The organism is Lysobacter sp. DMC104 (assembly GCF_056313665.1).
In genome coordinates this window covers 115,344-328,972 of record NZ_JBQUZW010000004.1, presented here as the reverse complement: position 1 = coordinate 328,972, position 213,629 = coordinate 115,344, and the positions used below count along the sequence as shown (strand labels likewise).

Here is a 213,629-nt window from a genome sequence, read left to right as displayed (position 1 = left end):
GCCGGAACTGGTCCGAACCCGATACCATCCCCACAGGACTCACCGCCTGAGTGGCTACAAGATCCGTACGCAGGTCAGCTGCAGGTTCACGGCAAGACCTACATCGACGGTGTGTGCCCGATCGCCATGGAGCCGGATGGCAGCTTTTCCATCGGAGCCGACGAAGAGACCCCGATCAAGTTCTTTGCGACCGTGACCATGGAAGGAAACGGCTTGGCGATGGGGTATTGGAACGAAGAAGAAGGAGCCGGCCACGCCCATTCGTCGCTCGGAAGCCTCAGGTTTGAACGCGGCTGCTGGTCCAACGATGTAGCGAAGGTCTGTGCGTGGGAGTAGCTTTTGGAAAGTCGATCACTCCGACTTGCCGTACTGCGCCCACGCTATGTCATGTTCAATCGGCATGACGCGATATGGATAACCAACGTGGTCAGCAACAGAAGCTATCTTGGCGAAGAACGGCAGTCCTTTCGGTAGCGGAATCAGCCACACATCTTCGGCAAGCCGCTCAATGCCTTCGATGTGCTGCTTCTTGTTATCTCGTGTCGATCGGTATTCTCCGTCCCCTGACACAATACTCCGACGGTCTACCGCCAGAATCATGGCTCCTGCGCGCATACCGGCTCTCCTGTAGGGTCATGCCACCCTACACCCGGCGGCCCCAGCCCGGCCGCCCGCCAGTCGCCTAGCCTACGCCCGGCCCGTTCAGGTTGGCCGCCGCGCCGGGCGTCCCGCCCCAGGTTCAAACTGAGGCACTACCCAGATCCGCAACCACTTGAATGCGAAACGATTTGCCGGCAGAATAGCGGGCTGTTTGACCGTCCGCGCGCCGCAATGGCGCGTTTCTTCCCATCAACCGCGTTATCGCCGAGGCTCCACATGAAGGTCCTGTCCTCCCTGAAGTCGGCGAAGGCCCGTCACCGCGACTGCAAGGTCGTCCGCCGCCGTGGCAAGGTCTTCGTGATCTGCAAGTCGAACCCGCGTTTCAAGGCGCGCCAGCGCTGAACCCGGATCGACGGCCGCGCGATCCCGCGTCGCCGCAGCTCCGCACGAAGGCCGCCTCGCGCGGCCTTCGTCGCATCCGGATGCCGGAAATCACTCGTCCGGATGCATGCGCGATGACGCAGGGATCGATTGCACAGGATCGCGCCGCGCATCGCGATGTGCTTACAATCGAAGCCTTCGCCGGCCGACCGCATCTGGTCGCGCCATCCGCATTTGCCCGAGGAGGTTCCCCCATGCGCCATCTCCCCGCCGCCCTCATCGCGGCCGCGCTGTTGGCCGCCGCGCCGCAGGTCTTCGCCGAAACGCTGCTGGTCGACCGCGTCCAGCAGGAAGCCGGTGCCACCCTGCCCGCCCGCGGCATGCGCATGGCCGATGTCGAGCGCCGCTTCGGTGCGCCGAGCGAACGCCTCGATCCGCGTGGCGGCCAGAAGCGCGCGTGGCCCCGCATCAACCGCTGGACCTACCCCAACTTCGTCGTGTACTTCGAGAAGGACCGCGTGATCGACGCCGTCCTGATCCGCGCCGGCGGCAGCGAAGTCGGTCCCAAGCCTCCGATCCAGTAATCCCGATCCCGATGTCGCAGACGTACCGTTTTCCCGCGGAATGGGAACCCCAATCCGCGATCCTCGTCGCTTGGCCGCATTTCGAGACCGACTGGGGCCCGCGCCTCGTCGACGTCGAGGAAACCTACATCGCCCTGGTGACCGCGATCGCCCAGTTCGGGCACGCGGTGATCTGCGTCGCCGATGACGATCTGCAGACCTATGCCGAAGCGCGACTGCGCTCGGCGCGCGCCGACATGTCGCGCGTGCGCTTCGTGGTGGTCGAGTACGACGACACCTGGCTGCGCGATTCCGGCCCCATCACGTTGAAGGGCACCGCTGATGACGTGGGCTTCCGACTGCTCGACTTCCGCTTCACAGGCTGGGGCGGCAAGTTCGAGGCCAGCCGCGACGATCGCCTGATCGAAGCGCTCGCGGCACAGGGCCTGTTCGCGCAGGCCGAACGCAGCGAGATCGACTTCGCGCTGGAAGGCGGGGCGATCGAGACCGACGGTGCCGGCACGCTGCTCACCACCTGGCGCTGCCTGCACGAACGCCATCCGGACACCAGCCGCGCCGACCTCACCGCGAAACTCGCGGGCTGGCTGCAGCAGGACCGCATCCTGTGGCTGGACCACGGGTATCTGGAGGGCGACGACACCGACGCCCACATCGACACCCTCGCGCGCTTCGCCGCCGAGGACGCGATCGTCTACCAGGGCTGTGACGACGTCAGCGACACCCACTACCCCGAGCTGCAGGCGATGGCCGCGGAACTGGTCGCGCTGCGCACGCGCGCGGGCAAGCCGTACCGGCTGTTCGCGCTGCCGTGGGCGAAGCCCGTGTTCGACGAAGGCCGCCGCCTCGCCGCCAGCTACGCCAATTTCCTGATCGTCGACGGCGCGGTGCTGATGCCGGCCTACGGTGATCCCGCCGACGCACGCGCGCAGGAAGTGATGGCTGAAGCCTTCCCGGGTCGCGAGATCGTGCCGATCCCGTGCCGTCCGCTGATCTGGCAGAACGGCAGCCTGCACTGCATCACGATGCAGTTGCCTGTGGGCGTGGTGGGCTGACCGCATCGGTCGGGCTGCGGCGCGACCGGATACATTGCAATGGCGGGCCAAGGCCCGCCCTACGAAACCCGCTTCGTTGAGGTCGCGATGAAGAACAAGACGCTCCCGGTCGCGCTGATCCAGGAGAAAAACCACGGCGACGCCGCGGCGAATCTCGCCGTCATCGAGGATCGCGTCGGCGAAGCGGCGAAGCGCGGCGCGAAGCTGGTGCTGTTGCAGGAACTGCACAACGGCGCCTACTTCTGCCAGCACGAATCGGTGGACGAATTCGATCTGGCCGAGCCGATCCCGGGCCCGAGCACCGCGCGTCTCTCGGCGCTGGCGAAGGCGCACGGCGTGGTGCTGGTGAGCTCGCTGTTCGAGCGCCGCGCGGCCGGGCTGTACCACAACACCGCGGTGGTCTACGACGCCGACGGCTCGATCGCCGGCAAGTACCGCAAGATGCACATCCCGGACGATCCGGGGTTCTACGAGAAGTTCTATTTCACGCCGGGCGATCTCGGCTTCACGCCGATCGACACCTCGGTGGGCCGGCTCGGCGTGCTGGTGTGCTGGGACCAGTGGTATCCCGAGGCCGCGCGGCTGATGGCGCTGGCCGGTGCGGAACTGCTGCTGTACCCGACCGCGATCGGTTGGGATCCGTCCGACGAACAGGCCGAGAAGGACCGCCAGCGCGGCGCGTGGATCCTCAGCCACCGCGGCCACGCCGTCGCCAACGGCCTGCCGGTGCTCAGCTGCAACCGCGTCGGCCATGAATCCTCGCCGCTGGGCGCGTCCGGCATCGACTTCTGGGGCAACAGCCATGTCCTCGGCCCGCAGGGCGAATTCGTGGCCGAAGCCGGCACCGAGCCGACAATCCTGATGGCCGAGGTCGACATGGCCCGCAGCGAGCACGTCCGCCGGATCTGGCCGTTCCTGCGCGACCGCCGGATCGACGCCTACGACGACCTGCTCAGGCGTTTCCGCGACTGAGCCATGGCCGCGGACGACATCCCTTCGATCCGCGACGCCACCCCGGCCGATGCCGCCGACGTACAGGCGATCTATGCCCATTCGGTCGAGACCGCGTGCGCCAGCTACGAGACCGTCGCGCCGGACGTCGAGGAGATGCGCCGGCGGATGACGGCGCTGATGGATGCCGGCTACCCGTACCTGGTCGCCGAGGTCGACGGCACGTTCGCCGGTTATGCGTATGCCTCCGGCTACCGGCCGCGCGCCGGCTACCGCTGGACCGTCGAGGACAGCGTGTACGTCGCCCCGGGTTTCGCCGGGCGCGGCATCGGCAAGTGCTTGCTGTCGGCGCTGATCGCGCGCTGCGAGGCGCTGGGCTTCCGACAGATGATCGCGGTGATCGGGGATGCCGGGAACCTCGCCTCGATCCGCCTGCATGCCTCGCTCGGCTTCGTCCATGTCGGCACGTTCCGGGCCATCGGCTGGAAGGCCGTGGGCGACGCACCGGGCCGCTGGCTGGACAGCGTGCAGATGCAGCGCCGTCTCGGCGACGGCGACATGCGGTCACCCGACGGCGCGTGATCCCCTGCCGTCAGGCGCCCGGCGCGTCCTTGCAGGCGTCGTAGACCTCGCGATCAAGCCGGCTCAGCAGCTCGTAGGTCCGCGACAGGCCGGCGGCTTCGAGTACGGCCTCGCGATGCGCCCTGGCGGCGCGGCAGCGATCGACCTTCGGATCGCGGCGGCGCTCCTCGGGCCAGCCGAACGAATAGTCACCGCCCGTGGATCGACGCCGCCGTTCGACCGCCTGGCGATCGGCTTCGACCTTGGCCGCGGCCTGCGGATTCCAGCCCGGGTCCAGATAGGGCCGGACGGCATGGGTCTCCGAGCCCGGCGGGCACGGCGTGTTCTGGTAGGTGCGATGGCCCTTCGCGTTCACGCAGGTGTAGAGGACACCATCCGAAGCCCGGGCGGTCGGCGCCGCCGTCGTGGCCCACGCGATGAACAGACTGGTCGCGAGCAGGCGTGTCGCCGGCTGGCCCGTCGTCAGGCCCATGGCGGATCGTGTCGTGCGCATTCCCTTGCCCCCTGTGGCTCCGCGCAGTATGCCGCGGACCGGTCGCGGGGCGGGCGGAGCGGCGAATGAAAACGCCGATGGAATCGCCAGGGTCGCTAGACGACGCGAATCGTCCGCGGCGGACCGGCCAGCGGTGACGCTGTCCGGGATTCTGGGATAATCGCCGATCGCCCCCGTTCCGCCCCGCCGGAGTCTGCCCATTGAGCGTGTCCCCGGCCGAAGTCGGCCTGTTCTCGACCCTGCCCGAAGGGGTGTTCGGCCCGCTGGCGTCGCCCAACCGCCGGCACTACTGGCGGCTGTTGTGCCGCCTGTTCGACGAATTCTTCGGTCCGGACGCGCCCCTGCCGCCCAGCACCGGCTTCCTGCGCCGCGAGATCGTCGCCGCGCTGGAGCGCTACCTGCTGACCGACGACCCGTGGGAGGCCGACGACGGCGACCCGCCGGACACGCCGCTCGCGACCCGGGCGCAGTCGGTCTACGACCGTTTCCGCCAGGCCGGCTGGCTGCGGCAGGAGCGCATCGGCGCCCGCGAGATGGTGTCGATGACCCATCCGGTATCGCGGCTGCTGGGTCTGCTGGTCGAGTTCGCCGAGCGCGGGCCGACCTTCCTCGGCGCCAAGGTGCGCTCGATCGAGTTGCAGTTGCAGCAGGTGGTCGACGGTCATGCGCAGGGCGACATGCTCGACGAAGCCGCCGAGCAGGCCCGCCACCTGCTGGCCCACGTGGCGGCGCTGGGCGTGCAGGTGCGCGACCTGATGCCCGAGCTGAGCCGCGCAGAATCCACCGCCGCGTTCGCGCGGCACCTGTTCGAGCGTTACGTCGGCGAGCTGTTCGTCGGCGACTACGCCGAGCTGCACAACAGCGACCATCCGCTTGCCCGGCGCACGTCGATCCTCGCCATGGTCCGCGAGATCGAACACGGCCCCGCGCGGCCGCGGCTGCTGGACTGGTACGCCGCCCACGTGCCCGGCGGCGATGCCGAGCGCGCCGCGCTGCGGTTCTCGCGCAGCCTGCGCCGGCTGTACGAACTGGACCGGCTGGACGACTACCTCGGCCGCCTCGACGACGACATCCGCCAGGCCAATCGCCGGGCGCTGGCCTTCCTCGACTACCGCCTGCGTGCACCGGACCGGCTCGACACCCTGCTCCGCCGCGCCTGCCGCGGCGCACTCGCCGCTCCCGAAGGGGAACTGCGCTCCCCGGTCGCCCCCGGCGGGCTGATGGACGAGACCCGCCTGCGTCCGCCGAAGGCGCGGCCGCGGCCGATCCCGCGCACCGCCAACGCGCAGGCCGAGCCCACGCCCGAGCAACTGGCGCGGCTCAATCTGCTGCGCCGGATCAAGCGCGCCCGGCTGGTGCTGCCCGAAGACCTCGGGCGCTACCTCGACCGCCAGTGGCGCGACCGCGGCGAACTCGATTCGCAGACGCTGGAAATCGCCTCGATCGAGGATTTCCGCGCCTACCAGACCCTCATCACCCTCGCCCTGCGCAGCCGCCGCGACGGCGGCCTGCGCCGCGACGATCCCCTGCACCGCCTGCTGCAGGGCTTCCGCATCGCGCTGGTCGAGGGCGAGCACGCCGACAACGCCCATCTCCGCGGCCCGCGCTTCGTGCTGCGCCGCGAGGCGGGCCGCAAAGGAAAGACTGCTTCCGCATGAAACGCACCTGGTCCCAGCTCAGCCAGCTCTCCGGCGGCACCTACATCCCGCAGGATTTCGAACGCGCCGCCTACCGGCTGGTCACCGAACAGGTGCTCTACGCCAGCGATCGCGGCACCAAGAACGCCTACCACCTCGTCGACACCTGGTTCGGCGACTTCGCCGCGGCGCTGGAGCCGCTGGGCGTGCGGCTGGAGCGCAACGCGCACTACCGCTACGTCGTCGCCCTGCCGTCGCACGGCGAAGGCACCGCGGTGTCGCTGGACCAGACGCTGCTGCTGCTCGTGCTGCGCCAGCGCTACGACGCGGCGATGCGCCAGGGCCAGATCGAGGACCAGGGCGAGGTCTACGTCGACCTGCCGGAACTGCAGGAAGCCTACGCCGACCTGACCGGCCGGCCGATGCCCGACATCGGCACGCTGCGCGAGACCCTGCGCGCGCTGCGCCGCTGGTCGGTGGCGCGCGTGGTCGACTGCGAACCGGACGACCCGCAGCCGTTCCGGATCGTGGTGAGGCCGGCGATCGTCGAGATCGTCGGCGCGCAGTGGCTGCAGCGCCTCGACCAGCACAACCGCGACGAGGACGACGACAGCGACCTTGGCGCAAACGACGACGAGACCGGCACGCCGGCGGAGGATGCGCATGCGCCAGCTTAAGCGGGTCCATCTGGTCCAGTTCTTCCTGTTCGAGGCCGAGACGCTCGACCTCGACGCCACGACCGCGATCATCGCGCCCAACGGCGCCGGCAAGAGCGCGCTGCTCGATGCCCTGCAGATCGTGATGCTGGGCGGCGACCGCAACACCATCCGCTTCAACGCGCAGGCCGGCGGCAGCCATCGCGCCCGCACCATCCGCGACTACTGCCTCGGCGTGTACCGCGCCGGCGACGACGGTCGCGTGCGCAAGACGGCGACGACGTACATCAGCCTGGTGTTCGAGGACACCGTCACCGGCGAATGCCTGACCGCCGGCGTCGCGCTGGGCGCGTCCGAGGACGAGCCAGACCACCGCGTGCACGGGCTGTACCTCCTGCCCGGCGTCGCGCTGACGCTGGCCGATCACCTTGAAACCCAGGGCGGTCGCGAGCTGCCGCTGACCTGGGCGCAGTTCCGCACCGCGGCCGCCGCGCACTGCAAGACCGCTGGCAGCAAGCCGGAACTGCATGCGACCAGCGAACGCTTCCTGCGCGACCTGCTGCTGCACCTGCGGCCGGGCGGCAACCTGCACATCGACCCGATCGCCTACCGCAAGGCGTTCCAGAACGCGCTGAACCTGCAGCGCGTGAGCGACGTCGACCACTTCGTGCGCACGCTGGTCGCCGAGGAGCGCCCGACCGACATCGCCCGCTTCCGCAGCCTGCTCGAAGGCTTCCGCCAGTTGCGCGAGAAGATCGAACAGGTCGCCCAGCGCATCGGTGCGGCCGAAGTCGTGGAGCAGCAGTACCGCAAGGTCGCCGCGCACGCGACCCGCGCCGCGTCATGGCGCGCGCTCGCCGCCGAATACCGCCGCGATGCCCACGGCGAGCAGGTCGACGCCGCGGAAGAGGCGCTGACCGCGCTGCAGGACGCGGCCGCACGCATCGCCCGCCAGCTCGACCAGGCCCGCAGCGACCGTGGCAGCGCCCGCCAGCAATCCGAGGACGCCCAGCGCCGGTTGCAGGGCACGCGCGGCTACCGCGAGCAGGCGTCGTTCGACGAGATCGCCGGCCGCGACCGCGACGAGATGGCGCAGCTCAAGCGCGAGCTGATGCGCAACGCCGGCTACGTCCGCGATGCGCTCGCCAGCGCGGCGAAGCTGGAACTGCCGGGGCTCGACGCGGATGCGCTGATCCGCGCCGCCGCCACCTGGGGCGCGCTGTACACGCAACTGGCGAGCCTCGCCGACGACGCCGGCATCGACCACGCGCCGGAAGCGCTGCATGCGCAGCTGGTCGACGCCCTGCGCGCCGCCGCGCCGGCGATGGCGCACGTCGCCGCGCGTGCGCACGAGGCGCGCAACGAGCTCGAACAGGCGCGCCAGCGCGAGAAGCTGGCCGCGCAGAACCAGAGTCGCCTGCAGTCCGGCCGCGCCGAACTGCGCGCCGACGTGGTCCGGCTGATGAGCTATCTCGAAGAAGCCGACATCCCCTGCCGCCCGGTCTGCGACCTCGTGCAGGTGAGCGACCCCGACTGGCAGGGCGCGATGGAAGCCTACCTGCGGACTCACGTCGAGGCGCTGCTGGTACCGGCCGAGCACGAACAGCGCGCGGTCGCGTTGTATCGCGGCCTCAAGGGCCATCGCTCGGTCTACGGCGTGAAGCTGGCGCTGACCAGCCAGGTCCGCAGCGCCCGCGAATCCAAGCCGGCAGAGGGCCGCGTCGCCGCCCTGCTCCGCGGCGATGCCGATGCCGTGGCCTACCTGCGCCAGCAGCTCGGCGACCTGCGCTGTATCGAGACCGAGGCCGAAGTCGTCGCGACCCGCCACGGTCTGACCCGCGACGGTCTGGTGACCAAGGGCGGCGGCGTCGAACGCCTGCGCCTGCCCGGCGCCGGCGAACTCAAGATCGGCGCTTCCGACCAGCGCGAGCGGCTGAAGCTGCTGCGCGAGGACGGCGAGCGCGCCGGCCGCGAGATCCGCCGGCTGGAGACGATCTGCACCGCACTCGACGCCCGCGTCGCCGACTGGACCCGCATCGGCGGCCCGGAGCACGCCGCGCAGGCCGTCCACGACGTGCTGCTGCGCCACCGTGAAGCCGCGGCGCGCTACGCCTCGCTGCGCGACCAGCTCGCGGCGATCGCCGATCCGGACCTCGTGCGGCTGACCGAGCAGGCGCATGCGCTCGACGCGCGCTGCCGCGAACTCGACGCGCTGGTCGAACGCCTCGTCGGCGAGGACGCGGTCGTCCGCGGCAAGGTCGTCGACGCGCAGTCGCGCCTCGAACGCCTGAATGCCGAGAGCGACGCCATCGCCCGCGCCGCGGTCGAGGCGTTCCGCCATCCCGACGTCGACCCCAACCTCGTCGAGCAGCATCGCGACGATCTCGACGAGAAGCATCCGGAACTGGCCGATCGCATCGACCATTGCCGCCGGCGCGCCGACGACGCCGACAAGGCGCTGCAGAACGTGCTGCCCGACGCCTGGTCGGGGCTGGCGCAGTACGCCAAGGACCACGGCGTCGGTTTCGACGTGGAGCCGCAGGACTGGCGCCGCGCCGGCGCGCTGCTGCAGGCCGAGATCACCTACCTGCGCGACACCGAACTGGTGCAGCACCAGACCCGCGCCGACGAGGCGTATGCGATCGCGGTCGAGACCTTCCGCAGCAACGTCGCCTCGGCGCTGTACGACAACTTCAAGCGGCTGGAGCAGCAGATCCGCACGCTCAACCGCACCCTCGCGCAGAGCCCGGCGTTCTCCAACGACGAGCGCTACCAGTTCCGCTGCGAGGTGGCGCCGGAATTCCGCGACCTGCACCGCTTCATCCTGCGCGTGGCCGACGTCGGCGAGGCCGATACGCTGTTCGGCAGCGCCGGCGAAGTGCCGGCCGCGTTCCGCGACATCGTCGAGGACCGCGTCGGCGGCCGCGGCAGCGCGCCCTCGCCGCTGGACGACTACCGCCGCTTCTTCGTGTTCGAGGTGAACATCCGCCAGGGTGAGCAGGTCATCGGCACGCTCAGCGAACGCATGCGCTCGGGCTCGGGCGGCGAACACCGCGCGCCGATGTACGTGATCGCCGGCGCCGCGCTGGCCGCGGCCTACGGCAAGCGCGATGGCGAACTCGGCGGCCTCGGCCTGATCATGCTCGACGAGTTCGGCGACAAGATCGACGCCCAGAACGCCCGCGCGACCACCCAGTACCTGCGCTCGCTCGGCCTGCAACTGGTACTGGCCGCCCCGGACACCGCGCAGGGCACGCTCACCGGCGTCCTCGACAGCTACATCGAACTGTTCCGCGACGGCCCGCTGCTGCAGGTCGAACGGATCGAGGTCACCGAGGACGGCCGCGCCCTGCTCGCCAGCGACCAGTTCGCCCTGCATCCCGAACTGCTGGCGGCGGAGATCGCGCGGATCGAGGCGGAGTCGCGCGTACCTGCGACGTGATCGATGCTCAGAACCCGTGGCAGGCGTCCCAGACGTCGCCGTCGAGGCGGCTGAGCTGGTCGAAGGTGCGTTTCAGGCCGACGCGCTTGAGTTCGGCGTCGCGGCGACCCTTGGCGGCACGGCACGGGTCCGGGGTCGCGTTCCGTTTCGCGCCCGCGGTGCGGACGATGCGGACGTGGTCGCCGCCGCCGCGGTTGCGGCGATCCATCTCGGCTTCGATCGCCCGGGTGCGGGCGAGCGTCGCCGGGTCGGGGACGATCGTGGCGAACTCGCGGGTGGCGACGCTGCGCTGGGCGACGGCGCAGGGCGTGTCCTGGTAGCTGCGGACGCCGCGGGCATCGGTGCAGACGTGGACGGTATAGCTGGCGGCATGGCCCGCGACGGGCAGGCAGGCGGCGAGGACGAGCGGCAGGCAGCAGGCGAAGGGTTTCATCGAAGACTCCGGAAAAGCGCCGGTCGGCGCGGTCCGGAACAGGATCGTCATCGCGGCCGGCGGCCGGGATCGGGGAACGTCCGCTGCTGCCTGCGGCGTTCCCCGCGCTGCGGGGTCAGGAAACCCTGAGCGCGTCCGCGGTACGGGCGCCGAGCCAGACCAGCGTCAGACCGGCCGCGAGCGTGATGACGAGGTAGCCCAGCGCCCAGTCGCCGCGGCTGGATTTCGCGAACAGCAGGCACTCGACCATCAGCGCCGAATACGTGGTCAGCGCGCCGAGGATCCCGACCATCAGGAACGCCCGCCAGTACAGCGCCGACGGGCCGCGACCTTCCAGCCAGATCGCCAGGAAGCCCGCCGCGAACGAGCCGATCAGGTTCACCGCCAGCGTGCCCCACGGGAACCCGGTGCCGACGTGGCGCAGCAGCAGGCCGCCCAGCCAGAACCGCAGCATCGCCCCCAACGCGCCGCCCGCGGCGACCAGACCGAGCTGCTGCCACCAGAGGGCGGGATTCATGCGCTGCCTCGCCTGCCGAACGAGTCTTTTATTTCAATTACTTGGAAGTCGAACATGAAGTGACTCATGAAGCGGACCCGTCGTGGTCTTCGCCACCGCCCGCATCGCTCCGGGCACGGGTACGGGCCTGCTCGCGGTCCGCGCGCAGGCGGTCAAGCTTGTCCTTCAGCTTGATCTCTAGGCCGCGGGTGACGGGCCGGTAGTAGACGCGCTCGCCCATGGCGTCGGGGAAGCCGGTCTGCTCCAGCGCCACGCCGCCTGCGCTGTCGTGGTCGTAGCGGTAATTCTTGCCGTAGCCGATCGACTTCATCAGCTTGGTCGGCGCGTTGCGCAGGTGCAGCGGGACCTCCTGCGTGCCGTACTCGGCCACGTCGCGCCTGGCCGCGCCGAAGGCGGTGTAGGCGGCGTTCGACTTCGCGGTGCTGGCGAGATAGATCACGAGCTGCGCCAGCGCGAGGTCGCCTTCCGGGCTGCCGAGGCGGTCGTAGGTGTCCCAGGCGTCGATCGCCATCTGCAGCGCCCGCGGGTCGGCCAGGCCGATGTCCTCGACCGCCATGCGGGTCATGCGCCGGGCGAGGTAGACCGGGTCGCAGCCGCCGTCGAGCATCCGCGCCAGCCAGTACAGCGCGGCGTCGGGATTGGAGCTGCGCACGGATTTGTGCAGCGCCGAGATCTGGTCGTAGAACTGCTCGCCGCCCTTGTCGAAGCGGCGGGTGCGGTCGGCCAGCACCTGTTCGAGGATCTCGTCGGTGATGGTGCCGCCCTCGCCGGCCGCATCGCCTTCACCCGCCAGTTCGGCGGCGATTTCCAGCAGGGTCAGGCCGCGGCGCACGTCGCCGTCGGCGGCGACGGCGATCAGGTGCAGTTGGGCCGGCGCGATCGTCAGGGCGCGGTCGCCGAGCCCGCGCTCGGGATCGTCCAGCGCCCGCTGCAGCGCGACGGCAATGTCGTCGGCCGACACCGCTTCCATCACGTGCACCCGGCAGCGCGACAGCAGCGCCGAATTCAGCTCGAACGACGGGTTCTCGGTGGTGGCACCGACGAACAGGATGGTGCCGCGCTCGATGTGCGGCAGGAACGCGTCCTGCTGCGCCTTGTTGAAGCGGTGCACTTCGTCCACGAACAGCACCGTGCGCCGGCCGTCGGCGAAGCGCTGGGCGGCTTCGGCCAGCACCTGGCGCACCTCGGGCAATCCGGAGAGCACCGCGGAAATCGCGCGGAAATTGGCGTCGGCGTACTTCGCCAGCAGCAGCGCGAGCGTGGTCTTGCCGCAGCCCGGCGGCCCCCACAGCACCATCGAATGCACGTGGCCGGATTCGATCGAGCGCCGCAGCGCGGTGCCCGGCGCCAGCAACCGGCGCTGGCCCACCATGTCGTCCAGCGTGCGCGGACGCATGCGCTCGGCCAGCGGACGCAGCGCGTCGCGCTCGACCGCCAGCAGGTCGGGCGCTTCGGGGAACGGTGCGGGAGGCGTGGAGCGGGACAAGCGGGGGCGTCCGGAGCGGGGTCGTCACCTTAGCAGGTCGGCGTCGCGAGGCGCCAAGCCGCGAGTCGACGCCTCAACGATGCCCGGCCGGCGACGGACTGCTGCCGGCGTCGTTGCCCGTGTCCTGGTCCAGCGTGTACGACGCCCGCAGCCAGGTCTTGTCGAGGCGGTCGTACAGGCCCTCGACCCGCACCGGTGCGGTGCCGTCGGGCCCGAAGTCGGCGATGCCGGTGGCGTCGATGCGCGAATAGCGCGGGCTGGCCTCGGTGGTGGCGATGCGATCCAGTTGCAGCCGCACGTGCTGGCCGCCGAATTCCTCGCCCAGCTTCGCGACGACGTGGTCGTCCAGTTCGCGGATCAGGGTCGCGTCGTTGGGCACCGATCGACTGGCGGGCCCGGCCGCGCCGATGTCGAGTTCGGGATAGCCGGCGCTTTCGAAGATGGCGTCGTACAGCGCGACGAAGCGGAAGCCGATCCATTCCTCGGCGTTGCCGATCTGCACCTCGCCCTGCCCGCTCACCCGGCGGTCGCGCAGGCTGGTGGTCTGCACGTCGACGCGGCCGAGCTTGAGCTTCACCGCGCGGCCACCGAGCTGTTCGGACAACGCCCCGACCAGCGAGGCGGCGACGACGCTGTCCAGCGTTTCGCGTTCCTGCGCCGCGGCCAGGCGCGCGGTGGCCGGATTCGGTTTCGGTGCCGTCGGTGGTGCCGCGGCGGCGCACAGAGCGACCGCCAGCAGCAGCGGCGCGGTCGCGAGGGCGGATCGGTGCGGGAGATGCCTCACTCGCCGCGCACCACGTCGACGCCCTTCGGCGGCGAGAACTTGAACGTCGCGGCGGCGAACTTCGGATTGCGCTTCCAGCCGGCGAAGGTGATCTCGGTGCGCTGGCCGAGGCTGTCGACGATCACCATCTTCGCGAGCGAGCTGCCGTCGAAACCGAGGCGTGCCCGCTCGAAACCATTGTTGTCCTTGCGCTTCGGCGAGAGTTCCAGCCACTCCAGCCCGCCTTCGCGGCCGGCTTCGGTGATGGCGAAGGACTGGTCGAGCTTCTTCGGATCGGTCAGCACCGCGAGCGGGCTGTTCTGCTCTTCGGCGCCCTGCGAGCGCACCGTGACCTGCTTGAGATCGGGGTCGAAGATCCAGACCTTGGCGCCGTCGGCAACGATCAGCTGCGGGTACGGCTTGAGATATTCCCAGCGGAACAGCTTCGGCGCCGAGAGCGCCACCGAGCCCGACGAGGCTTCCTTGCGACGACCCTGATTGTCGAACACCTGCTGGGTGAAGGTGCCCTGCAGACCCTTGAGATCGCGGGTGAAGGTGTCGAGGCTGTCGCGGGCGCCGGCCTGGGCGAATCCCGAGGCGAGCAGCGCGAGTGCGGCGGCGGAACGGACGGCGAAGGAGGCGATCTTCATGCGACGGGTCATCGTGTAGCCGGACTGGCGGCGAGTCTGAACGGAAGAAGCTGAACGCGGATTGGCCGCGGCCAGTCTGGCGTCCGGAGCCGGCAGGCTGCGGCGCAAGACAGGGCGAATCGTGCAATCAGCGCGGTGGCGGCGGCGCGATGACGGTGCGGTCGCCGTTGTGCTCGGGCGCGGAGACGATGCCGGCCGCTTCCATCGCCTCGATCAGGCGGGCGGCGCGGTTGTAGCCGATCTTCAGTCGGCGCTGCACACCCGAGATCGAGGCACGGCGGCTTTCGGTGACGATCTTGACCGCCTCGTCGTACAGCGGGTCGCTCTCGTCGCCCGCCCCGCCGCCGGTTTCAGGCAGCCCGGTCGGGCCGACGACCACGCCGTCGCCCATCGTCTGCACTTCCTCCAGCACGCCCTCGACGTAGTCCGGGCCGCCGCCGATGTGCTTGAGGTGCTCGACCACGCGATGCACTTCCTCGTCGCTGACGAACGCGCCGTGCACGCGCTCGGGCATCGCCGTGCCCGGCGGCAGGTAGAGCATGTCGCCGTGGCCGAGCAGCGTCTCGGCACCGCTCTGGTCGAGGATGGTGCGCGAGTCGATCTTGCTCGACACCTGGAACGCGATGCGGGTCGGGATGTTCGCCTTGATCAGGCCGGTGATGACGTCCACCGACGGGCGCTGGGTGGCGAGGATCAGGTGGATGCCGGCGGCGCGCGCCTTCTGCGCCAGGCGGGCGATGAGTTCTTCCACCTTCTTGCCGACGATCATCATCATGTCGGCGAATTCGTCGATGAAGATGACGATGAACGGCATCGGCTCCAGCGCCGGCGGGGCCTCCTGCAGCTCGGGATTCGGCCGGAACAGCGGGTCCAGCAGCGGCTGGCCGGCGTCCTGCGCGTCCTTCACCTTCTTGTTGAAACCGGCGAGGTTGCGCACGCCGACCGCGCTCATCAGCTTGTAGCGGCGCTCCATCTCGGCCACGCACCAGCGCAGGCCGTTCGCCGCTTCCTTCATGTCGGTGACGACCGGCGCCAGCAGGTGCGGGATGCCCTGGTACACCGACAGTTCCAGCATCTTCGGGTCGATCATCAGCATCCGCAGGTCCTTCGCGGAGGCCTTGTACAGCAGCGACAGCACCATCGCGTTCACCGCCACCGACTTGCCCGAGCCGGTGGTGCCGGCGACCAGCAGGTGCGGCATGCGCGCGAGGTCGGCCACGGTCGGCCGGCCGGCGATGTCCTTGCCCAGCGCCAGCGTCAGCGGGCTGACCGACTTGTCGTATTCCTTCGAGCGCAGCAGTTCGCTGAGGTAGATCATCTCGCGCTTGGTGTTCGGCGTTTCCAGGCCGATCACCGACTTGCCGGGGATCACGTCGACCACGCGCACCGACTTCACGCTGAGGCCGCGGGCGATGTCCTTGTCCAGCGAGCTGATCGAACTGACCTTGATGCCCGGCGCGGGCTCGATCTCGAAGCGGGTGATCACCGGGCCCGGGCAGGCGCCGACCACCTGCGCATCGATGCGGAAATCCTTGAGCTTGAACTCGATCTGCCGCGACAGCGTCTCCAGCGTGTCTTCGTCGTAGCCCTTGGGCTGCGGCTTGGGATCGTCCAGCAGCGACAGCGGCGGCAGGCCGGAGCCGTCGGGCACGTGGAACAGCGGGATCTGCTGCTCGCGCTTGGCGCGGTCGCTTTTCTCGACGGCGGCGGTCGGCGGCGGCGGTTCGATCTTCACCGGCTCGCGCTTGGCACGCTTCTCGGTCTCGACCTTGCGGACTTCCCCGCGCTCCTCGCGCATCGCACGCGCGGCCTGCCACTCGGTGGCCTGCTGCGTGCCGCGGCGGAACAGCGGCGGCAGCTTCATCAGCCAGAAGCCGATGCGATCCATCACCGCCAGCCACGACAACCCGGTGGCGAGGGTGATCGAGATCAGCAGCAGCGCGATCAGGAACAGGTTGCCGCCGACCATGCCGAAGCCGCGCAGCAGCGAATCGCCGACCAGCTTGCCGAGGATGCCGCCCGCACCGGCGGAGAAGTCCTCGACCGCACCGATCTTCAGCGTCAGCAGCCCGGTGGCCGCGACCACGAAGCCGACGATGCCGACCAGCCGCAGCGCGGGGCCGAGGTCGGCGTCGCCGTCACCGTCGACATCCATCCCGAACAGCGCGATCCAGGCGATCGCGCCGAGGATCAGCGGCAGCACGAACGCGACGTAGCCGCACAGGTACAGCAGCACGTCCGCCAGCCAGGCGCCGACCCGGCCGCCGGCGTTCTCCAGCGGCGCGGTCACGCTGCCCGAATGCGACCAGCCCGGGTCCTGCGGCGAGAAGGTGAACAGGCAGACCAGCAGGTACAGCAGCAGCGGCGCGATCATGATCAGCGCGATGTCGCGCACCAGCCGCTGGCGGCCGGGACTCATCTTCGACGGTTCGGCCGGCGCAGCGGCGGCCGGCGCGGCGCGACGGGATTTGCCGCCGGGGGTGGGAAGCTCGCGTGCCACCGTGTGGGAATGCCTGAAAAAAGTCGTCCAGATCGCTGATCTTACAGATATCCCGAGTCAGGCACGAGGCCGCCGCAGGCGATTTTCCGGCCGCCACCGGCTACGATGCCCGCCCTGCCCCGACGCCTCCCGCCCGCCCATGCGCCTCAACAAACACATCAGCGACACCGGGTACTGCTCGCGCCGGGAGGCCGACCGGCTGATCGGCGAAGGCCGGGTCACGGTCAACGGGTTCCGCGCCCGGATCGGCAGCGAGATCGGCGAGGACGACGAGGTCCGGATCGACGGCGAGGTGCTGCGCCCGCGCACGGCCGCGAAGGGCCAGCGCCGGCATGTCTACATCGTGCTCAACAAGCCGGTGGGGATCACCTGCACCACCGAGGAAGGCGTCAAGGGCAACATCGTCGATTTCGTGGATCACGAGCAGCGGATCTTCCCGATCGGCCGCCTCGACAAGGACTCCGAGGGCATGATCCTGCTGACCAGCAACGGCGACATCGTCAACGCGATCCTGCGCGCCGAGAACAAGCTGGAGAAGGAGTACCTGGTCGCGGTGAACAATCGCATCACCGACGAGTTCCTGCGCGGCATGAGCCGCGGGGTGCCGATCCACGGCCAGACCACCCTGCCCTGCAAGACCGGCAAGCTGGGGCCGTTCGGGTTCCGGATCGTGCTGGTGCAGGGCCTGAACCGCCAGATCCGCCTGATGGCCGCGCACTTCGGCTACCGCGTGAAGCAGCTCGTGCGCGTGCGCATCGGCAAGCTCAAGCTGGGCCACCTCAAGCCCGGCCAGTGGCGCAACCTCACCGACGCCGAACTGCGCGGCCTGCTGCCGGACCACCAGGACTGGTGATCGCGCCGCCCCGGCGGGGCGCGATGCAGCGTTCCGCCCGCGGCGCACCCAGCCGGGTTGATCCGGCCTCCCTTGGCTACAATTCCCCCTTGCCGCGACGCCCCTGCCGGCGCCGCCCCCGCCCCTTCGCGAGACGCCATGAGCACGCCCAAGCATTCGAAGCTGATCATCCTCGGGTCCGGCCCGGCCGGCTGGACTTCCGCGGTCTACGCCGCCCGCGCCAACCTCAAGCCCGTGGTCATCACCGGCCTGCAGATGGGCGGCCAGCTGATGACCACCACCGAGGTCGACAACTGGCCGGGCGACGCCCACGGCCTGATGGGCCCGGACCTGATGGCGCGCATGCAGGCGCACGCCGAGCGCTTCGAGACCGAAGTGGTGTTCGACCACATCCACACCGCCGACCTGTCGCAGCGCCCGTTCCGGCTGAAGGGCGACAGCGGCGAATACACCTGCGACGCGCTGATCATCGCCACCGGCGCCACCGCCAAGTACCTCGGCATCCCGTCCGAGGAGGCCTTCAAGGGCCGCGGCGTGTCCGCTTGCGCCACCTGCGACGGCTTCTTCTACAAGGACCAGGACGTCGCCGTGATCGGCGGCGGCAACACCGCGGTCGAGGAAGCGCTGTACCTGTCGAACATCGCCCGCAAGGTCTATCTCGTCCATCGCCGCGACACCCTGCGCGCCGAGAAGATCATGCAGGACAAGCTGTTCGCGAAGGTGCAGGCCGGCAAGATCGAACCGGTGTGGCACCACACCGTCGACGAAGTGCTGGGCGACGACAAGGGCGTCACCGGCGTGCGCGTGAAGTCGATGCTCGACGGCGCCGCCCGCGACATCGCGATCCACGGCCTGTTCGTCGCCATCGGCCACACCCCGAACACGACGCTGTTCGAAGGCCAGCTGGCGATGAAGAACGGCTACCTCACCATCCAGACCGGCCTCGACGGCAACGCCACGCAGACCTCGGTCCAAGGCGTGTTCGCCGCCGGCGACGTCGCCGACCAGGTCTACCGTCAGGCGATCACCTCCGCCGGCTTCGGCTGCATGGCCGCGCTGGATGCAGAGCGGTTCCTCGACAAGGAAGGCTGAGCGATGCTGCGGACCAGCGCGGATTTCGACGACCTCGACCTCGCGCTGATCCATCGTTTCCTGTCCGGCGACTCGTACTGGGCCGCCGGCATCCCGCTCGACACGCTGGAGCGCGCCCTGCGCCATTCGGTCTGCTGCGGCGGTTTCCTCGACGGCGTCGGCCAGGTTGCGTTTGCACGCGCGGTGACCGACCAGGCGACATTCGCCTACCTCGCCGACGTGTTCGTGCTGCCGGAACACCGCGGCCACGGCCACGGCCGCACCGTGGTCGAGGCGCTGATGGCCGACCCGCGCTTGCAGGGTTTGCGCCGCTGGCACCTCGTCACCCGCGACATGCAGCCGCTCTACGCGAAGCTGGGTTTCGAGCCGCTGTCGCAACCCGAACGGCACATGCAGAAGCATGATCCCGACGTCTACCTGCGACCACGTGCGACATGAAGCTCCGGGCACTTCATTCGCTCGACGACCTGCCCGCCGCCGCGTGGGATGCACTCCACGACGGCTGCAATCCGTTCGTGTCGCACGCCTTCCTCGCGGGACTGGAAACGCACGGTTGCCTGCGCGAGGACTGGGGCTGGACACCGCTGCATCTCACGCTGTGGGAGGGCGATGACCTCGTCGCCGCGGCGCCGGGCTACGTGAAGACCAATTCGCACGGCGAGTTCGTGTTCGACCATGCCTGGGCCCACGCCTACGCGCACCACGGCCACGACTACTACCCGAAATGGCTGTGCGCCGTGCCCTACTCGCCGGTGACCGGCCCGCGCCTGCTCGCGCGCGATGCGGAGACACGTGCGCTGCTGGTGCGCGCGATGCCCGCATTCGCGCACGCGGCGGGCTGCACGTCCGCGCACGTGAATTTCCCGACCGAAGCGGAAACCGCGGCGTTCGATGCGCCGTGGCTGGCGCGACTCGACGTGCAATACCACTGGCACAACGCCGCCGGCTGGCGCACGTTCGACGACTACCTCGCCGCGATGGACCACAAGCATCGCAAGAACATCCGCCAGGAGCGCGCCAAGGTCGCGCGCGCCGGCGTGGCCTTCCGCGTGGTGCACGGCGATGAAGCGAGCGAGGCGGATCTGGTCGCGATGCACGGCTTCTACCGGCGCACATTCGACGACCACGGCAACTCGCCCGCGCTGACGTTGCCGTTCTTCCGTCATCTGGCACGAGCGCTGCCGCGCGGACTGGTGCTGATGCTCGCCGAGCGCGATGGCCGGCCGATCGCCGGCGCGTTCTGCCTGCGCGGCGGCGACACGCTCTACGGCCGCTACTGGGGGTGCGACGAAATGCATTCGGGGCTGCATTTCGAGACCTGCTACTACCAGGGCATCGAATACTGCCTGCGCGAAGGCCTGAACCGCTTCGAGCCTGGCGCGCAGGGCGAACACAAGATCGACCGCGGCTTCCTGCCGACGTTCGTGCACAGCCGGCACTGGATCGCCGACGCCGCGTTCGCCGAGGCGATCGCGCGCTGGTGCGAGGAAGAACGCGAGGCGACCCGGCGTTATGCGGCCGGCATGGCGACGCATTCGCCGTTCCGCGATCCCGTACACGACGCATGACGCTTCGCCTGCCCTGGCTCTCGCCCGATCCCGCGGCGCCATTCCCGCCGGTGTCGAGCGCGCTGCGCGAACCGAACGGATTGCTCGCGGCCGGCGGCGACCTGCAGCCGCAGCGGCTGCTCAACGCGTATCGGCAAGGCATCTTCCCGTGGTTCTCGGAAGGCGAGCCGATCCTGTGGTGGTCGCCTTCCCCGCGCGCCGTGGTCCGCACCGACGGCGTGCGTCTCTCGCGTCGCGATCGGCGCACGCTGCGCAGCCTCGGCTGGACCGCCCGCGCCGACACGCAGTTCGCCGAGGTGATCCGGCACTGCGCGCACATGCCGCGTCCCGGGCAGGACGGCACGTGGATCACCGATGCGATGCAGGCCGCGTATCGCGAACTGCATCGGCTCGGCCATGCGCACAGCGTCGAAGTCTTCGATGGCGACGGCGCGCTGGTCGGCGGCATCTACGGCGTCGCCGTCGGCCTGATGTTCTACGGCGAAAGCATGGTCAGTCTGGCCTCGGGCGGCTCGAAGGCGGCGCTGGCGGCGCTCGCGCATCGGCTGCGCGACTGGGGCTTTCCGCTGATCGATGCGCAGGTCGAGAACCCGCATCTGCTGCGGCTCGGGGCCGATATCTGGCCGCGTGCGCGGTTCATGGCCGCGATCGAGCGGCAGACGGCACAGCCGGGCCACGTCGGGTCATGGACGGACGCCTTCGGCGCGCTGCCGATCGCGGACGTGGTGGCGGAGATCGCCGACCTGCCCTGAACCCGCGCGATGGAAAGAAAAAGGCCGCCGCCGTGTCCGGCAGCGGCCTCGTGGCCGTTCTCGGGGAGCGGGAGGTCGTCTCAGGCGGCGACCAGCTCGTCCAGGTCGAAGTAGCCGTTGTAGCCCTTCATGTAGACCGCGGCGCGGTGGCCGAACAGCACGATGGCCTCGGTCCGCGTTTCCAGTTCGCCGTAGCCTTCGCGGGTCGAGCGCACGCGTGCGCCGACGCGGTGGCGGGCATTCCAGGCGGCGACCTTCTCGTCCGCGGTGGCGGCACTGCGCGCGGTCGTGGCTTCGGCTGCCGGCGCGGGAGCGGCCTGCACTTCCGCTGCCGCAGTTGGCGCGGAACCGGCATCGCCGGCCAGCGTCTGCATCAGCCCCTGCAGCACGTCGTCCGGCGTCTGCGAACGAATCGTCATCACCAGCCGCGTCAGCACCTCGCCCGGGCCGAGTTCGACGAATTCGATCTCCTCCCCGGCCAGCTTCGCCTTCGCGAGCAGGTACTGCACGCTCTCGGACCAGCGCACGGTGTTGGCGATCTGGTTCGCCAGCGTCTCCAGCATGGCGTCCTCGCGGTACGGCCGCGCGGTGTTGTTGGCGATGACCGGGACGCGCGGCGCCGAGAAGGCGACGTCGGCCAGGTGCGTGCGGAACTGTTCCATCGCGTCGCGCATGTAGACCGAATGGAACGCGCCGCTGGTCGCCAGCGGGAAGAACCGGACCTTGCCCTTGCGGAACAACGGTTCGGCCTGGGCGATCTCGTCGCGCAGGCCGGACAGCACGATCTGCGACGGCGAGTTGTAGTTCGCCAGGTAGACGTTGCTCAGGCCGTTCTCGCGCAGGATCTGCTCGATCTCCTCACGGCTGGCGTTGAGCACCGCGGCCATGCCGCCGCCCTTCGCGTGGCTCATCAGTTCGCCGCGCTTCTGCACCAGGCGCAGGCCGGTCTCGAAGTCGAACACGCCGGCCGCCATCAGCGCGTCGAACTCGCCGAGGCTGTGGCCGAGCACGGCGTCGGGATCGCGGCCACCGTCGTCCTCGCGACGCGCGAAGTACGACAGCGCGTTGACGACGTACAGCGCGGGCTGGGTGAACTGCGTCTGGCCCAGTTCCTCGCGCGGATCGTCCAGGCACAGCGAACGGATCGAATAGCCGAGGATGGCATCCGCCTGCGCGGTGCGTTCGGGGAAGCGGTCGAACAAGTCGCCGCCCATGCCCTTGGATTGGGCGCCCTGGCCCGGGAACATGTAGATCTTCATGATGTCGTTCTCGATGCGGGTTCCATGGGATCTCGGTGGCGTCGGCGGGGTGCGTCAGCTCCAGCGCTGGACGCACACCGCCGTGTTGATGCCACCGAAGCCCATGCTGAGGTTGAGGGCGTTGTGGATCTCGTGGTCCTGACCTTGCGCGCCGGTCCAGCGGAACGCCTGGTCGATCGGCTCGTCGAGGTTGCGCGTGGGATGCAGCCGGCCGGCGCGCATCTGCAGCAGGATCGCCACCAGTTCCAGCGCGCCCGCGGCCGTCAGCGCGTGGCCGGTGAGCGCCTTGGTCGCGTTGATCCAGGCATGCGACAGGCCGGAACGACGCAGGGTCTCGAGTTCGACGATGTCGCCCAGCGGTGAACCGGTGCCGTGCGGGTTGATGTAGTCGATATCGCCCGCCGACAAACCTGCACCGGACAGCGCACGCGCGATCGCCGCCATCTCGCCCTCGACGGACGGATCCGGGTTGCGATGCGCGTCCATCCACACGCCCCAGCCCGCGAGCTTCGCGTGCGGCGGGCGATCGCGATGGCCGAGTGCGTCCGCACGTTCGAGCACCACCGCACCGCAGGCTTCACCGAAGATGAAACCGTCGCGGTTGGTGTCGAACGGACGGCAGGCCAGGTCCGGCGTCATCGCATGCCGGTCAGACCCCATCGCGCCCAGCGTGCGCAGGCCCTGGCATTCCCAGTAGGACAGGTCCATCAGCGCGCCGATGGCGATGCAGACGTCGACGCGACCGGAGGCCACCGCATCGGCGGCCTCGATCACGGCGAGCTGGCCGCTGGCGGAAGCGCCGCCCACGGTCCACGCGCGTCCGCGGATGCCGAACACTTCCGTGCACAGGCCGCAGAGGTCGGTGTCGAGGAACGACATGCCGTAGGTCGGACGCAGGAAGGTCTCGCGCCCGCGGTAGCGATCCTGCTGCAGGACCAGTTCGCGCTGCTGCACGTTGCAGCCGCCGACCACCAGCCCGATGCGCTCCGGCGCGACGCCGTCGAGCCCGGCGTCCTGCCAGGCTTCTTCGAGCGCAGCCAGGGCAGCCTGCGCGGTCAGCGACAGGTTCCTGGCGGCGATGTTGGAGCGCTCCGTCGGCACTCTCGGGGCGGCGATCTCCGCCCCGAGGAACGCGGAAGCGCTGCCGCCGATGTCGCCTTCGCGCACCGGAATCTGCCGTCCCTGGCGTTGCATCACGCCGAATGCGGCGCGACCTTCCAGCAAGCCGGTCTGCAGCGCGGTCGTGTCGGCACCGATGGCGGAAACCGCGCCGATGCCGGTGATCGCGATGTCGGAACGGTCAGGACTTCGCATGGATGATGTCGGCCAGGCCATCGATGTTCTCTGCACGCGCCAGATCCACCATCGGGATCCGCAGCGACAGCGTTTCGAGCGTGAGCATGATGATGTCCGCGCGATCGACCGAGTTGGCGCCCAGCGCCTTCAGCGAATCGTCGGGCTTGAACTCGTGGTTCGCCAGGTCCGGCAGCACTTCCCGGGTATGGCGATGGAGGGTATCGAGGATTTCCTGCTTGCTGATGCTCATGGTGCGGTGACTCCTGTGATGAAGAGGGTGCGGACGCCGTTGTGGCCGGCCGATGGCGGCCGGTGGCGCAAGGCTGTCCGGAGAATGACACGATACGGGGCGGGCGGTGGTCGATCAGCCGTCGAAGAAGGCACGGATGCGGTCCTTCACCTCCGGCTGCCCGAAGGTCCTGGCATGCATCGCTTCTTCCTGGGCGATCACCGCCGGCAGGCCGGCGCGCAGGCCGGCGACGAGGTGATCCTTCAGCGTGACCAGCGACGGTCGCGGCTTGTCGGCCAGGCTGCGCGCGAGTTCGAGCGCGTAATCCGCGATCTCGTTCCGCGGCAGCACCGGGAACGGCACCCCGCGCCGTTGCAGGTCCTCGCCGCGGTACGTGCGCGCGGTGAGCATCATTTCCTCGGCGAGGGTGATGCCCAGCTTGGCCGGGAGCACGAAGGTCGAGCCCATGCCCGGGGTGAAACCGTACTTCATGAAGTTGGTGGTGTAGACGCTTTCGCGGCTGAGGATCGGGAAATCCGAGAACAGCCCGAGCACGAAGCCGCCACCGACGCCGTGGCCCTGCATGGCGGCGATCACCGGCACTTCGCAGTTCAGCGCCAGGCTGTAGAAGTCGCGATCGGAGAACTTCGACTTGCCTTCGGACAGCTCCAGCAGCCCGGCCTTCGTGCCGCCGCTGGCGAAATAGCTGTCGTAGCCGGTCAGGATCACCGCCTTGCAGCGCGTGTCGAGCGCGATCGCGTCGAATGCCGCGATCAGACCCTCGACCAGTGCGGGCGAGAAGGTGTTCTTGTTCTCGCGATCCTGCATCGTGACCTGCAGGATGCCGGTCTCGACCTCGTGCAGGGTGACGACACCGCTGGTGCTCATGCGGTCTCCCACGGGAACGCCCCGGTCGTCACGTAGCGGGCGATCTTGGCCTGGTTCTCGGGGTCTGAGAACACTTCGACGTTGGCCGCGATCGCGCGCGGGCGGGCCTGCACCAGATCCTGGCCCCAGGCATCCATGTAGCGTTTGTACCGACGGATGCCCGTCGCCGGCAGGCGACGCAGGCGCAGCAGTTTCTTGCGCAGCAGATTGGCGCTGTCCGCGCCCATGTCGTCCACCAGCCCCCAGTCGAGCGCGGTCTGCGCCGACACCGGCTCGGTCAGCAGCGTCATCGTGTTGGCCTTCGCCGGGCCGATGCGACGGATCAGGAACGGCAGCACGCAGGCCGGCATCAGCCCGAACAGCAGTTCGGACAGGCCGAAGGTCGCCTTCTCGTCGCACAGCACGATGTCGCACGCGGCCACGAAGCCGATGCCGCCGGCATTGGCCGCGCCGCGCACGTGCGCCACCGAGACGAACGACCCCATCGCCAGTCGCAGCCACAGGTCGTACATCGGCGCAGGGTCGAACAGCGGCCCCTGCACGCCACGCGCGACGTCCTGTTCCAGCGACTTGAAGTCGGCGCCGAAACAGAACACCTCCGGCAACCCTTCCAGCACGAGGATGCGGATCTGCGCCTCGTGCCGGTCGAGCAGCCGGTTGAACTCGGCGATCAACAGGTCGTTGATCGTGTTGTTCGCGTCGGGACGGTGGATCTGCACGAAGCAGACATCGTCCTGGAACCGGACCTTCAGGGTGTCGAACCCGTCGCCGGGGACTACGACATCCATTCGTAGATTCTCCGGTATTCCTTGATCTCCTTCAGGAACAGCACCGGCTTGCCGTGCGTCTTCGTGGCCTGCGGGATGAAGCTGGTGTCCAGCACCACGTTGCGGGTGCCGAAGCGCACCGCCTTGCTGCCGACGAGCAGGCTTTCGTACTCGTCCATGGTCAGTTCGTAGCGGTTGTCGAGCTGCCCCTTGATGTTCATCTCGCGCAGGCGGTCCTGGCCCTGCTGGTTGACCACGCCGCTGAAGAATTCGGAGCAGCAGCCGGAACCGTACGAGAACACGCCGACACGCTGCGGCCTGCTGAAGTCGCCGTTGTCGATCGTGCTGGCCAGCGCCATCATCGCGGTGGCGCCCATGATGTTGCCGACCCGCTGGCAGTAGGTGAGGCTGGGACCGAAGCGGCGGAAGAAGTCCGCCTCGATGTCCGCCGGCGACGTGCCGCGGGCATGCTTGCGCATCAGGTTGCGGTGCGCGCCCTTCACCATGCCGCCGAACGGCGTGTGGTAGGCGAAGTAGCCGAAGCTCTTGGCGTAGTCGGCACCCTCGACGCGGTTCTTGTATTCGAGGAACGCGTTCTCGCTGCAGTCGAGGTAGGACAGCAGCGACAGGTCGGAGTCGCCGGCCTCGGAGTCGGTGGACGGACGGCAGGTGTCCATCACTTCGTAGCCGTAGGAGCCGTTCGCGCCCGGGTCGACCTGGAACAGGTGCGGGGTCTCGCTGAGCAGGACCGCGACCGCGCCCGCGCCGCCGCTGGGCTCGGCGAAGGACCACTCCATCTTGAAGGCGTTGCCGCCCTCTTCGAGGATGAAGCGCGAGATGTCGGTGGCGATGACCAGCGCCTTAGCGCCCGGCGAGACCTGCGCGAGGATGAAGTTGACCGCATTCTGGAAGCCGGCCACGCCCGAGAAGCAGGCGTTCTTGACCTCGAACAGGCGGCAGTTGCGGTTCAGGCCCAGCAGGTCGTGGCAGTAGGTGCTCATCGACTTGCCGAAGTCGAACGCCGACTCGGTGCAGGTCACCACCATTTCGATGCGGTTCTTCTCCTCCGGGGTGAGCCGGTCGATGATCGGCTTGGCGGCGTTGACCGCGAAGGTGATGGGATCCTCGTAGGGAAGCGCGACGCTCTTCTGCTTCATCATGAGGTTTTCGAAACGTGTCCGGTCCAGATCCCGGTGGACGGCCAGTTTCTCGACGTCCAGGAACGCCGTGCCGGCGAACACATTCATTGCTTCGATGCCAACTTTGACCATGGGAATATCGCCTTTGAACGGGTGATTGCGAATGCGTGCAAGCGGGCCGCGTGCGCGCCGGGAGGGCGCTACGCGGACGCGAGCGGGGATGCGGAACGGGGGACGGCCACCTCGTGCGGCGCCTCGTGCGAAGCGGCCGCCGCGAGGCAACCCTGCACCCAGGCGTCGAGCGTGGCGCGGGATTTCTCCAGCGTGCCGCCGAGGGCGTGGTGCAGTTGCAGGGTGAGCGCCAGGCGACCGTTGACGGTGATGCAACCGGCACCGATCGGGTAGACGCGGGTGATGGCCGGGCAGAAGATCCAGTGGCCGGCGCCATCGACGTTCCAGACGCCGAGGTTCGAGAACATCCCGGTCACGCCGTGCCGCTGGCGTTCGCGCTTGCGGATGTCCTTGCGCATGCCCTCCTCGCCCAGCAGGCGACCGAGCTGGAGCAGCGACCACATGCCCCAGTGGCGGCCGATCTTCTGGTTGTGGTCGATCTGTGCCTGGAGTTCGGCGACGGGCAGTCCGTCGGTGCCGTCGATCGGCAGGAACGACATCTTGGGCTGCGCGTCCTCGGATTTCGGCACGGCGCCGCGCATGTTCACCGGCAGCATCCAGCGGCGCGGCGCGCCGACCGGCACCCAGCGACCACCGCCGACGGCGGCATCGAGGTGCGACAGCAGGAACGTGTTGACCGTGACGCCGGCCGCCTTGGCGGCGCGGATCAGCACCTGGGTCTGCGCGGCGTCGAACAGCGTCCACGCCACCCGCTCGGACACCGGCGCGAAGCCGGCCGGATCCTGCCAGTCGTAGTCGACGGTCCATTTCTGATGGCGCACGCCGAGGTAGCGCAGCACCGACAGCACGCCGCGCGTGCGGCGCCAACGCGACGGCCAGCCCTCGCGCAGCACCGGCAACGTGCCGGGCGACAGCTGCTGTTGCCGCAGCAACGCCGCCAGGCCGCTGACGCCGTCGAACTGGTCGTGCGGGAGCGTCTGCCAGGCCACGTCCTGCCCTGCGTCGACGCGGCCGAAGACGATCGAGATGTCCTCGCCGCAATCGCGGAGGGCGCGGAACATCTCCGCCACCCAGTCGATGTCCTGCCTGGCGCTCACTGGCCGGCGTCCTCCGCCTGGACCTTGGCCTTGGCCGCCGTGGCGCCCTCGGGCAGGTCGTGGTAGCGCTCGACCAGGTCCATGTACCAGCGGAACTTCGGGTTGTCCCAGACGTAGCCGTTGAGTTCCTGGTCGAGGCGGATCGAATACTTCAGTTCGTCCGGCAGGAGCTTCGTGCGCTTCTTCACTTCATCCGTGGTCGGCAGGTCGAGATTGATCGCGAAGCCGTACGGTTCGAGTCGGCCGAAGTGGTGCAGCGAATGCTGCATCACGGCGAGCATGTCCTTCGGCAGCTTCGGGAACACGCCCGGGATGTACTGGTGCATGTCGATGTCCGACTTCACGTCGAACGTGTAGAACAGCGTCGCGGGCAGCGGGTTGTAGAACGGGATCGGGAAGGCGATCGCGCTGCGGACCAGCCCTTCCAGCGGCCCGTTGCCGGCCACGGCGATCATGCCGCTGGGGATCGCGTCGTGGTGGACGCCGTGCAGGTAGATGAAGTCGAACTCGGAATTGTGCGACAGCCAGTGGTCGCGGTAGAACCAGTCGTTCAACGTCTTGACGTTGATCTTCTGGATCAGGAAGGCCAGCGCGATGGTGGCCGGCGCCAGCACCAGCGAATAGTTCACGTGGGTCAGCACCAGGTACCACGGCACCAGGTAGACCATGTGCGTGAGCAGGCCGGTCATGTAGGCGTGGATCACCGACAGCGTGGTGCGGCCCGGGGTACCGACGCGCCCCTTCCACGCCGACTGCAGCAGGATCTCGCGGATGTGCTCGCGCTTGCGCATGTGCGCGATGAAGATCGTGGTGCGGTAGACGGTGATGATGGTGACGTGCAGCCAGAACAGGCCGATCGCGAGGCGGCGCATCCAGTCGACGTGGTGCGGCCAGTCCGGCGTGTAGTGGATGATCACGTTCTCGGCGACGAGCAGCGCGATCGCCATGAAGTACGGCGCCTTGATGTTCTGGAGCTTGTGGATGATCAGGAAGATCACGTCCTGCGGCGAGTGCAGCACCACCGGCACCTTGAAGCCGAGTCCGTGGTTGATCGGGAACGTGATGGCCATGAACACGCAGACCACGGCGCCCGCCCACGTCATCGGATGCATCGGCCCGAAGCCGATGACGATCAGGGCCTGGCAGATGACCAGCATGAACAGGTAGTCGAGGAAATCCTTCTCCTGGTAATTCGTGCGTCTCTTCTGTGTTCCGTACAGCTTGTGGAAGCGTTCGACTTTGCTGGTTGCCATGGTCTTTTACTCTCGTGGGAAAGGGAGCGCCTGCTTCACCGCGGCATCGCGGCACCAGGCCCGTTACGTGGAGCGGAATGCTCAATCCATCCGGAAGCCGTCTCCCGGGGGAGACTGCAGGACCAGATGCGCATTGGTCCCGCCGAAACCGAAGGCGCTCACGCCCGCGGTCAGCACGCCGTCGGGCGTCGTCGGTTCCCAGTCGCGCGGCTCGGTCATCAGGTAGAACGGCGAGGTCTCGTCGAGGTGGATCTGCGGATTGAGCTGTTTGAAATTCGCGAGCGCCGGCAGTTTCCGGTGGCGGAAGGCCAGCAGCACCTTGATGACGCTGGCCATGCCGGATGCGGATTCCAGGTGGCCGATGTTGGTCTTCACCGACCCCAGGCCGCAGCTCTGCGGCGCGGCCTTCACCGAGAACGTGCGCTCGAGGTTGCGCCAGGCCCGCTTGAGGCCGGTGATCTCCAGCGGGTCGCCCTTCGGCGTGGCGGTGCCATGCGCCTCGATGTAGCTGATGCGATCGACCGGGATGCCGGCCTTCGCATAGGCCTCGTGGATCACCTGTGCCTGCGCGAAGGCATTGGGCGAGGTCAGCGTCTGCGCCTTGCCGCCGTGGTTCAGCGCCGAGCCCTTGATGATCCCGCAGATGCGGTCGCCGTCGCGGAGTGCGTCGCCCAGCCGCTTCAGCAACAGCACGCCGCCGCCCTCGCCGCGGACGTAACCATCCGCGCTGGCATCGAAGGTACGGCAGCGGCCGGTCGGCGACAGCATGCCGGTCTTGGCGAACGAGATCACCGTGATCGGGCATGCCAGGATGTTGATGCCGCCGACCACCGCCATGCTGATCTCGTGCCGGCGCAGCGCTTCCGATGCGTAGTGCATCGCGAACAGGGAGCTGGAACACGCCGTGTCGAACGGCAGGCTCGGTCCGCGCAGGTCGAGGTAGTACGAGACGCGATTGGCGACCAGCGACAGGTAGTTGCCGGTGGAACGATGCGCCTCCACGACCCGCTGGTACTGCGTCAGCAGCTCACGGTATTCCAGCGTGGAGACACCGACGTACACCCCGGTGTCGGTGCCCGCGAGGTCGGACGGCAGGTAGCCCGCGTCTTCCAGGCAACTCCAGGTCAACTGCAGGATCAGCCGCTGCTGCGGGTCCAGCACCCGCGCCTCGGTCGGCGAGATGCGGAAGAAGTCACCGTCGAACTGGTCGATGGCATCGATGAAGCCGCCCCATTTGTTCTGGATGCGGTTCGGCGCGGAAGGATCCCCGTAGAACTCGCGCCAGTCCCAACGATCGGGCGGCACTTCGCGCACGGAGACGCGGCCCTGGATCAGGTTGTCCCAATACTGGTCCGGGTCGTCGGCTTCGGGAAAGCGGCAGGACATGCCGATGACCGCGACGTCGTCCTCATCGTAGCGGCCGCCGCCTCCCGCCTCTTCGACAGCCTTGTCGTGTCTGCTCATGTCCCGACCTCATTTCGTCTTGGCGCGCAACGCCGCCAGCTCGCGCTCGCGGAACGTCACGTCGGTCAGGCTGCGCTCGGAAACCAGTTCGTTCGACACCTCGCGGTTGTAGGCCGCCGACAGGTTGGCGAGCACCGACACGCGCTGCGTCAGCAGGTTCTTCATGGTCTGGCGCTTGGCCAGCCACACGCCATCGACCTGCGTGTACTGGGTGTTGAGACGCTGGCGATAGAACTTGCCGGCCTTGTTGAAGATGTCTTCGCGGACGATGAGCTTGCGCTCCTTGTCGACCCACATCTGGATCTTCCCGTACTGCGTCTTCGGCGCACGGCGGGCGTTGGGCGTGGCCTCGATCACCCACACCGGGCGCCCCTCGTACACGTCGTCGCGCAGCAGCTTGAAGGTGTACTGGTCGATCTTCTTCAGCTGGGTGTCGTCGACGAAGAACTCCGTGCCGAAGAAGCTGCCGCCGTCCTCGTTGCCGCCGCCACTGGACACGACGCGCCGCGTCTTGCCGAGCGCGGGCAGGTACAGCAGCACGTCGTTTTCCTTGTCGCCCTGGTAGTACTCGTAGCTGAGCATGCCCACGCCCTTGTCGGTCGCCGGCTGCAGCACCATCGCGATCGAGTGCGAATCCTTGCGGTCCGCGCCCCACTTCTTCTCGACCGCTTCCAGCACGGTGATGCGCGGTTTTTCGCGGCAGGAGATGGCTTCGCCCTTCACGGCGTAGCGGCAGGTCGTGAGCTGGACCTTGATCAGCGCGGTGGTGAAGGAACCGCGGTAGGCGCGATCGGAGGCCTTCATGATCTCGTCGGCACTCATGCCGTCCGCCGACAGGGACAGCGGGGCGACCAGGCAGACGCCGAGGGCGAGCCTCAGTGCGATGGAAACGACAGGGTTCATGGCATCTTCCTCGTGGAGGTGGGGATCAGTGCGAAGCCGCGGGGGCGGCTTCGAGTCTGGTGTCGAATTTCAGCTTGAAGACCATGATCAGCGCGGGCGTCAGGAACAGCTCGCAGATCAGGCCGGATGCGATGGCCAGGAAGCCGAACTTGCCGAGGCTGGCAAGGCCGGGCGTGGACGCCAGCGCCATGATCCCGAAGCCGAAGCCGAGGATCATCGAGGCGAACACGACCGACTGGCCGCTTTCCTTCAGTGTGTCGATCAACGCCTGGCGGATGTCGCCATGCCTGGACACTTCCAGCCGGTACAGCGACATGAAGTGGATCGTGTCGTCGACCGCGATGCCGACGACGATCGGCGCCAGCATCATCGTGTAGAAGTCCAGCGGGATGCCGAACAGGCCGAGCAGGCCGAGCACCAGCATCGACGGCACCAGGTTCGGGATCAGCGAGATCAGACCGCCCTTCACCGAGCTGAAGATCAGCAGCAGCGCCAGCGAGATGATCATCAGACTGAGGCCGAAGCTCTGCAGTTCGTTGACCACCAGGTAGTTCGCTGCCTTCATGCCCATCGCGAACAGGCCGGTGATCGAGACCCGCGCCTTCGGGTAGTGCTTCTGGATGTTGGCGACGGTCGCATTGATGTCGCGGGTCATCCGCTCGAACACCTTGGTGTATTCGTACGACCCGTAGCTGCGCAGGTTGATCGTGATGTTGGCCTTGCGGTACGTCTCGCTGACCAGTTTCTCGCGTTCTTCCGGACTGGCGAGGTTGAAGGTGAACAGGGTCTGCGACAGCACCTCGCGATTCGGCGGGATCACGTACTTGTCCGCCAGCCCCTCGTTCTGCTTCTGGTAGGCGTCCTTGACCACGTCGACGATCGACGACGTGCGGATCACGTAGCGCGGGTACTCGCGTTCGAGCTTGCGCTGGAGCGTGTCCAGCTCGCGCAGGACGACGGGATCCTGGAAGCCGTCATCCTCGCCGAGGTCGACGTACAGCGACATCTGCGACGCGCCGGAAAGTTCCTTGTCCAGCAACTGGATGCTCTGGTAGAAGTTCGACGTCGGCTGGTACTGGTCGTACAGGCTGTAATCGACCTTCACGTTGATGGCGCCGTAGATCGACAGCGCCAGCACCACCGCGAACGGGATGATGAAGGCGACCGGCCGCTTCTCGATGGTCGGGACGAGCTTGTCCAGCTGCCGCTGCAGCCAGGGGATGAAGGTCGGGATGATCCGCGAGAGGAAGCCGCCGCCCTGGCGCGAGGCATCCTGCGGCGCCGGCGACCAGATCTTCAGCAGGATCGGCAGCAGCAGGATCGTCAGGATGAACACCAGCGCCACGCCCATCGCCGACATCACCGAGAAATTGATCACCGGCACGAGGCTGCCCGACATCAGGGCGAGCAGGCCCGCCATCGTCGTGACCGCGGTGAGGAAGCAGCCCATGCCGGCCTTCTCGTAGGTCTCCCGCAGCGCATCGCGCATGTCGTGCCCGGCATCGCGGAAGAACAGGTAGCCCGAGATCATGTGGGTGACGTCGGCCATGCCGATGGTCAGGATCAGCAGGAACGTCAGCACCACGAAAGGCGAGATCGACAGTCCGATCAGGCCACCGATGCCGAGTGTCCAGATCGTGCTGAGCACGATGATCAGCATCGGCCAGGCGGCACCCGCCAGCGAACGGAAGATCATGAACAGCGTGGCGAGCATGATCAGCAGGCCGATGAGGTAGAGCGTCCCCATCTCCTTGCCCATCCGGATCTGGTTTTCGGAATCGATGGTGTTGCCGACCTTGTAGAAGTCGAAATGCCCGGCGTACTTGCCGTTCTCGAGCACGTCGTTGATCGCGGCGTTGAGCGCCACGTAGTCCGACATGTCGGTCGACTTGAACTTCGGGGCGCCGTCGGCCTTCGCGGCCGTGCCGCCTTCCGTCGTCGCTTCCGTCGGCTCGACGAAGGTCAGGTCGCCCGGGGCGGTCGCGGTCGCGGCAGCGCCGTCGTCGAGCGGGATCGCGCCGAAATCGGTCTTGATGAAGATCACGCCGTATTTCTCGTCCTTCGAGAAATACCGCTGCGGCAGGTCGCGCTCGGCGCGTGCCGTCTTGCGGATGGCGTCCAGCGCCGCCGGGTCGGTCGGCACGGTGTCGCCGACCAGCCAGCGCGACTGCATGGTGTCGGCATCCACCGTCAGGATCGGCGCGTTGACCAGCGTTTCGACCTTGACGATGTGCTCGAGCGCCGAGTGCTCGCCTTCCTTCAGCGTCTGGTGGTAGTTCAGCAGGTCATCGCGGATGCCCTGCACCAGCTTCAGCGACTGTGCCGAGAAGACGTCGCCATCCTTCGGCTTGTAGACGATCACCACGCCGTCATCGCTGCCGAACTGCTCGCGGAACGCCTCGAACGCCACGAACGCGGTGTCGTCCTGCTTCAGCCAGCGCTCGATGGTGAAATCGAACTTCAGCTTGGTGACGCCGTAGAACGCAACCGCGGTCATGGCCAGCACGCCGGCCACGATCAGGAAGCGGAAGCGAAGCACCAGGTCGGGCATCGCGACCAGGCATTTCTCGATGAACCACAGGATCTTCTTCATGAAAAGCTTTCACTCGAAAGGGGATGCGCGCTGGAGGCAGCGGGTTTGAGGGAACGGACGGTCAGCCCCTTGAGGGACACCGCAGGCGCACCGTCCTCGGTGACCAGTTCGATGTCGAATTTCCTCAGATCTTCCTTGCCGGGCCTGGGTCGGGTGCTTTCGACCACGTAGGCGAAGCACTGCCGCGACGGCATGCCGTGGATGGCGACTTCGTCGATGGCGAACGGCAGGAAGGGTCCTGCCCCGCCCTCGCCTTCGGCGAAGCCCGACAGCGACTGGAACGCGGCGTCGACCAGCGCGGGATGCAGGCCGAATTCGTCGGCCTCGGCCCACAGCGAGGGATGCAGCGCCAGCCGGGCCAGCACGAAACCGTCGCCGGCGTGCATCTCCTGGATCGTCTGGAAGGTCGGGCCGTAGTCGATCCCGGACCGGCTGAAGCGCGCGTAGCACGTCTCGCGATCGATGCGCAGCCTGCCCTGTGCCAGCAGCGACGCGACCGGCACGCGGGCGGCGACCTCCGTGACCGCATGCGTCGCACCGCAGTGCAACGTGCCCTCGGAATGCACGACCGTGCCCTGTTCGGGATCGTGCGATGCGATGCTGTAGAGCACCTCGTCGCCCATGGTCTGCAGCGTGGTCACCGCCACCTGCATCGGGTCGGCGAATGCCAGCGGCCGCACGAACACGATGTCGCGGAGACGCCGCACTTCGGTCATCGCGGCGAGGCTGCCCGCGGCGCGGGCGATCTCGATCCACGCGCTGCCCGGCAGCATCGGCTGGCCGTTGACGCGGTGGTCCTTCGCGTAGAACGCCTCGCGCGACAGCACCGAGGTGTAGCGCGTCTCCCACAGGTTCGAGGCGTTGTGCGAGACCAGCGGATGCAGGTGCAGCGCTTCGGCCGATGCGGCGGGAATCTTCGGCCGCACCGTGGCGAAGGCCGGCCAATGCCGGGTCCTGGCGAAGGGATAAAGAGGAAGCGCCGCGGACGGGAGAGCGCCTGCGCTGCGGGGGAGCCGGTGCCACGGCACATCGCTCCCCGCCACCCATGCCTGGGCCATTCCATGCAGGTCCTGCGCCTGCACCAGCGCCGTCAGCATCCCTTCTTCCTGTCCGAGTCGTCCATTGCCCGTGCGACTCGCACCGACCGTGCCACGATACACGGCCGAGTCCGTTCCCTTCAACCACGCCTCGAGCTTTTCCGCAAGGGCCGAAACGTCCTCGGCAACGACGGCCAGACGTTCCGCCATCGCTTCGCGACCGGTCCGCGACAGGCGGGCGATGGCCGCCAGATCGTGATCCGCGTCGCTCCGGCGCAGGGCATCCACCCAGGCCTCGGCATAGGCACGCAGCCGTTCCTCGGTCCTCGCGGAGAGCACGAACAGCTCCGGCGACGGGCTCCGGGGCGCGGCCGAAGCGGCCACCGGCACGTACTCCTCCAGCACCAGGCAGGCGTTGACGCCGCCGGCGCCGAAGGAATTCACCAGCGCCCGGCGACGGCGTCCCGCCGGCACATCCCAGGCCTCGCCCTGGCGGACGAGACGGAACGGCGTGCGCTCGAACTCGATGTTCTCGTTCACCGGATCAGCATGCAGCGACGGCACGAACCGGCGGTGCCGCATCTGCAGCAGCACCTTGGTCACGCCCAGCACGCCCGCGGCGGACTCAGTGTGGCCCAGGTTCGACTTGATCGAACCCAGCGTGCAGGACTGCGCGGGCACCGCGCCGAACGCCTGCGCCAGCGCCCGCACTTCCAGGCTGTCGCCCAGCTGCGTGCCGGTGCCGTGGCCCTCGACGTAGCCGATGCTCGCCGCGTCGACGTTCGCCCGCTTCAGCACCTCGGCGATCAGCGCCGCCTGCGAGTTCGGGTTCGGCGACGAATAGCCGTTCGATCGGCCGCTGTGGTCCTGGCCGCTGGCGAGGATGACGCCGTGGATGCGGTCGCCGTCGCGTTCGGCCAGCGACAGCGGCTTGAGCACCAGGCTGCCCACGCCCTCGCCCGGGATGAAGCCGTCGTCGCCGCTGCCGTAGCTGCGGCACTTGCCGTGCAGTGCGAGCATGCGCCGCTGGCACAGGCCGTGGTACTTGGCCGGATGCAGGTAGAGGTTCACGCCGCCGGCGACCGCGACCTTGCATTCGTCGCGACGCAGGCTTTCGCAGGCGAGGTGGATCGCGACCAGCGACGACGAACAGGCCGTGTCGACCGGGAGACTGCTGCCGAGGAAGTCGAACACGTACGACACGCGGTTCGCGATCGACCACGGCAGCGAACTGGGCGAGGCGCCCTCGCCGTCCTGCCAGTGCTCGGCGTCGAGCAGGTGGTAGGTATTGCTGGTGACGCCGACGAACACACCGACGTGCGCGCCCTTGCCCTTCGGGAAGCGGCGGCGCAGGTCGTCGCGGGTCATGCCCGCGTCCTCGAACGCGCCCCAGACCGACTGCAGGAACAGGCGTTCCTGCGGATCGATGCTGGCCGCCTCGGCGTCGCCGATGCGGAAGAACGCGGCATCGAACTTGTCGTGGTCGTCGATGAACGCGCCCCACTTGCAGTAGATCCGGCCGTGCGCGGCGTTGTCCGGGTCGGGATCGTGGAACGCCTCGGCATCCCAGCGGTCGGCCGGCACCACGTCGATCAGGTCATCGCCGTCGCTGAGGTGCTTCCACAGCGCGTCGAGGCCGTTCGACTTCGGGTAGTAGCCGTGCATGCCGACGATGGCGATCGGCTCGTCGGCCGCACGATGCAGCTCGCCCTCGCGGACGGTGGGCGTCGGGGCCAGCGCCGGCGCGGCTTCGATGTCCGCGAACGGAAGCGCTTCGCCAACGGTGGCCGGCGTCGCACCCAGCAGCGTCGTCAGCGGGCCGGGGACTTCGCGCACGAGGTGCGCGGCCAGTTCGGCGACGGTCGAGTATTCGTAGAACAGCGTCTTGGACAGCGCGCCGAGGTCGGCGGTCAGGCGTTCGTTGAGGCGGCTGACCATCATCGAGTCGATGCCGAAGGCGTCGAAGCGCTCGTGCGCATCGATGCGGTCGGGATCGAGCCGGATTTCCTCGCCGATGCGGGCCCGCAGGTAATCGCGGGTCTTCCCGGCCAGGTCGCCCTCGCCCAACGCGCCCGCAGCCGTCGCCACGCGCTGGGCGCCGGCGTCGTCCAGTGCGCGCAGCGCCGTTTCGATGCGGCCGGCGTCGCCATGCAACACCAGCGTCTGCACGTCGGTGCCGTCGAGCAGGCGCTCGAACACGTCGATGCCATCGGCCTCGGGCAGCGGCACGATGCCGGCACGGGCGTTCGACTGCGCGACGACGTCGTCATGCGGACGCATGCCGTCCGCCGCCCACAGCGGCCAGTCGATCGACAGCGTCCGCCCGTGGCGCGTGCCCGCCAGCACGCGCGCCTGGCGCTCGTGCGCGAAGGCATCGAGGAAATGGTTGGCGTAGGCGTAGTCGGTCTGGCCCGCATTGCCCAGCGCGCCGGCGACCGACGAGAACAGCACGAACAGGTCCAGGTCGTCGTCGCGGGTCGCGTGGTCCAGATGCAGCGCGCCGAGCACCTTCGCCGCATACACCGCTGCGCGGTCCTCGCGCGATTTCCTCAGCAGGTAGGCATCGCGGTGGATGCCGGCGACGTGCAGCACGCCGTCGATGCGGCCGAACCGCTGCCGCGCTTCGGCGACGGCAGCCTCGGCCTGCACGCGATCGGCGACTTCGGCCGACACGTACACGGCCTCGGCACCGAGTGCACGCAAGGCCGTCAGGCGCGCTTCGATCGCGTCGTTCGGCTGCGAGCGGCCCAGCAGCACCAACCGCGCCTGACAGCGCCGCGCCAGCGTTTCGGCGAGGAGGCCGCCCAGCGCGCCCATCCCGCCGGAGATCACGTAGACGCCGTGCTGCCGGAGTGCCGAACGTTCGGGACGACGCGACGCGGGGGGCTGCGCCACCCAGCGCCGGCGTTCGCGAACCGTGCGGCCATCGGCGCGCGCGACGTAGCGCAGCGATTCGCTGCCCCAGCCCGCGTCGGTCAATTCGGCCAGCACGCGATCGAGTTCCGCGTCGAGCGGACCCTCGGACGCGATCACCCGCGTCCGGTAGGCCGGATGCTCCTGGCGCAGGCTGGCGTAGAACCCGCCGAGCGCCGTGCCGAGCGCGCGATCGACCGCGGACGTGCCGGCCACCAGCGACAGGAAGCGCGTCTCGCCGGCATGGTGGTGCGCCATCAGCGCCTTCGCCAGCGCCGCGACCACGTGCGCGGTGCGATCCAGCCCGTGCAGCACGGCGGCCGTGTCGCCGTCGGCGATGTTCGCCGGTTCCGGACGATGCAGCACGACGCGCGGCATGCGGTCGCTGGCCTGCAGCATCGTCACGAGCCGGTCGAGGTCTTCGTCGCGCGCCGGGTCGATCACGATGCGATCCGGCGCCAGCGCTTCGAACGCGGCCCCGAAGGTCACGCCGATCACCTGCGTCGCGCCGAGGCGCGCAGCCAGCGCTTCGCGCCAGTGCGCGTCGGCACCGAGCACGAGCACCGGACCCGCGATGGCGGCTTCGGCCGATGCGGGCACCAGCGGCTGCTCGACCCACTCCGGACGCTGCAGCAGCGTGCCCGGCGCGAACGTCGGCGCAGTCGGCGCCGTGGTCACCACCGGCGAGGCCGCGGCGGCCAGCGCCGCACGCATGCCGCCGCGCACCCAGTAGCGCTCGCGCGCGAAGGGATAGGTCGGCAGACCCACGCGCTTCGGCGGCACCGCGGACGGCAGCCCGCGCCAGTCGATGTCGGCGCCCGCCACCCACAGTCGGGCGAGAGCACGCCAATCGCCACGGTTGAGCAGTTCGCCGAGGAAGGCCTGGCCGACGTCGCCCGGGATGAGGTCGCCGGCACCGCCATCGGCCACGCGGCCGGCGTAGCAGTCGTCGACGCCGGGCGCACGCGGCGCACCGGCACTCGTCGGCGCGGAGGCTGCCCAGCGAGAGAGCTTGTCGCGCAGCGCTTCGCGCGAGTCCGCGAGCACCGCCAGGCGCACCGGCAGCACGGTCCGGCCCACGCGCGAGGTGTGGGCGATGTCGCGCAGCGCGGGCACGTCGTCGCGTTCGAGGAATGCCGCCACGCGCCGCGCATGGCGCGCCAGGCCGGCGTCGTCACGGGCCGACAGCAGGAACAATTCGGGGCCGGCGGCCGCGTCGTCGCTGCGCGTCGCGGCACGGTCGTCGACATGCTCGGCGACGATGAGGTGCGCATTCGAACCGCCCGCGCCGAACGCGCTGATCGCGGCGCGTCGCGGCTGCCCCGCAGGGCGCGACCACGGCGCCAGCGCGGTCTGCACGCGGAACGGCGAGGATGCGAAATCGATGTGCGGATTCGGCGGGATCGCGTGCAGGGACGGCACGAGTTCGCCGTGGCGCATCTGCAGCAGGACCTTGGTCAACGCGGCGATGCCGGCGGCGGCCTCGAGATGGCCGATGTTCGACTTCACCGACCCGATCGCGCAGGCGCCCGCTTCGATCACGTCATCGCCGAGTGCCTTCGCGAACGCATCGCGCAGGCCGGCGAGTTCGATCGGATCACCCAGCGAGGTGCCGGTACCGTGCGTCTCGATGTAGCCGATGCTGCGCGGGTCGATGTCGGCGGCCTTCAGCACGTCGACGATCAGCGACGCCTGCGCCACCGGATTCGGCACGGTGTAGCCGTGGGTCTTGCCGCCGTGGTTCAGCGCGCTGGCCTCGAGGATCGCCAGCACGCGATCGCCGTCGCGCAGCGCGGCGTCGAGCGGCTTCAGCAGCACCGCGCCGGCGCCTTCGCCCGGCACGTAACCATCGCCGCCGTCACCGAAGCTGCGGCAGCGACCGTCGGTGGAGGCGAAATTGCCCTGGCTGAGGTTGAGGTACTTCTGCGGATGCAGGCTGAGGTTCACGCCGCCGGCGAGCGCAGCGTCCACGGTACCGTGGCGGATGTCCTGCGCCGCGAGGTGAATCGCGCTGAGCGAGGACGAGCACATCGTGTCCAGTGCGAGGCTGGGCCCGTGCAGGTCGAAGAAGTAGGACACGCGGTTGGCGACCGACGCGTGCGACGAGGTCGGAATGCCCGCGGCACCGTCGCCGGCGTACAGCTCGTACTGGCCCCACATGACGCCGACGTACACGCCGATGCGCTGGCCGGCAAGGCGCTCCTTCGCGTAGCCGGCGTCCTCGAACGTCTCCCACGCGGTTTCGAGGAACAGGCGCTCCTGCGGGTCGATCAGTTCGGCCTCGCGCGGCGAGACGTTGAAGAACAGCGCGTCGAAGGCGTCGATGTCGGCGAGGAAGCCGCCCCACTTCGCGTAGGTCCGGCCCGGCCGGTTGCGCGCCGGATCGAAATACTGCGCGTGGTCCCAGCGATCCGCCGGCACTTCGGTGATGCAGTCGCGGCCCGCGCGCAGGTTGTCCCAGAAGGCGTCGAGCGAGTCGGCCTGCGGATAGCGGCCGGCCACGCCGACGATCGCCACCTGCCGTTCGACGGCGGCAGGCGTGCGGCGGAAACGGTTCGGCAACAACGCCGCGCGTTCGCGCACCGGTGCGGCCGGCGTCGGCACGGCGGCCGCCGGCTTCGCGGCAGCGGTCGTCGGACCGAGCAGTTCGCGCATGCGCTGCGGGAAGGTCGCCAGCAGATGGCTCGAGAGGCGTTCGATCGTCTGGAACTCGAACAGCAGCGTCTTGGGCAGCGTGCCGAACAGCTTCTCCAGCTCGGCGGTGAGCGTCATCGCCACCACCGAGTCGATGCCGTAGTGCTCCAGCGACGCCTGCGGATCGATGCGGTGCGGCGGCACCTTCAGCACGCGCGAGAACACGCCCTGCAGGTAGGCGCGGGTCTGGGAGTCGAGCGAACCGGCATCGCCGGCGTCGGCCGACGCGGCGACAGGACGCGCGTCGTCCTTCGCCGCAGGCGCCGGCGGCGCCTCGACGGGCAGGCGCGGTTCGAGCAGCGGACGCAGTCGCACTCGATCGCCGGAGAGCACGATCAACTGCGAGGCGGCCACGTCGCGGAGGCCCCGGTCGAAGGCATCGAGGCCGGCGGTCGTCGCCAGCGGGCGCACGCCCGCGGTACGCCACAGCAGGTCGATCGCCGCCGGCTCCAGACCCATGCCGCCTTCGGCCCACAGCGGCCAGTTGATCGACAACGTGCGGCCGCGGCGTTCGCCCTTCGCCACGAGGCGATCGCGATGCGCAGCGAAGCGGTCGAGGAAACCGTTGGCGGCGGCATAGTCGGCCTGGCCGATGTTGCCCAGCGCACCGCTCACCGAGGAGAACAGGACGAAGAAGTCGAGGTCGAGCGCGCGCGTGGCCGCATCCAGGTGCAGCGTGGCCGCGACCTTCGGTGCGAGCACGGCGTCGAGGATCTCCACCGTCTTGCCCGGCAGCAGCCCGTCCTGCGTGGCGCCGGCGCTGTGCAGCACACCATGCAGGCCACCGAAGGTCTGCACCAGCGCATCGACGGTGGCGGCGACCTGCGCCGCATCGGCGAGGTCCATCGCGCGGTAATGCAGGCGATCCGTGCCGTCGGCCAATGCGTCGAACCGGCGCTGGCGTTCGGCATCCAGCGGCTGGCGGCCGGTGAGCACGACCCGGGCGTTCGGCGCACAAGCGAGCAGGTGGCGGGCGAAGAGCTGGCCGAGGCCGCCCATGCCGCCGGTGATCAGATACACGCCGTCGGCGCGGAAAGCCGGCGCATCCTGCACGGACGCGTCGTCCAGCACCTGCCAGCGACGCACGCGCAGCGCGCCATCGCGCCATTCGACGACCGGCTCGTGCGCACGCATCGCCGCCTCGCGCAGCGCGCGGGCGACCGTGTCGACATCGGCATCCGCCGGAACCAGCACCATCTGGCCGCGGAGTGCGGGATTCTCCATCGCCGCGGTGCGCAGCATGCCGTCGAGACCGGCGAGCACGCGGCCTTCATCGCTGCCCGGCACCACGACCTGCACCAGGCGCTTCGCACCGGCCGGCGCACCGGCACCGTCGCGCAGCAGCGCCAGCAGGCGCTGCGCATGCGCGCGGTAGCGTTCGCCGAGATCGTCGACGCCCGCCGAATCCGGGGCGAGAACGATCGCGCCCGGCAACGCCGCGACCAGTGCCTGTGCATCGATCGTCGGGACTTCGCAAAGCAGCAGCTCACGATGTGCGCCGTCGTCGACCGACGAGGCCGCCTGGCCGGCCGGCGACCACGTCGGCACTGCCAGCAGCACGTCGGCGGCAGGCGCGTCCTCGCGACGCACAGGACGCGAGGCCAGCCCGCGCAGCGCGACGCAGACGCTGCCGTCGGCCGCACACACGTCGATGTCGAGTTCGACCACCCCGCCCTCGCCGCCCTGGCGCGATGGACGCACCCACGCCCACGCTTCGGTCGGGCATGGCGCGAACACCTGCGTCGCACGCAGTGCGAACGGCAGCGGCACCTGGTCCAGCGACTGCCCAGCCGCGATCATCAGGCCGATCGCCGACTGGAACGCGCTGTCCATCAGCGCCGGGTGCAGCCAGAACGCATCCGCAGACGCCTGGGCGGCCGTCGGCAGGCGCAGCTGCGCCAGCACTTCGCCGTTGCCCAGGTCGATGTGCTCGATCCCGCGGAAGGTGCGGCCGTAGTCGATGCCCAGCTGCGCATAGCGCGGATAGATGTCGTCGGCCGAGACGCGTCCCTGTCCCATGCGGGCGCGCAATTCGTCGAGCGAGAGCCGCGCCGGCGCGTCGCCGGTCGCTTCGCGCACGCGCCCTGAACCATGCTGCACGCCACCGTTAGGGCCGGCGGTGGAGACGGCCATGGCGATCTCGCCATGCGCATCCGGTTCCAGCGCGACCGTCACTTCGGTCGACTCGGCCACGACCAGCGGCCGCGACCAGGCGATGTCGTGCAGTTCCAGCACGACGCCGTCGCGCCATTCGGGCATGGCGTCGATCGCGGCGGCGCGCATCATTTCCAGATAAGCCACGCCCGGCACGAGGCGACGCGCCTCGCCGGCGCCGAAGCGCACGCGATGGTCGTCGAGGAAGAATTCGTGGCCGCCGAAGATCGAGCGATACGCCTGCCCGTGCAGATCGGATACGTTCGCATGCAGCAGCGGGTGCAGCGCCGTACCGGCGGCGTTGCGACCGACCGGCAGCGTGCGCTCGACCCAGCAGCGATCGTGGGCGAACGGATACGTCGGCAGGCTGACGAAGCGCGGACGCTCGCCATCGGCATGCGCCTTGCGCCAGTCGATGGTGACGCCCTGCACCCAGAGGTCGGCGACGCGCGAGAGCCGTGCCGTCGCGAACCAGCGATCGATCGTGCCCTGGAGGTCGCTGTCGGTGTTGAACAGCGCGACCGCAGCGCCATTGGCGTTCGCGCGGCCGCGGCGGCAGTCCTCGCTTTCGGCACCGGTGGCGAGCCAGGCCTCCAGCGCGTCGCCGAGCGCGTCGATCGACGGCACCACCAGCGCGAGGCGCTCTTCCATCGCCTCGCGGCCCAGTTGCAGCGTGTACGCGAGGTCGGCGAGCGACGTGTCCCTGCCGTGCTCGCGCACGAAGGCGAGCAGGTCGCGGGCCTTCTGTTCGAGCTGCTCCGCGCTGCGCGCCGAGAGCAGCACCGCCTGCGGACCGCCGGCGGCTGTCGTCCGGCGTGAGGCCGGCAGGTATTCCTCGATCACGAGGTGCGCGTTCGAGCCGCCGGCACCGAACGACGACAGGCCCGCGAGGCGCGGTGCCGGCCGACCGTCGATCTCCGGGCGCGGCCACGGCCGCAGCACGCGGTTGACCTCGAACGGCGTGTTCGCGAAATCGATGTGCGGATTGAGCACGTCGGCGTGCAGCGACGGCACGACCTGGCCGTGCTTCATCTGCAGCAGCACCTTGGTCAGGCCGGCGATGCCCGCGGCCGATTCGGCGTGGCCGATGTTCGACTTGGCCGAACCGATCAGGCAGAAGCCCTTGTCGGGCGTGTGCTTGCGGAACGCCTGGGTGAGCGCCGCGATCTCGATCGGGTCGCCCAGCTTGGTGCCGGTACCGTGCGCTTCGAGATAGCCGATGCGGCGCGCGTCGACGCCGCATTCCTGCAGCGCCATCGCGATGACGTTGGCCTGCGACTGCGGGTTCGGCACCGAATAGCCGTTGGTCTTGCCGCCATGGTTCAGCGCGCTGCCGCGCAGGATGCCATGGATCGGATTGCCGTCGCGCTCGGCCTCGGACAGGCGCTTGAGCACGACCGCGCCGACGCCCTCCGCCGGGATGTAGCCGTCGCCGCCGATGCCGAAGCTCTGGCAGCGGCCGTCGGTGGCGATGAACTGGCCCGAGCTGAGCAGCAGGTACTTGTTCGGATGGATCGTGATGTTGACGCCGCCGGCGATGGCGAGGTCGGTGCGGCCCTGGCGCAGGTCCTGGCAGGCCAGGTGGATCGCGGTCAGCGACGACGAGCACATGGTGTCGAGCGCCATGCTCGGCCCGTGCAGGTTGAGGAAGTACGACACGCGGTTGGCGACGCTGGCGTAGCTCGACGGCGTCACGCCGCGATCGCCGACGAGGCTCGCCTCGGCGCCGAAGATCTGGTATTCGCCGTACATCACGCCGACGTAGACACCGACCTGCCCCGACTGGTCGCTGCCGTGCGGGATCTGCAGGCTGGCGCGGGTATAGCCGGCATCCTCGATCGCCATCCAGGCGTGTTCGAGGAACAGGCGTTCCTGCGGGTCGATGCGCTCGGCATCCACCGGCGGGATATTGAAGAACAGCGCGTCGAACTCGTCCACACCCTCGATGAAGCCGCCCCACTTGCTGTAGTGGTGGCCCGGACGCGTGCGGTCCTCGGTGAAGTAGTCGCGCCAGTCCCAGCGCGACGCGGGTACTTCCTCGATGCTGTCGACGCCGTCGCGCAGATTGCGCCAGAACGCGGCGAGATCACGCGCGCCGGGATAGCGACCGCTGAGGCCGACGACGGCGATCGGCTCGTCATGGCGCGACGCCTCGCGCACGGGTTGCGCGGCACCGAAGCGCTGGCGCCTGCGCGCGGCGCGGGAGGTCGGCGGCTCGGCGACGACGAGCGCCGTCGATTCGACGGCCTCGGCACGCGGCGCGTCGTCGCGCTCGCCGCACGCCGGACGATCGAGCAGTTTCGCCAGTGTCGCGCCGTGGTGGCCGACGAAATAGCCAGTCAGCTCTTCCAGCGTCTGGTACTCGAAGAACAGCGTTTTCGGCAGCGAGCCGAACGCTTCTTCGAGGACGTTGGTGAGGTTCATCATCATGATCGAGTTGATGCCGTACTTCTCGAACGGCGCGTCCATCTCGATCAGGTGGGCCGGCAGCTTCAGCAGGCCGGAGAGTTTCTGGCGCATGAAGGCGCGGGTGCCCTCGCGCATCGCCTCGTCCGACTGCGGCGCGGGGCCGGCATCGACGGCGGCGACCGGCGCCGGCGCGGCCTGCTTCGGGAACAGCGTGCGGCGCAACCGCTCGACGTCGCCCTGGACCAGCTGCACCTGGTCGTGCGGCCACGCGAGGATGCGGCCGAACGCCGCCAGGCCGGCGCCGGTGTCCAGCGGTTCCAGGCCGGTGAGCCGGCGCGCGTTCGCCAGCGTCTCCTCGCTCACGCCCATGCCGCCTTCGCGCCACAGCGGCCAGTTGATGGCACGGGTGATGCCGCGGCACTCGCCGCGGGCGGCGAGCGCATTGCGATACGCGGCGTAGCGATCGAGGAAGCCGTTGGCCGCGGCGTAGTCGGACTGTCCGACGTTGCCCGTCACCGACGCGCCACCGGAGAACAACACGATGAAATCGAGGTCGAGATCGCGCGTGGCGTCGTCGAGATGGCGCGTGCCGGCGACCTTGGGTTCGAGCACCTCGGCCACGTCGTCCGACGACTTCTTCAGGATGAACGCGTCACGCAGGCCGCCCGCGCAGTGCAGGATGCCGGTCAGACGGCCGTGGCGCGCGATGACGTCGGCGATGAACGCCTGCACCGCGGCGCGATCGGCGAGATCCAGCGCACGGTACTCGACGGTGCCCTCGGGCAACCCCAGCGCCTGCAACTTCGCGGCGATGCCGTCGTCGGCCGCACCGCGGCCGGTGAGCACGATCCTGGCATCGACGCAACGCGCCGCGATGTCGCGGGCGAAGATCGAGCCCAGCCCGCCCAGCCCGCCGGTGATGACATACACGCCGCCGTCGCGATACGCCGGCACCGGCGCTGCTTCCGTGGCCTCGCGTTCGCGCCAGACCTGCGCCTGGTGGGCGCCCTCGCGACCGAAGCGCTGCACCACGTCCTGCGGGAGTGCGGCCGCGGCCGCCAGCCATGCCGCGACATCCCCGGCATCGGCGTTCGCGGGCAACGCCACGACCTGCCCGGAAAACGCCGGATTTTCCTGCGCGGCGCTGCGCAGCATGCCGGACAGGCCGAGCAGCAGGTGCCCGTTCTCGTCATCCGGTACCGCGATCTGCAACCGCACCGGCATGCCCGAACGCGCCTCGAAGCGTTCGCGCAGCCAGCCGAAGCAGGCGAGCGCGGCGTCGCGATAGACGCCCGCGGGATCCGTGGCGAGGTCGCCGGCCACGACGTGCGTGACGACGCCTTCGAGGGCGCCATCGAGACGGGCGAAATCACCGCACAGCAGCACGTGGCGTTCGACGTCATCCTGCACGGTCGGAGCCGACTTGCGATCTTCCCACTCGGGCGCCGCGAACAGCACGCCCGCGGCAGGCGCCGGGGCTTCCGCCGCCGGCGCGCCCAGTTCGCGCGAACTGAAGCCGCGCCACTGCACGCAGACGCGACCGTCGGCATCGCACAGGTCGATGTCGATGCGGGTGACGCGGCGCGAAGCCGACTGCTCCGGCGACATCCGCAGCCACGCGGTCATGTCCTGCGTGCACTCGGACAGGATGCGCAGGCGATCGAGGGCATACGGCAACCGCGGGGTCGGCGGCGCCGCATCGATGTCCTCGATGAAGCCCAGCGCGGACTGCAGCGCTGCGTCCATCAGGCTGGGATGCAGGCCGTAACTGCCGTCGTCCTCACGCCAGGTCGAAGGCACGACCAACCGCGCCAGCACTTCATCCTCGCCCTGGTGCAGCACATGGACCGCGCGCTGGGCCGGGCCGTAGTTCATCTCCATCGCGTCGAACGCGGCGTAGAGGCGCTCGCCATCGATGCGGCCGCGGACCATGCGCTCGCGCAGCGCGTCGACGTCGAGCGGCTGCGCCGGTTCGCCGGCCGGCGTCAGCAGGATCTGGCCCTGCGAATGGATCACCTCCTGCGCGGCGGCGTCGCCTTCGTTCGCGACGCTGTAGATCTCGTAGTCGATCGCGCCATCGCGCTCGTGCGACTCGGCCGGGAACAGGGCGATGGCGATCGTCTTGCGTTCGTCGACCACGATCGGCTGCGCCCACACCACGTTGCGCAGTTCAAGCACGGCATCGCCGGCATCGGGCAGCGCGGCGGCCACGGCCTGGCGCACCATTTCGAGGTACGCCACGCCGGGCAGCACGCGGTGGCCCTTCACGACGTGGTCGCGCAGGAACGGTTCGTCGCCGGTGAAGACGGTCTCGTAGCTCTGCTGCGCGAAGTCGGACGTGTTGCGCTGCAGGAGCGAGTCGATCACGGCTTGCGGCACGCGATCGCCCGCGCTGCCCTGGAACTGCCGGATCAGATCGAGCGCATCGGCTTTCGCCAGTCGCTTGCTCGACAACTCACCAATGACGTATTCGACGAAATCGATCATGAACTTCTCTGTTCGGAACGGCTTGGTCCAGGCCCGCACCGGTGGTGCAGGCGGGTCTTGCTCGACGAGCGTTGTTCAGCGGGTCCGGCTCAACGTGTCTCGCCCGCCAGGGTCTTCACCGCCGCGGCGGCATCGCCGCCGGCGAGACGGCCGGCATCGACCAGATCGAGGATGTCCTCGAGCGACACGCTGCGACGCGGGCCGCCGGCCGGTTTCGGAGGCGTGACCGGCGCAGGCGCCGACTCGATCCAGTAACGGTCGCGGGCGAACGGATAGGTCGGCAGGTGCAGGCGCGGACGCGCCGCATCCGCGGCACTGCGATACGCCGGCCAGTCGACCACCCTGCCCTGCGTCCATGCCGTCGCCACCGCGAGCAGCGCGCCTGCGTCACCGGCCGCCGGCAGCGCCGTCGGTGCGACCGCATCGCGCGCATGGCCGACCTTGCCGGTGACCACGTGCGCGGCGTCGTGTCCGGCGAGCCAGCCTTCCAGCGACTGGCGCAGTTCGTCCACCGACGCGGCCACCACCGCCAGACGCTGCGACAACGCGTCTCGGCCATCCTGCAACGTGCGGGCCACGGCCGCGAGATCGCGGGTGCCGCTGCGCGCGAGGTGGGCGAGCAAGGCCTCGACCTGCCGGCGCAGCTGCTCCGGCGTGCGCGCCGAGATCGGCACGACGCAGGGCGTGGCCGACGGCGCGGCGACCGTGCGCGGGTCGATGAACTCCTCGATCACGACGTGCGCGTTGGTACCGCTGCGACCGAACGCGCTCACCGCACCGAGGCGCCGGCGACCGCCGTCGGTGTCCCAGGCGCGGGTGATCTTGTTGACGTACAGCCGGCTGTCGCGCCAGCTGATGTAGTCGTTCTCTTCGTCGCAGTACAGCGTCGCCGGAATCTGGCGATGCGCGATGCCCTGCAGCAGCGACACCAGGCTGACCAGCCCCGACGCCGCCATCGCGTGGCCAAGGTTGCTCTTCACGCTGGTGACGGCGCACGGCAGCGGCGCGCGGCCATCGTCCTGCGGCTGGCGCGCGGCCAGCGTCTTGAACGCACCGTGCAGCGCGTTGAGTTCGACCGGGTCGCCGAGGCGGGTGCCGGTGCCGTGCGTCACCACGTGGGCGACGTCGCGCACGTCGATGCCGTGGCGGGTGTAGACCGCCTCGATCAGCTGTTCCTGCGCGCGACCGTTCGGCGCGGTCACGCCGTTGGTCTTGCCGTCGAAGTTGGTGCCACTGCCGCGGATCACGCCGTAGACCGGCAGACCCTGATCGAGGGCCGTCTGCAGCGGCGCCAGCACCAGCGCGACCACCGCCTCGCCGATGCCGATGCCGTCGGCGTGCTTCGAGAAACTGCGGCACAGGCCGTCGGGCGAAATCATCCCCGCTTCGCTCATCTTCATCCACGGCTTGGGCGAGAGACTCAGCGCCACGCTGGCGACCAGCGCGGATTCGCACTCGCCCTGCTGGAGGCTGCCCACCGCCTGGTGCAGTGCCACCAGGCCGGACGAGCATGCGGTATTGGTGGCCAGCGCAGGCCCGCGCAGGTCGAGGAAGTACGACAGCCGCGAGGAGATCATCGCCGCCCCCAGCGTGGTCACGCCCGGCGCGTCGGTGACGAGGCTGTACTGGCTCTCCTCCATGCCGACGAACACGCCGACGCTGCGGCCGCGCAGCGACGCGGGCGCGATGCCGGCGTCCTCGATGGCGTGGTAGGCCTCCATCATCAGCAGGCGCTCGGACGGATCCATCTCCTCGGCTTCCGCCGGCGACACCTCGAAGAACAGCGGATCGAAGGTGTCCATGCCGTCGATGAAGCCGCCGCGGCGGGTGGCGATGCGGTTGTCGCGATGGCCCGGGGCGACGAAATAGTCGCGCCAGTCCCAGCGCGAGGCCGGGATGTCGTCGATGCCGCTGCGGCCCTCGGCCAGCAGCGTCCACAGCGCGTGGACGTCATCGGCCTTCGGGAAGCAGCCGGACATGCCGACGATGGCGATCGGGCTCGAGGCCGAAGCGGGAACGACGGCCGCCGGCACAGGCACCGTGGTCGCCGCCGGCAGCACGGGGGCCGCCGGCGCGACCGCGTCCGCGACCGGCGCTTCGACCTGCGCGACCGGTGCCGACGCCGGCACCGCTGCGGTCACCGGACGGTAGCGGCGCTCGAAATGTTCGGGATGCTCGCTCTCGAAGTGCTCGATCAGGCCCTGCACGTTCGAGCGGTTGAAGAACAGTGCCGGCGTGACCTCGACGTCGAGCCCGGTCGCGAGCGTCTTCGCCAGCGAGGTCAGGCTGATCGAGTCGAAACCGTAATCCGCGAGATTGGTTTCGTCGTTCAGGCGTTCCAGCGGCATTTCCAGCGTCTGCGCGACGAGGCTGCGGACGTCGTCGCGCAGGCGTTCGCGCCAATTGCCGCCGGCCTGCGGGGCCGCAGCGGCCACGGCAACCACAGCCGCCGCCATCGGCGCCGGCTTCGCCGCTTCGGGCACGCCATAGAGGCGATCGAGGTATGGCGTGATCCGCGACGCCTGGCCATGCATCACCAGCGTCGGGCCGCGGTCGGCGGCGATGAGGTCCTGCCACAGCCGCAGGCCATCGGCGGCCGTCAATGCGGACTGCCCGCTGCTCTTGAGGTAGAACGCGGTCTGGGCGGCGTCTTCCGGGCCCATGCCCGCGCCGTCCGCGACGCGTTCCCACAGCGGCCACAGCAGCGTCACCGTGCGGCCCGGCAGGCCGGCCTGCGTGCGCTGGCGGCCGTAGTCCATCAGGAAGCGGTTGGCGATCGCGTAGTCGCAGGCACCGCCGTCGCCGAGCACGACCGACGACGAGGAGAAGAGGCAGACGAGGTCCAGCGGGTGGTCGCGCAAGGCCGCATCGAGCGCAAGCACCGCGGAAGTCTTCGGCGCGAGGACGGCATCGATGTCGGCCGCCGACTTCTCGTGGAAGGGCTTGTTCGACGACACGCCGGCGGCGTGGATCACGCCGTTCAGCGGTTCGGGCAACGAACGCGCCCAGGCCGCGACGGCATCGGCGTCGGCAAGGTCGAGCGCGACGTAGCTCGCCTCGCGCGCGCCGGCCGCGCGCAGGTCCGCGAGCTGGCGTTCGATCGCCTCCGTCGCCGCGCGACGGCCCAGCAGTGTCAGCCGCGCTTGGCAGGTTTCGGCGAGAAAGCGCGCGAACAGTCCGCCCAGCGCGCCGGCGCCGCCGGTGACCAGGTAGTGCCCGCCCTGCTTCAGGCGCGGCGCGGCCGCCGGCGTCGGCGCGGCCACGGCGTCGAGCACCGGCACGAAGCGCTTGCCGTCGAGGTACGCGACGATGCCGCCGCTGCGCAACGCGTCGGCGACGTGCAGACCCGGGCTGGTACGCGCGTCGGTGTACAGCAGCGACACGCGCAGGTCCGGCATCGCGGTGCGCAGGGAGCGCTCGAAACCGATCCACGACGCGTCCCACAGTCCTTCCGGCGAGGCCGGGTCATGCAGGCCCACCAGCAGCACGTCGCGCACGCGCGGCGCGCAGGCCTTGATCTGGCGGAACAGATCGAACAGCGCGAGCACGCCGTCGTGGCCGCGGCCACGCGCGGCCGCGCAGACCACCGACACCGGGCGACCGCTGCGGGCCGACAGCGCTTCGACGGCGGCGAGCAGCCCCGAGGCATCGTCGATGCGCGAAGCGCCCGGCACGGTCCAGCCGGTGTCGGCCGGGGCGATCAGGATGATGCCGCCCGATGCTTCGGCGACGACGGCCGGCGCGCGCTCGGCGCGCTCGACCCAGCGTTCCTCGAAGAACAGGTGCGTCGGTGCTTCAGGCTGCGCGGGCAAGGCCGTCGGTGCGGGCAGCGCGAGCGGCGCCGCGGCGTCCTGCGTCTCGATCCAGTAGCGTTCGCGGGCGAACGGATACGTCGGCAGCACGATGCGCGCCGGCTTCTCCGCCCCGTACAGGCGCTGCCACTCCAGTGTCATGCCCTTGGTCCACAGCCGCAGCAACTGGGCGTACTTGCGCTGCGACATCCAGCGTTCGAGCAGCTCCAGCTTGAACTCCTCGTCCTGGTCGATGAGGCTCAGGCTCTCGCGGTTCTTCTGCACCTGTCCGGCGCTGAAGTCCGGCAGGTCGCGGCGACCGGCGAGCCAGGCCTCCAGCTGCTCGGCAAGCTGCGCGATCGAGGCGACGACGAAGCCCAGGCGCTCTTCCATCGCGGTGCGCCCGGTCTGCAGGGTGTAGGCCAGCGACGCGAGATCGAGCGTGTCGGCATGGCGACGCACGAAGGCCAGCAGGTCGCGGACGACCTGCGCCAGCTGCACCGCGGTCTTCGCCGACAGCGGCACCATCGACGGCGACGGCGCCTGCACGGCGCGCGTGCGCGCCGGCGCGACGTATTCGCCGATCACGACATGCGCGTTCGTGCCGCTGTAGCCGAAGGCGCTGACCGCGACGTGGCGGCGCGCGCCGTCCTGTGTCTCCCAGTCCTTCAGCGAGGCGTTGATGTAGAACGGGGTGCCGTCGAGGCGGATGTGCGGGTTGAGCCGCTTGTACAGCGGCAGCGGCGGCAGCTTGCGGTGTTCGACCGAGAGCACGGCCTTGATCACCGCCGACACGCCGGCCGCGGTCAGGCAGTGGCCGATGTTCGCCTTCACAGAGCCGAGCGCGCAGTACGGCGCGGTGCCGGCCGGGCGCGCGAAGGCGTCGATCAGGCCGCGGATCTCGATCGGATCGCCCAGCGGCGTGCCGGTGCCGTGCGCCTCGATCAGCTGGATCTCGGCCGGATCGATGCGGTGGCGACGGTAGATCTCGCGCATCAGCCGGGTCTGCGACGCCGGGTTCGGCGCGGTGATGCCGTTGGTGCGGCCGTCCTGGTTCACGCCCCAGCCGCGCACCACCGCGTGGATGATGTCGCCGTCGCGTTCGGCGTCGGCCAGGCGCTTGAGCATCACCACGCCGACGGCCTCGCCCGGCACGAAGCCGTTCGCGCTGTCGTCGAAGGTGTGGCAGCGACCGTCCGGCGAGAGCATGCCGGACTGCGAGCACATCACGTGCAGCATCGGGCCGGCACCGACATAGACGCCGCCGGCCAGCGCCATGTCGCTGGTGCCCAGGCTGAGGCTGTCGCAGGCGGTGGCGATCGCCACCAGCGACGCCGAACACGCCGTGTCGAGCGTGATGCACGGGCCCTGCAGGTCGAGGAAGTACGCGATGCGCGCGGCGAGGATCGACGGCGCGTTGCCGGTGAAGCCGTAGGCGCTGAGCTGAGTGCGGCGCGAGAGCTGGCCATAGTCGTTGCCCGCGGCGCCGACGAACACGCCGCACAGGCTGCCGCCGAGGCTCTTCGGGTCGTAGCCGGCATGCTCGATGCTGTGCCAGCAGGCTTCGAGGAACACGCGCTGCTGCGGGTCCATCGCCCGCGCTTCGGCCGGCGAGATATTGAAGAACAGCGGATCGAAGCGGTCGTAGTCTTCGAGCTGGCCCAGCCACTTCGAGTTGGTCTTGCCTTCGGCCGGTTCACCCGGCTGGTACACCGCCGAGACGTCCCAGCGCTCGGGCGCGACTTCGAGGACGCAGTCGAGGCCGACCTTCAGGTTCTCCCAGAACGCCTCGATGTCGCGGGCCATCGGGAACTGCCCGGCCATGCCGATCACGGCGATGTCCTGCGGCGTCTGCGGGCCCGATGCCACGGGCGCGACGCTGGCCTGGACGAGAGCCGTGCCGGGCTGGACCGTGCCGTGACGCCACGACGTGAGCTGGCGGGAGGGCACCGCCGGACGCACGGCGAGCTCGGTGCCCTGCGACAGCGACACCAGCGGTGCACGCGCCGGCGGCGCCGACGGGGCGGGCTCCGCGCCGGGCAGGCGCACCAGCGGCGCGGCGGGTTCCGGCGTATCGTCGCGGAACGCGCGCAGCTTGCGCGTCTGCAACTCCGCGAGATCGGGCATCGCCTGGTCGGCGCCGCGCGTGTCGACCAGCGACTTCACGTGCTGCGCCAGTTTCGTGATCGTCGGGTAGGTGTAGACGATGGTGGCGTCGAGCGACAGACCGTAGTGCTCGTTGACCTTGCGCATCCAGGTCACGCCGGTGATCGAGTCGAGCCCGAGGTCGGTGTACTGCCGGTCGCGGTCGATCTCCTCCTCGTCGAGGTGCAGTTCGCGCGCCAGCAGGCGCTGCAAGGTGGTCTGGATCGCGGGCAGCGGGGTGTCCGATGCCGGCGCGACGGAGGCCGTGGTGCGGACGGGCGCGGGGGCCGGTGCAGGCGCGGCATCGTCATCGGTGCCGGCGAGCGAGATCCGCGGGCCGCGGCCGGTGGCCTGCGCCTCGTTCGACGAACGCAGCTTGCGCGTCTGCAGTTCCGCGAGATCCGGCACGGCCTGCGCGGCGTCGCGGCTGTCGACCAGCGACTTCACGTGCTGCGCCAGCTTGGCGATCGTCGGGTACGTGTAGACGATGGTGGCGTCGAGCGAGAGGCCGTAGTGCTCGTTGACCTTGCGCATCCAGGTCACGCCGGTGATCGAATCCAGCCCGAGGTCGGTGTACTGGCGATCCTGGTCGATGTCCTCGTCGTCGAGGTGCAGTTCGCGCGCCAGCAGGCGCATCAGGGTTTCGCGGATCGAGAACAGGCTGACCTCGCGGGTCGGCGACGCGGTGGACGCGACCGGTTCGGGGGCGGCGAGCGAGACCGTCGGCACGGGCGCAGGTGCGGGCGCCGCGACGGGTGCGGACGCGATCGCCGGTTCCGGCGCGTCCAGCGGTGCCAGCGACACGGTCCGCGTCGCGGCGGCCGGCGCAGGCGCCGGGGCGGGCGGCGCGGCAGTCGCCGCCTTCACGGTGTCCTCGCCCTGACCGAAGGTGGCTTCGATGCGCGCCATCGTGTCGGCGCGGCCGACGAACGTGGCGGCGTGCATCGCCACTTCCTGCTCGCAGATCGCCGCGAGGCGCTCGCGCACCGAGCGGGTGAGATGACGCTTCAGGCGCACCAGGCCCGCGCGCGGCTGGCGCGCGAGGCGCGCGGCGAGTGCGAACGCGGCGTCGCGCACGCGTTCGCGCGGCAGCACGGGCAGCGCGAGGCCGCGGGCCTTCAGCGACAGGCCTTCGCATTCGCAGGCCGTCAGCAGCGTTTCGCGCGCGAGGTCCTGGCCGAAGCGCTCCGGCACGATCAGCGTCGCGCCGACGCCGGGGGTGAAGCCGTAGCCCATGTACGGGCTGACGTAATGGCTTTCCTCGGTGAGCATCGGGAAGTCGCAGAACAGGCCCAGCGACAGGCCGGCGCCGATGCCGTGGCCCTGCATCGCCGCGATCACCGGCACCTGGCAGTCCAGCGGCAGGCGGAAGGTGCGGTCGTCGGTGAAGCGCACCTTGCCTTCCTGGATGGCGCGCAGCGCGTCCTTCGTGCCGCCCGAACAGAAATACGTGTCGTAGCCGGTCAGCACGACCGCGCGACAGCCCGGCGTCGCCGCGATGTGCGCGAAGACCTCGGCCATGCCCTCGACCAGCGCGGGCGACAGCATGTTCTTCGAGGCACGATCGTGCATCACGATCTCGACGATGCCGCCGGCATGCACCGATGCGGTCACGACCTGCGACTGCAGGGCGATCGCGCCCGCGGCGGCGGCAGGCACGTCATCGAGGTTGTCGCCCGCGAGCGCGACGTCGTCGAGCGCGGCGGCGGCGAAGGCCTCGGCGATCGCCTGCGCGCGCGCGGCCTTCCACGCCTGCGCGGCCCCGTGCGGCCATGCGGCCCAGCCCCGGGCACGCGCGACGGCGGCATCCTGCAACTTCGCATGCGTCGCCACGGATTGCGTCGACGCCACTGCGAGGAGGTCCGCGCCGGTCGGCGTCTGCGCGTCCATCAGCAGCGTGCGCGCGGCCTCGCTGCCGAGGTGCTGCGCGAACAGGTGCGCGGCGCGGCCGGCCGTGGCGGTGGAGCGCAGCAGCTTCGAGGCGTCGTAACGGCCGTCCTGCTGGTAGACCACCGCGTCGCAGGCCTGCAAGGCCAGCCAGGCACGGCCGCCCAGCGCCGCCCCGGCGATCGCGACGACCGGCAGCGGCGCCGCCAGCAGCGCCTGGATCAATGCGTCGAAGTCGCCGTCGGAGACCTTGTCGTCGGCGTCCGGCAGGAAACCGGGGTATTCGCTGGCAAGCACGATCGCGCGCGGACCGCGGCGCAGGGCGTCACAGGCGAATGCGGATGCCAGGTCTTCCGCCATCGCACCGGCATCGAACTTCTTGCCGCCGCGACGCAGCGTGAACAGCGCGATGCCGTCGTCCAGTTCGCGCACGGCGACATGCTTGCCGAGAGTCTTCGGCAGCGGTTCGCGGGCGGCATCGGCATCGGCGACGGCATCGGCAACCGCCAGCACCTCGCCCCTGCCCTGCACCGCCTGCGCCAGATGGCGCTTGAGCAGGCCGAGCGCATCGCGCGACTTGTCGGTCAGCTGGGCGGCCAGCGTGCGGACCTGCGCAGCCACCGCGTCGGCGGGCACGACGTGCGCGCTCCAGTGCAGGCCGCGGAGCGCGGCGCCGGTACGCGCCGCCTCGCCGGTGAACAGTTCGGTCGCGAGCACCGGTCCGAAGCGGACCTCGGCGAGCGCCTGCTCCGCCGGCGTCGGGAAGAACGCCGCGATGCCATCCGCAACGGCGCCGTAGCGCGCAGTCTCGCTGCACACCATCACGTCGCACAGCGCGCCGAGCAGCAGGGCCGGACCGTGCGTGTCGCCGGGCAGTTCGGCGATCAGCGGCAGCGGGAAGCGGGCGAGCGTGCGGGTCAGCCCGCCTTCGATCGCCGCATCCGCCAGCCTCCGGCCGCCGTCGGAGAACGCCGTGTCCAGGCCGCCGAGGACGACGACCTTGACGGTGTCGCGTGCCGATGCCGCATCGAGGGCTTCGCGCAGTTGGACGATGACGTCGTTCCCGGCGTCGTTCCCGGTGGTGATCGCGTCGGCATCGCGGACGACGCGGATCGACAGCAGACCCGCACCGAGGTCTTCGACGGCGACCCGGCCTGCGAGGGAAAGGGCTTTGCGATGGGAATCAGCGTGAGCGGTCATGTGGGAATCGAAGGCAAGGCGCCGGGCCTGGGGCGACGGCGCGAACGCGGGAACGGAATCCGGTTGAAACGCGGTGCCGGCAAGGGCACGCGCGCTTCAGGCCGGCAACGGGGCTAACGGCCGATGCGCGATGGCAACGTCATTGCATTTCGGCCAGGGCGATGCGCGGACGGCCACCACCCGGCGACGCGGCCGGCGCCGGGGCGACCGGCGAAGGCGCCACGCGCGGGGCATGCATCGCGGTCGGCGCCAATGCGAGACGGTCGTGGGTCACGCCCGCCAGCCGCAGCACGACGTCGCCGGCGTCGTCGCACACGTCGATGTCGACGACGGTCGCACCGGTCGGCATGGTCGACTCCGGCGCCACGCGCACCCACGCCCACTGCCAGGCCGACGCCGGGCGCTCGACGCCGTCGTGGCAGGAGGCCAGCGCATCGGGCATCGCGCAGTCGCGGAGCGCCGCGGCTTCGGGGCGGGTGAGCCACGCCGCCGCGCGCAACACCGCATCGATGCGGTCGGTGCGCGCGAGCGTGGTCGCGCCGCCCGCCTGCGGACGCAGTTGCACCAGCAGTTCGCGATCGCCGCGCAGCACGGTGTCGATGCGGCTTTCATCGTCCGCACGCGCGACCACCGCCGTCCGCGCACGCAGCGCGGCAAGGTCGATGTGCGGCATCGGGCGACCGGGCGCGAAGTGCGCCTGGCCCTGGCAGTGGACCTGCTCGTCCGCACCTCCGTGATCGGCACGAGCGCGGCTGTGGATCTCGAAGGCCCAGTGCTCGCCACCCTGCCGGAACAGGGTGATGAGGACGTCGCGCTGCGCCGACGGCAGCAGCGGCATGCCCCAGACCAGTCCGTCCAGCACCGGCTTGCCGGCACCGCCGGTCGCCGCGATCAGGGCGCTCCTCGCGATCTCGAGGTAGGCCGCCGCCGGCACCGGACCGGTGTCGCCGGCGCGGAGCGAGACGAACGCGGCCAGGTCGACGCGTTGCGCTGCGTCGTCGTCGCCGGTCGCCGGTGCGGACACCGGCGCCTGCGCCTGCGACACGGGCGCAGGCGCAACCGGGGCCACGGTCGGCGGATCGACCCAGTAACGCTTGGTGGCGAACGGGTACGTCGGCAGCGCCATGCGCGGCGGCATCGCGCCGAGATTGAGCATCGGCCACGTCAGCGGCTCGCCGCGGACCCAGGCGCGGGCCAGTTCGGCGACACCGTCGGCGGAATGCCCCAGCGGACGCGCGGCGGTCGACGTGCGCGGCAGGCCGTCCTCGTCGCGCAGCACCTTGCCGACGCACCAGCTGCCGTCGCCGGCGTCGCCGTCGAGGAACACCTTCAGCGCGGACGTCACCTCGTCCACCGACCGCGCGACGACGACGAAGCGTTCGTCGAGCGCTTCTCGGCCTTCCAGCAGCGTGAAGGCCATCGACGCCGGATCGATCGCGCCGTGGCGGCTTTCGGTCGCGATGAAATCGAGCAGGTCGCGGGCGCGGCGACGCAACTGGTCGGGGGTCCGCGCCGACAGCACGAAGGGCAACGGTCCGGCGGTCTTCGCGGGCGCGGTGGTCTTCCGCGGCAGGTATTCCTCGATCACGAGGTGCGCATTGGTGCCGCTGAAGCCGAACGAACTCACCGCGGCCCGGCGCGGCACGCTGTCCGGGCTCTGCCAGGGCTGCGTGGTCTTCGAGACGTAGAACGGGGAGTCGCCGAGATCGAACAGCGTGTTCTCCCTGGTCACGTTCAGGCTGGGCACCAGCGTGCGATGGCGCATGCACAGCAGCACCTTGTGCACGCTCGCCACGCCGGCCGCGCCGGAGGCATGGCCGATGTTGCTCTTGACCGAGCCCAGCGCGCAGAAGTGCTGCTTCTGCGTCTGTTCGCGGAACACGGTGGACAGCGCTTCCAGCTCGATCGGATCGCCGAGCTTGGTACCGGTGCCGTGGGTCTCGACGTAGCTGATGCTTTCCGGATGGATGCCGTTCGCGGCGTACAGCCCGCGCTCCAGTTCGATCTGGCTGTTGACGCTGGGCGCGGTGATGCCGTTGGTCTTGCCGTCCTGGTTGATGCCGGAGGCGATGATCACGCCGTGGATCACGTCGCCGTCGCGCTCGGCGTCCTCCAGGCGCTTCAGCACGACGGCGCCGACGCCCTCGCCCGGCACGAAGCCGTTGGCGCGGTCGTCGAAAGTGCGGCACTGCCCGTCGGGCGAAAGCATGCCGGCCTTGCACATGCCCATGTACGTGTCCGGGTGCAGGTAGATGCTCACGCCGCCGGCGAGCGCCATGTCCGTTTCGTGCGAGGCCAGGCCCTGGCAGGCCAGGTGCATCGCCACCAGAGAGGCCGAACAGGCGGTGTCGATCGCGATCGCCGGCCCCTTGAGGTTGAGGAAGTACGCGATGCGCGCCGCGCCGATCGCCGGATTGGTGCCGGTGATGTCGACCGAGTGCGACACCAGCGACGAGTACTCGATGCCGATGATGCCGACGTAGACGCCGCACTTGCTGTTGCTCAGCGACTGGCGCGCGTAGCCGGCGTGCTCGAACGCGCGGTAGCCCTCTTCCAGGAACATGCGGTGCTGCGGATCCATGTTCTTGGCTTCCGCGGGCGAAATGCGGAAGAACAGCGGATCGAACGCCTCGATGTCGTCGAGCATGCCGATCCACTTGCAGTAGATGCTGCCTTCCTTGCGCGGATCCGGGTCGTAGTACTTCGCGACGTCCCAGCGTGACGGCGGCACTTCGGTGATCGAATTGCGACCCTCGGCGAGGTTGCTCCAGAACTGGGCGAGGTTGCCGGCCTGCGGGTAGCGGCCCGACATGCCGATGATCGCGATGCGGCCCGAACTGCGCGGCATCAGCTGCGCGGGGGCGGTGGTGGCCGTCTCCGCCGCGACCGCCCTGGCGGCAGCGCGACGCGCGAGGCGGCGACGGGCCGCCAGCCGCACGACGTTCGAGACGACCGGCCCGGACGCGACCGCAGGCGCGGACACCACGACCGCTGCGGGCGCGGGTGCCACGACAGGCGGTGCGAGCTTCGCCAGTTCGCCTTCGAGGTAGCCCGCGAGTTCTTCGAGGTTCGGATAGTCGTACAGACGCGCCGCGGCGAGCTTGATGCCGTAGGCCTTGTTCAGGCAGTTGATCCACTCCACGCCGACGATCGAATCCAGCCCCAGCTCGATGAACGGCTTGTCGGACGCGATGTCGCCCGGCTGGAGGTAGAGCGCGTTGGCGAGGCTGTCGCGCAACTGACGCAACAGTTCGCTGCGGGTGAGGCGCGGCGCGGCGGGCGCGGCGACCGGCGTCGCGACGGGAGCCGGCGCAGGCGCGGCCATCGCGACCGGTGCGGGCGCGGGTGCCGGCGTCGCGGCAGGCGGCGCGAGCTTGGCGAGTTCGCCTTCGAGGTAGCCCGCGAGTTCTTCGAGGTTCGGATAGTCGTACAGGCGCGCCGCGGCGAGCTTGATGCCGTAGGCCTTGTTCAGGCCGTTGATCCACTCCACGCCGACGATCGAATCCAGCCCCAGTTCGATGAACGGCTTGTCGGACGCGATGTCGCCCGGCTGGAGGTACAGCGCATTGGCGAGGCTGTCGCGCAGCTGGCGCAGCAGTTCGCCGCGGGTGAGGCGCGGCGCGGCGGGCGCGACGACCGGCGTCGCGACGGGGGCCGGAGCAGGCGCGGCCACCGCAGCCGGTGCGGGCACAGGCGCCGCGGCAGGCGGTGCGAGCTTCGCCAGTTCGCCTTCGAGGTAGCCCGCGAGTTCTTCCAAGTTCGGATAGTCGTACAGGCGCGCCGCGGCCAGCTTGATGCCGTAGGCCTTGTTCAGACCGTTGATCCACTCCACGCCGACGATCGAATCCAGCCCCAGTTCGATGAACGGCTTGTCGGACGCGATGTCGCCCGGCTGGAGGTACAGCGCGTTGGCGAGGCTGTCGCGCAACTGGCGCAGCAGTTCCCCGCGGGTGAGGCGCGGCGCGGCAGGCGCCACGGCCAGCGTCGGCGCGGCAGCGACCGGCGCGGCGACGGTCGTCGTCGCCGGCACCACCACGTCCAGCGTCGCACCTTCGACGGCGGACACCATCTGCAGGCCGCTCCAGCGCGCGCAGGTCCGTCCCTGCGCGTCCTGCAGCGTGACCGACACGCCGGGCTGACCCTCGGCATCGGTCGTCCAGTCGACCCACGCGGTCATGCGGCCGCGGCACGGTGCAGACACCGAGAGCGATGCCAGCGCGCCCGGCTCGAAGCCACGGCCTGCGGTCGTCGGGCCCACGCCTGCTTCCGCCGCGGCACGCAGCACGGTGTCGATCAGCCATGGATGCAGCACGACGTCGCTCTTCGCGAGTCCGGCCTCGGGCAGTTCGATCGCGACCTGGTGGCCCGACGGTGCGAGCAGCAGCTCGGTGTCGATGTCGGCGACGGCCTGCGCGTTGCCCTGCGCATGCACGCGATCCTCGCCGCCTGCCTGGCTGTACAGCTCGAACGCGACACGGTCGTCGGCATCGGCCGCCAGCGCGAGCAGCAGCGGCGCGGCGCCCTCGCCCGCCACGTAGGGTTCGCCCCAGGCGATGTCGGTGAGGCGCCAGCCGGCGACGGATTCGCCGTCCCATGCCAGCGACAGCGCCGCACGTGCCATTTCGAGGCAGGCGGCCGCCGGCAACGCGGCATTCACGGTGCCGTCGATCGGCGCGAGGAATGGCTCGTTGCCACGGAATTCGGAGGCGTAGCGCGTCTGCCGCAGCGTCGACGCATTGCGATGCAGCAGCGGATGCAGGCGGGCCGTCGCCGGTGCCGCGTCGTCCCGGACGTTCGCGGCGATCCAGTAGCGCTGCCGCGCGAACGGATAGCCCGGCAGCCCGACGCGCTGCGGTCGTGCGTCGCCGTACAGGCGCGTCCAGTCGACGCCCAGCCCCTGCGTCCACAGTTCGAGCAGGCGCGAAAGCTTGCCCTGCTTCAGCAGGCGCTCGACCACGACGTCGCGCATGTCGGCGTCGCCGTGCAGGAAGCCCATGGCCTGGCGATGGTCGCGCTGGCGACCGCGGAAGACACCGGCGACCTTGGCGTCGCCTGCCCCGGCGCAGCGGCGCAGCAGATCGGCGAGTTCGTCGACGGAGCCGGCCATGACGCCGAGACGCTCTTCCATCGCCTCGCGACCAAGCTGGAGCGTGAAGGCGATCTGCGCCAGCGACAATCCGGCGCCGCGGCGCGAAGCGAGATGGGCGGACAGCTGCCGCACCTGTTCGTCGAGCTGCTCGGGCGTGCGGGCCGACAGCACGATCGGCAGTTTGCCGTGGCGACGCAGCAGTTCGGCCTCGGCCGCCGCGGTGTCGGCCGCCTTGCCGGCGTACTCGGAAATGACGATGTGCGCGTTGGTACCGCCGAAACCGAAACCGCTGACCGCGGCCTGGCGCAGGCCGCCCTTGGGCGCGACCCAGTCGCGCAGGCGATCGTTCACGTAGAACGGCGAATTGCGCAGGTCGATGTGTTCGTTGAGCTGCGCGTAGTTCAGCGTGGGCACCAGCTTGCGGTGCTGCAGCGAGAGCACGACCTTGATGACGCTGGCCACGCCCGCGGCGGTGAAGCAGTGGCCGACGTTGCTCTTCACCGAGCCCAGGGCGCAGGTGTTCGCGGCGTGGCCCGGGCCGAAGGCGCGCTTCAGCGCTTCGACTTCGATCGGATCGCCCAGCTTGGTGCCGGTCCCGTGCGCCTCGATCAGCTGGATGCCGGCCGGATCGATGCCGAAGCGCGCGTGCACGTCCTGCTGGAGGCGCGTCTGCGCATCGGGGTTCGGCGCGGTGATGCCGTTGGTCTTGCCGTCCTGGTTGATGCCCCAGCCACGGACCACGCCGAGGATGGTGTCGCCGTCGCGCTCGGCGTCGGCGAGACGCTTCAGCAGCACCGCACCCACCGCCTCGCCCGGGACGAAGCCGTTCGCGCGCTGGTCGAAGGTGAAGCAACGGCCGTCGGGCGACAGCATGCCCGTCTGCGCCATCTTCACCAGCAGGTGCGGCGTGGCGATCACGCACACGCCGCCCACGATCGCGGCGTCGCAGGTGTCGTTGACGAGGTTGTCGCAGGCGGTCGCCAGCGCGACCAGCGACGAGGAGCACGCCGTTTCCACCGACAGGCACGGCCCCTGCAGGTTGAGGAAGTACGAGGCCCGCGCGGCGAGGATGGACGTGTCGTTGCCGGTGAATCCCAGCGCGCTGTTCTGCAGGTCGCTGGACAGCAGGTGGTAGTCGCCCGGGCCGCAGCCCACGAACACGCCGCAGCGGGTGCCCGACAGCGCGCGCGGGTTGTAGCCGGCATGTTCGATCGCGTGCCAGCACGTCTGCAGGAACAGACGCTGCTGCGGATCCATGCTGATCGCTTCCTTCGGCGAGATGTCGAAGAACAGCGGATCGAAGCGGTCGTAGTCCTCCAGGCAGCCCATCCACTTGGCGTTGGCCTTGCCCGGCGCGGGATCGCCCGGCTGGTAGTACGCCGTCATGTCCCAGCGTTCCGTCGGGATTTCCTGCACGCAGAGGCGGCCTTCGGCGAGGTTGGTCCAGTACGCCTCCAGCGAGCGCGCCTGCGGGAACTGGCCGGCCATGCCGACGATCGCGATCTCGTGCGCATGCGCCGGACGCGCGTTCGCGACCGCGTCGGCCTCCCCGACCGATGCGTCGCGCCACGACGCGAGCTGGCCGCGCGCTTCGAGCAGGCGCCCCCAGGCGTTCGCATCGGCGGAAGCGGGTTCGACGGCAGGCGCGGACGCCACGGAGGCGGGCGCAGGCGCGACAGGCGCGGACGCCACGGACACGGCAGCGGTGGCAGCACGGGCCGGCAGCAGTTCCTGCACGTGGCCGGTCATCGCCGCCAGCGTCGGATGGCTGTACACGCGCGTGGCCGGCACGTCGATGCCGAAGCGGGTGTTGATCTTGCGCACCCAGGTCACGCCGGTGATCGAATCCAGCCCGAGGTCGACGAACGGCACGGCCTCGCCGATCTCCTGTTCCTGCACGTGCAGTTCCTGCGCGAGCAGCGTCCTGAGGACGCCCATGAGGTCGTCACGCGTGATGGCCTCGCGGGTGAGGTCGTCGCGTGAAGACGACGGCGCGACGACCGCACCGGCAGACGCAGCCACGGGTGTCGCAGCCTCGGCAATCACGGCGGGGGCGACGGCCCGGGCCGGCAGCAGTTCCTGCACGTGGTCGGTCATCGCCGCCAGCGTCGGATGGCTGTACACGCGCGTGGCCGGCAGGTCGATGCCGAAGCGGGTGTTGATCTTCCGCACCCAGGTCACGCCGGTGATCGAATCGAGCCCGAGGTCGACGAACGGGACGGCCTCGCCGATCTCCTGTTCCTGCACGTGCAGTTCCTGCGCGAGCAGCGTCCTGAGGAGGCCCATGAGGTCGTCGCGCGAAGACGGCGCGGCGGTCGTGTCGGAAGCGGAAGCGTGCGTCATGTCGTGCTCGTTCGTGGATGGCGACGCCTCGACCGGCGAGACGTCGACGTCTGGACCAAAATGCGCGTGGATGCGTTCGAGCGCCGCGGATTGCCCGACGAAGCTCTGCGCGTGCATCGCGACTTCCTGCTCGAACACGGCGTCGATCCGTGCCAGCAGGGATGCGTTCAGGGCGGCTTTCAAGGCCGCGAGCATCGCCCGCGGATGGCGCGCCAGCCGTTGCGCGAGCGCCAGCGCGTGGGCATCGATGCCGGCGCGCGGCACCACCGCGAGCGCGCGATTGCGTGCGTGCAGATCGCTGCCGGCGTACTCGCGGGCAGTCGCGAGCGCTTCGTTGCCGAGATCGGAACCCAGCGCATCCGGCACGATCAGGGTCGCGCCGCCGCCGGGCGTGAAGCCGTAGCGCAGGTAGGGGTTGAGATACTGGCTTTCCGCCGCGAACAGCGGGAAGTCCGCGAACAGCCCGAGCGTCATGCCGCCGCCGACCGCATGTCCCTGCATGCAGGAGACCACCGGCACCGGGCAACGCAGCGCGGCGAGGAAGACCGGGGCGTCGGTGAAGCTGGCCTTGCCGGACTGGATCGCCTGCAGCGACTCGCGCGTCCCGCCCGTGGAGAAGTAGCGGTCGTAGCCGGCGAGGACCACGACGCGGCAGGCAGGATTCGCCGCGACCTGCGCGAAGACCGCGTCGAGGCCCTGCACGATGCCCGGCGAGAAAAGATTGCGCGCCTCGCGATCGCACATCCGCACGGTGACGATGCCGTCGGCGTCGAGCGTGGCCTGCACGACGGGCGACGCGATCGCCAGATCGCCCGGTGTCGCAGGCACATCTTCGGCGCCGGCTGCGGCAGCGTCGGCATCCACGGCGGTCGCCGCAAGCCGGCGCGCATCGACGACCAGGCCGGCGGGCGATGCGGCCCACGCCGCGGCAAGCGCCTGCGACTGCGCGTCGACATCCGCATCGGACACCACGTCGAGCGTGGGAAACCGTTGGGCGAGCTCGGTGCCGCTCCACGTGCCGCCGGCGAGGACGATGTCGCGAGCAGCGGCGCGCCCGAGCCTGGCGTCAACGCAGGACGCGGCCAGCGCAAGCCAGCCGGCATCGGCAAGATCGCGCGTGTCGAGCACCATCGAAGCCGCCTGCACGCACGTGTCGACGCACAGTCCTGCCAGCCATCCGCGCAGGCCGGCCGCCGACGGCAGCGCCATCACGATCGGCAGCGGCGACTGCGCCGCGAGCGCACGCAGCCGATGCGTTGCGGCCAGCGCGGAGTCGCCCGACGGCAGCACATCGGCGTGCGCGCTGCTCAGCACCAGTGCGCGCGCGCCGTGCGGTGCATTGCGCAGCGTGGCAAGCAACGTTTCCAGCACCGCAACGGCGGCCAGCGCATCGTCGGCGGCCTCGCTGATGCGGACGCGCAGGACGCCCGGCGCGATGCGGTCGAGGAAGAGGTGGTCGCCGACCTCGGGCAGTGCCTCTCCGGCACCGGCATCGATGGCATCGACGACGTGCGCATGTGCGCCGATGGCATGGATGCAGGTCTCCAGCGGCACGGACAGCCGCGCACGCGCGTGGCGGAGCAGCAGGCCCTGCGCGTTGCCCGCGTTTTCGAGCAGCGCACGCGCCAGCGCGAACGCGCGATCGGAGACGACGGCGGCGTCCTCGACCGGGCAGGTCCAGCCCCGGGCTGCGCGGGCCTCGCCGGTGGCGAGCGGCAGGCGGTACAGCAGGTCGCGGGCGACGACCGCACCGAAGCGCGCGGCGAACAGGTCGGCCTCGGCGCTCGTGGCGGCAAGTCCGCCCTGCAGCGAAACGAAGCCATAGTCGGCGTCACGGGCACAGACGAGGTGATCGCAGAGCGCTGCGAACAGGAAACCGGCACCGGTGGCCTTGCCGCGTGCGGCCGCGATGACGGGCACCGGCATGGCCTGCAGGGCGGCGAAGAGACCCGTCACCATCGCCGCATCGAGATCGTTGCGGTCGCCATGCAGGAACACGTCGTCGCGACCTTCGACGACCAGCACGCGCAGCGCCGGATCCGCCGCCAGCGTCGACAGCGCGTCCGTCAACGCAGCCGCCAGCGGCCGCGCCAGGCGTTGGCCGCCCACGGCATCTTCGACGCGCAGGACGAAGAGACCTTCGCCCCGGTCGATCACGCGCACGGCCGCCGTCCCTGTCTCGCAGCTGTCCTCGCGGCTCGCATCCATTCGCATCCTGTCCACTCCACTCCGTATCGCTGGGGATCAACGTTCGCCGACGGTCATTCCGGGGTCGAGTCGGCGGTTTCGCTCTCGCGGTAGGCCTCGGCCGGCTTGACCGTGGCGTACTTGTCGTAGAGCGCGAGGTACTGCCGGTAGCGCGGGTTGTCCCACTCGAAGCCGTTGAGCTGCTCGTCCAGCGCCGCCGATTCGCGCTGTTCCGGGGTCAACATCTTGGCGCGCTTCTGCAGGTCCTCCGGCACGCCCGGCTGGTCGAACTTCAGCCCGAGGCCGTAGGGTTCGAGCATGCCGAAGTGATGCGAGGAGTGCTGGTTGATCAACTGGATGCTCTTGGGCACGTGCGGGTAAACGCCGGGGATGTACTGGTGCCCGTCGATGTCGACCTTGACGTCGAGGCTGTGGATCAGGAAGTCCACCACCGGGTTGTAGAAGATGCCCGGGCCGCCCATCGTGTGGCGCAGCACGCCTTCCAGCACGCCGTTGCCCGACACGCCGATCACGCCGCTGGGGATCGCATCGTGGTGCGGGCCATGCAGGTAGAGGAACTCGAACTCGGAGTGGTGCGCGAGCCAGTGGTCGCGGTAGAACCACTGGTTCACCACGCGCAGGAAGCGCGAGTGGATGAACATGCCCAGCGGCACGGTCAGCGGCACGAACAGCACCGAGTACTGGAAGTGCGTGATCGCGAAGTACCACGGCGCCAGCAGCATGATGTGGGTCAGCAGCCCGGTGAAGTACGCATGGATCAATTCGATCGCGATGCTGGGCTGGCGGCGCAGCGCGGCCTTCCACGCGGTTTCCATCAGGAACGCCTTGACGTGCGCGCCGGCGCGCAGGTGGGCGATCAGGATCGCGGTGCGGTAGACGGTCAGCACCGCCAGGTGGGTGTAGAACAGGCCGAGCGCGATCTTGCGCATCAGTTCGGTGTGGTGCGGCCAGTCCGGGGTCATCCAGATCGCGACGTTCTCGATCGCGATCAGGGCCGCGGCGACGAAGTACGTCAACCGCATGTTCTGGACCTTGTACACGAACATGTACAGCACGTCCTGCGGGCGCTGCAGCACCGTCGGCAGGCGCAGCTTCACGCCGTGGCGCAGGGTGAACGCACCCATCATCCACACGTTGAGCGCGGCGACGACGTACGTCATCGGATGCGTCGGACCGAACACGAACGCGGCGATGCCCACGACCAGCACGGACATGATCACGTAATCGAGGAAATCGTCGCTCCGATACACCAGACGGGAGACCTTCTTCCCGTATAGCGCGTGGTATTTCTCCGGAGTAGCTGGCTTGACCATTGCTTCCTTCCTGTTGAATGACTGACTCGCGGCGCGTCAGCGCCCCCCTTCGGCTACGACTTCGCGGCGGCACCGCCCCGGCGCCCTGCCGGGATCGGACACGATCCGGTACGCGATCCGGATCGCGCGGCCGCCTCCCCGCTCACGCAGCCGCCACCTGTACTGTCTTCCGGCGCCCCTGCCGGGAAATCCACCACTCCGCGAGCATCAGGTTGATCGCCCACCCTGCCCCCAGCAGGAGTGCACGGGCCATCTCCCCGGGGAGCGAGACGATCAGCACCCACGGAATGAACACGACGACCTGCGTGCCTGCGCCCATGCCGATCGCATAGCCGCGGATCATCCAGGCCCGATGCTTCATGAATTCGCGCTTCCGGGCGCGATACAGCCCCATCAGCAGCGACACCACCATCAGCCCGCCGAACACCAGGCGGAGACCGTCCAGCAAGTCGCTGTCGCCCTTCACCCTCGGGAAGAAGCAGGTCATCCACAGCCCCGACAACCCCGCCGCCATGCCGCTGAGGAACAGCATCCACCCCGCGCGCCGGTGCCAGACCGGATGCTTCCGGCGGAACCCGTCGAGGAACTGCCCGATGCCGACCAGCCCGAAGAGGCTCGACCCGACGATGTGCATGTAGGTCGACGCCGGCGATGCCACGTACCGCGCGTTCTCGGGCGTCGGCATGTCCAGGCCGGACAGGCGGGCAATGCCGGCGGCCATCGGCACGGCGTTCAACAACAGCAGGACGGAAATCAGAACGGTGTCGCTACGTTTCTTCGTTGGTGAAGGGCTCATCATGAGCATCCGAAGTCCATGTTGTGATCGGTCCACGCAGCGATGCGCGGGTGCCCCGTCCGGCGCCCCTTCGCCGGAGGGATGTCAGGTTTTTTTCAAGGATCGAGCGACAGCACGACGCGCGGCGGCCTGGCGACGGCAGCTTCGCCGACGCCCACCGCATCCGGCGAGGCCAGCATCACCTTCCGCCCGCCCGCCGGTGTCGGCGACGGCTCCGCGTCGGCCGGCGCGAGGGTGATCGTCGGCGCTTTCCGCGTCGACGCTTCCTGCACCACCGGCGCCTCGACGTGCTCCGGCATCGCCAGGCGGACGGTACCCGCTGCCCTGGCCGCGTCGGCCTTCCCCACCGACGCTGCCTGCACCGGCACCACGGGTGCCGGCGAGTGGACGATCGCCGCGGCCGGCACCGTGGGTGCCTCCGCAGTCAATGCCTGCACCGGCGCCTGCGTCGCATCGTCCAGTTCGATCGTGCCATGGTTCAGACCGCGCAACTGCACGCAGATCCGGCCATCGGCATCGCACAGGTCGATGTCGAGCCCCTGCATCGCACCGGCCGGCGCGCGCCGCACCCACGCATGAACGCGCGCGGGGCAATCGCGGAACGATTGCATCGACGCCAGACGCCACGGCAGCGACGGCGGCAGCGCCACGGGCAAGAGCAGCGACGCGGCCTGCATGGCGCCGTCCAGCAGCACCGGGTGCAGTCCCGGCATCGCATCACCGGCGGGCAGGCACAACTCGGCCAGCACTTCGCTCGCGCTGCTGCGGACATCGACCAGGCTGCGATACGCCGGGCCATACGACAGGCCGGCTTCGCCACGCGCACGATAGAACGCATCCGCATCCCACCGGGCGGCGGGGAGCCGTGCGCTCACGGCTCCAAGGTCGATGCGCGGCGGCGCGGTGTCGCCCCGCAGCGGTCTGGCGAGGCCCTGGCAGAGCACGGCGCCCTGCCCGTCCTTCGACGGCCGGCCGATTTCGTAGCCGATCGCGCCGTTCGCGCGCGGCAAAAGCGCCACGCGGAGCGTCAACGCCGCGTCGAAGACATCCGGCGCGGCCCAGGTCGTTTCGACCAGTTCGAATGCCGCCGTCGCGGACGCATCACCGTGCACGGCATCGGCGATGGCAGCCCGCACCATGCCCAGATGCACCGCGGCGGGTACGGTCAGGCCATGGAAGCGACCCGCATCGAGACGATGCGCGGTGACCAGCGTATCCGAGGCATCGAACGACGCCTCGTAGGCGGCGCCGGCCAACGACGACGCGTTGCGATGCAGCAGAGGATGCAGGCGCGCGGGCTTCGCCGGCGCCGCAGCGGCCGGCGAGACGGGCGCCACCTGCACGCGCGCCACCGGCTGCCAGTAGGCATCCTGCGCGAACGGATAACCCGGCAGGCGCATGCGCTCGGGGGCGCCGTCCGCCTGCGTGCGCGTCCAGTCGACGACCTGCCCCGACACCCAGGCGCGCGCGATCGACGTCGCGTCGCCGTCGACGGGCACATCGGCCGGCACCGCGACGTCACGACCCGCGCGACCGCGATGCAGGCCATCGCCCGTTTCCCCCGCAGCGGCGCGGCGCAGGGCCACGACCAGCGCATCGATCGAATCGGCGACGATGGCCAGGCGCTCGTCGCGTTCCTCGCGTCCCGTCTGCGCGGTATGCGCCAGCGACGCCAGCGACACCACTTCGCCACGCTGCACGGCACGTTCGAGGAAGGCGAGCAGGTCGCGCGCCTTCTGCACGAGCTGGTCCGCCGTGCGCGCCGACAGCGGGACCACGACCGGACCAGGGCCCGTGCCGGCCGCGGCAGGACGACGCGCCGGCGACGGCACGTATTCCTGCACGATCAGGTGCGCGTTCGCGCCACCGGCGCCGAAGGACGAGATGCCCGCCATGCGCGGAACTTCGCGGACCTGGCCATCGATCTCGCGGCGCAGGCGTGTCCACGGCTGCAGCGTGCGCTGCAGGCGGAACGGCGTCTGCGCGAAGTCGATCTCCGGATTCACCTCGTCTGCATTGAGGCTCGGCACCAGTTGCCCATGCCGCAACTGCAGCAGCACCTTGGTCAGCGCGGCGATGCCCGCGGCGGACTCGCAATGGCCGAAGTTCGACTTCAGCGAACCGATCGCGCAGAAGCCGCGTTCCATCGTGTCCGCTTCGAAGGCACGGCGCAGACCGGCGACTTCGATCGGATCGCCCAGCGACGTGCCGGTGCCGTGCGCCTCGATGCAGCTGATGTCGGCCGCGGAGACGCGCGCCCGGCGCAGGGCCTCGGACACCACGGCGGCCTGGGCCACCGGGTTCGGCACCGTGTAGCCGTGCGTGCGGCCGCCGGCATTGATCGCGCTGGCCTTGATGACGCCGTGGATCAGGTCGCCGTCGCGTTCGGCCTGGGCCAGCGGCTTCAGCACCACCGCGCCCACGCCCTCGGCATCGATGAAACCGTCGGCACCGGCGCCGAACGCACGGCAACGATCGCCGTGCGACAGCATGCCGACCGCGGTGAGTTCCCGGTAATGGCCGGCATCGATGATCAGGTTCACGCCGCCGGCGATCGCGCAGTCGCTCTGGCCGCCGTAGAGGCTTTCCAGCGCGAAGTGGATCGCGGTGAGCGACGACGAGCACGCCGTGTCGACGGCGACCGACGGCCCCTGGAAGTCGAGCGCGAACGACACGCGGTTGGCGATCGAGTAATGCAGCGGCTGCGCGGTGTAGCGGGCATTCATCACGCCCACGAACACGCCGACCTTCTCCGGTCGCGCCAGCGCGTCGGGCCGGTAACCGGCATCCTCGATCGCGTGATAGACGGCCTGCAGGAACAGGCGCTCCTGCGGATCGATGGCCTTGGCGTCCTTCGGCGAAATGCGGAAGAACAGCGGATCGAACTGGTCGATGCGATCGAGGAAACCACCCCAGCGGGTGTAGATCGCACCCGGCGCATCGGCATCGTCGCTGTCGAAGTCGCGCCAGTTCCAGCGGTCCGCCGGCACTTCGCTGACGCAATGGCGACCCTGCGCGAGGTTGTCCCAGAAGGTCTCCATGTCGTTCGCCATCGGATAGCGGCCGCTCAGGCCGATGATGGCCACGTCGAACGGCGCGACGTCGGAAGGCAGGCGGGCTTCCGCCGCAGGTGCGGCGTCGATCGCCACCGGCGCGATGGCCGCCGAAGCCGTCGGCGACGACAGGCGCAGCGCACGCGATGGCGTCGGGACCGTCGTCGTCGCCGCGGCGGGCACGACGCCCTGTGCGGCCGCGTCGTCGCCGAACAGGCGCTGCGCCTGCTCCGGATAACTGCGCAGCAGCGTGTCGGCGAGGTCGTTGAGGTTGCGCGCCTCGAAGAACAGCGTGCTGCCGATCGCCGGGAACGCCTTGCGCAACTGGCCGGTCAGGCCGATCACGAGGATCGAATCCAGTCCGTAGTCGGCGAGCGGCTGGGTCAGGCCGACGCGCGATTCATCGAGCTTGAGCACGCCCGCCACTGCCCGCTTGAGGTACGCGGTGCAGCGGTCGTGCAGCGACGCCCCACCGGTCTGCGCCGTGGCGACCGGGCGCGGGGCAGCAGGCGCGACGGGCGCGGTCGTCTGCCCGGCCGTGTCGCCGCCGAACAGGCGCTTGGCCTGCTCCGGATAGCTGCGCAGCAGCGTGTCGGCGAGTTCGTTGAGGTTGCGCGCCTCGAAGAACAGCGTGCTGCCGATCGCCGGGAACGCCTTGCGCAACTGGCCGGTCAGGCCGATCACGAGGATCGAATCCAGCCCGTAATCGGCGAGCGGCTGGGTCAGGCCGACGCGCGATTCATCGAGCTTGAGCACGCCGGCCACGGCACGCTTGAGATACGCGGTGCAGCGGTCGTGAAGCGAGGCTTCACCGGGTTGCACCGCCATGGGCGCCGCCACCGCTGCGACTCGGGGCTGCGGTGCCGTCGCGGCGACGGGGGCCGCGGCAGGCGCGGTCACCGGCGTGGACGACACCCGCTGGCGCCAGAAGCCGTCGCTCGCGGCGGTGACGACGAGCTGGCCGAAGGCATGCGCTTCCGGCACCACCAGCGAGACGTCGTCGAAGCCTTCGCGCGCCAGCAGGCGGCGCCAGGTGTCGATCGCCAGCCCCGGGCTGCCCGGTTCGCGCAGCGCTTCATCCTCGTACAGCCACCAGCCTTCGAGCAGGCCGAAGATGAGGTGTCGCGCGAGCGACCAGCCGGTCATCTCGTTGATCAGCACGATGCCGCCCGGTCGCAGCACGGCCTTGGCGTGGCGCAAGGTGCGCCGGATGTCCGGCGTCGCGTGCAGCACGTTGGTGGCGATGACCACGTCGTAGCGACCGGCCTCGATGCCCTGCTCCGAAGGCGCGCGCGAGACGTCGAAGATCTTCGGGTTCAGCGCGGGACACAGCGCGCGGAACTGGGTTTCGGCGTGGATCAGGAACGCCTTGGACAGATCGGTGTAGCAGTATTCGGCCACGCGTTCGCCGAACGGCGCGAGCCGCGGCAGCAGGTTGCGCGTGGTGCCGCCGGTACCGGCGCCGATCTCGAGGATGCGGATCTTCGCGTCGGCAGGCAGCGCGCGCAGCCAGGCGACGAGCATCTCGCCGACGGCATCGTTGCAGAAATCGGCCAGCGCATGTCCCTGGTACACGCCCTGCACATGCTCCATCGACGCGTTCGGGAAGATCACGTCGGTCGCGGCACGCTTGCCGGAGAGGATCTCCGGCAGTGCGCGCAGGCAGGATTCCAGCAGCAGGACCTGGGCGCGACGGCGCGGATTCTCCAGCCAGGCCTCGCGGCGGGCATCCCATGCGGCCCACAGGGCATCCCAGGTGCGCACCGCCCCGGCGTGCGTGCGCGCGATGCCGAGACTGGTCTCCAGCCAGCGCGCATGCGCGGGATGCACGCGCGCGACCGCCTGTTCGAAGGTGTCGCTGCCCGTGATGCCGAGCCCGGCGAGCGCCGAGACCAGCAGCTCGGTCGACAGCGCGTCGACCTCGTCGCCCGGAAGGTCGTGGCGCAGCGCGGCTTCGCTCGGCACGGCGAGCGCGGCGCGTGCGGCGTCGACGGCGTTCGGCAGCCCGGACGCCGCGAGACGCGGACGACCGCCGACGCGCTCGGGCTGCACGAAGGCCGACAACGCCTGCGGCTGCAGCGTCTTGAGCACCGCCATCTGCGACAGCCCGGGGGTGTCGACCAGCGTCTGCAGCGCCGCCATCGCTTCCGGCGCCTCGATCGAGCCGATGCCCATCTGGCGCATGCGTTCCTGGTGGAAGGGATCGGCGACCACGCCCACCCCGCCCCAGTAGCCCCAGTTCATGATCTTCACCGGATACGGACGGCGCTGCGCCAGCGCCAGCGCGAAACCATCGGCGAACGTGCTGCCGGCGGAGTAGTTCGCCTGCCCGGCGCCGGTGGTGAACGAGATCATCGACGAGAAGAACAGGACGAAGTCCAGGTCCTGCGCGCCGAAGACGTCGTCGAGATGGATCGCGACCGCCATCTTCGCTGCGACCGCACGCTCCAGCTCCGCGGCATCCATCTGCGCGAGGCTCTGGTCGCGCAGGTCGATCGCCGAATGCACGACGCCATGGATGGCGGGATGCGTGACCCGGATGCGCTCCGCGGCCCTGCGCAGGGCGTCGGGATCGGTCGCATCGGCCGAGATGTATTCCGGCGCGTGGCCGTGGCGGCCGAGCGCGGCGATCTTCGCCGCGATTTCGTCGTTCAGCGGACGCCGGCCGATCCAGATGATGCGCGCGTCGTAACGCTCGATCATCTCGCGGCTCCAGGCCTCGCCGATGCCACCGGCACCGCCCACCACGACGTAGGTGCCGCCCTCGCGATATCCCGCGGGCGCGGCCGGCATCGCCGTCAGCGTGGCGAGCCCGCGACGGAACCACTCGCCATCGCGATGCACCAGCGCCGTCGCCGGCGTTTCGCCGGCAAGACCGACGCAATCGCGCGCGGTGAGCGCGTCGAGCGAGGCGACATCGATCAGACGGATGTCCCACTCGGGGTATTCGCGGCTCAGGCTGCCGACGAAGCCGGCGATGCCCGCCTGCTGCGGCGCGACCCGATCGCCCGGGAACGCGGCCTGCGTCTGCCGGGTGACGAAGGTCCAGCGCGGCACGCGATGCAGGTGCAGCGCGGCCTTCACCAGCCCGAACACCTCCTGCAGGCTCGCCAGCGCGGCAGCGGCGTCGACCGTGTTCGACGGTTCGGCGTCGAAGGCATCCGGCGCGACCCACAGCACGTGGTCGACGTCGCTGCGCAGGCGTTCGGCCAGCACGGCGCGCGCATCGGCGGACGCGACGTCGAGCGCGATCGCCTCCGGGAACGTCCGTCGCACCCAGGCCACTGCCGCGGCATTGCCGACGACCGCCAGGCGCTGCGGCGCCGGCAGTTCGCCCCGCGCCGGCTCGACGCGGTTCCACACCGGCACCAGCGCATGCGTCTGCGCGCGTGCCGTGGCCGCGCCGCCCGCCGCACGCGCCGAGAACCCGCGCATCTGCACGCAGGGACGCCCGTGCGCATCGAGCACATCGATGTCGAACACCAGCGTCGCGCCGGGCGTGTCGCCACCGGAAGCCAGGCGCACCCACGCCGCCATCTCGGCGTCGCACGGCGCCAGCACGCGCAGCTCGTCCAGCGCGAACGGCAGCAGCGGCGTGCCGGCGATGTCCGATCCGGCGCCGAGGGCCGATGCGGCCAGGCAACCGCAGGCTTGCAGGGCGCTGTCCATCAGACTCGGATGCAGCACGTAGGCCGGATCGGCCGGCGATACGGCGTCGGGCAGGCGCAGGCGCGCCAGCACTTCGCCCGCACCGACGGCCACGCGCTGCACGCCGCGGTGCGACGGGCCGAACTTCACGCCGGCACTGTCGAACAGCCGGTAGATCGCATCCCCGTCCATCGCGGCACGGTCCATCCGCGCTTCGAGGCGGACGAGATCGACGAGCGTTTCGGCGGCGACCTGCACGAAGGCGGCCTCGCCCTGGCAATGCAGCAGGCGCGCGTCGAGATCGACGCATGCCTCGCCCTGTGCGGGCATGTCGCTGCTGGCGATCGCGAACGCGATGCGGTCGGACTCGGCCTGCGGTTCCAGCACGATCTCCACCGGACGCGGCGCGGCCACCACCAGCGGCTGCGCCCACACGGTATTGCGCAGCTCCAGCACGCGGCCGACGTCGTCGCCGGGCAGCGCACGCGCCATCGCGGCGCGGACCATTTCGAGGTACGCGACGCCGGGCAGGATGCGTTCGCCCCCCACCACGTGGTCGCGCAGCCACGGCTCCGAGCCGTCGAGCACGCTGGCGTAGGCCTGGCGATGGAAGTCGGAGACGTTGCGATGCAGCAGCGGATGCAGCACGCCCGCCGACGCGCCGGCGCGCGGAGCGGCCAGCACGCGGGTGTCGACCCACAGGCGATCGCGGGCGAACGGATAGGTCGGCAGCGCCAGGCGCACCGGACGATCGGCGCCGTACATGCCGTGCCAGTCGATGTCGAGGCCGCGCGACCACATCTCGGCCAGGCGATCGAGCTTGCGGCGCGCGGTCCAGCGCTGCACGGTCTCGCGGAAATCGTCGTCGCGCGTGAACACGCGCATCGCGTCGCGGTGTGCGGCGACCTGCCCGACATGGACGTGCTCGCCGGCGCTGCGGCCATCGACGAACGCCTGCAGCACGTCGACCAGTTCGTCGAGCGAACGCACGAGGCAGCAGAAACGCTCCTCCATCGGCTCGCGGCCGACCTGCAGCGTGTAGGCCAGCGCCTCGAGATCCGGCGGCGTCGCTGCGTCGCGGATGAAGGCGACCAGATCGCGGGCGCGCTGCGCCAGCTGCGCGGCGGTCTTCGCCGACAACGGCACCAGCACCGGTTCCGTGCGCTTCGCCGGCTGCGGCACCGGCACGCGGCCGTGGTACTCCTGCACCAGCACGTGGGCGTTGGCGCCCGAGGCACCGAACGACGACACGCCGGCGATGCGCGGACGACCGCCGGCATGCCACGGTTCCAGCTGCGTGTTGACCACGAACGGACTGCGCGCCCAGTCGATGTTCGGATTGAGCGTGTCGGCATGCAGCAAGCTGGGCGCCAGCTGGCCGTGGCGCATCTGCAGCAGCACCTTGGTGAGCCCGGCGATGCCGGACGCGGATTCGAGATGGCCGATGTTCGACTTCACCGCACCGATGCGGCAGCGGTAGTCGTCACCCGGCGGGATGTCGAAAGCCTGCTGCAGGCCGGTGATCTCGATGGGATCGCCCAGCTCGGTGCCGGTGCCGTGGGTCTCGATGTAGCTGATCGCGCGCGGGTCGATGCCCGCGGCCTGGATCGCGCCGCGGATCAATGCGGCCTGCGCGTTGGGATTGGGCACGGTGTAGCCGTGCGTGCGCCCGCCGTGGTTGACCTGCGTGGCGAGGATGACGCCATGGATCGGATCGCCGTCGCGCTCGGCATCGGAGAGGCGCTTGAGCAGCACGGCGCCCACGCCCTCGCCCGGCACGTAGCCATCGCCGCCTGCACCGAAACTGCGGCAGCGACCGTCGCTCGACAGCATGTTGTGCGAGCACAGCCAGGTGTAGGTGATCGGATGCAGGTAGAGGTTCACGCCGCCGGCGAACGCCAGCGTGCATTCATCGCGCAGGAGGTGCTCGCAGGCCTCGTGGATCGCGGTCAGCGACGACGAGCACATGGTGTCGACCGGCATGCTCGGGCCGGAGATGTCGAGGTAATACGACACCCGGTTCGCGGCCGAACTGAACGAGGTGTAGGGCAGGAACGGTTCGCCGTCGCGGGTCGGATGCATCGCGTACAGCTGGTAACCCGCCTTGGTGATGCCGGCGAACACGCCGACACGCCCGCCGAAGCGGGTCTTGAGGTCTTCGCGGGTATAGCCGGCGGATTCCAGCGTGCGCCAGCATTCCTGCAGGAACAGCCGCTCCTGCGGATCGAGGTTCATCGCCTCGCGGGGCGAGATGTTGAAGAACAGCGAGTCGAATTCGGCGAAGTGGTCGAGGAATCCGCCCCAGCGGCTGTAGCTCTTGCCCTGTTCGATCGCGCGTTCGGGCTCGGGCTCGAAGAAGCCGTCGAGCGACCAGCGCTCCGCCGGGATCTCGCCGATGCAGTCACGGCCCGCGCAGAGGTTGCGCCAGTAGGCGTCGAGATCGGGGGCCTTCGGGTACATGCCGCTGACACCGACGATCGCGATCGGCTCGCGATCGGCGCGCGGTGCGGCCACCGGCTTCGCGGCGGCGACGCTCGCCACCGGCGCCTGCATCGCGACCGGGACCAGCGGGATGGTAACCGTCGGCTGCTCGGCCAAGGCATCGGCGGGATCGGCCGTGCCCGGCGACGACGTCCATGCGCGGCACGCGTCGCTCTGCCGCGACAGCAGGTGTTCGGACAGCGCGGCGAGCGTGCGGAACTCGAAGAACACCGTCTTCGACAGGCCCGGGAACACGTCGGTGAGCGACGCGTTGAGCTTGTTGACGATGATCGAGTCGAGGCCGTAGTTCTCCATCGGATCGAACGGGTCGATCTGGTCGGCGCTGCGTTCCGTGGCCTCGGCGAACAGGCGCACCAGCTGGCGCTGGGTGGCCTCGCGCAGCGCGCCCGCGGCGGCGGGATCAAGCACGCGCGTCGGCCGATGGCGGACCGGATGCAGCGACTGCGCCAGCCACGCCTGCATGCGTTCGGCATTGCCTTCCAGCACGAGGCACTGGTCGGCGCTCGACGCCAGGCTGTCGAACAGCGCGTCGAGTCCGGTCGCGGTGCGCAACGGCACCAGGCCGGTGGTGCGGAGGATGGATTCCTCCTTCTCGGCCTGGATGCGCATGCCGCCGTCCTGCCAGAGCGGCCAGTCGATGGCGAGCGTGCGCCCGTGCGCCTGGCCGGCGGCGACGCGGCGATTGCGCGCCAGCGCGAACCAGTCCTGGAAGCCGTTCGCGGCGGCGTAGTCGGCCTGGCCGGCATTGCCGAACACGCCGGCGAACGACGCGAACAGGACGAAGAAATCGAGCGCCTGGCTGCGCGTAGCCTCGTCGAGGTTGATCGTGCCGAGCACCTTCGGCGCCATCACGTCGCGGACGTCGTCCAGGGTCTTGCCGGAGATGCGCCCGTCGCGGAGCACGCCGGCCGCATGCACGATGCCGTGCAGGTGCCCGTGCACGCGGACGATCTCGGCGACCAGCCCCCACACCGCGCGCGAATCGGCGATGTCGACGGAGCGGTATTCGATCGCGGCGCCCGGCCGCGTGGCGGCCAGCGTCTGCAGGGACTCGAACTGCGCCTGCGCCTCGCCGGCCAGCGCACGGCGGCCGATGAGCACGACCTTGACGCCCTGCCCGCGACGCAGCAGGTCCGCGGCCACCAGCACGCCGAGGCCGCCCATGCCGCCGGTCACGCAATACACGCCGCCCTTGCGCAGCACCGGCTGGGGATTCGGTGTCGCGGCGTCGGACTGCCAGTGACGGCGCTGGCGCCGCCCGTCGCAGTAGCGCACGACCTCGATGTTGCCGTGGCGGGTCTCGTCGGCCAACTGGCGTGCGAGCGCGGGCACCGTGTCGGCGTTCGAGAAGATCAGTTGGCCGATGCAGTCGGTGTATTCCTCCGCGGCGGTGCGCAGCAGGCCGGCAAGACCGCCGACCACCCACGCTTCCATCTCGTCTTCGACCAGCACCTGGATCAGCACCCAGCCGTCGCGGCGGTCGGCGCAGGATTCGCGCACGGCCTCGAGCGCGGCCTGGACCATGTCAACGTAGGCGCGCCCGTCGTCGGCGACGGGCGTCGGCAGCCGCCGGCATTCGGCGCCGGGCAGCGCCTGTTCCAGCGCTTCGTGGTCGATCTGGGCGAAACCGCACACCAGCACCACATGGCGGGCCGGCACGTCGCTGGACGCCGCAGCAGCGCCCGCTTCGAGCGGATGCGATTCCCACACCGGGACCAGGCGCAGCGTCGTGGGCCGCGTGACGTCGGATTCGGCGGTTGCCGGCACCGCCGGCGTCGACACCGACGGCGCGACGTCCGCATCGGCCACGAACCAGTGCCGCACCGGCGCGAACGGATAGGTCGGCAATCCGATGCGGCGCGGACGACGGACATCGGCCGCGTACAGGGATTTCCAGTCGACGTCGCCGCCACCGGTCCAGGTCGCGGCCAGCGCCGCCGTGCCGGTGGACGGAGCTGGCTCTCCGGAAGCCGCTGCAAACGTTTCGGTGGACCACGTGCCGGGCAGCACGGGCGTGCCCGCCAGCCACTGCTGCAGGCGTTCGCGCAGGTCGTCCTTGTCGACGACTTCGAGCGCGAGGCGCTGCTTCATCGCGGTGCGACCGATCTGCCAGGTGTAGATCGCGTCGCGGAAGGCGTCTTCGGGCAGCCCGCGATCGAGCCAGCCCAGCACCTTTTCGGCATAGGCGCGCAGGCGTTCGACGTTGGCGGCGGACAGCACGAACAGATGCGGGCCGGCGGCGGCAACGGGCTGGTCGGCGTGCGTGCAGTCGATCAGCAGACCGGTGCCCTGGTGGCTGGCGGTCTTCGCGCGATAGCCGACCATGCGACGCAGGATGCGCACGCCCTGCGTGCCTTCCAGTCCGAGCATCCTGCCGAGATCGGCGTGCAGCGCTGCATCCTCCGGCGCGTCGTCGCCCGGCAGCGCGAGTCCCTCGCAGGCAGCGACGGCGACGATGCGCTCGACGCCCGGCGCGGCGCGATACGCGGCCAGCGCCTGTTCGAGCAGCGCATGGCGGACCGACGGCGCTGCGGCCGGATCGACCGCCCACGCGAGGATCAGCACGACCGCCCCGCCGGCATCGTGCAGCGATGCCAGCGCACGCGTCTGCGCGCCATCGAGCGCATCCAGCCCGGCCACGCGCTGGCTGAAGATCGCCGCAACGATCCCGCCCTCGCCTTCGAGCACCCATTGCCCCTCGGCGTGCTCCTTCAGGCAACGGCGGATCTCGGCCTGGCTGAGACGACCGTTCTCGTCGGCGACCTTGGCCAACGCGAACATCGCGGACACATCGTCCGGGCGAGCCTGTCTGAAGCGGTGGTGGCGCTCGATGGGAGCGGTCATGCGCACATCCTTGTGGACTGGATCCAGGTCACCCGACAGCCCGGCATCGACGCCGGAACGAACGGAAGACCGGAAGCGGAAGCGAAATCAGGAATGAAGGGCCTCGATCCGACAACGCAATCGAAGGCCGAATGCGGACCTGCGACGTCAACCTTGCGCGGCGGGCACGGAGGCCGGCGCAGCTTGCGCGTCGCCCGTCGCCTGCGATGCGACGGGGACGGACTGGGTCGCCGTCGGCGCGGCGGAAGGCGCAGGCGACTCGGGCTCGGCCGGGTCGACGATGAAAGCCGGCTTGCCGAGGCGGTAGCGCTCTTTCTTGAACATCTCGCGCATCTTGCCGAACTCTTCGTGCACGACCCCGGGCATCACCGCGTTCTGGAGCATGTACGGCAAGCCGAGGTCCATCTCGGAGATCAGCTGGATGTCGACACCGCCGTCCTTCGCCGGAGTGAAGGTGAAGCGGTTGCTGAGCTGCGTGACGCGCGGCACGCCCGGATCGGCCGGGATCTTGTTGGGCGCCGCGTGCACGTTCATGCGCACGACCCCGGTCTTGGGATCCTGCGCATAGTGGTTGACGATCACGACATCCAGTTTGCCGAACGGTTTCAGATCCAGCTTGTAGGTGTCGTAGGCGAGGAAGACCGGGTCGTCCATCACCTGTTCGATGCGGCGGATGTCGCTCGCGCCGACGTCGTAGCCGGTGTTGAGGTCGCTCATGTAGAAGACCGCGTCCGACAGGTGCGACGTGGAATGCATCTCCAGCTTGTACTTCTTCAGGGTGTAACCCGGCGGCTTCATCGACCAGACGCGGATGCCGTCCTTGTCGCTGACGAGCGTCCACTGATCGGAGCCGCTCTGCACCCAGAGGACGTGCGCCACCAGCGCCAGGGCGGCGAGGACGCCCGCGATCTTCATCAGTCGCGCAAGCTTGCCGCCGGATTTCTTCGTGTCGTTCATGTGCGGGAATCGTCGTTGGTCGGGATGGTCGCGAAGCGTGCGCCGAGGCAGGCGCTCAGGGTTCGCGAACGGAAATCAGGCGGGCCTGCTGGTACTTCGGGGTGAGCACCAGCTTGCGCTGGTCGCTCAGGCCCTTGAACAGCAGGTCGGGCATGGCCAGGTTGATCATCGGGTAAGGCAGGCCCAGGTCGACATCGCCGGTGATCTCCCACTGCACTTCGCCGTTGCCCAGCGGCGTCAGCCGGAACTGGTTGTTGAGGTGCGTGACCCGCGACGTCCCGAGGGTCGGCGGCTTCGCGCTGGGCGCGGCCTGCACGTTGATCAGCACTTCGCCCGTCTTCGGATCCTGGGCGTAGTTCAGCATGCTCACCATCTCCTTCGTGCCGAAGGGCGGCATCGGCTGCTCGACCGAGAAGTAGGCCAGGTACATCTTCGGCGTTTCCACGCGATCGAAGATCTTGAAGTTCTTGCCGCCGAAGTCCTCGTTGGTGGATTCGTCGCCGCGGTACAGGAACACCGAACTGGTGAGGCTGGTCTTCACCTTGGTGCGGCCGCGGAACTTCATCAGCCCCGTCCCGGGATCCTTCAGCGAATAGACCTGGATGCCGTCCTCGTCGCGGATCAGCTTCCACTGGCCCGAGCCCGAACGGACCCAGACGATGTGCGCCACCAGCGCGACGCCCGCCAGCACGAGCGCGGCGCGCAGCAGGAATTTCCGGATCTTTGCAAACCGCTCACGAAAAGCCATGTTTCGTCTTCCTCGAACAGCGTCAATCGTTGGTCAATGGGCCGTGGCCATGTCGCCCTGCTCCGCGCGCGCCGCGGACGCCTGCCGCAGGGTGTCGCCGAGGTGCGTCGCAAGGCGCTTGGCCAGGCACAGCAGGGTGATCAGCGGGGTGATCCGCACGTCGGGGATCACCGACTGGTCGCAGACGTGGAGATCGGCGATCCCGGTCGTCTGCAGGTGTTCGTCGAGATGCTCGCCGACCCACAGCACGCCACCGGGCGTACCGGCGACATTCTTCGAGCGGAAGACATCGGTCGCGCCGGCGGCCTCCAGGATCTTCGCCGCATGCTGCTCGGCTTCCTTCAGCTTGGCCGCATCGTCGGCGCCGAGTTCCTTGCGGTAGCGACCGTCGGGCAGCACCTGCCCCCCGAGCGTGTCGTTCAGCGCCACCGCGACCGCGACCGTGGTGCTGTGCGCGAACATCCGCGACGGCTTGCCGTTCGACAGCATGAACAGCTTGAACAGCGGTTCGACCATGGCGCCATCGCCGATCGTGATCCCGTTGCCGAGATCGCATTCGAGCAGGCCGACGTAGGCATCGCGACCGACGACGTCCTTCACCGTGCCGAACATCATGAAGGCCGGCTTGCAGAAGAAGCCGCGACTTCCGACGTTTTTCACGCCGGCACCGATCAGCAGGCCGGGCGTCGCCGGCGAGCCGGCGCAGACCACGACCTTGCGTGCGGTGGCGCGCTTCGTGCCGCCGAACAGGCCGCGCTTGTATTCGACGCCGACCGCTCGGCCATTCTCGACCAGGATGCGCTTGACCCGCGTGCGCACGAGCAGCGTCGTGCCGGCGGCAACCGCCTCATCGATCCAGCCGAGGGCCTTCCACTTCGCCTCGTAGGCGTAGCGGCCGTCCGCGCACTGCGACAGGTCCAGCGCCATGTGGTGCGGCTTCATCGGGAAACCGACGCGCGCGGCGGCATCGCGGATCCACTTCGTCTGCGGCGGCAGGAAGTCGTCGTTGACCTCGACCACCGGCACTTCGGCGCGCACGGCCTCGAGTTCCTTCGACAGGTCCATGCCCAGCATCGAGAAGGTCTCCGGCGTGGGCAACTTGCAGATGCCGAAGTAGATGCCGGTCGAGCCGCCGACGCCGTGCGCGGTGGTCGCCTGCAGGCCCGGACCGACGCTGAGCGTGCGCGCCACGGCAGCGAAACCGCCGATGGTTTCCCGCGGCGCGGCGTCTCCGCCGCGCTCGATGAGCAGCACCGACAGGCCCTGCTTCGACAGGTCGCGCGCAAGCGAAGCGCCGCAGGCGCCCGCTCCCACCACGATGACGTCGAATTCGTTCTTCTCCACGGTGCTGTCCATGCGAATGAGGCGTTTCAGAGGTCGTGGGCTTCGATCCAGGCCGCGGTGTCGCGGAGCGTTTCGGCCAGCGGACGCGGCTGCCAGCCCAGTTCGTCGCGGATGCGGCGATCGCTGTAGCGGTACGGCTGGCCCACCAGTTCGACCGGCGTGCCGCTCTTCTGCGCCAGCGCCTTGGCCTCGGCGAGGCTGAGCACGCGCTCCGGCACCTGCAGTCCGGGCACGGCTTCGGTCACGGCCATCACCAGATCCGGCACATGCGTGCCTGCCACCAGATAGCGACCGCCGGGCGTGCCCTTTTCGTACGCCAGGATGTGCGCATCGGCGAGGTCGCGCACGTCGACCACCGACAGCGCGACCTGCACGCGGAACGGCATCTGGTTGTGCACGATCGCCGCCACCGGCACGGTGCTGGGCGTGTGCTTGTAGAAGTTCGGGCCGAGCACGATGCCGGGGCAGATCACCACCAGGTCGAGCCCCGCCGCATCGGCCCACTGCCGGGCGACGCGCTCGCTCTCGAGCTTCGAGCGGCAGTACGGATCCTCCGGATCGCTCCAGTCGGCCTCGGTCAGCGGCTGTTCCTCGGTGCCGCCGAAGCCGACCGCGGCGATGCTGCTGGTCAGCACCACCCGCGCCACGCCGCAGGCCTGCGCGGCGCGCAGCACGGCAAGGCAGCCATCGGTGTTGTTCTCGACGATGCCCTCGCCGAGGCTGGCCTCGTCGTAGTGGTACAGCGCGGCGACCTGGAACACGCCGCGCACGCCGGCCATCGCCGCGCGCAACGCGCCTTCGTCGCGGATGTCGGCCTGGTGCAACTCGACGGGATAGCCGTCGAAGATGCCCTGGGCGCGGACGTCCTCGACGTCGCGCACGGTCACGCGGACGACGTAGCCGCGATCGCACAACTGCTTGGCGAGGGTGTTGCCGACGTGACCATTGCCGCCGGTGACAAGAACGGGACCATCAGATGCCATCGACACGCTCCAGCGCGGGTTCCTTGTTGATGTTCGGTGTCGCCGCGGCCGCGCTGCGCTGCGCGGGTGCGGTCACGCCTTCCTGCGACATCCCGGCCGGGCCCAGCGGGAAGAAGAAATCGCTGTCGTCGCGGCTCCAGCGATCGAAATACGCGGCGAGCAGCGCGTCCCAGGCCGGCAGCGCGACATCCAGCGCTTCGAGGAACTGCGCGAAGTGCGTCTGCTCGAACGGGAACAGCACCGCGAAGTAGCCGTCCATGATCTTGCGCTGGCGCGAAGCGCCCTCGGCGTCGCGGAGCACGCACTCCAGCACGAAGCCGTCGAGCGGGCTGCGCTCGTAGATCCGGCGGACGTACTCGAAACAGGCATTGAGGTAGTGCTGGCGCGTGACCGGCGCGAAGGTCCGCCCCAGTCGCTGCTCGGCCATGCGGTAGACACGGGCGATCGGGCACGGCGTCAGATGCGTGCCGTGCACGATCGAGTTCCACAGGTCCGGACGACGGCTGGCACCGGCGATCAGCGCGGCGGCGATGTCGACGGGCACGGCGTCCAGCACGTCGTTCGACACCTTCTCGCGGCAACCGACGGTCAATCGCATCTGCAGCAGGCGATGCAGCATGTCGTCGGTCTGGGCGCAGCCGGTGCGGCTGGAGCCGGACAGTTCGCCGAAGCGGTAGATGACGTACGGCACGCCGACGGCCGCCGCGCGTTGCAGGTAGCGCTCCTGCACCCATTTCGACTGGCCGTATCCGCCGTACACCGTCTCGCCCGCGGCGATGAAGGCCTCGTGTTCGTGCACCGAAATGGTGTCGCCGGTCTTCAGGATGCAGGTGGCGGTGCTCGACATGAACTGCACGAGCTTCGGGCGCCTGCTCGCGGCGAGACGCACGATCTCCTTCATGCCGACGGTGGCGTCGCGGAAGCTCGCGTAGCCTTCGATGTGGTTGACGTGGGCCGCCGAATGCACGATCTGGTCGATCTCGTCGCAGCAGGCGTCCCACTGCGCTTCGCTCAGGCCCAGCCGCTCTGCGCCGACGTCGCCGCACAGCACTTCGACGCGACGCTCGTCGAGCACCAGGTCGCAGCGGGCGGCGCGGTCGCGCAGCCGCGCCCACGCGACGTCGACGTCGGGCGCACGCACCAGGCAGCGCACGCGCACCTCGGGATCGTTCGCGCACAGCGCATGCAGGACGTGCATGCCGAGGAAACCGGTCGCGCCCGTCAGCAGGATGCGCAGCGAGGCCGGCACCTGTTCGATCGCCGGCCACGGCGTGTCGGGCAGCGCCAGCGGCGCCTCGGCGTCCTGCAGGTGCAGGTCGCCGCCGGCCGCGGCACCGTCCACGCGGACGGGACGACGCGACGAGGCGATCGCCTCGTCGCCGGCGGCTTCCACCTTCGCGAAGCGCATCGCCTCGAACGGGCCGTGGTATTGCTCGGCCAGCATGCGCGTGAAATCGCCGATGGTGCGGCACTCGAAGAACGTGGTCGGCGAGAACTTCGGGCCGAAACGCGCCTTCAGTTCGGTGGTCAATCCGGCCATGTCCAGCGAGTTGAGGCCGATTTCCAGCAGGCCGTCATCGCTGCGCAGCGTGTCCATCGACACTTCCAGCGCATCGGCCAGCAACTGGCGCACGAACAGTGCGGCCTTCTCGGGCACCGGCGCATCGACCTGCACGCCGTCGACGGCTTCGGCTTCGTCGATCCAGAAGCGGTAGCGCGACGACTGCGTTGCGGCCGCAGGCCTGGCCTCGGACCTGGCTGCAGCGGATGCGGCTTCCGGCGCGGGCACCGACACCGACACGACGGGGCCGGACGCAGCGGCTCGGCCCTCGGCGATCCAGTAGCGCGTCCGCGTGAACGGATAGGTCGGCAGCGGAATGCGGCGACCGCGATCCGGCCCGATGCGGCGAGCGTCGGCGATCAAGCCGTCGCTCCACAGCCGCCCCAGGCGCCGCGGGTCGCCGCGCTGGAGCATCAGCGAGACGAAGTCCTCGCGCTCCTGTGCATCGAGCATCGCGGTGACGCTGCGCGCGTTGCCGACCTGGCCGACGAGGACGTCGTCGTGCTCGCTGCCGGCCACGAATGTCGCGAGCCGCTCGGCGAGACCGGACAGGTCATGCGCGAGGAACGCGGCACGATGGTCGAACGAACGCCGCCCCTGCGTCAGCGTGAAGGCGACGTTGTCGAGGGTGAGGAACGGCACCGAGGACGCGACCTCGTCGCGCAACAGCGCGAGCAACCGCACCGCCATCGCCTGCAACTGCTCGGGGGTGCGCGCCGACAGCGGCACGACGCGCAGCGGACGATCGCCGGCAGGTTCGGCGTCCGCGGGCGCGACGTATTCCTCCAGGATCACGTGCGCGTTGCCGCCGCCGATGCCGATGGCGCTGATGCCGGCCCGGCGCGGATGCGGCGTGCCGTCGACGACCTTCTCGTCCCACGCAGAGACTTCGCGCTGCACGCGGAACGGCGCGCTGTCGAAGTCGATGTTCTCGTTGAGCACTTCGGCGTGCAGCGAGGGCACGAGCGTGCAGTGCTGCATCTGCAGCAGGATCTTCTGCACGCCGACGATGCCGGACGCGGCTTCGAGATGGCCGATGTTGGTCTTGATCGAGCCGATCGGACAGCTGCCGACCGGCACGTCGTAGGGGGCGAAGGCGCGGGTCAGGCCGGCGATCTCGATCGAATCGCCGAGATCGGTGCCGGTGCCGTGGCCTTCGATGTAGCCGATCGTGCGCGCGTCGATGTCCGCCTTCGCCAGCGCGCGCGACACCAGTTCCGCCTGCGTGCGCGGGTTGGGCACGGTATAGGCGCTGGTGCGGCCGCTGTGGGTGACGACGACGCTGCGGATCACGCCATAGACGTGGTCGCGGTCCGCGATCGCCTGTTCCAGCGGCTTCAGGAACAGCGCGCCGACGCCCTCGCCCGACACGTAGCCGTTGGCGCCCTGTCCGAATGCGCGGCAGACGCCGTCGCGCGACAGCGAGCCGCCGCTGGAGTTGATGTCGTACTTGCTCTGGTGCAGGTCGAGGTTGACACCGCCCGCGATCGCGGCACGGCATTCGCCGGACAGGATGGCGTCGCAGGCGAGCTTGATCGCGGTGAGGCTCGCCGAGCACGCGGTGTCGAGCGTGAGGCTCGGGCCGTGCAGGTCCATCCAGTAGGAGACGCGGTTCGCGATGCTCCACAGGAACGAACTGGGATTCACCTGGCGACCGGCGGCCTTCTCTTCCAGCCCGAACATCTGGTACGAGGACCACACCGCACCGACGAACACGCCGATGTTGCGTTCGCCCGTGTCGCCGCCCAAGGCGTCGACCACGTAGCCGGCGTCTTCCATCGCTTCGTGCGCGACTTCGAGGAACTGGCGCTCCTGCGGGTCCATGACCGCCGCATCGCGCCCGGAAATGCCGAAGAAGGCGGCATCGAAGGCGTCCACGTCCTCGATGAAGCCGCCGCGGTAACGCAGCACCGGCGTGATGCCCTGGCGCATCGCGATGCGCGTGTCCGGCAGGTCTTCGATGCAGTCGCGGCTGTCGAGCAGCAGGCGCCAGAGTTCGCGGGGATTGTTCGCCTTCGGATAGCGACCCGCCATGCCGACGATGGCGATGCCGGCAGGCGCCTTCGCCGGGCCGGAGGCGACGGCGTCCGGCGTGGTGTCAGGCTGCGATGGCACGACCTCGGCGAAGTCGGCCCCGGCGGCAGGCTGCGCCTCGACGGCGGCGATCGGTCGCAGATAGCCGCGCAGGCGGTACGGCGCATGGATGTCGCCGGTTGCGGCCTTCGGGTCCGTTTCGAGATCGGGGAGATTGCGCTTGTCGACGAAGGCGACGCCGATGCGGCGCGCGATCTCGTCCGCTTCCGCCAGCGTGATGCCCAGCGGCAGCGCGAGGCGGACGACGCCCGCCAGCGCGTGCTGGCGCGAAAGACCGGCGTTGTGGCCGGCGGCGCGGATACCGGTTTCGATGTAGAGCCACGCCAGGAACGACGGGACCGGCTCGCGCAGTGCGGCGAATTCGGGGATGGCCGCGACGTCGACCAGCACGCAGTGTGCGCCGGTCGGCGGCACCACGGGCACGCCCTGCTGCGCGAGGGTCGTGGCGAGGTGGCGCACGGCAGCCTGGCGCTGCGGGATCTGTTGTTCGAGGTACGCGCGATCCTGCAGCGCGAGGCCCAGCAGCTTGCGCTCCTGCACACCCAGCGCGCAGCCCTCTTCGGCCAGCGTCGCTTCCAGGCGTGCCTGCAGCGCGGCATCGCGGGCCGCGACGAGACCACCGCCGGTGACGCCGAAATTCTTGGGCAGACTGGCCACGACCACGTCTGCAGGCGCCAGCAGGTCGTGCACGGCCTGCCACATCGCCGCACCCGTGCGCCCGGAAGCCCCGAACGTCACGTTGTCGAGCACGCGGGTCGCATCCACCACCAGCGGGATCGCATGCGGCACCAACAGCGCCTTCACGGCCTGCAGGTGTTCGAGCGACACGGACTGGCCGCCCGATGCATTGTTCGCGATCTCGACGCAGACCATGGCGATCTCGCCGGGATTCGCGAGCGCCGCACGCAGGGCATCGAGATCGAGTTCGCCCTTGTCCGTCGCCGGGCTGCCGACGGCGAACACCGACGCCTTCGCCACTTCCCGCGGGATGAAGCCGTTGTCGATCTGGTGGAAGAGATTGGTCGGGAACAGCAGGTTCTGCAGGACCACGCCCTTGCGCGGCCACGCACGGAACAGGACGCGTTCGGCGGTGCGGCCCGATTGGGTCAGCACGAACTGCCGGAACGGGAAGACCGACGCGAGGGCGGCCCGGGTATCGACCGGGCCGTACAGGCGCGCATGCAGATGCCGCGAACGCTGTTCGATCGCAGGCCGGTGCAACTGCGCCCAGGAATCGGTCTTGAGATCGAACTCGACATGCACGTGCGGCAGGCCAAGCGGATTGAAGCCGCTCTCGGCCAGCCGGTACGAGCGCGCGACGCCGCGGATGCCGATCACCGGTTCGCCGGCGGCTTCACTCGTGGAAGCCACCGCTGCCGGCGCGGAGACCGCGACATCCGCGGCCTGCTTCGACGCGCCGTCCAGATCCGTATGCCGGGCCGCATCGCTGGTCTGCATGCGGTCGGGATCGGCGATCATCATGATCAGGTCGATCACGTCCTGCGGCTCACCCGTGCCCTGCGGCCGGCACAGGTGGATCGTGTGGTTTTCCGGACGGAACTTGTTCTTGAACTGCAGGTTGCCGGCATCGTTGAACAGGTTCTGCTCGCGCAATTCGTCGAGCGCACGATCGATGTCCGGGTCGGCCTGGTCCGATTCCTCCAGCTTGCAGCCGTAGGTACCGCCCATGCTGAGCACGTCGCAACCTTCGGCCTTCAGCGTCTCGATGATCTGGCAGATCGCGAATTCCAGGCCGCCCAGCGGCATCTCGCGTCCGTAGAACTCCAGGTCCATCAGATAGCCGCCCAAGCGCGCGGCCAGCGGCGTGATCATGATGACGTTCTGCATCACGTCATCGACGTAGGTGACGAACAGCCGGTGGCCGGGATCGAGCGTGCCGGCGACGATCTCCTCGCGCACCTTGTGGATCAGCGGATTGACCATGGTGCGGTTCGCGCACCAGGCATCGATGATGCCGGCGATGGCCTGCGTGGTCGCGGGGTCGCCGCCGCAGCGGAATTCCTCGGTCCGGCACGCCCCTTCCTTCTCGAACTTGTTCACCAGGTAGCGCAGGCGGCGCATCGACGCGCCCGCGAGAGTGAAGTCCTTCAGATCGACGACGCGCTGGAGCACGCCGAAAGGGGTCGCGCTGAAGCGCAGGTCTTCCGTGGCGGGCACGGCCTGCGCAGAGAGGAGATTCGGATGCAGGCCGGCCTGGATCGCATGGCGGCAGAACTCGGCGGCGAGTTCCGCATAGTCGTCGTCCGGCCCGCTGTAGCCGTAGGCCAGCAGGCGATCGCCGCTGCGGGCGTAATGGAAATAGCCGGTGCGACGGCTGCCGATGAACAGGTTCGGCGCGATGTTGCGGGTACCGCGCGAGACGGACCCGTCGTTCTTGTGTTCCTCGAACGTCTTGCGGACCCACTCGCCGAGGCGCGGGTCATCACGCAGCACCTGCTCGAAACCGAGGATCGGGCCTTCCGGAATCGAAGGACGCGCCGGCGCTTGCGCGACGGCGACGGGAGCAGCCGCCACGGTTGCGGGCGCCGCGTCCGCAATGGGTTTCGCGGCAGGTGCCGTGGGCAAGGGCGCCTGCGATGACGGCGCAGTCGCCGTGTTCGCCGGCATCGCCACATGTCCGCGCGCCTGCATGAGCTTGCGCAAGACATCGGCGTGCCGGTCGACGAAATACGCCGCCAGATCGTTGACGTGATAATTCTCGAACAGCAATGTCTTCGGCAACCGCCCGAAATCGTTTTCAAGCGATTTGACGATCCGCAATACCCGGAAAGAGTCGATCCCCAGTTCACCGAAGGGTGTCGCGGAATCGAAATTCGCATCGAGCGATTCCGCGGCTTCCGCGATGAGGGCCTTCAGGTAATCCTGTGCAAAGTCGAACAATCGATCCCGTTCAGTCATGGAAAGGGTCTCGTGCGGTGAGGCGCGATGGAGTTCGTGTGACCGGGCGCGTCGTCCTTGCCCGGGAAAAATAGGCGGACAGGCTCCGCCCTGTGCCTGACATGCCACGGCATGCCAAGCTCGATATCGAAGTGTTGGCAACCCGCGTCAAGCGGGTCGCGATCTAGAACTGGTACTGGATCTTGAACAACACCTGCTTCTGATCACGCACGGCCCGCAAGGAACCATTTTGGTGATTCGTCGAAGGGACGGCCAGATTCAGGCTCAATGTCACGTTATCGTTAACAGTCCATGTCGTCAACAACATGCTCAGATTGCTGACATGGGGCCAATAACGAAAATTCTGCAACGAAATCGACAGATCGTCGTTCAGGAATTTCTTTTCGGCGGACAACATCACCGTCTGCCGATTGCGCGCAACGCCGACCAGATCGTCGTCCCAATCGGAGACATGCTGGTTGAGCAGCTCGCCGGAAAATGACAGCGTTGGACTCGACTGATAATCCAGACCCAGATAGGTCTCGATCGTGCGCCGATGCCGGATCTGCAGCGCGGCGTCGTTGAAGGGCTTGCCGTATTTCACGGCCGCCTCGCCGCGCAGCACGAAATTGCCCATCGCGCGCGTGAAGGAAAGTCCGGCCATCGAGAATCGCTCGCGTACGCGCGACACCTGGCCATCGACGTTCATCCGGCGGGCATAGTCGTTGTCGACCAGGCTCGCGGCCATCAGGGTGAAATCGGCGGCGTCGTAACTCTTCTTCCAGCTGACGCCGTATTCCATGCCGTTGTCCCCTTCGATGCGATGGCGATACGTCAAGGGATCGAAGTCGTAGAAGGAGCCGTCGGCCGGCGACTTGTTGAACTCCGGCGTCGGGATCAGGAAGCCGCCGAGGTGGATGCCGTGCGAGAAATGGTCCACCTGCAGCATCGGCTGGCCGATGCGCAGTTCCTCGAGATTGAAGTTGAACAATTCGCGGTTGTCGCGCGGACTGATCTCGTCGGTGATGGGCGCGAGCATCGATTCGCCCCAGGCCAGGGTCTGGATGCCCGCGCGCAGACTGGTCTGGCCGATGCTGGTCTGCAGGTAGGCCTGCGTGACCAGCGTATCGGTGCGCTCGACCTCGCGCCGATGATCCCGGCCCATGAAAGCGTTGGTCTTGGCGTCGAACAGCACCGAGAATCGACCATTGAAGGTCTTCGCGTATTCGACGCGCACCGACGCGCGGTTCTTCACCATGCGCGACGGATGCTGGGTCTTGTAGCCGAACTCGTAGGCCATCGTGAAGCGCAGCGGCGATTCTTCCTGCGCCGTGTCGCCGGTGCCGTCGCCGATGTCGCCGGACGCGGCAGTGGCATCGCCGAGATCGAGTTCGCCGGGCTCGGAAGCGCCGGGCGGCGCAGCGGCGGGATCGGAAGTGCCGATGTCGGCCGATGCGCTGTCGGGCGCACCGATCTCGTCGATCCCGCCCTGCGCGGCGGAAGCCGCGGCAGCGGTGTCGTCGGTGGTCGCGGCAGGATCGACAGGCACCGCGGAATCGGAGCCAGCCTGCAGGGGCGAAGGTTGCGCATCGCCGATCGTCGCCTGCGCGAGGACGCGATCGGGCGAGAGGAACACGAGGAGACCGCAGCACACCCAGCCGGTGTGTTTCAGGCAGGAAGTCACGCGCATCAGCACACCACGATGGCGTCGAGGTCGACTTCCACCCGCACGCTGCTGCCGACGGCGTCGACGTTGATCACCACGAGTTCCTGCTGCTTGACCCGCACCAGATCCCCTTCCATCCCTTCGAGCGGGCCGGAGACGATCTTCACGCGGGTACCGGCCAGCAGCTCGGGGCGGGCCTCGTAGTCGTGGCCACTGTCGACCAGGCGCTTCACGGCATCGAGGTCGCGCTCCGGCAGCACCGCGGCACGCCCCGCCGACAACACCAGCCCGCATGAGCCGGGCACGTAGCGCATGCCTTCGTACTGTTCGGGCTTGGGCCGGACGAAGACGTAGCCGGGGAAAAGCGGCATCTCCACCACCGAACGGCGGCTGGACATCGAGCGTTGGATGCGGCGCCTCGGGAGATAGGTCTCGACCTGCTTCTGCTGCAGGGCGGCTTCCACCTTGCTTTCGTGCCGACTTCTTGTTCTGAGCACCAGCCACGGATCTGCGTGGTGCACGCTGTGCACAAGTCCCTTCATGCCCGCCATCGTCCTGCAAACTTTTGTTAGAAAAACATTAAGCCAGAATTCTTGCCTCTACATGACAAAGGCTGAACCCGAGCCTCTTTCGCGCATAACCCTATCCTATCAGGATTGAGTTGTTGCATTGCAACATCCCGCCCTCGGAGCAACTGCTTTTGCCATCGCGCCCATCCGGTGGCAGAATACGCGGCTTCGCCGGGCGTTAGCCCCGGCTTTCACGGCAGCGCAGGGCGCATGGCGAAAGACGACGTCATCGAATTCGAAGGGACCGTTTCCGAAACGCTCCCGAACACCATGTTCCGGGTCAAGCTCGAGAACGGACACGAGATCATCGCCCACATCTCCGGGCGGATGCGCAAGAACTACATACGCATTCTGACGGGAGACAAGGTCAAGGTCGAAATGACCCCGTACGACCTGACCAAGGGCCGGATCACCTATCGCATGAAGTAATCCTCGCAAGACACTGAAAGACAAAGGCGGCCTTCGGGCCGCCTTTGTCGTTTCCGCCGATGCCGCACCCAGGTGGCGGTGCTTCGGGCACCGCAGTCCCGGCGGGACCACGGCGCCCTGCCCGGCTTACTCGACCGTGGCCGGGAGCAGTTTTTCCGGCTCGGCCTGGGCCTCGACCACCAGGTCGTCGTCGCGCACGTCGACGTTGACCCGACCGCCATTGACCAGCCGGCCGAACAGCAGTTCGTCCGCGAGCGGCCGCTTGATGCGGTCCTGGATCACCCGCGCCATCGGCCGCGCACCCATCAGCGGGTCGAAGCCGTGCTCCGCCAGCCAGTCGCGAGCCGCCGGGGTGGCCGAGAGCGACACGTTCTTCTCGTGCAGCAGGGCTTCCAGCTCGATCAGGAACTTGTCGACGACGCGCAGGATGTGGTCGAAACCCAGCGCCTGGAACTGCACCACCGCGTCGAGGCGGTTGCGGAATTCCGGGCTGAAGCTGCGGCGGATCACTTCCATCGCATCGGTGCTGTGGTCCTGCTTGGTGAAGCCGATCGACCGGCGCGCGGCCTGCACGGCACCTGCATTGGTGGTCATCACCACGATCACGTTGCGGAAGTTCGCCTCGCGCCCGTTGGTGTCGGTCAGGATGCCGCGATCCATCACCTGCAGCAGGATGTTGAAGATGTCGGGGTGAGCCTTCTCCACCTCGTCCAGCAGCAGCACGCAGTGCGGGGTCTTGACGATCTTCTCGGTCAGCAGGCCGCCCTGGTCGAAGCCGACGTAGCCCGGGGGCGCGCCGATGAGGCGGCTGACCGAGTGCGGCTCCATGTATTCGCTCATGTCGAAGCGGACCAGCTCGATGCCGAGCTGCAGCGCCAGCTGGCGCGTGACCTCGGTCTTGCCCACGCCGGTCGGGCCGGCGAACAGGAAGCTGCCGATCGGCTTGTCCGGGTTGGCCAGCCCCGAGCGCGCGAGCTTGATCGCGGCGGTCAGCGTCTCGATCGCCGGATCCTGGCCGAAGATCACCATCTTCAGGTTGCGCTCGAGGTGCTGCAGCACGTCCTTGTCGGACGCACTGACCTGCTTGGGCGGGATCCGCGCCATCTTGGCGATGATCAGCTCCACTTCCTCGACGTCGATCCGGTGCTTGCGGTTCTCCGGCGCGAGCAGTTGCTGCCGGGCGCCGGCTTCATCGATGACGTCGATGGCCTTGTCGGGCAGCAGGCGATCGTTGAGGTGCTTCACCGACAGATCGACCGCTGCCTGGATGGCGTCATCGGCGTAGGTGACGTTGTGATGCGCCTCGTACTTCGGCCGCAGGCCGCGGAGGATTTCCACCGCCTCGCCGATGGTCGGCTCGACCACGTCGATCTTCTGGAAGCGCCGGGCCAGCGCGCGGTCCTTCTCGAAGATGCCGCGGTATTCCTGGAAGGTGGTGGAACCGATGCAACGCAGGTCGCCCGACGCCAGCGCCGGCTTGATCAGGTTGCTGGCGTCCATCGTGCCGCCGCTGGCCGAGCCGGCGCCGATGATGGTGTGGATCTCGTCGATGAACAGCACCGCCTGCGGGATCTTCTTGAGCGCGGCCAGCACGGCTTTCAGGCGCTTCTCGAAGTCGCCGCGATACTTGGTGCCGGCGACCAGTGCACCGAGGTCCAGCGAGAAGATGGTCGCGGCGGCGAGGACGTCGGGCACGTCGCCATCGACGATGCGGCGCGCCAGACCTTCGGCCAGCGCGGTCTTGCCGACGCCGGCCTCGCCGACATACAGCGGATTGTTCTTGCGGCGGCGGCAGAGCACCTGGATCGTGCGCTCGATTTCCTCGGCGCGCCCGACCAGCGGGTCGATGCGGCCTTCGCGGGCCATCTGGTTGAGGTTGGTCGCGAATTCGCCCAGCGGGTCGTTGCGGCCTTCGCCGCCCTCGCCCGCTTCGCCGCCCTGCTCGCCGCTGTCCTGGCCCTGCGGCGACGGCGTGTCGCCGGCCTTGGTGATGCCGTGGGACAGGAAATTCACCACGTCGAGCCGGGTCACGCCCTGCTGGTTGAGGTAGTAGACCGCGTAGGAGTCTTTCTCGCCGAAGATCGCGACCAGCACGTTGGCGCCGGCGACTTCGCTCTTGCCGGAGGACTGGACGTGATAGACGGCGCGTTGAAGGACGCGCTGGAAGCCCAGCGTGGCCTGCGTGTCGCGGCCGTCGCCTTCGGGCAGCAGCGCGACGGAGGTGGAGATGGCCTGTTCGAGGTCCGTGCGCAGGCGCTGGAAGTCCACGCCGCAGGCCTTCAGCACGGTTTCGGCGGAGGGGTTGTCGAGCAGCGCCAGCAGCAGGTGCTCGACGGTCATGTATTCGTGACGCGCTTCGCGGGCGTGCTTGTAGCACTGGCCGATCGCGTATTCGAGGTCTTTGCTGAACATGGTCGTTGCCATCCTCCGAGAAGTTCTGCCGTTCGAGTCCAAGTCTGCCGCGCCGGGGCAATCGGCGAGGTCATTCCCGGACCCGGGATGCAGGATGGGTCGCCCCGTCCCGTCGCGGAATACCGAAGATCTGAACACTGCGTCGTGCCGGAGGCCGGCTTGAAACGACGCGCCCGTCCATGTCACGAGACAATGTACCGTCGCGTGTCCGGACGCAAGAGTGCATGCAAATTCCGCGCCATCGGCGCGGGCTTCGGATTCCGTCCGCCGGAACTGGGGACCGGATCAGGCCTTTTCCATGGTGCACAGCAATGGATGCTGGTGCATCCGTGCGTATTCGTTCACCTGGGCGACCTTGGACTCGGCGATCTCGCGGCTGAAGACGCCGCACACGCCGCGACCGCGGGTGTGCACATGGAGCATGATCTGCGTGGCTTTCTCCAGCGGCATGCCGAAGAAGCGCATCAGGACCTCGACCACGAAATCCATCGGCGTGTAGTCGTCGTTGAGCAGCAGGACGGAGTACAGCGGCGGACGCTCCAGCTCGGGTCGGCTGGGGGCAAGGGCGACACCGTGGTCGTGCTCGTGTTCGGGGGGATGGGCCATGTGCAAATTATACGGGCCCGCGGCCCGCGAAGCCCGCACCCCGGTCGTCCGGGATGCGGGCGGGCGGCTCAGTTCCAGGTGCCGTTGACCTGCAGGCAGCCGGGCGTGCCCACGGTGGTACAGACGTGACGCACCTTGACCGGCGTTTCGCCGTTCCAGCAGATCGCCTTCAGCGACATGACCCGGTCGGCGCCGTTCGGAAAGACATGCGTCGTCACCGGGCTGCCGGTGAACGCAGTCGAACCGTCGTCGAAATCCCAGAAGTACTTCCACACGAACGACCCGGGACAGGCCGTGGGCGCGGAGGCGGGCCGACCGGCGTCGAACGTGCAGGAGAACTGCGTGAAGCCCGCGCTCCAGGTACACAGCCCCTGGAAATTCGCGGTCGCGGCGGCGTGGACCGGCGATGCGGCAAGCAGTGCGAGTGCGAGCACCGGCCCCGCGCAGCCGGGCATCGAGAGGAAACCCTTGCGTGTCATGACATCACTCCTTCGAAGATCCCGAGGCGGGAAAACGCATCCCGGCGGGATGCTGTCCGGGCGGATCGCCCGGCCACGACCTTGCGCCCGCGCCCCCTCGGAGGACAGGTCGTCGGGCGGAACGACAAGCGCAGCACGTGCAACCGGCGGTTCCGGCATGGTGATCCCCCGCATCTGCGGGGGGCGGAAAGCCCGCCGGACCGTGGACGTCGGTCCGGACGAAGGGAGACAATGCGTGACAGCGGCGGCCATTCCGGCCGTTCACCACCAAGGGGAATCGCTCATGTCGTTCTTCCGCTCCACGGCCATCGCCTCCGCGCTGCTGGTCGGCGCCTTCGCCCTGTCGCCCGTCGCCCACGCCGAGGACGCTTCCGTCAAGTCCCGCCTGGACGCCCGTGGCGTCAAGTACGAAGTCGACGCGGACGGTGATTTCAAGGTCACCTACAACTACTCGAAGGAAAAGCGCACGCAGCTGGTGTTCGTCAGCGGCAGCACCGAGAGCGTCGCCGGCTACACCATCCGCGAGATCTTCGCCCCGGCCGCGCGCGTCGAAAAGGACGGCATCAACGGCGCCAAGGCGCTGGAGCTGCTGGCCGAAAGCCGCAAGAACAAGCTGGGGAGCTGGGAGATCGGCGGCGACGTGCTCTATTTCGTGATCAAGCTGCCCGACACCATCAACGCCGAGCAGCTCGAGAACGCGATGGACATCGCGGCCGAGACCGCCGACGACATGGAAATCAAGTTCAGCGGCGATCGCGACGACCTCTGAGGTCGTCCGGGCACGCATGACCGACCTCGATCGGCGTTTCTGGCAGCCCGACGTGACCGTGGCCACCGTGGTGGTGGCCGACGGCCGGCTGCTGTGCGTCGAGGAACGCGCCAACGGCCGGCTGGTGCTGAACCAGCCGGCCGGACATCTCGAACCGGACGAAAGCCTGCAGGACGCCGCCCTCCGCGAGACCCGCGAGGAGACCGGCTGGGACGTGCGCCTGACCGGCTTCGTCGGCGCCTATCAATGGAAGGCGCCGGAAACCGGACGCCACTACCTGCGCATGGCCTTCGCCGCGGAACCCGTCCGCCACGATCCTGCACGCACGCTCGACGACGGCATCGTCCGCGCGCTGTGGATGACTCCGCAGGAACTGCTCGACGCCCGCGATCGCCACCGCAGCCCGCTGGTCTGGCAGGTCGTCAGCGACCATCTGGCCAGCCACCGCTTTCCCTTGTCGCTGCTGCGGCAAGTGCCCTGAGCGGGCCGATGGCCGGTCCGCGCATCATCGTCGGCATGTCCGGCGGCGTCGATTCATCGGTCGCCGCGCTGCGCCTGCGCGACGCCGGCGAATCCATCGCCGGGCTGTTCATGACCAACTGGGCCGACGACGGCAGCGGCGAGTGTCGCGCCGAGGACGACCGCCGCGACGCGGTCGCGGTCTGCGGCCGGCTGGGCATCCCGATCCATTTCCGCGACTTCTCGACCCAGTACTGGGCCGGCGTGTTCGAGCACTTCCTGGCCGAATACGCCGCAGGACGCACGCCCAACCCGGACGTGCTGTGCAACCGCGAGATCAAGTTCAAGCATTTCCTCGACGCCGCGCACGACCTCGGCGCCGATGCCATCGCGACCGGCCACTACGCCCGGGTCCGCGAACGCGGCGGCCGCTGGCAGTTACTGCGCGCCGCCGACCGCGGCAAGGACCAGAGCTACTTCCTGCATCAGCTGGGTCAAGCGCAACTCGCCGCGACCCGCTTCCCGCTGGGCGAGCTGATCAAGGCCGACGTGCGCCGCATGGCCGCCGAGGCCGGGTTGCCGACCGCGGCGAAGAAGGACTCCACCGGCATCTGCTTCATCGGCGAGCGCGACTTCCGCACCTTCCTGTCGCAGTACCTGCCGGCGAAGCCCGGCCCGATGGTCACGCCCGACGGCCGCCGCATCGGCGAGCACCCGGGCGTCTTCTACTTCACCCTCGGCCAGCGCGAGGGCCTGCACATCGGCGGCGTGAAGGGCTTCGCCGCCGCGCCGTGGTTCGTGGTCGGCAAGCGCGTGGCCGACAACGTGCTGATCGTCGACCAGGGCACGGATTCGCCATACCTGTTCTCGCACCGGCTGTGGACCGAGGCCGCGCACTGGATCGCCGGCGCCCCGCCCGCCCGCGCGTTCGCCTGCACCGCGCAGACGCGCTATCGCCAGCGCGACGAGGCCTGCACGGTCGAGGTCCGCGACGACGGCACCCTCGCCGTCGCCTTCGCCGACGCCCAGCGCGCGGTCACGCCCGGGCAGTCGCTGGTGCTGTACGACGGCGACGTCTGCCTGGGCGGCGCGGTGATCGCCGCCACCGACGCGCCTCTGGAGCGCGGCGCGATCACCGCCGCGTGACGCCCTGCGCCTGACCTGTCGCCGCATCCCGGCTATCCTGTCGCCATGACTTCGACGGACCTGCGTTCCCGCGTGCTGGCGCTCGCCGGCCTGCTCCACTCACTGAAACTGGTGCGCCAGATCGCCGACACCGGCCATGCCGAGGCCGCCGCCGAGCGCATCGCGCTGGACAGCGTGTACCGGATCGATGCCGACAGCGTCGACGCCGTCTACGGTGGCGTCGGCGCGCTGCGCGGCGGCCTGCAACTGCTGCGCGAACACCTCGCCGAACGCGGCGCCGACGAAGCCCTGCCGCGGCTGGGCATGGCGGTGCTGCGGCTCGAACGCGGCTTCGTTGCCGACGAGACGATGCCCCGGCAGGTGCGCGACGGCATCCGCGCCGCGGAAGCCATCGCCGAGCGCCAGGGCAGCCTGCACCCGGACGCGATCGCGCGCCTCGGCAAGCTGTACGCCGACACCCTCAGCCAGTTGCACCCCAAGGTCGTGGTGCATGGCAACCCGCATTACCTCCAGCAGCCGGAAGTCGTCGCCGAGATCCGCGCCCTGCTCCTCGCCGCGATGCGCTCGGCGGTGCTGTGGCGCCAGACCGGCGGCACGATGTGGGACTTCGTGCTGCGCCGGCGCGCGATGGTGCGGATCATCGAAGCCGAAATCGGCTGAGGGCCGGCCACGGCACCACGCACTCCGAGGCGCCGGGTTGCACCATGCCCGACACCCCCGGCCTGCGACGGTGTCGTGGCATGCTCGGGATGTCGCCGACGGTCCATCGGCCCGCAGGCGACATCCCTTCCGCGAAAAGGATTCGCACATGAACGCACGCAACGTCTTCCGCAGCCTGCGCATCGCCGGCGCCATCGCCCTGCTCGCCCTCGCTGCCTCGACCGTGCAGGCCGGGCCTTACGAGTCGGTGTCCGTCACCAGCCACTACGACGCCAACGGCTCGCTCGTCGGCGTCGAGGCCTACGGCAGCTGCGGCTTCCCGCTGTACGGCACCACCGGCGTCACCAGCAGTACCGTCGTCATCAGCTGCGCCGACATCGACCAGGTGCCGCTGCCGTTCTGATTCCGGCGCCCGGAAAACGACGAAGCCCGGCCAAAAGCCGGGCTTCGTCGTTTCATTCTTTCGGTGGAGCGGAGCTGGGCTCTGCTCCACGCGAACCGGCGTCAGGCGGCGACGGTATCCGCGACCTGCTTGTAGTCCTCGATGCGATCGAAGTTCATGTAGCGGTAGATCTCGGCGCCCTTCTCGTTGATCACGCCGATGTCGGCCATGTACTCGGCCTTGGTCGGGATGCGGCCGAGGCGCGAGCAGATCGCCGCGAGTTCCGCAGAGCCGAGGTAGACGTTCGAGTTGCGGCCAAGGCGGTTGGGGAAGTTGCGGGTCGAGGTCGAGAACACCGTCGCGCCTTCGCGCACCTGCGCCTGGTTGCCCATGCACAGCGAGCAGCCCGGCATCTCCATGCGCGCGCCGGCGGTGCCGAACGTGCCGTAATGGCCTTCCTTCGTCAGCTCGGACGCGTCCATCTTGGTCGGCGGCGCGACCCACAGGCGCGTCGGGATGTCGCGCTTGCCTTCCAGCAGCTTCGCGGCGGCGCGGAAGTGGCCGATGTTGGTCATGCACGAACCGATGAACACCTCGTCGATGGTCGCGCCGGCGACGTCGGACAGCGTCTTCACGTCGTCCGGGTCGTTCGGGCAGGCGACGATGGGCTCGTGCACGTCGGCCAGGTCGATCTCGATCACCGCCGCGTACTCGGCGTCGGCATCCGGCTCCAGCAGCTGCGGATCGGCCAGCCACGCTTCCATCTTGGCGATGCGGCGGGCCAGCGAACGCGGGTCGGCGTAGCCCTCGGCGATCATCCACTTCAGCAGCGTGATGTTGCTGGTGAGGTACTCGATGATCGGTTCCTTGTTGAGGCGCACGGTGCAGCCGGCGGCGGAGCGCTCGGCCGAGGCGTCGGACAGCTCGAACGCCTGTTCGACCTTGAGGTCCGGCAGGCCTTCGATCTCGAGGATGCGGCCGGAGAAGATGTTCTTCTTGCCCTGCTTGGCGACGGTCAGCAGGCCCTGCTTGATCGCGTACAGCGGGATCGCGTTGACGAGGTCGCGCAGGGTCACGCCCGGCTGCATCTGGCCCTTGAACCGGACCAGCACCGATTCCGGCATGTCCAGCGGCATCACGCCGGTCGCGGCGGCGAACGCGACAAGGCCCGAACCGGCCGGGAACGAGATGCCCACCGGGAAGCGGGTGTGCGAGTCGCCGCCGGTGCCGACGGTGTCGGGCAGCAGCATGCGGTTGAGCCAGCTGTGGATCACACCGTCGCCCGGGCGCAGCGAGATGCCGCCGCGGGTCGAGATGAATTCCGGCAGCGTGTGGTGGGTCTTCACGTCGACCGGCTTCGGGTACGCCGCGGTGTGGCAGAACGACTGCATCACCAGATCGGCGGAGAAGCCGAGGCAGGCGAGGTCCTTCAGCTCGTCGCGGGTCATCGGGCCGGTGGTGTCCTGCGAACCGACCGAGGTCATCTTCGGCTCGCAGTAGGTGCCCGGACGCACGCCCTGGCCTTCCGGCAGGCCGCAGGCGCGACCGACCATCTTCTGCGCCAGCGAATAGCCCTTGCCGGTGTCGGCGGGCTGCTGCGGCAGGCGGAACAGCGTCGACGGCGCCAGGCCCAGCGCTTCACGCGCCTTGGCGGTCAGGCCGCGGCCGACGATCAGCGGGATGCGGCCGCCGGCGCGCACTTCATCGAACAGCACGTCCGACTTCACCTGGAACTCGGCGATCACTTCGCCGTTCTTCAGCGCCTTGCCGTCGTAAGGACGCAGCTCGACCACGTCGCCCATTTCCATCTTCGACACGTCGAGTTCGATCGGCAGCGAGCCGGCGTCCTCCATCGTGTTGTAGAAGATCGGCGCGATCTTCGAGCCCAGCGTCACGCCGCCGAAGCGCTTGTTGGGGATGAACGGAATGTCGTCACCCGTCCACCACAGCACGCTGTTGGTGGCGGACTTGCGGCTGGAGCCGGTGCCGACCACGTCGCCGACGTAGGCGACGATGTGGCCCTTTTCCTTCAGCGACAGGATCTGCTGGATCGGGCCGCGCTTGCCGTCTTCCTCCGGCACGAACGCCGCGCCTTCGCGCTTGTTCTTCAGCATCGCCAGCGCGTGCAGCGGGATGTCCGGGCGCGTGGTCGCGTCGGGCGCGGGCGAAAGGTCGTCGGTGTTGGTCTCGCCCGGCACCTTGAACACGGTGACGGTGAGCGAGGCCGGCACTTCCGGACGGCTGGTGAACCATTCGGCGTCGGCCCAGCTCTGCAGCACGGACTTCGCGTTGGCGTTGCCGGCCTTCGCCTTTTCCTCGACGTCGTGGAAGGCGTCGAACATCAGCAGCGTGTGCTTGAGCGCGTTCGCGGCGATGCCGCCGACGACGGCGTCGTCCAGCAGTTCGACCAGCGGGTGGATGTTGTAGCCGCCGAGCATGGTGCCCAGCAGTTCGGTGGCGCGCTCGCGGGTGATCAGCGTGCAGGTTTCCTTGCCGAAGGCGACGGCGGCGAGGTACGAGGCCTTGACCTTCGCGGCGTCGTCGACGCCGGCGGGCACGCGATTGGTGATCAGGTCGACGAGGAACGCGTCTTCGCCGGTCGGCGGCGCCTTCAGCAGCTCGATGACCTCGGCGGTCTGCTGCGCGGTCAGCGGCAGCGGCGGGATGCCGAGAGCGGCGCGTTCGGCGACGTGTTGGCGATAGGCGGCGAGCATGGAGGACTCCTGGAAGGCGGGGCGAAAAAAGGGCTGTGGGGCGGATATGGCGGGCAGGGTCAGGCGGCCGGGACGATCAGCTTGAGACCCTTGAAGTAATCGCGGAAGAATCGGTCGTCGCGGGTGATCAGTCCATTGCACTGTAGTAGGGCATGGGCACCGATCAGGAAATCGGGGGCGGCACGCGGCACGCTGCCGGCGGCGGCGCGCTGGCGATGACGGCGCTGCATTTCGCCGGCGCGCAGCGCGGACTTGGGTTCCAGCGGGCTGAAGCGGATGCTCATCTCCTCCAGCACCGCCAGCGCCTCGGCACCGTCGCGCAGCGCGCCGCAGATCTCGGCCAGCGCCACGTCGCAGACCACGACGGGGCCGGCACTCAGACACTGGCGGAGGCAGGCCTCGGCGGCATCGGCATGCGGGCCGTCGGTGAGCAGGTCGATCAGGACGGGCGCGTCGACGGCGATCACGCAGCAGGCGCCTCGTCGTCGGTGTCGTCGGCAGCACCACGCACCGCCTGCATCGCGGCATCGGTGGAGTCGAAGCCATCCAGCCGGAAGCGGCCGCGGGCACGGGAGACGGCATCGTCGACGCTCTTGCGCAGCACGATCCGGCTGCCTTCCAGCTCGACCTTGAGCACCGAGCCCTTGGTCAGCCCGAGCGCATCTCGCACGGCCTTGGGAAGGGTGATCTGCCCGCGTTCGGCAACGGTGGCTTCCATCGGCGGCTCCCGCTGAAGTATGCGGCCATCATACATACTTTTCCTTGCATACTCCACGGGCGCCGTGCAACGCGCAATCCCGCCGCCGGTGTCCTGCGGCGGCCATGGTGCGGGCCCATAATCGGTCCGTCCCCCATTCAGGAGCCCGCCATGCGCGATTCCTTCGGCACCCGCGCGCCGCTCGACGTCGACGGCCGCCGCCTCGTCCATTTCAGCCTGCCGCGGCTGGAATCCCGCTTCGGCCGCCTCGACCGCCTGCCCTACTCGCTGCGGGTCCTGCTCGAAAACCTGCTCCGCCACGAGGACGGCGTCAGCGTGCTGCCCGCGCACATCGCCGCCGTGGCCACCTGGGACCCGGCGAAGGAGCCGGACACCGAGATCGCCTTCATGCCGGCCCGCGTGGTGCTGCAGGACTTCACCGGCGTGCCCTGCGTGGTCGATCTGGCGGCGATGCGCGACGCGATGCGCGCCCTCGGCGGCGATCCGGCGCGGATCAACCCGCTGATCCCGTCCGAGCTGGTGATCGACCATTCGGTGCAGGTCGACGTCTACGGCAAGCGCGAGGCGCTGGACCTCAACGGTCGCATCGAATTCGACCGCAACCGCGAGCGCTACGGCTTCCTGCGCTGGGGCCAGCAGGCGTTCGCCGACTTCAAGGTCGTGCCGCCGAACACCGGCATCGTCCACCAGGTCAACCTCGAACATCTCGCCCGTGTGGTGATGACCCGCGAAGCCGCCCTGCCCGACGGCAGCACCGAAACCGTCGCCTTCCCGGACACCGTGTTCGGCACCGACAGCCACACGACGATGATCAACGGCATCGGCGTGCTGGGCTGGGGCGTGGGCGGGATCGAGGCCGAAGCGGCGATGCTCGGCCAGCCGTCGTCGATGCTGATCCCGCAGGTCGTCGGCTTCCGGCTGACCGGCAAGCTGCCGGAAGGCAGCACCGCCACCGACCTGGTGCTCACCGTCACCCAGATGCTGCGCAAGCACGGCGTGGTCGGCAAATTCGTCGAGTTCTACGGCGACGGTCTGCAGCACCTGCCGCTGGCCGATCGCGCCACCATCGCCAACATGGCGCCGGAATACGGCGCGACCTGTGGCTTCTTCCCGATCGACGCCGAATCCCTCGCCTACCTGCGCCTGTCGGGCCGCGACGAGGCGCAGATCGCGCTGGTCGAGGCCTATGCGAAGGCGCAGGGCCTGTGGCATGCGCCGGACAGCCCGCATCCCGAGTATTCGTCGACGCTGGCGCTGGATCTCGCCGACGTGCGGCCGTCGCTGGCCGGCCCGAAGCGCCCGCAGGACCGCGTGCTGCTCGAAGACGTGCAGGCCGACTACCGCAGCCATCTCGCCGGTTTCACCGCCGGACGCAAGTCGAAGGCCACCAACGGTGCCGTCTCGGATTTCGTCGAGGAAGGCGGCGGCCAGCCGCAGGCCGGGCAACTGGCTGCGCCCCCGAAGGTCAAGGTCCGGCTTCAGGATCACGACTGCGAACTCGGCGACGGCTCGGTGGTGATCGCCGCGATCACCTCCTGCACCAACACCTCGAATCCCGCAGTGATGCTGGGCGCCGGCCTGCTCGCCCGCAACGCCGTCGCGCGCGGCCTGAAGCCTGCACCGTGGGTGAAGACCTCGCTCGGCCCGGGTTCGCGCGTCGTCACCGACTATCTGGCGAAGGCCGGCGTGCTCGACGATCTGGAAGCGCTGGGCTTCTACGTCGTCGGCTACGGCTGCACCACCTGCATCGGCAACTCCGGCCCGCTGCCGGACCCGGTGTCGAAAGCGATCGCCGAGGGCGAACTGGCGGTGGCGTCGGTGCTGTCGGGCAATCGCAACTTCGAAGGCCGCGTGCATCCCGAAGTGAAGATGAACTACCTCGCCTCGCCGCCGCTGGTCGTCGCCTACGCCCTCGCCGGCACGGTCGACATCGACCTCACCCGCGACCCGCTGGGCACCGGCAGCGACGGCGCGCCGGTGTTCCTGCGCGACCTGTGGCCGAGCGCGAAGGAGGTCGGCGACCTTATCGCCGCCACCGTCGGGCCGGAAATGTTCGCGCGCAACTACGCCGACGTCTTCGCCGGCGACGCGCGCTGGAACGCGATCGCCTCGCCCGAGGGCGACGCCTACGCCTGGGACCCGGCCTCGACCTACATCAAGCATCCGCCCTACTTCGACGGCATGACCCTCGACGTCGGCCGGATCGAGGACATCCACGGCGCGCGCGTGCTGGGCCTGTTCGGCGATTCGATCACCACCGACCACATTTCGCCGGCGGGCAGCATCAAGCCCACCTCGCCCGCCGGGCTGTACCTGCAGTCGCGCGGCGTGGCGCCAGTGGACTTCAACAGCTACGGCTCGCGCCGCGGCAACGACGACGTCATGGTGCGCGGCACCTTCGCCAACATCCGCATCCGCAATCTGATGCTGGGCGGCGAGGAAGGCGGCAACACCCTGCACCAACCGTCTGGCGAGAAACTCGCGATCCACGACGCCGCCATGCGCTACAAGGCCGAAGGCGTGCCGCTGGTGGTGCTGGCCGGCAAGGAATACGGCACCGGCTCCAGCCGCGACTGGGCCGCCAAGGGCACGCTGCTGCTGGGCGTGCGTGCGGTGATCGCCGAGAGCTTCGAACGGATCCACCGCGCGAACCTGGTCGGCATGGGCGTGCTGCCGCTGCAGTTCGTCGAGGGCGAGAACGCGGCGACGCTGGGACTGGACGGCTCGGAGGTGTTCGACATCGTCGGTCTGGCCGACGGCGAATCGCGGACCGCGAAGGTACTGGCGCGCCGCCGCGACGGCACCGAGACCCGCTTCCAGGCCCGTGTGCTGCTGCTGACGCCGAAGGAAGTCGAGTATTTCCGCCATGGCGGCATCCTGCACTACGTGCTGCGACAGCTCGCCACGAGGAAGGACTGAGGCCGCTTCGTCGGGGGCGGAAACCCGGCCCTCGCGCAACGCGCGAGGGCGCTCGACGGCACGCGAACCGATGGTTCGCAAGCGTGCCGCCTCGCCCACCATGGCGGCATCCTGCACGACGTGCTGCGGCAGCTCGCCACGAGGTAGGACTGAGGCCGCTTCGTCGGGGGCGGAAACCCGGCCCTCGCGCAACGCGCGAGGGCGCTCGACGGCACGCGAACCGATGGTTCGCAAGCGTGCCGCCTCGCCCACCATGGCGGCATCCTGCACGACGTGCTGCGGCAGCTCGCCACGAGGTAGGACTGAGGCCGCTTCGTCGCGGGCGGAAACCCGGCCCTCGCGCAAGCGCGAGGGCGCTCGACGGCACGCGAACCGATGGTTCGCAAGCGTGCCGCCTCGCCCACCACGGCGGCATCCTGCACGACAGGCTGCGGGGGCTCGCGGCAAAAAGGACTGAGGACGCTCCCTCCGAGGTGGCAAAGCGGCCTGCCTGCGGACGGGCGGCAGCCACCCAGCCGGGATTGGAAAAGGCGCGCATCGGGAACCGTACGCCGGCGTCTTGCGGCCATTTGGAGCCTATGCTCCAATCGGGCCAGCCATCCAGAGCCGCTTTCAGCGGCCACACGCATCATCCCGGGGAGGGATCTGAATGAATCTCGAGCGTCCATGGCTTGCAAGCTATCCCGCAGGCATTCCCGACACCGTCAACGTCGACGAGTACGCCTCGATCGTCGCCGTGCTCCAGTCCTCGCTGGAGAAATACCGCGACCGCACCGCATTCTCGAACATGGGGCGTTCGATCACGTATGCCGAGGTCGATCGCTACAGCAAGCAGTTCGCGGCCTATCTGCTGGGCGAACTCAAGCTCAAGAAGGGTGATCGCGTCGCGATCATGATGCCGAACTGCCTGCAGTATCCGATCGCGATCTTCGGCGTGCTGCGCGCGGGCCTGACGGTGGTCAACGTCAACCCGATGTACACGCCGCGCGAACTCAAGCACCAGCTCGTCGATTCCGGCACCAGCGCCATCGTGGTCCTCGACAACTTCGGCCACACCGTGCAGGAAGTGCTCGCCGACACGTCGCTGAAGAAGGTCGTGACCACCGGGCTGGGCGACATGCTGTCGTTCCCGAAGGGCAACATCGTGAACTTCATGCTGCGCCACGTGAAGAAGATGATCCCGGACTACGACATCCCCGGGGCCATCCGCTTCAAGGACGCACTCACGCTCGGGCAGATGCACGCGTTGCCGGAGATCCGGATCGCCTCGGACGACATCGCGTTCCTGCAATACACCGGCGGCACCACCGGCGTCGCCAAGGGCGCGATGCTCACCCATCGCAACCTCGTGGCGAACATGCAACAGGCCTCGGCCTGGGTCTCGGGCCTGACGCAGGAAGGCAGCGAACTGATCGTCACCGCGCTGCCGCTGTACCACATCTTCGCGCTCACCGCGAACTGCCTGGTCTTCATGAAGCTGGGGGCGCGCAACCACCTCATCACCAACCCGCGCGACATGCCCGGGTTCGTGAAGGAACTGGCGGGCATCCCCTTCACCGCGATCACCGGCGTGAACACGCTGTTCAACGGTCTGCTGAACACGCCCGGCTTCGACAAGGTCGATTTCTCGCACCTGCGCCTGACCCTCGGCGGCGGCATGGCCGTGCAGCGCGCGGTCGCCGAACGCTGGAAGCAGGTCACCGGCTGCACCCTGGTCGAAGCCTACGGCCTGACCGAGACCTCGCCCGCGGCCTGCATGAACCCGCTCGACCTGCCGGAGTACAACGGCGCGATCGGCCTGCCGATCCCCTCCACCACCGCCTGCCTGAAGGACGTGGAAGGCAACACCGTGCACGCCATCGGCGAGGTCGGCGAGCTGTGCATCAAGGGCCCGCAGGTGATGAAGGGGTACTGGCAGCGCGCGGAGGAGACCGCGAAGGTCATCGACGCGGAAGGCTGGCTGCATACCGGCGACATGGCGAAGATGGATGAAAACGGTTTCTTCTACATCGTCGACCGCATGAAGGACATGATCCTCGTGTCCGGCTTCAACGTGTATCCGAACGAAGTCGAGGACGTGATCGCGATGATGCCGGGCGTGCTCGAAGTCGCCGCCGTCGGCGTGCCCGACGACAAATCGGGCGAAGCCGTGAAAGTGGTCATCGTGAAGAAGGATCCGGCGCTCACCGTCGAACAGGTGAAAGCGCATGCGCGCGAGAACCTGACCGGCTACAAACAGCCCAGATTCGTCGAGTTCCGGACCGAGTTGCCGAAGACGAACGTCGGCAAAATCCTGCGTCGCGAACTCCGCGAAAAATCCGGAAGCAGTTGATTAGCGCGGAATTAGCGAAAACCGTCGCATTTTGAGTCGAAGACCGGGAGAAATTCCCGGTCTTTTTTTTGGCATGCCACACAACTTGAAGTTTCAATGAATTCGGCGCATACAGTTGCCGACGGGAAATCAAACAGCCGTTAGCCGGGGACCGGCGCACCGCAACGGTCGGCGGGACTCGAACGACAGGGGGATTCATGACCACGCACCAAGCACATTGACGCGGGGACCGATGTCAGGGGGATGCCGACACCGGCATCGGTCCACCGACGGGTCCGGCCGACATCGTCATGCGGGAACGCGTCCCGCACGGATGCCACGGCGACCCACGCTCCACCCGACCCCCGCCTCCGCGACCGTCGCGGGCGTCGAAGCGCGCGGCGCCGGTATCCCGGCGCCCCGGACCGCGGTCCACGATCCGGCACGCGCTCCCGCACGTCCTCCGCGTCGCCCAATCCGCACCAGGAAATCGCCACGCAATGGCCAGGAATCCAGTCGCTATCACGGGACTCGGCGTATTGTCGCCGATCGGACTCGACCTCGGTGAGGTCGAAGCATCGATCGCGTCGACGCGATCGGGCATCGTCCCGTTCGAGGCGCCGCCGCTGAAAAGGACATTTCCCGCCGGCGTCGTGCAGGCCCGCTTCGAGGATCGCTTCACGCCGCTGGAACTGCCGTTCCTGGATCGCTGCCAGCAGATGGCGATCGTGGCCGCCGACCAGGCCATCGCGCAGTCGGGACACACGGATTTCGGGGCCTACGGCATGCGCGCGGCGCTGCACTACGGCAACGTCAACGGCGGCGTGGGGACGGCCCAGGCGTGGTACCGGCAGATGCTGGTCGACGGCAAGCAGGCGTCGCGCCCGTTCACCGCCATGGCCATCATGGGCAACGCGGGCGCGGCACAGATCTCGATCCGCCGCATCGTGCGCGGACCGGTCATCACCCACGCCAGCGCCTGCAGTTCCTCCGGCGTGGCGATCGCCGAAGCGGCACGGGCGATCGCCGACGGCCATCTCGACGTCGCCATCGCCGGCGGCGCCGAAGCGCCGCTGACCGCGAGCCTGCTCGGCGTGTTCGACGGCACCCGCTCGCTCGCGAAGCTCGACGAGGATGACCCGTCGCGTTCGTGCAAGCCGTTTTCCTCGAGGCGCAGCGGCCTCGTCGTCGGCGAGGGCGCGGCCTTCTTCGTGCTGGAATCCGAGCGCAACGCGCGCGCGCGCGGCGCGGAGATCCTCGGCTACGTGAGCGGCTGCGCCATCGGCAGCGACGCCTGGCACATCGGCATGCCGCACGCCGAGGGCCAGCGCGAGACCCTGCGGCAGGCGCTGGCCTGCGCCGAACTCGCGCCCGGCGACATCGGCTACGTCAATGCCCACGCCACCGCGACCACCGGCGGCGACGTGATCGAATCCGACGCGATCCGCTCGGTGTTCGGCACCGGTTCCGGCGCGCCCGCGGTCAGCTCCACGAAGGGCGTGCACGGGCACCTGCTCGGCGCCACCAGCGCGCTCGAAGCGGTGATCACGCTTGCCGCGATCCGCACCTCCACCCTCCCTGCCACCGCGCATCTCGACCAGATCGACCCGAAATGCGCGTTGAACCATATCCCCGGCGAAGCCGCGACGGGCACGAAGATCGCACACGCGCTCTCGTTCTCCTGCGGCTTCGGCGGCACCAACGCAGCCCTGATCCTTTCGTCCGCCATTTGATCCCCTTAACCGATCGCCACCCGGAGAATCCCATGAACGCCACCTCGCAGCTGATGAACTTCGCTTCCGCCAACACCCACAGCCGCGTCACCGCCGAAGTCCGCCGACAGAAGAAGGACAGTCTGTGGCTGACCCTCCATCGCGATGCGAACCGTGGCGTTCACAACTTCACGCCCGCACTGCTGGGCGAGCTGCGCAGCGTGATCGACGGCCTGCGCCGCACCGACGGGCAATGGCCGGTCGGTGCGACCACCACCGACATCGGATACCTCGTGCTGAAGTCCTCCGATCCGGAATACTTCAGCGTCGGCGGCGACCTCAAGCATTTCCGCACCTGCATCGCCGAAGGCAACGCGGCCGCGCTGCTGGGTTATTCGCGCCAGTGCCTCGACCTGCTGGCCGACTGGTCGAACCTGCTGAAGGACCGCATGACCTCGATCGCGCTGGTCCAGGGCCGCGCGCTGGGCGGCGGCTTCGAGATGGCGTTGAGCGCCGACTACATCATCGCCGAGGAGCACAGCTCCTTCGGTTTCCCGGAAATCATGTTCGGCCTGTTCCCGTGCACCGGCGCGATGGGACTGCTGGCACGCCGCGTGGGCGCGATCCGTGCGGAACGGATGATGACCGAGAACAAGATCTACACCGCGCAGCAACTGCTGGACATGGGCGTGATCGACGAAGTCTGTCCCACCGGCGCCGGCGAGCGCACCACCGAAGCCTACATCGCCCGCCACACCGCGCGGCAGAAGGCGTTCCTGAAAGTGCAGCAGAGCCGGATCCGCATGTCGCCGTTCGACTACGTCGAAGCCGAGCAGATCGTGCACGACTGGGTGGAACTGGCGATGGGCCTGACGGCCGAGGAACTGCGCACGCTGGACATGCTGATCCTCATGCAGGAAGGCGGACGCAAGCCGAAGACGGCGGATCGCAAGGCGGCATGAGCGCGGCACACATCGGGCCGCGACAGTCAGCCATCCAGTGCGATGCGGTTCTCCAGGATCGCATTGAGCGACTTGATGCTCTCGGCGGCGAGCTCCTGCGCCTCCCGCAGCCACTGGTGCCGCGTGGACCGCAGTTCCTGCGCGCTCAGGCCCATCAGCCGACCCGCGGTCGAGGCCAGGCGCACGGCGCCCACGCTCAGGCTCACGCCCTTGAGCGAATGCGCCTCGTGGCGGATCGCCTCGATGTCCTCGGCGGCGGCGCTGCGCGCAAGCTGTTCGACCAGCTTGTCGATGTCGGAAATGGCGTCGCCCAGCATCGCTTCGAGGAACTGGCGCGATGAATTGATCTCCAGGAGATTTTCGATCGCATCCATGCTGATGTACTCGACCGGCACGATCTTCAGCTGGCTGCGCACATCGAGCACCGGCTGCGCATCCCGCTGCCGCGGCGTCGCCGACTCGTCGTCGCCGATCGTCAGCGGATAATCGGCCGGGTCCGCCACCAGCGCCGTGCGCAGCTTGTGGAAGGTGATCGGCTTGTGGATCACCCCGCCCGCGCCGACCGCCAGCAGCTTGCGCTGCGTGGTCTCGGACGTGTCGGCGGTGATGAAGAACGTGGGCGCGGTCTTCACCTTGCCGAAGCGATAGATCTGGAAGACCTGCGCACCGTCCATGTCGGTCATGTTGAAGTCGAGGAAGATGGCGTCGTACTCGTTCGCCGCCAGGCACTCGAGCGCTTCGACACCCGAATGCACGGCCTCGACGTCATGGCCGTCCTTGATCAGCATCTCCTGCAGCAGTCGCAGGTTGACCGGATGGTCGTCGGCGATGAGGATGCGGCGCCGCGAGACCGGTCCGGGCATGTCGCGCGACGGCTCCGGGGCCGCGGCCATTTCGTGCGGCGACTTCTTCAGCCGCAGCTCGAACCAGAACACGGTGCCCTCGCCCGCGCGGCTGTCGACCTGCAGGTTGCCGCCCATGCGGCGCACGTGTTCGTAGGCGATCGAGGTGCCCAGGCCGGTGCCGCCGTACTTGCGCTTGGACCCGGTCTCGACCTGGTAGAACGGCTCGAAGATCTTGTCCAGGTGTTCCTGCGGAATGCCGATGCCGGTGTCGGACACGCGGAAGCTGACCACGTACTCGCTGGCGCGATCGTGGATCAGCGACACGCTGACGCTGACGCGCCCCTTGTCGGTGAACTTCACCGCATTGCCGGCCAGGTTCATGAGCACGCTGGTGAGTTCGTGCTCGTAACCGAGGATCGGCGCGGAAATGGCGCCGTCGTAGGCGATGTCGAGCGCGATGCCCTTGCGCAGCGCGATCGGCTCGAGGGCGATGCGCAGGTGGCGCGTCACCGCATCGAGCCTGAACGTGGTCATTTCGCTCTGGCCGGTGCCCGCCTGGATCTTCGACAGGTCGAGCAGCTGCTTGATCTCGCCGTCCAGCGCCGCGGACAGGTCGAGGATCGCGGTGACGCGTTCGAGGATCGAGGGATCGTGGTGTTCCGCGGCGATGAGCTGTGCCGATGAGACGATGCCGGTGAGCGGCGTGCGCAGCTCGTGGCTGACGTTGGCCAGCAGCTGCGACTTCGCCTTGCTCTCGCTTTCGGCGTGGTTCCTCGCCGCGTGCAGGTTGCGGATCAGCGTCGATGCATACAGCGGCACGATCAGCAGCACGACGGTGTGCGACACCGCCGCCATCGTCTCGCCTTGCCAGATCGGCGAATACACCGCGACCAGGCCGAAGCCCGCGATCGCGACGGCCTGGCAGATGCGCATCGGCAGGATGCCGATCCGGAAACCGAAGCCGAGGATCGTGAACAGATAGAAGCTGGTGAAGAGGATCGACGCCCGGCCCATCAGGAACAGCCAGGCCGACAGCATGATCGGATCGAAGATCGCGGTGAACAGCACCTGGTCCCGCACTGGCAGCAGGCGCTGGTAGCGCGCCATGTACCACGCTGTCAGGTTGTACAGGGTGTAGATGATCGAAAGCCCGACGACCTCGCGCATGCCGATCGCAGGCGACGACGTGCCCCACACCGAGATGGCGGTCACGATCAGCGACAGGACCGGGAAACCCAGCTTCAACCGCAGCGTCGCCTGCGCGCGGACGCTGTCGGTCAGGTGCGGATTGTGAGAGCGGCTTTCCATCGCGGCGACCCTTCGTGACGTGCTACCATGACCGACGTTTTCCCGCGAAATTACGCAGGAAAAGCGAAGCGACGACCATGTCGCCCGCATCGTCAAGCGCAACCTCGCCCGCAGCGACAGCGGAAACGGTCAGGAGACGCGAAGTGGAAAAGAACAGGATCATGGAGCATCTGATCCGCATGCTCCACGAAAAATTCGGGACCGATCCCGTTTCGGTCACCGCCGAGACGCGACAGCAGGATCTCGGCATCGATTCCATTCTCCTTGTCGACCTGATGCTGGACCTGGAAGACGAGCTGGGCTTCTCGTTCCAGAGCATGGCGCTTCCGCCGAATCCGTCGATCGGCGACATCTGCGAACTCGTCGCGCAGAACATGGCCGCCTGAGTCCGCGAGCGACGACGCGCACCGCGTGTCGCCGCCGTCCCGGACACACCTTCATTGCATCGGGCCCGCCCTTTCGCCGGAGCCCCTGTCTCCCGCATTACGAGGACGACAGGCAGGCCGGCGTTCACCTATTGCATTCCAGGTCTGGGCGAACTCGTGGAATAGCGTTCGCAGATGTCTTCCAGTCGCGCGCGGTTGTTGACCAGCGCCTGCACGCACTGCGGATCGAACAGCTTGCCGCTCTGCTCCTGCAGGAAGTCCAGGGCATTGTCGAAGCTCCACGGCGCCTTGTACGGGCGCGGCGAAATCAGCGCATCGAACACGTCGGCGACGGCGACGATGCGCGCCTCGACCGGAATCTGCTGGCCGCTGAGGCCATCCGGGTAGCCGCTGCCGTCGAAGCGTTCGTGATGGCGCAGCGCGATCAGCGCGCCGACCTGGATGAAACGGTTCTGGCTGCCACTGAGCAGTTCGTGGCCGATCTGCGGATGCCGGCGCATGATGCCGAGTTGCTGCTCGTCCAGCGGACCGGGCTTGAGCAGCACATCGTCGGGGATCGCGATCTTGCCGATGTCGTGCAGCGGTGCGGCCAGCTCGATCAGCCGGACCTCTTCCTCCGACATGCCCAGCCCCTCGGCGATCAGGCCGGCGATGTGGGCCATGCGTTCGAGATAGGCGCTGGTGCCGATGTCGCGGTATTCGATCGCCCGCGCCAATCGCGACAGCGTCTCGCGCTCGCGCTCCTCGACCTCGTGCATGCTCGACAGCAGGCGCTGCTCCAGCGAGAGCGCGCGCTGCTTGATCGATTCGGACTGCTGGCGCAGTTGCAGCAGGTTGCGGCAACGGGCGCGCAGTTCGCGCGGGCGCACCGGCTTGACCAGGAAGTCGATGACGCCGGCGTCGAGCGCGGCCTGACGGATCGGTTCGTCGCCGACCACGGTGACCAGCACGATCGGCACGTCGCGGTTGCCCAGCGAACGGCGGAACCGGCGCGCGAACTCCAGACCGTCGATCACCGGCATGCGGTAATCGAGCAGCAACAGGTCCGGACGGTTGTTCTCGGACCAGCGCAGCGCTTCCTCGGAATCGCCGAAGTCGAACACCTCAAGCTCGGGGCTGATGTCCTCGAGAATGTGGCGCAACATCGTGCGCGCGGACGTCTGGTCGTCGACGATGACGATTTTCACGGAGTTGCCCCACATGCGGATACCGTGCGTCCTTGCCTCTGTCGTGATGGGATGGCGCGATGACTTCCTGGGCGGAAATTTAAAGCAATTTCCGTGCCTTGTCTCGCATGTTGCCGTTTCGTCACCATCTTAAGCGAAACGGCGTGCCCGAGGGCATGCGGCCAGCGCAACGCCGCGATTTTCGTGCCGGAACCGCGACGGGCGTTCGTGCCGATCGCGGTGCCGTGCGATACGCCCGAACGACCGCCCCGCCCTCAGCTTTCGGGGCGCATGTACGGGAACAGCAGCACGTCGCGGATCGACACCGAGCCGGTCAGCAACATCACCAGACGGTCGATGCCCACGCCCAGCCCGCCGGTCGGCGGCAGGCCCACTTCCAGCGCGCGGATGTAGTCGGCGTCGTAGTGCATGGCCTCGTCGTCGCCGCCTTCCTTCGCCTCGACCTGCGCCCGGAAGCGCGCGGCCTGGTCCTCGGGGTCGTTGAGCTCGGAAAACCCGTTCGCCATCTCCTTGCCGCCGATGAACAACTCGAAGCGGTCGGTGATGCCCGGCTCGGTGTCCGACTCGCGCGCCAGCGGCGACACTTCCACCGGGTAGTGGGTGATGAAGGTCGGCTGGATCAGGTCGGCCTCGACCGTCTTCTCGAAGATCTCCAGCAGCAGCTTGCCCCAGCCGTACGCCGGCTTGACGTGGATCTTCAGCCGCGCGCAGTGGGCGGCGAGCGCCTCGCGATCGCGGCAATCGGCGACCGAGATCTCCGGGTTGCACTCGCGCACCGCCTCTTCCAGCTTCCAGCGGCGGAACGGCGCGCCGATGTCGATGGTGTTGCCGTCCCAGACCACCTCGTCGATACCGACGGCATCGCGGGCCACATCGCGGATCAGTCCTTCGGTCAGGTCCATCACCTCGGTGTACGTGGCGTAGGCCTCGTACAGTTCGAGCATCGTGAACTCGGGATTGTGCCGCGTGCTGACGCCTTCGTTGCGGAAGTTGCGGTTGATCTCGTACACGCGCTCGAAACCGCCGACGACGAGGCGCTTGAGATACAGCTCCGGCGCGACGCGCAGGTACAGGTCGAGGTCCAGCGCGTTGTGGTGCGTGGTGAACGGACGCGCAGTCGCGCCGCCGGCGATGTAATGCATCATCGGCGTCTCGACCTCCTGGAAGCGGCGCGCGTCCAGCCAGCGGCGAATCGCCGAGACGATGCGCGAGCGCTTGCGGAAGACCTCGCGCGATTCCGGCGTGACGATGAGATCGACGTAGCGCTGGCGATAACGCTGTTCGACGTCGGCCAGGCCATGCCACTTGTCCGGCAGCGGACGCAGCGACTTGGTCAGCAGGCGCAGCGATGCGACCTTCACCGACAGCTCGCCGGTCTTCGTGCGCATGAGCGTGCCTTCGGCGCCCACGATGTCGCCGACGTCCCAGTGCTTGAAGGCGTCGTAGGTCTCGCCCAGCGCGTTCGACTGCAGGAACAACTGGATGGCGCCGGTCATGTCCTGGATCTGCGCGAACGCGGCCTTGCCCATCACGCGCTTGGCCATCAGGCGTCCGGCGACCGCGACGCTGCGGCCTTCGGCCTCCAGCGCCTCGCCGGTCCAGCGCTCGGCATCCTCGTACGCGTCCTGCAGGTCGCGGGCGTAGTCGCGGCGCGCGAAGTCGTTCGGAAACGCCACGCCCTGCCCGCGCAGGGCGGCGAGTTTGCCGCGACGCTCCGCGATGAGGGCGTTGTCGTCGGGCGGCAGGGTCTGGTCGTCGGTCATGGTCGTGTGCTGGCGTCGTGGAACGTGATCGGAAGGAACAACAAGCGGAAAGCAATCGAACGGGCGATCAGACGGCGTCGCTGCGTTTGGCGCCGGCCTCCAGCCCGGATTTCAGGCTGGCTTCGAGGAATTCGTCGAGGTCGCCGTCGAGCACCTTCTGGGTGTCGCTGCGTTCCACGCCGGTGCGCAGGTCCTTGATGCGGCTCTGGTCGAGCACGTAGTTGCGGATCTGGCTGCCCCATCCGATGTCGGCCTTGGTCGCTTCCAGCGCGTCCTTCTCGGCGTTGCGTTTCTGCACCTCGATCTCGTACAGCTTGGCCTTCAGCATCTTCATCGCACGATCGCGGTTGGCGTGCTGGCTGCGCTCGGTCTGGCAGGCCACGACCACGCCGCTGGGCACATGCGTGATGCGCACCGCGGACTCGGTCTTGTTCACGTGCTGGCCGCCCGCACCGGACGACCGGTACACGTCGGTCTTCAGGTCCGCCGGATTGATGTCGATCTCGATGTCGTCGTCGACTTCCGGCGCCACGAACACCGAGGTGAACGAGGTGTGGCGGCGGTTGTCGGAGTCGAACGGCGACTTGCGCACCAGCCGGTGCACGCCGATCTCGGTCTTGAGCCAGCCGTAGGCGTAGTCGCCCTCGACCCGGAACGTGGCCGACTTGATGCCGGCGACGTCGCCGCCGCTGACTTCCATCAGCTCGGCCTTCCAGCCGCGCGATTCGGCCCAGCGCAGGTACATGCGCAGCAGCATTTCCGCCCAATCCTGGGCCTCGGTGCCGCCGGCGCCGGCCTGGATGTCGACGAACGCGTTGGAGGCGTCCATCTTGCCGGAGAACATGCGCTGGAATTCCAGTTGCTCGACACCGCGGGCATAGCGCTCGACGTCGGCCTGGATGGCGAGCGCGGTATCGTCGTCCTCTTCCATCTCGACCAGTTCGAGCAGTTCGCCCGCCCCGACGAGGCCGTCCTTCAGGTCGCGGATGCCGTTGACGGTCTTGTCGAGCATCGAGCGCTCGCGGCCCAAGGCCTGCGCGCGTTCGGCGTCGTTCCAGACGTCGGGGCTTTCCAGTTCGCGGTTGACTTCTTCCAGACGCTCGACCTTGGCGTCGTAGTCAAAGATACCCCCTCAGCGCATCGAGCCGACCGGTGAGGTCGGCGATGCGCTGGCGGATCGGGTTGAGTTCGATCATGGCGATGTGCGCTTGCAGCAAAGACCCGGGATTCTAGCAGCCCCGGCCGCCGCCACGCGCACGGAACCGCGCCCCGGCCGCTCAGGCCGCCACGCGGGCACGCAGGGCGTCGCGGTAGGTGCGGCTGCACGGCACGACGGCGCCGTCCTGCAGGTGGATCCTGGCATCGCCGCTGTCCAGCGGCTCCAGCGAGGTGATCCGGTCGAGGTTGACGATGTAGCTGCGATGCACCCGCTGGAACCGGCCGGCGTCGAGCCGCGCCTCGATCCCGGCGATAGTGCTGCGCAGCGGATAGTCGTGGCCGCGGACCCGCAGGTTGACGTAGTTGCCGGCGGCCTGCAGCCATTCGATGTCCTCGGCGGCGATGAGGAAATCCCGACCCAGCTTGCGGACGAGGAAGCGTTCCGGGCGGTCGACCGGCTCCACAGGTTCGCCTTCGTCGGGCGGCCCCAGCAGCGTGGCCTCGCCCTGCAGGCGGCGGATCATGAAGCGATAGGCTTCGATCAGCGCGACCAGCATCAGGTAGCCGCGCAGGTCCTTGAGGTACTCGTAGGCCAGCTCGCGCGGCCAGTCGCCGAAGTCGTAGTGTTCGCCAAGGGCGGCATACGCCACCTTGCGCAGCGCGACCATGCCGACCACATGGACCAGCGAGAACACCACGCTGCCCAGCAGGTGCAGCCCGATCCGCCGGCCCAGCGCGTCCCACAGCAAGGGCACGCGGCGGGTCCAGGCCACCACGGCGGGCGCGAGGACCAGCACCATCACGCCGCTGGACCACTCCCAGACCGCCGGTTCCCAATCCGCGAAATCCAGCCCGACGCGACGGATGTCCATCAGCACGGTGATGGTGTTGGCGACGGCGTTGGTCACCGTCATCACGATCCAGAACGCGACCTCGATCGGTCGCCGCCACCGCCAGAACCATGCGGGGCCGGGCAGCGTCCCGGGGCTGGGGGTGGAAACATCGTTTGCGGGCATCGGCGCATTCTAGGGGCCGCTCGGTCGATCCGATCCCCGACCCGTCCCTACTGCCCCGCGGCTCGTCCCTTTTCCATCGCGATCAAGCACTTGACGCTGGCGGTCGTGGCCGCCGCAGCAAGACTGCATCGACTTCCGAGGAGAGACGACGATGCAACGCCGACACGATCTGGACTGGGTCCGGGTGGCCGCCTTCTTCCTGCTGGTGCTGTACCACACCGGCATGTACTACGTGACCTGGGACTGGCACGTGAAGAGTCCCTACGCCAGCGAGGCGCTGGAGCCCTTCATGCTGATCAGTTCGCCGTGGCGGCTGTCGCTGCTGTTCCTGGTGTCGGGCACCGCCACCGCGTTCCTGTTCGCGAAGAGCGAGGTGGCGGGCAAGGGGTTCCTCGGCGCGCGCTCGTGGCGGCTGCTGGTCCCGCTGGTGTTCGGGATGCTGGTCATCGTCACCCCGCAGAGCTATTACGAGGTCGTGGAGCAGTTGCCGGGCGGCTACCACGACGGCTACCTGGCGTTCTGGGGGCGCTACCTGCAGGCCGACCCGAACTTCTGCCGCGAAGGCGACTGCCTCGACGTCCCGACCTGGAACCACCTGTGGTTCGTCGCCTACCTGTGGATCTACACGCTGGTCGCCTGGATCGGGCTGCGCGGGCTCCCGCGCGCGATCGAGGCCGCGGGGGACTGGTGCGAACGCCATCTGGTCGGCGTCGGGCTGCTGCTGTGGCCCGCGCTGCTGCTCGCCCTCGCCCGTCTGGTGCTGGTCGGGCGGTTCGAGCAGACCCATGCGCTGGTCGACGACTGGTACAACCACGCCCAGTACCTGCCGCTGTTCCTGCTGGGGATCGTGATCGCGCGGCGTGATGCCGTGTGGGACGCCCTGCACCGCCAGCGCTGGATCGCGCTGGCGCTGGCGGCGGCCGGGTATGCCTTCATCGTCTGGTACTTCCACGGCAGCGGCTATTCCGACGACGCCGGCCACGAACCGCCGTGGCTGCTGCGGGCCATGCAGCGCGTGGTCTGGGCCCTGTTCCAGTGGACCGCGATCGCCGCGATCCTCGGCTTCGCCCGCGGCGCCGTGGTGCGCGAAACGCCGGCGCTGCGCTACCTGCGCGAGGCGGTGTTCCCGGTCTACATCCTCCACCAGACCGTCATCGTCGTGCTGGCCCACGACGTCCAGCCGCTCGGGCTGCGGCCCGCCGTCGAAGACCCGCTGCTGGTGCTGGCGACCTTCGCGCTGTGCTTCCTCGGCTTCGAAGCGATCCGCCGCGTGCGCTGGCTGCGGCCACTGTTCGGGCTGGGGCCGAAACCGAAGACCGTCGCCGGACGTGGTGCGGTCGCGATACCGGCCGCCGACACGGCCTGACGACACGATGGCGCGCCCGCATCGCCGGGCGCGCCATCGGGCATCGCGTCACTTCACCGTGAACTCGCCCACCAGCACGGTCTCGCTCTGCCCGCTCAGGCGCAGGGTCACCGCTTCGTTCTTCTGCCGCGACGTGCCCCAGCCGGTGCTGAAGACGAGGTTGAGCGTAGTCGCGCCGGTCACGATCTGCTGGCGGTCACCGAAGAAGTTGGCTTCGACCTTGTACTTGCCCGGCTTGGCGTTCTTCAGCACGAATTCCTCGGGGCCGTAGCCACCGGTGAAGTCGTCGCTGAGCAGGCCGCCCTGGTACGTGTTGCGGTTGCCGTAGTAGCACTTCTCGCCGTTCGGGTCGGTCACCCACAGGTCCATGTCGCTGTTGTCGCTGTCCCAGGCCAGCACCACGCGCAGGTCCAGCGGCATGTTCTTCAGCAGGCGCGGATCGATGAACGCCGTGTCCAGCGGCGTCGGGCTGGTGGCGATGATGCCGTTCATCTCGTTCAGCGCGACCAGCTCCACTTCGGAGAAGCGGCCGTCCCACGGCCGCGCGGCGACGTCGTACAGATGGCGGATGCCTTCCTGGCGATCGCCGGCCGCGGCCAGCGCCAGGCCGAGGTCGCGATGGCTCTGCGGTTCCTCGTCGGCGAGGCGCAGCACCTCGCGCAGCACGTCGACCGCGTGGTCGAAGTCCTTCGCCTGCATCAGCCGGTAGCCCAGCACGCGCAGCACGTGGCGGTTTTCGAGATCGAGTTCGGCGAGGTTGGACAGCACGCGCAGCGCCTCGGCGCGACGGCCCGCCTTCAGCAGCAGATCGGCGACGTCGAGATAGAACGCGGTGCTCGATGCGTGGCTGTCGCGCTCGTCGAGGTAGATCGCGTACAGATCCTCCGGCTTGGCTTCGCGCAGGCGGTGGGCATACGGCGAATCCGGCGCCCACGTCTGGAGCTGGATCGAGACGCCTTCGCCGGCATGGCCGTCGTCGCCATCCGCCTTGCGGGCAAGTCCCGGAGCCGCGACGGCGTCCGCGGCAGCCTCAAGATTGGCCGCGCGGCCCGCAGGCAGCTCGCGGGTCTGGAAGTCGTCGCTGCGCTGGCGCGCGGCCTCCTCAGGAGCGGGTGCACTCATCGCCGGGGCCGGCGGGGGCGGCGGCGGCGCACCCGCGGCCATCGCCATGGCGACCTTGTCGTCCGCCTTCGGTTTCGGCGGCGCGCCCTTCGGGAAATCGCGCTTCCACCATGTCAGGCGATCGGCGAAGCGAGCCGCCACGTCGTCGAGGCGCTGGCTGCGCGACTGCGCCTGCTCGGTCGCCTGCGTGCGGCGCAGCGCGGCGACCTCATCATGGAGCGCGGCCGGCGCGGGAATGTCGTAGCGCACGTAGTCGGCGGCGTTCTCCAGCACCAGCAGCGAGGTGCCCGGCGTCACCAGCCCGAAACGCTGGCCGAGGCGCGTGATCGACGCCCGGCGCAGTTCCGGCTCGGCCATGTCCGCCGCGACCTGCCACGACGCCCACAGCGTCGCCGCGAGGTCGCTCTCCGGCGCGTCGGCCGGCACGCGCACTTCGACGGTGCGGGTCTCGCCGCCGGTGCGCAGGCGCACGCGCACGGTCGCGTCGCGCTCGGTCATGCGCCCGGCCACGCGCACGACGCCACCGTCGATGCGCCACGCCTGCGGCTTCAGGTCGTCGATGCCGTCGCCTTCCAGCGCGATGATGCGGGCACCGTCGTCGAGCAACGCGGCGGTGGCGGCGTCGAGACCGTCGCGGCCCTGCCACTGCACCAGCCGCCCGCCGCGGGCCTCGGCCAGCGCCGACAGGCGCACGGCGTCGCCCTTGGCACCGGCGGAATCGAGCGCATACAGCGCCTGGCCTTCGCGCAGCCCCGGGAACCCCTTGTGGCCGTAATTGCGCAGGCCGTCGCTGACCAGCAGGTATTCGCCGATGCCCGCTTCCGGCGTCCAGTCGGCCAGATCGCTGGCGCCGTCGTACACCGCGGCTTCGAGCGCCTTGCGCAGCGCGCTCCAGTCGCCGCCGCGGATCTCGAAACGGCCGCCGTCCTCGCCCACGTCGCGCAGGAAGCGCAGGCGCACACTGCCGTCGCCCATCGCCTTGAAGTAGCGATCGAGCAGCGCGAACTCGCCTTGGCGATCGCGATTGCGCGCCGACGCCGACGCGTCCCACAGCAGGCCGACCGAGGTCGGCAACTTGCGCAGGCGGCCGTGTTCCAGCGCCACCGGCACATCGACCAGCGCGAAGCGCTCGCCGTCGTACGCCTGCACCACCGCACCGGCCTCCGCCGCCACCGGCAGGCGCAGGCCGAGCCGACGCATCCGCGACAGGCAATCGACGCAGTCCACGTGCTCGCGCAGCACGTCGTACTTCGCGGTCCAGCCGCCGCGGGCACGCTCGAACTTCAGCGCATCGAAATTGCCGACCTGCGCCGGCGCCGTGCGCGGCCCGCGGGCGCGGATCGCCAGCGACGCGCCGTCGGCCTGGTCGAGCAACTGCACCGGGACGTCGATGCGCCAGGCATCACCATCGCGACGCAGCGCCTCGTCGATGGTCAGCCGCACCTGGCGCGTGCCGTGCGCCGGGATCGGATACACGCGCAGCCGGAACTGGTTGCCGGCGGTCTGTTCGAGCAGGCCCGGATCGACGTTGCGCCGCTCCACGCTCTCGAACACCTGCTGCGCCTTGGGCTTGGGCACCGGCACCGCCTCGCGCAGCGCGCCAGCGACGTCCAGCGCGAAACCGCTGACCTGCTGGCCGGGCTGCAGCGGGAAGCTCAGGTTGCCTTCGAGCAGGCGATCGTTGGGATTGAACAGCGTCAGCAGCACGGTAGTGCGCGCGAGGCCGCCATCGGTCTCGACCTGCACCGACGCGCTGCGCAGGGCGACCGGCACCTTCGCGCCGGGGGCGACGATCAGCGGCGGCGCGACGAGCGCGGGTTCGGGGCGCGGTTCGGGCGCGGTGCGCTGCTGCGCGCCGGCGGGCGTGGCGAGGCTCTGGCCGAGCAGCAGCCCGGCAGCGAGGGTGAGAGCGGCGGAGCCGGCGAGACTGCGGGACATGCGGGGTTCCCCTGGGGCGATGACCGTTCAACGGGCGGTCGCCGCGAACGGGGTCGAAGACGATGCATCGTAACCGCGCCGCAGCGCGATCCGTCCGACGCCCGGCCGAAGTGACCGTCAGGCGATGGCGACGGCGTGGCGGACGCGCAGCTGCAGCCGGGTTTCGTCGCGGAAGGTGTTGGCGTCCAGCTCGAAGGCCATGCGCACCTGCTGCCCGATCTCCACCGGCCGCACGCCGTCGCGGACGGCACCGAACCAGATGGCCTCGAACCGGTGCGACGCCATGCCGACCGTGAGTTTCAGATGCGTGCCGTCGCCGACGGTGCGCAGGTCGAGCACGCGGCCATCGCCGCGGAACACCGGCGATTCCCACTGCCGACCGAAGGGTTCCAGCGCCGCCAGTTCGTCGATCAATGCGAGGTCGGGCAGCGCCGTCAGCACGCCGTCGGTGAGGACGCGCGGACCCGGCGTCGCGTCGGCCAGGGTACGTTTCGCCACCCGATCGAACGCCGCAGAAAAGCGCGCCAGCCCTTCGCGGTGCAGGGTGACGCCGCCGGCGCCGGCATGTCCGCCCCAGGCGATGAAGTCCTCCGGATGCGCCGCCGCGATCTCCGCGAGCGCATCGCGGACGTGGAACCCCGGCACCGTACGCAGCGACGCCGTCAGCGCATCGCCCTCCTGCCGCGGGGAGAAATACGCCACCGGGCGTCCGAAGGCCTCGACCAGGCGCGCCGCGCAGACGCCGTGCACGCCGGGATGGCCTTCCGGATCGAACACGGTCAGTGCCACGGCGCCCGCGGCGGCCTGCGCTTCCGCCATCGGCGTCGCGCGCCGCAGCATGCTCGACTGCACCCGCTTTCGCTCGGCGTTGTGCTCGACGAGCGCCTGCGCCAGCCGCACGGCCTCGGCCTCGTCCGTGCACATCAGCAGATCCACCGCGCCCAGCGCACAGTCGAGCCGGCCGCGGGCGTTGATGATCGGCCCGAAGCTGAAGCCCAGCGTCGCCGCAGTGATCGGCCCGCTGCACTTCGCGACGCGATGCAGGGCGCGCCAGACCGGGCGCGCATCGGGCGCGTTCATCAGCGCGAGCCCGCGCAGCAGCACGGCGCGGTTGTTCTGCGACCGCGCCAGGTCCACGCAGTCGGCCATGGTGCCCAGCGCGACGAGATCGAGCAGCCCGCCGAGACGCGGCGCGTTCGACGGCAGATGGCCCATCTCGACCAGCCGTTGCCGCACCGCGCAGCACAGCAGCCAGGCCACGTGCACGCCGGCGATGTGCGGATCGGCGAACGCCGAGTCCTCGCGCATCGGGTTGATGCAGGCCAGCGCCGCGGCGGGCGGGCCTTCGCCGGGGATGCCGTGGTGGTCGGTGACGATGGTCTCGAGCCCGTGCTCGCGCAGCAGCGCGATGCGCGCGTGGTCCGAACTGCCCTGGTCGGCGGTGATGACCAGCGCGGGCCGCGGCGCCGAGTCGAGAATGCGCCGGGTCACGCTCTCCGAAACGCCATAGCCTTCGCGCAGGCGATGGCCGATGTAGCCGTGGATGCGCGCCTCGGGCACGCCGAAGTGGTCGCGCAGCGCGATGCGCAGCACCGCGTGCGCGGAGGCACCGTCGCAGTCGAAATCCGACAGCAGGACGAACGGCAGGCCGTCGATCACGGCGCGGGCCACGGCGTCGGCGGCGACGTCGATGTCGGGCAGGCGATCGGGCGCGTCGAGCGCCGCGAGCGCGGGCCGGACCAGCAGCGACACGCGGTCGGCGTCCGCATCGCCGAGCCGACCGGCGATGACCTGCGCCTGCAACGGCGTGTAGCCGGCGGACAGCGCGGCCTGTTTCACGGCCTGCGACACGGGCCGGTCGACGATGCGGACGGGTTCCGGCATCAGGCGCCACCGCGCGACGGGCCGGCCGCGGCTTGCGGCCGGACGGCGTTCGGGAACGGCCTCACGCGGCGTTGCCGGCGGCGGACGGCGACGTCCACGCGCGACGCCAGACGCGCCAGCGCTGGCCGCGCGTCAGGTGCAGGCGCATGCCGTCGGCGGCATCGAGATCGAGGGCAGCGAGCTTGCGGGTGTCGAGCGCGGCGAACGCCGGCACCAGCCAGTCGCGCTGTAACGCCGCGAGATCGCGCACGCGGCGCAGGTCGAACAGCGACAGCGCGTCGGGATCGGCCGCGAAACCGGCGGGCAGCGTCGTCGCGATCCGTCCGGCGCAGGCGGCGAAGGCGCGCAGCGCTTCGTCGTCGCTGTGCAGGCGCGTCGCGGCGCACGTGCACTGCGTCGGCAGCGTGCCGCCGCCCCAGGCCCAGAGCGCGTTGATCGACACCAGTCCGCGTTCGGCGCGGGTCACATTCCACGGGTGGTTGTGCAGCACGATCTGCGCTTCGCTGAGCAGCGTGCGCCAGCGCCGCGCGTCGTCGCCTTCGGGCTGGTGATCGAACAGGTCCTCGCCCAGCGCCGCGTCGGGATCGCTGAAGCGCGGCAGCGTCGCCTCGCGTGCGAGGCGCAGGTACCAGCGATCGTGCGCGGGCGCGTCCAGCGCGAAACCGCTGTCGCCGAAGATCGGCTTCAGTGCCGGCAGCAACGCGTCCGCATCCTCGCGCGACAGCCCGAGGCGAGCACCGACGCCGAGCAGGCGCGCGCCGTTGATGTCGGCGCGGACGTGCGCGGGATCGAGGCGCAGCCAGGTCGCGCCGGCGGCATCGCCGGCGTCGATCTGGCGGGTGAGTGCGGCCGGCGACCAGCGTGCCGGCGTCGGCACGCAGTGACGCAGGCGCTGCGCGTCGGGGCCGGGTTCGCCGGGAGGCAATACGTCGGCCCGCCCGAGGCGCGCGGCGACGGCATCGGCCAGCGATTGCTTGCCGAAACCGGACCAGGCCGGCAGCAGGAACACGGCATGCGTCGAGGCCGCCTGCGTCATGGCCGGCCGTCAGCCTTCGTAGGCGACTTCGATCAGTTCGTACTCGCGCTTGCCGGCGGGCGCGTCGATCTCGACCGTGTCGCCCTCGTGCTTGCCGATCAGCGCACGCGCCAGCGGCGAGGAGATCGCGATCAGGCCCTGCTTGATGTCGGCTTCGAGGTCGCCGACGATCTGGTAGCGCTTTTCCTCGTCGCTCTCGACATCCGCCAGCATCACGGTGGCGCCGAACACCACGCGGCTGCCGGCGTTCAGCGTGGACACGTCGATGATCTGCGCATGCGACAGCTCGGCTTCGAGCTGCTTGATGCGCCCCTCGATGAAGCTCTGCTGCTCGCGCGCGGCATGGTACTCGGCGTTTTCCTTCAGATCGCCGTGGGCACGGGCCTCGGCGATCGCGGCGATCACCGCCGGCCTCTGCACCGATTTCAGCTGTTCCAGTTCGCCGCGCAGCCGCTGCGAACCCTTCAGGGTCATCGGCGATCGCATGCCCGCCTCCCTTCGACCATTCCGACCATGTGCCCCTCTTCGATCATCGTGCCAGTTCCTCGTGCAATTCCTGCAGCGCCCAGACCGGGCCGCTGTCGCGGTAGTCGAGAGAATGCAGCAGGGCGCGCGCGCCCGCAATCGTCGTGGAATAGGTCACCCGGTGCTGGAGCGCCTCGCGCCGGATCGAGAACGAGTCGGCGATGGCCTGCTTGCCCTCGGTGGTGTTGACGATGTAGGTGATCTCGCCGTTCTTGATGCGGTCGACGATGTGCGGGCGACCCTCGACGACCTTGTTCACGATCTCGCACTCGATGCCCTGCGACTGCAGCCAGGTGGCGGTGCCGCGGGTAGCGACGACGCCGTAGCCGCGGCGCAGCAGCTCGTGCACCACGGCAAGCACGCGCTGCTTGTCGGGATCGCGGACCGACACGAAGGCCTTGCCCTGCGGCGGCGCCTTGATGCCGGCGGCCTCCTGCGCGCGCGCGAACGCGGCGCCGAAGTTGCGGCCGACGCCCATCACCTCGCCGGTGGAGCGCATCTCCGGGCCGAGGATCGGGTCGACGCCCTGGAACTTGGCGAACGGGAAAATCGCTTCCTTCACCGAGTAGTAGTCGGGGATGACTTCGGTCGTGGCGCCCTGCTCCGCCAGCGTCTTGCCGGCCATGCAGCGCGCGGCGATCTTCGCCAGCGGCAGGCCGGTGGCCTTGGACACGAACGGCACCGTGCGCGAGGCGCGCGGGTTCACTTCGAGCAGGAAGATCGTGTCGCGGCCATCCGCCTCGGTCTGGATCGCGAACTGCGTGTTCATCAGGCCGATCACGTTCAGCGCCTTCGCCAGCGCGCGGACCTGATCACGCAGGCGATCCTGCGTCTCGGCGGAGAGCGAATACGGCGGCAGCGAGCAGGACGAGTCGCCGGAATGCACACCGGCTTCCTCGATGTGCTCCATCACGCCGCCGATCAGCACGTTGCCGTCCTTGTCGGCGATGACGTCGACGTCGACCTCGACCGCGTGGTCGAGGAAGCGGTCCAGCAGCACCGGCGAATCGTTCGACACCTTCACCGCGTCGCGGATGTAGCGCGAGAGATCGGCATCGGAATAGACCACTTCCATCGCGCGACCGCCCAGCACGTAGCTCGGGCGCACCACCAGCGGATAGCCGATCTCGCGGGCCAGCGCGAGCGCCTCGTCGGCGTTGCGCGCGGTGCGGTTCGCCGGCTGCTTCAGGCCGAGCTGTTCGACCAGCTTCTGGAAGCGTTCGCGATCCTCGGCCAGGTCGATCGAATCCGGCGAAGTGCCGATCACCGGCACGCCGTTCGCCTCCAGCGCCTGCGCCAGCTTCAGCGGCGTCTGCCCGCCGTACTGCACGATCACGCCCTTCGGCTGCTCCAGTTCGACGATCTCCAGCACGTCTTCCAGCGTCAGCGGCTCGAAATACAGGCGATCGGAGGTGTCGTAATCGGTCGAGACGGTTTCCGGGTTGCAGTTGACCATGATGGTCTCGTACCCGTCCTCGCGCAGCGCCAGCGCCGCGTGCACGCAGCAGTAGTCGAACTCGATGCCCTGGCCGATGCGGTTGGGGCCGCCGCCGAGCACGATGATCTTGTTGCGGTCCGACGGCGCGGCTTCGCACTCGTCTTCGTAGGTCGAATACAGGTACGCCGTGGTCGTGGCGAACTCGGCCGCGCAGGAATCCACGCGCTTGTAGACCGGGCGCACGCCGAACGCCTTGCGCAGCGCGCGCACGGCGGTCTCGTTGGTGCCGGCCAGCTGCGCGAGGCGGGCGTCGGAGAAGCCCATGCGCTTGAGCTTGCGCAGGCGCTTCGCATCGAGGCCTTCCAGACCGGCGGCGGCGACGTCGCGTTCACGCGCCACCAGTTCCTCGATCTGGTCGAGGAACCACGGGTCGACGAACGACAGTGCGTGCACGTCCTCCACCGACAGGCCGGCGCGGAAGGCGTCGGCAAGATAGAAGATCCGTTCGGGGCCGGCTTCCTTCACCTCGCGACGCAGGCGCGCCATGCCTTCGTCGCTCGAGAGATCGAGGCCGGTCGGGTCGAGGCCGATCTTGCCCGTCTCCAGCCCGCGCAGCGCCTTCTGCAGTGATTCCTGGAAGCTGCGGCCGATCGCCATCACCTCGCCCACCGACTTCATCTGCGTGGTCAGGCGCGCATCGGCGGCCGGGAACTTCTCGAACGCGAAGCGCGGGATCTTGGTGACGACGTAGTCGATCGTCGGCTCGAACGAGGCCGGGGTCAGGCCGCCGGTGATCTCGTTCTTCAGTTCGTCCAGCGTGTAACCGACCGCGAGCTTCGCCGCGACCTTGGCGATCGGGAAACCGGTCGCCTTCGACGCCAGCGCCGACGAACGCGACACGCGCGGGTTCATCTCGATCACGACCACGCGGCCGTTCTGCGCGTTGATGCCGAACTGCACGTTCGAGCCGCCGGTGTCGACGCCGATCTTGCGCAGCACCGCGATCGAGGCGTCGCGCAGGCGCTGGTATTCCTTGTCGGTGAGCGTCTGCGCCGGCGCGACGGTGATGCTGTCGCCGGTGTGCACGCCCATCGGGTCGAGGTTCTCGATCGAGCACACGATGATGCAGTTGTCCGCCTTGTCGCGGACCACTTCCATCTCGAATTCCTTCCAGCCCAGCACCGATTCCTCGATCAGCACTTCATGCACCGGCGAGAGATCGAGGCCGCGCTTCGCGATCTCCTCGAACTCCTGCTTGTTGTAGGCGATACCGCCGCCGGTGCCGCCGAGCGTGAAGCTGGGACGGATGATGGTCGGGTAGCCGACCTTGGCCTGGATCTCCAGCGCCTGTTCGTAGCTGCGGGCGACCTCGGCCTTCGGGCATTCCAGACCGATGTCCTGCATCGCGACGCGGAACAGTTCGCGATCCTCGGCCATGCGGATGGCCTCGCGCGAGGCACCGATGAGCTCGACGCCGTACTTTTCCAGCACGCCGTGGTCGGCGAGGTCGAGCGCGCAGTTCAGCGCAGTCTGGCCGCCCATCGTCGGCAGCAGCGCATCGGGCTTCTCCTTGGCGATGATCTTCTCGACCGTCTTCCAGTTGATCGGCTCGATGTAGACCGCGTCCGCCATGTTCGGGTCGGTCATGATCGTCGCGGGATTGCTGTTCACCAGCACCACGCGATAGCCCTCGTCGCGCAGGGCCTTGCAGGCCTGTGCGCCGGAATAGTCGAATTCGCAGGCCTGGCCGATCACGATCGGACCGGCACCGATGATCAGGACGGTCTGGATGTCTGTGCGCTTGGGCATGGGTTCTCTCAGTACAGGCGCTCGCGCCATTGGTCGGGCGGGAGCCAGGTGATCCGGTGGTCGTCCGCGATATCGACGCCGCCGGCCTTCACCGCGGCGAGCACGTCCGTGCGCATTTGGGTCCAGCTTTCCGCCCGCGCACCGATCTCGGCGCCGATGCGGTTGTTGTGCCGATCCATCGCATTGGAGGCGTTGCCGCCCTCGCCATGCTCCATGAACCGCGTGACCCAGTCCACCAGCCGCGGCGACGCGGTGTAGGCGACGGTCGCGCTGGCGAGGCTGTGCCGGTAGGCATCCTTCGGGCCGTTGTGGCCGCCCGGAAAGTCGCTGCGCAGCACGGTGGCGTAGACGCTGCCAAGCACGAAAGCGGGATAGAGGCCCGCCAGCGCCGCAAGCAGCAGCGCGTTGCGCCACCGGGGCCGCAGCTTCGGCATCAGGCGCGCGACGCCATCATCGCGACGAAGCGATCGAAGAGCGGCGCGACATCGTGCGGGCCAGGCGAGGCTTCCGGGTGCCCCTGGAAGCTGAAGGCCGGCGCATCGACGAGCGCGATGCCCTGGTTGCTGCCGTCGAACAGCGAGCGATGGGTTACGCGCACGTTCGCCGGCAGCGTGGCCTCGTCGACCGCGAAGCCGTGGTTCTGCGAGGTGATCATCACCCGGCCGCTGTCGAGGTCGATCACCGGATGGTTGGCGCCGTGGTGGCCGAACTTCATCTTCAGCGTGCGCGCGCCGCTGGCGAGGCCAAGTAGCTGGTGGCCAAGGCAGATGCCGAAGGTCGGGATCTTGCGCGCGATGCACTCGCGGATCGCGGCGATGGCGTAGTCGCAGGGCTCCGGATCGCCGGGGCCGTTGGACAGGAAAACGCCGTCCGGATTCAGCGCGAAGACCTCGGCGGCGGGCGTCTTCGCCGGCACCACGGTCACGTCGCAGCCGCGCTCGGCGAGCATGCGCAGGATGTTGCGCTTGACGCCGAAATCGTAGGCGACGACGCGATGTTTCGGTGCGGCGGCGACGAACGCGCCGGTGTCGAGATCGAGCTGGCCTTCGCGCCACGGATACGCCGCATCGGTGGTCACCACCTGCGCGAGGTCCATGCCCTTGAGGCCGGGGAATTTGCGTGCGGCTTCGAGCGCACGCTCCACATCGATCTCGCCTGCCATCAGCGCGCCGTTCTGGGCGCCACGATCGCGCAGCAGACGCGTGAGCTTGCGGGTGTCGATGCCGGAAATCGCGACGATGCCGCGGGCGCGCAGCCATTCGGGCAATGCGACCTGGCTGCGCCAGTTGCTGGGGCGGCGCGGCACGTCGCGGACGATCAGGCCCGAGGCCCAGACCTTGCCGGCCTCGTCGTCCAGATCGGTGCAGCCGGTGTTGCCGATGTGCGGATAGGTCAGCGTGACCAGTTGGCGCGCATACGAGGGATCGGTGAGGATCTCCTGGTAGCCGGTGATGGCGGTGTTGAACACCACCTCGCCCACGGAAAGGCCGGGCGCGCCTGCGGATTCGCCCTCGAACACGGTGCCGTCTTCGAGGACCAGGATTGCGGTTTGGGTCACTTGGGTCGCCTTTGTCGGGCTTGCTTCGGGTTGCACGAAGCCTCGGACGCGGTGCGGGACCGGTCCGGGGCTTCAGTGTCAGGCGAGCCGGAATTGTACCGGCGCGATGCCGTCGATGCCAGCCTTCCGGGCGATTCGCCCGGCATGCGGCGCATGCCTGAACAGGCGCGTTCATGCAATCGAATACACTGCGTCGATGACGCCAACCGCCTACTGGACGCACACGCTGCTGGAAGTGGCGGCCTATTCGATCGGGTTCCAGATCTACCGGCGCGAGCGGCGCCAGCTTCCGGCCAGCGTGCCGCTGGACCGGGTGCAGGCGCTGCTGCTGGTCGCCGGCGCGGCGCTGGGCGCGGCGCTGGGCAGCAAGATCGCCTACTGGCTGTACGACCCGGCGTTCGCCTTCGCCGATTTCCCCGACCCGCGCCGGCTGCTGGCCGGCAAGTCGATCGTCGGCGGGCTGGTGGGCGGGCTGTTCGGCGTGGAGGCCGCGAAATGGCTGGCCGGCGTCCGCGGCTCCACCGGCGACGCCTTCGTGCTGCCGCTGACGGTGGGCATGATCCTCGGCCGCATCGGCTGTTTCCTCGCCGGGCTGGACGACCACACCTACGGCAACCCGACCGCCCTGCCCTGGGCCGTCGATTTCGGCGACGGCGTGCCGCGGCATCCGACGCAGTTGTACGAGATCGCGTTCCTGCTGCTCTGGGGCGGGCTGCTGACGTGGTGCGGCGATCGCCTCACGCGCCCGGGCGACCGGTTCAAGGCGTTCCTGTCGGGCTATCTGCTGTACCGGCTGGCGATCGAGTCGATCCGGCCGATACCGCATCTCTACTTCGGTACGCTCTCGGGCATCCAGCTGCTGTGCCTGTTCGGGCTGCTCTACCATGCCCGCGACCTCCCCCGCATCGTGAAGGCGCTGGCATGGCCGCGAAGGTAAGACCGTACCTGTTCTACGACACCGCGGTGTCGGTGTGCTCGACCTGCCTGCGTCGCGTCGAAGCGACGATTTTCTTCAAGGACGGCGGCGTCTACCTGGAGAAATGGTGTCCGCAGCACGGCCGCGAGCGCGTGCTGATCGCCGACGACGTCGACTACTACCGCTTGTGCCGCGAGCGTTTCATCAAGCCGCCGGAACTGCCGCAGCGCTTCAACACCGAGCGCAAGTGGGGCTGCCCCTACGACTGCGGCCTGTGTCCCGAGCACATGCAGCACAGCTGCCTGACGCTGATCGAGGTCACCGACCACTGCAACCTGCGCTGCCCGATCTGCTACGCGGACTCCGGCCCGCATCGCCCTGGCTTCCGTGACATGGCGACGATCGAACGCATGCTCGACGCCGTCGTCGCCAACGAGGGCGAGCCGGACGTCGTGCAGATCTCCGGCGGCGAGCCGACGCTGCACCCGCAGTTCTTCGAGATCCTCGACGCGGCGAAGGCACGCCCGATCCGCCACCTGATGGTCAACACCAACGGCCTGCGGATCGCGAAGGATCCCGAGTTCGTCGAACGACTGGCGAGCTACATGCCGGGTTTCGAGCTGTACCTGCAGTTCGACTCGCTGCGCGACGAGGTCCACCAGCAGCTCCGCGGCGCGCGGCTGCGCGACATCCGCCTGCAGGCGCTGGAAGCGCTCAACAAGCACGACATCTCGACCACGCTGGTGGTCACGGTGAAGAAGGGTCTCAACGACGGCGAGCTGGGCGAGATCATCGACTTCGCCCGCACCCAGCCCTGCGTGCGCGGCGTGACCTTCCAGCCGATCCAGCACGCCGGCCGCACCGAGGGCTACGACCCGGCCCGCGACCGCCTGACCCTGACCGAAGTGCGCCGCGGCATCCTCGAGCAGAGCACGCTGTTCCGGCCCGAGGACCTGATCCCGGTGCCCTGCCATCCCGACGCGCTGGCGATGGCGTACGCGCTGAAGCTGGGCGACGGCGACGCGCAGAAGATCGTGCCGCTGACCGGCATGATCCCGCCGGAGGTGCTGATCGAAGGCGGCCGCAACAGCATCGTGGTCGAGAAGGACGACCAGTTGCGCGACGCGCTGTTCCGGCTGTTCGCCACCAACCATTCGCCGCAGTCGCAGGCCTGCTCGCTGGCCGACCTGCTGTGCTGCCTGCCGCAGGTGCAGGTGCCCGAGGGGCTGGGCTACCGCAACGTGTTCCGGGTGCTGATCATGGCCTTCATCGACGCCGAGGGTTTCGACCTGCGCTCGGTGAAGAAGAGCTGCGTGCACATCGCCCAGCCGGATGGCACCATCGTCCCGTTCGACACCTACAACCTGTTCTACCGCGACGACCGCCGCAGGCAGCTGGACGCGCTGCGCGCGCGGGTCGACATCGCGAACATCGACACCGGCGAAAGCCGCCCCCCCGGCAACGAGGAGCCGCAGACATGAACGATCCGTCCCTGCCCGATCCCGAGGCCCGCGATACCGCGCCGCCGGCCCCGACCGGAGACGAGGCCGGGCGTCCTCCGCTGCCGGCCTGGCTGAAGGTGATCATCGGCATCCTCGCCCTGATCGGCGGGATCACCGTGCTGCTGCTGGCGGCCTGCTTCGGGATGATCGCGATGCAGTGAGCGCCGCGGCGCTCGCCCGGACCGGCCCGACGGCCGACGGGTCACTCCAACGGGCTCAGTCCAGCAGGTCCCGCACCCGGTAGCTGCCGGCGGGACGCCCGGCTAGCCGCGTGGCGACGTGCAGCGCACCGCGGGCGAAGATCTCGCGGTTCGTGGCGCGATGGATCAGTTCGATGCGTTCGCCCGAGGTGGCGAACTGCACCGTGTGTTCGCCGACGATGTCGCCGGCGCGCAGGCTCGCGTAGCGCGGGTCCGCGCCGCCGCGCTGGGCCGCGGCGCCGAGCGTGAGCGCGGTGCCCGACGGCGCGTCGAGCTTGCGGGTGTGATGCTGCTCGACGATGTCGCAGTCCCAGCCGTCCAGCACGTTCGCGGCGCGTTCGACCAGGTCCTCCAGCACCGCCACGCCGAGGCTGAAATTCGAGGCCCACAGCGCGGGAATGCGTCGCGACGCGGCCTGCAACGCCGCACGCTGCTGCACCGCCAGCCCGGTGGTGCCGGAGACCAACGCGGCCCCGCGCGCATCGCACAGCGCGAGGATGGCGTCGAAGGCCACCGGCAGGCTGAAGTCGATCGCGACGTCGAACGGCGGCACGGCGTCGAGCGCCTCGACCGGATGGAACGGCTGGCCGAGCAGCGCGGCATCGGCCGACGGCGGCGCGACGGCGGCGACCACGCGCAGGTCGTCGCGTTCGGCGGCCAGCCGCAGCAGGGTCTGGCCCATGCGCCCGCTGGCGCCATGGATCAGGAGACGGAGGGGTTCGGACATCGCGCCAGCCTACTCGCGGCGACGGGTCGACTCAATGCGCCGCGGTCGCCGGCGCCACGCATTCGAGCACGCGCCCGGTGCCGGCGGCATCGATCTCGGACGCGGCCGCCGTCACCGCCGCAGCCGCGACCTCTGGCCCGAAGCCGATGCGGAAATGCACCTCGCCCGACGGCGTGCGCGAGGAATGGATCGACGACAGGCTGATGCCGTGGCGCTCGAACACGTCGAGCAGCGCGCGCAGCGAGCCCGGACGATCCTCGGGCAGGTGCACGCTCATCGACGGCCGGTCGACGAGATCGGCCAGCAGGTAACCGACGCGCTCGAAGGCGTAGTTGCCGTCGGCCAGCAGTTGCGCACCCAGCGCCTCGCGGTTCGCGTCGAGGAAGCGCGCCCGGAACGCGGCGCGGGCCTCGCCGTCGCCGCGCGCGACGAGATCGCGCAGCCCGCCGAGTTCGCCGAGCAGCCGGTCGAGCATCTCCGGCACGTGCGGGTTGCAGAACTGGATGTCCTCGTAGATCTGCGGATTCAGCGACAGGATGCGGGTCATCATCGCCACGTCCAGCTCGAACGAGGCCGTGCGCAGCGGCAGCAGGTCGGCGGGCGCGCCCAGCACTGCGGCGTAGTCGCGCAGCACGCCGGCCTCGGCGAGATGCGTGGCGTGGACCATCGCCTGGATCAGCGCCATCGCGCGGTCGTGGCGCTCGGGCGTGACCCGCACGCACTCGGCCTGCAAGGCGTCCAGCAGCGCATCGACCCACGGCCGCCACGCGTCCAGCCGCGCCTCGCAAACGGCGAGCATGCGGCCCTTCAGCGTCGGCGACTTCGGCGGCGCGGTCATCGGATGCAGGCCCACGACCTCGGCGCGCGAGCGCAGCATCGCCGCGACCGGCACCTGCTTGATCGAGGTGACATCCAGCCACAGTCGTCCGTCTTCGCGACCGGCCGAACGCGCGGTCCAGTCGGCGATCACCGCCTCGGTGACGCGGATCGGCGCGGCGAACAGCAGCACGTCGGCCTCCGCGAGGAGGCGCTCGACGGCGTCGCTCGCCGGGTCGGACGGATCGTGCCCGAGCACCGCCAGCCCCATGCGCTCGACGAAGAAACGGCGCAGCCAGCGGCCGTAGGCGCCGGCGCTGCCGACGATGCCGATGACCGGCCGGGCGTGGTCAGGGGCGCTCAACGCGCGGGTTCCGCGTCGCGCAGGAACACGACCTGCGCCCGCAGGTTGTCCATCACCCGCTTCATCAAACGGCCGTAGGCGGCGTTGTACTCGGCGGTGCAGGTCGGGCCGGGCGTGCGGTCGTCGAGGATGCGTTCGACGACGATGCGGTTGCCTTCGCGCCGATGGGTCGCCCGGTACGACACCGGACCTTCGCTGGCCTCGAAGTCGGGCGGGATCGCCACGATCTTCAATCCCGGGGCGAAGTCGTAGACATAGGATTCCTGCGAGCGCGTGCCGCCGCAGGCGCCGGCGCCGGCGGGCTTGCCCGGGTCGGGCAACTGGCTGGCCACGATGCCCTGGATGGGGCGGAAGCCCAGCAGCAGCGGCGCCACTTCGAAACCGCTCGGCACCGCCAGCATGCCCTCGGCATGGAAGTCCGCTTCCATCGCGAACGTGCCGGCCGTGGCCGCCACGTCCGGCGACATGCGCAGGCTGCCGTCGCCGATGAGCCCGCGGGCGCGGAAATACGACTTCACCATGTCGGCACGCAGCGTCTCGCCGGCCTCCTTGAGCTGCTGGCGGGCCATGATCGCCATGTCGCCGCCGATCTCGACCCGCGCCGTTCCCTTCACCGAGCCATCGGCCGCGATCGCGACCTGCGTGCGCATGCGCGTCCAGTCGCGGGCGCGGTCGGGCATGGGCGTGACCGTGTCGTCGCGGTAGCCGTCGACCAGCAGCACGCGCTTGCCCGCGACCGCGTCAGGCAGGCTGCCGAACGGGGTCTGCGACGACGTCGAATCGAGGTAAAGATCGAGCGACGGCACGTAGTTGATGACGTGGTTGACCATCGACGCGACCGGGACCTTCGGCAGCGTGTAGACCTGGCTGGCGTTGACCAGCGCCTGCGTGTTCGCGATGCCGCGGGCGCGCAGCAGCGCCTGCAGCAGGGTCGCGTGGTCCTTGCAGTCGCCCATGCGGTTGTCGAGGACGACGTCGAGGTCGCGCGGCACCACCGCGCCCAGGCCGATGCAGTTGCCGGCGTACGCGATTTCCTTCGCCACCCAGTCGTAGAGCCGCTGCGCGACCTCGCGCGGGGCCTTGGCGTCGCCGGCGATCTTGTCCGCCAGCGCGCGGATGCGCGGCGTGACCGCGGCCTTGGCTTCGGCACGGGCGCCATACGCGCGGGAGATGTCCGCGTAGCTGCCGAAGGTCGAGAAGGCGTAGCCGGGATAGCGCTCAAAGTCGTACAGCGCGTCCTGCAAGGTGTCGGGATCGGCAGGTTCGCGATTGCGCCAGGTCCACGTCAGCCGGTGGCGGCCGTCGCGGGCGGTGTCCTCGGCCACCGTCAGCTTCGGCGCGGCCCAGGTCGCCTTCAGCGAGACCGGCGCGTCGATCGAGATGCGGACGTCGCCGTAGTACGAGGTCGGATCGAAGCTGTCGATCACCGAGAACGCGCCCGGGAACATCGGCTCCTTCGCCGTGAGGCGGTATTGCAGGACCGTGGTGTCGCCGACCGCCAGCTCGGGAAAGACGACGGTGAGCGAGGTGCGGTCGGAGTAGATCGGCGAATCGCCCTCGCGGCCGCGGCTGCTGCTGACCTGGAAATTGCCCTTCGGCACGTCGATGCGGCGACCATCGGCCTTCAGGGTGTAGGCCGCGAGCACGTCGGCCTGCTGGATGCTGGTGCTGTAGCCGATCGAACTGTCGCGCGCGTAGTCGATGCCGCTGGTCTTCAGCACCTTGGTCGCGGTCTCGACCGTCTCGACGTAGCGGCCCTCGGCATCGATCACGTAGTCGTGCGATTCGCGCTCGATCCGGACCGGCCAGTCCTCGGGACGGTTCGCGGCCTGCACCGCAGTCGAGGCGATGGCGGCCAGGGACAGCGCGAGGAAGCCCGACGCGATCTGCGTGCGATGCCGGTTCTGCATGGAGTCCACTCCTGTTGCGACCCGGGCACTCTACCGTGCCCGGGTGAAGCGGACGAGAAGTCCCTGCCCGCAGGCGACGATCAGGACGTCATCCGCTCCCAGAAGCTCTTCACCCCGTCGATGAAGGTGCTGGAACGCGGCGAATGGCGACGGGCGCCTTCGCCGCTGAAGGTGGCCTCGAACTGTTGCAGCAGCTCGCGCTGCTGCGTGGTGAGGTTGACCGGGGTCTCGACCACCACGCGGCAGTAGAGGTCACCGGTGCCGCGGCTGCGCACCGACTTCACGCCCTTCTCCCGCAGGCGGAACACGCGGCCGGTCTGGGTTTCGGCCGGCACGCGGATCTCGGCTTCGCCGCCCAGCGTCGGCACGCGGATGACGTCGCCCAGCGCCGCCTGCGAGAAGCGGATCGGCACCTCGCAGTGGAGGTCGTCGCCGTCGCGCTGGAAGATGTCGTGCTCACGGACGCGGATCTCGACGTACAGGTCGCCCGACGGCGCACCGGCCGGGCCGGCCTCGCCCTCGCCCGCCAGGCGGATGCGGTCGCCGTTGTCCACGCCCGCCGGGATCTTCACCGACAGGACCTTTTCCTCCTCCACGCGGCCGGCACCGTGGCAGGCCTTGCAGGGATTGCTCATCTTCTGGCCGCGACCACCGCAGGTCGGGCATGGCTGCTGCATCGAGAAGATGCCGCGCTGGAAACGCACCTGGCCGCGACCCTGGCAGGTGCCGCAGGTCTCGATCTTGCCGTCTTCCGAACCGCTGCCGTTGCAGGGCTTGCAGGCCGCCATCGTCGGCACTTCGATGCGCTTGTCGAGGCCGGCGACGGCTTCTTCCAGATCGAGTTCGACGATCACGCCGACGTCCGCACCGCGGCGCGGTCCGCGTGCGCCACCGGCCCCGCCGCCGAAGATGTTGCCGAAGATGTCGCCGAAGATGTCGTTGATGTCGGCGTAGCCCGCCTGCCCGCCGCCACCGCCGCCCATGCCGTGCTCGAACGCGGCATGGCCGTGGGCGTCGTAGGCCCGGCGCTTGTTGGCGTCGGACAGCACTTCGTAGGCTTCCTTGGCCTCCTTGAACGCGGCCTCGGCGCCGGCATCGTCCGGATTGCGGTCCGGATGGTGCTTCATCGCGAGGCGGCGGTAGGCCTTCTTCAGTTCCTCGTCGCTGGCGGTCTTCGCCACGCCGAGGACTTCGTAGTAATCGCGTTTGCTCATGGGTGACCTGTGAACGATCGGGACGCGCCCGGCGGACGCGTCCGTGGAAATCTCAGCCGGCGAGCTGGCGCTCGATCCGGCGATCCGGCACGAACCACAACACGGCGACGGCGGCGACCAGCGCGCCGGACAGCGCCGGGCTCCGGAACGCGGCGGGGACCGCCAGTGCATACATGGCCAGCGAGGCCTTGCCTTTCAAGTCGCCGCCGACCGCCCTGGCCAGCTCCGACCGCTCGCCGCCGTTGGCCCGGATCAGCGCCGCCTGCATCGGCATCCACGAGGCGGCGCACATGAACAGGTCGAAGGCGTAGACCGCGGTCGGGATCGGCGCGAAGTGGTTCTCGCCCATCCAGCCGGTGGTGAAGGGAATCAGCGACATCCAGAACAGCAGGTGCAGGTTCGTCCACAGCACCCTGCCATCGACCTTGTGCGCGGCGTGCAGGAAGTGGTGGTGATTGCTCCAGTAGATGCCGACGTTGACGAAGCTCATGACGTAGCTCAGGAACACCGGCCACAGCCCGGCGAGGGCGCGCCAGTCGGTACCGTGCGGAACCTTCATCTCCAGCACCATGATGGTGATGATGATGGCGATCACGCCGTCGCTGAACGCTTCGAGCCTGCCCTTCCCCATCCCGCCCCCGGTGCCGTCGAACGGCGGTCTGCATTGCACGCGAAACCCGCGGCGACCCGGTGGCGGATCGCTCCGCCCCGGCCCGTCGCGGGCGCTCATGGCCGGCGACGATAGCATCCGCCGGACGCAGACCGGCCCCGGAGTCGCCCCCGGGGCCGGCCGTCATCGCTTACTTGTCGTCCTTCACCTCGGTGAACTCGGCGTCGACCACGTCGTCGTTGCGCGACGAGGCCGAGGGACCCGGACCGGCCTCGCCCGCGGCCTGCTGGCCGGCACCGGCGGCCGCCTGCAGCGACTGCGCGGCTTCTTCCAGCGCGCGGCTCTTGGCCTCGATCTGGCCCTTGTCGTCACCCTTCATCGCGGTCTCGAGTTCGGCGATGGCGCCCTCGGCGCGGCCGATGGCCTCACCCGGGACCTTGTCGCCGTGGTCCTTGATCGCGCTGCGCACGGCGTGGATCAGGCCGTCGGCGTGGTTGCGGGCCTGCACCAGCTCGTGGAATTTCTTGTCTTCCTCGCGGTGCGCTTCCGCGTCCTGCACCATCCGCTGGATCTCGTCGTCCGACAGGCCCGAGCCGGCCTTGATCTCGACCTTCTGCTCCTTGCCGGTCTTCTTGTCCTTCGCCGACACGTGCAGGATGCCGTTGGCGTCGATGTCGAACGACACCTCGATCTGCGGCGTGCCGCGCGGAGCGGCGTCGATGCCGGACAGGTCGAAGCGCGCCAGCGACTTGTTGAAGCGGGCCTGTTCGCGCTCGCCCTGCAGCACGTGCACGGTCACGGCCGACTGGTTGTCGTCGGCGGTCGAGAACGTCTGCGAGGCCTTGGTCGGGATGGTCGTGTTCTTCTCGATGATCTTGGTCATCACGCCGCCCAGGGTCTCGATGCCCAGGCTCAGCGGGGTGACGTCGAGCAGCAGCACGTCCTTCACGTCGCCGGCCAGCACGCCGCCCTGGATCGCGGCGCCGATGGCGACGGCCTCGTCCGGGTTGACGTCCTTGCGCGGCTCCTTGCCGAAGAACTCGGCGACCGCCGCCTGCACCTTGGGCATGCGGGTCTGGCCACCGACGAGGATCACCTCGCTGATGTCGCTGGCGCGCAGGTTGGCGTCGTTCAACGCGATGCGGCAGGGCTCGATCGACTTGCGGATCAGGTCCTCGACCAGGGCTTCGAGCTTGGCGCGGGTGAGCTTGATGTTGAGGTGCTTTGGACCCGAGGCATCGGCGGTCACGTACGGCAGGTTGACCTCGGTCTGCTGCGACGACGACAGCTCGATCTTCGCGCGTTCGGCGGCGTCCTTCAGGCGCTGCAGGGCCAGCGGATCCTTGCGCAGGTCGATGCCCTGCTCCTTCTGGAACTCCTCGACCAGGAAATCGATGATGCGCTTGTCGAAGTCCTCGCCGCCCAGGAACGTGTCGCCGTTGGTGGCCAGCACCTCGAACTGCTTCTCGCCGTCGACGTTCGCGATCTCGATGATCGACACGTCGAAGGTGCCGCCGCCGAGGTCGTACACCACGATCTTGCGGTCCTTGCCGTCGCCCTTGTCGAGGCCGTAGGCCAGCGCGGCCGCGGTCGGCTCGTTGATGATGCGCTTGACGTCGAGACCGGCGATGCGGCCGGCGTCCTTGGTCGCCTGGCGCTGGCTGTCGTTGAAGTACGCCGGCACCGTGATGACGGCCTCGGTGACCTTCTCGCCCAGGTAGTCCTCGGCGGTCTTCTTCATCTTCTCCAGCACGCGCGCGGAGATTTCCGGCGGCGCCATCTTCTTGCCGTCGCTGGTGCCGACCCACGCGTCGCCGTTCGAGTGCTCGATGATCGCGTACGGCACCAGGTCGAGGTCCTTCCTGACCTCGGCGTCGCCGAACTTGCGGCCGATGAGGCGCTTCACGGCGTAGAAGGTGTTCTTCGGGTTGGTGACCGCCTGGCGCTTGGCGCTGGCGCCGGCCAGCACTTCGCCGTCCTTGGTGTAGGCGATGATCGACGGCGTGGTGCGGTCGCCTTCGCTGTTCTCAATGACCTTGGCCTTGCCGCCTTCCATGATCGCGACGCACGAGTTGGTCGTGCCCAGGTCGATGCCGATGATCTTGCCCATGATGTGGTTCCTCGGAGATGGGGAGGCGGCCGCGCCGCCGATGTGCCGTATGTGGGATGGCCGCGCCGGGGTTTCAAGCGCCGGCCGCCCGGGAGATGCACGGGGGCGCCGGCCGTTCATCGGCGCCGCGCCCGCACGGGTCGCGTCAGTCCTGCTTCGCGACCATGACCAGCGCCGGCCGCAGCAGGCGCTCGTTGAGTAGGTAGCCCTTCTGGCAGGTCTGCGCGACCGCGCCGGGGGCGACGCCCGGGACGTCGACCAGACTCATCGCCTGGTGGTGTTCGGGATTGAAGCCGTCGCCGGCCGCCGGGGCCACCGCGACCAGTCCGTTGGCCTGGGCGATGCGTTCGAGCTGGCGCAGGGTCAGCTCCATGCCGGCGCGCACCGGGTCGCCCTCGGGGGCCGCGGCCAGGCCGGCTTCCAGGCTGTCGAACAGCGGCAGCAGGTCGCCGAGCAGGCGCTCGTTGGCGAACTTGCGGGCGTTCTCGACCTCGCGGGCCATGCGCTTGCGCTGGTTTTCCAGATCGGCGCGCTCGCGCAGCATGTCGGCGCGCAGTTGTTCGAGTTCGGCGTGCAGCGCTTCGATGACCGCGTCCGGGGTGGCGTGCTCGGCGGCATCCGCCATCGAAGCGTCCTGTGACATCGGGTCCTGTGGCGTCGGGGTCTGGGTCATCTGGTTTCCGGGGCTGGAGGCGGGCAATCCGCCGACGGCCGAGGGATGGGGCCGGCCCTTCCGGAATCAAGTGCCCGCGTTCAGGAATCGCCTGCGGCAGCTCCCCGGGCTCAACGCTCGCCTTCGGACCCCAGCGCCTGCGTGAGCGCATTGGCCGCGGCCTGCACCACCGGGATGACGCGGTCGTAGGCCATCCGGGTGGGGCCGATCGCCCCCAGCACGCCCAGCGTGCGCCCGCCGACGCCGTAGGGCGCAGTCACCAGCGACACGCCGTCCAGCGGCGCCATGCCGGTTTCCTCGCCGATGAAGATCCGCACCCCCGGCGCCCGAAGCGTACGTTCCAGCAGTTGCAGGATCTCGCGCTTGCTGGCGAAGGCCTCGAACAGTTCGCGCAGGCGATCGAGGTCGGAGAGGTCCTGCACGCCGATCAGCCGGGTCTGCCCGGCCACCAGCATGTCCTCGGCGTCGCTGGCGAGCGCCTGGTCGGCCAGTTCCAGCGCCTGGGCCATCAGCGATTCCATCTCGCGCCGGGCGTTGCGCAGCTCGGCCATCAGCAGCGTGCGCGCCTCGGCCAGCGGCCGGCCGGCGTAGTGCTGGTTGAGGTAGTTGGCGATCCGCTCCAGTTCCCCCGGGTCGTACGGGCGCCGGGTCTGGAGGATGCGGTTCTGCACGTCGTTGTCGGCGAACACCAGGATCGCCAGCACGCGCTGGGCGTCCAGCGGCACGAAATCGACGTGCTTGAACGCGAACTGCTCGCGCTTGGGCACGCTGACCACGCCGACGAAATGGGTCATCGCCGACACCAGCTCGGACGCGCTGCCCAGCAGGCGCTGGGTCCCGCTGCCGGCGGCCAGTTCGCCGCGCAGGCGAGCCAGCTCCGGCTCGCCCAGCGGGTCGATCTGCAGCAGGCTGTCGACGAACACCCGGTAACCCTGCGCCGTCGGCACCCGCCCGGCCGAGGTGTGCGGCGCCGCAAGCAGGCCCACGTCCTCCAGCTCGGCGAGGATGTTGCGGATCGTCGCCGCGCTGACGTCCAGGCCCGCGTGCCGGGCCAGCGTCTGCGAGCCCACCGGTTCGCCGTCGCGGATGTAGCGCGCGATCAGCGTGCGCAGCAGCAGCCGCGCGCGGGGATCGAGGCTGCCCGGGTCGAAGCCGGCGTCGGCGGGTCGGTTCATGCGCAACGGTATAGGCGCAGCCGCCGGCGCGCGCAAGGGGCCGGGAGGCCGGCATCGGTCTCCGGAGATGAGACGCCATGAGGCACAATGCGCGCCCATGCTGACCCATCTCGCCCTTCGTGATTTCGCCGTCGTCGCAGCCGCCGAACTCGAATTCGGCCCCGGCATGACCGTCATTTCCGGCGAAACCGGCGCCGGCAAGTCGCTGCTGGTCGACGCCCTCGGCTTCCTTTCCGGCCTGCGCGCCGACAGCGGCGTGGTGCGCCACGGCGCCGAGCGCGCGGAACTGAGCGCCGAATTCGACCTCGCCGACCACCCCGACGCCACCGCGTGGCTGCGCGAGCAGGAACTGGACGACGCCGGCACCTGCCAGCTGCGCCGCACGCTGCGCTCCGACGGCGGCTCCCGCGCCTGGATCAACGGCCGCCCGGCCACCCTCACCCAACTCGGCGAACTGGCCGGGCTGCTGGTCGAGATCCACGGCCAGCACGAACACCAGGCGCTGCTGTCGCGCACCCGCCAGCTCGCCCTGCTCGACGCCTTCGGCCGCCACGGCCCGGCGCTGGCGGCGGTGGCCGCTGCCGCCGCGGACTGGTCGACCCTGCTGCGCGAGCGCGACGCCCTGTCGAAGACCGGCGATGTCTCCGACCGGATCGCGCTGCTCGAACACCAGCACGCCGAACTCGCCCGCGAGACGCTGGAACCGGCGTCGATCGCCGACCTCCTCGCCCAGCATCGCCGCCACGCCAACGCCGCCGGGCTGATCGACACCTGCGAACGCGCCCTCGCCCGGCTCGAAGGCGACGACGCCCCGTCGCTGCTGCAGACCGTGCAGTCGCTGCGTGGCGACCTCGCCCGCGCCCGCGACGACGAGCCGCGGCTGGCCGAGGTCGAAGGCATGCTCGACGCCGCCGCGATCCAGATCGACGAGGCCACGCGCCTGCTGCAGCGGATCCGCGACGACCTCGACCTCGACCCCGACGGCTTCGCCGCGCTGGAGGACCGGCTCACCCGGCTGCACGCGCTGGGGCGCAAGCACCGCGTGCCGGCGGAAGCGCTGTTCGAGCTGCGCGACCGGCTGGCCGAGGACCTCGACGGCCTGCGCAATGCCGGCGCCCGTCTCGTCGCGCTGGACGACGAGATCGCCGCCGCCACTGCACGCTGGCGCACCGCCGCCGCCGACCTGACGGCCGCCCGGCGCACCGCCGCCGACGCGTTGTCGACCGCCGTGTCCGCGCTGATCGCCGATCTCGGCATGGGCGGCGGCCGCTTCGAGGTGGCGCTGGAAGCCGTCGACACCGCCCGTCCGGACCCGCAAGGCGCCGAACGCGCCGAATTCCTGGTCTCGGCCAACCTCGGACAACCGCCACGCCCGCTGCGCAAGGTCGCCTCCGGCGGCGAGCTGTCGCGCGTGTCGCTGGCGATCGAGGTCGCGGCACTGGGCCACGACGCCGTGCCGACGATGGTCTTCGACGAGGTCGACACCGGCATCGGCGGCGCCGTCGCCGAGATCGTCGGCCAGAAGCTGCGCGCCCTCGGCGCCCGCCGGCAGGTGCTGTGCGTGACCCACCAGCCGCAGGTCGCGGCGCAGGGCCACGCGCATTACCGGGTGAGCAAGGCCGACGCCGGCGGCATGACCCAGAGCGCGGTGCAGAAGCTCGACGCCAAGGCCCGCCAGGAAGAACTGGCGCGGATGCTGGGCGGCGTCGAAGTCACGAAGGAAGCGCGCGCAGCGGCGAAACGGCTGCTGGAAAACGCGGGCTGACGCTCAGGCGACTCGCACTTGGTAGAGCGGCCTTCAGGCCGCTGTCCATTGCTACGCAGAAAACGGCAAGCGGCCTGAAGGGCGCTCTACCGGGACGCAGTGGGCAGACCCGCCCTACCTCTTCTTGCGGACGTACAGCACCAGCGCGTGGGCCTGGATCTCGTAGCCCTGCTCGGCGGCGATGCGCTGCTGGATCGCCTCGATCTCGGCGCTCTCGAATTCGATGACCTTGCCGGTGTCGACGTCGACCATGTGGTCGTGGTGGTCGCCGCGATCGAGCTCGTAGACGGCGTGGCCGCCCTCGAAGTTGTGCTTGAGCACGAGACCGGCGGCCTCGAACTGGGTCAGCACGCGGTAGACCGTCGCCAGCCCGATCTCGTCGCCGTCTTCCACCAGCCGTCGGTAGATGTCTTCTGCGGCCATGTGCCGCGGCTGGGCCTGTTCCAGCATCTCGAGGATCCGCATGCGCGGGTGGGTGACCTTGAGGCCGAGTTTGCGGAGATCTCTGGTTTCCATCGCTGGTTCCGGGGGGACGTCGGCGGAGACGGCGGCATCCAATCCGCGATGAACGGCAGTCACCGACCCGACTGCCGGCGGCGCCGAGGCACAGTGTATCATCGCCGTCCGCGACACCTCTCCGCTGCCGGCCGTCCCATGCCCATCCTGCACCGCTTCCCGCTCCGCCTGCCCCTGCTGATGCTGACCGTCGCCCTCGCGACCACCGGCTGCGGCATCTTCTACAAGCAGCCGATCTACCAGGGCAACCTCATCGAAAAGCGTGCGGTCGACCAGCTCCAGGTCGGCATGAGCAAGCAGGACGTGCAGACGCTGCTGGGCAGCCCCTCGGTGCAGGACACGTTCAATACCAACCGTTGGGACTACACCTCGACCCAGCGCATCGATCGCCGCGGCACCACGCAGATCAAGAATTTCACGGTGTACTTCGAGAACGACGCCGTCGTCCGCTGGGACGGCGACTACTTCCCGGAACAGGACGACGAACTCGCCCTCAACGCCCGCCGCCAGTTCGGCCCGAACCTGGCCAAGGACGACAAGAAGAAGCGCCGCCGCCGCTGAGCCGGCGCGTCACTTCCCGGCGACGGCGCGACGGCGCCGCGCCTCCTTCGGATCCAGCCGCAGCGGCCGCAGCAGTTCCAGGCGGTCGCCGTCGACCAGCACGCGCTCCGGCGCCACTGCCTCCCCGAACACCGCCAGGCCCGCGGGCGCTTCGCCCTCGAACGCGGCCTCGGCCAGCGCCTGCGCCACGGTCGCACCGACCGGCAATGTCAGCCCGCGGCTTTCGTGGTGCCGCGGCCAGGCGCGGATGACCTCGACGCGGATGGCCTCGACCCGGACCACCGCGCTGCCCTCGCCGGCCATCGCTCAGGCCTCCTCGCGGTCGGCCACGCGCACGAAATCGTCGACCATGCGATCGGCCAGGCTCTGGAAGCCCAGCACGAAGGCTGGGCCCAGCAGGCGGCTGTTCGGCTCGAAATCGAGGGTCAGGCTGACCTTGCAGGCGGATTCGTCCAGCGCATGGAACTGCCAGCGCCCCGCCAGCTTCCGGAACGGCCCGTCGCGCAGCAGCATGTCGATGTGGTGCGGCGGGGTCAGCGTGTTCTCGGTGGTGAACCACGTGCTGATGCCGCCCAGCCCCAGGTCCAGCTTGGCGACCACGCGGGCCTCGTCGGCCTCCAGGACTTCGGCCGCCTCGCACCAGTCGAAGCGGCGCGGATAGGCAGCGACATCGTTCACCAGCGCGAACATCTTCGCGGCGGAGTGTTCGACCAGGGCGGAGCGTTGGATGACCGGCATGGAGGGAGGCGTCCCGGATGACTCGCGGGATCGCCCCGCATGGGGGACAATGCCGCGGATGAGCAATCAGAAAGCGCAAAAGGATAAGGCAAAGGGCCCCGGGAAGTCCGACAAGGCCGCACCGCCGATCAAGACCATCGCCCTCAACAAGCGGGCGAAGCACGAATACCACCTCGAACACCGCTTCGAGGCCGGCATGTCGCTGCAGGGCTGGGAGCTGAAGTCGATCCGCGCCGGGCGCGCCAACATCGGCGACGCCTACGCCATGATCAACGACGGCGAACTGTTCCTGTACGGCTCGCAGATCACCCCGCTGATCCAGGCCTCGACCCACGTCATCGCCAACGACCGCCGCACCCGCAAGCTGCTGATGCACCGGCGCGAGATCGACCAGCTCGTCGGCCGCATCCAGCGCGACGGTTACACCCTCGTCCCCACCGCGCTGTACTGGAAGGGCAACAAGGTGAAACTGGAAATCGCGCTCGCCAAGGGCAAGCAGGCCCACGACAAGCGCGACGCCGCCCGCGACCGCGACTGGGCTCGCGAGAAACAGCGCGCCATGCGGGCCCGCAACAAGGACGCGTGATCGGGAGATCGGTGCCGGAAACAGGCATCGAACCCGCACCCGCTTCCCACTGTCATCCCGAACGGACGTGAGGGATCTGCTTTTACTGCGGTCCGCGATCGTGCCGATGGCAAGCAGATCCCGCCTCGGGCTGCACCCTCGTTCGGGATGACAAGGTTTCGTCGCGACGCTTGATCCCGCCCCACCCCGCCCCCATACTGCCGGCGTCGATCGAAAGAACGACTCCATCGAAACGAAATTCCCGGTCACGGGGGTGCATTGGCTTCGACGGGGGTTGCGAAATCGCACGGCGCATGCCGAGGGGGCAGCTTTCCTCGTTAATCCAGCGGCAAACAATCAGACGCCAACGACGACGTCTACGCTCTGGCCGCTTAAGGCCTAGCCCCGAACCCACTTGTGCCCGTGCTCGTGGATGTAGGGTCATTATCACGGGATCGGTTCCGGCGGCGACCCGTCAACCAGGACCTAGATCAAGCGGGTATGTCCTGCGGTGTGCTTCGCACGCCGTGTTGCCGCAGGGCGAGATCAAACGGTGAGCTAAGCATGTAGTGCCGGGCATGGAGTGCCTTCGGACGGGGGTTCAATTCCCCCCACCTCCACCAAACGAAAAGCCCCGGGCGCGAGCCCGGGGCTTCTTGTTTCCGGCGACCTGTCCACCCGCCCTGACCGACCATCCGATGCGGGATCGCCACCGCGCGCGGCGCCCCGGGCTTGCGCACGACCCGCCCGCAAGCCCATGAAAACACGATGGAACACGCTGGCCGGCGACGCCGTGCAGGCTCGGGATCACGCGGCCTTAACCATTGTTTGCGATTGCAGGCACAACTTTTGACAACGCTGGACAATCGCATCCGGAAACGTGATCCGTCGCAATCTTTTCATCCGGGCGAAATGCAAGATTGCCGCGCCGGACGACGCATTCCCCTGTCCGCACGGGTCGAGCGATCCCCCCCTCCGTGCGTCGACCGGCCGCAAGCGCGTGTCCGGAGTGCCCGGGATGCCTTTCCGATCGGCTGCGGCCGGCGACGGGCACGCCTGCGCGTCGACACGACACATGGAGCCACACAGGAGAATGGAGATGTTCGATCGTTATGCCGTCGTGGGCCATTTCTACGATTTCACCAGCAACCTCTACAGCGGGAAGTCGATCCAGCGTTGCAAGGTGGCGCACCTCGACCGGCTCAGGCCCGGCGACAAGGTGCTGTTCGCCGGCGTCGGCCACGGCCGCGACGCGTTGGAGGCCGCGAAACGCGGTGCCGACGTCACCGTCGTCGACCTGTCGAAGACCATGCTCATGAAGTTCTCGCGGGTGCTGGCCGCCGACGGCAACGCCGTCGTGGTCCGCCAGGTGCACAGCGACATCATGGTCTTCGACGAACCGGAGCGCTACGACATGGTCGTGGCGAACTTCTTCCTCAACGTCTTCAACCGCGAGATGGTGTCGAAGGTGCTGGCACACCTGATCGCGCAGGCGAAACCCGGCGGCAAGGTCGTCGTCGGCGATTTCGCGCACCCGCAGGGCAACGCGCTCGTGCGCATGGCGAAGACGCTTTACTGGTATGTCGCGGTACTCTTCTTCTGGCTGGTCGCCGGCAATGCCGTGCACGACATCTACGACTATCCGGCGCTGATGGACAAGCTCGGCCTCCGGGTCGAGGGGAAGAAGTATTTCCCGATCCTCGGCATGGACTTCTACTGGTCCGTGCTCGGTCACAAGCCTGCCTGACCGGATCGCCCGCCACCGCCGAAGGAACCGGACGCCACCGCATCGGCTTCGCAAAGGAATTGCGGACATGAACGACCAGACGCTGACCCTGGATGCCGGGCGCGCGCCGCGTGCCGCGCGGGAGGACGCCCGCGGTTTTGCGATCGGCCAACGCGCCGAGTTCCTCAAGCGCCACGGCGAGCACGCGATGGCGTTCTCGACGATGCAGCCCGGCATGTCGTACCACGACATGCTCGGCATCGGCTACCTGGCGTACGCACGCCACTGGGGCATCCACTTCGCGCTCGCCGATCCGGTCTGCGACCCGCGCGATGTCGAGACCATGATCGATGGTTTCCTCGACGCGCATCCGAACGCCGTGTTCACGCAAGTGAGCGAACCGGTGGCGGAACTGCTGCATCGCCGGCACGGTTTCTACGCGACGCAGTTCGGCTCGGAATCGCGGGTGATGCTGCACGACTGGGACCTGCGCGGGAGCCGCAAGCAGATCATCCGCACCGCGGTCAACCAGGCGCGGCAGCAAGGCATCGAAGTACGCGAAGGCCGCTGCGAACAGCAGACGCGCGCGATCTCGGAAGCCTGGATCCGCACGCGCAAGTGCAAGAGCAACGAGATCCGGTTCCTGATCCGGCCGATGCTCATGGATTACGTGGAGGGCACGCGCCACTTCTACGCCTGGCGCGGGAACGAAGCGATCGGCTTCATCCACTTCGACCCGATCTACCGCGACGGCCGCGTCGTCGGCTACGTGCCGAACATCTCGCGCGCCTGCCCGTCGTTCCGGCAAGGCCTGTGGTATCCGATGATGGCGCACGCCATGGAGGTCTTCAGAGCCGAAGGCATCGAATACCTCGACATGGGCCTGATCCCGCTGCTGCTGGACGAGCGCGTGGAAGCGCATGAATCGGCGGCGCTGCGGCTCGTGCTCGACGCGATCCTGCGCTGGGGACATTCGCTGTACAACTTCCGCGGCGTGGCGTTCGCGAAATCGCGCTTCCACGGCGAGCTTCGCAAGAGCTACTTCTGCCATCGGCAACCGCTGCCGGCACTGGCCGCAACGGCGATGTTCCGGCTGACGCGGTTGATCTGACGCGCCGAGGTCCGCCCCCCCCGGCCGAACATGCGGGTGTCGCCGCTCGGCTAGACTCCACGACGGACGGCGCCGTACCGGAGGCCGCCCCGCACATGGAGCGCGTCATGCCGCCGACCATCGATTCCGTCGACCGTCTTTCCCGCCGCCGTGATCGCATCACCGCGGGCCTGATCGGCCTGCTCGTCGGCGACGCGCTGGGCGTGCCCTACGAATTCAATCCGCCGGAACGCATTCCGCCCGCGGACCGGATCGAATACGCGCCGCCGCCGGGCTTCGACCGCTCGCACAAGGGCGTGCCGCCGGGCACATGGTCGGACGACGGCGCGCAGGCGCTGTGCCTGCTGGCGTCATTGCTCGCATGCGATCGCCTCGACCTCGCCGACTTCGCGCAGCGCCTCGTGCGCTGGTACGACGACGGCTATCTCGCCGTCGACGGCCACGTGTTCGACGTCGGCATCACCACCGCGCAGGCGATCCGCGCGGTGAAGAGCGGCGAAGCACCGGAGCGCGCCGGCCCCGACGGCGTGCACAGCAACGGCAACGGCTCGCTGATGCGCGTGTTGCCGCTGGCGCTGTGGCATCACGGCGACGACGCCGCGCTCGTGCGCGACGCCCGCGCGCAGTCGCTCGTCACGCACGGCCACCTGCGCGCGCAACTGTGCTGCGCGCTCTATTGCCTGTGGGCGCGCCGCCTGCTCGACGACGTCGACGCGCCCTGGGACGACGCCGTCCGCACGCTGCGCGTGCTCATCGCCGACGAACCCGCGGCCGTCGAGGAACTGGAGTGGTCGATCCGCCCCGACGACCCGCCCATCGGCGAAGGCAGCGGCTACGTCGTCGATTCCCTGCGCTCCGCCCGCTGGGCCGTCGAAGCCCCGACTACGAAAGCGCCGTCCGCCGCGCCATCCGCCTCGGCCACGACACCGACACCACCGCTTGCATCGCGGGTGGCATCGCGGGGCTGATGCATGGGGTGGTGGGAATTCCGGTGCGGTGGCGGGAGGGGTTGCGGGGTGGGGAGTTGTATCGCGGGTTGCTGGAGCGGTTGTTGGTGTGGGTCGAAGTGCTGTAGCCCGGACATGGCCGCACTCGGGAATCCTCGGAATCCGCGCTTCCCTGTCCCGGGTGCGCGCTTAGTGCTTGTCCGGGCTACGCAGTGATGCGGCTTGGGACGGGAATTTGGATTCCTAGGCGGTGGCCGCGAACGCCGCGTGATAGGTCACGCGTCCTTGCGGCATCGTCGACCCGAGTCGCAATGTCTGGAAATTCTGCGGCGGCACGCCTTCCAGCACGAGGCCGGGATCGGGCCGGAAGCCGAATCGCCGGTAATAGCCGGGATCGCCCAGCAGCACGCAGCCCTGCGCGTCCAACGTCCTAAGCGCCTTCATGGCGTCGTGCATCAGGGCGGAGCCGACACCGGCACGCTGATGCGCCGGCAACACCGAAATCGGACCAAGGCCGTACCACCCCGTTGCGCCATCGGACACCGCGACGGGCGACAAGGCCACGTGGCCGACGATGACGCCTTCCCGCTCGGCCACCAAGGAAACGGCCAATGCTCCCGCGCGCCTCAACGCATTCACGATGTACTGCTCGGTGTGACGGCTGCGCACGACCTCGCGGAAGGCCTCGATCGTGACCACTTCGATGGCGGCCACGTCGGCAGGCGTTTCGTCTCTGACCACGAGTTTCACGAGGATGCCTCCACTTGGCCAACGCAGGCCGGCGCACGGGGCAAGCCTACATGCCAGGATCGCAGGCCGGGGCAAAGACGCATCCATGCGACGCGGCATCGTCACACGCCACCAGATGCCCCCACACCCCCGCCAGCGAGACGAGGTCCTGGCGGTTGTGGTCGGCGACGCGGCGGAGGTCGCGGGCGGAGCCGCCGCGGAGGTAGCGGAGCCAGGCGGCGGGGGCTTCGCTACCGGGGAGGTCGTCCTCGCGGACGATGCCGAGGACGCGGCGTTCGATCGTCGCCAAGCGACAGTTCTCCCAGCGGCCGCGGTAGCGGCGGCGGACGGGATGCAGCAGGTCGACGTGGTCGCAGGCGGGCAGCGGGTTGGTCAGGCGCGCGAGGCGGTAGCGGGCGGCCAGCAGCGGGGCGTCGTAGCTGCGGCCGTTGTAGCTGGCGAGCACGGTGCCGGGCACCAGCGCCTCGGCGAAGGCGGCCAGCAGGTCGCGCTCCGCGGCCATCGCGGTGAGATACCACTGGCGCACGTGCAGGCCGGCGTCGGTCCAGCGCGCGGCGCCGATCATGAAGGCACGGGTGCCGGTGCCGCCGGCGAGCCCGGTGGTCTCGGTGTCGAAGAACAGCACGTCGGCGGTGGCGACGTCGTCCTCGCGGCGGGCGAAGGTCAGCGGCACGCGCGCGGGCAACGGTTCGCATGGATGCAGCGATTCGACGAGCCGCAGGCCCGGCGCGATTTCCTCGCCGACGAGCGCGCGATCGTGCGCGTCCGCCGCGGGCCGCGCGAGTGCGGGCGCACGCACGCGCAGGAGCCGGCGCAGGTCGTCGATCGTCTGCGCAGGCGTCGCGCGCGGCGCCTGCGCGGGTGCCGCCGCAGGCACAGGCGATGCGCCCTGCCCCGCCTGCCGGCGCAGCATGCGCAGGCGATCGAGCGTGGCGGCCTGCGTCATCCTCGCCCCCTCTCCCCGATCCCTCTCCCGCGAGGGGAGAGGAACTTGAAGCCCGCATTGCCCCGGCGCCTTCCTTCTCCCCGCCTGCGGGGAGAAGGTGCCCGAAGGGCGGATGAGGGGCGGGGCGCGGCGGTTGAAGCACGCCCGGCAACCTCTCGCTGCGGATGCGGCCACCGCCGGCCGGGAACGCACCCGCCGCTCCCCTCGCTGAAGAAGAACCGGGGAAACGGACGACGGCGCATCGCGCAACTCATCCGAGTACATCGACCGCCGACAACGCCACCAGCACGCGCCGCGCGTGCGCTTTCGCGGTGGCGTCGCGGGCGGCGTCGACGGCCAGCACCGGGCCGACGCAGGCCGGGCAGCCGGCGGCGCAGTCGCAGCCATCGATCAACTCGATCGCGCGACGCAGCAGTTCCGCCTGCCGCGTCCACAGCGGTTCGGCCAGGCCCACGCCGCCGGGATAGTTGTCGTAGAGGTACAGCGTGGGCGTGAACGCGCCCTGCCCGTCGTCCGGCATGGCTTCGTCGCCGACCATGCGCATCTGCCCGCGGCCGCGCGTGTCGGCGGCGGCGAACCATGCGCCGTCGCCGCTGCCGACCGCCTTCTGCAGGTCGGCGGCGTCGGCCATCACCGCGATGCGGGCGACGGTGTGCACGGCGTGCGCCGCGCCGAGGAAGCCGTCGAGCGCGTCCTGCCGCGACGCGAACAGGCTGTCGAGCACCGGCTGCGGCAGCTGCCACCACACCGCGGTGGTGTGCATCTCGGCGTCGGGCAGGTTCACCGGGCCGTAGCCGATGTTCTCGTGGGTGTAGTAGCGGATCTTCTTGTAGCCGGACACGCGCCGCACCACGTGCACTTCGCCGTGGTGGCAGCCGCCGGTGCCGGCGACCACGCCGTCGAACGATTCCAGCACCTTCAGCTTCGTGTAGTCGATGGCGTCGGTGTAGTAGTCGACGTGGGTGCGGGTGACGTAGGCTTTGCGGCCGTCCCAGTCGAGGCGTTCGACCTGGTACGGCGTCGACTGCACCATGTGGATCGCGCCTTCGTACAGCAGCAGCGGCGCCGAGCTGAAATCGACCTCGGCGATGATGACCTGCCGGCCGTCGGTGCGATCGACCACCACGAAGTTGCCGTCCGCGACCGAGCGCAGGCTCACCGCGTTCGCCGGATAGCTGTCGGCGATCCATTCCCACGTGCCGCCTTCGGCGTGCAGCACGCCGTCCTCGGCCAGCAGTTCGAGATACACCTGCGGCTCGACCGGGCCGAAGGCGTCGCCGTCGCGGAACGGCAGCTCGAACGCGGCGCAGCGGATGTGGTCGAGCAGGATCACCGGCTGGTCCGGCGCGATGCGCGCGTGCTCCGGCGGCGCCGACGAGAAGAAGTCCGGATGGCGGACGATGTACTGGTCCAGCGGATCGGAACTCGCGACCAGCACGCCCAGCGATGGCTGCTGCCGGCGCCCGGCGCGACCGATGCGCTGCCACGTCGCGGCGATGCCGCCGGGATAGCCGTTGAGCACGACCACGTCGAGGCTGCCGATGTCCACGCCCAGTTCCAGCGCGGACGTGGCGACGATGCCGTCGATGCGGCCGGCGCGCATCGCGCGTTCGGCCTCGCGGCGCTCGGTCGGCAGATAGCCGCCGCGATAGGCGCGGATGCGCGCGGGCTTGCGCGGATCGTGGTCGAACACGTCCTTGAGGTATTTCGTCAACACCTCGACCATCGTCCGCGACTGCGCGAACACCAGCGTCTTCAGCCCGGCCTTGATCGCCATGCGCGCGATGCGCGTGGTCTGCGAGCGCGCGGAGGCGCGCAGGCCGAGGTCGGGATTGGTGACCGGCGGGTTCCACAGCAGCACGTGCTTGTCGCCAGTGGGCGCGCCGGACTCGGTGATGGCGGTGACGCGCCGCCCGACCAGCGCCTCGGCGTGCGCCTGCGGGTTGCCGATGGTGGCCGAGCACAGGATGAACTGCGGGCGCGCGCCGTAGAACGCACAGATGCGTTCGAGCCGCCGCAGCACGTTCGCGAGGTGCGAGCCGAACACGCCGCGGTAGGTGTGGATCTCGTCGATGACGATGTAGCGCAGGTGCTCGAACAGCTGCGCCCACTTGGTGTGATGCGGCAGGATGCCCTGATGCAGCATGTCCGGGTTGGTGACGACGATGTCGCCGTTGAGCCGGATCGCCTGGCGCTGGTCGCCGGGCGTGTCGCCGTCGAAGGTCGCGGCGCGCACGCCGAGGTCGCCGGCCTTCGTCAGTTCAAGCAGTTCGGCGACCTGGTCCTGCGCCAGCGCCTTGGTCGGAAACAGGTACAGCGCCTTGCCGCGATCGCGCAGCGCCGACGCGACGACCGGCAGCGTGTAGCAGAGCGTCTTGCCTGACGCCGTGGGCGTGACGACGACGACGTCCTCGCCGCGCTGCGTCGCCGCCCATGCCTCGGCCTGGTGGCTGTAGAGCCGCGTCAGGCCGCGGGCACGCAGGGCGTCGGCGAGCCGCGGCGGCAGGTCGTCGGGGAAGTCGGCGTAGCGGCCTTCGCGGCCGGGCACGTGGATCGCGCCGGTCACGCGGTCGGGATACTTGCCGGACAGGCGCACCGCCAGCGAGGCGCCGCTGGCGGGCGGCTGCGGTCGCGCGGGTGCGGGCAGGAAGCCGGCGGCCAGCAGCGGCAACTCGGGCGACGGTTCGGACGATGGTTCAAGCGCGGCGGACATCGGCGGCACCGGGACGACGGGGCCGCAGGTGTACGCCGGGAATGTCTCACGGGGTGAGATCGTGGGCAGGGATGGGGATGAAGCGCGCGTCCCGATACTCGTCACCCTTCCACCATCGTCACCCCGGCGAACGCCGGGGCCCAGCTTTTTCAGGGGAAACCCGAACGACCGAATCCCGTCGAATGATCATGCAGAGCAGAGAGCTGGACCCCGGCGTTCGCCGGGGTGACGGTTGAGTGGGTGACGGTTGAGTGGGTGACGGCTGGTGTGGGCGACGGTTGATTCGGGTGACGGTGCTTCCGGGGTGACGAATCGTCGCAAGCGCGCCTACGATGACGCTTCGCTTCCGCCGCACGCCCATGGCCGACGTCGCCCGCACATCGCTGCCGAAGATGCCGCCCGGGGTGTGGGTGCTCGGCTTCGTGAGCCTGCTGATGGACGTCTCGTCGGAGATGATCCACAGCCTGCTGCCGCTGTTCATGGTCGGCACGCTGGGCGCGAGCGTGTTCTCGGTCGGGCTGATCGAAGGCATCGCCGAATCGACCGCGCTGATCGTGAAGATCTTCTCCGGCGCGGTCAGCGATTGGCTGGGACGCCGCAAGGGGCTGGCGGTGTTCGGCTATGCGCTGGGCGCGTTCACCAAGCCGCTGTTCGCGTTCGCGCCGAGCCTGGGCTGGGTGCTGGCCGGGCGCTTCGTCGATCGCATCGGCAAGGGCATCCGCGGCGCGCCGCGCGACGCGCTGGTGGCGGACATCGCGCCGCCGGAGATCCGCGGCGCCGCGTTCGGGCTGCGGCAGTCGCTGGACACCGTGGGTGCGTTCGTCGGCCCGCTGCTGGCGACCGGGCTGATGCTGCTGTGGGCCAGCGACGTGCGCGCGGTGTTCAAGGTCGCGATCATTCCCGGCCTGCTGGCGGTGGCGCTGCTGCTGTTCGGCGTGCGCGAACCCGCAGCGCAGGCGGAGACCAAGCGCCGCGGCAATCCCATCTCGCGGGCGCAACTGGCGCGGCTGGGCGGCGCGTACTGGCAGGTGGTGGCGATCGGCGCGGTGTTCACCCTCGCCCGCTTCAGCGAGGCCTTCCTCGTGCTGCGCGCGGCCGACTGCGGCATCGGTGCGGCGCTGGTGCCGCTGGTGATGGTCTCGATGAACGCGATCTACGCCGGCGTCGCCTACCCGGCCGGTGTGCTGGCCGACCGCATGTCGCATCGCGCGCTGCTGGCGATCGGGCTGGTCGTGCTGGTGGCGGCCGACCTCGTGCTCGCCGGCGCCCGCGACTGGCCGCTGCTGCTGGCCGGCGTGGCGCTGTGGGGCGTGCACATGGGCCTGACCCAGGGCCTGCTGGCGGCGATGGTTGCCGACACCGCACCGGCCGACCTGCGCGGCACGGCGTTCGGCATGTTCAACCTCGCCGCGGGCCTCGCGATGCTGGTCGCCAGCGCGGTCGCCGGCCTGCTGTGGGACCGGCTGGGCGCCGGCGCGACGTTCCTGACCGGTGCGGGCCTCAGCGTAATGACGCTGTGCGCGCTCGGCGTGCTGGGTTTCCGGCCACCTCAAACGCCGACGGCGCCCTGAGCGGACGCCGTCGGTCGAGATGAAGCGCGGGATCGATCAGGAGCCGGCCGGCGGAGTCGTCGTCAGCGGCACCACGCGGATCTCGACGCGGCGGTTCTGCGCACGGCCGCTGTCGGTGTCGTTGCTGGCGATCGGATAGCGCTCGCCCATGCCGACCACTTCGAAGCGCTGGCGCATCAGGCCCTTGCCGACGAGATAGTTGCTGACCGACGCCGCACGCTGTTCGGACAACTTCTGGTTGTAGTCGTCGCTGCCGACGCTGTCGGTGTGGCCGCTGATCTCGACCACGGTCTGGTTGTAGTCGGCCATGGTGCCGGCGACCTGGTCGAGCGCCGGGTAGAACTGCGGCTTCAGCGCGGCGCTGTTGAAGTCGAAGGTGACGGCATCGGGCAGGTTGAGCTTGATGACGTCGCCGTCGCGGGTGACCTCGATGCCGGTGCCGACGGTACGGCGGCGCAGCTCGGCTTCCTGGCGATCCTGGTAGGCGCCGACCGCGCCGCCGGCGATCGCGCCGACGCCCGCGCCGACCAGCGCACGCTGGCGACGCTCCAGCGCGTCGTCGCCGCTGAGGATGCCGGCGACGGCGCCGATGGCCGCACCGATGAGCGCGCCGTTGCGGGTGCGGTTGGGGTCGTTCGGATCGTTGGTCTGGCCGGTGTAGGTGGCACAGCCGCTGAGCAGCAGGCTCGCTGCCAGCGCGGCGGCGACGGGCGTGGTGAAGGGAATGCGCATGGGGGAATCCTCGGAGTGCGGCCATGGGCCGTGGGCGAGGCCACCCTAGGCGCCCGAAGCTGACGTTGCGCTGTCCGGGCGCAATGCGGGGTCGGGCGTGCGCGGTGCGGGCGGTGTGCCGTTTATGTAGGAGCGCCGGGAGGCGCGACCTGATGACATGCACGGGGTCGCGCCTTCCGGCGCTCCTACGAACAGCAGAGCGTCAGCTCATCAGGGCTTCGGCCGCCACCGAGTTCAGCGGCCGCTGCCAGTCGCCCATCAGCGAGAGGTACAGCAGCTTCTCGAATTCGGCGCCGAAGCGCTGGATCACCGCGTGCGGGTCGGGGATGAGCTTGGCGTCGGCGATCAGGCCGAAATGCACGCGGCCGTTGTAGCTGAGGATCGACAGGCCGATGCCGATGGAGCCGGTCTGCGGCACCCAGAACATCATTTCGCGGATGCGGCTGCCGGCGAGGTACAGCGGCTGCTGCGGGCCGGGCACGTTGGTCGCCACCGCGGTCGCCTTGCGGCTGAACAGCTCCAGCGCCAGTTCCTGCACGCCGGACGGCGTCATGCCCAGCGCGGCGAGCAGGCCGTACGCGACGATGGCCTGCCGCGAGTTCTTCAGCTGCTTCATGCACTCGGCGACGTGTTCGAGCCGGCGGATCGGGTTGCCGAGACCGACCGGCAGGTCGAGGAACACCAGGCCGAAGTGGTTGCCGAGCTTGCGCGCATGTTCCAGCGGACGCAGGTTGACCGGCACCGTCGCGCGCAGGCTGAGGCCGTCGACCTGTTCGCCACGCTCGATCATGTAGTCGCGCAGCGCGCCGGTGGCGGTGGCCATCAGCACGTCGTTGACCGTGCAGTCGCAGGCGCGGCCGACGGCCTTCACTTCCTCCAGATCCAGCGGCGGCGCCCAGGCGACGCGCTTGCTCACGCCGAGCCGGCCGCGCAGCAGCGACGGCGGGTCGTCGGGCAGCGCCAGCGCCTGCACCAGTTCGCGGGCGATCTCCCCGCCCTCCTTCGCCAGCACGCCGGCCAGCGTCGGATCGCGGTACATGTCCATGCCCTTCCCGAACGCCTTCGCGCCGAGCTTGGCATAGCGCTCCATCGCGCCGACGCGGTTGGCGACCTTCGCGCCGTCCTTCTTCAGCCACGCCTTCGACAGCGGCGTGCCCTTCTCCGGATGCGGCGTGGTGTCGGTCAGCGACAGCAGCACCTGCACCAGCGCGATGCCGTCGGCGTAGCTGTGGTGGATGCGTGACACCAGTGCGGAACCGCCGTGGTATTTCTCGACCAGATGGAACTGCCAGAGCGGCTTGGTCTTGTCGAGCGGGCTGGACGCGAGGTTGCCGGCGAAGCGCTCCAGCGCCTTCTGGTCGCCGCGGCCAGGCAGCGCCGAGAGGCGCACGTGCCAGTCGAGGTCGAAATCCTCGTCGTCCTGCCACGCCATGCCGCCGGGCGTCTCCACCGGCTTCATGCGGAAGCGGGTGTAGGCGAGGAAGCGTTTCTCGATCACCTTCTTGAGTTTCGCGAGCGTGATCGGCTCGTCGAACATCAGCACGCCGGTGATCATCATCGGGTTGGTCGGTTTCTCCATCCGCAACCAGGCGGTGTCGACCCGCGACATGGATTCCCGGCGCCGGCGCGGCGCTTCGGACGGCTGCGCGGCTGCGCCTGCGGACTGCTGTTCGGCCATGGTGTCCTCCCCAACTGCGGCGAGTGAACCATGCGCCCGAGCCCGGGTCAACGCGGGCGCCGCGGCCCGCGGCGGTCGTCGATCAGCGCCCCTCGTCCGCGCTGCCAGCGATGCCGCGATAGGCCGCCAGCGCGGCCTCGCGGCCCTGCGCGAGGTCGACGATCGGCCGGCGCGGGTAGTCCGGGGCGAGTCGCGCGAGCGTGCGCGGCTCGGTCCACGGGGCGAAGCGCAGCGCCTGCGGCAGCTTCGCCAGTTCCGGCACCCAGCGGGTGATGTAGGCCGCGTCGGGATCGAACTTCTCCGCCTGCGTCACCGGGTTGAAGATGCGGAAGTACGGCGCGGCGTCGGCGCCGGTGCCGCCGATCCACTGCCAGCCCAGCGTGTTGTTGGCGAGGTCGGCATCGACCAGCGTGTCCCAGAACCAGCGCGCGCCTTCACGCCAGTGGTAGCGCAGGTGCTTGCACAGGTAGCTGCCGACGATCATCCGCACGCGGTTGTGCATCCAGCCGGTGGCCCAGAGCTCGCGCATGCCGGCGTCGACGATCGGCACGCCGGTGCGGCCATGGCGCCAGGCATCGCGCAGGTGCGGGTCCACGCGTGCCCAGTCGAAATCGGCGAAACGCGGATTGAGGTTGCGCTCCGGCGTTTCCGGGAAATGGTGCAGCAGGTGGTACGCGAACTCGCGCCAGCCCAGTTGCCGCACATAGCCGTCGACCGCGGTGCCGCCGCTCGGGTGTGCGTCACGCAGCGCATGCACGATCCGCCACGGCGCGATCTCGCCGTGGTGCAGGTGCGGCGACAGCCGCGAGGTGCCGACGTGGTCTGGACGGTCGCGTTCGTCGAGGTACTGCATCGCCGCCGCGTCGATGAACAGGCCGAGCGCCGCACGTGCACCGGCCTCGCCGGGCACGAAGCGCTCCCAGAAGCCGGTGTCCCATTCAGGCTTCGGGGTCAGACCCAGCGCATCGAGCGACAGACCGTGCGGGCCGTCGTCCGTGCATGGCAGCGTCGCCGGGGCATCGCGCGACGGCGGCAGCGACAGCATCGCGGCGCCCGCCTTCCAGAACGGCGTGAACACCCGGTACGGCCCGCCCTGCTTGTTGAGCAGCTTCCACGGCTCGATCAGCAGCGCGCCGTCGAAACTCTCCGCGCGCAGCCCCTGCCGGCGCAGCGCGGCCTTCACCGCGGTGTCGCGCTTCTCGATCGCCGGCTCGTAGCGGCGATTCCAGAACACCGCCTCGGCATCGCAGGCGGCGGCCAGCGTCTGCAGCGTCTGCAGCGAGGGCGAGTGGAAGATGCGCAGCCGCGAGCCGCGTTTGCGCAGGTCGGCATCGAGCGCCGCCAGCGACTTCCGCCGCCACGCCAGCACCGCGGCACCGGGCGTCCAGTCGCCCTCTTCCTCCGGCGCGTGGATGTAGACCGGGATCGGCACGTAACCGCCGTCGAGCGCCGCCTGCAGCGCCGGATGATCGGCCAGGCGGAGATCGTTGCGGAACCAGACAAGGGCGTTGGGCATCGGAACGCTCTGGCGGAGGGGCGGACGCCGGATCCGGCGTGTCGTCGGCCGGAGCATACCCGCCGCACGGGCGATGGCGAAGCGGTCAGGACGCGGGCGATGCCGCGGGATCAACCGCCGTCTCCGCCAGCGCCTTGCGCAGCGCCGCCGCACGCGACCGGATCGCGGCGAGGCGCTCCGGCGGCAGGCGGTCGAGGTTGCGCCATTGCATGCCCGCGCGCGGATGGTCGCGGAAGCGGTCGGCGTGGCGGGCGAGGAAATCCCAGTACAGCGTGGTGAACGGGCAGGCCTTCGGGCCGACCGCCTCGGCCGGGTCGAACGGGCAGCCGGCGCAGTGGTTCGACATGCGCTGGATGTACTTGCCCGACGCTGCGTACGGCTTCGACACCATCCTGCCGCCATCGGCGTACTGGCTCATGCCCAGCACGTTCGGCAGTTCCACCCACTCCACTGCATCGACGTACACCGCGAGGTACCAGGCGTGGATCTCGCGCGGGCGCACGCCAACCAGCAGCGCGAACAGCCCGGTCACCATCAGCCGCTGGATGTGGTGGGCGTAACCGAGGTCCAGCGTCTGCCGCAGCGCGTCGCGCAGGCAGGCCATGCGCGTGTCGCCGGTCCAGTAGAAGCCCGGCAGCGGCTGGTTGGCGCCCAGCGCGTTGTCGTCGAGGAAGCCGGGCATGCGCAGCCAGTAGACGCCGCGCACGTACTCGCGCCAGCCGAGGATCTGGCGGACGAAGCCTTCCACCGCCTCCAGCGGCGCGTACCCGGTGCGCCACGCATCGACCGCGGCGTCGATCACCCGTCGCGGCGACAGCAATTTCAGGTTCATCGCCGCCGACAGCCGCGAGTGGTACAGCCACGGCTCGCCCTGCCACATCGCGTCCTGGTAGCGGCCGAATGACGGGAGGCGGTGTTCGACGAAATCGGCGAGCGCGATTTCGGCGTCTTCGGGCGTCAACGGCCAGTCGAACGCCGACAGCGTGCCGGGATGCGACGCGAACCGCGCCTCGACCAGTGCGATGACCTCGCGCGTGATCGCGTCCGGCGGAAACGCGCGCGGCGCCGGCACCAGCCCCGGCCCGCGACGGCCGAAGGACTCGCGGTTCTCGCTGTCGAAGTTCCAGCGCCCGCCGGCCGGCTGGCCGTCGACCATCAGCACGCCCTCGCGCTTGCGCAGCCAGCGGTAGAAGAACTCCAGCCGCAGCTCGCGCTTGCCCTTCGCCCAGTCGGCGAAGTCTTCGGTCGTGCACAGGAAATGCAGGTCCGGGCGCTCGGTCCACGGCACGCCGGCGGCCGCGCAAACCGCCGGCAGCGACTTCGCGAGCCGCCATTCGCCGGGCTTCACCGCGAGCACGCGCGCCGGCCGCAATGCAGCGAGATCGGCGGCGAGCGCGTCCTCCAGCGTCGCATGCGCATGCGTGTCGAGCGCGCGGTAGGCCACGCGCCAGCCGCCCGCGCGCAGGGCATCGCGGAAATGCCGCATCGCGGCGAGGAACACCGCGATCCGCGGCTGCGTGCTCCACACCTGCGTCGCCTCGTGCGCGACTTCGGCCATCCACACGACGTCGTGGTCGGGATCGAAATCGTCGAACACCGCAGAGTACGCGTCGAGCTGGTCGCCGAGCACGACGACCAGATGCCGCACGTGCACCGCGTCGCGCAGCTCAGCCGTTGTGTGGCGCGCCACCGACGTACTCGCGCGGAATGCGGTCGTTGAGGCCGGTCAGGATCTCGTAGGCGATCGTGCCCGCGGCCTGCGCCACGGCCTCGCATTCGATGGCGGCATCGCCCTGCCGGCCGATCAGCACGACCTCGTCCTCGTTGTACGCGGTGCCGCCGGGGCCGAGGTCGACCATGAACTGGTCCATGCACACGCGGCCGACGATGGGATGGCGTTCGCCGCGGATCAGCACCTCGCCGCGCGAGGACAGCGAACGCGGATAGCCGTCGCCGTAGCCGATCGGCACCGTCACCACGCGGGTGTCGACCGTCGGCGTCCACGTCGCGCCGTAGCTCACCGGCCGACCGGCGCGCACGACCTTGAAGTAGACGACCTGCGAGACCAGCGACAGCGCCGGGCGCAGGTCGACGGTGCGGTGCGAGGCGGGATCGGGCATCACCCCGTACAGCGCGATGCCGGGACGCACCATGTCGAGGTGCGTCTCCGGGAAATGCAGCACGCCGCCGGAATTGGCGAGGTGGCGCAGCGGCATCGGCGCACCGATGCGGGTGAAGTGCGCGCAGGCGTCGAGGAAGCGTTCGAGCTGCAGTGCGGTCATCGGCGACGCCGGATCGTCGGCGCAAGCGAGGTGCGAGTAGACGCCCTTCACGATGCACCAGCGCGACGCGACCGCAGCCTCGATGAACGGTCCGGCATTCTCGCTGTGTACGCCGATGCGTTCCATGCCGGTGTCGATCTTCAGGTGGATCACGGCCTTGCGGCCCAGCGCCGCGGCCGCGGCCTCGACCTGGCGCAATTTGGCGGGCGACGACACCGTGATCTCCAAGTCGTGCTCAATGAACCGCGTCACCTGCGGCGCGTGGATGCCGCCCAGCACCAGGATCGGCACGGTCACGCCGGCCTCGCGCAGCGCGACGCCCTCCTCCACGAACGCCACGCCGAGCTGGTCGACGCCCTGCGCTTCCAGATGCCGCGCGACCGGCACCAGCCCGTGGCCGTAGGCGTTCGCCTTGACGATGCCCATCACCGGCACGCCGGCCCGGGCACGCAGCGCGTGCAGGTTGTGCGCGAGCGCGTCGAGGTCGACGCGGATGCGCGTGGGCCGGTCGCTGGCCTCGGCGTGGCGATGTCGCAGGGCGTCGGGATCGTGGGCGGAAGTGGCGTCGGGCATGCGCGGATTGTAGCCGGCGGGGGCGCACGATCCGCGGCGCACGACGGCGCATGCGTCGAAGATTCCGGCCACACCCGTCACGTCGCCACCCGGGACGCCACCGGGCGGATCGATCGCGTCGGCCAGACCCGCCTCAGCCGACGGGGAACTGCCTGGCGATCAGCGCCTGATAGGTCGCGGGATGGTGCTGCTGCAGCGCCTGCGCCGCCCAGATGTCGCCATCGATGATGCCGTGGACGAAGTCGCCCGGCAGCGCCTGCCCCGCCTGCGGGTGCGCGTAGCCGATGCCTGCCGCCGCGGCATCCTGGAACAGGTCGGCGACGAGGTCCTCGTCGACGAAGTCCCAGTACAGGCCGTACGGCGCGTACACCTTCTTCAGCCCTTCGTAGTCCCACCAGCAGAACGGGGCGATGTCGAGCGTGTTGTGGAAACGCCAGAGGAAGCCCTGGTCGTTCGGCAGGATGCGATTGAAGTAGGCGTTGAATCCGGTACCGCCCGCCGTGAGTCCCGCGAACGACCACAACGCCATGTTGTGCGCCGGCCCGCCACCGTAGAGCATCGCGTTGAGGTAGGCGAACAGGGTCGGTGTGAGCGTGCCACCGAGGCTGTGCCCGGTGACGTAGAGGAAGCGCGGCTTCAGCGCGTCCAGGAATTCCAGCAGCGAGGTGTTGCCGCGGTCCTTGTCGCGCAGGCGCAGCAGGTCGGACATGCCGTTGAACGTGCCCTTGGAAATCAGCGCATCGGCCGGCACGTTCGGCGGGTCGCCGGGCAACTGGCCGAAGGGCACGGCCTTGTCGAGATCGAAATCCTGCTTCAGCCAACTGCTGAGGCTTTCGAAATTGGTACCGCGGATCACCGCGAAATACTCGCCGGTGGTCGCGTCGCCGGCGACGAAGGCGCGGCTGTAGGAAATGCCCTCCCAGTCGCGCAGCTCCACCGGGCCCCAGACCACCGTCAGCCCGGTCGACGACGCGACCTCGGGCGGGATCTCGTGCAGCCCGTCATAGGAAATCGCGCACAGCGCGATCGCGGTGTTGGGATACCAGTTGTAGTTCCGGCCGATCCGCTCGAACACGTCCATGCATGCCTCCCTGGCATCGAATCGAGGGTGTCGCGATGGCCTGCGCGACGTCCGCGTCGGGCCGGGACCAGTCTGCGCCCATGGCGCGGAGACGGTCAAATCGCGCCAACAGTTCTCAACCTCACTACTCCGCTTTGGATCGACGGATAGCCAACGCTTGCTCCTTTACAGCGAGGAGGTGTTGAACCACTTGATCGACATCATCCGGATGAATCCAAACCACACTCTCCTCGCCAGCGAATCCTTGTTGGTTGAGGACAACATGAGCGTTCGCGCCCACATAAATTTCGATCTTGTCACGCTGTTCAATGACGTAAACAGGCGCGCCTTCTTCATCGACATTCATTTTTCGCCTCCGGAATAGTCACATAAATCATTTTTTACTCGAAACTCCCCACCGCATCGAACGCCAGGTTGTCGAAGCGGGTGTACTCGCCGAAGAACTTGAGCTTGAACGAACCCGTCGGACCCGAACGCTGCTTGCCGATGATGATCTCGGCGAGGCCCTTGTCCGGCGAGGTTTCCTTGTTGTAGTAGTCGTCGCGGTAGATGAAGACGATCATGTCCGCGTCCTGCTCGATGGCGCCGGATTCGCGGAGGTCGGCCATCACCGGACGCTTGTCGGCACGGGTTTCCAGCGAGCGGTTGAGCTGCGACAGCGCGATCACCGGCACGCTCAACTCCTTCGCCAGGCCCTTGAGCGAACGCGAGATCTCGGAGATTTCCGTCGCACGGTTCTCGCTGTTGCCAGGCACGGCCATCAGCTGCAGGTAGTCGATCACGATCAGGCCCAGGCCGTGCTCGCGCTTGAGCCGGCGCGCCTTCGCGCGCAGTCCCTCGGGCGACAGGCCGGGCGTGTCGTCGATGAAGATCTTGGTTTCCTTGATCATGCGGATGGCGCCGCTGACGCGGCTCCAGTCCTCGTCCTCCAGCTGGCCGGTGCGCAGGCGGGTGGCGTTGACGCGGCCGTTGGCGGAGATCAGGCGCAGCGCCAGCTGCGCGGCCGACATTTCCATCGAGAACACCGCGACCGCCTTCTTGGTCTTGATCGCGGCGTGCTCGGCGATGTTCAGCGCGAACGTGGTCTTGCCCATCGCCGGACGCGCGGCGAGGATGATCAGGTCCGTCGGCTGCAGGCCGGCGGTCATTTCGTCGAATTCGGTGTAGCCGGTCGGCAGGCCGGTGACGCCGCCGCCGTTCTGGTAGCGGGTCTGGAGGACGTCGAACGCCTCCGCCATCGCCTTGTTGATCGCGACGAAGTCGGTGCGGCCCTGGGCGCGCATTTCCGAGATCGCGAACACGTCCTGCTCGGCCTTGGCGAGGATCTCGTCGCTGTCGCGGCCCTCCGGCTGGAAGGCATCGTTGACGATGCCGGTGCCGGCCTCGATCAGCTGGCGCAGGATCGACTTGTCGCGAACGATCTCGGCATAGGCGGCGATGTTGGCCGCCGAGGGCGTGGTGCTGGCCAGTTCGACCAGATAGGCGCCGCCGGCGACCTGTTCGATCACGCCGTTGGACTCGAACCACTCGCCCAGCGTCACCGCGTCGTAGGGCTTGCTCTTCTCGGCCAGCTCGCGGATGGCGCGGTAGATCAGCTGGTGGTCGCGCCGGTAGAAGTCTTCCTCGTTGAGCCGGTCGGCGACGCGGTCGTAGGCGTCGGGCGCGAGCATGAGGCCGCCGAGCACGGCCTGCTCGGCCTCGATCGATTGCGGCGGCACGCGCAACTGGTCGACGCGCGCATCGCCGAAGGTGTCGCGGCGACGCTGGTCGCCGTAGGCGTTGGGACGGAAGGCCATCGGAAGGAGTTGCTCCGGATCGCCGGGCGATGGCGATCGTGGACATGGGCACGGGGGGATGCGGCCATCGTACGGACCCGGGCTGTGGACCCGCGATGGAACAAGCTGTGGATAACTCTCCGCATCCGGGTCTCACCGAACGAGACGCCGGAAACGGAACGGGCGCCCTGCGGCGCCCGTTCCGGTGTTGCGGTGCGGGGGAAGACGCTTACGCGGCTTCCGGCTCCACCACGACCTTGACCGGCACTTCGACGTCGGCGTGCAGGTGCACGAGGACTTCGTGTTCGCCGATGTGGCGCAGCGGGCCTTCGCCCATGATCACTTCCGACTTGCCGACCTTGTAACCGGCGGCGGTCAGGGCCTCGGCGATGTCGCGCGGGCCGACCGAGCCGTACAGCTTGCCTTCGGTCGAGGCGTTGGCCTTGATCGTGACGCTGACGCCGTCGAGCGCGCTGCGGCGGCTCTCGGCCTCGTCGCTCATGGCCTTGGCCTTGGCTTCGTACTCGGCACGCTTGGCTTCGAACGCGGCGACGTTGGCGGCGGTCGCCGGCACGGCCTTGCCCTGCGGGACCAGGAAGTTGCGGCCGTAGCCCGGCTTCACGTTGACCTTGTCGCCGAGGTTGCCGAGGTTGACGACCTTCTGCAGCAGAATGAGTTCCATGATGACTCCGTATTCGTTAGCGACGCGATCGCGCCGCAACTGGGGGCTGTCCGAATGGACGGTGGATCGTCAGCGAGCGGAGGCACGGGACCTGCCTGGAAGCAGGTCCCTCGCTGCGCTCGGGATGAACGATCAGACGTTGTGATTGTCGGTGTACGGAATCAGCGCCAGGAAACGCGCGCGCTTGACGGCGGTCGCGAGCTGGCGCTGGTACTTCGACTTCGTGCCGGTGATGCGGCTGGGCACGATCTTGCCGTTCTCGGTGAGGTTCTGGCGCAGGGTGTTGAGATCCTTGTAATCGATCTCCTTCACGCCCTCGGCGGTGAACTTGCAGAACTTGCGGCGGCGGAAAAACTTGGACATGGTCGGGCTCCTCAGGCTTCGGCGGCGGGTTCGGCGGCTTCTTCGCTGTCGGCAACGCCGACCGCACCGTCGTCGTCACGGCGGCGACGCTCGCCCTTCTCCGCCTTGTCCTTGTCGTCCTTGTTCTTCATGATCAGGGACTGCTCGGTGTCCGGGCCGTCGCGCTTGATCACGAGGTGACGCAGGACCGCGTCGTTGAAGCGGAAGGTGTCGACCAGCTCGTTCAGGACAGCGAGATCGGTCTCGATGTTCATCAGCACGTAGTGGGCCTTGACCAGGTTCTGGATCGGGTAGGCGAGCTGGCGACGACCCCAGTCTTCGAGACGGTGGATCTTGCCGCTGCCGCCTTCGATGAGCGACTTGTAGCGCTCGACCATCGCCGGCACCTGCTCGCTCTGGTCCGGGTGGACCATGAACACGACTTCGTAATGACGCATTGCGGTTTCCTTGTGGATATCGGCCGCGGGATTGCGGTCCGAAAGCTCCCCTGCGCCGGAACGGCCGCGGTGGAGCAAGGTCTCCCGTCGGAACGGGAGCCGGAAAGTATGGCAGGTTCAAGCACTTGGGCGCAAATCGACCGCCCCCCCTGCCGTCCCGGGACTGCCCGGGAGCGGCGATCCGCGACATAGTGACGGCTTTCCGCTCCGTCTCGGCCCATGTCACTTCCCGCCCGCCTCCGCCCCGCCCTGCTCGCCCTCGGCCTGACCCTCTCGCTCGCGCCCGCCGCGGCGCCTGCGGCCGATCCGCCACCCGCCGTCGTCACGCCGCCCACCGCCGCCCCGCTGCCCGCCGGGCTGGACGACCTCGACGCCTACGTCGAATCGGTGCGCAAGACCTTCCAGGTGCCGGGGATCGCGGTCGCGGTGGTCAGCGACGGCCAGATGGTGCTGGAACGCGGCTGGGGCGAGCGGGCCACGGGCGGCCCCGCTGTCGATGGCAACACCCTGTTCGCCATCGCCTCGAACACCAAGGCATTCACCGCCGCGTCGCTGTACCTGCTGGCCGAGGAAGGCAAGCTGGACCTCGACGACCGGGTCATCGACCACCTGCCCTGGTTCCGCATGGCCGACGCCACCGTCACCCGCGAACTGCGGCTGCGCGACCTGCTGGCCCACCGCAGCGGCCTGAGCCTCGGCGCCGGCGACCTGCTGTACTGGCCGACCACCGACTACGCCACCCGCCAGGTCGTCGAACGGCTCGGCCAGGTGCCGCTGAAGGGCGGCTTCCGCGACCGCTACGCCTACGACAACATCCTGTTCGCGGCCGCACAGCTGGTGATCGAACAGGCCAGCGGCCAGCCCTACGCCGACTTCCTGCAGCAGCGATTCTTCACCCCGCTCGGGATGTCGTCGACGCGCTACAACAGCGATGCCCTGCGTCCCGGCGACCCGGCCGCCACCGGCTACGCGCTGGCCGACGGCAAGACGCTGGAAGCGGCGCCGCGGCTGACCTGGCACAACGCTTCGGGCGCGGGCGGCGTGTATTCGAGCGTCCACGACATGGCTGCGTGGATGCGGATGCAATTGGCGGGCGGCGTCTACCGCGACGCGGCGGGCACCGAGCACCGTCTGTTCTCGGAGAAGAGCCAGCAGGCGATGTGGCAGATGGTCACGCCGATGCCGATCCCGACGCCCTCGGTGCCGGAGCTGGCGCCGGCGCGACCGAATTTCCTCGGTTACGCCCAGGGCTGGATGACCTCCGACTATCGCGGCGAGCGGCTGGTCTGGCACACCGGCGGCTGGCCGGGCATGGTCTCGCGGGTCACGCTGGTACCGGGCAAACGACTGGGCGTCGTCGTGCTGACCAATGCCGAACTGGGCGGCGCGTTCAACGCGATCACCCTGCGCGTGCTGGATGCGTACCTCGGCACGCCGAAGACCGACTGGAATGCCGCCTACGGCGCCGCGCTGGCGAAATCGCAGGCCAAGGCCGACGACAGCTGGAACCGGCACGTCGCCGCGCGCACCGGCCGGCGCACGCCCTCGCGCCCGCTCGACGCCTACGCCGGCACGTGGCGCGACCCGTGGTACGGCGACGTGATCGTCAGCCGCGACGGTGACCGCCTGCGCCTGCGCTTCTCGCGCACGAAGTCGCTGGCCGGCACGCTGGAACACTGGCAGAACGATGCCTTCATCGTCCGCTGGGACGAGCGCTGGCTCAACGCCGACGCGTTCCTCACGTTCTCGCTGGATGCCGACGGCAAGCCGGTCGAGGCGCGGATGGATGCCATCTCGCCCAACACCGACTTCAGCTTCGATTTCCAGGATCTGGTGCTGACGCCGGTGAAGTGAGACGTCGTTCTTCTGGACGCACGGTGCGAACGGAGACGTCGTGATGGCGGGCCGAGGCCCGCCCTACGCACACCGCCCTCATCTTTCGCGCGGAATCAACGCCGGGCGTCGATCCATGCGTCGATGTGTTTTTCCAGCGTCTCCAGCGGCACCGAGCCGGTTTCCAGCACGGCGTCGTTGTAGTCGCGCAGGTCGAACTTCGGCCCCAGTTCGCGCGCGGCCTTGGCGCGCAGCTCGGAAATCTTCAACTGGCCGATCTTGTACGCCAGCGCCTGACCGGGCGTGCCGATGTAGCGATCGATCTCGTTGACGATGTCCTGGTCGGTCTTCGGGCTGTTGTCCTTGAAGTAGGCGATCGCCCGGTCGCGGCTCCAGCCCTTGGCGTGCATGCCGGTGTCGACGACCAGGCGCACCGCGCGCCACATCTCGTAAGCCAGCTGGCCCATGCGGTCGTAGGGATCCTGGTACAGGCCCATTTCGTAGCCGAGCTGTTCGGCATACAGGCCCCAGCCTTCGCCGTAGGCCACGAAATACGCGGTACGGCGGAACATCGGCGCGTCCGGCAGTTCCAGCCCGCGCGCGAACTGGAAGTGGTGGCCGGGCACGGCCTCGTGCAGGGTCAGCGGGATCATCTCCCACGTCGGCCGCACTTCCGGCTTGTAGAGGTTCACGTAGTAGAAACCGGCGCGGCTGCCGTCGGCGGCGCCCTGCTGGTAGTACGCGGTGGTGGTGTCGGGCGCGATGTTGTCGGGGATCGGGCGCACGCCGTAAGGCTGGCGCGGGATCGTGCGGAACACCTTCACCAGCTCAGGATCGATGCGCTTGGCGGTGGCGCGGTAGCGCTGCAGCAGCGCCTCGGGCGTCTTCTCGAAGAAGCGCGGGTCGGTGCGCAGGAAGGTGAAGAACTCGGCCATCGAGCCCTGGAACCCGACCTCCGCCTTGATCTTCTCCATCTCGCCGCGGATGCGCGCCACTTCCTTCAGGCCGATGGCGTGGATCTCGTCGGCGGTGAGCGAGGTCGTGGTGTAGTAGCCGGCGAGGAAATCGTAGTAGGCCTTGCCGTCGGGCAGCCCGCTGGCGGCGATGTCGGCGCGGGTCTTCGGCAGGTACTGGTCATTGAAATAGCTCTGGAAACGACGGTAGGCCGGCACGATGCGCTCGGCCACCACCTGGCGCGCTTCGGCGCGCAGGGCGTCGCGCTCGGCGGCGGGGATCGACGGCGGCATCGTCTTGAACGGGCGATAGAACGGGCTCTGTTCGGGATCGGCCACGACCTGCGCCGCGATCTGCCCCGGCACGCGGTCCATCAGCACGCGCGGCGGCAGGTTGCCGGCCTTCACGCCTTCGCGCATCAGCGCCATCGTCTGGTCGACCACGACCGGCACCGCGCGCATCCGCGCCAGCCAGTCGCGGTAGTCCTTGGCACCGGCGAAGTTCAGCGCCTCGGACACGCCGTCCAGCGTCTGCACGCCGCCCTGATGAGACACCGGCTGCAGGTATTCGCGGAACTTCTGCCGGGCGATGGCTTGCTGCAGCTCCCAGAGATAGGTGTCGTAGTTCAGCTGGTCGGCCGGCGACAGCGCGGCGCGATCGAAGCCCTGCAGGGTCTTCAGCGCCGCCCGGTCCTCGGCCTCGCTGTCGGCGATCGCCTTCAGGCTGTTGTCGCTCCAGCGGTCGTTGAAGCGCAGATCACCCTGGAACGACGCGCCTTCGGGATGTTCGCGCAGGCCGCGCTCCCACTCGGCGGCGAAGAAGGCGTTCAGGCGGGCACTGGCGTCGGAGACGGGCGCGGCGGCGGACGCGAAACCGGCCAGCAGCGACGCGGCGGCCAGCACCAGAGCCGCACAGGCGGCCCGGCGGCGGGAAGGACGGGACATGGACGACTCCGGCACGGGTGATCGACCGAGTCTAGCGCCCCGGTGCGACGGACCGGATGGGACGGAAGTCAGGCCGCGCGGTCGGCGTCGGTGGTGAAGCTGGAGCCGCAGCCGCATTCGCCGGCCACATTGGGGTTGTGGAACACGAATTGCTCGTTGAGGCCCTGTTTCAGGAAGTCGATCTCGGTGCCGTCGACCATCGGCAGGCTGTCGGCGTCGACGAAGACCTGCACCCCGTCCTGCTCGCTGACCGCGTCACCGTCGCGCCGGTCCTTCGCCAGATCGACCACGTAGCTCCAGCCGGAGCAGCCGGTGCGCTTCACGCCGAAGCGCAGGCCGAGGGCGGCGGGGTCGGCGGCGAGGTAGCCGCGGATGCGGTCGAGGGCGGCGGGCGCGAGGGAGATGGCCATGGCGGGGATTGTAGCGTCAGTTAAACTTGGCGACCTCCCACAGATCGGCGCTCCGGCGCAGGAATTCAAGGCATGGCTTTCAGTGGTGTCAAGGCGACGAGCATCCGGGACGCGCTGGCCGGGACCCCCGGCATCGGCAGCACGGTCACGGTCCGGGGCTGGGTGCGGACCCGGCGCGACTCCACCGCCCTGAGCTTCGTCCAGGTCAGCGACGGCTCCTGCTTCGCACCGATCCAGGTCGTCGCCACCGACGCCCTGCCGAATTTCGAGTCCGAGGTGAAGCGGCTGTCGGCCGGCTGCGCCGTGGTCGTGACCGGCACGCTCGCGGCCTCGCAGGGCAAGGGCCAGAGCGTCGAGATCCAGGCGTCCGCGGTCGAGGTCATCGGCTGGGTCGAGGACCCACTGACCTATCCGATGCAGCCCAAGCAGCACTCGCTGGAATACCTGCGCGAGTTCGCCCACCTGCGTCCGCGCACCAACCTGTTCGGCGCGGTCACCCGCATCCGCCACTGCCTGGCCCAGGCCATCCACCGCTTCTTCCACGAGGACGGCTTCTACTGGGTCAACACCCCGATCATCTCGACCTCCGACGCCGAGGGCGCCGGCCAGATGTTCCGCATCTCCACGCTGGACATGCTGAACCTGCCGCGCACCGACGACGGCAAGATCGACTTCAGCAAGGACTTCTTCGGCAAGGAGGCGTTCCTGACCGTCTCCGGCCAGCTGAACGTCGAGGGCTACTGCCTCGCGCTGAGCAAGGTCTACACCTTCGGCCCGACGTTCCGCGCCGAGAACAGCCACACCACGCGCCACCTCGCCGAGTTCTGGATGATCGAGCCGGAAATCGCCTTCGCCGACCTCGACGACGACGCGACGCTGGCCGAGCAGTTCCTGAAGTACCTGTTCCGCGCGGTGCTGACCGAGCGCGCCGACGACATGGCGTTCATCGCCGAACGCGTGCAGAAGGACGCCATCACCCGGCTGGAGACCTTCGTCAACGCGCCGTTCGAGCGCATCGACTACACCGAGGCGGTGAAGCTGCTGCAGGCGAGCAAGCAGAAGTTCGAGTTCCCGGTGGAATGGGGCCTGGACCTGCAGACCGAGCACGAGCGCTGGCTGACCGAGAACCACGTCGGCCGCCCGGTCGTGGTGATGAACTACCCCGAACACATCAAGGCGTTCTACATGCGCCTGAACGACGACGGCAAGACCGTCGCGGCGATGGACGTGCTGGCGCCGGGCATCGGCGAGATCATCGGCGGCTCGCAGCGCGAGGAGCGCCTCGACGTGCTGGACGCGCGCATCCGCCAGTTCGGCCTCGAACCGGCGCACTACGGCTGGTACCGCGACTTCCGCCGCTACGGCACCGTGCCGCACGCCGGCTTCGGCCTCGGCTTCGAGCGTCTGGTGGTCTACGTCTGCGGCCTGGCCAACATCCGCGACGCCATCCCGTTCCCGCGCGCCCCGGGCTCGGCCGAGTTCTGATCGGCGCGCGTCGATGACGTCCTTCGAAGACCAGGTCGAGATCGACGGCGACTGCGTCGTGCTCTACCGGCCGACCGGCCCGAACGAGCTCGCGCTGGTCGAGGCCGCCGGCTTCCGCCGTTGGCCACCGCGCCTGCCGGAACAGCCGATCTTCTATCCGGTGACCAACGAACGCTACGCACGCGAAATTGCCATTCGCTGGAACATCAAGGACAGCGGCGTCGGCTACGTGACCCGCTTCCGCGTGCCGAAGGCCTTCATGGACCAGTACGCCGTGCAGAAGGTCGGCGGCGCGCACCACACCGAATGGTGGGTGCCCGCCGAAGAGCTCGATGCCCTCAACGACGCGATCGCCGGCACGATCGACGTGATCGGCGAATACCGCCGCGACCCCGATGCCGAGGCCACGCCCGCATGATCCTGTTCCTCGCCCTCCTCTTCGTCGCCATCGCCATCGCCGGCGCCTGTGCGTTCGTGATCTTCTGGCCGCTGGCGCTGGTGCACATGCGCGACCGCCAGCCGCAGGTCCGCGACACGCTGGGCGCCGCGGCGTTCCTCAACCCGGGTGCGCTGTGGTGGCTGCTGGTCGGCGGCTACCGCGCCGCCGGCGACCGCAACCTCGACGGGCTGGCGACGCCGGCACGGGTGTCGCTGGTCACCATCCTCGGCGGACTGGCCGCGGCCGGCATCCTCTGGCTGTGGTCGGTGGCCTACCCGTGAGCGACGCCGGCATGAACACGATGAACGAGTCCGCTTCCCCGATCGCGCGCACCGAATGGTGGCTGGCCAGCCTCGGCCGCACGCTGGTGTGGGCGCGCCTGCGCGTGCGCGAGGCCGGCATCGGCGAAGTGTTCGACAGCGACGGCAACACGCTGGTCTACGACAGCGAGGACAGCGCCCGCGCGGCGCTGATGGACGCCGAATTCGTGTCGTTCGACGGCCTCGACGAGGACGATGCCCTCGCCCGCGGTTTCTCGCTGGAAGAAGTCGCCCCGCCGCGCGGTGACGACGACGCGACGCTGCGCGGCGGCATGGTGCAGACCCTCGGCCGCCGGGCCTGATCTGCCGACGCGCCGCGATGTATCTCCCGCGCGCCTTCGCCGAACCCGACCTCGCCGCACTCGATGCGCTGATCGAAGCGAATCCCTTCGTCACGCTGGTCAGCGTCGACGGCGACGCGCCGTTCGCCAGCCATCTGCCGGTGCTTTACCGGCGCGACGGCGACCACGTGCTGCTCGAAGGCCACTGGGCGCGGCCGAACCCGCAGGTCGCGCATCCCGGGCGCATGCTGATGATCGTGCATGGCCCGCACGCCTACGTGTCGCCCGGCGTCTATCCGGACAAGGAATCCGCGGCGCGCGTGCCGACCTGGAACTACGCCGTCGCCCACCTGCACGGCACGCCGGACGTGTTCGACGACGTCAATGCGCTCGGCGACCTCGTCGATCGCCTCAGTCGGCGCTTCGAGGCCACGGTCGGCCGCGACTGGCGCTTCGACATGGCACGCGACGATCATCGCAGCCAGCTCCGCGGCATCGTCGGCTTCCGTTTCGTGCCGACGCGGATCGACCTGAAATTCAAGCTCAGCCAGAACCATCCGCCCGCCAACCGCACCGCCGTGCACGACGACCTCGCCGCCCGCGACGACGCGCAGGCGCAGGCCGTCGCGGCGCTGATGCGCCTGCGCGCCCCCGACGCTTCCGCATGAGGACTCCGCCATGGACCTGAATCTCGCCGGCCGCCACGCGCTCGTCTGCGGCGCATCCGAAGGCATCGGCCGGGCGACCGCACACGAACTCGCGCTGCTCGGCGCCGACGTCACCGTGCTGTCGCGGCGCGCCGACGCGTTGCAGGCCGTCGTGGCATCGCTGCCGCGCAGCGGCGCGCAGACGCACGCACTGCTCGCGGCCGACGCCGCCGACACCGACGGCCTGCGCGCGACGGTCGCTGCGCACGTGGCGTCGCGGCCGGTGCAGATCCTCGTGAACAACACGGCCGGCCCGGCCGGGGGCGCGGTGCACGCCGCGGACGAGGCGGCCTTCCTCGACACCTTCCGCCGCCATCTTCTGGCGAACCAGGCGCTGGCGCAGGCGGTGCTGCCGGGCATGCGCGCTGCCGGCTGGGGCCGCATCGTCAACGTGATCTCGACCTCGGTGTACGAGCCCATCCCGAACCTCGGCGTGTCGAACACCATCCGCGCCGCGGTGGCGGGCTGGGCCAAGACGCTCTCGCGCGAGGTCGCAGGCGACGGCATCACCGTGAACAACGTGCTGCCCGGCTACACCGAAACCGGCCGACTGACGCAGATCCTCGGCGATCGCGCCCGTGCGTCGGGCCAGAGCGAGGACAGCGTGGCCGCGGCGATGCGCGCCAGCGTGCCCGCGGGCCGGTTCGCGAAACCGGAAGAGGTCGCGGCCGCGATCGCGTTCCTGTGCGCGCCGGCGGCCGGCTACGTGAACGGCATCAGCCTCGCGGTCGACGGCGGCCGGCTCCAGTCGATCTGACCCGCACGCGTCGACCCGAAGGCGTATCCGCGACACGTTCGCGCCTGCGGACGACAGGCTATGCTGTGGCCATCGCGTCTGATGGATCCCCCGATGTCCCCCGAAGAACGCCGCCGCTCGCCGCGCAAGGACTACGAATGTCCGGTGCTCATCGCGCGCGGCGTCGACGGTTTCATCGGCCACATCGACAACGTCTCCGCCACCGGCTGCCGGGTGACGCGTCCGCACGACTGGTCGCTGGACGACGGCACCGAGGTGCGGCTGTACCTGATGATCGATGCGCGCCACGTGTTCGGCGCCGAGGCCCGCGTGGTCTGGGCCGGCCCGCAGTTCATCGGCTTCGAATACCTCGAACCGCAGCCGCTGCCGGGCTGAGCCCGCACGGCGCGGGCGCGGCGCCGCATCCTGCACGCCCGTCGCCGCCCGGGTTGCCTCGCCTGCACACCTGCGGCAGCCTATGGCCGTGGCTCCCCCTCGCCGTCGCACTTCGCGGAACCGCCATGGATGACCTCCAGCTCAAAGAACGCCGTTTCGCCGACCGGGTGCCGTTCGCGCTCCAGGTGATGATCGTCTACGGCGAACTGGCCTGGGCCGCGGACGTGCTCGATCTCTCCGAAGGCGGCTGCGGCGTGTTCCGCCCGGCCGGCTGCCTGCTGCGCGTCGGCAACGTGTCGCGGCTGCTGTTCTTCCAGGGCTGCGGCCCGGCGGTGCCGGTGTCGGCGCGGATCGCGTGGATCAACGACCGCCACATCGGCTTCGAGTACCACGAGCCGCAGGCGATTCCGCCCTGCCCGCCCTGAGCCGCGCATGCCCGAAGGCCCCGAGATCCGCCGCGCCGCCGACCGCCTCGCCGAAGCGGTGGTCGGCCGGCCGCTGCGCAGCGCCTGGTTCGCGTTCCCCGCGCTGAAGCCTCACGAGAAGCGCCTGCGCGGCCACCGGATCGAGGCGATCGTGCCGCACGGCAAGGCGCTGCTCACGCAGTTCGACCACGGCTGGACGCTCTACAGCCACAACCAGTTGTACGGCGTGTGGAAGATCGCCGCCGCCGGCGAGCGTCCGGAGACCGGCCGTTCGCTGCGGGTCGCGCTGGAGACCGACGACCGCGGGATCCTGCTGTACTCGGCCTCGGACGTCGCGATGTGGCGCACCGCCGACCTGCCGACGCACCCGTTCCTGTCGAAGCTCGGGCCGGACGTGCTCGACCCGGCGCTGGACGCCGCCGCGGTCGAGCGCCAGTTCGACGACCCGCGCTTCCGCGGTCGCGCACTGGGCGCGCTGCTGCTCGACCAGGCCTTCCTCGCCGGCATGGGCAACTACCTGCGCTCGGAGGTGTTGTTCGCCGCACGCCTGCGGCCCGAACGGCGGCCGCAGGATCTCTCGCCCGACGAGCGCCGCGCCCTCGCCCGCGAACTGCTGGCGATCCCGCGCCGCAGCTACGCCACGCGCGGGATCGCGCCGGCGTCGGGCATGCGCGAGGACTACCTGACCGACACGCCCGACGGCTTCCGCTTCGAGGTGTTCGATCGCGAAGGCCAGCCCTGCCCGGCCTGCGGCGGCACGATCGTGCGCCGCGAGGTCGGCACGCGCCGGCTCTACCTCTGCCCGCGCTGCCAGCGCTGAAGGCGCGCCGGCATCAGGCCGGAAACAGGCAACCGGTGACGACCCAGCCGGCGGTGGTGGCCGGATAGCTCGCGCCCTGACGGGTGATGTAGACGCTGACGATGCTGCCCTTGTCGGCGTACAGCGTGACCGACCCGTAGGCCTTGCGATCGAAGACCGTGTAGCCGTCGGTGACCGCGAGGTTGTGGACCGCGAACGCGCCGCCCACCGTGGTCCCGATCTGGAAATCGGCGCGATCGGTGCTGGACGGCAGCCGGATGTTCGCGCTCACCTGCTCGATCTGCAGCCGATAGCCCGCCGGCACGGTGAATTGCCCGGTCACGCCGCTGTAATTGACCGGCACCGCGAGCGAGCCCGAGGTCTGGAAAGGTTTGGCGCAGGCATCGCCATGCGCGTGGGCCAGGCACGGGGACAGCGCGAGCGCGGCGGCGAGGGTCACGTGGCAGAACTTCATGTCGGAGACACTCCTGCGGGTCGGGGGAAGCGCGCATCGTCGTCGTGCGCGGCGCAAGGGAAAACGCACGGGAACAGGACCGCCGGACACGGACGCGGCGGTTGCCGGTAAGCTTGTCGCCATGCGCACCTTCCTGCACCTGATCGACGGCGAATCCCGTGCGGCGCGCGACGGACGCACGCTCGACGTGTTCGATCCCGCCCGTGCGCAGGCGTATGCGCAGGTGGCCGCGGGCGATGCGCGCGATGCGGCCGATGCGGTCGCTGCGGCACGGCGCGCGTTCCCGGCCTGGGCGGCGCTGCCGGCGACCGAACGCGCGCTGCGGCTCGAACGCCTCGCCGCCGCCATCGAGGCCCGCCTGGACGACTTCGCCCATGCCGAGGCGCTGGACGGTGGCAAGCCGCTGGCGCTGGCGCGCGACGCCGAGATCCCGCGCGCGATCGCCAACCTGCGTTTCTTCGCGCACGCCGCGACCCAGTTCGCCAGCGAATCGCATCACGGCCAGGCCGGACTGAACTACACGCTGCGCCAGCCACTGGGCGCGGTGGCGACGATCTCGCCGTGGAACCTGCCGCTGTACCTGTTCACGTGGAAGATCGCGCCGGCGCTGGCCGCGGGCAACACGGTCGTCGCGAAGCCGTCGGAGATCACGCCGGCGACGGCGACGATGCTCGGCACACTCGCGGCCGAGGCCGGCCTGCCGCCTGGCGTGCTCAACATCGTCCACGGCACCGGCCCGGAGATCGGCGAGGCGCTGGTGACCGACCCCGGCATCGCTGCGATCTCGTTCACCGGCAGCACTGCCGTCGGCCGCCGCATCGCGGTGCTCGCGGCGGAGCGGCTGAAGAAGGTGTCGCTGGAACTCGGCGGCAAGAACGCCACCCTCGTCTTCGCCGACAGCGACTGGCGCGCCGCGCTCGACACGCTGGTGCGCTCGGCGTTCCAGAACAGCGGGCAGATCTGCCTGTGCGGCTCGCGGCTGCTGGTGGAGCGCCGGATCTTCGCGGAATTCCGCGACGCCTTCGTCGAGCGCGCGCGGACGCTGCGCGTCGGCGACCCGATGGATTCCGACGCGCGCATGGGCCCGCTGGTGTCGCAGGCGCATTTCGACAAGGTCATGGCCGCGATCGCCCGTGCCCGCGACGAAGGCGCGCAGGTGCTCTGCGGCGGGCATGCACTCGATCGGCTGGGCTGGTTCGTCGCGCCGACGGTACTCGACGGCCTCGGCCCCGACTGCGCGACCAATCGCGAGGAAATCTTCGGGCCGGTGGTCACGCTGCAGGCGTTCGACGACGACGACGAAGCGCTCGCGCTGGCCAACGCCTCCGACTATGGCCTCAGCGCTTCGGTCTGGACCGCCGACCTGCGCCGCGCGCACCGCTTCGCCGCGGAACTGCGCACCGGCATGGTCTGGATCAACACCTGGCTGATGCGCGATCTGCGCACGCCGTTCGGCGGCATGGGTCGCTCCGGACTCGGCCGGGAAGGCGGCATGGACGCCATGCGATTCTTCACCGAAGCCCGCAACGTGGGCATCGCCCTTTGATCATGGAGTGAACACGTGAGTCGATCGCTGCAGGATTTGTTGCGCAACAACGCCGAATGGGCCGCCCGCGTCCAGCGCGAGGATCCCGGCTTCTTCCAGCGCCTCTCGCAACAGCAGGCGCCGAAGTACCTGTGGATCGGCTGCTCCGATTCGCGCGTACCGGCGAACCAGGTCGTCGACCTCGCGCCGGGCGAGGTCTTCGTTCACCGCAACATCGCCAACGTCGTCGTCCACACCGACCTCAACTGCCTGTCGGTGATCCAGTTCGCGGTCGACGTGCTGAAGGTCGAGCACATCCTCGTCGTCGGCCACTACGGCTGCGGCGGCGTGCACGCGGCGCTGACCGGCGCCCGCGTCGGGCTGGCCGACAACTGGATCCGCCACGTCGGCGACGTGGTCGTGAAGCACGCGACGCTGCTGGCCGAGGTCGGCACCGAGGCGCTGCAGCACGATCGCCTGTGCGAACTCAACGCGCTGGAGCAGGTCTCGAACGTCTGCGAGACCACCATCGTCCGCGACGCGTGGGCGCGCGGGCAGACGCTGACCGTGCACGGCTGGGTCTACACCCTGCGCGACGGCCTGGTCCACGACCTCGGCGTGAACGTCTCCGCCAGCGACCAGCTCGAAGCCCAGTACGCGGCCGCGCTCGCGCGCATCCGCAGCGACCGCGAGGACCGCTGATGGCCGACGCCATCCACGCTTCCGCCGCGCCGAGGCCCGTCGGCCACTACCCGCATGCGCGGCGCGTCGGTGGGCTGCTGTTCCTGTCGGGCATCGGTCCGCGCGATCCGATCGGCAACGGGATTCCCGGCAACGTCCACGATGCCGAAGGCCGGCTGATCGCGTACGACATCGAGGCGCAGACCCGCGCGGTGCTCGCCAACGTGCGTACCGTGCTCGAAGCCAGCGGCGCGCGCTGGGAAGATCTGGTCGACGTCACCGTCTACCTCACCGACATGGCGCGTGATTTCGCGGCGTACAACGCGATCTGGGCCGAACACTTCCCCGACCCGGCCGCCGCCCCGTGCCGGACCACGCTGGGCATCACCGCGTTGCCGACGCCCATCGCGATCGAACTCAAGTGCATCGGCGCACCGAAGGAATGAACATGCTGCCCGGTCCCGTCAACCTGCAGGCCTGGATCGACGAACACCGCCACCTGCTCAAGCCGCCGGTGGGCAACAAGTGCATCGTCGACGGCGACTTCATCGTGATGATCGTCGGCGGCCCCAACGCACGCACCGACTACCACTTCGAGGAAGGCCCGGAATGGTTCTTCCAGCTCGAAGGCGAGATGGTGCTGCGCATCCAGGAAGACGGGAAGCCAAGGGACATCCCGATCCGCGCCGGCGAGACCTTCTACCTGCCGCCGCGCGTGCCGCACAGCCCGCAGCGCATGCCGGGCTCGGTGGGCCTGGTGATGGAGCGCAAGCGCCTGCCGCACGAGGACGACGCGCTGATGTGGTTCTGCGTCGAATGCAATCACAAACTCTACGAGGAATTCTTCCACCTCGTCGACATCGAGCAGGATTTCTTCCGCATCTTCGAGCGCTTCTACCGCGACGATGCGCTGCGCACCTGCAAGGCATGCGGCACGCTCAACCCGCGGCCGTCGCGCTACGAACTGGCGGCGGATTCGGAAGCGGACGTCACCTGAGTCGCGCATGCTGAAGATCGACACCCACGCCCATTACCTGCCCCGCGACTGGCCGGACCTCGCGGCGAAGTACGGCGACATCCGCTTCCCGGTGATCCACCACGGCGACGACGGCCGTTCGCGCATCTACAAGGACGGCAAGTTCTTCCGCGAGATCTGGCCCAAGACCTGGGATCCGAAGATCCGCGTGGAGGAATTCGCCAGCTTCGGCGTACAGGTGCAGGTGCTGAGCACGGTGCCGGTGATGTTCAGCTACTGGGCGAAGCCGCAGCACGCGCACGACCTGCACCAGGCGCTCAACGACCACATGGCCGAGGCCGTGCGCGACTTCCCGCGCCACTGCGCCGGCATCGGCACGGTGCCGTTGCAATCGCCGCGGCTCGCCGTGCAGGAGCTCGAACGCTGCATGGACCAGCTCGGTCTGCAGGGCGTGCAGATCGGCTCGCACATCAACGACTGGAACCTCGACGCGCCGGAGCTGTTCGATTTCTTCCAGGCCGCGAGCGAACTCGGCGCCGCGATCCTGATCCATCCGTGGGACATGATGGGCAGCGAATCGATGCCGAAATACTGGCTGCCATGGCTGGTCGGCATGCCCGCGGAGCAATCGCGCGCGGCCTGTTCGCTGATCTTCGGCGGAGTGCTGGAGCGCCTGCCGCAGCTGAAGATCTGCCTCGCGCACGGTGGCGGCAGCTTCCCGTACACCATCGGCCGCATCGAGCACGGCTTCAACATGCGCCCGGACCTCGTCGCCACCGACAATTTCCGCAACCCGCGCGAATACCTGTCGCGGCTGTATTTCGATTCGTGGGTGGCCGATCCGCGCGCACTGCGCTACCTGATCGACACCTGCGGCGCCGAGCGCATCATGCTCGGCACCGACTACCCGTTCCCGCTCGGCGAACAGCACCCCGGCGCCGGGATCGCCGCGCTCGGGCTCGATACCGAGCAGCAAGCCCGGCTGTACCACGGCACCGCGCTGGAATGGCTGGGCCTGCCGATGGCGAGGTTCGCGTGAGCGCGCATCGCACCGCCTTTCTCGGTAGAGCGGCCTTCAGGCCGCTGTCTCGTCGAATCTTTGTCTTTTTCGAAATCAGCGGCCTGGTCTTCAACAGCCGGATGGCTGGTCAGGTCGCTCTACCGGCAAAAAAGATGGTGTTCGCGTGAACGATGCATCGATGAACGACGATTGGGCCCGCCGGCACGACGCCGCCGATCCGCTGCGCGACTTCCGCGCGCAGTTCCACATCCCGCACCACGATGGCGCGGAGATGGCGTATTTCTGCGGCAATTCCCTCGGCCTTCAGCCGCGCGGCGCGCGGGCGTACGTCGACGAGGTGATGGACAAGTGGGCGCGCGACGCGGTCGAGGGGCATTTCCGCGAACCCGCGCCGTGGATGCCGTACCACGCGCTGGTCCGCGATGCGCTGGCCGGCGTGGTCGGCGCGCAGCCCCGGGAAGTGGTGGCGATGAACTCGCTCACCGCGAACCTGCACCTGATGATGGTCAGCTTCTTCCGCCCCGAAGGCCGCCGCAACCGCATCCTGATGGAGGCCGGTGCGTTCCCGTCGGACCGCCACGCGATGGCGTCGCAGCTGCATTTCCATGGCCTCTCCGTCGACCAATGCCTGATCGAACTCGCGCCCGATCGCGACGACGGCACGTTCTCGATGGCGGCGATCGAACGCGCCATCGCCGAACACGGCGACACGCTGGCGCTGGTGCTGTGGCCCGGCGTGCAGTACCGCACCGGGCAGGCCTTCGACCTCGCGGAGATCGTTCGGCTCGGACACGCCGCCGGCGCGATGGTCGGCTTCGATCTCGCGCATGCGGTCGGCAATCTGCCGCTCGCGCTGCACGACAGCGGCGCGGACTTCGCGGTGTGGTGCCACTACAAGTACATGAATGCCGGCCCCGGTGCGGTCGCCGGCTGTTTCGTGCACGAACGTCACGCGCGCACCGATCGCCCGCGCTTCGCCGGCTGGTGGGGCCACGACGAAGCGACGCGCTTCCGCATGGGCCCCGAGTTCGTGCCCACGCCCGGCGCCGACGGCTGGCAGCTGAGCAATCCGCCGATCCTCGGCCTCGCGCCGCTGCGTGCGTCACTCGAGCTGTTCGCGCAGGCGGGCATGCCGGCGCTGCGCGCGAAATCCGAAGCGCTGACCGGCTTCCTCGACACGCTGATCCGCACGCAGTTGGCCGACGTGCTCGACATCGTGACGCCGGCGAATCCCGCCGAACGCGGCTGCCAGCTGTCGCTGCGCGTCGACGGCGGCCGCGCGCGCGGGCGCGCGCTGTTCGAGTTCCTCGCCGCGCGCGGCGTCCTCGGCGACTGGCGCGAACCGGACGTGATCCGGATCTCGCCGGCGCCGCTCTACAACACCTTCGCCGACGTGCTGCGTTTCGCGCGCACCGTCCGGGAGTGGCAGGCATGACCGCGATCGCCGATCGACACATCACCCTCGTCGGCGCCGGTCTGGCCGGCGCGCTGCTCGCCACCCTGCTCGCCCAGCGCGGCTGGACGGTCGAGGTGTTCGAGCGCCGCGGCGATCCGCGCGTGCATGGCTACGCGGGCGGACGGTCGATCAACCTCGCCCTCGCCGAACGCGGCCTCAACGCGCTGCGCTCGGCCGGCGTCGCCGCCGACGTGATGAAACACGCGGTGATGATGCGCGGGCGCATGGTGCATCCGCGCGGCGGCGGCGAGCAGTTGCAGCGCTACGGCCGCGACGACAGCGAAGTGATCTGGTCGATCAGCCGCGGCGACCTCAACATCGTGCTGCTCGACGCCGCGGAGGCCGCAGGCGTCAATCTGCATTTCGACCGCCGGCTGGAACGCGTCGACTTCGACGCCCGCATCGCGCATTTCGTCGGCGAGCGCGAGGACATCGCGCGGCCGTTCCATGCGCTGGTCGGCTGCGACGGTGCCGGCTCCAGCCTCCGCGCGGCGATGCAGGCGGTGTCGGATCTCGGCGAACGCATCGAGGCGATGCCGCACGGCTACAAGGAGCTGGAGATCCCGCCCGCCGCGGACGGCGGCTTCCGGATCGAGCCCAACGCGCTGCACATCTGGCCGCGCGGCGACTACATGTGCATCGCGCTGCCGAACGACGAGCGCACCTTCACCGTCACCCTGTTCCTGCGCAACGAAGGTCCGCTCAGCTTCGCGACCGTGCGCGACGGCGACGACGCCGCGGCGCTGTTCGCCCGCGACTTCCCCGACGCATTGCCGCTGATCCCCGATCTCAAGCATGATTTCGTGGCGAACCCGACCGGCCTGCTGGCGACGCTGTACCTCGACCGCTGGCATCTCGACGGCCGCGCGGTGCTGGTCGGCGATGCCGCGCACGCGATGGTGCCGTTCCACGGCCAGGGCATGAACTGCGCGTTCGAGGACTGCGTCGCGCTGGCGGCGCACCTCGAAGGCGACGGCGACACCGCGACCGCGTTCGCCGCGTTCGAGGCCGAGCGCAAGCCCAACGCCGCCGCGATCCAGGCGATGGCGCTGGAGAACTACCGCGAGATGAGCGATCGCGTCGACGACGCGGATTTCCTGCTGCAGCGCAAGCTCGAACGCCTGCTCGCCGAGCGCCATCCCGGCCGCTTCGTGCCGCGCTACACGATGGTCTCGTTCATGCGCGTACCGTACGCGCTGGCGTTCGCCCGCGGGCAGGTGCAGCGCGCGCTGCTGGTGGAAGCCACGCGGGGACGCGACACGCTGGACGATCTCGACTGGGACGCGATCGACCGCAGGGTGCAGGAACGCCTGTCGCCGTTGGCATCGGAGGTCTGAGTGGCAGCGAGCTTCCTGTTCTACGACCTCGAGACCTTCGGCACCGATCCGCGGCGCACGCGGATCGCGCAGTTCGCCGCGATCCGCACCGACGCCGAATTGAACCAGATCGACGAGCCCTGGGATTTCATGGTCAAGCCGGCCGACGATCTGCTGCCCTCGCCGATCGCATCGCTGATCACCGGGATCACGCCGCAGCAGGCGCTGTGCGAAGGCGTGACCGAAGCCGAGGCGTTCGCGCGCATCCACGAGGCGATGGCCGCGCCGGAAACGTGCACGCTGGGCTACAACTCGCTGCGCTTCGACGACGAGTTCGTGCGCCACGGACTGTTCCGCAACTTCTACGACCCGTACGAACGCGAGTGGCGCGGCGGCAATTCGCGCTGGGACCTGCTCGACGTGATGCGGCTGGCGCATGCGCTGCGGCCGGACGGCATCGTCTGGCCGAAGCGCGAGGACGGCGCACCGTCGTTCAAGCTGGAGCATCTGGCCGACGCCAACGGCGTGCGCGAAGGTGATGCGCACGAAGCGCTGTCCGACGTGCGCGCGCTGATCGGCATGGCGCGCAAGCTCCGGGCCGCGCAGCCGAAGCTCTGGGACTACACGCTGAAGCTGCGCGACAAGCGGTTCGCCGCGCGCCTGCTCGACACCGTCGCGATGACGCCGGTGCTGCACGTCTCGCAGCGTTTCCCGGCGGCGCGGCTGTGCGCGGCCGCGGTCGCGCCGCTGGCGCGGCATCCGCGGATCGACAACCGGGTGATCGTGTTCGACCTGCACGACGACCCGGAACCGCTGTTCGCGCTCGACGCCGACGCCATCGCCGACCGGCTCTACACGCCGATCGCCGACCTGCCCGAAGGCGAGACCCGCATCCCGCTGAAGGAAGTGCACCTCAACCGCAGCCCGATGCTGATCGAATGGGCGCACCTGCGCTCGCCGGATTTCGATCGGCTGGGCATCGATCCCGCGCTCGTCGAGGCCCGCGCCGCGCGGCTGCGCGAGGCCGGACCGGCGCTGGCGGAGAAGCTGCGCCGTATCTACGCCGGACGCGACCGCTTCGAGCCGGGCGACGTCGATGGTTCGCTGTACGACGGGTTCCTGCAGGACGCCGACAAGCGCAAGTTCGCCGAGGTCCGCGGCACGCCACCGGAAGCGCTGGGGCTCCGCGATTTCGCGTTCGCCGACGCGCGCCTGCCGGAGTTGCTGTTCCGCTATCGCGCCCGCAACCTGCCGGACACGCTCTCGGCCGACGAACGCATGCGCTGGGACGCCTACCGCCGCAGTCGGCTGTGCGAAGATCGCGGCCTGTCCGACGTCACGTTCGCGCAGCATCGTGCGGAAGTCGCCGCGCTGCGCGTGGCGCACGCCGGCGACGGCCGCGCGCAGGCGCTGCTCGACCAGGCCCAGGCATGGGCCGATGCCCTGGAGTCCAGTCTCGTATGAATGCCCTCGCATGAGCGCCTACTTCTCCGATCGCAGCTTCCGCTTCCTGCGCGCCCTCGCCCGCCACAACGACCGCGCGTGGTTCCAGGACCACAAGCAGGACTACGAGGACCACGTGCGCAAGCCGTTCCTCGCGCTGCTGACCGACCTGCAGGCGCCGCTGCGCGAGGTGAGCGAGCACTACCGCGCCGACCCGAAGACCGTCGGCGGCTCGCTGTTCCGCATCCATCGAGACACCCGCTTCAGCAACGACAAGGCGCCGTACAAGAACTGGCAGGGCGCGCGGCTGTTCCACGAGCGCCACCGGGAAGTCGAGGCCCCCTCGTTCTACCTGCACCTCCAGCCGGGGCAGTGCTTCGTCGCCGCCGGCCTGTGGCACCCCGAGCCCGAGACCCTGCGCCGGATCCGGCAGTTCATCGTCGACAACCCGGGCAGCTGGGCGGCGGCCGCGCATGCGCCGGCGTTCCGCAAGCGCTTCGACCTGGACGACGACGAGATGCTGGTGCGCCCGCCGCGCGGTTTCCCGGCCGACTTCCCGTACCTGGACGACCTGCGCCGCAAGAACCACGTCGCGATCCGCGCGATCGACGATGCCACCATGACCGGGCCCAGGCTGCTGTCCGTGCTGGCGAAGGATCTGCAGGGGATGGGCCCGTTCGTCGATTACCTCTGCGCGGCGCTCGACCTCGAATTCTGAGCATTACATCGCGATCCCGGCATGACGAGATGCCGCATCGCGACATGACAGTGTCAATACGGGCCCGTATCCTCGGCTCGATGCCGCCGACAGCGGGACGGCAGGCAAGGACTGGCGCGACCGGGGTTGCGCCTTCAAGGAACCAGAAACCCAATCGAGGGGAACAACCAAGTGCGTAAATACCTCTGCGGGCTCGCGCTCGCTCTGGCGGCACCGTGTGCGTTCGCTGCGACCGGCGTGGCGTTCGTCCACGGCACCGGCTCCCAGACCAACGCCTACAACGACTACTGGCAGCCGACCATGGTCGACTCCGTGCGCGGCGGCCTGCCGAACCCGGCGAACTACGTCGTCATCAACTGCGACTTCACCCAGTACATGTGGGACAGCCGCGCCGCCGGTTGCCTGGCCGGCCAGCTGACCACCTTCATCAACACCAAGGGCATCGACCGCCTGATCGTCATCACCCACTCCAACGGTGGCAACGTGATGCGCTGGATCCTGTCGAACCCGACCTACGACAGCCGCTACCCGAACATCATCGCCAAGACCGTCCGCGTCAACGCGCTGGCGCCGTCGTCCGCGGGCACGCCGCTGGCCGATGCGGTGATGAACGGCAACATCTTCGAGGCCGCCGTGGGCTGGCTGCTCGGCTACCAGAACGACGCCGTGCGCATGCAGCAGACCAGCTGGATGGCCTACTACAACACCAACAACCTGTACGGCACGAGCGGCCGCCCGGCGCTGCCGAAGACCTTCCGCAGCGTGGTCGGCACCGACGTCGACTCCTCGCCGTTCGACAGCGACAGCTACTGCGGCGGTTACACGGAGAACGTCGGCCTGGAAGTCACCCAGAACTGGCTGGCCAGCTGCTCGGACGGCTTCCTGAACTGCACCAGCCAGTCGGCCGCCGGTTCGGTCTGGTTCTACGACACCTCGCGCACCGCGGGCGTGGAACCGCTCTCGCACAACCAGAGCCGCCGCGCCTGCTTCAACCTCAACACCATTCTCCGCACGGACGTCGGACAGTGAGGACCCCCGCCATGAGACTTTCCATCGCCATCGCGCTGGCCCTCGCCTCCTTCGCCGCCTCGGCCGCCCAGCCCCTGCGCGCGCCGGCCGCGACCGACCAGTCGCCCTCCCGCCTCGTCGCGCTGCCGGCCCCGTCGGCGCAGATCGAACGCGCTCCCGTGTCCTTCTCGTGGAAGCTCGATCCCGCGCAGCCGGTCGTCGCCCAGCAGCCGTTCGTGGCCCAGAGCCGGGAATACTGGCAGACCGTCGATGCCGCCCAGCTCGACAAGGGTCTGGCGCTGAAGATGTCCGCCCCGGGCAGCCTGATCCGCATCAGCCCGGCCGAAGGCGCCCGCGCGCTGCGCAGCGACGAGCTGCAGGTGTCCGACGGTCGCGGCGCGGCCAAGCTGGCCCAGGTCGCCTCGGCCGAACAGCTGACCAAGGCCGGCATGGACGTGTCGGCCGGCAGCCTGATCGCCAAGCTCGACGTGCAGGAAGGCGCCGGCACCTACACGGTGCGCGTGCCCAAGGCCCAGGGCAGCTACCTCGTGCACGTGTTCGAGCCCGCCAGCAACGACGTGCTGCGCGCCGGCACCGACCGCGCACGCGCGCTGGCCGGCGACAGCCTGCGGTTCGACGTCGACATGAGCCACGCCGGCAAGCGCGGCGGCCACCTGCAGGCGGAAGCGCTGCTGGTCGCCCCCGACGGCCGCACCTGGCCGGTCGCCCTCGCAGCCGACGGCGCCGGCGCCCTCACCGCCGACGTGAAGCTGCCGAACAAGGTCGGCAACACGCCGGGCCTGTGGGAGCTGCAGGTGTTCGCCGACGCCGACGGCATCCAGCGCGATGCCCGCACCGCGTTCGCCGTGTCCGCGCCCACCGCCCGTTTCAACGGCGTGTTCGCGTTCAACGCGAAGACGATGCGGATGGCGCTGCCGGTGCAGGCCGCATCCGAAGGCCGCTACGAGGCCCGCGGCACGCTGTTCGCCACCGCGCCCGACGGCGTCATGCGTCCGGTCTCCGAAGCGCACAGCGCCGCGTGGATGAAGCGCGGCAACGGCATGCTGGTGCTGCAATTCGAGCGCAGCCACCTGCCGGCCGGCTACGGCGCGCCGTTCGAAGTGCGCCAGCTGGAACTGAACGACCAGTCGCGCATGGCGCCGTTGGAAAGCCGCGAGAGCGCGGGCCGCGCCCGCTGATCGCGTCGCAAGCCGCAGGAACGACAAGGGGCCGCAAGGCCCCTTGTCGTTTCCGGGAAGCGCATGAAGAACGGCGGTCATCCCAGCGCAAGCGCGGCCCCATGTGTGACCGCAGCCGAAGCGTGGGTCCTCGCTTTCGCGAAGATGACGGCCGGGTGCGTACCAGAACCGCGAACGCTCAGCGATTCATCACGCCATGCGGCACGTGCCCTGCGGCGACGTGCTCGCGCGCGGAATCGATGTTGTGCGGCGAATCGTCGAAGAAGATGTCGGCGCCGAACGCCTGCAGGAACGGCCCCTTCGGCCGGCCGCCGAGGAACAGCGCCTCGTCGAGGCGGATGCCCCATTCGCGCAGCGTGCGGATCACCCGCTCGTGCGCCGGTGCCGAACGCGCGGTGACCAGCGCGGTGCGGATCGGGCAGCGTTCGACCGGATAGGCCGACTGCAATCGGTGCAGCGCGTCGAGGAACCCGCGGAACGGTCCGCCCGACAGCGGTTCGTGCGCGCGTTCGCGCTCGTGGCGCGCGAATGCCTCCAACCCGCCCTCGCGCGAGACCCGCTCGCTCTCGTCGCTGAACAGCACGGCGTCGCCGTCGAAGGCGATGCGGATGCGTTCGTCGCCGGCGTCGCCGCCCGGCTGGTTCGTCGGCGCGACCGACCGCGACGGCAGCAGCGTCGCCGCGGCGATGCCGTGTTCCAGCGCGCGCTGCACCGATTCGGCATCGGCGGACAGGAACAGGTGCGCGCCGAACGGCTTGACGTACGGCCACGTCGGCGCGCCCGAGGTGAAGGTCGCACGGCGGATGTCCAGGCCGTGGTGCTGGATCGCGTTGAACACGCGCAGGCCGGTGTCCGAGGAATTGCGCGACAGCAGGATCACCTCGACCCGCGGCGCGTCCTTCGGTGCGTCGCGGTTGAGCGCGAGCAGCTTGCGCACCAGCGGGAAGGCGATGCCTGGCGCGAGCAGTTCGTCCTCGCGGCTGCGCTGGAAATCGGCGTAGGCGTCGACGCCCTGCGCCTCGAACAGCGCGTGGCCCTCCTCCAGGTCGAACAGCGCCCGGGAGGAGATGGCGATGACGAGGGGATCGGAGACGTCGGCGGCGTTCATGGCGACAGTCTGCCCGAAACGCGTCTCGCGGGCTGCGACCTGCGCTACGCTCTGGAACCCTTTCCAGCCGGGACGACCATGGCGCACCGCGCCGCGACACACGCCGAGCATGAACGCATGCTGCGCCGCATCGGCGAGTCGCGCATGCTTGCCGGTTTGCTGCCCGGCGCGCTGCTGGTCGCGGCGGCGGCATTCGCCGGTTTCCACTACGCGGGAGACCAGACACTGGAAGTCCTGTACTTGTTCGCGGGCAGTTGTGCGGTGCTGGTCGCCTTCGCGGCATGGACATCGGGAGCGCATCTGCGCAATGCGGCCGCGGGGACACGTCGCGGCCGACGCGTGCCCGCGACGCTTGTCCTGCACAAGGATTCCGACGGCGACGAGGCGCGGCAAGGCACCCTCACGCTGCGTTCCGATCCGAACGGTTGGGACATCGCGTTCGCGATGCCGCCCGAGTGGACGCCGGAAGCCGGCCACCACGAGGTCGAAGCCGTCCTGCTCTCCGACATTCCCTGGCCCGTGCTCGTGTACTGCGGCGAGGGCCTGCTGTGGCCGCGACAGACGCCCCGTCGCGCATCGCGCGAGGCGTCCCGGGCGCATCGGCAGCGGTGATGGCACCGCAGGATCACGTGGCCCGCGGACGACTGCGTCGCGTGATCACGGCACCCGGCAGCCCGTCGTCTCGACCGGCTTCGACGGAGGATGGCCGTTGCAGCCACCGCCGTCGTCGTCCCATGCGAAGCAGCCGACGTGGCGCTTGCCATCGATCGTCATGACCGCGCGATTGCCACAGACCTCGAGTGTGAACGAAGGTGGTCCGCCGGCCTGCGCTTCCGGCTTGTCGAAGCGCAGGAGGAAGCGATTGCGGTAGCGATAGTCCTGCATGCGGTACGTCCCGGGTGGCAACGCCCTGCGCCCCGTGTTGCCGACGAAGTCCGCCTCGATGGTGCCTTCGAACGCCGGGCTGAAGTCGCCGCCCACCAGACCGACCTCGACCGGCAGGCCATCCGTGTAGAGCGCGCTCGTCGCGCCTGCCGGGAATGCGATCAGGGACAACAGCATCGCGGCGAAGGCATGCCGATTCATGCGAGCCCCCGCGCCGTTGCAACGACCGCGTTCACGCCACGAACTGCTCGCTGAGGATCCGTTCTTCGAGGTTGTGCTCGGGGTCGAACAGCAGGGTCACGGTGCGGTCGCGGGATTCGCGCACGGCGACCTCGACCACGTCGCGGACTTCGTGCGAGTCGGCGGTGGCGCTGACCGGGCGCTTGTAGGGATCGAGCACGCGGAAGCGCACTTCGGTGTCGGCTTTCAGCAGCGCGCCGCGCCAGCGCCGCGGCCGGAACGGCGCGATCGGGGTCAGCGCGACCACACCGCTGCCCAGCGGCAGGATCGGGCCGCCGGCGGAATAGTTGTAGGCGGTGCTGCCCGCGGAGGTGGCGACCATCACGCCGTCGCAGATCAGTTCGTCGAGGCGGTTGCGGCCGTTGAGTTCGATGCCGATGTGCGCCGCCTGCCGCGTCTGGCGCAGCAGCGACACCTCGTTGTACGCCAGCGACACGACCGTCGCACCCGATTCGGTATGCGCGTGCATCTCCAGCGGGCGCAGCACCGCGGGTTCGGCGGCGTCGAGGCGCGCGAGCAGGTCGTCGTCGCCGTACTGGTTCATCAGGAAGCCGACGGTGCCGAGCTTCATGCCGTACACCGGCCGCCCGAGCCCACCGAGGCGATGCAGCGTCTGCAGCATGAAGCCGTCGCCGCCGAGCGCACAGAGCACGTCGGCTTCTTCGGGGGCGTGGTGTCCGTGGCGCTCGACGAGCGCGGCACGCACGGCCTGGGCATCGGGGATGGGACTGGCGAGAAAGGCGATCTTGCGTGCGGCAGGCATCGAGCGCTCCGGAAGTCGTCCGCGTGTCCGTGATGCGGGAAATATACTGGAATCATCATCACGCCACATGCGGCGCCGGCGGCGTAACGTCGAAGCGCATGCGTCGCGGTTCTCCGCACGCACGCCGGCGGCATGACCCGCGATCACATGCGGGTTTCGACGGGAAGGTCGACCACCGGACGCAGGCCCGGCGGCCGCCGCCGCCGCCGCCGCCCTCGCAATCACGACATAAGGAGATGGATGATGTTGCAGCGCATGCTCATGGCGTTCGCCCTGCCCGCCGCACTGTTCGCGTTCCCGTTCGCGTCGTCCGCGCAGGAGATGCCCGACGAGGAATGGCTGGCCGTGCAGGATGCCTTCACGGTCTCGATGTCCGAACCGGCCTTCCAGGAAGCAGCGTGGTCCGGCCGCGCCTTCGTGATGAAGGACTTCCTGGTCCACAACGGCGCGCCGGCGGACATGGTGCTCAGCGCGGAAGGTTTTTCGCACGAATCGACCGCGGCCGCGATCCCGGTCACGGTCGACAGATGCGCGAGGTGGCGGATCGACGTCTGGTACGAAGGCGAGGTGCTGCATACGAGAACGATCTGCCTCGCCTACCTGGAAACCACGAAGAAGGTGCCGTTCGACCCGCGCTGAGGCAGCCCTTGCAGCCCTGATCGCGTCCTGCCGGCGACGCTCACGCGACGCCGGCACGCCCCGCATGCAACCGCACGACCAAGCCTCTCAGAGCCTCGGCGCCTTCTCTCGCACCCCCGCGAAACGTGACCGGCGTTGTTATCGAGAACATCCGGCCTTTCCTCTCATCCGGAAAGCGGTTTCCGTCACGGAACCGAAGGACAACTGTCCCCTATCTTCCGAGGGCGCCCCGGCACCCCACGGACTCCCTCCCGGCGCGCATCCCGCAACGATACCCGCCGACGACCTCCCTAGCAGGCGTCGGCCCCTGATGTCTTCATGGAGGAATACCGCATGTCGCAACACCCCTCGTCGCGCGTCGCCACGGCGCGCACGACCCTGTTCGTCGCCCTCGCCGCCCTGACCCTCGCCACCGCCACGGCCGCCCCGCGGCAGGCGCCGCGCGCGTCGTACGAAAGCCCTCAGGCGTCTGCCGAAGCCGCGCCCGCGCCGGGCGTCGAAGCCGACTGGCTGGACAAGCTCAATCCCGAGATCCCGACCGCCGTCGCGACCTACATCGTCGCCAACGACCATCCGATGGGCTCGCAGATCCGCCTGCGCGAAGTCCCGCTGCTCGCCCGCCACGGCGTGACGCCGTCGATCGCGAAGGTCGGCTCGGTCGCCGGCATGGACGTCAGCGGCTACCAGGGCAACGTGAACTGGTCCGCGGCCTACAACAACGGCGCGCGTTTCGCCTACGTGAAGGCGACCGAAGGCACGTACTACACCAATCCGTATTTCACCCAGCAGTACAACGGCTCGTACAACGTCGGCATGATCCGTGGGTCGTACCACTTCGCCCGTCCGGACACCACGACCGGCGCCACGCAGGCCGACTACTTCGTCAACCACGGCGGCGGCTGGTCCGCGGACGGGAAGACGCTGCCCGGCGCGCTGGACATGGAATACAACCCGTACGGCGCCACCTGCTACGGCCTGAGCAAGAGCGGCATGGCGGCGTGGATCTCGTCCTTCAGCAGCCGCTACAAGACCCGCACCGGTCGCTATCCGGTGATCTACACCAGCACCAGCTGGTGGTCGACCTGCGTGGGCACGGCCGGCAACTTCAGCGCAACCAGCCCGCTGTGGGTCGCGCGCTATTCCACGAGCGTCGGCACGCTGCCGTACGCGTGGAGCTATTACACCTTCTGGCAGTTCGCCGATTCCGGCACGTTCCCGGGCGACCAGAACACCTTCAACGGCGCCTACGATCGCCTGGTGGTGCTGGCACGCGGTTCCTGATCCGGCAACGAACTCACGCGACAAAAAAAGACCGGCCGCGCGAGCGGCCGGTCTTTTTCGTTTCCAGGCAGCGTGGCTCAGTCGGCCTGCGACAGCATCGACAGCCGGCGAACCGCGACCGACGCCGTCGGGTAGTCCAGCGACTTCTGCGCAGCGAGTTCCGACAGCATGCCGAGGGTGAAGCGCAGGGCGGCATCGTCGCGGCCGATCCAGTGCGTCAGCTTCGCGTCGGCGTGCGCGCCGGGCGCTTCCAGCACCTGCATCGTCAGCTGGCGCTGCTGCGCCGCGAGTTCGTCGCGCAACGAGCCGCGCGCGACCGCGTGCCAGCGGCCATCGACCGGCAGCGCGTCGATCTGCTGGTACAGCCACGGCAGTTGCAGCGCTTCGCCGAGGCGGAAATGCGCCTTCGCCACGTCGACGGCCTTGAGCTTGCGCGCGCGCGCCACTTCGATGATGTCGCAGCACCATTCGAGGTACGGCAGCGCCGCCAGCTGCTTCGCCAGCGCTTCGGGCAGGCCCTTCGCCTTCCAGTCGGCGTAGGACGCATCGTAGGCGGGGCGCATCGCGGCCGGCAGGATGTCCTTGCCCGCACGCACTTCGCGGAAGCCGTCGTGGTAGCGCTCGACCGCCGCGGTGATGCCCGGGATCGGACCCGGCCGCGACAGCAGCCAGCGTGTCATCGAGCGCTGCAGCGTCCAGATGACCTGCAACGCATCGACCTGCACCGACTCCGGCACCTTGCCGTCGAGTGCGTCGATCTGCACCCACAGGTCGCGCGCATCCAGCGTCTCGCGGGTGATGGTGAACGCCTTCGCGACCTCGGCCGGCGTGCGGCCAGTGTCCTCGGTCATCCGCAGCAGGAACGTCGCGCCCATGCGGTTGATCGTGGAGTTGGTGACCGCGGTGGCGATGATCTCGCGCTTCAGGCGGTGCTGCTCCATCGCCTTCGCATACTTCTTCTGCAGCGGCTGCGGGAAGTAGCGGACCAGTTCCTTCGACAGGTACGGGTCTTCCGGCACGTCCGAGTCGAGCAGTTGCTGGTACGCCACCAGCTTCGCGTACGACAGCAGCACCGACAGCTCGGAGCGGGTCAGGCCCAGGCCGCGCGCCTTGCGATCGGCGATCTCGGTGTCGGACGGCAGGAATTCGATCTGGCGATCGAGCAGGCCCTGCGACTCGAGCGTGCGGATGAAGTGCTGCTTCGAGCCCAGGCGGGTCAGGCTCATCCGCTGCATCAGGCTCAACGCCTGGTTCTGGCGGTAGTTGTCGTTGAGCACCAGGCCGGCGACTTCGTCGGTCATCGCCGCGAGCAGCGTGTTGCGCTCGGGCATGGTCAGCTTCTTCTTGCGGACCTCGCCGTTGAGCAGGATCTTGATGTTGACCTCGTGGTCCGAGGTGTCCACGCCCGCCGAGTTGTCGATGAAGTCGGTGTTGAGCAGCACGCCCGACGACAGCGCGGCCTCGACGCGGCCGAGCTGGGTCAGGCCGAGGTTGCCGCCCTCGCCCACCACCTTGCAGCGCAGTTCGTTGCCGTTGACGCGCAGGCCGTTGTTGGCGCGATCGCCAACGTCGGCGTGGGTTTCGCTCGACGCCTTCACGTAGGTACCGATGCCGCCGTTCCACAGCAGGTCGACCGGCGCCTTCAGGATCGCGTTCATCAGCTCCATCGGGCTCATCGACGTCGCATCGGTGGCGATGCCGAGTGCGGCCTTCGTCTCCGCCGACAGCGGGATCGCCTTGGCCGAACGCGGGTACACGCCGCCGCCCTTGCTGATCAGCGCCTTGTCGTAGTCGTCCCAGCTCGAACGCGGCAGCTTGAACAGTCGGTCGCGTTCCTTGAACGAACGCGCGGCATCCGGGTTCGGGTCGAGGAAGATGTGGCGGTGGTCGAACGCGGCCAGCAGGCGGATGTGTTCCGACAGCAGCATGCCGTTGCCGAACACGTCGCCCGACATGTCGCCGATGCCGACGCAGGTGAAGTCGGCCGTCTGCGAATCGCGGCCCATCGCGCGGAAGTGACGCTTGACCGACTCCCAGCCGCCGCGGGCGGTGATGCCCATGCCCTTGTGGTCGTAGCCGACCGAACCGCCGGAGGCGAAGGCGTCGTCCAGCCAGAAGCCGTGCGAACGCGCGATGCCGTTGGCGATGTCGGAGAACGTGGCCGTGCCCTTGTCCGCGGCGACGACGAGATACGGGTCGTCGCCGTCGTGGCGCACCACTTCGTCCGGCGGCACGATGCGGCCGTCGTTGGCGATGTTGTCGGTGATGTCGAGCAGGCCGTTGATGAAGCGCTTGTAGCAGGCCACGCCCTCGGCGAACCACGCGTCGCGATTCGTCGCCGCGTCGGGCAACTGCTTGCAGAAGAAGCCGCCCTTCGAGCCGACCGGCACGATCACGGTGTTCTTCACCATCTGCGCCTTCACCAGGCCCAGCACTTCGGTGCGGAAATCCTCGCGGCGATCCGACCAGCGCAGGCCGCCGCGCGCGACCGGGCCGAAGCGCAGGTGCACGCCCTCGACACGCGGGCCGCAGACGAAGATCTCGCGGAACGGACGCGGCTTCGGCAGGTCGGGCACCTTCGACGAATCGAACTTGAAGCTGAGGTAGTCGGCCGGGCCGCCGTCGGCGCGCAGGCCGTCCTGGTAGCGACCGCTGCGGTAGGTGATGTAGTAGTTGGTACGCAGCGTGGCCTCGATCGCGCCGACGAAGCTGCGCAGGATGCGGTCCTCGTCGAGGCTGGAGACGCGATCGAGCAGCGCGGTGATCGCGGCGCGGGTCGCGTCCAGCTGCGCCTCGCGCTTGGCGGCGCGCGCGGCGATCACCGGCTCCACCGCCGACAGCACCGCGGCGTCGCCGCCGGCGAGCGCGGTCAGCTGGCTGCGGAACACTTCCGCGCCCGCCTTGATCTGCGCCTTCGACTCGCTGCCGGTGGCCGGATCGAAGCGCGCCTCGAACAGCTCGGTCAGCAGGCGCGCGAGGATCGGATAACGCGCGAAGGTTTCCTCGACGTAGCTCTGCGAGAACGGCACGCCCAGCTGCAGCAGGTACTTGCAGTACGCGCGCAGCATCGACACCTGCTTCCACGACAGGTTCGCCGCCAGGATCAGGCGGTTGAAGCCGTCGTTCTCGGCATTGCCGCGCCAGATCTGGCCGAACGCGTCCTCGAAGGTTTCGTCGAGGCCGGCGACGTCGACATCGCCGTGCGCGGCCTCGACCTCGAAATCCTGGATGTAGGCGACGGTGCCGGCGGATTCGATCCGGAACGGATGCTCGGCGATCACGCGCAGACCCATGTTCTCCATCATCGGCAGCGCATCGGACAGCGGAATGTCGTCGTTGAGGCGGTAGAACTTGAAGCGCAGGCCGCCGTCGGGATCGCGGTAGAGGCTGAGGCTGAGGTCGTGCTCGGGCGTGAGCGCGGACAGTTGCGCGACGTCGTCGGCGGCGATCGCGACCGAGGCCTTCTCGATGTAGCCCGCCGGCAGCGCGCGGCCGAAACCGTTGGCGAGCGCGAGGCCGCGTTCTTCGCCGTGGCGCGTCACCAGCTGTTCGCGCAGGCTGTCCTGCCAGTTGCGGACGATGCCGGCGAGGTGCGCGTTGAGCCGCGCGGAATCGACGTCGACGGTCTCGCCCTTGCGCGGGCGCACCAGCATGTGCAGCTGCGCGAGCGGCGAATCGCCGAGCTGGATCGTGGAGTCGACGCGATCGGAATGCATCACGTCCTTCAGCATCGTCTCGATGCGCAGACGCATCTCGGTGTTGTAGCGATCGCGCGGGATGTAGGCCAGCACCGAGTAGAAACGGCCGTAGCGGTCGTGGCGCAGGAACAGCCGGCTGCGCACGCGCTCCTGCAGGTTGAGCACGCCGGTGGCGAGCGCGAACAGCTCGGCCTCGCTGGCCTGGAACAGTTCGTCGCGCGGCAGCTTCTCGAGGATGTGGCGCAGCGCCTTGCCGCTGTGGCTGTTGATCGACAGGCCGGAGCGCGCCATGACCTGGTCGTGGCGCTCGCGCACCAGCGGAATTTCCCACGGGCGACGGGTGTAGGCGCCGGATGTGTAGAGGCCGATGAAGCGCTGCTCCGCGACCGGGCGGCCGTCGGCGTCGAAGCTCAGCACGCCGATGTAGTCCATGTAGCCCGGACGATGCACGGTGGCGCGGGCGTTGGTCTTGGTGAGGATCAACGCGTCGAGCTGGCCCGACTGCTGCATGTCGTGCGCGGCGAGCGTGCCGAGCGGACGCGGCTTGCCGGCGTCCTGGGTACGCAGCAGACCGAGGCCGGTCTTCACGTCGGCGGCCAGCACATCCTCGCCACCCTGCTTCTTCACGCGGTATTCGCGGTAGCCGAGGAAGGTGAAGTGGTCGGCGGCGGCCCAGCGCAGGAATTCCTGCGCCTCGGCACGCGCGGCATCGCCGATCGGCATCGGCCGCTTGCCCAGGTCCTCGGTGATGGCGAGCATGCGCTCGCGCATCGTCGGCCAGTCCTCGACGATCGTGCGCACGTCGGCGAGCACGCCGCGGATCGCGATCTCGATCTCGGCGGCATCGGACGCCGACTGGCGGTCGATCTCCAGGCTCATGATCGATTCGGCATGGCCCTCGCCCACGCCGGTGAGGCGGCCGGCCTTGTCGCGCTGCAGCTTCACGATCGGATGGCCCAGCACGTGCACGCCGATGCCGCGTTCGGCCAGCGCCATCGTCACCGAGTCGACGAGGAACGGCATGTCGTCGTTGACGATCTGCAGCACGGTATGCGGCGACTCCCAGCCGTGCTTCGCCGCGGTCGGGTTGAACAGGCGCACGTTGGCGGTGCCCGGCTTGCGCTGGCGCACGAATTCGAGGATGTCGTCGGCGAGCGCCGCCCAAGCATCGGCGGAATGCGCCGGCAGTTCGTCCTCGCTCAGGCGCTGGTAGAACGCGGCGGCGAAGTCGGCGGCGGCGTCCTGCCGGCCCTTGCCGGCGCGGTGGCGGACGGCATCGAGGATCGGCGCCAGCAGCCCCTGCGGGGAGCGGCCCTGGCGGGCACCGGCGGAAGGACGGGCGGGAGAGCGGGCAGCTTTCTGCGCGCCGGCGGCGGAGGTTTTCTTGGTCATGTCAGAGGCGGTCCGTGGTGCGCCGGGGACGGGCGCGTTCCGGTGGCGGAGCGGGCGGACGCAGGTCGCACGGGGGCGCCGGCGTCCGGGGACGTCGTGGGGGACGTTGGAACGGGGACACGGCCCGGGCGCCCGCCGCGCCGGCGCCGGCCGCGGGGCGCGGCCTGCCGGAGCGGAACGGCGGCACCGGGCCGCAGGGTCATCAGCGCAGCCCGGTCTCGTTGCGGGCGATCACCAGGCGCTGGATCTCGCTGGTGCCTTCGTAGATCTCGGTGATCTTGGCGTCGCGGAAGTAGCGCTCCAGCGGCATTTCCTTGGAATAGCCCATGCCGCCGTGGATCTGCAGCGCCTGGTGGGTGATGAACATCGCGGCTTCGGACGCCGTCAGCTTGGCGACCGAGGCCTCGGTGCTGAAACGGCCGCCGTTGCGGTCGGTCTGCGCCTTGGCCCACGCCGCACGCAGGGTCAGGATCTCGGCCGCGTCGAGACGGCACTTCATGTCGGCGATCTTGGCCTGGATCATCTGGAAGCTGCCGATGGGCTGGCCGAAGCTCTTGCGCTCCTTGGCATAGGCCACCGCGGCCTTGTAGGCGGCCTTGGCCAGGCCCACGGCCTGCGAGGCGATGCCGATGCGGCCCGCGTCCAGCACGCCCATGGCGATCTTGAAGCCCTCGCCTTCCACGCCCACCACTTCGTCGGCGGTGGCGACGTAATCCTGGAACTCGATCTCGCAGGTGGCCGAAGCGCGGATGCCGAGCTTGGGTTCGGTCTTGCCGCGGTGGAAGCCCGGCTTGGCGGTGTCGACCATGAACGCGGTGATGCCCTTCGCGCCCTTGGACGGGTCGGTCATGGCGAACAGGATGATGTACTTGGCGACCGGGCCGGAGGTGATCCAGCTCTTCTTGCCGTTGATGAGATAGGTGCCGTCGGCCTGCTTCACTGCCTTGCAGCGCATCGCGGTGGCGTCGGAGCCGGACTGCGGCTCGGTCAGCGCGAAGGCGCCGATCTCGCGGCCTTCGGCGATGGCGCGCACGTACAGCTGCTTCTGCGCCTCGGTGCCGAACTTCAGGATGCCGTTGCAGAACAGCGAGTTGTTGACCGACACGATGGTCGAGTGCGCGCAGTCGGCCTCGGCGATCTCGATCATGGCCAGCACGTAGCTGACCGGGTCCATGCCGGCGCCACCGTATTCGGCCGGCACCTCGATGCCCATCAGGCCGTTTTCGCCCAGGGTGCGGATGTTCTCGAGCGGGAATTCGCCGGTCCGGTCGTGGTGCTCGGCGCTGGGCGCGATCTTCTCCTGCGCGATGCGCCGGGCGACGTCCTGAATCATCAACTGCTCTTCGGTGAAGCGGAAATCCACGGGCGCGTCCTCGTCGATGAAATCGAAACCAGCATTGTAGCCGCGGGCTTCGTCCAACCCCAGCACCGGCAACGCAGGCTTGACCGCGGCCCGCCCGGGGGCGGACAATCATCTTTGTATCGCGATATTGAGATATGAGGCCTGCACGATGGATCTCGAAGCCTGGTCGGCCCGCTTGAAGGTGCTGGCGGACGCCACCCGCGTCCGCCTGCTGGCGCTGCTCGAACGTGAGGAACTGACCGTGGCCGAGCTGTCGTCGATCACCCGGCTGGCCCAGCCGCGCGTCTCGACCCATCTGGCGCGACTGAAGGACGCCGGGCTGGTGCGCGATCGCCGCGCCGGCGTCTCGGCCTACTACCGCTTCGAGGACACCGGCCTGGACGAGCCCCAGCGCGCGCTGTGGCGCACCCTGCGCGAAGGCAGCGACGACCCGCTGCTGCGCCAGGACGAGGAACGCATCCCCGGCGTGCTCGCTGCCCGCGCCGCCGACGCCAACTGGGCCGACAGCGTGGCAGGCGACATGGAACGGCACTACTCCCCCGGCCGTACCTGGGAGGCGCTGGCGCGCTCGGCGCTGCCGCTGCTGGCCCCGGGCCGGGTACTGGACATCGCCTCGGGCGACGGCGTGCTGGCCGAACTGCTGGCCCCGCACTCGCAGGAATACGTTTGCGTCGACGCCAGCGCCCGCGTGGTCGCCGCCGCCAGCGACCGCCTGCGCCGGTTCGAGCACGTGGCCGTGCGCGAGGGCGACATGCACGCGCTGCCATTCGAGGACGGCCACTTCGATCTGGTCGTGCTGATGCACGCCCTCACCTACGCCAGCCGCCCGGCGGTGGCCGTCGCCGAAGCCGCGCGCGTGCTGCGCCCGAGCGGCCGACTGCTGCTGAGCAGCCTCGCCCGGCACGAGCATCGCGCCGCGGTCGAGGCCTACGGACACGTCAACCTGGGCTTCACCGACCGCGAACTGCGCAAGTTCATGGAGAAGGCCGGGCTGGAGATCGCCACCACGGAAACCGTCACGCGCGAGAAGCGACCGCCGCACTTCGAGGTCATCGCGCTGATCGGGAGGAAACCATGAAGACTTTGCCCTGGCGCGCCCCGGCGCGCGTCGCCCGGCTCGAAGCCGACCTCCGCCGCCGCATCCTGCTGCTCGACGGCGCGATGGGCACGATGATCCAGCGCCACGAGTTGCAGGAAGCCGATTACCGCGGCACCCGTTTCGCCGACGGCTTCGACGCCCAGGCCGCCGCGGACCACGCGCATGGCCCGGGCTGCGGCTGCAGCCGCGACCAGAAGGGCAACAACGACCTACTGTCACTGACCCGCCCGGAGATCATCCGCGGCATCCACGACGCCTACCTCGACGCCGGCTCGGACCTGATCGAGACCAACACCTTCAACTCGACCACGATCTCGCTGGCCGACTACGGCCTGGAGCATCTCGCGCGCGAGTTGAACGAAACCGGCGCCCGCCTCGCCCGCGAGGCCTGCGACGCCGCCGAGGCGAAGGATCCGTCGAAGCCGCGCTACGTCATCGGCGTGCTCGGCCCGACCAGCCGCACCGCGTCGATCAGCCCGGACGTGAATCGCCCCGGCTTCCGCGCGATCTCGTTCGACGAACTGCGCGTCGCCTACCGCGAGGCCGCCGACGGCCTGATCGACGGCGGCGCCGACATCCTCATGGTCGAGACCGTGTTCGACACGCTCAACGCCAAGGCCGCGCTGTTCGCGATCGAGGAAGCGTTCGAGGCCCGCGGCGAGCGGCTGCCGGTGATGATCTCCGGCACGATCACCGATGCCTCCGGGCGCACGCTGTCCGGGCAGACCGCCGAGGCGTTCTGGTACTCACTGCGCCACGCGCGGCCGCTGGCGATCGGCCTGAACTGCGCGCTCGGCGCGAAGGACCTGCGCGCCCACGTCGACGTGCTGGCGCAGGTCGCCGACGCGTACGTGAGCACGCATCCGAACGCCGGCCTGCCCAACGCCTTCGGCGGCTACGACGAGACGCCCGAGGACATGGCCGCGGTGCTGCGCGAATTCGCCGCGTCCGGTCTGGTCAATCTCGTGGGCGGCTGCTGCGGCACCACGCCCGAGCACATCCGCGCGATGGGCCAGGCCATGGCCGGCCTGCCGCCGCGCGCCCTCCCCGACACCGGTGCCGAAGCCGCATGAACGCGCAGCGCATGGACGACGCAATCGCTTCCCTCCCCCGCTTCACCCGCCTCAGCGGCCTCGAACCGCTGGTGATCACGCCGCAGACGAACTTCGTCAACGTCGGCGAGCGCACCAACGTCACCGGCTCGGCGCAGTTCAAGAAGCTCATCCTCGAAGGTCGCCTCGACGAGGCCGTCGTGGTGGCGCGCCAGCAGGTGGAGAACGGCGCCCAGGTGCTCGACGTCAACATGGACGAGGGCATGCTGGATTCCGAGAAGGCGATGGTCGAGTTCCTCAACCTGATCGCCGCCGAGCCCGACATCGCCCGCATCCCGGTGATGGTCGACAGCTCGAAGTTCAGCGTCATCGAGGCCGGCCTGAAATGCCTGCAGGGCAAGGGCATCGTCAACTCGATCTCGATGAAGGAAGGCGAGGCCGAATTCCTCCGCCAGGCTCGGCTGGTGCGCCGCTACGGCGCCGCGGTGGTGGTGATGGCGTTCGACGAGCAGGGCCAGGCCGACACCTGCGAGCGCAAGGTCGAGATCTGCAGCCGCGCGTATCGCCTGCTGACCGAGACGATCGGCTTCCCGCCCGAGGACATCATCTTCGACCCGAACGTGTTCGCGATCGCCACCGGCATCGAGGAGCACGACCGCTACGCCGTGGACTTCATCGAGGCCACGCGCGAACTGAAGAAGCGCTTCCCGCTGAGCCACGTCTCCGGCGGCGTGTCCAACGTGTCGTTCTCGTTCCGCGGCAACGAGCCGGTGCGCCAGGCGATCCACGTCGTGTTCCTGTACCACGCGATCCGCGCGGGCATGGACATGGGCATCGTCAACGCCGGCGCGCTGCCGCTGTACGACGATCTCGACCCCGAACTGCGCGAACGCGTCGAGGACGTGGTGCTGAACCGTCGCGCCGACGGCACCGAACGCCTGCTCGCCATCGCCGACCGGTTCAAGGGCAAGAAGGGCGAAAAGAAGGTCGAGGATCTCGCCTGGCGCAACAAGCCGGTGCGTGAGCGCCTGACCCACGCGCTGGTGCACGGCATCGACCAGTACATCGACATCGACACCGAGGAAGCGCGCCTCGCCGCGTCGCGTCCGCTGGACGTGATCGAAGGCCCGCTGATGGACGGCATGAACGTGGTCGGCGACCTGTTCGGCGCCGGCCGCATGTTCCTGCCGCAGGTGGTGAAGTCGGCGCGGGTGATGAAGAAGGCCGTGGCCTGGCTGCTGCCGTGGATCGAGGCCGAGAAGGCGCGCACCGGCGACGCCGGCAAGTCCAACGGCAAGATCGTGCTGGCGACGGTGAAGGGCGACGTGCACGACATCGGCAAGAACATCGTCGGCGTGGTGCTGGCCTGCAACAACTTCGACGTGGTCGATCTCGGCGTGATGGTGCCGGCGCAGACCATCCTCGACCGTGCGAAGGAAGAGAACGCCGACCTGATCGGCCTCTCCGGCCTGATCACGCCGTCGCTGGAGGAGATGAGCCACGTCGCCCGCGAACTGCAGCGCCAGGGCTTCGCCACGCCGCTGCTGATCGGCGGCGCCACGACGTCGCGCGCGCACACTGCGCTGAAGATCGACCCGCATTACCAGGCGCCGACGGTGTGGGTGAAGGACGCCTCGCGTGCGGTCGGCGTGGCCCAGTCGCTGATCTCGCCCGACCTGCGCACGCCCTTCGTCGCCGCCAACGACGGCGACTTCGCCGAGATCCGCGCGCGCCATCGCAACAAGGGCGACGGCAAGCGGCTGGTGTCGCTGGAGAAGGCCCGCGGCCAGCGCTTCGACGGCGGCTGGGACGACTACGTGCCGCCCGCGCCGCGCACGCCGGGCGTGACCGCGTTCGACGACTACCCGATGCAGGAACTGGTGGACTGCATCGACTGGACGCCGTTCTTCAGCGCCTGGGAACTCGCCGGCAAGTTCCCGGCGATCCTCGACGACGCCGTCGTCGGCCCCCAGGCGCGCGACCTGTACCGCGACGCGCAGGCGATGCTGAAGCGCATCGTCGACGAGCGCTGGCTGACCGCGAAGGGCGTTTTCGGGCTGTGGCCGGCGCAGGCGGTGGGCGACGACGTCCTCGTCACCGTCGACGGCCGCGAGGAAACGCTGCACTTCCTGCGCCAGCAGGTCGACAAGCCGGCGGACCGCCCGGACTTCTGCCTCGCCGACTTCATCGCGCCGCAGGATTCGGGCCGGCAGGACTGGATCGGCGCGTTCGCGGTCACCGCAGGCATCGGCATCGACGCGCATGTGGCGCGCTTCGAGGCCGACCACGACGACTACAACGCGATCCTGCTCAAGGCGCTGGCCGACCGCCTGGCCGAGGCCTTCGCCGAACGCCTGCACCAGCGCGTGCGCACCGAGTTCTGGGGCTACGCGCCGGACGAGGCGCTGGACAACGACGCGCTGATCGACGAGACCTACCGCGGCATCCGCCCGGCGCCGGGCTATCCCGCCTGCCCCGAGCACAGCGAGAAGGCGACGCTGTTCCGGCTGCTGGACGCGCCGGGGCATGCCGGCATGTCGCTGACCGAGAACTTCGCGATGCTGCCCACCGCCGCGGTGTCGGGCTACTATTTCAGCCATCCGAAGAGCCAGTACTTCGTGGTCGGCCGGGTGTCGAAGGAACAGGTCGAGGACTACGCCCGCCGCAAGGGCGTGTCGCTGGCGCAGGCCGAACGCTGGCTGGCGTCGAATCTGGATTACGATCCGGAGTGACGGCGCCGCCCGCGCCCCCCGCTCCGCTCGCCGTGCCCGAGACCCTCGTCCTCTCCCACGCCAACGGTTTCCCGCTGCCGGTCTACCGGCAATTGCTGGACGCGCTGCGCCCCGACTTCGCGGGCACCGGCGTGCTGCGCTTCGGCCACGATCCGGCGCGGCCGCCGACAGTGGGCTGGCCGCACCTGGTCGACGAACTGGTCGAATTCGTCGATACCCTGCCGCACACCGGCGAGCGGCTGTGGCTGGCCGGGCATTCGCTGGGAGGCTACCTCAGCGTCCTCGCCGCCGAGCGCCTGCATCCGCGGGTGTCCGGGATCGTGCTGCTGGATTCGCCGATCATCGCCGGCGTCAGCGCCGCGGCGGTGCGCGTGGGCCGCGCGACCGGCCTGGATCGCCTGTTCATGCCGCTGGACGCCACCCGCCAGCGCCGCCGGCACTGGCCGGATGCCGAGGCCGTGCACGCCCATTACGCCGCGAAGCCCGCGTTCGCACGCTGGGACCCGCGGATGCTGCGCGACTACGCCACGCACGGCACGCAGCCCGACGGCCGCGGCGGCCGCACACTGCTGTTCGACCGCGACATCGAGTTCCGCATCTACCGTTCGATGCCCACGGCGCGGGTCGCGGCCGCGGCCGCGCGCCTGCGCGTGCCGATCGCCTTCATCGGCGGCCGCCGCTCGCGCGAGCTGCGCAACGTCGGCCTCGCCCCCACCCGCGCGGCCGTCGGCTCGCGACTCGCGTGGATCGACGGCAGCCACCTGTTCCCGATGGAACACCCCGACGAGACCGCCCGGCTGATCCGCGCCGCCATCGACGGCATGCGTGCCGCAACCGACACCGACCTCCCCGAGCGACAGCGCGCATGAGCGAACCCGAGACCGCCGACGACGACCGCGGCAACGAAGCCTTCCTGCTGAAGCACGCGGCACCGGGCCGCATCGGCCTGTGCACCGGAGACGAGTGGATCAGCAAGCTCATCCGCAAGGCGCAGGCGCCGCTCACCGCCGACGGCCACCGCAGCCTGTGGTCGCACGCGTTCCTGTTCGGCGAACAACGCAGCGACGGCCACTGGTGGGTGATCGAATCCGACCTCGACCTGCGCACCCGGCAGATGCGGCTGGGCGTGCAGGAGAACCGGCTGTCGCGCTATCACGACGCCGAGGCGTTCCCGAACATCGCGGTGCTCGACTTCGGCCTGACGCCGGAGCAGACACAGCGGGTGGTGACCGCCGCGCTCGACCTGCTGTCGGGCCTGCACCACTACTCGCTGAGCGAACTGGTCGGCACGCTGCTGGCGATGCACAGCACCCGCCTGCGCCAGCGCGACAACCTGCTGTCGAAGGAAGGCGCCTTGTACTGTTCGGCGATGGTGCGGCACTGCTACGCCGCGGCCGGCGTGGACCTGCTGCCCGGCGTCACCGGCAAGAACGTCTCGCCGCACGACATCGCCGCCTCACCGCTGCCGCACGTCGCGCACCGGCTGATCCGCGATCTGGGCGTCTCCCGCCTGCGTCGCATCGCCGGGCGCACGAAGGCACTGCTGAACACGCCGGTGGACGAGTTGTTCTAGCCCGCTTCGACAGCGCGACCCACGCCGATCAGCGCGGCGTCACCACACCAGATCGTCCGGCACCTGGTACTTCGGATCGGCGTACGGATCCTCTTCGGCGGTTGCGTTCGGGTCGACCTTCAGCGCAATCGATGCGGGGAAGATCGCCTCGGCTTCGGCCAGCACCGCGGCGGTCACCAGCAGGTAGCGGCCGTCGAGCTGGACCACGCCGAGGTCGCCGGCGTTGAGCGCCTTCAGCTGCTCGGCGTTGACGTAGATGCGCTTGATCTTGCCGCCGTAGGGGAAATGCCGGGCGATGTCGGCCGCGGCGTCGTTCAGGCCCTTGTCCTTCACGAACTCGGCGAGCTTCGCCTTGGCCTCGCGGCGCAGGCGCGCTTCTTCCTGCTTGATGCGCTCGGCCTCGATGCGCTCTTCCTTCTCGCGCTGGGCGCGGATGGCGTAGGCCTTGGCGAGGTCGATCTCTTCGCGGGTACGCGGCTTCTGCGCCTGTGGTGCGCCCTTGTGCGGGGGGGCGCCCTTCGCGGCGCCGCCGCGATGCGGCTGCGGTTTGCCGCCCGGGCCCGGACGGCCCTGCGCCTGGCCCTGCGGGCGGGCGCCGGACGGGCGTTGCGGCGGCTGCGGCGGCCGGGCGGGTTTCTCGGGCTTGGGCGCGGGCTTGAAGCCCAGCCCCAGCAACTGGTCGCGGAGGGAGTCGCTCATGGCGGCGGCAACGTCAGTAGTGCGGCGGGGGCGGTTCGCTGGCCGGATCGGCCATCAGGTCGCCGCGGTGGGTTTTGAGGTCTTCCAGCACGCGGCGCAGCAGGTCGGCGCTGCGCGCGGCCTCGGCGCGCAGCGCGGCCAGGGCGTCGCTCAGCTCGACCTGCGCCTGCTCCTGGAACGCGAGTCGCGTTTCCAGTTCGACGATGCGTGCGTGCAGGTCGGTGTCGTCGGCGGCCATGGCAGGTCAGCGCGTAGAAGTGAGGATCGAGCGCCCGCGGCCGATGCCGTAGTACGCCAGGCCCGCGGCCTCGACGTCGGCCGGGTCGTAGAGATTGCGGCCGTCGAACACGGCGCCGTCGCGCAGCGCGGCCTTCAGCTTCGCGAAGTCCGGGCTGCGGAACTGCTTCCACTCGGTCACCACGACCAGCGCGTCGGCGCCCTGCAGCGCCTGCGAGGCCTGCTCGCACAGCACCAGGTCGTCGCGCTCGCCGAAGATGCGCCGCGCCTCGTGGCCGGCCTCGGGGTCGAACGCGCGCACGGTGGCGCCCGCGTCCCACAGCAGTTGCAGCAGCGTGCGACTGGACGCCTCGCGCATGTCGTCGGTGTTCGGCTTGAACGCGAGGCCCCACACCGCGAGGGTCTTGCCGCGCAGCGCGCCGGCATCGCCATAGTGGCGGACCATCAGCTCGAACAGGTGTTCCTTCTGGCGATGGTTCACCGACTCCACCGCGTCCAGCAGTTCGGCGCGATAGCCGACCTGCTGCGCGGTGCGCGCCAGCGCCTGCACGTCCTTGGGGAAGCACGAGCCGCCGTAGCCGGCGCCCGGGTAGATGAAATGCCAGCCGATGCGCGGGTCGGAACCGATGCCCTGGCGCACCATCTCGATGTCCGCGCCCACGCGCTCGGCGATGTTCGCGATTTCGTTCATGAAGCTGATCTTGGTCGCCAGCATCGCGTTGGCGGCGTACTTGGTCAGCTCGGCCGAACGCACGTCCATCACCACGATGCGCTCGTGGTTGCGGTTGAACGGCGCATACAGGCGCTTGAGCTTCTCGATCGCCGCCGGGCTGTCGGCGCCGATCACGATGCGGTCCGGGCGCATGCAGTCCTCGACCGCCGCGCCTTCCTTCAGGAATTCGGGGTTCGACACCACGTCGCAGACGACGTCGGCGCCGCGCGCGGCCAGCGCCGCGCCGATCGCCGCGCGCACCTTGTCGGCGGTGCCGACCGGCACGGTCGACTTGTCGACGACGACGGCCGGGCGCGCGAGGTGGGTCCCGATGGTCTTCGCCACCGCCAGCACGTACTGCAGGTCGGCGCTGCCGTCCTCGTCGGGCGGCGTGCCGACGGCGATGAAGATCACGTCACCGTGCGCGATCGCCGACGCGGCGTCGGTGGTGAATTCGAGCCGGCCTTCGGCGAAGTTCGCCTTGACCATCGGTTCGAGGCCGGGCTCGTAGATCGGGATCACGCCGTTGCGCAGGCCCTCGATCTTGGCCGTGTCGATGTCGACGCAGACCACGTGGTGGCCGACCTCGGCCAGGCAGGTTCCGGTCACCAGGCCGACGTAGCCGGTGCCGAAGATCGTGACGCGCATGCGGGCCTCGCTGGATGCTGGTGCTGTGCTTGGGTGTTGCGACTGCGGACGCGATGCGCCCGGGACACCGCCGACAGCGATGCCCCGGGCGCAGACGTGCGATTACGGCTTGACGATCTCGATCAGCTCGACCTCGAACACCAGGGTGGCGTTCGGCGGGATCGGGCCGCCCGGGGTGCCCTGCTCGCCGTAGCCCAGCTTCGCCGGGATCCACAGCTTGTACTTGCTGCCCACCGGCATCAGCTGCAGCGCTTCGGTCCAGCCCGGCACGACCGAGTTCAGCACGAACTGCGCCGGTTCCTTGCGATCGTACGAGCTGTCGAACTTGGTGCCGTCCAGCAGCGTACCGACGTAGTGCACCTTCACCGAGTCGGAGGCCTTCGGCTTCGGACCCTTGCCTTCGGTGATGACCTGGTACTGCAGGCCCGAGGCGGTGGTCACCACGCCCGGCTTCTTGCCGTTCTCGGCGAGGAACTTCTCGCCGGCGGCGAGGTTCTTCTTGCCCTGCTCGGCGGCTTCGGCCTGCTTCTTGGCCATCTCCGCTTCCTGCTTCTTCTGCATCTTCACGGCGAAGGCCTGCATGACCTTCATGGCCTGCTCGTCGTTCAGCAGCGGCTTCTTGTCGGCCATCATGTCGCCGATGGCGCGCTGGATGGTGGCCAGGTCGATGTCGTCCTTCATCGGCTTCAGCGACTTGCCGATGTCCATGCCGATCATGTAGCTGACCTGCTGCTTCTCGGTCGGCAGCTCCGGCACGTTCACCGCGGCGCCGTCCTTGCCGGCTTCGGCGGACTTGGTGTCCTTGCTGCCTTCCGCGGCGGCGTTCTTGTCGATCGGCTTGCAGGCGGCGAGCGCGAGCGCGCAGGTCGCGATGCCGACGGCGAGGGTGAGGTTGCGCGAAACGTTCATCAACAGGGGCTCCTGGGTGGCTGTTCGCCGCAGCGGCGGCGCGATGGTTGTCGGGGGAATGCGGGTGTCGGGATGCGTGCCGATCCGGGACGACCGGACCGGGACGGACGGATCGGGATGGATCAGGGCAGGCCGAGCAGTTCGACCTCGAAGACGAGCGTGCTGCCGGGCGGGATCGGGCCGCCGGGCGTCCCCTGCTCGCCGTAGGCCAGGTCCTGCGGGATCCACAGCTTGTACTTGCTGCCGACCGGCATCAACTGCAGCGCCTCGGTCCAGCCCGGGATCACCGCACCCAGCCCGAATTCGGCCGGCTCGTTGCGATCGTAGGAACTGTCGAACACGGTGCCGTCCAGCAGCGTGCCGCGGTAGTGCACGCGCACGTTGGCGCCGGCGGCCGGCTTCGGGCCGGTGCCCGCGGTCAGCACCTGGTATTGCAGGCCCGACGCCGTGGTCACGACGCCCGGCTTCTTGCCGTTCTCGGCGAGGAACGCCTTGCCGGCGGCGAGGTTGCGGTCGAGCCCGACCTTGCGGTCGGCGGCCTGCTTCGCCTGCATCTTCTGGCTGAAGGCCTGCATGGTGGCCGCGGCACCGGCCTCGTCGAGCTGCGGCGTGCGCCCGGCAAGGACGTCGTCGATGGCGCGCTTGAGCACGGCGAGGTCGATCTCGTCATGGATCGGCTGCAGCGACTTGCCGATGTCCAGGCCGATCATGTAGCTGACCTTGTCCTTCTCGGTGGTCAGGGGCGCAGGCGCGGCCGGGCCGGCGGCCAGGGCGGGAGCGGCGGTGGCGGCGGCGAGCAGCGCGGCAGGCAGAGCGTGGGTGCGAAGCGTCATCGGAGTCCGTTCGGGTCGGGGGATGGTGTCGGGAAGGACGCGGCGGCAGACGCCGGCGTCAGGGGATGTCGAGCAGTTCGACGTCGAACGTCAGCGTGGCGTTCGGGCCGATCGTGGGCGGACTGCCGCGCTCGCCGTAGGCGATCGCCGCGGGGATCCAGAAGCGGTACTTCGCGCCCACCGGCATCAGCGACAGGCCCTCGGTCCACCCGGCGATGACCTGGCCGAGCGCGAACTCGACCGGCTGGCCGCGATCGTACGAACTGTCGAAGACGGTGCCGTCCAGCAGCGTGCCGCGGTAGTGCACGCGGACGCGGTCGCTGGGGCGCGGGCGCGGGCCGTTGCCCTGGCGCAGCACGCGGTATTGCAGGCCGGACGCGGTGGTGATCACGCCCTTCTCTGTGCGGTTCTTCGCCAGGAACGCGGCGCCGGCCTCGGCGTTGCGACGGCCTGCGGTCGCGGCGCGCTCCTTCTCGCGGGCGTCCATCCGCTTGGAGAAATCGGCGCGGATGCGGTCCATGTCCGCCTCGCTCAGCAGCGGCTTGCCGGATGCCATCAGCGTGCGCACGGCCTGCAGGAATACCGGCATCTCGATCTCGTCCTTGATCGGCG

154 protein-coding genes, 1 other RNA gene and 2 pseudogenes (1 of these 157 only partly in view) are annotated in these 213,629 nt (G+C 69.3%); 67 read left to right on the top strand and 90 right to left on the bottom strand.

Annotated elements, in window-relative coordinates:
* Positions 1-336 (top strand): hypothetical protein (locus tag ACT53R_RS08155; protein ID WP_476171349.1); only part of this gene is annotated, 336 nt, incomplete at its 5' end.
* A gap of 15 nt (positions 337-351) precedes the next feature.
* Here the strand turns inward: ACT53R_RS08155 and ACT53R_RS08150 are convergent.
* A complete protein-coding gene (locus ACT53R_RS08150; protein WP_476171348.1) occupies positions 352-615 on the bottom strand; it encodes a hypothetical protein in 264 nt (87 codons plus the stop codon).
* Between the two features lie 261 nt (positions 616-876).
* Here ACT53R_RS08150 and ykgO point away from each other — a divergent pair, with 261 nt between their 5' ends.
* The 5 genes from ykgO (at position 877) to ACT53R_RS08125 (ending at position 4,150) form a co-directional block, all read left to right on the top strand.
* Entirely contained in the window at positions 877-1,002 is a 126-nt protein-coding gene (ykgO, locus tag ACT53R_RS08145; RefSeq protein WP_010342887.1) for a type B 50S ribosomal protein L36, read from the top strand.
* Between the two features lie 233 nt (positions 1,003-1,235).
* Positions 1,236-1,565, top strand: coding sequence for a hypothetical protein (locus ACT53R_RS08140; RefSeq protein ID WP_476171347.1), 330 nt, complete (start codon positions 1,236-1,238; stop codon positions 1,563-1,565).
* An 11-nt stretch (positions 1,566-1,576) separates the two neighbouring features.
* Positions 1,577-2,617 (top strand): agmatine deiminase family protein, encoded by a 1,041-nt coding sequence (locus ACT53R_RS08135; RefSeq protein ID WP_476171346.1) that lies wholly within the window; start codon positions 1,577-1,579, stop codon positions 2,615-2,617.
* A gap of 87 nt (positions 2,618-2,704) precedes the next feature.
* Positions 2,705-3,589, top strand: coding sequence for a carbon-nitrogen hydrolase (locus ACT53R_RS08130; protein WP_476171362.1), 885 nt, complete (start codon positions 2,705-2,707; stop codon positions 3,587-3,589).
* A 3-nt stretch (positions 3,590-3,592) separates the two neighbouring features.
* A complete protein-coding gene (locus ACT53R_RS08125; protein ID WP_476171345.1) occupies positions 3,593-4,150 on the top strand; it encodes an N-acetyltransferase family protein in 558 nt (185 codons plus the stop codon).
* A gap of 10 nt (positions 4,151-4,160) precedes the next feature.
* On the opposite strand, the gene ACT53R_RS08120 is transcribed toward ACT53R_RS08125, so the two are convergent.
* On the bottom strand, positions 4,161-4,622 hold the full coding sequence (locus ACT53R_RS08120) for a DUF4124 domain-containing protein (protein WP_476171344.1): 462 nt from the start codon (positions 4,620-4,622) through the stop codon (positions 4,161-4,163).
* 227 nt (positions 4,623-4,849) lie between these two features.
* Here ACT53R_RS08120 and ACT53R_RS08115 point away from each other — a divergent pair, with 227 nt between their 5' ends.
* From ACT53R_RS08115 to ACT53R_RS08105, 3 genes are read left to right on the top strand one after another with little or no spacing between them, the layout of a single operon-like run.
* A complete protein-coding gene (locus ACT53R_RS08115; protein ID WP_476171361.1) occupies positions 4,850-6,301 on the top strand; it encodes a Wadjet anti-phage system protein JetA family protein in 1,452 nt (483 codons plus the stop codon).
* A complete protein-coding gene (locus tag ACT53R_RS08110) occupies positions 6,298-6,957 on the top strand; it encodes a DUF4194 domain-containing protein (protein WP_476171343.1) in 660 nt (219 codons plus the stop codon). Before ACT53R_RS08115 ends, ACT53R_RS08110 begins: the two co-directional genes overlap by 4 nt.
* Positions 6,944-10,378 carry an SbcC/MukB-like Walker B domain-containing protein gene (locus ACT53R_RS08105; RefSeq protein WP_476171342.1) on the top strand — a complete coding sequence of 1,145 codons (3,435 nt, stop codon included), beginning with the start codon at positions 6,944-6,946 and terminating at the stop codon, positions 10,376-10,378. Before ACT53R_RS08110 ends, ACT53R_RS08105 begins: the two co-directional genes overlap by 14 nt.
* A gap of 7 nt (positions 10,379-10,385) precedes the next feature.
* On the opposite strand, the gene ACT53R_RS08100 is transcribed toward ACT53R_RS08105, so the two are convergent.
* The 6 genes from ACT53R_RS08100 to ACT53R_RS08075 form a co-directional block, all read right to left on the bottom strand.
* On the bottom strand, positions 10,386-10,811 hold the full coding sequence (locus tag ACT53R_RS08100) for a DUF4124 domain-containing protein (protein WP_476171341.1): 426 nt from the start codon (positions 10,809-10,811) through the stop codon (positions 10,386-10,388).
* 115 nt (positions 10,812-10,926) lie between these two features.
* Positions 10,927-11,328, bottom strand: a complete 402-nt coding sequence (gene crcB, locus ACT53R_RS08095) for a fluoride efflux transporter CrcB (RefSeq protein ID WP_476171340.1) — start codon at positions 11,326-11,328, stop codon at positions 10,927-10,929.
* A gap of 64 nt (positions 11,329-11,392) precedes the next feature.
* Positions 11,393-12,724 carry a replication-associated recombination protein A gene (locus tag ACT53R_RS08090; RefSeq protein WP_476171360.1) on the bottom strand — a complete coding sequence of 444 codons (1,332 nt, stop codon included), beginning with the start codon at positions 12,722-12,724 and terminating at the stop codon, positions 11,393-11,395.
* Between the two features lie 163 nt (positions 12,725-12,887).
* The gene (locus ACT53R_RS08085) at positions 12,888-13,598 is read right to left on the bottom strand and encodes a hypothetical protein (RefSeq protein ID WP_476171339.1); all 711 of its coding nucleotides are present in this window, start codon (positions 13,596-13,598) and stop codon (positions 12,888-12,890) included.
* Positions 13,595-14,227 carry an outer membrane lipoprotein periplasmic chaperone LolA gene (gene lolA, locus ACT53R_RS08080; RefSeq protein WP_476171338.1) on the bottom strand — a complete coding sequence of 211 codons (633 nt, stop codon included), beginning with the start codon at positions 14,225-14,227 and terminating at the stop codon, positions 13,595-13,597. The genes ACT53R_RS08085 and lolA overlap by 4 nt, the downstream gene beginning before the upstream one ends.
* A gap of 127 nt (positions 14,228-14,354) precedes the next feature.
* A complete protein-coding gene (locus tag ACT53R_RS08075) occupies positions 14,355-16,646 on the bottom strand; it encodes a DNA translocase FtsK (protein WP_476171337.1) in 2,292 nt (763 codons plus the stop codon).
* A gap of 220 nt (positions 16,647-16,866) precedes the next feature.
* Between ACT53R_RS08075 and ACT53R_RS08070 the strand changes: the two genes are divergently transcribed.
* The 5 genes from ACT53R_RS08070 to aat all read left to right on the top strand — a co-directional run bounded on the left by ACT53R_RS08070 (position 16,867) and on the right by aat (position 20,992).
* Positions 16,867-17,580 (top strand): pseudouridine synthase, encoded by a 714-nt coding sequence (locus ACT53R_RS08070; protein WP_476171336.1) that lies wholly within the window; start codon positions 16,867-16,869, stop codon positions 17,578-17,580.
* A 138-nt stretch (positions 17,581-17,718) separates the two neighbouring features.
* A complete protein-coding gene (gene trxB, locus ACT53R_RS08065; RefSeq protein WP_476171335.1) occupies positions 17,719-18,672 on the top strand; it encodes a thioredoxin-disulfide reductase in 954 nt (317 codons plus the stop codon).
* A gap of 3 nt (positions 18,673-18,675) precedes the next feature.
* The gene (locus ACT53R_RS08060) at positions 18,676-19,110 is read left to right on the top strand and encodes a GNAT family N-acetyltransferase (protein WP_476171334.1); all 435 of its coding nucleotides are present in this window, start codon (positions 18,676-18,678) and stop codon (positions 19,108-19,110) included.
* Positions 19,107-20,240 (top strand): GNAT family N-acetyltransferase, encoded by a 1,134-nt coding sequence (locus tag ACT53R_RS08055; RefSeq protein ID WP_476171333.1) that lies wholly within the window; start codon positions 19,107-19,109, stop codon positions 20,238-20,240. The genes ACT53R_RS08060 and ACT53R_RS08055 overlap by 4 nt, the downstream gene beginning before the upstream one ends.
* Positions 20,237-20,992 carry a leucyl/phenylalanyl-tRNA--protein transferase gene (gene aat / locus ACT53R_RS08050; protein WP_476171332.1) on the top strand — a complete coding sequence of 252 codons (756 nt, stop codon included), beginning with the start codon at positions 20,237-20,239 and terminating at the stop codon, positions 20,990-20,992. Before ACT53R_RS08055 ends, aat begins: the two co-directional genes overlap by 4 nt.
* Positions 20,993-21,072: 80 nt before the next feature.
* Here the strand turns inward: aat and fabD are convergent, their stop codons facing one another.
* From fabD to nusG, 25 genes and pseudogenes are all read right to left on the bottom strand, one after another.
* Positions 21,073-22,251, bottom strand: coding sequence for an ACP S-malonyltransferase (fabD, locus tag ACT53R_RS08045; RefSeq protein WP_476171331.1), 1,179 nt, complete (start codon positions 22,249-22,251; stop codon positions 21,073-21,075).
* Between the two features lie 54 nt (positions 22,252-22,305).
* Positions 22,306-23,565 (bottom strand): beta-ketoacyl synthase N-terminal-like domain-containing protein, encoded by a 1,260-nt coding sequence (locus tag ACT53R_RS08040; RefSeq protein WP_476171330.1) that lies wholly within the window; start codon positions 23,563-23,565, stop codon positions 22,306-22,308.
* Positions 23,552-23,797 (bottom strand): acyl carrier protein, encoded by a 246-nt coding sequence (locus ACT53R_RS08035; RefSeq protein ID WP_476171329.1) that lies wholly within the window; start codon positions 23,795-23,797, stop codon positions 23,552-23,554. Before ACT53R_RS08035 ends, ACT53R_RS08040 begins: the two co-directional genes overlap by 14 nt.
* Before the next feature lie 114 nt (positions 23,798-23,911).
* Positions 23,912-24,664 carry a polyketide synthase gene (locus tag ACT53R_RS08030; RefSeq protein ID WP_476171328.1) on the bottom strand — a complete coding sequence of 251 codons (753 nt, stop codon included), beginning with the start codon at positions 24,662-24,664 and terminating at the stop codon, positions 23,912-23,914.
* Positions 24,661-25,452 (bottom strand): enoyl-CoA hydratase/isomerase, encoded by a 792-nt coding sequence (locus ACT53R_RS08025; protein ID WP_476171327.1) that lies wholly within the window; start codon positions 25,450-25,452, stop codon positions 24,661-24,663. The genes ACT53R_RS08030 and ACT53R_RS08025 overlap by 4 nt, the downstream gene beginning before the upstream one ends.
* Complete coding sequence (locus tag ACT53R_RS08020) at positions 25,440-26,702, bottom strand: hydroxymethylglutaryl-CoA synthase family protein (protein WP_476171326.1); 1,263 nt, start codon at positions 26,700-26,702, stop codon at positions 25,440-25,442. Before ACT53R_RS08020 ends, ACT53R_RS08025 begins: the two co-directional genes overlap by 13 nt.
* Positions 26,703-26,770: 68 nt before the next feature.
* Entirely contained in the window at positions 26,771-27,799 is a 1,029-nt protein-coding gene (locus ACT53R_RS08015; RefSeq protein ID WP_476171325.1) for a hypothetical protein, read from the bottom strand.
* A complete protein-coding gene (locus tag ACT53R_RS08010) occupies positions 27,796-29,052 on the bottom strand; it encodes a sterol desaturase family protein (protein WP_476171324.1) in 1,257 nt (418 codons plus the stop codon). Before ACT53R_RS08010 ends, ACT53R_RS08015 begins: the two co-directional genes overlap by 4 nt.
* A gap of 81 nt (positions 29,053-29,133) precedes the next feature.
* Positions 29,134-30,516 carry a type I polyketide synthase gene (locus ACT53R_RS08005; protein ID WP_476171323.1) on the bottom strand — a complete coding sequence of 461 codons (1,383 nt, stop codon included), beginning with the start codon at positions 30,514-30,516 and terminating at the stop codon, positions 29,134-29,136.
* A 9-nt stretch (positions 30,517-30,525) separates the two neighbouring features.
* Positions 30,526-31,419, bottom strand: a complete 894-nt coding sequence (locus ACT53R_RS08000; RefSeq protein WP_476171322.1) for an outer membrane lipoprotein-sorting protein — start codon at positions 31,417-31,419, stop codon at positions 30,526-30,528.
* 25 nt (positions 31,420-31,444) lie between these two features.
* On the bottom strand, positions 31,445-34,012 hold the full coding sequence (locus ACT53R_RS07995) for an efflux RND transporter permease subunit (protein WP_476171321.1): 2,568 nt from the start codon (positions 34,010-34,012) through the stop codon (positions 31,445-31,447).
* On the bottom strand, positions 34,009-47,706 hold the full coding sequence (locus ACT53R_RS07990) for an SDR family NAD(P)-dependent oxidoreductase (protein WP_476171320.1): 13,698 nt from the start codon (positions 47,704-47,706) through the stop codon (positions 34,009-34,011). Before ACT53R_RS07990 ends, ACT53R_RS07995 begins: the two co-directional genes overlap by 4 nt.
* Before the next feature lie 89 nt (positions 47,707-47,795).
* Positions 47,796-56,729, bottom strand: a complete 8,934-nt coding sequence (locus tag ACT53R_RS07985; RefSeq protein WP_476171319.1) for an SDR family NAD(P)-dependent oxidoreductase — start codon at positions 56,727-56,729, stop codon at positions 47,796-47,798.
* A gap of 139 nt (positions 56,730-56,868) precedes the next feature.
* Positions 56,869-66,369, bottom strand: coding sequence for a beta-ketoacyl synthase N-terminal-like domain-containing protein (locus tag ACT53R_RS07980; RefSeq protein WP_476171318.1), 9,501 nt, complete (start codon positions 66,367-66,369; stop codon positions 56,869-56,871).
* Between the two features lie 53 nt (positions 66,370-66,422).
* Positions 66,423-67,682, bottom strand: coding sequence for a hypothetical protein (locus tag ACT53R_RS07975; protein WP_476171317.1), 1,260 nt, complete (start codon positions 67,680-67,682; stop codon positions 66,423-66,425).
* A gap of 142 nt (positions 67,683-67,824) precedes the next feature.
* A complete protein-coding gene (locus ACT53R_RS07970; protein ID WP_476171316.1) occupies positions 67,825-68,478 on the bottom strand; it encodes a DUF2306 domain-containing protein in 654 nt (217 codons plus the stop codon).
* 95 nt (positions 68,479-68,573) lie between these two features.
* Positions 68,574-80,525, bottom strand: a complete 11,952-nt coding sequence (locus ACT53R_RS07965; RefSeq protein WP_476171315.1) for an SDR family NAD(P)-dependent oxidoreductase — start codon at positions 80,523-80,525, stop codon at positions 68,574-68,576.
* Between the two features lie 147 nt (positions 80,526-80,672).
* On the bottom strand, positions 80,673-81,482 hold the full coding sequence (locus tag ACT53R_RS07960) for an SRPBCC family protein (protein WP_476171314.1): 810 nt from the start codon (positions 81,480-81,482) through the stop codon (positions 80,673-80,675).
* A 55-nt stretch (positions 81,483-81,537) separates the two neighbouring features.
* Complete coding sequence (locus ACT53R_RS07955; RefSeq protein WP_476171313.1) at positions 81,538-82,230, bottom strand: SRPBCC family protein; 693 nt, start codon at positions 82,228-82,230, stop codon at positions 81,538-81,540.
* 33 nt (positions 82,231-82,263) lie between these two features.
* On the bottom strand, positions 82,264-83,586 hold the full coding sequence (locus ACT53R_RS07950; RefSeq protein ID WP_476171312.1) for an FAD-dependent oxidoreductase: 1,323 nt from the start codon (positions 83,584-83,586) through the stop codon (positions 82,264-82,266).
* A 14-nt stretch (positions 83,587-83,600) separates the two neighbouring features.
* Positions 83,601-84,557 carry an NAD-dependent epimerase/dehydratase family protein gene (locus tag ACT53R_RS07945; protein ID WP_476171311.1) on the bottom strand — a complete coding sequence of 319 codons (957 nt, stop codon included), beginning with the start codon at positions 84,555-84,557 and terminating at the stop codon, positions 83,601-83,603.
* Entirely contained in the window at positions 84,547-90,747 is a 6,201-nt protein-coding gene (locus tag ACT53R_RS07940; RefSeq protein ID WP_476171359.1) for a beta-ketoacyl synthase N-terminal-like domain-containing protein, read from the bottom strand. Before ACT53R_RS07940 ends, ACT53R_RS07945 begins: the two co-directional genes overlap by 11 nt.
* Positions 90,748-90,960: 213 nt before the next feature.
* Positions 90,961-91,131: pseudogene (locus ACT53R_RS07935) on the bottom strand (acyl carrier protein); the annotation flags it as partial.
* 163 nt (positions 91,132-91,294) lie between these two features.
* Positions 91,295-92,800 (bottom strand): DUF1302 family protein, encoded by a 1,506-nt coding sequence (locus ACT53R_RS07930; RefSeq protein WP_476171358.1) that lies wholly within the window; start codon positions 92,798-92,800, stop codon positions 91,295-91,297.
* A complete protein-coding gene (nusG, locus tag ACT53R_RS07925) occupies positions 92,800-93,318 on the bottom strand; it encodes a transcription termination/antitermination protein NusG (protein ID WP_476171310.1) in 519 nt (172 codons plus the stop codon). The genes ACT53R_RS07930 and nusG overlap by 1 nt, the downstream gene beginning before the upstream one ends.
* Before the next feature lie 237 nt (positions 93,319-93,555).
* Between nusG and infA the strand changes: the two genes are divergently transcribed.
* Entirely contained in the window at positions 93,556-93,774 is a 219-nt protein-coding gene (gene infA, locus ACT53R_RS07920; protein ID WP_117202246.1) for a translation initiation factor IF-1, read from the top strand.
* 126 nt (positions 93,775-93,900) lie between these two features.
* Here infA and clpA read toward each other — a convergent pair whose 3' ends face one another.
* The 3 genes from clpA to ACT53R_RS07905 all read right to left on the bottom strand — a co-directional run bounded on the left by clpA (position 93,901) and on the right by ACT53R_RS07905 (position 97,271).
* A complete protein-coding gene (gene clpA, locus ACT53R_RS07915; protein ID WP_476171309.1) occupies positions 93,901-96,186 on the bottom strand; it encodes an ATP-dependent Clp protease ATP-binding subunit ClpA in 2,286 nt (761 codons plus the stop codon).
* Between the two features lie 285 nt (positions 96,187-96,471).
* Complete coding sequence (clpS, locus tag ACT53R_RS07910) at positions 96,472-96,792, bottom strand: ATP-dependent Clp protease adapter ClpS (protein WP_476171308.1); 321 nt, start codon at positions 96,790-96,792, stop codon at positions 96,472-96,474.
* Positions 96,793-96,860: 68 nt separating this feature from the next.
* Positions 96,861-97,271 (bottom strand): PKD domain-containing protein, encoded by a 411-nt coding sequence (locus ACT53R_RS07905; protein ID WP_476171307.1) that lies wholly within the window; start codon positions 97,269-97,271, stop codon positions 96,861-96,863.
* Positions 97,272-97,554: 283 nt separating this feature from the next.
* Here ACT53R_RS07905 and ACT53R_RS07900 point away from each other — a divergent pair, with 283 nt between their 5' ends.
* The 5 genes from ACT53R_RS07900 to ACT53R_RS07880 all read left to right on the top strand — a co-directional run bounded on the left by ACT53R_RS07900 (position 97,555) and on the right by ACT53R_RS07880 (position 100,708).
* Positions 97,555-98,040, top strand: coding sequence for a hypothetical protein (locus tag ACT53R_RS07900; protein ID WP_476171306.1), 486 nt, complete (start codon positions 97,555-97,557; stop codon positions 98,038-98,040).
* Between the two features lie 16 nt (positions 98,041-98,056).
* Positions 98,057-98,521: an NUDIX hydrolase gene (locus ACT53R_RS07895; RefSeq protein ID WP_476171305.1), complete on the top strand. Its 465-nt coding sequence runs from the start codon at positions 98,057-98,059 to the stop codon at positions 98,519-98,521.
* An 8-nt stretch (positions 98,522-98,529) separates the two neighbouring features.
* Positions 98,530-99,645 carry a tRNA 2-thiouridine(34) synthase MnmA gene (gene mnmA, locus ACT53R_RS07890; protein WP_476171304.1) on the top strand — a complete coding sequence of 372 codons (1,116 nt, stop codon included), beginning with the start codon at positions 98,530-98,532 and terminating at the stop codon, positions 99,643-99,645.
* A gap of 45 nt (positions 99,646-99,690) precedes the next feature.
* Positions 99,691-100,305, top strand: a complete 615-nt coding sequence (locus tag ACT53R_RS07885; RefSeq protein ID WP_476171303.1) for a lysogenization protein HflD — start codon at positions 99,691-99,693, stop codon at positions 100,303-100,305.
* A 148-nt stretch (positions 100,306-100,453) separates the two neighbouring features.
* On the top strand, positions 100,454-100,708 hold the full coding sequence (locus tag ACT53R_RS07880; RefSeq protein WP_476171302.1) for a hypothetical protein: 255 nt from the start codon (positions 100,454-100,456) through the stop codon (positions 100,706-100,708).
* Positions 100,709-100,809: 101 nt separating this feature from the next.
* On the opposite strand, the gene acnB is transcribed toward ACT53R_RS07880, so the two are convergent.
* Genes acnB through ACT53R_RS07865 form a run of 3 tightly spaced genes read right to left on the bottom strand, consistent with a single transcriptional unit; the run spans position 100,810 to position 104,119 of the window.
* A complete protein-coding gene (gene acnB / locus ACT53R_RS07875) occupies positions 100,810-103,401 on the bottom strand; it encodes a bifunctional aconitate hydratase 2/2-methylisocitrate dehydratase (protein ID WP_476171301.1) in 2,592 nt (863 codons plus the stop codon).
* A gap of 59 nt (positions 103,402-103,460) precedes the next feature.
* Entirely contained in the window at positions 103,461-103,868 is a 408-nt protein-coding gene (locus ACT53R_RS07870; RefSeq protein ID WP_476171300.1) for a type II toxin-antitoxin system VapC family toxin, read from the bottom strand.
* Entirely contained in the window at positions 103,865-104,119 is a 255-nt protein-coding gene (locus ACT53R_RS07865) for an AbrB/MazE/SpoVT family DNA-binding domain-containing protein (protein ID WP_476171299.1), read from the bottom strand. The genes ACT53R_RS07870 and ACT53R_RS07865 overlap by 4 nt, the downstream gene beginning before the upstream one ends.
* Positions 104,120-104,269: 150 nt before the next feature.
* Here ACT53R_RS07865 and acnA point away from each other — a divergent pair, with 150 nt between their 5' ends.
* The 4 genes from acnA to ACT53R_RS07845 all read left to right on the top strand — a co-directional run bounded on the left by acnA (position 104,270) and on the right by ACT53R_RS07845 (position 112,023).
* On the top strand, positions 104,270-107,038 hold the full coding sequence (acnA, locus tag ACT53R_RS07860) for an aconitate hydratase AcnA (protein WP_476171298.1): 2,769 nt from the start codon (positions 104,270-104,272) through the stop codon (positions 107,036-107,038).
* Positions 107,039-107,687: 649 nt separating this feature from the next.
* Positions 107,688-109,370, top strand: a complete 1,683-nt coding sequence (locus tag ACT53R_RS07855) for a long-chain fatty acid--CoA ligase (protein ID WP_476171297.1) — start codon at positions 107,688-107,690, stop codon at positions 109,368-109,370.
* Between the two features lie 290 nt (positions 109,371-109,660).
* Positions 109,661-111,082, top strand: coding sequence for a beta-ketoacyl-[acyl-carrier-protein] synthase family protein (locus tag ACT53R_RS07850; RefSeq protein ID WP_476171296.1), 1,422 nt, complete (start codon positions 109,661-109,663; stop codon positions 111,080-111,082).
* Between the two features lie 32 nt (positions 111,083-111,114).
* Positions 111,115-112,023 carry a crotonase/enoyl-CoA hydratase family protein gene (locus ACT53R_RS07845; protein WP_476171295.1) on the top strand — a complete coding sequence of 303 codons (909 nt, stop codon included), beginning with the start codon at positions 111,115-111,117 and terminating at the stop codon, positions 112,021-112,023.
* A gap of 26 nt (positions 112,024-112,049) precedes the next feature.
* On the opposite strand, the gene ACT53R_RS07840 is transcribed toward ACT53R_RS07845, so the two are convergent.
* The gene (locus ACT53R_RS07840) at positions 112,050-114,176 is read right to left on the bottom strand and encodes an ATP-binding protein (protein WP_476171294.1); all 2,127 of its coding nucleotides are present in this window, start codon (positions 114,174-114,176) and stop codon (positions 112,050-112,052) included.
* 77 nt (positions 114,177-114,253) lie between these two features.
* Here ACT53R_RS07840 and ACT53R_RS07835 point away from each other — a divergent pair, with 77 nt between their 5' ends.
* Entirely contained in the window at positions 114,254-114,562 is a 309-nt protein-coding gene (locus ACT53R_RS07835) for an acyl carrier protein (RefSeq protein WP_476171293.1), read from the top strand.
* Positions 114,563-114,690: 128 nt separating this feature from the next.
* On the opposite strand, the gene ACT53R_RS07830 is transcribed toward ACT53R_RS07835, so the two are convergent.
* The 4 genes from ACT53R_RS07830 to ACT53R_RS07815 form a co-directional block, all read right to left on the bottom strand.
* Entirely contained in the window at positions 114,691-115,749 is a 1,059-nt protein-coding gene (locus ACT53R_RS07830) for an HD-GYP domain-containing protein (RefSeq protein ID WP_476171292.1), read from the bottom strand.
* A 254-nt stretch (positions 115,750-116,003) separates the two neighbouring features.
* Positions 116,004-117,512: a lysine--tRNA ligase gene (lysS, locus tag ACT53R_RS07825; RefSeq protein ID WP_476171291.1), complete on the bottom strand. Its 1,509-nt coding sequence runs from the start codon at positions 117,510-117,512 to the stop codon at positions 116,004-116,006.
* A gap of 67 nt (positions 117,513-117,579) precedes the next feature.
* Positions 117,580-118,708 (bottom strand): peptide chain release factor 2 gene (gene prfB, locus ACT53R_RS07820; RefSeq protein WP_476171290.1). Its coding sequence is split into 2 segments (ribosomal slippage): positions 117,580-118,632 and positions 118,634-118,708, totalling 1,128 coding nucleotides; the frame shifts between segments, so codons are not numbered across the junction.
* 81 nt (positions 118,709-118,789) lie between these two features.
* Positions 118,790-119,686 (bottom strand): LytTR family DNA-binding domain-containing protein, encoded by an 897-nt coding sequence (locus tag ACT53R_RS07815; protein WP_476171289.1) that lies wholly within the window; start codon positions 119,684-119,686, stop codon positions 118,790-118,792.
* A gap of 151 nt (positions 119,687-119,837) precedes the next feature.
* On the opposite strand from ACT53R_RS07815, the gene ACT53R_RS07810 reads away from it, so the two are divergent.
* The gene (locus ACT53R_RS07810) at positions 119,838-121,052 is read left to right on the top strand and encodes an acyltransferase family protein (protein ID WP_476171288.1); all 1,215 of its coding nucleotides are present in this window, start codon (positions 119,838-119,840) and stop codon (positions 121,050-121,052) included.
* Positions 121,053-121,100: 48 nt separating this feature from the next.
* Here ACT53R_RS07810 and ACT53R_RS07805 read toward each other — a convergent pair whose 3' ends face one another.
* From ACT53R_RS07805 to carA, 7 genes are all read right to left on the bottom strand, one after another.
* Positions 121,101-124,112, bottom strand: coding sequence for a VIT domain-containing protein (locus ACT53R_RS07805; protein WP_476171287.1), 3,012 nt, complete (start codon positions 124,110-124,112; stop codon positions 121,101-121,103).
* 117 nt (positions 124,113-124,229) lie between these two features.
* Positions 124,230-125,996 carry a single-stranded-DNA-specific exonuclease RecJ gene (locus ACT53R_RS07800; RefSeq protein WP_476171286.1) on the bottom strand — a complete coding sequence of 589 codons (1,767 nt, stop codon included), beginning with the start codon at positions 125,994-125,996 and terminating at the stop codon, positions 124,230-124,232.
* Positions 125,997-126,057: 61 nt separating this feature from the next.
* On the bottom strand, positions 126,058-127,032 hold the full coding sequence (locus tag ACT53R_RS07795) for a phosphoglycerate mutase (RefSeq protein ID WP_476171285.1): 975 nt from the start codon (positions 127,030-127,032) through the stop codon (positions 126,058-126,060).
* Between the two features lie 9 nt (positions 127,033-127,041).
* Positions 127,042-127,518 carry a transcription elongation factor GreA gene (gene greA, locus ACT53R_RS07790; RefSeq protein ID WP_476171284.1) on the bottom strand — a complete coding sequence of 159 codons (477 nt, stop codon included), beginning with the start codon at positions 127,516-127,518 and terminating at the stop codon, positions 127,042-127,044.
* A 43-nt stretch (positions 127,519-127,561) separates the two neighbouring features.
* Entirely contained in the window at positions 127,562-130,804 is a 3,243-nt protein-coding gene (gene carB / locus ACT53R_RS07785; protein ID WP_476171283.1) for a carbamoyl-phosphate synthase large subunit, read from the bottom strand.
* 8 nt (positions 130,805-130,812) lie between these two features.
* Positions 130,813-131,238: a DUF6973 domain-containing protein gene (locus ACT53R_RS07780; protein ID WP_476171282.1), complete on the bottom strand. Its 426-nt coding sequence runs from the start codon at positions 131,236-131,238 to the stop codon at positions 130,813-130,815.
* Positions 131,238-132,362 (bottom strand): glutamine-hydrolyzing carbamoyl-phosphate synthase small subunit, encoded by a 1,125-nt coding sequence (gene carA / locus ACT53R_RS07775; protein WP_476171281.1) that lies wholly within the window; start codon positions 132,360-132,362, stop codon positions 131,238-131,240. The genes ACT53R_RS07780 and carA overlap by 1 nt, the downstream gene beginning before the upstream one ends.
* Before the next feature lie 196 nt (positions 132,363-132,558).
* Between carA and ACT53R_RS07770 the strand changes: the two genes are divergently transcribed.
* From ACT53R_RS07770 to ACT53R_RS07760, 3 genes are read left to right on the top strand one after another with little or no spacing between them, the layout of a single operon-like run.
* Positions 132,559-133,299, top strand: coding sequence for a prolipoprotein diacylglyceryl transferase family protein (locus tag ACT53R_RS07770; RefSeq protein WP_476171280.1), 741 nt, complete (start codon positions 132,559-132,561; stop codon positions 133,297-133,299).
* Positions 133,284-134,759, top strand: a complete 1,476-nt coding sequence (locus tag ACT53R_RS07765; RefSeq protein ID WP_476171279.1) for a radical SAM protein — start codon at positions 133,284-133,286, stop codon at positions 134,757-134,759. The genes ACT53R_RS07770 and ACT53R_RS07765 overlap by 16 nt, the downstream gene beginning before the upstream one ends.
* Entirely contained in the window at positions 134,756-134,941 is a 186-nt protein-coding gene (locus ACT53R_RS07760; protein ID WP_476171278.1) for a hypothetical protein, read from the top strand. The genes ACT53R_RS07765 and ACT53R_RS07760 overlap by 4 nt, the downstream gene beginning before the upstream one ends.
* Positions 134,942-134,996: 55 nt before the next feature.
* On the opposite strand, the gene dapB is transcribed toward ACT53R_RS07760, so the two are convergent.
* From dapB to hrcA, 8 genes are all read right to left on the bottom strand, one after another.
* Positions 134,997-135,707 carry a 4-hydroxy-tetrahydrodipicolinate reductase gene (gene dapB, locus ACT53R_RS07755; RefSeq protein ID WP_476171277.1) on the bottom strand — a complete coding sequence of 237 codons (711 nt, stop codon included), beginning with the start codon at positions 135,705-135,707 and terminating at the stop codon, positions 134,997-134,999.
* Between the two features lie 31 nt (positions 135,708-135,738).
* Positions 135,739-136,887 (bottom strand): prephenate dehydrogenase, encoded by a 1,149-nt coding sequence (locus tag ACT53R_RS07750; protein WP_476171276.1) that lies wholly within the window; start codon positions 136,885-136,887, stop codon positions 135,739-135,741.
* Positions 136,884-138,797, bottom strand: coding sequence for a DUF3857 domain-containing transglutaminase family protein (locus ACT53R_RS07745; protein WP_476171275.1), 1,914 nt, complete (start codon positions 138,795-138,797; stop codon positions 136,884-136,886). The genes ACT53R_RS07750 and ACT53R_RS07745 overlap by 4 nt, the downstream gene beginning before the upstream one ends.
* A gap of 80 nt (positions 138,798-138,877) precedes the next feature.
* Entirely contained in the window at positions 138,878-140,011 is a 1,134-nt protein-coding gene (dnaJ, locus tag ACT53R_RS07740; protein WP_476171274.1) for a molecular chaperone DnaJ, read from the bottom strand.
* A gap of 52 nt (positions 140,012-140,063) precedes the next feature.
* Complete coding sequence (locus ACT53R_RS07735; protein ID WP_476171273.1) at positions 140,064-140,642, bottom strand: TMEM175 family protein; 579 nt, start codon at positions 140,640-140,642, stop codon at positions 140,064-140,066.
* 169 nt (positions 140,643-140,811) lie between these two features.
* Positions 140,812-142,851, bottom strand: a complete 2,040-nt coding sequence (dnaK, locus tag ACT53R_RS07730) for a molecular chaperone DnaK (protein WP_476171272.1) — start codon at positions 142,849-142,851, stop codon at positions 140,812-140,814.
* 25 nt (positions 142,852-142,876) lie between these two features.
* Positions 142,877-143,404 (bottom strand): nucleotide exchange factor GrpE, encoded by a 528-nt coding sequence (gene grpE / locus ACT53R_RS07725; protein WP_476171271.1) that lies wholly within the window; start codon positions 143,402-143,404, stop codon positions 142,877-142,879.
* Between the two features lie 110 nt (positions 143,405-143,514).
* Positions 143,515-144,579, bottom strand: coding sequence for a heat-inducible transcriptional repressor HrcA (gene hrcA, locus ACT53R_RS07720; protein ID WP_476171270.1), 1,065 nt, complete (start codon positions 144,577-144,579; stop codon positions 143,515-143,517).
* 97 nt (positions 144,580-144,676) lie between these two features.
* Between hrcA and recN the strand changes: the two genes are divergently transcribed.
* Positions 144,677-146,344 (top strand): DNA repair protein RecN, encoded by a 1,668-nt coding sequence (recN, locus tag ACT53R_RS07715; protein ID WP_476171269.1) that lies wholly within the window; start codon positions 144,677-144,679, stop codon positions 146,342-146,344.
* 114 nt (positions 146,345-146,458) lie between these two features.
* Here the strand turns inward: recN and fur are convergent, their stop codons facing one another.
* A complete protein-coding gene (fur, locus tag ACT53R_RS07710) occupies positions 146,459-146,860 on the bottom strand; it encodes a ferric iron uptake transcriptional regulator (RefSeq protein WP_374298064.1) in 402 nt (133 codons plus the stop codon).
* Between the two features lie 138 nt (positions 146,861-146,998).
* Between fur and ACT53R_RS07705 the strand changes: the two genes are divergently transcribed.
* Entirely contained in the window at positions 146,999-147,421 is a 423-nt protein-coding gene (locus tag ACT53R_RS07705; RefSeq protein ID WP_476171268.1) for an outer membrane protein assembly factor BamE, read from the top strand.
* Positions 147,422-147,430: 9 nt separating this feature from the next.
* Here the strand turns inward: ACT53R_RS07705 and ACT53R_RS07700 are convergent, their stop codons facing one another.
* Together ACT53R_RS07700 and ACT53R_RS07695 are read right to left on the bottom strand one after the other, a co-directional pair.
* Positions 147,431-147,724, bottom strand: coding sequence for an RnfH family protein (locus tag ACT53R_RS07700; protein WP_476171267.1), 294 nt, complete (start codon positions 147,722-147,724; stop codon positions 147,431-147,433).
* A 3-nt stretch (positions 147,725-147,727) separates the two neighbouring features.
* Positions 147,728-148,159: a type II toxin-antitoxin system RatA family toxin gene (locus ACT53R_RS07695; protein WP_374298061.1), complete on the bottom strand. Its 432-nt coding sequence runs from the start codon at positions 148,157-148,159 to the stop codon at positions 147,728-147,730.
* A 58-nt stretch (positions 148,160-148,217) separates the two neighbouring features.
* Between ACT53R_RS07695 and smpB the strand changes: the two genes are divergently transcribed.
* The 5 genes and pseudogenes from smpB to ACT53R_RS07670 all read left to right on the top strand — a co-directional run bounded on the left by smpB (position 148,218) and on the right by ACT53R_RS07670 (position 152,636).
* Entirely contained in the window at positions 148,218-148,745 is a 528-nt protein-coding gene (gene smpB, locus ACT53R_RS07690) for an SsrA-binding protein SmpB (RefSeq protein ID WP_476171266.1), read from the top strand.
* Between the two features lie 249 nt (positions 148,746-148,994).
* Positions 148,995-149,347, top strand: a transfer-messenger RNA (tmRNA) gene (ssrA, locus tag ACT53R_RS07685).
* Between the two features lie 476 nt (positions 149,348-149,823).
* Complete coding sequence (locus ACT53R_RS07680) at positions 149,824-150,471, top strand: class I SAM-dependent methyltransferase (RefSeq protein ID WP_476171265.1); 648 nt, start codon at positions 149,824-149,826, stop codon at positions 150,469-150,471.
* Between the two features lie 67 nt (positions 150,472-150,538).
* Entirely contained in the window at positions 150,539-151,561 is a 1,023-nt protein-coding gene (locus ACT53R_RS07675; protein ID WP_476171264.1) for a DUF2156 domain-containing protein, read from the top strand.
* Positions 151,562-151,656: 95 nt separating this feature from the next.
* Positions 151,657-152,636: pseudogene (locus tag ACT53R_RS07670) on the top strand (ADP-ribosylglycohydrolase family protein).
* 115 nt (positions 152,637-152,751) lie between these two features.
* On the opposite strand, the gene ACT53R_RS07665 reads toward ACT53R_RS07670, so the two are convergent.
* The 3 genes from ACT53R_RS07665 to ACT53R_RS07655 all read right to left on the bottom strand — a co-directional run bounded on the left by ACT53R_RS07665 (position 152,752) and on the right by ACT53R_RS07655 (position 156,917).
* Entirely contained in the window at positions 152,752-153,258 is a 507-nt protein-coding gene (locus ACT53R_RS07665; protein ID WP_476171263.1) for a GNAT family N-acetyltransferase, read from the bottom strand.
* A gap of 46 nt (positions 153,259-153,304) precedes the next feature.
* The gene (locus tag ACT53R_RS07660) at positions 153,305-154,171 is read right to left on the bottom strand and encodes a ribonuclease H-like domain-containing protein (RefSeq protein ID WP_476171357.1); all 867 of its coding nucleotides are present in this window, start codon (positions 154,169-154,171) and stop codon (positions 153,305-153,307) included.
* A 283-nt stretch (positions 154,172-154,454) separates the two neighbouring features.
* Positions 154,455-156,917 (bottom strand): DEAD/DEAH box helicase, encoded by a 2,463-nt coding sequence (locus ACT53R_RS07655; RefSeq protein WP_476171262.1) that lies wholly within the window; start codon positions 156,915-156,917, stop codon positions 154,455-154,457.
* A 332-nt stretch (positions 156,918-157,249) separates the two neighbouring features.
* On the opposite strand from ACT53R_RS07655, the gene ACT53R_RS07650 reads away from it, so the two are divergent.
* Positions 157,250-158,488, top strand: a complete 1,239-nt coding sequence (locus ACT53R_RS07650; protein WP_476171261.1) for an MFS transporter — start codon at positions 157,250-157,252, stop codon at positions 158,486-158,488.
* 36 nt (positions 158,489-158,524) lie between these two features.
* On the opposite strand, the gene ACT53R_RS07645 is transcribed toward ACT53R_RS07650, so the two are convergent.
* The 11 genes from ACT53R_RS07645 to rpsF all read right to left on the bottom strand — a co-directional run bounded on the left by ACT53R_RS07645 (position 158,525) and on the right by rpsF (position 169,607).
* Complete coding sequence (locus tag ACT53R_RS07645) at positions 158,525-159,220, bottom strand: YiaD family glycine zipper/OmpA-like lipoprotein (RefSeq protein WP_476171260.1); 696 nt, start codon at positions 159,218-159,220, stop codon at positions 158,525-158,527.
* Positions 159,221-159,422: 202 nt separating this feature from the next.
* Positions 159,423-160,898, bottom strand: a complete 1,476-nt coding sequence (locus ACT53R_RS07640; protein WP_476171259.1) for a WS/DGAT/MGAT family O-acyltransferase — start codon at positions 160,896-160,898, stop codon at positions 159,423-159,425.
* An 82-nt stretch (positions 160,899-160,980) separates the two neighbouring features.
* On the bottom strand, positions 160,981-162,414 hold the full coding sequence (locus ACT53R_RS07635) for a cryptochrome/photolyase family protein (protein WP_476171258.1): 1,434 nt from the start codon (positions 162,412-162,414) through the stop codon (positions 160,981-160,983).
* 85 nt (positions 162,415-162,499) lie between these two features.
* Positions 162,500-164,104, bottom strand: coding sequence for a cryptochrome/photolyase family protein (locus ACT53R_RS07630; protein ID WP_476171257.1), 1,605 nt, complete (start codon positions 164,102-164,104; stop codon positions 162,500-162,502).
* Positions 164,082-165,269, bottom strand: a complete 1,188-nt coding sequence (gene alr / locus ACT53R_RS07625; protein ID WP_476171256.1) for an alanine racemase — start codon at positions 165,267-165,269, stop codon at positions 164,082-164,084. Before alr ends, ACT53R_RS07630 begins: the two co-directional genes overlap by 23 nt.
* 133 nt (positions 165,270-165,402) lie before the next feature.
* A complete protein-coding gene (locus tag ACT53R_RS07620) occupies positions 165,403-166,350 on the bottom strand; it encodes an alpha/beta hydrolase family protein (protein WP_476171255.1) in 948 nt (315 codons plus the stop codon).
* Positions 166,351-166,474: 124 nt separating this feature from the next.
* Positions 166,475-166,696, bottom strand: coding sequence for a hypothetical protein (locus ACT53R_RS07615; RefSeq protein ID WP_476171254.1), 222 nt, complete (start codon positions 166,694-166,696; stop codon positions 166,475-166,477).
* 34 nt (positions 166,697-166,730) lie between these two features.
* Positions 166,731-168,146 (bottom strand): replicative DNA helicase, encoded by a 1,416-nt coding sequence (locus tag ACT53R_RS07610; protein WP_476171253.1) that lies wholly within the window; start codon positions 168,144-168,146, stop codon positions 166,731-166,733.
* 208 nt (positions 168,147-168,354) lie between these two features.
* Positions 168,355-168,807 carry a 50S ribosomal protein L9 gene (gene rplI / locus ACT53R_RS07605; RefSeq protein ID WP_476171252.1) on the bottom strand — a complete coding sequence of 151 codons (453 nt, stop codon included), beginning with the start codon at positions 168,805-168,807 and terminating at the stop codon, positions 168,355-168,357.
* Between the two features lie 132 nt (positions 168,808-168,939).
* Positions 168,940-169,170, bottom strand: coding sequence for a 30S ribosomal protein S18 (gene rpsR / locus ACT53R_RS07600; protein WP_055247656.1), 231 nt, complete (start codon positions 169,168-169,170; stop codon positions 168,940-168,942).
* 11 nt (positions 169,171-169,181) lie between these two features.
* Positions 169,182-169,607: a 30S ribosomal protein S6 gene (gene rpsF / locus ACT53R_RS07595; protein WP_476171251.1), complete on the bottom strand. Its 426-nt coding sequence runs from the start codon at positions 169,605-169,607 to the stop codon at positions 169,182-169,184.
* A 219-nt stretch (positions 169,608-169,826) separates the two neighbouring features.
* On the opposite strand from rpsF, the gene ACT53R_RS07590 reads away from it, so the two are divergent.
* Positions 169,827-171,461, top strand: a complete 1,635-nt coding sequence (locus tag ACT53R_RS07590; RefSeq protein WP_476171250.1) for a serine hydrolase — start codon at positions 169,827-169,829, stop codon at positions 171,459-171,461.
* A gap of 95 nt (positions 171,462-171,556) precedes the next feature.
* Here ACT53R_RS07590 and ACT53R_RS07585 read toward each other — a convergent pair whose 3' ends face one another.
* Together ACT53R_RS07585 and ACT53R_RS07580 are read right to left on the bottom strand one after the other, a co-directional pair.
* Entirely contained in the window at positions 171,557-173,338 is a 1,782-nt protein-coding gene (locus ACT53R_RS07585; protein ID WP_476171249.1) for a DUF885 domain-containing protein, read from the bottom strand.
* 68 nt (positions 173,339-173,406) lie between these two features.
* Positions 173,407-173,748, bottom strand: a complete 342-nt coding sequence (locus ACT53R_RS07580; RefSeq protein WP_476171248.1) for a HesB/IscA family protein — start codon at positions 173,746-173,748, stop codon at positions 173,407-173,409.
* A gap of 72 nt (positions 173,749-173,820) precedes the next feature.
* Between ACT53R_RS07580 and asnS the strand changes: the two genes are divergently transcribed.
* The 9 genes from asnS (at position 173,821) to nei (ending at position 179,357) form a co-directional block, all read left to right on the top strand.
* Positions 173,821-175,233 (top strand): asparagine--tRNA ligase, encoded by a 1,413-nt coding sequence (gene asnS / locus ACT53R_RS07575; RefSeq protein ID WP_476171247.1) that lies wholly within the window; start codon positions 173,821-173,823, stop codon positions 175,231-175,233.
* Between the two features lie 13 nt (positions 175,234-175,246).
* Positions 175,247-175,651, top strand: a complete 405-nt coding sequence (locus ACT53R_RS07570) for an ADP-ribosylation/crystallin J1 (protein ID WP_476171246.1) — start codon at positions 175,247-175,249, stop codon at positions 175,649-175,651.
* The gene (locus tag ACT53R_RS07565) at positions 175,648-175,953 is read left to right on the top strand and encodes a hypothetical protein (protein WP_476171245.1); all 306 of its coding nucleotides are present in this window, start codon (positions 175,648-175,650) and stop codon (positions 175,951-175,953) included. The genes ACT53R_RS07570 and ACT53R_RS07565 overlap by 4 nt, the downstream gene beginning before the upstream one ends.
* Before the next feature lie 20 nt (positions 175,954-175,973).
* Positions 175,974-176,294, top strand: a complete 321-nt coding sequence (locus tag ACT53R_RS07560) for a hypothetical protein (RefSeq protein WP_476171356.1) — start codon at positions 175,974-175,976, stop codon at positions 176,292-176,294.
* Between the two features lie 17 nt (positions 176,295-176,311).
* Positions 176,312-176,941 (top strand): FMN-binding negative transcriptional regulator, encoded by a 630-nt coding sequence (locus ACT53R_RS07555; RefSeq protein WP_476171244.1) that lies wholly within the window; start codon positions 176,312-176,314, stop codon positions 176,939-176,941.
* 10 nt (positions 176,942-176,951) lie between these two features.
* On the top strand, positions 176,952-177,737 hold the full coding sequence (locus ACT53R_RS07550) for an SDR family oxidoreductase (protein WP_476171243.1): 786 nt from the start codon (positions 176,952-176,954) through the stop codon (positions 177,735-177,737).
* A gap of 93 nt (positions 177,738-177,830) precedes the next feature.
* On the top strand, positions 177,831-178,112 hold the full coding sequence (locus tag ACT53R_RS07545) for a PilZ domain-containing protein (RefSeq protein ID WP_476171242.1): 282 nt from the start codon (positions 177,831-177,833) through the stop codon (positions 178,110-178,112).
* Positions 178,113-178,237: 125 nt separating this feature from the next.
* Entirely contained in the window at positions 178,238-178,537 is a 300-nt protein-coding gene (locus ACT53R_RS07540) for a PilZ domain-containing protein (protein ID WP_476171241.1), read from the top strand.
* 7 nt (positions 178,538-178,544) lie between these two features.
* Positions 178,545-179,357, top strand: a complete 813-nt coding sequence (gene nei, locus ACT53R_RS07535; RefSeq protein ID WP_476171240.1) for an endonuclease VIII — start codon at positions 178,545-178,547, stop codon at positions 179,355-179,357.
* 13 nt (positions 179,358-179,370) lie between these two features.
* Here the strand turns inward: nei and ACT53R_RS07530 are convergent, their stop codons facing one another.
* Complete coding sequence (locus ACT53R_RS07530; protein ID WP_476171239.1) at positions 179,371-179,811, bottom strand: hypothetical protein; 441 nt, start codon at positions 179,809-179,811, stop codon at positions 179,371-179,373.
* 121 nt (positions 179,812-179,932) lie between these two features.
* Between ACT53R_RS07530 and ACT53R_RS07525 the strand changes: the two genes are divergently transcribed.
* The 12 genes from ACT53R_RS07525 (at position 179,933) to ACT53R_RS07470 (ending at position 191,154) form a co-directional block, all read left to right on the top strand.
* Positions 179,933-181,357 carry an aldehyde dehydrogenase gene (locus ACT53R_RS07525; protein WP_476171238.1) on the top strand — a complete coding sequence of 475 codons (1,425 nt, stop codon included), beginning with the start codon at positions 179,933-179,935 and terminating at the stop codon, positions 181,355-181,357.
* Positions 181,358-181,372: 15 nt separating this feature from the next.
* Positions 181,373-182,038: a carbonate dehydratase gene (gene can / locus ACT53R_RS07520; protein ID WP_476171237.1), complete on the top strand. Its 666-nt coding sequence runs from the start codon at positions 181,373-181,375 to the stop codon at positions 182,036-182,038.
* Positions 182,038-182,463 carry a RidA family protein gene (locus ACT53R_RS07515; protein ID WP_476171236.1) on the top strand — a complete coding sequence of 142 codons (426 nt, stop codon included), beginning with the start codon at positions 182,038-182,040 and terminating at the stop codon, positions 182,461-182,463. The genes can and ACT53R_RS07515 overlap by 1 nt, the downstream gene beginning before the upstream one ends.
* A gap of 2 nt (positions 182,464-182,465) precedes the next feature.
* Complete coding sequence (locus tag ACT53R_RS07510; protein WP_476171235.1) at positions 182,466-183,014, top strand: 3-hydroxyanthranilate 3,4-dioxygenase; 549 nt, start codon at positions 182,466-182,468, stop codon at positions 183,012-183,014.
* A gap of 7 nt (positions 183,015-183,021) precedes the next feature.
* Positions 183,022-184,032, top strand: a complete 1,011-nt coding sequence (locus tag ACT53R_RS07505; protein WP_476171234.1) for an amidohydrolase family protein — start codon at positions 183,022-183,024, stop codon at positions 184,030-184,032.
* Positions 184,029-184,181 (top strand): hypothetical protein, encoded by a 153-nt coding sequence (locus tag ACT53R_RS07500; protein WP_476171233.1) that lies wholly within the window; start codon positions 184,029-184,031, stop codon positions 184,179-184,181. Before ACT53R_RS07505 ends, ACT53R_RS07500 begins: the two co-directional genes overlap by 4 nt.
* A gap of 11 nt (positions 184,182-184,192) precedes the next feature.
* Complete coding sequence (gene kynU / locus ACT53R_RS07495; protein ID WP_476171232.1) at positions 184,193-185,449, top strand: kynureninase; 1,257 nt, start codon at positions 184,193-184,195, stop codon at positions 185,447-185,449.
* Positions 185,446-186,807: an FAD-dependent oxidoreductase gene (locus ACT53R_RS07490; RefSeq protein ID WP_476171231.1), complete on the top strand. Its 1,362-nt coding sequence runs from the start codon at positions 185,446-185,448 to the stop codon at positions 186,805-186,807. Before kynU ends, ACT53R_RS07490 begins: the two co-directional genes overlap by 4 nt.
* A complete protein-coding gene (gene sbcB, locus ACT53R_RS07485) occupies positions 186,808-188,250 on the top strand; it encodes an exodeoxyribonuclease I (RefSeq protein ID WP_476171230.1) in 1,443 nt (480 codons plus the stop codon).
* A gap of 10 nt (positions 188,251-188,260) precedes the next feature.
* Positions 188,261-188,947, top strand: a complete 687-nt coding sequence (locus ACT53R_RS07480; RefSeq protein ID WP_476171229.1) for a DUF2461 domain-containing protein — start codon at positions 188,261-188,263, stop codon at positions 188,945-188,947.
* A 171-nt stretch (positions 188,948-189,118) separates the two neighbouring features.
* A complete protein-coding gene (locus ACT53R_RS07475) occupies positions 189,119-189,976 on the top strand; it encodes a hypothetical protein (protein WP_476171228.1) in 858 nt (285 codons plus the stop codon).
* Positions 189,977-189,987: 11 nt separating this feature from the next.
* A complete protein-coding gene (locus ACT53R_RS07470) occupies positions 189,988-191,154 on the top strand; it encodes a DUF4785 domain-containing protein (RefSeq protein WP_476171227.1) in 1,167 nt (388 codons plus the stop codon).
* 178 nt (positions 191,155-191,332) lie between these two features.
* Here ACT53R_RS07470 and ACT53R_RS07465 read toward each other — a convergent pair whose 3' ends face one another.
* Positions 191,333-192,262, bottom strand: a complete 930-nt coding sequence (locus ACT53R_RS07465; protein WP_476171226.1) for a 5'-nucleotidase — start codon at positions 192,260-192,262, stop codon at positions 191,333-191,335.
* Between ACT53R_RS07465 and ACT53R_RS07460 the strand changes: the two genes are divergently transcribed.
* Entirely contained in the window at positions 192,185-192,874 is a 690-nt protein-coding gene (locus tag ACT53R_RS07460; RefSeq protein WP_476171225.1) for a hypothetical protein, read from the top strand. The two genes, ACT53R_RS07465 and ACT53R_RS07460, sit on opposite strands and share 78 nt — an antisense overlap.
* Positions 192,875-192,919: 45 nt before the next feature.
* Here the strand turns inward: ACT53R_RS07460 and ACT53R_RS07455 are convergent, their stop codons facing one another.
* Positions 192,920-193,348, bottom strand: coding sequence for a hypothetical protein (locus ACT53R_RS07455; protein ID WP_476171224.1), 429 nt, complete (start codon positions 193,346-193,348; stop codon positions 192,920-192,922).
* 31 nt (positions 193,349-193,379) lie between these two features.
* Positions 193,380-194,150, bottom strand: coding sequence for an NAD kinase (locus ACT53R_RS07450; protein ID WP_476171223.1), 771 nt, complete (start codon positions 194,148-194,150; stop codon positions 193,380-193,382).
* A 243-nt stretch (positions 194,151-194,393) separates the two neighbouring features.
* Here ACT53R_RS07450 and ACT53R_RS07445 point away from each other — a divergent pair, with 243 nt between their 5' ends.
* Together ACT53R_RS07445 and ACT53R_RS07440 are read left to right on the top strand one after the other, a co-directional pair.
* On the top strand, positions 194,394-194,789 hold the full coding sequence (locus ACT53R_RS07445) for a hypothetical protein (RefSeq protein ID WP_476171222.1): 396 nt from the start codon (positions 194,394-194,396) through the stop codon (positions 194,787-194,789).
* 333 nt (positions 194,790-195,122) lie between these two features.
* On the top strand, positions 195,123-196,070 hold the full coding sequence (locus tag ACT53R_RS07440; RefSeq protein WP_476171221.1) for a lysozyme: 948 nt from the start codon (positions 195,123-195,125) through the stop codon (positions 196,068-196,070).
* 77 nt (positions 196,071-196,147) lie between these two features.
* Here ACT53R_RS07440 and ACT53R_RS07435 read toward each other — a convergent pair whose 3' ends face one another.
* Both ACT53R_RS07435 and ACT53R_RS07430 read right to left on the bottom strand, forming a co-directional pair.
* Positions 196,148-201,160 (bottom strand): NAD-glutamate dehydrogenase, encoded by a 5,013-nt coding sequence (locus ACT53R_RS07435; protein WP_476171220.1) that lies wholly within the window; start codon positions 201,158-201,160, stop codon positions 196,148-196,150.
* 202 nt (positions 201,161-201,362) lie between these two features.
* Positions 201,363-202,541, bottom strand: a complete 1,179-nt coding sequence (locus tag ACT53R_RS07430) for an acyl-CoA dehydrogenase family protein (protein WP_476171355.1) — start codon at positions 202,539-202,541, stop codon at positions 201,363-201,365.
* A 130-nt stretch (positions 202,542-202,671) separates the two neighbouring features.
* On the opposite strand from ACT53R_RS07430, the gene ACT53R_RS07425 reads away from it, so the two are divergent.
* From ACT53R_RS07425 to ACT53R_RS07405, 5 genes are read left to right on the top strand one after another with little or no spacing between them, the layout of a single operon-like run.
* Positions 202,672-203,601, top strand: a complete 930-nt coding sequence (locus ACT53R_RS07425) for an ArsR/SmtB family transcription factor (protein ID WP_476171219.1) — start codon at positions 202,672-202,674, stop codon at positions 203,599-203,601.
* The gene (locus ACT53R_RS07420) at positions 203,598-204,695 is read left to right on the top strand and encodes a homocysteine S-methyltransferase family protein (RefSeq protein WP_476171218.1); all 1,098 of its coding nucleotides are present in this window, start codon (positions 203,598-203,600) and stop codon (positions 204,693-204,695) included. The genes ACT53R_RS07425 and ACT53R_RS07420 overlap by 4 nt, the downstream gene beginning before the upstream one ends.
* An 11-nt stretch (positions 204,696-204,706) precedes the next feature.
* Complete coding sequence (metH, locus tag ACT53R_RS07415) at positions 204,707-207,406, top strand: methionine synthase (protein WP_476171354.1); 2,700 nt, start codon at positions 204,707-204,709, stop codon at positions 207,404-207,406.
* Entirely contained in the window at positions 207,403-208,275 is an 873-nt protein-coding gene (locus ACT53R_RS07410) for an alpha/beta fold hydrolase (protein ID WP_476171217.1), read from the top strand. Before metH ends, ACT53R_RS07410 begins: the two co-directional genes overlap by 4 nt.
* On the top strand, positions 208,272-208,979 hold the full coding sequence (locus ACT53R_RS07405; protein ID WP_476171216.1) for a hypothetical protein: 708 nt from the start codon (positions 208,272-208,274) through the stop codon (positions 208,977-208,979). The genes ACT53R_RS07410 and ACT53R_RS07405 overlap by 4 nt, the downstream gene beginning before the upstream one ends.
* A 39-nt stretch (positions 208,980-209,018) precedes the next feature.
* Here ACT53R_RS07405 and ACT53R_RS07400 read toward each other — a convergent pair whose 3' ends face one another.
* The 6 genes from ACT53R_RS07400 to ACT53R_RS07375 form a co-directional block, all read right to left on the bottom strand.
* Entirely contained in the window at positions 209,019-209,678 is a 660-nt protein-coding gene (locus ACT53R_RS07400) for a DUF2058 domain-containing protein (RefSeq protein WP_476171215.1), read from the bottom strand.
* A 13-nt stretch (positions 209,679-209,691) separates the two neighbouring features.
* Entirely contained in the window at positions 209,692-209,916 is a 225-nt protein-coding gene (locus tag ACT53R_RS07395; RefSeq protein WP_476171214.1) for a SlyX family protein, read from the bottom strand.
* A gap of 6 nt (positions 209,917-209,922) precedes the next feature.
* Positions 209,923-211,275 (bottom strand): UDP-glucose dehydrogenase family protein, encoded by a 1,353-nt coding sequence (locus ACT53R_RS07390; RefSeq protein WP_476171213.1) that lies wholly within the window; start codon positions 211,273-211,275, stop codon positions 209,923-209,925.
* A gap of 102 nt (positions 211,276-211,377) precedes the next feature.
* Complete coding sequence (locus ACT53R_RS07385; protein ID WP_476171212.1) at positions 211,378-212,184, bottom strand: FKBP-type peptidyl-prolyl cis-trans isomerase; 807 nt, start codon at positions 212,182-212,184, stop codon at positions 211,378-211,380.
* A gap of 122 nt (positions 212,185-212,306) precedes the next feature.
* Complete coding sequence (locus ACT53R_RS07380) at positions 212,307-213,017, bottom strand: FKBP-type peptidyl-prolyl cis-trans isomerase (RefSeq protein ID WP_476171211.1); 711 nt, start codon at positions 213,015-213,017, stop codon at positions 212,307-212,309.
* Positions 213,018-213,075: 58 nt separating this feature from the next.
* Positions 213,076-213,629 carry the 3' portion of an FKBP-type peptidyl-prolyl cis-trans isomerase N-terminal domain-containing protein gene (locus ACT53R_RS07375; protein ID WP_476171210.1) on the bottom strand. Its footprint extends 400 nt past the window's final position, so only the last 554 of its 954 coding nucleotides appear in the window; its start codon lies off the right edge, out of view — the gene reads right to left on this strand; its stop codon occupies positions 213,076-213,078.

Excerpts from the sequence above, each read along its gene's own strand:
- ACT53R_RS07510 (WP_476171235.1), top strand. The coding sequence starts at position 182,466 with ATGCTGCCCGGTCCCGTCAACCTGCAGGCCTGGATCGACGAACACCGC.
- ACT53R_RS07980 (WP_476171318.1), bottom strand. The coding sequence starts at position 66,369 with ATGGATGCGAGCCGCGAGGACAGCTGCGAGACAGGGACGGCGGCCGTG.
- ACT53R_RS07905 (WP_476171307.1), bottom strand. The coding sequence starts at position 97,271 with ATGACACGCAAGGGTTTCCTCTCGATGCCCGGCTGCGCGGGGCCGGTG.
- ACT53R_RS07455 (WP_476171224.1), bottom strand. The coding sequence starts at position 193,348 with ATGAATCGGCATGCCTTCGCCGCGATGCTGTTGTCCCTGATCGCATTC.
- ACT53R_RS07895 (WP_476171305.1), top strand. The coding sequence starts at position 98,057 with ATGACCGACCTCGATCGGCGTTTCTGGCAGCCCGACGTGACCGTGGCC.
- ACT53R_RS08120 (WP_476171344.1), bottom strand. The coding sequence starts at position 4,622 with ATGGGCCTGACGACGGGCCAGCCGGCGACACGCCTGCTCGCGACCAGT.
- ACT53R_RS07945 (WP_476171311.1), bottom strand. The coding sequence starts at position 84,557 with ATGGCATCTGATGGTCCCGTTCTTGTCACCGGCGGCAATGGTCACGTC.
- ACT53R_RS08105 (WP_476171342.1), top strand. The coding sequence starts at position 6,944 with ATGCGCCAGCTTAAGCGGGTCCATCTGGTCCAGTTCTTCCTGTTCGAG.
- ACT53R_RS08070 (WP_476171336.1), top strand. The coding sequence starts at position 16,867 with ATGCGCCTCAACAAACACATCAGCGACACCGGGTACTGCTCGCGCCGG.
- acnA (WP_476171298.1), top strand. The coding sequence starts at position 104,270 with ATGCGCGATTCCTTCGGCACCCGCGCGCCGCTCGACGTCGACGGCCGC.
- ACT53R_RS07420 (WP_476171218.1), top strand. The coding sequence starts at position 203,598 with ATGAAGACTTTGCCCTGGCGCGCCCCGGCGCGCGTCGCCCGGCTCGAA.
- ACT53R_RS07425 (WP_476171219.1), top strand. The coding sequence starts at position 202,672 with ATGGATCTCGAAGCCTGGTCGGCCCGCTTGAAGGTGCTGGCGGACGCC.
- ACT53R_RS07705 (WP_476171268.1), top strand. The coding sequence starts at position 146,999 with ATGCCCATCCTGCACCGCTTCCCGCTCCGCCTGCCCCTGCTGATGCTG.
- rpsR (WP_055247656.1), bottom strand. The coding sequence starts at position 169,170 with ATGTCCAAGTTTTTCCGCCGCCGCAAGTTCTGCAAGTTCACCGCCGAG.
- clpA (WP_476171309.1), bottom strand. The coding sequence starts at position 96,186 with ATGTTCAGCAAAGACCTCGAATACGCGATCGGCCAGTGCTACAAGCAC.
- ACT53R_RS08025 (WP_476171327.1), bottom strand. The coding sequence starts at position 25,452 with ATGGATGTCGTAGTCCCCGGCGACGGGTTCGACACCCTGAAGGTCCGG.
- ACT53R_RS08020 (WP_476171326.1), bottom strand. The coding sequence starts at position 26,702 with ATGGTCAAAGTTGGCATCGAAGCAATGAATGTGTTCGCCGGCACGGCG.
- ACT53R_RS07960 (WP_476171314.1), bottom strand. The coding sequence starts at position 81,482 with ATGAACGACACGAAGAAATCCGGCGGCAAGCTTGCGCGACTGATGAAG.
- ACT53R_RS07635 (WP_476171258.1), bottom strand. The coding sequence starts at position 162,414 with ATGCCCAACGCCCTTGTCTGGTTCCGCAACGATCTCCGCCTGGCCGAT.
- ACT53R_RS07795 (WP_476171285.1), bottom strand. The coding sequence starts at position 127,032 with ATGACGCAGGCGGCCTCGACGCATGCCGTGTTCCTGCTGCCGGCCTGG.
- ACT53R_RS07815 (WP_476171289.1), bottom strand. The coding sequence starts at position 119,686 with ATGCCCGCAAACGATGTTTCCACCCCCAGCCCCGGGACGCTGCCCGGC.
- ACT53R_RS07540 (WP_476171241.1), top strand. The coding sequence starts at position 178,238 with ATGGATGACCTCCAGCTCAAAGAACGCCGTTTCGCCGACCGGGTGCCG.
- hrcA (WP_476171270.1), bottom strand. The coding sequence starts at position 144,579 with ATGAACCGACCCGCCGACGCCGGCTTCGACCCGGGCAGCCTCGATCCC.
- ACT53R_RS07735 (WP_476171273.1), bottom strand. The coding sequence starts at position 140,642 with ATGGGGAAGGGCAGGCTCGAAGCGTTCAGCGACGGCGTGATCGCCATC.
- ACT53R_RS08060 (WP_476171334.1), top strand. The coding sequence starts at position 18,676 with ATGCTGCGGACCAGCGCGGATTTCGACGACCTCGACCTCGCGCTGATC.
- nusG (WP_476171310.1), bottom strand. The coding sequence starts at position 93,318 with ATGAAGGGACTTGTGCACAGCGTGCACCACGCAGATCCGTGGCTGGTG.
- ACT53R_RS07650 (WP_476171261.1), top strand. The coding sequence starts at position 157,250 with ATGACGCTTCGCTTCCGCCGCACGCCCATGGCCGACGTCGCCCGCACA.
- ACT53R_RS07835 (WP_476171293.1), top strand. The coding sequence starts at position 114,254 with ATGTCGCCCGCATCGTCAAGCGCAACCTCGCCCGCAGCGACAGCGGAA.
- ACT53R_RS08075 (WP_476171337.1), bottom strand. The coding sequence starts at position 16,646 with ATGAGTCCCGGCCGCCAGCGGCTGGTGCGCGACATCGCGCTGATCATG.
- ACT53R_RS07680 (WP_476171265.1), top strand. The coding sequence starts at position 149,824 with ATGTTCGATCGTTATGCCGTCGTGGGCCATTTCTACGATTTCACCAGC.
- ACT53R_RS07645 (WP_476171260.1), bottom strand. The coding sequence starts at position 159,220 with ATGCGCATTCCCTTCACCACGCCCGTCGCCGCCGCGCTGGCAGCGAGC.
- greA (WP_476171284.1), bottom strand. The coding sequence starts at position 127,518 with ATGCGATCGCCGATGACCCTGAAGGGTTCGCAGCGGCTGCGCGGCGAA.
- ACT53R_RS07395 (WP_476171214.1), bottom strand. The coding sequence starts at position 209,916 with ATGGCCGCCGACGACACCGACCTGCACGCACGCATCGTCGAACTGGAA.
- ACT53R_RS07525 (WP_476171238.1), top strand. The coding sequence starts at position 179,933 with ATGCGCACCTTCCTGCACCTGATCGACGGCGAATCCCGTGCGGCGCGC.
- ACT53R_RS07440 (WP_476171221.1), top strand. The coding sequence starts at position 195,123 with ATGTCGCAACACCCCTCGTCGCGCGTCGCCACGGCGCGCACGACCCTG.
- fabD (WP_476171331.1), bottom strand. The coding sequence starts at position 22,251 with ATGAAGATCTACATGTTCCCGGGCCAGGGCGCCCAATCCAAGGGCATG.
- ACT53R_RS08130 (WP_476171362.1), top strand. The coding sequence starts at position 2,705 with ATGAAGAACAAGACGCTCCCGGTCGCGCTGATCCAGGAGAAAAACCAC.
- ACT53R_RS07545 (WP_476171242.1), top strand. The coding sequence starts at position 177,831 with ATGTCCCCCGAAGAACGCCGCCGCTCGCCGCGCAAGGACTACGAATGT.
- infA (WP_117202246.1), top strand. The coding sequence starts at position 93,556 with ATGGCGAAAGACGACGTCATCGAATTCGAAGGGACCGTTTCCGAAACG.
- ACT53R_RS07445 (WP_476171222.1), top strand. The coding sequence starts at position 194,394 with ATGTTGCAGCGCATGCTCATGGCGTTCGCCCTGCCCGCCGCACTGTTC.
- smpB (WP_476171266.1), top strand. The coding sequence starts at position 148,218 with ATGAGCAATCAGAAAGCGCAAAAGGATAAGGCAAAGGGCCCCGGGAAG.
- ACT53R_RS07390 (WP_476171213.1), bottom strand. The coding sequence starts at position 211,275 with ATGCGCGTCACGATCTTCGGCACCGGCTACGTCGGCCTGGTGACCGGA.
- ACT53R_RS07615 (WP_476171254.1), bottom strand. The coding sequence starts at position 166,696 with ATGAATGTCGATGAAGAAGGCGCGCCTGTTTACGTCATTGAACAGCGT.
- ACT53R_RS08135 (WP_476171346.1), top strand. The coding sequence starts at position 1,577 with ATGTCGCAGACGTACCGTTTTCCCGCGGAATGGGAACCCCAATCCGCG.
- nei (WP_476171240.1), top strand. The coding sequence starts at position 178,545 with ATGCCCGAAGGCCCCGAGATCCGCCGCGCCGCCGACCGCCTCGCCGAA.
- dapB (WP_476171277.1), bottom strand. The coding sequence starts at position 135,707 with ATGTCCGAACCCCTCCGTCTCCTGATCCATGGCGCCAGCGGGCGCATG.
- ACT53R_RS07480 (WP_476171229.1), top strand. The coding sequence starts at position 188,261 with ATGAGCGCCTACTTCTCCGATCGCAGCTTCCGCTTCCTGCGCGCCCTC.
- ACT53R_RS07805 (WP_476171287.1), bottom strand. The coding sequence starts at position 124,112 with ATGTCCCGCAGTCTCGCCGGCTCCGCCGCTCTCACCCTCGCTGCCGGG.
- ACT53R_RS07990 (WP_476171320.1), bottom strand. The coding sequence starts at position 47,706 with ATGATCGATTTCGTCGAATACGTCATTGGTGAGTTGTCGAGCAAGCGA.
- ACT53R_RS07995 (WP_476171321.1), bottom strand. The coding sequence starts at position 34,012 with ATGAAGAAGATCCTGTGGTTCATCGAGAAATGCCTGGTCGCGATGCCC.
- ACT53R_RS07675 (WP_476171264.1), top strand. The coding sequence starts at position 150,539 with ATGAACGACCAGACGCTGACCCTGGATGCCGGGCGCGCGCCGCGTGCC.
- ACT53R_RS07840 (WP_476171294.1), bottom strand. The coding sequence starts at position 114,176 with ATGGAAAGCCGCTCTCACAATCCGCACCTGACCGACAGCGTCCGCGCG.
- ACT53R_RS07590 (WP_476171250.1), top strand. The coding sequence starts at position 169,827 with ATGTCACTTCCCGCCCGCCTCCGCCCCGCCCTGCTCGCCCTCGGCCTG.
- ACT53R_RS07885 (WP_476171303.1), top strand. The coding sequence starts at position 99,691 with ATGACTTCGACGGACCTGCGTTCCCGCGTGCTGGCGCTCGCCGGCCTG.
- ACT53R_RS07435 (WP_476171220.1), bottom strand. The coding sequence starts at position 201,160 with ATGACCAAGAAAACCTCCGCCGCCGGCGCGCAGAAAGCTGCCCGCTCT.
- asnS (WP_476171247.1), top strand. The coding sequence starts at position 173,821 with ATGGCTTTCAGTGGTGTCAAGGCGACGAGCATCCGGGACGCGCTGGCC.
- ACT53R_RS07975 (WP_476171317.1), bottom strand. The coding sequence starts at position 67,682 with ATGGTCAAGCCAGCTACTCCGGAGAAATACCACGCGCTATACGGGAAG.
- ACT53R_RS08030 (WP_476171328.1), bottom strand. The coding sequence starts at position 24,664 with ATGAGCACCAGCGGTGTCGTCACCCTGCACGAGGTCGAGACCGGCATC.
- ACT53R_RS07570 (WP_476171246.1), top strand. The coding sequence starts at position 175,247 with ATGACGTCCTTCGAAGACCAGGTCGAGATCGACGGCGACTGCGTCGTG.
- kynU (WP_476171232.1), top strand. The coding sequence starts at position 184,193 with ATGAACGACGATTGGGCCCGCCGGCACGACGCCGCCGATCCGCTGCGC.
- ACT53R_RS07565 (WP_476171245.1), top strand. The coding sequence starts at position 175,648 with ATGATCCTGTTCCTCGCCCTCCTCTTCGTCGCCATCGCCATCGCCGGC.
- carB (WP_476171283.1), bottom strand. The coding sequence starts at position 130,804 with ATGCCCAAGCGCACAGACATCCAGACCGTCCTGATCATCGGTGCCGGT.
- ACT53R_RS07585 (WP_476171249.1), bottom strand. The coding sequence starts at position 173,338 with ATGTCCCGTCCTTCCCGCCGCCGGGCCGCCTGTGCGGCTCTGGTGCTG.
- ACT53R_RS07465 (WP_476171226.1), bottom strand. The coding sequence starts at position 192,262 with ATGAACGCCGCCGACGTCTCCGATCCCCTCGTCATCGCCATCTCCTCC.
- ACT53R_RS07505 (WP_476171234.1), top strand. The coding sequence starts at position 183,022 with ATGCTGAAGATCGACACCCACGCCCATTACCTGCCCCGCGACTGGCCG.
- ACT53R_RS08125 (WP_476171345.1), top strand. The coding sequence starts at position 3,593 with ATGGCCGCGGACGACATCCCTTCGATCCGCGACGCCACCCCGGCCGAT.
- ykgO (WP_010342887.1), top strand. The coding sequence starts at position 877 with ATGAAGGTCCTGTCCTCCCTGAAGTCGGCGAAGGCCCGTCACCGCGAC.
- ACT53R_RS07530 (WP_476171239.1), bottom strand. The coding sequence starts at position 179,811 with ATGAAGTTCTGCCACGTGACCCTCGCCGCCGCGCTCGCGCTGTCCCCG.
- ACT53R_RS08140 (WP_476171347.1), top strand. The coding sequence starts at position 1,236 with ATGCGCCATCTCCCCGCCGCCCTCATCGCGGCCGCGCTGTTGGCCGCC.
- grpE (WP_476171271.1), bottom strand. The coding sequence starts at position 143,404 with ATGACCCAGACCCCGACGCCACAGGACCCGATGTCACAGGACGCTTCG.
- ACT53R_RS07655 (WP_476171262.1), bottom strand. The coding sequence starts at position 156,917 with ATGTCCGCCGCGCTTGAACCATCGTCCGAACCGTCGCCCGAGTTGCCG.
- rpsF (WP_476171251.1), bottom strand. The coding sequence starts at position 169,607 with ATGCGTCATTACGAAGTCGTGTTCATGGTCCACCCGGACCAGAGCGAG.
- ACT53R_RS07400 (WP_476171215.1), bottom strand. The coding sequence starts at position 209,678 with ATGAGCGACTCCCTCCGCGACCAGTTGCTGGGGCTGGGCTTCAAGCCC.
- ACT53R_RS08000 (WP_476171322.1), bottom strand. The coding sequence starts at position 31,419 with ATGAACCCTGTCGTTTCCATCGCACTGAGGCTCGCCCTCGGCGTCTGC.
- ACT53R_RS07865 (WP_476171299.1), bottom strand. The coding sequence starts at position 104,119 with ATGGAAGCCACCGTTGCCGAACGCGGGCAGATCACCCTTCCCAAGGCC.
- fur (WP_374298064.1), bottom strand. The coding sequence starts at position 146,860 with ATGGAAACCAGAGATCTCCGCAAACTCGGCCTCAAGGTCACCCACCCG.
- ACT53R_RS07550 (WP_476171243.1), top strand. The coding sequence starts at position 176,952 with ATGGACCTGAATCTCGCCGGCCGCCACGCGCTCGTCTGCGGCGCATCC.
- ACT53R_RS07515 (WP_476171236.1), top strand. The coding sequence starts at position 182,038 with ATGGCCGACGCCATCCACGCTTCCGCCGCGCCGAGGCCCGTCGGCCAC.
- ACT53R_RS08055 (WP_476171333.1), top strand. The coding sequence starts at position 19,107 with ATGAAGCTCCGGGCACTTCATTCGCTCGACGACCTGCCCGCCGCCGCG.
- ACT53R_RS07950 (WP_476171312.1), bottom strand. The coding sequence starts at position 83,586 with ATGGACAGCACCGTGGAGAAGAACGAATTCGACGTCATCGTGGTGGGA.
- ACT53R_RS07880 (WP_476171302.1), top strand. The coding sequence starts at position 100,454 with ATGAACGCACGCAACGTCTTCCGCAGCCTGCGCATCGCCGGCGCCATC.
- metH (WP_476171354.1), top strand. The coding sequence starts at position 204,707 with ATGGACGACGCAATCGCTTCCCTCCCCCGCTTCACCCGCCTCAGCGGC.
- ACT53R_RS07745 (WP_476171275.1), bottom strand. The coding sequence starts at position 138,797 with ATGCAGAACCGGCATCGCACGCAGATCGCGTCGGGCTTCCTCGCGCTG.
- ACT53R_RS07770 (WP_476171280.1), top strand. The coding sequence starts at position 132,559 with ATGACGCCAACCGCCTACTGGACGCACACGCTGCTGGAAGTGGCGGCC.
- dnaJ (WP_476171274.1), bottom strand. The coding sequence starts at position 140,011 with ATGAGCAAACGCGATTACTACGAAGTCCTCGGCGTGGCGAAGACCGCC.
- lysS (WP_476171291.1), bottom strand. The coding sequence starts at position 117,512 with ATGACCGACGACCAGACCCTGCCGCCCGACGACAACGCCCTCATCGCG.
- ACT53R_RS07450 (WP_476171223.1), bottom strand. The coding sequence starts at position 194,150 with ATGCCTGCCGCACGCAAGATCGCCTTTCTCGCCAGTCCCATCCCCGAT.
- ACT53R_RS07470 (WP_476171227.1), top strand. The coding sequence starts at position 189,988 with ATGAGACTTTCCATCGCCATCGCGCTGGCCCTCGCCTCCTTCGCCGCC.
- ACT53R_RS07800 (WP_476171286.1), bottom strand. The coding sequence starts at position 125,996 with ATGCCGGAACCCGTCCGCATCGTCGACCGGCCCGTGTCGCAGGCCGTG.
- ACT53R_RS07985 (WP_476171319.1), bottom strand. The coding sequence starts at position 56,729 with ATGACCGCTCACGCTGATTCCCATCGCAAAGCCCTTTCCCTCGCAGGC.
- ACT53R_RS07660 (WP_476171357.1), bottom strand. The coding sequence starts at position 154,171 with ATGCTGCGCCGGCAGGCGGGGCAGGGCGCATCGCCTGTGCCTGCGGCG.
- ACT53R_RS07700 (WP_476171267.1), bottom strand. The coding sequence starts at position 147,724 with ATGGCCGGCGAGGGCAGCGCGGTGGTCCGGGTCGAGGCCATCCGCGTC.
- ACT53R_RS07955 (WP_476171313.1), bottom strand. The coding sequence starts at position 82,230 with ATGGCTTTTCGTGAGCGGTTTGCAAAGATCCGGAAATTCCTGCTGCGC.
- ACT53R_RS07900 (WP_476171306.1), top strand. The coding sequence starts at position 97,555 with ATGTCGTTCTTCCGCTCCACGGCCATCGCCTCCGCGCTGCTGGTCGGC.
- rplI (WP_476171252.1), bottom strand. The coding sequence starts at position 168,807 with ATGGAACTCATTCTGCTGCAGAAGGTCGTCAACCTCGGCAACCTCGGC.
- ACT53R_RS07930 (WP_476171358.1), bottom strand. The coding sequence starts at position 92,800 with ATGCGCGTGACTTCCTGCCTGAAACACACCGGCTGGGTGTGCTGCGGT.
- ACT53R_RS08150 (WP_476171348.1), bottom strand. The coding sequence starts at position 615 with ATGCGCGCAGGAGCCATGATTCTGGCGGTAGACCGTCGGAGTATTGTG.
- ACT53R_RS08040 (WP_476171330.1), bottom strand. The coding sequence starts at position 23,565 with ATGCGAAGTCCTGACCGTTCCGACATCGCGATCACCGGCATCGGCGCG.
- crcB (WP_476171340.1), bottom strand. The coding sequence starts at position 11,328 with ATGAATCCCGCCCTCTGGTGGCAGCAGCTCGGTCTGGTCGCCGCGGGC.
- ACT53R_RS07405 (WP_476171216.1), top strand. The coding sequence starts at position 208,272 with ATGAGCGAACCCGAGACCGCCGACGACGACCGCGGCAACGAAGCCTTC.
- ACT53R_RS07640 (WP_476171259.1), bottom strand. The coding sequence starts at position 160,898 with ATGGCCGAACAGCAGTCCGCAGGCGCAGCCGCGCAGCCGTCCGAAGCG.
- ACT53R_RS07855 (WP_476171297.1), top strand. The coding sequence starts at position 107,688 with ATGAATCTCGAGCGTCCATGGCTTGCAAGCTATCCCGCAGGCATTCCC.
- ACT53R_RS07845 (WP_476171295.1), top strand. The coding sequence starts at position 111,115 with ATGAACGCCACCTCGCAGCTGATGAACTTCGCTTCCGCCAACACCCAC.
- ACT53R_RS07620 (WP_476171255.1), bottom strand. The coding sequence starts at position 166,350 with ATGGACGTGTTCGAGCGGATCGGCCGGAACTACAACTGGTATCCCAAC.
- acnB (WP_476171301.1), bottom strand. The coding sequence starts at position 103,401 with ATGCTCGCCGCCTATCGCCAACACGTCGCCGAACGCGCCGCTCTCGGC.
- ACT53R_RS07385 (WP_476171212.1), bottom strand. The coding sequence starts at position 212,184 with ATGAACGTTTCGCGCAACCTCACCCTCGCCGTCGGCATCGCGACCTGC.
- mnmA (WP_476171304.1), top strand. The coding sequence starts at position 98,530 with ATGGCCGGTCCGCGCATCATCGTCGGCATGTCCGGCGGCGTCGATTCA.
- ACT53R_RS07695 (WP_374298061.1), bottom strand. The coding sequence starts at position 148,159 with ATGCCGGTCATCCAACGCTCCGCCCTGGTCGAACACTCCGCCGCGAAG.
- ACT53R_RS08005 (WP_476171323.1), bottom strand. The coding sequence starts at position 30,516 with ATGAGCAGACACGACAAGGCTGTCGAAGAGGCGGGAGGCGGCGGCCGC.
- ACT53R_RS07765 (WP_476171279.1), top strand. The coding sequence starts at position 133,284 with ATGGCCGCGAAGGTAAGACCGTACCTGTTCTACGACACCGCGGTGTCG.
- ACT53R_RS07610 (WP_476171253.1), bottom strand. The coding sequence starts at position 168,146 with ATGGCCTTCCGTCCCAACGCCTACGGCGACCAGCGTCGCCGCGACACC.
- ACT53R_RS08035 (WP_476171329.1), bottom strand. The coding sequence starts at position 23,797 with ATGAGCATCAGCAAGCAGGAAATCCTCGATACCCTCCATCGCCATACC.
- lolA (WP_476171338.1), bottom strand. The coding sequence starts at position 14,227 with ATGAAGATCGCCTCCTTCGCCGTCCGTTCCGCCGCCGCACTCGCGCTG.
- ACT53R_RS07490 (WP_476171231.1), top strand. The coding sequence starts at position 185,446 with ATGACCGCGATCGCCGATCGACACATCACCCTCGTCGGCGCCGGTCTG.
- ACT53R_RS08100 (WP_476171341.1), bottom strand. The coding sequence starts at position 10,811 with ATGAAACCCTTCGCCTGCTGCCTGCCGCTCGTCCTCGCCGCCTGCCTG.
- ACT53R_RS07970 (WP_476171316.1), bottom strand. The coding sequence starts at position 68,478 with ATGAGCCCTTCACCAACGAAGAAACGTAGCGACACCGTTCTGATTTCC.
- ACT53R_RS08010 (WP_476171324.1), bottom strand. The coding sequence starts at position 29,052 with ATGGCAACCAGCAAAGTCGAACGCTTCCACAAGCTGTACGGAACACAG.
- ACT53R_RS07580 (WP_476171248.1), bottom strand. The coding sequence starts at position 173,748 with ATGGCCATCTCCCTCGCGCCCGCCGCCCTCGACCGCATCCGCGGCTAC.
- aat (WP_476171332.1), top strand. The coding sequence starts at position 20,237 with ATGACGCTTCGCCTGCCCTGGCTCTCGCCCGATCCCGCGGCGCCATTC.
- ACT53R_RS07965 (WP_476171315.1), bottom strand. The coding sequence starts at position 80,525 with ATGACCGCTCCCATCGAGCGCCACCACCGCTTCAGACAGGCTCGCCCG.
- trxB (WP_476171335.1), top strand. The coding sequence starts at position 17,719 with ATGAGCACGCCCAAGCATTCGAAGCTGATCATCCTCGGGTCCGGCCCG.
- ACT53R_RS07760 (WP_476171278.1), top strand. The coding sequence starts at position 134,756 with ATGAACGATCCGTCCCTGCCCGATCCCGAGGCCCGCGATACCGCGCCG.
- ACT53R_RS07810 (WP_476171288.1), top strand. The coding sequence starts at position 119,838 with ATGCAACGCCGACACGATCTGGACTGGGTCCGGGTGGCCGCCTTCTTC.
- ACT53R_RS07555 (WP_476171244.1), top strand. The coding sequence starts at position 176,312 with ATGTATCTCCCGCGCGCCTTCGCCGAACCCGACCTCGCCGCACTCGAT.
- ACT53R_RS08110 (WP_476171343.1), top strand. The coding sequence starts at position 6,298 with ATGAAACGCACCTGGTCCCAGCTCAGCCAGCTCTCCGGCGGCACCTAC.
- recN (WP_476171269.1), top strand. The coding sequence starts at position 144,677 with ATGCTGACCCATCTCGCCCTTCGTGATTTCGCCGTCGTCGCAGCCGCC.
- alr (WP_476171256.1), bottom strand. The coding sequence starts at position 165,269 with ATGCCCGACGCCACTTCCGCCCACGATCCCGACGCCCTGCGACATCGC.
- ACT53R_RS08090 (WP_476171360.1), bottom strand. The coding sequence starts at position 12,724 with ATGCGTCCGCGCACGCTGGACGACATGGTGGGCCAGCGCCGGTTGCTG.
- ACT53R_RS07780 (WP_476171282.1), bottom strand. The coding sequence starts at position 131,238 with ATGCCGAAGCTGCGGCCCCGGTGGCGCAACGCGCTGCTGCTTGCGGCG.
- clpS (WP_476171308.1), bottom strand. The coding sequence starts at position 96,792 with ATGGCCCATCCCCCCGAACACGAGCACGACCACGGTGTCGCCCTTGCC.
- ACT53R_RS07850 (WP_476171296.1), top strand. The coding sequence starts at position 109,661 with ATGCGGGAACGCGTCCCGCACGGATGCCACGGCGACCCACGCTCCACC.
- dnaK (WP_476171272.1), bottom strand. The coding sequence starts at position 142,851 with ATGAACGGCCGGCGCCCCCGTGCATCTCCCGGGCGGCCGGCGCTTGAA.
- ACT53R_RS07560 (WP_476171356.1), top strand. The coding sequence starts at position 175,974 with ATGAACGAGTCCGCTTCCCCGATCGCGCGCACCGAATGGTGGCTGGCC.
- ACT53R_RS07380 (WP_476171211.1), bottom strand. The coding sequence starts at position 213,017 with ATGACGCTTCGCACCCACGCTCTGCCTGCCGCGCTGCTCGCCGCCGCC.